The organism is Dyella sp. OK584 (genome assembly GCF_057787755.1).
Genome location: NZ_CM173542.1, coordinates 859075 through 1088393, shown reverse-complemented (window position 1 = coordinate 1088393; position 229319 = coordinate 859075). Strand labels below are relative to the sequence as shown.

Annotated in this window: 199 protein-coding genes, 2 tRNA genes and 3 rRNA genes (2 of these 204 only partly in view); 111 read left to right on the top strand and 93 right to left on the bottom strand. The window is 63.3% G+C overall.

The window, feature by feature from the left end; translation table 11 throughout:
- Positions 1-282, top strand: the 3' portion of a protein-coding gene (locus tag AC3CBN_RS04815) for a low molecular weight protein tyrosine phosphatase family protein (protein WP_488635684.1). It extends 51 nt beyond the left edge of the window; the window shows 282 of its 333 coding nt (coding positions 52-333); its start codon lies beyond the left edge, outside the window; it ends in the stop codon at positions 280-282.
- 5 nt (positions 283-287) lie between these two features.
- On the opposite strand, the gene AC3CBN_RS04810 is transcribed toward AC3CBN_RS04815, so the two are convergent.
- The 5 genes from AC3CBN_RS04810 to aroE all read right to left on the bottom strand — a co-directional run bounded on the left by AC3CBN_RS04810 (position 288) and on the right by aroE (position 5471).
- Positions 288-827 carry a hypothetical protein gene (locus AC3CBN_RS04810; RefSeq protein WP_488635683.1) on the bottom strand — a complete coding sequence of 180 codons (540 nt, stop codon included), beginning with the start codon at positions 825-827 and terminating at the stop codon, positions 288-290.
- A 129-nt stretch (positions 828-956) separates the two neighbouring features.
- Positions 957-1247, bottom strand: a complete 291-nt coding sequence (locus AC3CBN_RS04805; RefSeq protein ID WP_488635682.1) for a hypothetical protein — start codon at positions 1245-1247, stop codon at positions 957-959.
- Positions 1248-1304: 57 nt separating this feature from the next.
- The gene (locus AC3CBN_RS04800) at positions 1305-2321 is read right to left on the bottom strand and encodes an energy transducer TonB (RefSeq protein WP_488635681.1); all 1017 of its coding nucleotides are present in this window, start codon (positions 2319-2321) and stop codon (positions 1305-1307) included.
- 166 nt (positions 2322-2487) lie between these two features.
- The gene (locus AC3CBN_RS04795; RefSeq protein WP_488635680.1) at positions 2488-4257 is read right to left on the bottom strand and encodes a peptide-N4-asparagine amidase; all 1770 of its coding nucleotides are present in this window, start codon (positions 4255-4257) and stop codon (positions 2488-2490) included.
- A 383-nt stretch (positions 4258-4640) separates the two neighbouring features.
- A complete protein-coding gene (gene aroE / locus AC3CBN_RS04790) occupies positions 4641-5471 on the bottom strand; it encodes a shikimate dehydrogenase (RefSeq protein ID WP_488635679.1) in 831 nt (276 codons plus the stop codon).
- Positions 5472-5640: 169 nt separating this feature from the next.
- Between aroE and AC3CBN_RS04785 the strand changes: the two genes are divergently transcribed.
- Entirely contained in the window at positions 5641-5895 is a 255-nt protein-coding gene (locus AC3CBN_RS04785; protein ID WP_488635678.1) for a hypothetical protein, read from the top strand.
- A 187-nt stretch (positions 5896-6082) separates the two neighbouring features.
- Here the strand turns inward: AC3CBN_RS04785 and AC3CBN_RS04780 are convergent, their stop codons facing one another.
- Positions 6083-7567, bottom strand: coding sequence for a RimK family ATP-grasp domain-containing protein (locus AC3CBN_RS04780; RefSeq protein ID WP_488635677.1), 1485 nt, complete (start codon positions 7565-7567; stop codon positions 6083-6085).
- Between the two features lie 199 nt (positions 7568-7766).
- On the opposite strand from AC3CBN_RS04780, the gene AC3CBN_RS04775 reads away from it, so the two are divergent.
- Positions 7767-8240: a GNAT family N-acetyltransferase gene (locus AC3CBN_RS04775; RefSeq protein ID WP_488635676.1), complete on the top strand. Its 474-nt coding sequence runs from the start codon at positions 7767-7769 to the stop codon at positions 8238-8240.
- A gap of 155 nt (positions 8241-8395) precedes the next feature.
- Here AC3CBN_RS04775 and AC3CBN_RS04770 read toward each other — a convergent pair whose 3' ends face one another.
- Complete coding sequence (locus AC3CBN_RS04770) at positions 8396-9079, bottom strand: hypothetical protein (protein ID WP_488635675.1); 684 nt, start codon at positions 9077-9079, stop codon at positions 8396-8398.
- 157 nt (positions 9080-9236) lie between these two features.
- Here AC3CBN_RS04770 and lptM point away from each other — a divergent pair, with 157 nt between their 5' ends.
- From lptM to AC3CBN_RS04735, 7 genes are all read left to right on the top strand, one after another.
- Positions 9237-9599 (top strand): LPS translocon maturation chaperone LptM, encoded by a 363-nt coding sequence (gene lptM, locus AC3CBN_RS04765; protein WP_488635674.1) that lies wholly within the window; start codon positions 9237-9239, stop codon positions 9597-9599.
- Positions 9599-10447 (top strand): diaminopimelate epimerase, encoded by an 849-nt coding sequence (gene dapF / locus AC3CBN_RS04760; protein ID WP_488635673.1) that lies wholly within the window; start codon positions 9599-9601, stop codon positions 10445-10447. Before lptM ends, dapF begins: the two co-directional genes overlap by 1 nt.
- 65 nt (positions 10448-10512) lie before the next feature.
- A complete protein-coding gene (locus AC3CBN_RS04755) occupies positions 10513-11196 on the top strand; it encodes a DUF484 family protein (protein WP_488635672.1) in 684 nt (227 codons plus the stop codon).
- An 8-nt stretch (positions 11197-11204) separates the two neighbouring features.
- Positions 11205-12089, top strand: a complete 885-nt coding sequence (gene xerC, locus AC3CBN_RS04750) for a tyrosine recombinase XerC (RefSeq protein ID WP_488635671.1) — start codon at positions 11205-11207, stop codon at positions 12087-12089.
- 263 nt (positions 12090-12352) lie between these two features.
- Complete coding sequence (gene hslV / locus AC3CBN_RS04745; RefSeq protein ID WP_488635670.1) at positions 12353-12886, top strand: ATP-dependent protease subunit HslV; 534 nt, start codon at positions 12353-12355, stop codon at positions 12884-12886.
- 125 nt (positions 12887-13011) lie between these two features.
- Positions 13012-14349, top strand: coding sequence for an ATP-dependent protease ATPase subunit HslU (hslU, locus tag AC3CBN_RS04740; protein WP_488635669.1), 1338 nt, complete (start codon positions 13012-13014; stop codon positions 14347-14349).
- Positions 14350-14385: 36 nt separating this feature from the next.
- Entirely contained in the window at positions 14386-15000 is a 615-nt protein-coding gene (locus AC3CBN_RS04735) for a hypothetical protein (RefSeq protein WP_488635668.1), read from the top strand.
- Positions 15001-15074: 74 nt separating this feature from the next.
- On the opposite strand, the gene AC3CBN_RS04730 is transcribed toward AC3CBN_RS04735, so the two are convergent.
- The gene (locus AC3CBN_RS04730) at positions 15075-17354 is read right to left on the bottom strand and encodes a S9 family peptidase (RefSeq protein ID WP_488635667.1); all 2280 of its coding nucleotides are present in this window, start codon (positions 17352-17354) and stop codon (positions 15075-15077) included.
- Between the two features lie 256 nt (positions 17355-17610).
- The gene (locus tag AC3CBN_RS04725; RefSeq protein WP_488635666.1) at positions 17611-18309 is read right to left on the bottom strand and encodes a glutathione binding-like protein; all 699 of its coding nucleotides are present in this window, start codon (positions 18307-18309) and stop codon (positions 17611-17613) included.
- A gap of 143 nt (positions 18310-18452) precedes the next feature.
- On the opposite strand from AC3CBN_RS04725, the gene AC3CBN_RS04720 reads away from it, so the two are divergent.
- Together AC3CBN_RS04720 and rbsK are read left to right on the top strand one after the other, a co-directional pair.
- Positions 18453-18878: a hypothetical protein gene (locus AC3CBN_RS04720; protein WP_488635665.1), complete on the top strand. Its 426-nt coding sequence runs from the start codon at positions 18453-18455 to the stop codon at positions 18876-18878.
- A gap of 125 nt (positions 18879-19003) precedes the next feature.
- Positions 19004-19885: a ribokinase gene (gene rbsK, locus AC3CBN_RS04715; RefSeq protein WP_488635664.1), complete on the top strand. Its 882-nt coding sequence runs from the start codon at positions 19004-19006 to the stop codon at positions 19883-19885.
- A gap of 34 nt (positions 19886-19919) precedes the next feature.
- On the opposite strand, the gene AC3CBN_RS04710 is transcribed toward rbsK, so the two are convergent.
- The gene (locus AC3CBN_RS04710; RefSeq protein ID WP_488635663.1) at positions 19920-22487 is read right to left on the bottom strand and encodes an FtsK/SpoIIIE family DNA translocase; all 2568 of its coding nucleotides are present in this window, start codon (positions 22485-22487) and stop codon (positions 19920-19922) included.
- A gap of 654 nt (positions 22488-23141) precedes the next feature.
- Between AC3CBN_RS04710 and AC3CBN_RS04705 the strand changes: the two genes are divergently transcribed.
- Positions 23142-23327 (top strand): hypothetical protein, encoded by a 186-nt coding sequence (locus AC3CBN_RS04705; protein WP_488635662.1) that lies wholly within the window; start codon positions 23142-23144, stop codon positions 23325-23327.
- 245 nt (positions 23328-23572) lie between these two features.
- On the opposite strand, the gene mnmE is transcribed toward AC3CBN_RS04705, so the two are convergent.
- The 4 genes from mnmE to rpmH form a co-directional block, all read right to left on the bottom strand.
- Positions 23573-24922, bottom strand: a complete 1350-nt coding sequence (gene mnmE / locus AC3CBN_RS04700) for a tRNA uridine-5-carboxymethylaminomethyl(34) synthesis GTPase MnmE (RefSeq protein ID WP_488635661.1) — start codon at positions 24920-24922, stop codon at positions 23573-23575.
- A 206-nt stretch (positions 24923-25128) separates the two neighbouring features.
- Entirely contained in the window at positions 25129-26829 is a 1701-nt protein-coding gene (yidC, locus tag AC3CBN_RS04695; protein WP_488635660.1) for a membrane protein insertase YidC, read from the bottom strand.
- A gap of 58 nt (positions 26830-26887) precedes the next feature.
- Positions 26888-27286, bottom strand: coding sequence for a ribonuclease P protein component (rnpA, locus tag AC3CBN_RS04690; RefSeq protein ID WP_488635659.1), 399 nt, complete (start codon positions 27284-27286; stop codon positions 26888-26890).
- Positions 27287-27300: 14 nt separating this feature from the next.
- The gene (gene rpmH / locus AC3CBN_RS04685; RefSeq protein ID WP_019464789.1) at positions 27301-27438 is read right to left on the bottom strand and encodes a 50S ribosomal protein L34; all 138 of its coding nucleotides are present in this window, start codon (positions 27436-27438) and stop codon (positions 27301-27303) included.
- A gap of 214 nt (positions 27439-27652) precedes the next feature.
- Between rpmH and dnaA the strand changes: the two genes are divergently transcribed.
- From dnaA to AC3CBN_RS04640, 9 genes are all read left to right on the top strand, one after another.
- Positions 27653-28999, top strand: a complete 1347-nt coding sequence (gene dnaA, locus AC3CBN_RS04680) for a chromosomal replication initiator protein DnaA (RefSeq protein ID WP_488635658.1) — start codon at positions 27653-27655, stop codon at positions 28997-28999.
- 247 nt (positions 29000-29246) lie between these two features.
- Entirely contained in the window at positions 29247-30347 is a 1101-nt protein-coding gene (dnaN, locus tag AC3CBN_RS04675) for a DNA polymerase III subunit beta (protein ID WP_488635657.1), read from the top strand.
- 96 nt (positions 30348-30443) lie between these two features.
- Entirely contained in the window at positions 30444-31523 is a 1080-nt protein-coding gene (recF, locus tag AC3CBN_RS04670; protein WP_488635656.1) for a DNA replication/repair protein RecF, read from the top strand.
- A gap of 77 nt (positions 31524-31600) precedes the next feature.
- Positions 31601-34015, top strand: coding sequence for a DNA topoisomerase (ATP-hydrolyzing) subunit B (gyrB, locus tag AC3CBN_RS04665; RefSeq protein ID WP_488635655.1), 2415 nt, complete (start codon positions 31601-31603; stop codon positions 34013-34015).
- Positions 34016-34330: 315 nt separating this feature from the next.
- Positions 34331-35620 (top strand): tetratricopeptide repeat protein, encoded by a 1290-nt coding sequence (locus AC3CBN_RS04660; RefSeq protein ID WP_488635654.1) that lies wholly within the window; start codon positions 34331-34333, stop codon positions 35618-35620.
- A gap of 200 nt (positions 35621-35820) precedes the next feature.
- Positions 35821-36480: an energy transducer TonB gene (locus AC3CBN_RS04655; RefSeq protein WP_488635653.1), complete on the top strand. Its 660-nt coding sequence runs from the start codon at positions 35821-35823 to the stop codon at positions 36478-36480.
- Positions 36481-36529: 49 nt separating this feature from the next.
- Entirely contained in the window at positions 36530-37276 is a 747-nt protein-coding gene (locus AC3CBN_RS04650) for a MotA/TolQ/ExbB proton channel family protein (RefSeq protein ID WP_488635652.1), read from the top strand.
- Positions 37277-37287: 11 nt separating this feature from the next.
- On the top strand, positions 37288-37701 hold the full coding sequence (locus AC3CBN_RS04645) for an ExbD/TolR family protein (RefSeq protein WP_488635651.1): 414 nt from the start codon (positions 37288-37290) through the stop codon (positions 37699-37701).
- Between the two features lie 5 nt (positions 37702-37706).
- Positions 37707-38123, top strand: coding sequence for an ExbD/TolR family protein (locus AC3CBN_RS04640; RefSeq protein WP_488635650.1), 417 nt, complete (start codon positions 37707-37709; stop codon positions 38121-38123).
- A 235-nt stretch (positions 38124-38358) separates the two neighbouring features.
- Here the strand turns inward: AC3CBN_RS04640 and AC3CBN_RS04635 are convergent, their stop codons facing one another.
- The gene (locus AC3CBN_RS04635) at positions 38359-39102 is read right to left on the bottom strand and encodes a pyridoxine 5'-phosphate synthase (protein WP_488635649.1); all 744 of its coding nucleotides are present in this window, start codon (positions 39100-39102) and stop codon (positions 38359-38361) included.
- Positions 39103-39174: 72 nt separating this feature from the next.
- Positions 39175-39816, bottom strand: coding sequence for a 4'-phosphopantetheinyl transferase family protein (locus AC3CBN_RS04630; protein WP_488635648.1), 642 nt, complete (start codon positions 39814-39816; stop codon positions 39175-39177).
- Between the two features lie 117 nt (positions 39817-39933).
- On the opposite strand from AC3CBN_RS04630, the gene AC3CBN_RS04625 reads away from it, so the two are divergent.
- A complete protein-coding gene (locus AC3CBN_RS04625) occupies positions 39934-43401 on the top strand; it encodes a hybrid sensor histidine kinase/response regulator (RefSeq protein WP_488635647.1) in 3468 nt (1155 codons plus the stop codon).
- Positions 43402-43492: 91 nt separating this feature from the next.
- On the opposite strand, the gene AC3CBN_RS04620 is transcribed toward AC3CBN_RS04625, so the two are convergent.
- Positions 43493-44167, bottom strand: a complete 675-nt coding sequence (locus AC3CBN_RS04620; protein ID WP_488635646.1) for a response regulator transcription factor — start codon at positions 44165-44167, stop codon at positions 43493-43495.
- A gap of 152 nt (positions 44168-44319) precedes the next feature.
- Positions 44320-46260 (bottom strand): acetate--CoA ligase, encoded by a 1941-nt coding sequence (gene acs, locus AC3CBN_RS04615; RefSeq protein WP_488635645.1) that lies wholly within the window; start codon positions 46258-46260, stop codon positions 44320-44322.
- A gap of 210 nt (positions 46261-46470) precedes the next feature.
- Here acs and AC3CBN_RS04610 point away from each other — a divergent pair, with 210 nt between their 5' ends.
- Positions 46471-47976 carry a hypothetical protein gene (locus AC3CBN_RS04610; protein WP_488635644.1) on the top strand — a complete coding sequence of 502 codons (1506 nt, stop codon included), beginning with the start codon at positions 46471-46473 and terminating at the stop codon, positions 47974-47976.
- Between the two features lie 179 nt (positions 47977-48155).
- A complete protein-coding gene (locus AC3CBN_RS04605; RefSeq protein ID WP_488635643.1) occupies positions 48156-49817 on the top strand; it encodes an MFS transporter in 1662 nt (553 codons plus the stop codon).
- 60 nt (positions 49818-49877) lie between these two features.
- On the opposite strand, the gene AC3CBN_RS04600 is transcribed toward AC3CBN_RS04605, so the two are convergent.
- Positions 49878-50138, bottom strand: a complete 261-nt coding sequence (locus AC3CBN_RS04600; protein WP_488635642.1) for a GlsB/YeaQ/YmgE family stress response membrane protein — start codon at positions 50136-50138, stop codon at positions 49878-49880.
- A 198-nt stretch (positions 50139-50336) separates the two neighbouring features.
- Here AC3CBN_RS04600 and AC3CBN_RS04595 point away from each other — a divergent pair, with 198 nt between their 5' ends.
- Entirely contained in the window at positions 50337-52559 is a 2223-nt protein-coding gene (locus tag AC3CBN_RS04595; protein ID WP_488635641.1) for a hypothetical protein, read from the top strand.
- A gap of 46 nt (positions 52560-52605) precedes the next feature.
- The gene (locus AC3CBN_RS04590; RefSeq protein WP_488635640.1) at positions 52606-53697 is read left to right on the top strand and encodes a PA0069 family radical SAM protein; all 1092 of its coding nucleotides are present in this window, start codon (positions 52606-52608) and stop codon (positions 53695-53697) included.
- Positions 53698-53869: 172 nt separating this feature from the next.
- Here the strand turns inward: AC3CBN_RS04590 and AC3CBN_RS04585 are convergent, their stop codons facing one another.
- The 4 genes from AC3CBN_RS04585 to AC3CBN_RS04570 form a co-directional block, all read right to left on the bottom strand.
- Complete coding sequence (locus tag AC3CBN_RS04585) at positions 53870-55900, bottom strand: S9 family peptidase (protein ID WP_488635639.1); 2031 nt, start codon at positions 55898-55900, stop codon at positions 53870-53872.
- Between the two features lie 265 nt (positions 55901-56165).
- Positions 56166-57092: a patatin-like phospholipase family protein gene (locus AC3CBN_RS04580; RefSeq protein WP_488635638.1), complete on the bottom strand. Its 927-nt coding sequence runs from the start codon at positions 57090-57092 to the stop codon at positions 56166-56168.
- 132 nt (positions 57093-57224) lie between these two features.
- On the bottom strand, positions 57225-57920 hold the full coding sequence (locus AC3CBN_RS04575; RefSeq protein ID WP_488635637.1) for a 2OG-Fe(II) oxygenase: 696 nt from the start codon (positions 57918-57920) through the stop codon (positions 57225-57227).
- A 44-nt stretch (positions 57921-57964) separates the two neighbouring features.
- Entirely contained in the window at positions 57965-58978 is a 1014-nt protein-coding gene (locus AC3CBN_RS04570) for a class 1 fructose-bisphosphatase (RefSeq protein WP_488635636.1), read from the bottom strand.
- Between the two features lie 353 nt (positions 58979-59331).
- On the opposite strand from AC3CBN_RS04570, the gene AC3CBN_RS04565 reads away from it, so the two are divergent.
- The 8 genes from AC3CBN_RS04565 (at position 59332) to AC3CBN_RS04530 (ending at position 67280) form a co-directional block, all read left to right on the top strand.
- On the top strand, positions 59332-59952 hold the full coding sequence (locus tag AC3CBN_RS04565) for a DJ-1/PfpI family protein (protein ID WP_488635635.1): 621 nt from the start codon (positions 59332-59334) through the stop codon (positions 59950-59952).
- A gap of 10 nt (positions 59953-59962) precedes the next feature.
- A complete protein-coding gene (locus tag AC3CBN_RS04560) occupies positions 59963-60160 on the top strand; it encodes a hypothetical protein (protein WP_488635634.1) in 198 nt (65 codons plus the stop codon).
- A complete protein-coding gene (locus tag AC3CBN_RS04555) occupies positions 60157-60561 on the top strand; it encodes a GFA family protein (protein WP_488635633.1) in 405 nt (134 codons plus the stop codon). Before AC3CBN_RS04560 ends, AC3CBN_RS04555 begins: the two co-directional genes overlap by 4 nt.
- Positions 60562-60618: 57 nt before the next feature.
- Entirely contained in the window at positions 60619-61251 is a 633-nt protein-coding gene (locus AC3CBN_RS04550) for a glutathione S-transferase family protein (protein WP_488635632.1), read from the top strand.
- Between the two features lie 209 nt (positions 61252-61460).
- On the top strand, positions 61461-62168 hold the full coding sequence (locus AC3CBN_RS04545) for a helix-turn-helix transcriptional regulator (protein WP_488635631.1): 708 nt from the start codon (positions 61461-61463) through the stop codon (positions 62166-62168).
- 241 nt (positions 62169-62409) lie between these two features.
- On the top strand, positions 62410-64068 hold the full coding sequence (locus AC3CBN_RS04540) for a SulP family inorganic anion transporter (protein ID WP_488635630.1): 1659 nt from the start codon (positions 62410-62412) through the stop codon (positions 64066-64068).
- A 14-nt stretch (positions 64069-64082) separates the two neighbouring features.
- Positions 64083-65846, top strand: coding sequence for a DUF885 domain-containing protein (locus AC3CBN_RS04535; protein ID WP_488636666.1), 1764 nt, complete (start codon positions 64083-64085; stop codon positions 65844-65846).
- 198 nt (positions 65847-66044) lie between these two features.
- Entirely contained in the window at positions 66045-67280 is a 1236-nt protein-coding gene (locus AC3CBN_RS04530) for a hypothetical protein (protein WP_488635629.1), read from the top strand.
- Positions 67281-67313: 33 nt separating this feature from the next.
- Here AC3CBN_RS04530 and AC3CBN_RS04525 read toward each other — a convergent pair whose 3' ends face one another.
- The gene (locus AC3CBN_RS04525; RefSeq protein WP_488635628.1) at positions 67314-67856 is read right to left on the bottom strand and encodes an SRPBCC family protein; all 543 of its coding nucleotides are present in this window, start codon (positions 67854-67856) and stop codon (positions 67314-67316) included.
- A gap of 140 nt (positions 67857-67996) precedes the next feature.
- Here AC3CBN_RS04525 and AC3CBN_RS04520 point away from each other — a divergent pair, with 140 nt between their 5' ends.
- The gene (locus tag AC3CBN_RS04520; protein ID WP_488635627.1) at positions 67997-68395 is read left to right on the top strand and encodes an MbcA/ParS/Xre antitoxin family protein; all 399 of its coding nucleotides are present in this window, start codon (positions 67997-67999) and stop codon (positions 68393-68395) included.
- Between the two features lie 109 nt (positions 68396-68504).
- Positions 68505-69188 carry an RES family NAD+ phosphorylase gene (locus tag AC3CBN_RS04515; RefSeq protein ID WP_488635626.1) on the top strand — a complete coding sequence of 228 codons (684 nt, stop codon included), beginning with the start codon at positions 68505-68507 and terminating at the stop codon, positions 69186-69188.
- Positions 69189-69267: 79 nt separating this feature from the next.
- Here the strand turns inward: AC3CBN_RS04515 and AC3CBN_RS04510 are convergent, their stop codons facing one another.
- Entirely contained in the window at positions 69268-69885 is a 618-nt protein-coding gene (locus AC3CBN_RS04510) for an OmpW/AlkL family protein (RefSeq protein WP_488635625.1), read from the bottom strand.
- 274 nt (positions 69886-70159) lie between these two features.
- Here AC3CBN_RS04510 and AC3CBN_RS04505 point away from each other — a divergent pair, with 274 nt between their 5' ends.
- The 3 genes from AC3CBN_RS04505 to AC3CBN_RS04495 all read left to right on the top strand — a co-directional run bounded on the left by AC3CBN_RS04505 (position 70160) and on the right by AC3CBN_RS04495 (position 73475).
- The gene (locus AC3CBN_RS04505; protein WP_488635624.1) at positions 70160-70363 is read left to right on the top strand and encodes a YgaP family membrane protein; all 204 of its coding nucleotides are present in this window, start codon (positions 70160-70162) and stop codon (positions 70361-70363) included.
- 146 nt (positions 70364-70509) lie between these two features.
- A complete protein-coding gene (locus AC3CBN_RS04500) occupies positions 70510-72711 on the top strand; it encodes a hypothetical protein (protein WP_488635623.1) in 2202 nt (733 codons plus the stop codon).
- A 5-nt stretch (positions 72712-72716) separates the two neighbouring features.
- Complete coding sequence (locus AC3CBN_RS04495; RefSeq protein ID WP_488635622.1) at positions 72717-73475, top strand: Crp/Fnr family transcriptional regulator; 759 nt, start codon at positions 72717-72719, stop codon at positions 73473-73475.
- Between the two features lie 293 nt (positions 73476-73768).
- On the opposite strand, the gene phhA is transcribed toward AC3CBN_RS04495, so the two are convergent.
- On the bottom strand, positions 73769-74659 hold the full coding sequence (gene phhA, locus AC3CBN_RS04490; protein WP_488635621.1) for a phenylalanine 4-monooxygenase: 891 nt from the start codon (positions 74657-74659) through the stop codon (positions 73769-73771).
- Between the two features lie 149 nt (positions 74660-74808).
- On the opposite strand from phhA, the gene AC3CBN_RS04485 reads away from it, so the two are divergent.
- The 13 genes from AC3CBN_RS04485 to AC3CBN_RS04425 all read left to right on the top strand — a co-directional run bounded on the left by AC3CBN_RS04485 (position 74809) and on the right by AC3CBN_RS04425 (position 83182).
- Positions 74809-75285: an Lrp/AsnC family transcriptional regulator gene (locus tag AC3CBN_RS04485; RefSeq protein WP_488635620.1), complete on the top strand. Its 477-nt coding sequence runs from the start codon at positions 74809-74811 to the stop codon at positions 75283-75285.
- 55 nt (positions 75286-75340) lie between these two features.
- On the top strand, positions 75341-76159 hold the full coding sequence (locus AC3CBN_RS04480; protein ID WP_488635619.1) for a lysophospholipid acyltransferase family protein: 819 nt from the start codon (positions 75341-75343) through the stop codon (positions 76157-76159).
- Positions 76156-77160: a YheT family hydrolase gene (locus AC3CBN_RS04475; RefSeq protein ID WP_488635618.1), complete on the top strand. Its 1005-nt coding sequence runs from the start codon at positions 76156-76158 to the stop codon at positions 77158-77160. The genes AC3CBN_RS04480 and AC3CBN_RS04475 overlap by 4 nt, the downstream gene beginning before the upstream one ends.
- A 134-nt stretch (positions 77161-77294) precedes the next feature.
- On the top strand, positions 77295-77699 hold the full coding sequence (locus tag AC3CBN_RS04470) for a DUF3224 domain-containing protein (RefSeq protein ID WP_488635617.1): 405 nt from the start codon (positions 77295-77297) through the stop codon (positions 77697-77699).
- 62 nt (positions 77700-77761) lie between these two features.
- On the top strand, positions 77762-78853 hold the full coding sequence (locus AC3CBN_RS04465; protein ID WP_488635616.1) for a PQQ-dependent sugar dehydrogenase: 1092 nt from the start codon (positions 77762-77764) through the stop codon (positions 78851-78853).
- A 62-nt stretch (positions 78854-78915) separates the two neighbouring features.
- On the top strand, positions 78916-79536 hold the full coding sequence (locus AC3CBN_RS04460; protein ID WP_488635615.1) for a YbhB/YbcL family Raf kinase inhibitor-like protein: 621 nt from the start codon (positions 78916-78918) through the stop codon (positions 79534-79536).
- Between the two features lie 129 nt (positions 79537-79665).
- The gene (locus AC3CBN_RS04455) at positions 79666-79821 is read left to right on the top strand and encodes a DUF1328 domain-containing protein (RefSeq protein WP_488635614.1); all 156 of its coding nucleotides are present in this window, start codon (positions 79666-79668) and stop codon (positions 79819-79821) included.
- A gap of 87 nt (positions 79822-79908) precedes the next feature.
- The gene (locus tag AC3CBN_RS04450) at positions 79909-80274 is read left to right on the top strand and encodes an ElaB/YgaM/YqjD family protein (RefSeq protein WP_488635613.1); all 366 of its coding nucleotides are present in this window, start codon (positions 79909-79911) and stop codon (positions 80272-80274) included.
- 18 nt (positions 80275-80292) lie between these two features.
- Positions 80293-80760 (top strand): ABC transporter ATP-binding protein, encoded by a 468-nt coding sequence (locus tag AC3CBN_RS04445; RefSeq protein WP_488635612.1) that lies wholly within the window; start codon positions 80293-80295, stop codon positions 80758-80760.
- The gene (locus AC3CBN_RS04440; RefSeq protein ID WP_488635611.1) at positions 80757-81047 is read left to right on the top strand and encodes a hypothetical protein; all 291 of its coding nucleotides are present in this window, start codon (positions 80757-80759) and stop codon (positions 81045-81047) included. Before AC3CBN_RS04445 ends, AC3CBN_RS04440 begins: the two co-directional genes overlap by 4 nt.
- 71 nt (positions 81048-81118) lie before the next feature.
- Positions 81119-82210 carry an AI-2E family transporter gene (locus AC3CBN_RS04435; protein ID WP_488635610.1) on the top strand — a complete coding sequence of 364 codons (1092 nt, stop codon included), beginning with the start codon at positions 81119-81121 and terminating at the stop codon, positions 82208-82210.
- Between the two features lie 29 nt (positions 82211-82239).
- Positions 82240-82701 carry a GNAT family N-acetyltransferase gene (locus AC3CBN_RS04430; protein WP_488635609.1) on the top strand — a complete coding sequence of 154 codons (462 nt, stop codon included), beginning with the start codon at positions 82240-82242 and terminating at the stop codon, positions 82699-82701.
- 139 nt (positions 82702-82840) lie between these two features.
- Complete coding sequence (locus AC3CBN_RS04425) at positions 82841-83182, top strand: YkgJ family cysteine cluster protein (protein WP_488635608.1); 342 nt, start codon at positions 82841-82843, stop codon at positions 83180-83182.
- A gap of 127 nt (positions 83183-83309) precedes the next feature.
- On the opposite strand, the gene AC3CBN_RS04420 is transcribed toward AC3CBN_RS04425, so the two are convergent.
- The 9 genes from AC3CBN_RS04420 to AC3CBN_RS04380 all read right to left on the bottom strand — a co-directional run bounded on the left by AC3CBN_RS04420 (position 83310) and on the right by AC3CBN_RS04380 (position 95666).
- Positions 83310-84287, bottom strand: coding sequence for a hypothetical protein (locus AC3CBN_RS04420; protein WP_488635607.1), 978 nt, complete (start codon positions 84285-84287; stop codon positions 83310-83312).
- Between the two features lie 137 nt (positions 84288-84424).
- Positions 84425-85180, bottom strand: coding sequence for a LytR/AlgR family response regulator transcription factor (locus tag AC3CBN_RS04415; protein WP_488635606.1), 756 nt, complete (start codon positions 85178-85180; stop codon positions 84425-84427).
- Positions 85177-86358 carry a sensor histidine kinase gene (locus AC3CBN_RS04410; protein ID WP_488635605.1) on the bottom strand — a complete coding sequence of 394 codons (1182 nt, stop codon included), beginning with the start codon at positions 86356-86358 and terminating at the stop codon, positions 85177-85179. Before AC3CBN_RS04410 ends, AC3CBN_RS04415 begins: the two co-directional genes overlap by 4 nt.
- Positions 86359-86403: 45 nt before the next feature.
- Complete coding sequence (locus AC3CBN_RS04405) at positions 86404-87384, bottom strand: TolB family protein (RefSeq protein WP_488635604.1); 981 nt, start codon at positions 87382-87384, stop codon at positions 86404-86406.
- 206 nt (positions 87385-87590) lie between these two features.
- The gene (locus AC3CBN_RS04400; protein ID WP_488635603.1) at positions 87591-88625 is read right to left on the bottom strand and encodes an NADP-dependent oxidoreductase; all 1035 of its coding nucleotides are present in this window, start codon (positions 88623-88625) and stop codon (positions 87591-87593) included.
- Positions 88626-88655: 30 nt separating this feature from the next.
- Positions 88656-89420 (bottom strand): SDR family oxidoreductase, encoded by a 765-nt coding sequence (locus AC3CBN_RS04395; protein WP_488635602.1) that lies wholly within the window; start codon positions 89418-89420, stop codon positions 88656-88658.
- Positions 89417-90823, bottom strand: coding sequence for an efflux transporter outer membrane subunit (locus AC3CBN_RS04390; protein WP_488635601.1), 1407 nt, complete (start codon positions 90821-90823; stop codon positions 89417-89419). The genes AC3CBN_RS04395 and AC3CBN_RS04390 overlap by 4 nt, the downstream gene beginning before the upstream one ends.
- Before the next feature lie 205 nt (positions 90824-91028).
- Positions 91029-94229 carry an efflux RND transporter permease subunit gene (locus tag AC3CBN_RS04385; protein ID WP_488635600.1) on the bottom strand — a complete coding sequence of 1067 codons (3201 nt, stop codon included), beginning with the start codon at positions 94227-94229 and terminating at the stop codon, positions 91029-91031.
- Positions 94230-94466: 237 nt separating this feature from the next.
- Entirely contained in the window at positions 94467-95666 is a 1200-nt protein-coding gene (locus AC3CBN_RS04380; RefSeq protein WP_488635599.1) for an efflux RND transporter periplasmic adaptor subunit, read from the bottom strand.
- 145 nt (positions 95667-95811) lie between these two features.
- Here AC3CBN_RS04380 and AC3CBN_RS04375 point away from each other — a divergent pair, with 145 nt between their 5' ends.
- Positions 95812-96765 (top strand): LysR family transcriptional regulator, encoded by a 954-nt coding sequence (locus AC3CBN_RS04375; protein WP_488635598.1) that lies wholly within the window; start codon positions 95812-95814, stop codon positions 96763-96765.
- A 198-nt stretch (positions 96766-96963) separates the two neighbouring features.
- Here AC3CBN_RS04375 and AC3CBN_RS04370 read toward each other — a convergent pair whose 3' ends face one another.
- The gene (locus AC3CBN_RS04370; protein WP_488635597.1) at positions 96964-97758 is read right to left on the bottom strand and encodes an undecaprenyl-diphosphate phosphatase; all 795 of its coding nucleotides are present in this window, start codon (positions 97756-97758) and stop codon (positions 96964-96966) included.
- A 336-nt stretch (positions 97759-98094) separates the two neighbouring features.
- On the opposite strand from AC3CBN_RS04370, the gene glnA reads away from it, so the two are divergent.
- From glnA to AC3CBN_RS04355, 3 genes are all read left to right on the top strand, one after another.
- A complete protein-coding gene (glnA, locus tag AC3CBN_RS04365) occupies positions 98095-99510 on the top strand; it encodes a type I glutamate--ammonia ligase (RefSeq protein WP_488635596.1) in 1416 nt (471 codons plus the stop codon).
- 414 nt (positions 99511-99924) lie between these two features.
- On the top strand, positions 99925-103344 hold the full coding sequence (locus AC3CBN_RS04360) for an autotransporter outer membrane beta-barrel domain-containing protein (protein WP_488635595.1): 3420 nt from the start codon (positions 99925-99927) through the stop codon (positions 103342-103344).
- Positions 103345-103440: 96 nt separating this feature from the next.
- Positions 103441-104766, top strand: a complete 1326-nt coding sequence (locus tag AC3CBN_RS04355; RefSeq protein ID WP_488635594.1) for a hypothetical protein — start codon at positions 103441-103443, stop codon at positions 104764-104766.
- Between the two features lie 6 nt (positions 104767-104772).
- On the opposite strand, the gene AC3CBN_RS04350 is transcribed toward AC3CBN_RS04355, so the two are convergent.
- On the bottom strand, positions 104773-105948 hold the full coding sequence (locus tag AC3CBN_RS04350) for a M23 family metallopeptidase (protein ID WP_488635593.1): 1176 nt from the start codon (positions 105946-105948) through the stop codon (positions 104773-104775).
- A gap of 94 nt (positions 105949-106042) precedes the next feature.
- Positions 106043-107596, bottom strand: a complete 1554-nt coding sequence (locus AC3CBN_RS04345) for a GH39 family glycosyl hydrolase (protein ID WP_488635592.1) — start codon at positions 107594-107596, stop codon at positions 106043-106045.
- Positions 107597-107744: 148 nt separating this feature from the next.
- Here AC3CBN_RS04345 and AC3CBN_RS04340 point away from each other — a divergent pair, with 148 nt between their 5' ends.
- Positions 107745-109610, top strand: coding sequence for a family 43 glycosylhydrolase (locus AC3CBN_RS04340; protein ID WP_488635591.1), 1866 nt, complete (start codon positions 107745-107747; stop codon positions 109608-109610).
- Between the two features lie 19 nt (positions 109611-109629).
- On the opposite strand, the gene AC3CBN_RS04335 is transcribed toward AC3CBN_RS04340, so the two are convergent.
- The gene (locus tag AC3CBN_RS04335; protein ID WP_488636665.1) at positions 109630-109971 is read right to left on the bottom strand and encodes a zinc ribbon domain-containing protein YjdM; all 342 of its coding nucleotides are present in this window, start codon (positions 109969-109971) and stop codon (positions 109630-109632) included.
- A 4-nt stretch (positions 109972-109975) separates the two neighbouring features.
- Here AC3CBN_RS04335 and AC3CBN_RS04330 point away from each other — a divergent pair, with 4 nt between their 5' ends.
- On the top strand, positions 109976-110179 hold the full coding sequence (locus AC3CBN_RS04330; protein WP_488635590.1) for a hypothetical protein: 204 nt from the start codon (positions 109976-109978) through the stop codon (positions 110177-110179).
- Between the two features lie 46 nt (positions 110180-110225).
- On the opposite strand, the gene AC3CBN_RS04325 is transcribed toward AC3CBN_RS04330, so the two are convergent.
- Positions 110226-110945, bottom strand: a complete 720-nt coding sequence (locus AC3CBN_RS04325) for a hypothetical protein (protein WP_488635589.1) — start codon at positions 110943-110945, stop codon at positions 110226-110228.
- Between the two features lie 106 nt (positions 110946-111051).
- On the opposite strand from AC3CBN_RS04325, the gene AC3CBN_RS04320 reads away from it, so the two are divergent.
- From AC3CBN_RS04320 to AC3CBN_RS04295, 6 genes are all read left to right on the top strand, one after another.
- Positions 111052-111354 carry a hypothetical protein gene (locus tag AC3CBN_RS04320; RefSeq protein WP_488635588.1) on the top strand — a complete coding sequence of 101 codons (303 nt, stop codon included), beginning with the start codon at positions 111052-111054 and terminating at the stop codon, positions 111352-111354.
- 61 nt (positions 111355-111415) lie between these two features.
- Positions 111416-111781, top strand: coding sequence for a hypothetical protein (locus AC3CBN_RS04315; RefSeq protein ID WP_488635587.1), 366 nt, complete (start codon positions 111416-111418; stop codon positions 111779-111781).
- Between the two features lie 52 nt (positions 111782-111833).
- Positions 111834-112310, top strand: coding sequence for a hypothetical protein (locus tag AC3CBN_RS04310; RefSeq protein WP_488635586.1), 477 nt, complete (start codon positions 111834-111836; stop codon positions 112308-112310).
- Between the two features lie 289 nt (positions 112311-112599).
- Entirely contained in the window at positions 112600-113613 is a 1014-nt protein-coding gene (locus AC3CBN_RS04305) for a two-component system sensor histidine kinase NtrB (RefSeq protein WP_488635585.1), read from the top strand.
- A complete protein-coding gene (gene ntrC, locus AC3CBN_RS04300) occupies positions 113606-115009 on the top strand; it encodes a nitrogen regulation protein NR(I) (RefSeq protein ID WP_488635584.1) in 1404 nt (467 codons plus the stop codon). Before AC3CBN_RS04305 ends, ntrC begins: the two co-directional genes overlap by 8 nt.
- Positions 115010-115019: 10 nt before the next feature.
- The gene (locus tag AC3CBN_RS04295; protein ID WP_488635583.1) at positions 115020-115478 is read left to right on the top strand and encodes a GNAT family N-acetyltransferase; all 459 of its coding nucleotides are present in this window, start codon (positions 115020-115022) and stop codon (positions 115476-115478) included.
- A gap of 37 nt (positions 115479-115515) precedes the next feature.
- Here AC3CBN_RS04295 and AC3CBN_RS04290 read toward each other — a convergent pair whose 3' ends face one another.
- Both AC3CBN_RS04290 and AC3CBN_RS04285 read right to left on the bottom strand, forming a co-directional pair.
- Positions 115516-117981 (bottom strand): sensor domain-containing protein, encoded by a 2466-nt coding sequence (locus AC3CBN_RS04290; RefSeq protein ID WP_488635582.1) that lies wholly within the window; start codon positions 117979-117981, stop codon positions 115516-115518.
- Between the two features lie 237 nt (positions 117982-118218).
- Positions 118219-119355 carry a hypothetical protein gene (locus AC3CBN_RS04285; protein ID WP_488635581.1) on the bottom strand — a complete coding sequence of 379 codons (1137 nt, stop codon included), beginning with the start codon at positions 119353-119355 and terminating at the stop codon, positions 118219-118221.
- A 117-nt stretch (positions 119356-119472) separates the two neighbouring features.
- Here AC3CBN_RS04285 and AC3CBN_RS04280 point away from each other — a divergent pair, with 117 nt between their 5' ends.
- The gene (locus AC3CBN_RS04280) at positions 119473-120756 is read left to right on the top strand and encodes an acetyl-CoA C-acetyltransferase (protein ID WP_488635580.1); all 1284 of its coding nucleotides are present in this window, start codon (positions 119473-119475) and stop codon (positions 120754-120756) included.
- Positions 120757-120786: 30 nt separating this feature from the next.
- The gene (locus tag AC3CBN_RS04275) at positions 120787-121302 is read left to right on the top strand and encodes an energy transducer TonB (protein WP_488635579.1); all 516 of its coding nucleotides are present in this window, start codon (positions 120787-120789) and stop codon (positions 121300-121302) included.
- 17 nt (positions 121303-121319) lie between these two features.
- Here the strand turns inward: AC3CBN_RS04275 and AC3CBN_RS04270 are convergent, their stop codons facing one another.
- The 5 genes from AC3CBN_RS04270 to AC3CBN_RS04250 form a co-directional block, all read right to left on the bottom strand.
- Positions 121320-123185, bottom strand: a complete 1866-nt coding sequence (locus AC3CBN_RS04270; RefSeq protein WP_488635578.1) for a phospholipase D-like domain-containing protein — start codon at positions 123183-123185, stop codon at positions 121320-121322.
- A 22-nt stretch (positions 123186-123207) separates the two neighbouring features.
- Positions 123208-123774 (bottom strand): YceI family protein, encoded by a 567-nt coding sequence (locus tag AC3CBN_RS04265; RefSeq protein WP_488635577.1) that lies wholly within the window; start codon positions 123772-123774, stop codon positions 123208-123210.
- Positions 123771-124244, bottom strand: a complete 474-nt coding sequence (locus AC3CBN_RS04260; RefSeq protein WP_488635576.1) for a SixA phosphatase family protein — start codon at positions 124242-124244, stop codon at positions 123771-123773. Before AC3CBN_RS04260 ends, AC3CBN_RS04265 begins: the two co-directional genes overlap by 4 nt.
- Positions 124245-124294: 50 nt before the next feature.
- On the bottom strand, positions 124295-124927 hold the full coding sequence (locus AC3CBN_RS04255; RefSeq protein ID WP_488635575.1) for a nucleotide-binding protein: 633 nt from the start codon (positions 124925-124927) through the stop codon (positions 124295-124297).
- A gap of 71 nt (positions 124928-124998) precedes the next feature.
- The gene (locus AC3CBN_RS04250; protein ID WP_488635574.1) at positions 124999-126036 is read right to left on the bottom strand and encodes a hypothetical protein; all 1038 of its coding nucleotides are present in this window, start codon (positions 126034-126036) and stop codon (positions 124999-125001) included.
- Positions 126037-126202: 166 nt separating this feature from the next.
- On the opposite strand from AC3CBN_RS04250, the gene AC3CBN_RS04245 reads away from it, so the two are divergent.
- Complete coding sequence (locus tag AC3CBN_RS04245) at positions 126203-126403, top strand: antitermination protein NusB (protein ID WP_488635573.1); 201 nt, start codon at positions 126203-126205, stop codon at positions 126401-126403.
- A 55-nt stretch (positions 126404-126458) separates the two neighbouring features.
- Here the strand turns inward: AC3CBN_RS04245 and speE are convergent, their stop codons facing one another.
- On the bottom strand, positions 126459-127313 hold the full coding sequence (gene speE, locus AC3CBN_RS04240) for a polyamine aminopropyltransferase (RefSeq protein ID WP_488635572.1): 855 nt from the start codon (positions 127311-127313) through the stop codon (positions 126459-126461).
- Positions 127314-127591: 278 nt separating this feature from the next.
- Between speE and speA the strand changes: the two genes are divergently transcribed.
- The 4 genes from speA (at position 127592) to AC3CBN_RS04220 (ending at position 132589) form a co-directional block, all read left to right on the top strand.
- Positions 127592-129481: a biosynthetic arginine decarboxylase gene (gene speA / locus AC3CBN_RS04235; protein WP_488635571.1), complete on the top strand. Its 1890-nt coding sequence runs from the start codon at positions 127592-127594 to the stop codon at positions 129479-129481.
- A 260-nt stretch (positions 129482-129741) separates the two neighbouring features.
- Entirely contained in the window at positions 129742-130527 is a 786-nt protein-coding gene (locus tag AC3CBN_RS04230) for a 3-hydroxybutyrate dehydrogenase (protein ID WP_488635570.1), read from the top strand.
- Positions 130528-130533: 6 nt separating this feature from the next.
- Positions 130534-131712, top strand: coding sequence for a DUF3734 domain-containing protein (locus tag AC3CBN_RS04225; protein ID WP_488635569.1), 1179 nt, complete (start codon positions 130534-130536; stop codon positions 131710-131712).
- 16 nt (positions 131713-131728) lie between these two features.
- On the top strand, positions 131729-132589 hold the full coding sequence (locus AC3CBN_RS04220; RefSeq protein ID WP_488635568.1) for an NAD(P)-dependent oxidoreductase: 861 nt from the start codon (positions 131729-131731) through the stop codon (positions 132587-132589).
- Between the two features lie 72 nt (positions 132590-132661).
- On the opposite strand, the gene AC3CBN_RS04215 is transcribed toward AC3CBN_RS04220, so the two are convergent.
- From AC3CBN_RS04215 to AC3CBN_RS04200, 4 genes are all read right to left on the bottom strand, one after another.
- Positions 132662-133390 carry an SPOR domain-containing protein gene (locus tag AC3CBN_RS04215; RefSeq protein ID WP_488635567.1) on the bottom strand — a complete coding sequence of 243 codons (729 nt, stop codon included), beginning with the start codon at positions 133388-133390 and terminating at the stop codon, positions 132662-132664.
- The gene (gene argS, locus AC3CBN_RS04210; protein WP_488635566.1) at positions 133391-135079 is read right to left on the bottom strand and encodes an arginine--tRNA ligase; all 1689 of its coding nucleotides are present in this window, start codon (positions 135077-135079) and stop codon (positions 133391-133393) included.
- Between the two features lie 490 nt (positions 135080-135569).
- Positions 135570-136241, bottom strand: a complete 672-nt coding sequence (gene radC / locus AC3CBN_RS04205; RefSeq protein WP_488635565.1) for a RadC family protein — start codon at positions 136239-136241, stop codon at positions 135570-135572.
- Positions 136242-136336: 95 nt separating this feature from the next.
- The gene (locus tag AC3CBN_RS04200) at positions 136337-137242 is read right to left on the bottom strand and encodes a LysR family transcriptional regulator (protein WP_488635564.1); all 906 of its coding nucleotides are present in this window, start codon (positions 137240-137242) and stop codon (positions 136337-136339) included.
- Between the two features lie 118 nt (positions 137243-137360).
- Between AC3CBN_RS04200 and AC3CBN_RS04195 the strand changes: the two genes are divergently transcribed.
- The 5 genes from AC3CBN_RS04195 (at position 137361) to AC3CBN_RS04175 (ending at position 143295) form a co-directional block, all read left to right on the top strand.
- Positions 137361-138101, top strand: coding sequence for an SDR family oxidoreductase (locus tag AC3CBN_RS04195; protein ID WP_488635563.1), 741 nt, complete (start codon positions 137361-137363; stop codon positions 138099-138101).
- 59 nt (positions 138102-138160) lie between these two features.
- Positions 138161-139060 (top strand): SDR family oxidoreductase, encoded by a 900-nt coding sequence (locus tag AC3CBN_RS04190; protein WP_488635562.1) that lies wholly within the window; start codon positions 138161-138163, stop codon positions 139058-139060.
- Between the two features lie 180 nt (positions 139061-139240).
- A complete protein-coding gene (coaBC, locus tag AC3CBN_RS04185; protein ID WP_488635561.1) occupies positions 139241-140446 on the top strand; it encodes a bifunctional phosphopantothenoylcysteine decarboxylase/phosphopantothenate--cysteine ligase CoaBC in 1206 nt (401 codons plus the stop codon).
- Positions 140443-140898 carry a dUTP diphosphatase gene (gene dut / locus AC3CBN_RS04180; protein ID WP_488635560.1) on the top strand — a complete coding sequence of 152 codons (456 nt, stop codon included), beginning with the start codon at positions 140443-140445 and terminating at the stop codon, positions 140896-140898. Before coaBC ends, dut begins: the two co-directional genes overlap by 4 nt.
- A 63-nt stretch (positions 140899-140961) precedes the next feature.
- Positions 140962-143295, top strand: a complete 2334-nt coding sequence (locus AC3CBN_RS04175; protein ID WP_488635559.1) for a phosphomannomutase/phosphoglucomutase — start codon at positions 140962-140964, stop codon at positions 143293-143295.
- A gap of 97 nt (positions 143296-143392) precedes the next feature.
- Here the strand turns inward: AC3CBN_RS04175 and AC3CBN_RS04170 are convergent, their stop codons facing one another.
- The 3 genes from AC3CBN_RS04170 to AC3CBN_RS04160 all read right to left on the bottom strand — a co-directional run bounded on the left by AC3CBN_RS04170 (position 143393) and on the right by AC3CBN_RS04160 (position 145324).
- Positions 143393-144046, bottom strand: coding sequence for a DUF4124 domain-containing protein (locus AC3CBN_RS04170; RefSeq protein ID WP_488635558.1), 654 nt, complete (start codon positions 144044-144046; stop codon positions 143393-143395).
- Positions 144047-144156: 110 nt separating this feature from the next.
- Entirely contained in the window at positions 144157-144804 is a 648-nt protein-coding gene (pyrE, locus tag AC3CBN_RS04165; protein ID WP_488635557.1) for an orotate phosphoribosyltransferase, read from the bottom strand.
- A 22-nt stretch (positions 144805-144826) separates the two neighbouring features.
- A complete protein-coding gene (locus tag AC3CBN_RS04160) occupies positions 144827-145324 on the bottom strand; it encodes a GNAT family N-acetyltransferase (protein WP_488635556.1) in 498 nt (165 codons plus the stop codon).
- A gap of 45 nt (positions 145325-145369) precedes the next feature.
- On the opposite strand from AC3CBN_RS04160, the gene AC3CBN_RS04155 reads away from it, so the two are divergent.
- The 3 genes from AC3CBN_RS04155 (at position 145370) to AC3CBN_RS04145 (ending at position 147846) form a co-directional block, all read left to right on the top strand.
- On the top strand, positions 145370-146140 hold the full coding sequence (locus tag AC3CBN_RS04155; RefSeq protein ID WP_488635555.1) for an exodeoxyribonuclease III: 771 nt from the start codon (positions 145370-145372) through the stop codon (positions 146138-146140).
- A complete protein-coding gene (locus tag AC3CBN_RS04150; RefSeq protein WP_488635554.1) occupies positions 146130-147446 on the top strand; it encodes an AmpG family muropeptide MFS transporter in 1317 nt (438 codons plus the stop codon). The genes AC3CBN_RS04155 and AC3CBN_RS04150 overlap by 11 nt, the downstream gene beginning before the upstream one ends.
- Positions 147447-147546: 100 nt before the next feature.
- Entirely contained in the window at positions 147547-147846 is a 300-nt protein-coding gene (locus AC3CBN_RS04145) for a hypothetical protein (RefSeq protein WP_488635553.1), read from the top strand.
- Here the strand turns inward: AC3CBN_RS04145 and AC3CBN_RS04140 are convergent.
- Together AC3CBN_RS04140 and AC3CBN_RS04135 are read right to left on the bottom strand one after the other, a co-directional pair.
- Positions 147843-148961, bottom strand: a complete 1119-nt coding sequence (locus tag AC3CBN_RS04140) for an anhydro-N-acetylmuramic acid kinase (protein ID WP_488635552.1) — start codon at positions 148959-148961, stop codon at positions 147843-147845. The two genes, AC3CBN_RS04145 and AC3CBN_RS04140, sit on opposite strands and share 4 nt — an antisense overlap.
- 6 nt (positions 148962-148967) lie before the next feature.
- A complete protein-coding gene (locus AC3CBN_RS04135) occupies positions 148968-150407 on the bottom strand; it encodes an OapA family protein (RefSeq protein ID WP_488635551.1) in 1440 nt (479 codons plus the stop codon).
- A 185-nt stretch (positions 150408-150592) separates the two neighbouring features.
- Here AC3CBN_RS04135 and tyrS point away from each other — a divergent pair, with 185 nt between their 5' ends.
- From tyrS to AC3CBN_RS04095, 8 genes are all read left to right on the top strand, one after another.
- Positions 150593-151804 (top strand): tyrosine--tRNA ligase, encoded by a 1212-nt coding sequence (gene tyrS / locus AC3CBN_RS04130; RefSeq protein ID WP_488635550.1) that lies wholly within the window; start codon positions 150593-150595, stop codon positions 151802-151804.
- Between the two features lie 452 nt (positions 151805-152256).
- Positions 152257-153801 (top strand): 16S ribosomal RNA (locus tag AC3CBN_RS04125).
- 201 nt (positions 153802-154002) lie between these two features.
- A tRNA-Ile gene (locus AC3CBN_RS04120) sits at positions 154003-154079 on the top strand.
- Positions 154080-154090: 11 nt separating this feature from the next.
- Positions 154091-154166: transfer RNA gene (locus AC3CBN_RS04115), tRNA-Ala, on the top strand.
- A gap of 213 nt (positions 154167-154379) precedes the next feature.
- A 23S ribosomal RNA gene (locus tag AC3CBN_RS04110) occupies positions 154380-157258 on the top strand.
- 127 nt (positions 157259-157385) lie between these two features.
- Positions 157386-157498: ribosomal RNA gene (gene rrf, locus AC3CBN_RS04105) — 5S ribosomal RNA — on the top strand.
- Together the 16S, 23S and 5S rRNA genes with 2 tRNA genes alongside form the textbook arrangement of a ribosomal RNA operon.
- Before the next feature lie 189 nt (positions 157499-157687).
- Positions 157688-158371 (top strand): rhomboid family intramembrane serine protease, encoded by a 684-nt coding sequence (locus tag AC3CBN_RS04100; protein WP_488635549.1) that lies wholly within the window; start codon positions 157688-157690, stop codon positions 158369-158371.
- Positions 158372-158380: 9 nt separating this feature from the next.
- Positions 158381-158704, top strand: a complete 324-nt coding sequence (locus tag AC3CBN_RS04095; protein WP_488635548.1) for a DUF1820 family protein — start codon at positions 158381-158383, stop codon at positions 158702-158704.
- An 8-nt stretch (positions 158705-158712) separates the two neighbouring features.
- Here the strand turns inward: AC3CBN_RS04095 and AC3CBN_RS04090 are convergent, their stop codons facing one another.
- From AC3CBN_RS04090 to tfpB, 3 genes are all read right to left on the bottom strand, one after another.
- Positions 158713-159837, bottom strand: a complete 1125-nt coding sequence (locus AC3CBN_RS04090; protein ID WP_488635547.1) for a hypothetical protein — start codon at positions 159835-159837, stop codon at positions 158713-158715.
- A gap of 84 nt (positions 159838-159921) precedes the next feature.
- Complete coding sequence (locus tag AC3CBN_RS04085) at positions 159922-160644, bottom strand: glutamine amidotransferase (protein WP_488635546.1); 723 nt, start codon at positions 160642-160644, stop codon at positions 159922-159924.
- 44 nt (positions 160645-160688) lie between these two features.
- The gene (gene tfpB / locus AC3CBN_RS04080) at positions 160689-162500 is read right to left on the bottom strand and encodes a type IV pilus assembly ATPase TfpB (RefSeq protein ID WP_488635545.1); all 1812 of its coding nucleotides are present in this window, start codon (positions 162498-162500) and stop codon (positions 160689-160691) included.
- A 96-nt stretch (positions 162501-162596) separates the two neighbouring features.
- Here tfpB and glyQ point away from each other — a divergent pair, with 96 nt between their 5' ends.
- Both glyQ and glyS read left to right on the top strand, forming a co-directional pair.
- Complete coding sequence (gene glyQ / locus AC3CBN_RS04075) at positions 162597-163508, top strand: glycine--tRNA ligase subunit alpha (protein ID WP_488635544.1); 912 nt, start codon at positions 162597-162599, stop codon at positions 163506-163508.
- Positions 163505-165652 carry a glycine--tRNA ligase subunit beta gene (gene glyS / locus AC3CBN_RS04070; RefSeq protein WP_488635543.1) on the top strand — a complete coding sequence of 716 codons (2148 nt, stop codon included), beginning with the start codon at positions 163505-163507 and terminating at the stop codon, positions 165650-165652. Before glyQ ends, glyS begins: the two co-directional genes overlap by 4 nt.
- Before the next feature lie 76 nt (positions 165653-165728).
- Here glyS and AC3CBN_RS04065 read toward each other — a convergent pair whose 3' ends face one another.
- Positions 165729-166295 carry a helix-turn-helix domain-containing protein gene (locus AC3CBN_RS04065; protein ID WP_488635542.1) on the bottom strand — a complete coding sequence of 189 codons (567 nt, stop codon included), beginning with the start codon at positions 166293-166295 and terminating at the stop codon, positions 165729-165731.
- Between the two features lie 330 nt (positions 166296-166625).
- On the opposite strand from AC3CBN_RS04065, the gene AC3CBN_RS04060 reads away from it, so the two are divergent.
- Together AC3CBN_RS04060 and AC3CBN_RS04055 are read left to right on the top strand one after the other, a co-directional pair.
- The gene (locus AC3CBN_RS04060; RefSeq protein ID WP_488635541.1) at positions 166626-169514 is read left to right on the top strand and encodes a TonB-dependent receptor plug domain-containing protein; all 2889 of its coding nucleotides are present in this window, start codon (positions 166626-166628) and stop codon (positions 169512-169514) included.
- Positions 169515-169737: 223 nt separating this feature from the next.
- The gene (locus tag AC3CBN_RS04055; protein WP_488635540.1) at positions 169738-170622 is read left to right on the top strand and encodes a YbaY family lipoprotein; all 885 of its coding nucleotides are present in this window, start codon (positions 169738-169740) and stop codon (positions 170620-170622) included.
- Positions 170623-170703: 81 nt separating this feature from the next.
- Here the strand turns inward: AC3CBN_RS04055 and AC3CBN_RS04050 are convergent, their stop codons facing one another.
- The 5 genes from AC3CBN_RS04050 to mnmG all read right to left on the bottom strand — a co-directional run bounded on the left by AC3CBN_RS04050 (position 170704) and on the right by mnmG (position 179090).
- Positions 170704-172569: an autotransporter outer membrane beta-barrel domain-containing protein gene (locus AC3CBN_RS04050; protein WP_488635539.1), complete on the bottom strand. Its 1866-nt coding sequence runs from the start codon at positions 172567-172569 to the stop codon at positions 170704-170706.
- Positions 172570-172771: 202 nt separating this feature from the next.
- Positions 172772-175108, bottom strand: a complete 2337-nt coding sequence (locus tag AC3CBN_RS04045) for a Tex family protein (RefSeq protein ID WP_488635538.1) — start codon at positions 175106-175108, stop codon at positions 172772-172774.
- A gap of 91 nt (positions 175109-175199) precedes the next feature.
- Positions 175200-175964, bottom strand: coding sequence for a winged helix-turn-helix domain-containing protein (locus tag AC3CBN_RS04040; RefSeq protein ID WP_488635537.1), 765 nt, complete (start codon positions 175962-175964; stop codon positions 175200-175202).
- 392 nt (positions 175965-176356) lie between these two features.
- Complete coding sequence (locus AC3CBN_RS04035) at positions 176357-177133, bottom strand: RDD family protein (RefSeq protein WP_488635536.1); 777 nt, start codon at positions 177131-177133, stop codon at positions 176357-176359.
- Between the two features lie 79 nt (positions 177134-177212).
- Complete coding sequence (mnmG, locus tag AC3CBN_RS04030) at positions 177213-179090, bottom strand: tRNA uridine-5-carboxymethylaminomethyl(34) synthesis enzyme MnmG (protein WP_488635535.1); 1878 nt, start codon at positions 179088-179090, stop codon at positions 177213-177215.
- Positions 179091-179654: 564 nt separating this feature from the next.
- Here mnmG and AC3CBN_RS04025 point away from each other — a divergent pair.
- On the top strand, positions 179655-179840 hold the full coding sequence (locus AC3CBN_RS04025; RefSeq protein WP_488635534.1) for a hypothetical protein: 186 nt from the start codon (positions 179655-179657) through the stop codon (positions 179838-179840).
- A 216-nt stretch (positions 179841-180056) separates the two neighbouring features.
- On the opposite strand, the gene pepN is transcribed toward AC3CBN_RS04025, so the two are convergent.
- On the bottom strand, positions 180057-182714 hold the full coding sequence (pepN, locus tag AC3CBN_RS04020; protein WP_488635533.1) for an aminopeptidase N: 2658 nt from the start codon (positions 182712-182714) through the stop codon (positions 180057-180059).
- 66 nt (positions 182715-182780) lie between these two features.
- Here pepN and AC3CBN_RS04015 point away from each other — a divergent pair, with 66 nt between their 5' ends.
- Positions 182781-183785 carry an aldose epimerase family protein gene (locus AC3CBN_RS04015; RefSeq protein WP_488635532.1) on the top strand — a complete coding sequence of 335 codons (1005 nt, stop codon included), beginning with the start codon at positions 182781-182783 and terminating at the stop codon, positions 183783-183785.
- Positions 183782-184747 (top strand): pyridoxal-phosphate dependent enzyme, encoded by a 966-nt coding sequence (locus AC3CBN_RS04010; protein ID WP_488635531.1) that lies wholly within the window; start codon positions 183782-183784, stop codon positions 184745-184747. Before AC3CBN_RS04015 ends, AC3CBN_RS04010 begins: the two co-directional genes overlap by 4 nt.
- Positions 184748-185363: 616 nt before the next feature.
- Here the strand turns inward: AC3CBN_RS04010 and AC3CBN_RS04005 are convergent.
- A complete protein-coding gene (locus AC3CBN_RS04005; protein ID WP_488635530.1) occupies positions 185364-186245 on the bottom strand; it encodes a DMT family transporter in 882 nt (293 codons plus the stop codon).
- A 212-nt stretch (positions 186246-186457) separates the two neighbouring features.
- On the opposite strand from AC3CBN_RS04005, the gene AC3CBN_RS04000 reads away from it, so the two are divergent.
- Positions 186458-187036 (top strand): DNA-3-methyladenine glycosylase I, encoded by a 579-nt coding sequence (locus AC3CBN_RS04000; RefSeq protein ID WP_488635529.1) that lies wholly within the window; start codon positions 186458-186460, stop codon positions 187034-187036.
- Between the two features lie 107 nt (positions 187037-187143).
- Here the strand turns inward: AC3CBN_RS04000 and AC3CBN_RS03995 are convergent, their stop codons facing one another.
- Both AC3CBN_RS03995 and AC3CBN_RS03990 read right to left on the bottom strand, forming a co-directional pair.
- Positions 187144-187683: a hypothetical protein gene (locus tag AC3CBN_RS03995; protein WP_488635528.1), complete on the bottom strand. Its 540-nt coding sequence runs from the start codon at positions 187681-187683 to the stop codon at positions 187144-187146.
- Between the two features lie 159 nt (positions 187684-187842).
- Entirely contained in the window at positions 187843-188763 is a 921-nt protein-coding gene (locus tag AC3CBN_RS03990) for a LysR substrate-binding domain-containing protein (RefSeq protein WP_488635527.1), read from the bottom strand.
- A gap of 108 nt (positions 188764-188871) precedes the next feature.
- On the opposite strand from AC3CBN_RS03990, the gene AC3CBN_RS03985 reads away from it, so the two are divergent.
- Positions 188872-189075 (top strand): hypothetical protein, encoded by a 204-nt coding sequence (locus AC3CBN_RS03985; RefSeq protein WP_488635526.1) that lies wholly within the window; start codon positions 188872-188874, stop codon positions 189073-189075.
- Between the two features lie 61 nt (positions 189076-189136).
- On the opposite strand, the gene bioC is transcribed toward AC3CBN_RS03985, so the two are convergent.
- The 5 genes from bioC to bioB are packed head-to-tail and all read right to left on the bottom strand — an operon-like array spanning position 189137 to position 193934.
- The gene (gene bioC / locus AC3CBN_RS03980; RefSeq protein WP_488635525.1) at positions 189137-190018 is read right to left on the bottom strand and encodes a malonyl-ACP O-methyltransferase BioC; all 882 of its coding nucleotides are present in this window, start codon (positions 190016-190018) and stop codon (positions 189137-189139) included.
- Positions 190018-190785, bottom strand: coding sequence for a pimeloyl-ACP methyl ester esterase BioH (gene bioH, locus AC3CBN_RS03975; RefSeq protein ID WP_488635524.1), 768 nt, complete (start codon positions 190783-190785; stop codon positions 190018-190020). Before bioH ends, bioC begins: the two co-directional genes overlap by 1 nt.
- On the bottom strand, positions 190782-191669 hold the full coding sequence (locus tag AC3CBN_RS03970; RefSeq protein ID WP_488635523.1) for a sulfurtransferase: 888 nt from the start codon (positions 191667-191669) through the stop codon (positions 190782-190784). Before AC3CBN_RS03970 ends, bioH begins: the two co-directional genes overlap by 4 nt.
- A gap of 28 nt (positions 191670-191697) precedes the next feature.
- A complete protein-coding gene (gene bioF, locus AC3CBN_RS03965) occupies positions 191698-192885 on the bottom strand; it encodes an 8-amino-7-oxononanoate synthase (RefSeq protein ID WP_488635522.1) in 1188 nt (395 codons plus the stop codon).
- A gap of 8 nt (positions 192886-192893) precedes the next feature.
- Positions 192894-193934, bottom strand: coding sequence for a biotin synthase BioB (bioB, locus tag AC3CBN_RS03960; protein ID WP_488635521.1), 1041 nt, complete (start codon positions 193932-193934; stop codon positions 192894-192896).
- A 146-nt stretch (positions 193935-194080) separates the two neighbouring features.
- On the opposite strand from bioB, the gene AC3CBN_RS03955 reads away from it, so the two are divergent.
- The 3 genes from AC3CBN_RS03955 (at position 194081) to AC3CBN_RS03945 (ending at position 195505) form a co-directional block, all read left to right on the top strand.
- On the top strand, positions 194081-194287 hold the full coding sequence (locus tag AC3CBN_RS03955; protein WP_488635520.1) for a hypothetical protein: 207 nt from the start codon (positions 194081-194083) through the stop codon (positions 194285-194287).
- A 16-nt stretch (positions 194288-194303) separates the two neighbouring features.
- Entirely contained in the window at positions 194304-195035 is a 732-nt protein-coding gene (locus AC3CBN_RS03950) for a ComF family protein (protein ID WP_488635519.1), read from the top strand.
- Between the two features lie 119 nt (positions 195036-195154).
- Positions 195155-195505, top strand: a complete 351-nt coding sequence (locus tag AC3CBN_RS03945; RefSeq protein ID WP_488635518.1) for a carboxymuconolactone decarboxylase family protein — start codon at positions 195155-195157, stop codon at positions 195503-195505.
- Here the strand turns inward: AC3CBN_RS03945 and AC3CBN_RS03940 are convergent.
- The gene (locus AC3CBN_RS03940; protein ID WP_488635517.1) at positions 195481-196281 is read right to left on the bottom strand and encodes a DoxX family protein; all 801 of its coding nucleotides are present in this window, start codon (positions 196279-196281) and stop codon (positions 195481-195483) included. The two genes, AC3CBN_RS03945 and AC3CBN_RS03940, sit on opposite strands and share 25 nt — an antisense overlap.
- A gap of 224 nt (positions 196282-196505) precedes the next feature.
- On the opposite strand from AC3CBN_RS03940, the gene AC3CBN_RS03935 reads away from it, so the two are divergent.
- Positions 196506-196922, top strand: a complete 417-nt coding sequence (locus AC3CBN_RS03935) for a hypothetical protein (protein WP_488635516.1) — start codon at positions 196506-196508, stop codon at positions 196920-196922.
- Between the two features lie 8 nt (positions 196923-196930).
- Here AC3CBN_RS03935 and AC3CBN_RS03930 read toward each other — a convergent pair whose 3' ends face one another.
- The 4 genes from AC3CBN_RS03930 to ubiA all read right to left on the bottom strand — a co-directional run bounded on the left by AC3CBN_RS03930 (position 196931) and on the right by ubiA (position 200213).
- Positions 196931-198208 carry an RNA polymerase sigma factor gene (locus tag AC3CBN_RS03930; protein ID WP_488635515.1) on the bottom strand — a complete coding sequence of 426 codons (1278 nt, stop codon included), beginning with the start codon at positions 198206-198208 and terminating at the stop codon, positions 196931-196933.
- Positions 198209-198279: 71 nt separating this feature from the next.
- A complete protein-coding gene (locus AC3CBN_RS03925) occupies positions 198280-198702 on the bottom strand; it encodes a VOC family protein (RefSeq protein WP_488635514.1) in 423 nt (140 codons plus the stop codon).
- A gap of 20 nt (positions 198703-198722) precedes the next feature.
- Positions 198723-199151 carry a YciI family protein gene (locus tag AC3CBN_RS03920; protein ID WP_488635513.1) on the bottom strand — a complete coding sequence of 143 codons (429 nt, stop codon included), beginning with the start codon at positions 199149-199151 and terminating at the stop codon, positions 198723-198725.
- A gap of 132 nt (positions 199152-199283) precedes the next feature.
- Positions 199284-200213, bottom strand: a complete 930-nt coding sequence (gene ubiA / locus AC3CBN_RS03915) for a 4-hydroxybenzoate octaprenyltransferase (RefSeq protein ID WP_488636664.1) — start codon at positions 200211-200213, stop codon at positions 199284-199286.
- 228 nt (positions 200214-200441) lie between these two features.
- Here ubiA and AC3CBN_RS03910 point away from each other — a divergent pair, with 228 nt between their 5' ends.
- A complete protein-coding gene (locus tag AC3CBN_RS03910; protein ID WP_488635512.1) occupies positions 200442-200816 on the top strand; it encodes a VOC family protein in 375 nt (124 codons plus the stop codon).
- A 130-nt stretch (positions 200817-200946) separates the two neighbouring features.
- Here AC3CBN_RS03910 and ilvA read toward each other — a convergent pair whose 3' ends face one another.
- From ilvA to AC3CBN_RS03855, 11 genes are all read right to left on the bottom strand, one after another.
- Entirely contained in the window at positions 200947-202512 is a 1566-nt protein-coding gene (gene ilvA, locus AC3CBN_RS03905; protein ID WP_488635511.1) for a threonine ammonia-lyase, biosynthetic, read from the bottom strand.
- Positions 202509-202757 carry an acetolactate synthase small subunit gene (gene ilvN / locus AC3CBN_RS03900; protein ID WP_488635510.1) on the bottom strand — a complete coding sequence of 83 codons (249 nt, stop codon included), beginning with the start codon at positions 202755-202757 and terminating at the stop codon, positions 202509-202511. Before ilvN ends, ilvA begins: the two co-directional genes overlap by 4 nt.
- A gap of 139 nt (positions 202758-202896) precedes the next feature.
- Complete coding sequence (gene ilvB, locus AC3CBN_RS03895) at positions 202897-204744, bottom strand: biosynthetic-type acetolactate synthase large subunit (RefSeq protein WP_488635509.1); 1848 nt, start codon at positions 204742-204744, stop codon at positions 202897-202899.
- A gap of 303 nt (positions 204745-205047) precedes the next feature.
- Complete coding sequence (gene ilvC, locus AC3CBN_RS03890) at positions 205048-206064, bottom strand: ketol-acid reductoisomerase (protein ID WP_488635508.1); 1017 nt, start codon at positions 206062-206064, stop codon at positions 205048-205050.
- Positions 206061-207779, bottom strand: coding sequence for a dihydroxy-acid dehydratase (gene ilvD / locus AC3CBN_RS03885; protein WP_488635507.1), 1719 nt, complete (start codon positions 207777-207779; stop codon positions 206061-206063). Before ilvD ends, ilvC begins: the two co-directional genes overlap by 4 nt.
- Before the next feature lie 66 nt (positions 207780-207845).
- The gene (gene leuB, locus AC3CBN_RS03880) at positions 207846-208943 is read right to left on the bottom strand and encodes a 3-isopropylmalate dehydrogenase (RefSeq protein WP_488635506.1); all 1098 of its coding nucleotides are present in this window, start codon (positions 208941-208943) and stop codon (positions 207846-207848) included.
- Positions 208940-209524 carry a 3-isopropylmalate dehydratase small subunit gene (leuD, locus tag AC3CBN_RS03875; RefSeq protein ID WP_488635505.1) on the bottom strand — a complete coding sequence of 195 codons (585 nt, stop codon included), beginning with the start codon at positions 209522-209524 and terminating at the stop codon, positions 208940-208942. The genes leuB and leuD overlap by 4 nt, the downstream gene beginning before the upstream one ends.
- A 217-nt stretch (positions 209525-209741) precedes the next feature.
- Positions 209742-211154: a 3-isopropylmalate dehydratase large subunit gene (leuC, locus tag AC3CBN_RS03870; protein ID WP_488635504.1), complete on the bottom strand. Its 1413-nt coding sequence runs from the start codon at positions 211152-211154 to the stop codon at positions 209742-209744.
- Positions 211151-212155, bottom strand: coding sequence for a branched-chain amino acid transaminase (locus AC3CBN_RS03865; protein ID WP_488635503.1), 1005 nt, complete (start codon positions 212153-212155; stop codon positions 211151-211153). The genes leuC and AC3CBN_RS03865 overlap by 4 nt, the downstream gene beginning before the upstream one ends.
- Positions 212152-213810: a 2-isopropylmalate synthase gene (locus tag AC3CBN_RS03860; RefSeq protein ID WP_488635502.1), complete on the bottom strand. Its 1659-nt coding sequence runs from the start codon at positions 213808-213810 to the stop codon at positions 212152-212154. Before AC3CBN_RS03860 ends, AC3CBN_RS03865 begins: the two co-directional genes overlap by 4 nt.
- Before the next feature lie 386 nt (positions 213811-214196).
- A complete protein-coding gene (locus tag AC3CBN_RS03855; RefSeq protein ID WP_488635501.1) occupies positions 214197-214814 on the bottom strand; it encodes a TetR/AcrR family transcriptional regulator in 618 nt (205 codons plus the stop codon).
- A gap of 166 nt (positions 214815-214980) precedes the next feature.
- Between AC3CBN_RS03855 and AC3CBN_RS03850 the strand changes: the two genes are divergently transcribed.
- The 8 genes from AC3CBN_RS03850 (at position 214981) to AC3CBN_RS03815 (ending at position 225382) form a co-directional block, all read left to right on the top strand.
- Positions 214981-215559 carry a hydrolase gene (locus AC3CBN_RS03850; RefSeq protein WP_488635500.1) on the top strand — a complete coding sequence of 193 codons (579 nt, stop codon included), beginning with the start codon at positions 214981-214983 and terminating at the stop codon, positions 215557-215559.
- A gap of 52 nt (positions 215560-215611) precedes the next feature.
- Positions 215612-216439 (top strand): carboxylesterase family protein, encoded by an 828-nt coding sequence (locus tag AC3CBN_RS03845; protein ID WP_488635499.1) that lies wholly within the window; start codon positions 215612-215614, stop codon positions 216437-216439.
- A 289-nt stretch (positions 216440-216728) separates the two neighbouring features.
- Positions 216729-217775 carry a LacI family DNA-binding transcriptional regulator gene (locus AC3CBN_RS03840; RefSeq protein ID WP_488635498.1) on the top strand — a complete coding sequence of 349 codons (1047 nt, stop codon included), beginning with the start codon at positions 216729-216731 and terminating at the stop codon, positions 217773-217775.
- A gap of 29 nt (positions 217776-217804) precedes the next feature.
- On the top strand, positions 217805-220828 hold the full coding sequence (locus tag AC3CBN_RS03835) for a TonB-dependent receptor (protein WP_488635497.1): 3024 nt from the start codon (positions 217805-217807) through the stop codon (positions 220826-220828).
- Between the two features lie 80 nt (positions 220829-220908).
- Positions 220909-222366, top strand: coding sequence for a glucoamylase family protein (locus tag AC3CBN_RS03830; RefSeq protein WP_488635496.1), 1458 nt, complete (start codon positions 220909-220911; stop codon positions 222364-222366).
- 51 nt (positions 222367-222417) lie between these two features.
- Positions 222418-223689 carry a sugar ABC transporter substrate-binding protein gene (locus AC3CBN_RS03825; RefSeq protein WP_488636663.1) on the top strand — a complete coding sequence of 424 codons (1272 nt, stop codon included), beginning with the start codon at positions 222418-222420 and terminating at the stop codon, positions 223687-223689.
- Positions 223686-224564 (top strand): carbohydrate ABC transporter permease, encoded by an 879-nt coding sequence (locus AC3CBN_RS03820; RefSeq protein WP_488635495.1) that lies wholly within the window; start codon positions 223686-223688, stop codon positions 224562-224564. The genes AC3CBN_RS03825 and AC3CBN_RS03820 overlap by 4 nt, the downstream gene beginning before the upstream one ends.
- Positions 224561-225382 (top strand): carbohydrate ABC transporter permease, encoded by an 822-nt coding sequence (locus AC3CBN_RS03815; protein WP_488635494.1) that lies wholly within the window; start codon positions 224561-224563, stop codon positions 225380-225382. The genes AC3CBN_RS03820 and AC3CBN_RS03815 overlap by 4 nt, the downstream gene beginning before the upstream one ends.
- Positions 225383-225477: 95 nt before the next feature.
- Here AC3CBN_RS03815 and AC3CBN_RS03810 read toward each other — a convergent pair whose 3' ends face one another.
- Positions 225478-226569 carry an ABC transporter ATP-binding protein gene (locus AC3CBN_RS03810; RefSeq protein ID WP_488635493.1) on the bottom strand — a complete coding sequence of 364 codons (1092 nt, stop codon included), beginning with the start codon at positions 226567-226569 and terminating at the stop codon, positions 225478-225480.
- A gap of 148 nt (positions 226570-226717) precedes the next feature.
- On the opposite strand from AC3CBN_RS03810, the gene AC3CBN_RS03805 reads away from it, so the two are divergent.
- On the top strand, positions 226718-228070 hold the full coding sequence (locus tag AC3CBN_RS03805; RefSeq protein ID WP_488635492.1) for a GH1 family beta-glucosidase: 1353 nt from the start codon (positions 226718-226720) through the stop codon (positions 228068-228070).
- A 136-nt stretch (positions 228071-228206) separates the two neighbouring features.
- Here the strand turns inward: AC3CBN_RS03805 and thrC are convergent, their stop codons facing one another.
- Positions 228207-229319, bottom strand: the 3' portion of a protein-coding gene (gene thrC / locus AC3CBN_RS03800; protein ID WP_488635491.1) for a threonine synthase. The gene runs 219 nt beyond the window's last position; 1113 of the gene's 1332 nt are visible here — the last part of the coding sequence; its start codon lies beyond the right edge, outside the window; the stop codon is at positions 228207-228209.

The window sequence follows — 229319 nt, the reverse complement described above, 5'->3', positions numbered from 1 at the left end:
AGCCCCACCGCTGCTGCGGTGTTCGGCGAATGGGCGCAGCTCGAAGTGGATTCGGCGGGTCTGGCTGACGATGCGGAGACGCAGCTTTCCGCCGATCAGCTCGACTGGGCCGACACCATCGTGGTGATGGAAGCCACCCATCGCCGCCGTCTGCAGGCGCGTTACGGTGCGCGACTGCGAGGCAAGCACGTCGTTTGCCTCGACATTCCTGATCGCTACGACTTCATGCAACCCGAACTGGTCGAGCTGTTGCTGAAGAAGGCGGGACCGTTGCTGCGTTGATGCGCTTACTGCATCGAGCCGCTGTTCGCCGACTGCTGTGCCTGGATAACCGCGGCGCGCGCTTCGTCCTTGCGGATCTGGATCTGACGTTGCGCATCCAGCTTGCCGCCCAGCAGCGAGAGGATGTAGTTGGTGCCGTCGAATTCCCGCAGCAGTGAGAGCTCGCGCTGCGCTTCGTCCAGACTGTTGTCGTTGATGGCTCGTTCCACGTCGGCCGACGCTACGGGAAACGACTCGTGCAACTCTTCCTGCGCCACCTTGTTGTTGGGGTCGAGCTGCAGCACGCTGAGGTAAAACTCATAGGCATTGCTGCCCGCGGGCGCTACCAGGCGCTTTTCGCTCTCGGCGGTCTTGGCCAGGTCGAGCAGAATGCCAACGCCACCGTCGTCCTTGCTGCCGGACGCCTGACCGTCCGCCGACGCCGTGGTGCCGCCCTTACTGCCATGCGACCACCAGAAGGCGGCGCCGGCCACAACGGTCAACGCGATGAGGGAAGCGACAACAAGCACACGCCGGTTCGGCGCAGGGGAAACAGGACTGGACATGGCACCGCTGCAATGGGTCGACCGCGCACAAGGTCACCTGCCCTCAGGCGCCCCGACGGAACTGTCACATTAGCGGCGCCAGATGTCAGCGATGTGACTTGTCTGGACGTCCAAACCGACGCAACCCGCTCAACTGAAATGACCACCAACGATGCGGCCGTCCTTGTCGAGCTCGGGGTAGTAGCGGCTGTTGTTGGTGCGGATCTCCAGCGTGATGATGCTACCGGGCATCACCAGCTGCACGTCCGGATACGTCGCACGAAATTGCTCCGGCGTGGGACGGGTGGCAACGAAAGCGTCGAACGCCTTCATGTCGGTGACGTAGCCATGCACGGGCGTGGGCGTCGGGTGAGTCATGTCGTGACAACCTCCCAACGCAACTGCCATGGCGAGCGCAGCGGCGGCGAACGAGCGATGCATGGCATTCCTCCGTGACAAGCCTCATCCGATTATGTGCCTGTCGCGCCGGTCACCCGTTCAAAGACGGAACTCGATGCGCTGACGCACCTGGGCCGCCACCGGCTTGCCGTCTTGCATGCCCGGGGTGAACTGCCAGCGTGCGACGGCGGCGAGCGCGGCACGATCGAAGACATATTTGGGATCGGCATCGGCCACGCTTGCACCGCTCACCGAACCGTCCGGCTGCACGACGAAAGTCACGTCGACCCAGCCTTGCCGACGCGCGCGACGCGCCTCGGCCGGATAGGCCGGTTCGACGCGGCGGGTGAGCACTGGCGTGGCGCCACTGGTGTCCGCCACCACCACGTTGCGCGTGCGTGCGACCGCGCGTGGCGCCGCTTCTACTGACGTCGATTCGACATGCAGCTGAGCGATGGTCTGTTCGGCCGAAGTGAGGTTGGTCGTGGGTTTGGCAGCAGGCGCGGGCGGGGCGGCTGGCATTGCCGCTGGTGCGGCGGGTGGTGTGGGCGTTGCGGCGTGGCTGACGGAAACTACCACTGGCGCCGGTTGTTCGCGTCTGGCCGATTGCTGGACTTGCAGTTCCTGCTGCGCGACGGCATCGCGCTGCGCTTGCAGCTTGGATTGCAACAACGTCAGCGTGTAGTTATGCGGATCGGCGCGTGTCAGTAGCTCGATCTGGCGCTGTGCGTCGGCATCGTTGCCGTCGTTGATGGTTTGCTCGGCCGCATGCGCGGCAAACGGGAAAATTTCCCGCAGCGCGTCCTGCGCTACGCGGTTGCCAGGTTCGCGCTGGAGTACGGCCAGGTAGAGTTCGAACGCGTTGTTGCCGGCGGGTGCCAACAGGCGCTGCTCGGCTATGGCCTGGCGCGCGTGCTGCAGCAGCGCGTCCGTGCCGACGCCTTCACGCACGACCGGCCCTGTGGCCGCCACCACCGCGGGTGCCTGGTCATCCATTTCGGCACGGGACGTCAGCAGCCAGAAAATCACCGCGGCTGCGGTGACCACCAGGCCAAGCACGATGAGAAAGGTGTAGCGGGCAACACCTTGGGTACGACGCAGGGAGGCGTGTGACATGGGCAACGCGAAGTGGGCGAGGGGACCCGACGCACTAGCGCGCCGTCAGGGCGCGCCAGCTTAGTGAAGCCATGTTGCGAAGATGTTGCTGGTTGTCGCGAGCCGTGACGTGGCTCACACGCGGCGAACGGGGTTTCGCCGCATGTGAGCCACCACGCACCCGAACTCAGCGTCCCGGCAGTAAAACGCTATCGGGCGAACCATCCGGATGCGCAAACCACGACACCCGGTTACGCTGATCGGGACAACCCTGGCCTGCGTTGTAACTTGCCAATGCGCCCGCCTGCGTGGTGAGCGAAGCGCGATAGCAACCGCCTAGCGAATCGTGGAAGGCGAATGACTGCGCGCTCTGCTGGCCGCTGTGGCTACTCAACGCACCGCTGGCGTCGAATACCAGCGTGTCTGCGCTGTCGACGGTGTTGTCCACGTCGGCTGCATACAACGTCATCCCGAACAGACGGCTCTCGGCATGCTGCGCGTAGCCCTGGTGCACGGTGGTCGCCGCACTGGTGTTGCCATCGCTGGTCAATTGCTGGTTGTAGTCGAGCGTGAACGGATAGCTGAAGTGCTCATGGCGCTCCACCGTGAGCAGGTTGCCGAGGCGGCTCTGGCTGACGCTGTCGGACCATGTGCGCTGCCAGGTCTGCTGGCGATACGTGCTGGCATTGATGGTGAAACCCTGGCGATCGTCGAAGCCCACGTTCTGCGTCACCGTGCTGGTGACGCGGCCATGCGAGGTCGTGGCATAGCCTTCAATGACGAAATGCCGATCGAGCCGGGTGGTGATGTCACCGGATACGTCGCCATTGCTCGCGGTAGCCAGCGTGCTGCCGATCACCGACGTCGGCGCCTGGCCCACCAGCGTGTTGCGTGTGATCTTGCCGGTTACCTGCTTTGCATGCGCATCGCGATACACCAGCAACGTCGCAGTGGCGGAGAAATAGCCATGCGCGCCTGCCACCTGCAAGGCAACCTCATGCGCATTGCCGTCGCTGAGCTGGCCAACGAACGGTGTGAGGTCGACGCGGTACGGCATGAAGTTCAACGTCTGCACGCCCGGCGTGGGGCGCCACAGATACGGATCGATGCCGCCGGTGTAGATCCACGGATACACCGGTGCCACGCCCGCCGGCTGGCCGTCGATACTGATTTCTGCTTCGCGGAAATTGCCGCCGCCACATTCCTCGGCTTGCGATGCGTACTCGTCAGGCACGCAGGTGTACCAGAACTCATCACCGCCCTGGCTTTGCGTGAACACGTCCAGGTAGGCGCGTTCCACGTTGCGTGGCAACGTGAGTGTACGCGCCAGCTTGTCCGTCGATGTATTCAAGGTGGTGGTGCTGCCCACCGGATCGCTACCCAGCGGATACACCACGTCGGGCACGTCCGCCGCGCGGGCTCGCGCGGTAGCGGGATAGAACAGCAAGCGCGCGCTGCCGTGAATCACCCCGGTGTAGGTGCCGTTCACCACGTTGCCGATGATCGCCTGCCCTTGCCCGGCGTTGCGCAGCAACGTGGCGTAGTCGGTAAGGTCACGCTCCACATGCCACGCGGGCGACACCGTGGCCGACGGCTCCTGCGTGGTACCGAAGTAGAGGTTCACACCGCCGAGCCACAACGTAGCAGTGCGGTCGAACTGACGACCGGCCGTCACCGAGAAGTCCGCTTCCAGCACCACCTTCGCCCAGGCGCCCGTGCAGCTGGTGGGCGGCGCGTAGCTGTAAGGCCGCGTGTTGAAATCGGTGAACGTCACGTCGGTGAAGAGTGTCACGACGCAGGGCTGACCCGGCGGACGCGGCACCGACGGATCGGCCGTCACGACATTGTTCGAACCAATCACCGGATCGGCGCTGGCCTGCACGGCGAATCCGCCGACCAGCATAGCCAGCAGCCCTGCAGCCACCACGCGATGGCGGACAAAATCCCCAGGCACCATGACGTTCACTCCCCGTGATGTGCCCCCTGCGCTGGGCACGCTAGCACGGGTATGTGGCGCGCGGACGTCCATACGTCCATTGCGTGAGTGGCTCTGCCGATCTGTGACCAGCGTTGTGAAAGCTTCGTCAGGCCGCGCGACTCGCGGCTTTGAGTGCCTTGAGATAAGCCATGGCGTGCCGGACGAAGTGCCGAGCAGACTGCGGGGCGCGCGGGCTGGCAGAAGATCGCGCAGCGATTCTCATGGGTAAGCTGCACGCAGCGCACACCGGCGGGCTTGCCCTGCGGCATGCCCGGTATCGGCGACGAGATCGAGGGCGCGATGCAGCCGGCGCGGCAGCTCAAGTGTTCATTGCTGGGACCGGCGCCGGCACATCGCGCCGTTCAGCTGTACTGCTTGCGCAGTTCGACGTACACCGGATCGGTGTCGGGTCGCTTGCCGTGCCACCCTTCGAAAGCGTCGGCAGCGGTTTCTACCAGCATGCCGAGGCCGTCGAAGGCGTAGCGTGCGCCGGCCGTGCGCGCCCAGGCGAGAAAGCCGGTGGCGGCCTTGCCGTAAGAAAGGTCGTAGCACAACGCGCGGTTACCCACGATGGCGAACGGTAGATCCAGCAACTTGCCCAGTACGCCGGCCGAGGTGGCGTTGACGATCAGGTCGAAGGCGCCGAGGTCGGCCAGGTCTTCCCAATAACGCGTATGCGCGCGCTCCGGGTCGCCGATGGCGTCGGCCAGCGCATCGGCGGCTTCCGGCGTGCGGTTGACGATGGTGAGTGTCTCCACGCCCGCGTCCAGCAGCGCCCACGCCACGCCATGCGCAGCGCCGCCCGCACCGAGCAGCAGAGCGGTGTGGCCGCGCAGATCGACACTGTGGCGTTCGGTGATGTCACGCACCATGCCTTCGCCATCGGTGTTGTGCGCGGCAAGGCGCCCGCCCGGCAGGGCAGTGAGCACGTTGGCGCTACCTGCACGGCGCGCCGCCTCGCTGCTTTCGTCGGCCAACCCGAACGCCGCCGCTTTGTGCGGCAGCGTTACGTTGGCGCCGCGACCACCGTCGGCAAAGAACCGGCGCACGGCGGACTCAAACTCCGCAGGCGCGGCATCGATGGTGCGGTACTCCAGCTTCAGCCCGAACTGACGGGCGAAAGCCTGGTGGATCTGCGGCGACAGCGAATGGCTGATGGGGTGGCCAAACACCGCGAACTGTCCTGCACTCATGTGCGCTCCTCATGGCTTCAATTCGCGCCCGGATGGATCCGAGCGGGTCCACCCATTTTAGCGGGTCGGACTCCAGTGGGTGCCCGGCAACCCGCGCCGTGGTTGCCATCGCAACCTATGAGATCGGCGCAATGCAGGCTTTGCCCATCGACACCAACGGAACACGCCGATGCGCACGAACGCCTCCGTCACCCATCACGAGCACCTGCTCGGCCCGGCCCTGCTGTGGCTGCTGGCCGGCGGCCTGCTGTTGCTGACCACCCTGGTGCCGGCGCACACGCGTGAGCTCGGCTGGACGCCCGCTTTTTGGCTAGTTGGCGCGCCGCTGGTGATGCTCCTGGCTCTGGAGCCGGCGTTACCGCGGCAGCTGCTTGGGCTGGTGCGTCCTCGTCGCCGCATCACTTCGCGGCTGATCTGGAACTAAAGAATTCACTTGGCAGTGGATGGCCGCGGCCGGAGTGCTGCGGTGTGGGCCTTCTGCGATGGCTTGGGATGGCGGGCACCTCGCAGGGACGGCGCGAAGGATCGCGCTGGCGTGACGGCAGTCCACGGATGGACTGCCGGAATCACCCCGTTTGCCGATAGCGCTCCATCAGGGGCATGGCGGCCTGTCAGCCAGCCATGCCCAGCCGCTTGCGCTCCATGCGCCGCAGGAACTCCTGCATGACGCGGCGGTACAGGTCCTCGCCGAGGTAGGCATCTTCCACACCGGCATCGATCGACGGGTTGTCGTTCACCTCGATCACCACCGGCTTGTCGCCCACTGGCTTGAGGTCGACGCCGTAGAGACCGTCGCCGATGGCCTGTGTGGCCTTGAGCGCCAGCTTCACCACTTCAGCCGGCGCGTCGCGCACGGCGATCGTTTCGAAGCCACCCGATTTGGCCGTGCCCTTGGCGCCGTGGTTGTAGATCTGCCAGTGGCCGCGCGACATGTAGTACTTGCATGCGTACAGCGGCTCGTTGTTGAGCACGCCGATGCGCCAGTCGTATTCGGTGTAGACGAATTCCTGCGCCAGCAGCAGCGCGCTGTGCTGGAACAGTTCGGCGGAGGCTTTGCCCAATGCCTCTTCGCTTTCCACCTTCACCACGCCACGCGAGAACGAGCCGTCGGGAATCTTCAGCACCAGCGGATACCCCAACCGCGCAGCGACGTCCTTCAGGCCCTTGCTGTCGTCGCGATACAGGATCTCCGTGCGCGGCACGGCGAGCTTGCGCGCCACCATCAGGTCGTTGAGGAAGATCTTGTTGGTGCAACGGAGGATCGAGGCCGGGTCGTCCATCACCACCATGCCTTCCTTCTCCGCGCGATGCGCGAAGCGGTAGGTGTGGTTGTCGCTGGCGGTGGTTTCGCGGATGAACAGGCCGTCGTACTCGGCCAGGCGCTGATAGTCGTTCTTGCCGATCGGGTCGACTTCGATGCCCAGCTCCTTGCCGGCAGCGATGAAGGATTTCAGCGCCTTCTTATTCGACGGTGGCATCTGCTCGGCCGGGTCCACCAGCATGGCGATGTCGTAGCGGAACCGCTTGCGCGCCTTGGGCTTGCGCCACAGCTTTTTGCTGAAGCCGTCCAGCTCCTCGGCGAAGGCGTCTTCCTGTGCATCGTCCAACGTGTGCAGGCCCACCGGCTTGATCGCGCTGATCTGCCACACGCGGTCGCGTTCGAACTCGATGCGCAGCAACGGGCACGGATAGGTTTCGAACACCTGGCGCGCAAGATCCTGCAGCGCGGGGTAAGCGGTCTGCCCGAAGTAGACGAGGATGCCGAAGTCGGTGGTGTCACGGCCGCCGGCAGGCAGGAAGTGGGTGAGCTTGGTGCTCAGGTCCTCGATGTCCAGGCCGTACAGCGAGCGGCGGCGCAGGTCGTTCACCGTGCGCACGGACGGCATCACGCGGTGGCCGCGCGCCTCCGCCAGCAACGACACGTAGTAGCCGGTGCCCAGGTATTTGTAGCTGCGGCAAAGGTTGATGACGTGCGTACGCTCGTCGTCACCGCCGACGGGCTCGCGCAGGTAGTCCATCGCAGTGACGACGTCGACGGACGGATAGTAAGAACTCCAATCGGAGGCCTTCTCGACAACGATGACGAGACGGGTCATGACACCTCTGTCTGATGGAACACAGGAGTGTCGTCACGCGAGGGACGGGGCGGCACCGCACAAGGCGCGCAGTGTGGCACAGGAATGACCGCTGCACTGAAGCTCGCCTAAATGCGCCACAGGTCACGATTGCCGCGGGGGGTCTCGGGGGCTAGAGTGCGCCGCTTGGCTTACCGGCGCCCGACGAGATCCACTGCTGATGACCCCCATGCCCGCGACCGCGGCCGTGCGCGTGCGCCGTGCCGAACTCTCCGATCTCGATGACCTGGTCGCGCTGGAAGAGAACAGCTTCACCACCGATCGCCTGAGCCGGGCGCAGTACCGCCGCCACCTCGACAGCGAAACGGCGCAGGTGCTGGTGGCCAGCGCCAATCACCGCCGCTTCCTGGGCACCGCGGTGGTGTTCTTCCGCAAGGGCTCGCAGGTGGCGCGGCTGTATTCGATCGCCACGAGTGCGATGGCACGCGGCAAGGGCGTGGGTTCCGCGCTGCTGGAAGCGACCGAGCACACGGCGAAACGCCGCCGCTGCAAGTCGCTGCGACTGGAAGTGCGCGCCGACAATGATGTAGCGATTCGGCTGTACGAGCGGCTGGGTTATGCGCGCATCGGTCGCTACGAGCGCTATTACGGCGATGGGGCCGACGCGTGGCGGTATGAGAAGAAGCTGGCGTGACGAACTTTGCTCCCTCTCCCCTCCGGGGAGAGGGTTGGGGTGAGGGGCGGGTGCTCGCGACAGGGCCTCGATGAAACCCGCTTCGAGCTTGCCTCATCGCAAGATTGACCCCTCACCTCGGTCCTCTCCCCAGAGGGGAGAGGAAGACAAAGAGCCTAAAACGGCTGCGCAATGCGCTGCTCGGTCGCCTCATCCGGCCTGGCCACCAACGCCCCCGTGCGCATCAGACTCACCGTGTAATGTCCTTGGTCCACCAGCGGCAAGAACACGCCGCTGCCGAACAAAACATCCACATCGGGCACCCAGCGCGGGTATTGCTTGTGCAGGTCGAGCAGGTCGAAGGCGCCCGCCTCGCGGAAATCGATCACCGTGCGTAGCGCGTGGGTTTCATCGGCCGGGTCGTCGTAGCGGCCAGAGACGCGGTCCAGGCGGTACAGCGGCGGCAGGCCCGCCAGCATGGCCGGCAGTTTCCATTTCAGCACTACCGCTTCCACGCGCCAGGCATCGCCAGCCAACGACACCTGCCGCGTGGCGCCATCGGGCCAGTGCAAGGTGAGCGACCAGCGCTGAGGCGAGAGGATGTGTGCATCGATGTCCGCCACTGGCGTCTCTTCCGACAGCAGGCGATAGCCGCGCAGGGTGAAACTCACGCCCGCCAGCAGCAAGGTCATGGCAAACCCCACCAGCAGCAGCAGCGCCCGCCAGACCGCCGCCAGCCGTCGGCCGTCATGCATGCGCTGGCGCAGGGCCACCAGCTGTACCAGGGTAAACAACAGCGCGATCACCGCCAGGATCAGCAGGATCGTCGTGGGCAAGCGCAGCAGCGCGGTCCAGTCCATCTTCGTACTTCGTTACTTCCGTACCGCGCGGGGCGGCGACGGCCGCATGATAACGGCTAGCCGGCGGAAACGACGCGGCTGTGCTCTCTCAAGCGCTTGGCTCGCCACGATTTTGAGGGTTCCCTATACTGCCCCCGTCCCTGCCGGAACCTCTCACATGCGCCGATCCCTCCTGTTGCTTCCGCTGTGCTCCGCTCTTGCCTTGCTCGCCGGCTGCGGCAACAAGGGGCCGCTCTATATGCCCAAGCCCACGCCGGCACCCGTTGCGGCACCGGTGGCTCCCGCGCCGGCGGCGCACCCGGCCGGACCGGCACCCGTGCATGGTTTCGTGACCGACATGAAGGCGTTCGACGATTTCATCGCTACTCATCCGACGCCCGAGCAATTTCGCGCGGCGTATCCGGAAGTGCAGCTGGTGTTGCCGGGCAGCATCGCCACGCGCGAATTCCGCAACAACAACAGCCGCTACTTCGCCGAGCTGGACAAGGACGGCCGGATCACCGGCGGCAAGTTCATGTGATGAAACTGCCCTTTTCCAAGATGCATGGCATCGGCAATGACTTCGTCATGCTTGATTGCCGTAGCCAGCCGTTCGCGCTGAACGACGGGCAGATTCGCGACATCGCCGACCGCCACACCGGCGTCGGCTTCGACCAGCTGATCAGCATCGAACCGCCGCGAGATCCGTCGTGCGCCTTCTACTACGGCATCTGGAACGCCGACGGCACGCCCTCGGGCCAGTGTGGTAACGGCGTGCGTTGCGTGGCGGCCTGGCTGCATCGTGCGGGTGAGCTGGCGATCGGCGACACGGTGCGGCTGGAGAGCCCGTCGGGTCCGGTGACGGTACGCCTGACCAGTCCCGGCGAAGTCACCGTGGACATGGGCGAGCCTTCGTTCGATCCACAGCAGATTCCGTTCCGCGCCGACGTGGCGGCGGACCGCTACGCCATCGAAGTGGGCGACGAGGTGCTAGAGATCGGCGCGGTGTCGATGGGCAATCCGCACGCCGTGGTGGTGGTGCCCGATCTGCGCGCGCCATCGCTGTTCCGCCTCGGCCCCTTGCTGACCACACATGAGCGTTACCCCACGGGCGCCAACGCCGGTTTTGCGCAGGTGGTCGATCGCGGCCGCCTGCGTCTGCGCGTCCATGAGCGCGGCAGCGGCTGGACGATGGCCTGCGGCACGGGCGCCTGCGCCGCGATGGCGGTGATGCGTGCCCGGGGCGAAGTCGACGAGCGCGTGCGCGTCGAGCTGCCTGGCGGCATGCTTATCATCGACTGGGCCGGGCCGGGTCAGACCTTGTGGATGACCGGGCCGGCCACCTTCGTGTTCGAGGGTGAATGGCTGGGTTCGGCAGCGACACGTTGAAAGTCGACACCCTGACATCGCACACTCGGACCCGCGACGCATCGACCCCGCTGAGGTAACAACGCATGTCAGACACCGCACTCGCCGACACCCTGAGCGCCAGCGACGTGGCGGCCTACCTGCGCCGTCATCCGGAGTTCCTCATCGACTATCCCGACCTTGCGGCCCAGCTCACGCTGCCGCGCGAACAGGGTCCGGTGGCTTCGCTGGCGGTGTACCAGCTGCAGAGCCTGCGCGAGAAGAACGCCGAGCTGGAACGCCAGCTCGCTGGCCTGATCGCCATTGCAGCGGACAACGAACGCCTGATGCAGCGCGTGCACGACCTCAACGTCGCCGTGCTGCGCGCCACCACGCCCGCGGTGGCGGCGCGCAGTGTGGTGGCGCGGCTTGCCGAGGATTTCCAGACTGATCAGGTGCGCCTGGTGCTGTTCGGCCCGATCGGCCTGCCGCCAGCTGACTGGCTGGTGCATGTGCCAGGCGGGCGTGCGGCCGTGCCGGAGTTCGCCGAGTTCCTCGCGCATCACGAGCCGGTGTCTGGCCGCCTCTCGGCCGAACGCTTGTACCGGCTGTTCGGCGACCACGCGCCGGAAATCCGCTCCAGCGCGATCATGCCGCTGGGCGAGTTCGGCATCCTGGCCATCGGCAGCGGCGATGCGGACCACTTCCAGCCTGGCATGGGTACGTTGTTCCTGAAGATGATCGCCGCCACCGTGACCGCCGCGCTGCGCCGTTCGCAGGAAGGCGTCTGACGGCGGTCATGATTCCAGCCGAACAGGTCGATGCGTGGCTCACCCGGCTGGCGGGCGAGCGCAAGGCGTCGGCGCATACGGTTGACGGCTATCGCCGCGACCTGGCCAAGCTGCTGCGCTGGATGGAGACACAAGGCGTCGCCACGTTCGATACGCTCGAACCCAATCGCATGCGCAGCTTCGTGGCCGCCGAACATCGAGGCGGCCTGTCGCCCAAGAGTCTGCAGCGGCTGCTTTCGTCCTGCCGCAGCCTGTTCCGTCAACTGACCCGCGAAGGCTTGCTCGCGCACGACCCGCTGGCCGGCGTGCGCGGCCCCAAGGTGCACCGCAAACTGCCGCAGGTGCTGGACGTGGACGAGGCCACCGCGCTGGTCGAAGCGCAGGGCGAAGGCGCGTTGAACCTGCGTGACCGCGCCATGCTGGAGCTGTTCTATTCCTCCGGGCTGCGCTTGTCTGAGCTGACAGGGCTGCACTGGTTGGACCTGGATCTTCACGCTGGCGAAATGCGCGTGCTCGGCAAGGGCAGCAAGACGCGCATCGTGCCGGTGGGTCGCCATGCAGTGGCCGCGCTGCGTGCGCTCGGCGAAGCCGAAGGCATGGCGCCGGAGCAGCCCGTATTCCGCGGACGCGGTGGCGCACCGATCAACCCGCGTACCGTGCAGCTGCGTCTGAAGAAACTGGCGCTGATGCAGGGCATGCCCAAGCACGTGCATCCGCACTTGCTGCGCCATACGTTTGCCAGCCACATGCTGGAATCCTCCGGCGACCTGCGCGCCGTGCAGGAACTGCTCGGCCACGCCGACATCGCCACCACGCAGATCTATACGCACCTGGATTTCCAGTATCTGGCCAAGGTGTATGACGCGGCCCACCCGCGCGCCAAGCGCAAGTAACAGCGAGACAAGGCGCGCTTTTGGCTCCCTCTCCCCGTTGGGGAGAGGGTTGGGGTGAGGGGTCGGGCTTGCCTCAGTAAGGGATAGGGCGAAGGCCTGAATAGCAATGCTCCCGCGAGCACCCGCCCTTTACCACCTTTAGGTAGCTCACCTCATTCCTCTCTCGTTAGGGGAGAGGAGGAAGTGCACTTGGCACAGCGGCATATTGAAGGCCTGTCTTCGCGGCCCCACCTCTGTCGCTCAAGCTACTGCGGAGCCAATCCATGGAATCCTTTCACGCCACCACCATCGTCGCGGTGCGCCGCGATGGCCGCGTCGTGATCGGCGGCGACGGCCAGGTCACCCTCGGCAACACGGTGATGAAGGCCAACGCGCGCAAGATCCGCCGTCTGGGCAAGGGTGATGTGCTGGCGGGCTTCGCCGGCGCCACAGCCGATGCCTTCACCCTGTTCGAGCTGTTCGAGCAGAAACTGGACAAGCACGGCGGCAACCTCACCCGTTCAGCCGTGGAACTGGCCAAGGAGTGGCGCACCGACCGCCGCCTGGGCCGGCTGGAAGCCATGCTGGCCGTGGCTGACAAGGAAGCCTCGCTGCTGATCTCCGGCAACGGTGACGTGCTGGAGCCCGAGCACGGCCTGATCGCCATCGGTTCGGGCGGCCCGTACGCACAATCCGCCGCGCTGGCGTTGATGGAGAACACCGACCTGGACGCACGCCAGATCGTCGAGCGAGCACTGAAGATCGCTGGCGACATCTGCATCTATACCAACCACAACACCACGATCGAAGAGCTGTAAGCGCGCTTCGACGCCGTCATTCCAGCGAAGGCTGGAATCCAGTGCCTTTGCAGCGCATGGAAGACGCTGGATCCCAGCTTTCGCTGGGATGACGGGCAAGAAAGACCACATTCTCCGGTGACCCCATGTCCGAACTCACTCCCCGCGAAATCGTCAACGAACTCGACCGCTACATCATCGGCCAGCACGACGCCAAGCGCGCCGTAGCCATCGCGCTGCGCAACCGCTGGCGCCGCATGCAGCTGGAGCCGGGACTGCGCGACGAGGTGACGCCCAAGAACATCCTGATGATCGGCCCCACCGGCGTGGGCAAAACCGAGATTGCACGCCGGCTCGCATCGCTGGCCAATGCGCCGTTCGTGAAGGTGGAAGCGACCAAGTTCACCGAGGTGGGCTACGTGGGCAAGGACGTCGAATCGATCGTGCGCGACCTCGCCGACGTGTCCTACAAGCTCACCCGCGAGCAGGCCATGAAGCGCGTGCGCTCGCAGGCCGAAGACCGCGCCGAGGACCGCATCCTCGATGCGCTGCTGCCGCGCCGCCAGCAAGCCAGTGACTGGACTCACGACACCGCGCCCAGCCACGAACAGAACGAGACCCGCCAGAAGCTTCGCAAGCAGCTGCGCGAAGGCACGCTGGACGACCGCGAGATCGATCTGGATTTCTCCATGAACGTCGGCGTGGAGATCATGTCGCCGCCGGGCATGGAAGAAATGGGGCATCAACTGCGCCAGATGTTCCAGAACCTTGGCGGTGCCAAGACACAGCAGCGCAAGCTGGCCATCAAGGTGGCGCGTCCACTGCTGATCGAGGAAGAAGCGGCCAAGCTGCTCAACGACGAGGAAATCCGCGCGCAGGCCATGGAAGCGGCCGAACAGAACGGCATCGTCTTCATCGACGAGATCGACAAGGTCGCGCAGCGCTCCGAATGGGGTGGCGCCGGCGTGAGTCGCGAAGGCGTACAGCGCGATTTGCTGCCACTGGTGGAAGGCTCCACCGTGGCCACCAAATACGGCCCGATCAAAACCGACCACATGCTGTTCATCGCCTCGGGCGCGTTCTCGCTGGCCAAGCCATCGGACCTGATCCCGGAGCTGCAGGGTCGCCTGCCGATCCGCGTGGAGTTGTCGGCGCTGTCGGTCGACGACTTCAAGCGCATCCTGCGCGAGCCGCACAATGCCCTGACCAAACAGTACGTTGCGCTGCTAGGTACCGAGGGCGTGACGGTGGAGTTCACCGAGACCGGCGTCGACCGCCTGGCCGAGGTCGCTTTCCAGGTGAACGAGCGCACCGAGAACATCGGCGCCCGCCGCCTGCACACCGTGATGGAGCGGCTGCTGGAGAAGATCTCCTACGAAGCTGCTGACAAATCCGGCGAAAATTACACAATTGACGGCGATTATGTCGATAAAAACCTGGGAACTCTCGTCAAGGACGAGGATTTGAGCCGTTACATCCTGTAAACAAGGGGAAAGCCCCAGGCTGTTAAAATTGCACCCATGGGAAATGTGATTGAACTGAAAACTACCGGCCAGCGTGCCCAGTTGCGCGAAGCGCAGCAGAAGCACCAGATGATCCGGTTGTGGCGTGGCGAAATCGAACACGGCAGCTTCTGCGGCTACGTGGGCGGTGTTGGTCGTGAATTCTTTTTGCTGTGGGTTGTCGGTGACGGCATTACCTATGACGGCATGTACGTGATGCGCCATCGCGACGTCTCCGAGTTGGAGGCGCCGGACAAGCACGCGGTGTTCATGGAAAAAGCGCTGACCCTCAAGCACCTGATGCCGCGCCCGCCGCGAGGCTTTCCGCTGGATGACATCCGCAGCGTGATCCAGGCGGCAGGCGCCCTGGCGCCCGTGATCGGCGTGCATGTGGACAGCGAGGACGAGGCAGAGGTGTGCTACATCGGCCGCCTCATCAGCGTCGAAGAAGACGGCTTCAACATGCAGGAGATCTCGCCCGACGCGGAATGGCTGCGCGAGGCGTCATTCTTCTCGTGGGACGAAGTGTCCACTGTCAGCATCGAAGACGGCTACGCCACTTCGCTGCTCGCTGTGGCCGGCACAGCGCCGCCGCTGGAACAGGGCGACTCGGGCGTGGGCCACGCGCAGTAATCGCTGCCTGCGGTTTTCGATCCAATGAAAAGGCCGGCCCCAAGGGTCGGCCTTTTTGTTTTGCGCGACGCGTCTTAGCGCGTCGTCGCTGGTGCGGGTGTCGGCGACACCGGCGCTTTCACCGTTCGCGGCGCAGGAGCCACACCCTTCACCTGCTGCTGAAAGAAGTTCTCGATCAGGTGATACACATGGGCGCGCTGGCCCGGCAGGTTCAGGCCATGCTTGGCGCCCGGGTAAGCCATGAACTGGAATTGCGTGCCACGCTTCTGCAATTCGCTCATCAGCTCGGTGGAGTTGAGGAACAGCACGTTGTCGTCGGCCATGCCGTGCGCCAGGTACAGCTTGGACGTGAGGCCATCGAGCCAGGCCATCGGCGAGCTGCGCGTGTAGCCGGCATCGTTGTCCTGCGGGCGGCCCAGATAACGCTCGGTGTAGAACGTGTCATAGAGGCGCCAGTTGGTCACCGGCGCCACCGCCACGCCGCCGGCCAGTTCGTCGGACGCCTTGGCCAGCATCATGGTGGTCATGTAGCCGCCATAGCTCCAGCCGAACACGCCGATGCGCTTGCCATCGACCCACGGCTGCGACTTCAGCCAGTGGATGCCCACCAGTTGGTCGTCCACCTCGGCGGCGCCCAATTGCTGGTAGATAGCGTTCTCGAACTGGCGTCCGCGTCGTGCCATGCCGCGGTTGTCCAGCGTGAACACCACAAAGCCCTGATTGGCCATGTACTGGTTGAAGTAATCACCCCAGGCATTGGTGACCAATTGCGCGCTGGGGCCGCCGTAGGTCATGTCGAACACTGGGTATTTCCTGGTCGGGTCGAAACCCGCCGGCTTGTACAGGCGGTAGTACAGCGTCTGCCCATCCGCCGCCTTGAGCGTGCCGAATTCCGGCTTGATGAGGCTGTCGCGGTACGGCCAGAACGGGTGTTGCTCGTCGAGCTTGTTGGGCTCGATCCACGTCACGAGGCTGCTGTCCGGCTTGTGCACGCTGACCTGCGGTGGCGTGTCCACGCTGGAGAAATTGTCGAGATAGAACCCGGCGTTGGGCGCGAACTCTGCCGTATGCGTACCCGCGCCCTGGCTGATGCGCACCGGTGCCTTGGCGATGCTGCCATCGAGCCTGAGTGCATAGACCTGACGCTCGGGCACGGCGTCCTTGTTGGAGCTGACATAGACGATGCCCGCGTGCTCGCTCACCGCCAGCAGCCCATCGATCTGCCATTCGCCTTCGCTCACCGCGCGCTTCAACTTGCCGTCGAGGCCGTAGAGATACAGGTGGTGATAACCGCTGCGCTCGCTGCCCCACAGGAACGACTTGCCGTCCTTGAGGAAGGTCAGATCGTTGTTGAGGTTGATCCAGGTGTCGCTCGTCTCGGTGAGCAGGGTGCGCTGCATCAGCGTCTTCGCATCGACCAGTCGCAATTCCAGGCGCTGTTGGCTGCGTGGCATGCGCTGATAGGTGACGTGCTTGCCGTCAGGCAACCAGTTCACGCGGGTAAGGTAGATGTCGCTGTCTTTGCCCAGGTCGATCCAGCGCGGCTGGCCACCGGAGGGCGACACCAGACCCAGTTTCACCGCGACGTTGGGCGCGCCGGCAGCGGGATAGTGCTGGTCGATCACTTCGGTGTGGTCGGCATACAACTCGGTGCGCTTGGTCACCGGCACCTTGGCTTCGTCGTAGCGTTCGAAGGCGATGGCCGAATCGTCCGGCGCCCACCAATAGCCAGTGCTGCGGTCCATTTCCTCCTGCGCCACAAACTCGGCTTCACCGTTGTGCACGGCGCCGCCGCCATCGCGGGTTAGCTGCTTCGCTTCGCCACTGGTGAGGTCGATGACCCACAGGTTCTGGTCGCGCACATAGGACACGTAGCGGCCTTTGGGCGAGATCTTCGGATCGATCACGCTGTCGCCGATGTCGAGCAACCTGGGCGCAGCATCAGGCGTGGCCAGCGTGTAGACGTAGAGCTTGCCGCCGATGGGAAACAGCAGCTGCTTGCCGTCCGGTGACCACTGATAGCTGACGATGCCGTGCAGGCCCGCGGTGCGCTCACGTTCGCGACGCGCCTTCTCGGCATCGGAAAGTTGCTCGCCGTTCGGTTCGAGCTTTTTCGAATCCACCAGCAGGCGCGTCTTGTTGTCCTTGAGCTGGTATTCCCACAGATCCAGCTGGAACTGATCGTCAGGGCGCGCTCGCAGGAAAGTGACACGCGTGCCGTCCGGCGAAATCTGCAAGCCACGCGGCGCGGGGCCGGCCAGGCTGCCGCCATCAAAGATGCGTTCAATCGTGAGTTTTTCGGCCATAGTCGGCAAGGCCACCATCGTCAGGGCGGCAAAGAGGAGGGCGCGCATGGGTACTTCCTTGGGCGACGCATCGTACGCAAGAACAAGCGGCGATTAGAACGCGTCAGGTCCGTGGAAACCAGCGATTTGTTGCAGGGACAGCGCGAAAACAACCTGATGCAAGAGTCGGGCGCGATGGCGCCACTTTCGCTGGCGCAACCGACGTCCCCTCATCGCCATCCCCGCGAATGCGGGGACCCAGTGCCTCTCTGGCATCGAGCGAAGTGATTGAACGCCCGCTTTCGCGGGGACGACGATCAGAGTCTTAGCCCTTCGCGCCTTGCCCGAACAAGACCTTGCGCGCTGCCTCGTCCGTGGTCAGATCGAAGCGCCCCTTGATCTCCTCGCCCATGGCGTAAGCGCGCCTTGTGGCGGGACGCTCGCGGATAGCCTCGAACCAGACCTTCAGATGCGGGAAATCCTCCAGCACCATGCCCTGGTTCTCGTACCCCACGATCCACGGATAGGCCGCCATGTCGGCAATGGTGTAGTCCTTGCCAGCGATGAAGGCGCGGCCTTCCAGACGTTTGTTGAGCACGCCATACAAACGACGCGTCTCGTTGACGTAGCGGTCGATCGCATAGGGAATCTTTTCCGGCGCATAGCGGCTGAAATGATGGTTCTGCCCCAGCATCGGACCCAGTCCGCCCACTTGCCAAAACACCCACTCCAGCACCTTGTAGCGACCACGCACGTCGCTGGGAAGGAATCGCCCGCTCTTTTCGGCCAGATACTGCAGGATCGCGCCGGACTCGAACACGCTGATCGGCTCGCCACCATCGGCCGGCGCGGTGTCCACGATCGCCGGCATGCGGTTGTTGGGGGAGATGGCGAGGAAGCTGGGCTCGAACTGTTCGCCCTTGCCGATGTTCACCGGCTTGATGGTGTAGCGCAGGCCCGATTCCTCCAGGAACAGGGTGATCTTGTGGCCATTGGGCGTGGGCCAGTAGTACAGCTCGATCATGGGTCTTTCCCGATGCGGACGATCTTTTGATGTTCGGGGCGATAGGCTGTGATTCAAGCAGGACCGCCCCAGGCCACGCCAACCGTCAACGCCGGCGGTGGCCCCGCGTTCCCGTGCAAGCCCACGTCACCGGAGAGCCGCCCATGACCCGCCTTTACCATCTCGCCATACTCTCGCTTGCCCTGACCTTCGCTGGCAGCGCCTGGGCGCAGCAGACCACTCCGCCTGGTGCACCTACCGGCAAGCATCTGCACACGCCCGATCCGCAGCAGCAATTGGAGCGGTTGACCAAGCAGCTGCAGCTGAGTTCCGACCAGCAGGCCAAGATCCTTCCCATCCTGCAGCAGCGCGACCAGCAGCTGGATGGATTGCGCACCGACACCAACCTCAAGCCCGCCGATCGACGGACCAAGGTCGTGTCGATCATGCAGGACAGCAGCAAGCAGATCGACGCTGTGCTGACCGATCCGCAACGCGAAAAGATCAAGGCGATGCGCGAGAAGGCCATGGAGCGCATGGAGGAACGCCGCAACCAGAGCGTGCCGTCGTCGAGCAGCAGCAGCGGCTGAGCAAGGCCGATGCCTCTCAGTTCGTCATTCCGGCGAAAGCCGGGATGACGATCAAGAACGTACCTGTCCACATACCCCATCACGTATCCTCGTGCGATTCCCGCACAAGCAGTGATGGAGCAGTCATGACACGCATCGTCGTGGTCGGCAGCATCAACATGGATCTGGTGACGCTGGCACCTCGGTTCGCCGCTCCGGGCGAAACCATCCTCGGCGATCGCTTCCTTACCGTCCATGGAGGCAAGGGTGCCAACCAGGCCGTGGCGGCGGCACGCCTTGGCGCCGATGTAGCTTTGGTGGGAGCCCTTGGCGACGATGCGTTCGGCACGCAATTGCGCGATGGACTCGCGCGCGAAGGCGTCTCGCTGGACCACATCGCACGCATCGCCGACTGCAGCAGTGGCACGGCTTCCATTACCGTAGCAGAGGGCGAGAACCACATCATCGTGGTGCCCGGCGCCAATGCACGGGTGACTCCCGCTCAGATCGAGCATGCGCAATCCACCCTGGCCAGCGCCGATGTAATCCTCGTGCAGATGGAAATTCCGCTCGATGCCATCGAGGCGACGCTGCGGATCGGGCATCGCCTCGGCAAGCCGGTGATCCTCAATCCCGCACCTGCGCAGCCGCTGCCAGTCGAATGGCTGAAGCTCGCCCGTTATCTCACACCCAACCAGCACGAACTGGCGATCCTCCTCGGCGCTGCGGCAGATGAAGATTTTCGTTCATTGATGCAGCGCGCTCCCGCTCCGGTGGTGCTTACGCGCGGCGGCGATGGCGCGTGGTATCGCGACGGCGGCGAACCGGTGCATCAACCAGGCTTCAAGGTCGATGTGATCGACACCACCGGCGCGGGCGATACCTTTAACGCTGCACTCGCGGTGTTTCTGCGCGAAGGGTTGCCACAAGCGGTGCGCAAAGCCTGCGCCGCTGCCGCCTTGTCGGTGACGCGCCTGGGCGCGCAAGGCGGCATGCCCAGCCTTGGCGAACTGCATGCCTTTCTGTAGGAGCGCGCAGAGTGCGCTCCCGCAGAGACATCCGTTATTCCACAGGCCCCGGCGCCAGCACCTCACGTTGCCCGTTGATGCCCATTGACGACACCAGTCCGGCCGATTCCATCGCTTCGACCAGACGCGCCGCACGGTTGTAGCCGATGCGAAACTGGCGTTGCACAAACGAAATCGAGGCACGGCGCGAACGCAGCACGAAAGCGGCCGCCTCGTCGTAGAGCGGATCGAGTTCGGCATCCGCACCGTCCTCGTTGAACAATTCACCCGATCCTTCGCTTGGCGGTCCGGCCAGAATTTCGTCCTTGTAGTTGGGCTCGCCATAGAGCTTCAGATGAGCGACGACGCGGTGCACTTCTTCATCGGTGACAAAGGCGCCGTGGATGCGCTGCGGATAGCCCGTGCCCGGCGGCAGGAACAGCATGTCGCCCTGGCCCAGCAGGCTTTCAGCACCCATCTGATCCAGGATGGTGCGCGAGTCGATCTTCGAAGACACCTGGAACGCCACGCGAGTGGGGATATTCGCCTTGATCAGGCCGGTGATCACATCCACCGACGGTCGCTGCGTGGCGAGGATCAGGTGGATGCCGGCGGCACGCGCCTTTTGCGCAAGACGGGCGATCAGCTCTTCGATCTTCTTGCCGGCGACCATCATCAGGTCGGCCAGCTCGTCGATCACCACCACGATCATCGGTAACGTATCGAGCAACTCGGGAACTTCGGGATGCGCGGGAAACGGATTGAGCAATGGACGTCCAGACGTCCGGGCCTCGCGTACTTTCTGATTGAAGCCAGCGAGGTTGCGCACGCGCAGATCGGACATCACCCGATAGCGGTTCTCCATCTCCGCCACGCACCAGGCAAGCGCATTGGCGGCGAGCTTCATATCGGTGACTACCGGTGCCAATAGATGCGGAATACCCTCGTACACCGAGAGCTCCAGCATCTTCGGATCGATCATGATCATGCGCACGTCGTCTGGCGTGGCCTTGTACAACATCGACAGGATCATCGCGTTCACCGCCACCGACTTGCCGGAGCCGGTCGTGCCGGCCACCAGCATATGCGGCGCCCTGGCGAGATCGGCGACTACGGGCTCACCGGTGATGCCCTTGCCCATCGCCAGCGTAAGCAACGAGTCGGAGCCGCGGTATTCGGACGAGTCGAGGATCTCGGACAGAGCGATCATCTGTCGCTGCTCGTTCGGCAACTCAAGGCCCATGCAGGTCTTGCCGGGAATCGTCTCGACCACGCGTATGGACGACCGGCCGAGACCGCGCGCCAGATCCTTCATCAAGGCAACGATCTGGTTGCCGCGTACGCCGACGGCCGGTTCCACCTCGAAGCGCGTGATCACCGGGCCTGCCGATGCGCCAACGACCGTCACCGGCACCTTGAACTCGCGCAGGCGTTGCTCGATCAGCTCACCCGTCTCGGCAAGCTGCTGTTCGTCGATGGCTGCGAATTCCGGGCGCGGCGGCGCAAGCAGGGACAGCGGCGGCAACGGGGCGGCGGGGTGCTGGCGCGTCGTTGCAGGTGTTGCAGGTGTTGCGGGTGTTGCGGGCCTTGCTGCGATAGCGTCTTCGCGCGCGGCAAGCTGGTCATCGTTGGCGGCCCGGTAACGACCAGGAGCCAGCGATGCGCTTCGCACGAGCTGTGGTGCGGGTGCGGGTTCTGCCCCGATACCATTCCAGGCGGCGTCGGCCGTTTCCTCAGCGTCCGCTTTCGCTGGTGCTTGTTCGAGGACGTCATCTGATGCGGGCTTCAGTGTCAGGTCTTCCGTTTGGACGTCTATTTTTATCGGCTCGGGTAGTACATCAACTACCCTGGCCGCGGTCGCCGCAGTCATAGCGACCGTGGTTGGAAAAGAGACCGATGAACTGTTGTTCGCAACGGTAGCCGCAACGCGCGCCACTGGTGCGGGCGTTGCCAGTCTTGCGCTTTTTGGCAACAGCCACGGTTCGCGTATTACGTGCTCGCGTACTGCGGGACGACGTGGATAAGACGCAGCGGGCCGTGCCACCGGCGGCACGGAAGCGGCATGCTCAACCGTCGGCACAGGTGCGGCCGCGACGGTGGTGCGACGAGGCGGCTTGTTCGCGGTGCGACGAGTTCCTGACGCAACGCGATCGGCACGACGCACGGCGCCGCGCGTATGTCGCGCATCGTGGCGCCTATTCCATGTTGTCGCGATCCACTCGACAGCTGGCGTCAACAGCACTGCCAATCCACCGACGAGCACGGAGACTCGCTTGAATGTGGCCAGCCATGGCGTGCCCAAATACCAGGGCAAGGTCACCGCCAGCAGAGCGAGCATCAGCAGGCTTGTCAGTGCGGTGCCGAGCGGGTCACCGATGCCGCTGGCAAGCGCTCGGCACACGACGCCACCCGCCGCTGGGTTGTCGGTGTAGTGCGCGACCACCTGTCCTTCGAGCGTCGCGCTGGCAAGCAACACCAGGAGTGCGCCAATCCAGAACCGGATCGTGCCTTCACCACTGAATGACGGTCGCCGGCCCTTCAATAATGGCCGAGCCGCGCGCCAGACCAGGGGAATAAGCCAGAGGGTGGAGAGCCCGAAAGCGCCAAAAAAGAAGGTGAGCATGCTTGTGTGTGTACGGATCGGGCGCGTGCAAACTCAACATGTTAGCGCCACTGACTAACAAACGGCAGCAGAACTCGGTGTTACGGGCTGTTTTTCCCGCAACTGCGACTATCCAACGACGCAGCACGTTGCCTGCGAGAACGCGCTTCCAGCGGTCTAGGCTCGATGCCTTCAGTGCCTTGGAGGTGTCTGGCAAGCATGGCTGGCGCTGGGGTCGGCCTGGGGAGCGCGGCCGCAGGCATAACAACTTTGTTCCCCAATTCCGCGTAGGATGGCTGGGACTTACAACCAGCAAGGTTGAGCTTTACCGCCCCGGCGGGACCAGCCGCGACCGTCATGACTCAGAACCCTGATCTCACTTCGTCACAATGGGCACTGCTGCGAGGTATAGGGGTGTGTTGTCCGCAATCGGTAAGCGTCATAGGACATTTTGACGATCTTCGCCGGCTGATTGCGGCAAGGCTCGTTGTACTGAAACGCACCCAGGTAAGCCTGACGTCGCGGGGCAGTGAGGCCCTGTGGTATCACCGCATGCATTGAGGTTGTTGTGATTACCTGTCAGGTCGAAGGCATGAAGTGTTTCGATTAGTGCACGGCTCGCCGGAGAGCGGGAACTGCGACTGGCGCCCTTTTGGAACGAGGAGTTCTGCCCGAATGAATAAAACACCAAAACCCGTGTCAGCTGCTGCCATCCACTCGGTCTATGCTGGCTCGAAGGCGATCGAGGTCGTCGACGAAAAGAAGACGTTCAAGTCGACGTCGCACTTCAGTCGCGATCCGTCCCATACGGGTCACGCACCGACGGCTCCGAAGGTCGATAAGGGCCCGTTCCGCCGCTGATACGCTCGGCGGCCTTTCCTTGCAGACGCTCCCTGTCCATGCGATTTGGACGTCTGCGAGTGTCCGACGTTGCCGCCAGCCTCGCCAGGAATGGCAACTTCGCAGAGCTGCCAATCCCATCTAAGCTCGATCTTTCCACGCCCGCGTCAGACCCGCGGCTGCCATAGCCGCATTGGTGGTCGACGTTCGCATCGAACGAGGTTTCCCGACTGAGTGGCCGCTCATGCCACCATTGGGACAGATATCTACTTGCCGATGCAGAACGAACTGAAGATGGCGCCCAGTAAGTCGTCGCTGGTGTAGGTGCCGGTGATTTCGCCAAGCGCGTGCTGGGCCTGACGCAGTTCCTCGGCGGCGAGTTCGCCGGCTCGGGTGGCAACAAGCGTGGTGTGTGCGCTTTCGAGATGGGCTGATACTTGTTCCAGTGCCAGCACGTGACGTCGGCGTGCGCTGAAGGCACCTTCGCCGCTACCGGCACCCGCCAACTGCTTGAGATGCCCGCGCAGCGCGTCGAGACCAGCACCGGTTTTGGCCGATGCCCAGACCCAGATGGAATCGTCGCGCGTCTCGTAGCGTGCTTCGCTGTGTTCAAGGTCGATTTTGTTGACCAGCACAAGGCGTTCGACGCTGGCTGGCAGGTCGGCAAGCAGGGCCAAATCGTGTTCCGCATGCTGCGCTTCGGTGACCAGCAATGCGACGTCGGCGCGTGCAAGTTCGCCGTGCGCGCGGCGCACGCCTTCGCGTTCCACTGGATCATCGGTCTCGCGCAACCCCGCGGTATCAGCCAGTTCCAGCGCGATGCCATCGAGGCTTAGCTGTTCACGCAACACATCGCGCGTAGTGCCGGCGATATCGGTGACGATCGCGCGATCGCTGCCGGCCAGCGCATTGAGCAGGCTGGACTTGCCAGCGTTTGGACGTCCAATGATGGCGACGCGCAAGCCGTCATTGAGTCGCACGCCACGCTGCGCTTCGCGCAGCAGTCCAGCGAGTTGCGCACGCAGCGCGTCGAGCTGCCGCATGATGGCCGGATCGGCGAGGAAATCGATTTCTTCCTCGGGAAAATCGATCGCAGCCTCGATGTGCACGCGCAATGCGATCAGTGCCTGCAAAAGCTCGTGCACCTTGTGTGAGAACACGCCTTCCATCGATCGCATCGCAGCGCGCGCGCCAGCCTGCGAACGCGCGGCGATGAGGTCGGCGACGGCCTCGGCCTGGGCGAGATCGAACTTGCCGTTGAGGAAGGCGCGCTCGGTGAATTCCCCCGGTCGCGCCAGTCGCGCACCCATCGCACACACTCGGCGCAACAGCGCATCGAGCAGCACCGGGCTGCCATGGCCTTGCAGCTCCAGTACGTGTTCGCCTGTGTAGGAGGCCGGGGCTGGGAAATACAGGAGCAAGCCGCGATCGATCAGCCCACCGTCGCGTTCGCGGAACGCGGCGAAGTGTGCGTGGCGCGGTTGCGGATCTTTGCCCAGTAACTCGCAAGCGATGGCGGGCGCCGCGGGGCCGGAGACGCGCAGCACGCCGACACCGGCGGCACCCGGTGCGCTGGCGATGGCGGCGATGGTGTCGGTGGAGGTCATGGGATTCATTATGGCGGCTAGGCGTTCTGTCGACGAAGCGCTCGACGCTTCCTCACCGTCATCCCTGCGAAAGCAGGGATCCAGTGCCTTCGCAACGCAACGGCAGTAGTAAAGACGCTGGATCCCTGCTTTCGCAGGGACGACGGCGTGACTGGGGGCAGCCTCCGAAGAAAAAGGCCGCATCAGCGGCCTTTTTCTCCGAAGTCTCGCGACAATCAGGCCGCCTTGGCCTTCTCGTCCGCGCGCTCGACGCTACGCGTGATCAGCCACTGCTGCGTCAGGCTGGTGATGCCGTTGACGACCCAGTAGAGCACCAGGCCAGCCGGGAAGAACAGGAACATGAAGCCGAAGACCACCGGCATCACCTTCATCATCTTTTGCTGCGCCGGGTCCATGCCTGCCGCGGAAGGCGACAGCCACTGGGTGGCGAGCATCACAAGGATGTAGATCACCGGCAACACGAAGAACGGATCGGGTGCCGAAAGGTCATGGATCCAGCCGAAGAACGGCGAGTGGCGCAGCTCCACGCTCTCCATCAGCACGCGATAAAGACCGAAGAAGACCGGCATGGTGATCAGCACCGGCAGGCAGCCCGACATCGGGTTGACCTTCTCCTTCTTGTACAGCTCCATCATGGCCTGCTGCATCTTCATCTTGTCTTCGCCGTAACGCTCCTTCAGAGCGGTCACGCGCGGTTGCAGCTTGCGCATTTTGGCGCCGGAGCGGAACTGCGCGGCGGTGAGTTTCCACAGCCCGGCCTTCAGCAACAGCACCAGCAGGATGATCGCCACGCCCCAATTGCCGCTGATCGCGTGCAGTTGCGAAAGCAGCCAATGCAGCGGCTGCGCCACGATGGTGAGCCAGCCGTAATTGGTGGTGAGGTCGAGACCCGGCGCCACCGTGTCCAGCGTGCCCTGCAGCTTCGGACCCATGTACAGGCGAGACGCCGTGGTCGCGCTTTGGCCAGGGGCGACGCTGAGCGATGGACCGATCGCGCGGATCAGGTACATGGGCTGGGCAGTGTCGGGATTGATGACACTTGTGCTGTACGTATTGGCTTCCTGCCCCTGCGGAATCCAGGCTACGAAGAAGTAGTGCTGCAACATCGACGCCCAGCCACCAGTGATGGCATGGTTCAACGGCTTCTTGGCGAAGTCGGTGAAGGACAGCGTGGACATCTTGTCTTCAGGGCTGTACCAGGCCGCACCGTAGAAGCTGTGCGAAGACGGGTCGCTGAAGTTCTGCCACCAGCTCTTCTGCTGCACCGGCGCGACGCGCTGCAGCTGCTCATAGGCATTGCCCTGCCAAGCGATGCTGCCAGTGTTGTCGATCTTCTGGCCCACAGTGACGGCGTAGCTGCCGCGCTTGAGCGTGTAGGTCTTGGTGACCTTGAGGCCTGCAGCGTCGGCCCAGGTGAGGTCGACCTTCAACTCGTCCTGGCCTTGCGCCAATGCATAGCTGGTCTGCGCGGCCTGGAACACGGCGCGATGATCGGGCGCTGCACCTTGGTTGCTCACCAGGCCGGTCTGCGCCACGAAGTACTGCGCTTGCTCGTCATCGAGCAGGCGCACCGGTGCGGGATTCGGATCCTTCTTGGTGCGCGGCTCTGCCGGATAGTTGAGCAGTTCCGAACGCACCACGCTGCCGCCACGCGTATCCACGGTGAGGCGCAACAGGTCGGAGCTCAACGTGACCAGCTGCGCGGATGCCTCATTGACGGTGCCCGGCACAGCGGCCGGCGCCGTCGACGCGGTGGCGCCCGGTACGCTGCTGTCGGCAATCGCCGGCGTGGCGGCGGTGGACGACGAGGCAACGGCTGCCGACGGTTGCGGGCTGTAATCCTTCTCCCAGGCCATGAACAACAGATAGGCCACAGCCAGCAGGGCGAAGATGAGGAACGTACGCGTTTGATTCATCGCGGAGCAGATCCGGTGGATGCCGCGACTTCGGGCCGCGGAAGAGGGTGGGAAAAGGTCAACGCACGATTGTGCCGGCCGCATCGCCCGGCTTCAATGTGGCCCCGACCTTGACGGAACGCAGTTTCTTCCAGAGCAGTTGGAGTTCGTCGAGCAACTCTGGACCGGGCAGGCCGGCGGTCTGCTCGCGCGCCATCACCATGAGGTCGACGGGCGGAAGCTCAAGACGGGCGCGACGGAATGACTCGCGCACGAGACGCTTGATGCGGTTGCGCTCGACCGCGCGCTTGGACACGCGCTTGGATATGGCCAGCCCCAGGCGCGGATGGCCAAGGTCGTTTGGGCGATAGCGCACAGAAAAACAGCGGCCGCCGAAGCGGCCGCTGGTATGACGCAGAGCAGCGAAATCACCGGCGCGGCGGAGCCGCGCCTCGCGCGGCAGGCCGGCGGCACGCATGATGAGCGTACCGCTTACGGGATCAGGCGCTTACGACCCTTGGCGCGACGCGCGTTCAGGATCTTGCGGCCGTCGGCCGTCGCCATGCGGGCGCGGAAGCCGTGGGTACGGGCGCGCTTGAGCTTGCTGGGTTGGAAGGTTCGCTTCGACATGGCTTCGTCCGAAGTTAAAGTGATAAAAAGGTTGGAGATTGTGCGGGTTGGTGCAGGCCTCTGTCAAATCGGGTGGTTTTCGGGATTGACAGCAGGCTGTTGGCTCCCTGTGGATATCCATGTGGATATCCATGCCATGGTGGTAGGTTCGTGCTGCTAGAATTCTCGGTCCACCCCGCGCGAAAGCGCTCCTTCCAGTGGTTGAAGACTATCCATGAGTGACCTGTGGCGGCGCTGTCTCGAGCGTCTCGAGGGCGAATTGAACGCCGAAGACCTGCACACCTGGCTGATGCCGTTGCAGGCGCGCGACGATACCCACGGTCTGCAGCTGTTCGCACCCAACCCGTACACGCTCGAGACCGTACGCGAGCGCTATCTGGCGCGCATTGAAACGGTGATCAGCCAGCTTACCGGGCATGAGCTGACTGTGCGATTGGAGGTTGGCTCCAGCTCGCCGCGCGCCAACGCCAGCGGCAAAGTTGCCCCGCCGGCGCCAGCCAGGGCCGCTCCGATAGTGGCGGAGCCTCCGGCACCCAGCTTCAACCACAACCTGGATCCGCACTACACCTTCGAGACCTTCGTCGAGGGCAAGTCCAATCAGCTGGGCAAGGCCGCCGCCATGCAAGTGGCGATGAATCCCGGCCGCGCCTACAACCCGCTGCTGCTCTATGGTGGCACCGGCCTTGGCAAGACGCATTTGATGCATGCCACCGGCAACCTGATGCGCGAGCGCAATCCGGACTTCAAGGTGCTGTACCTGCGTTCGGAACAGTTTGTCGGCTCGATGATCGAGGCGCTGCGCACCAAGAGCATGGATGAGTTCAAGCGGCGCTTCCGCTCGGTGGATGCGTTGTTGATCGACGACATCCAGTTCTTCGCCGGCAAGGACACCACGCAGGAAGAGTTCTTCCACACCTTCAACGCGCTGTTCGAATCCAAGCAGCAGATCATCCTCACCTGCGATCGTTATCCCAAGGAAGTGGACAAGCTCGAGCCGCGACTGAAGTCGCGCCTGGGCTGGGGCCTGTCGGTGGCGATCGAGCCGCCGGATTTCGAAACGCGCGCAGCCATCCTGCTGTCCAAGGCGCACGACAAGGGCGTTGCGGTCACCGAAAACGTCGCGATGCTGCTGGCCAAGCGCATCCGCTCCAACGTGCGTGACCTGGAAGGCGCACTCAACACGCTCGCCGCACGCGCCAACTTCTACGGCAAGCCCATCACCATCGATTTCGCCGAGGAAACCTTGCGCGATCTGCTGGCCACGCATGCCCAGGCCGTCACGGTGCCGAACATTCAGAAGATCGTGGCCGACTATTACCAGGTGCGTCTGCAGGATCTGCTGTCCAAGCGACGCGTGCGTTCGTTGGCGCGCCCGCGCCAGATCGCCATGGCGCTGTCCAAGGAACTGACCGAACACAGCCTGCCGGAAATCGGTGATGCGTTTGGCGGCCGCGACCACACCACCGTGTTGCACGCCTGCCGCACCATCAAGAAACACTGCGAAACCGACACCCGGATGCGTCAGGATTGGGAGCAGTTGATCCGCATCCTCACCGGTTGATCGGGCGGCTGTGCACTAAGCGCTTGAAAAGTACTGTGGCAAGCTGTGGATAATAGGTGGACGATTCGGATGGCAAAGTTATCCACATTTGCTCCACAGTCATCCGTCCCTTTTGAACACAACGCGAAAATCGCCTAACACAATGATTTTTGTGGATTTTTTTTGTTTTAAAAGTTATCCACGGCACCTACCACTACTACAGAACTTCTTTTAAAAACAGAAAAGCAGGTTTAGGGGAAGCGAAAATATGCAATTCAGCATCCAACGAGAAGCTCTGCTCAAACCGTTGCAGCAAGTCGTGGGCGTGGTCGAACGCCGTCAGACGCTGCCGGTCCTGGCCAACCTGCTGGTCAAAGTCGCCGACGGCAAGTTGTCGATGACGGGTACCGATCTTGAAGTGGAAATGGTTGCCACCACCGTTGCCGACAAACTCGTCGACGGTGAAATCACCATTCCCGCTCGCAAGCTGTTCGATATCGTGCGTGCGCTGCCTGATGGCGCTCAGATCGAGCTGAAGCTCAATGGCGACCGCGTGGCATTGAACGCAGGACGCAGCCGCTTCACCTTGGCTACGCTTCCTGCCACTGAATTTCCGACGATCGACGAGATAGAGCTGGTTGAGCGGGTCTCGCTGCCAGAAGAAGTGCTGCGCGATTTGATGGAACGCACCGCCTTCGCCATGGCGAACCAGGACGTGCGCTACTACTTGAACGGCATGCTGCTGGATCTTCAGGAGCACACACTGCGTTGTGTGGCTACCGACGGTCATCGCCTCGCGCTCAAGGAAACCAAGCTTGAGAGCAAGGTTTCCACGCGCCGCCAGATCATCATCCCGCGCAAGGGCGTGAACGAGCTGGTCGGTTTGTTTGAAACCGGCGAGGGCCAGGTTGAGCTGGAGTTCGGGCGCAATCATCTGCGCGTGCGTCGCGGTGACGTGGTGTTTACCTCCAAGCTGATTGACGGCCGCTTCCCGGACTACGAAGCGGTCATTCCGCTCGGCGCGGACAAGCACGCCACGCTGGATCGCGAAGTACTTCGCGGTGCCTTGCAGCGAGCGGCGATTCTGTCCAACGAAAAATATCGTGGCGTAAAGCTCGAACTGTCGCCGGGCAAGTTGCGCATCGTGGCGCACAACCCGGAGCAGGAAGAGGCCGTGGAAGAACTCGAGGCCGACACGGTGGTGTCGGATCTGGCCGTGGGTTTCAACGTGGGTTATCTGCTCGATGCCCTGGCCGCATTGCGCGGTGACCGTGCTCGCCTGAACCTGCGCGACGCGCAGTCCAGCTGCCTGGTGCAGGAAGACGACAACGAGCAGGCTCGCCACGTGATCATGCCGTTGCGGCTCTGACGTCGGTTAGTCATTTGCTGAGCCAGGGAAAGTCCCGCAAGAACGCCGGAGCCGTCGCCAGACGCTCCGGCGTTTTCGCTTCCGGAGATCGTTGAAATGTGGCTGGAAAGCCTTCGTATCCGGGGCTTGCGATGCCTGGACGATATGTCGGTGCCTCTGGCGCCGGGAGTTACCGTCTTTGCCGGTCCCAACGGGGCGGGTAAGACCAGCCTGCTCGAAGCCGCCTTCCTGCTTTCCCATGCGCGCTCGTTCCGGGCCGGCGCCAAGGAGGCTTTGCTTCAACGAGATGCTGACGCGCTTTCCGTGTTCGCGGAGTTGCGGCATGCCGACGGTCGTGTCCGTCGAATCGGCCTTGGGCGGCAGGGTTCGCGATGGGAAGCTCGCATGGATGGCGAGGCCGTGACGCTGAGCGAACTGGTGGGGGAGTGTGCCGTGGTCTGTTTCGAGCCCGGCTCTCATGCCCTTATCGCCGGTGGGGCTGAAGAACGACGTCGCTATCTGGATTGGGGCGTGTTCCACGTGGAACACGAGTTCATTTCAGCCTGGCGGCGGTATCAGCGTGCCCTCAAGCAGCGAAACAGCTTGTTGCGCTCCCCCAACGCCGTTCCCGAGGCTCAATACCTGCCCTGGGAGGCAGAGCTTGCGGCCACGGCGGCTGTGATTGACCAGCTGCGCGAGGTTTATCTGGCCACGCTGCGCCCCCATATAGAACAGGCCTTGGCGGGACTGCTGCCCGAGCTTGGGACAGTCGAAGTGCGCTACAAGCGAGGTTGGCCGGAAGGCGCCGAGCTGGGTGAACTTCTGGCTTCCCAGCGGGGCAGGGATCTGGCGCGGGGTCATACCACGCTAGGCTCCCATCGAGCCGACTGGGCCATTGTCTTTGAACATGCACCTCTGCGGGAGCATTTGTCCCGCGGCCAGGAGAAATTAACGGCGCTTGCCTGCGTGCTTGCCCAAGCATCGCTTTATGCGGAACGGCGAGGCGAATGGCCGGTGGTATGCCTGGATGACCTGGCTTCCGAACTGGACAGAGCGCATCAGGCTGCCGTAGTAGGCCAGCTGCGGGCGGTGGGTGCTCAGGTGCTGGTCACCGGCACCGAGGTACCAGAGGCGCTCCAGAGCGGTTCCACGCAGGTGTTCCACGTGGAACAAGGCCGTCTCAACCCCCTGCTATAATCACCCGATTGTGTCCCCAGCCCGGCCTTGTATGGCGCCGTCCGGGCGGGAGAAGGCGCCCAGGAAACGGTCGACGAATGAACGCATCCTACGATTCGAGCAACATCAAGGTTCTGAAAGGTCTGGAAGCGGTGCGCAAGCGCCCTGGCATGTACATCGGAGACACCGATGACGGTACCGGCCTGCACCACATGGTGTTCGAAGTCGTCGACAACTCCATCGACGAAGCCCTGGCGGGCTATTGCGACCACGTAACGGTCACCATCCTCGAAGACGGCTCGGTCAGCGTCACCGATAACGGCCGCGGTATCCCGGTGGACACCCATCCCGAAGAAGGGCGGTCCACCGCGGAAGTGGTGATGACCGTGCTGCATGCCGGCGGCAAGTTCGATGCCAATTCCTACAAGGTTTCCGGCGGCCTGCATGGCGTGGGCGTCTCGGTGGTGAACGCGCTCAGCTCACACCTGTGGCTGAACATTTTCCGCGACGGCAAGGAGTACCAGCAGGAATACGCCCATGGCGAGCCGCTGTATCCGATCAAGCCGGTTGGCGACTCGACCAAGCGCGGCACCACAGTGCGCTTCCTGCCGAGCACCGGCACCTTCACCAATGTCGAATACCATTACGACATCCTGGCCAAGCGCCTGCGCGAGCTGGCGTTCCTCAACTCGGGCGTCACCATCGACCTGAAGGACGAGCGCGGCGAAGGGCGCCACGACCGTTTTGCCTACGAGGGCGGCATCCGCTCGTTCGTGCAGCATTTGGCCCAGCTCAAGACTGCGCTGCACCCGAACGTGATCAACCTGAGCGCCATGCAGGACGGTATTTCGGTGGAACTGGCGATGCAGTGGACCGACTCCTACCAGGAGACGATGTTCTGCTTCACCAATAACATCCCGCAGCGCGACGGCGGCACCCATCTCACCGGCTTCCGCGCGGCACTGACGCGCTCGCTGCAGGGCTACATCGAGAAGGAAGGCCTGGCCAAGAACGCCAAGGTCGCGCTGTCGGGCGACGATATGCGCGAAGGCTTGATCGCCGTGCTTTCGGTGAAGGTGCCAGACCCGAAGTTCTCCTCGCAGACCAAGGACAAGCTGGTTTCCTCCGAGGTGAAGACCGCGGTGGAGCAGGCCGTCAACGAGAAGCTGGGCGAGTTCCTGCTGGAACACCCCAGCGAAGCCAAGGCCATCGCATCCAAGGTGGTGGACGCCGCCCGTGCCCGTGAGGCTGCCCGCAAGGCCCGCGAGATGACCCGTCGCAAGGGTGCGCTGGATATCGCCGGCCTGCCGGGCAAGCTGGCCGACTGTCAGGAAAAGGATCCGGCGCTGTGCGAGCTGTTCCTGGTCGAGGGTGACTCCGCAGGCGGCTCGGCCAAGCAGGGCCGCAACCGCAAGACTCAGGCCGTGCTGCCGTTGAAGGGCAAGATCCTCAACGTGGAGAAGGCCCGTTTCGACAAGATGCTGGCCTCCGCCGAAGTCGGCACGCTGATCACCGCGTTGGGCACCGGCATCGGCAAGGAGGAGTACAACCCGGACAAGCTGCGCTACCACCGCATCGTCATCATGACCGACGCGGACGTGGACGGCTCGCACATCCGCACGTTGCTGCTCACGTTCTTCTATCGCCAGATGCCGGAGCTGATCGAGCGCGGTCACATCTATATCGGCCTGCCACCGCTGTACAAGATCAAGCAGGGCAAGCAGGAGATGTACTTGAAAGACGACGCGGCGCTCAACGGCTACCTCGTCTCCAGCGCCGTCGACAACGCGGAGCTGACCTATAGCGCGAGCGCTCCGGCCATCACCGGTGAGGCGCTGGAAAAACTGCTGCGCGACTATCAGGGTGCCCTGGACCAGATCGCGCGCCTGGGCCACCGTTTCGACGCCAGCATGCTTACCGCCATGCTGGAGCACGCCCCGATGGAGCCTGCGCTGTGGACCGATGTGAGTGCCATGCAGGGCTGGCTGGCGGGCGTGGAGTCACGTCTCGCGGCGAGTGGGCTGGGCAAGCCTCGCTACCGTCTGTCGTTGCGTCCGGCGTTTGACGAACATCCGGCTGCCGTCGAGGTAGTGCGCGAGCAGCATGGTCTCAACCACACCTGGTTGCTGCCGCAGCCATTCTTCGGCAGCGGGGAGTTCCGCCCGATCCTGCACGTCAGTCAGCAGTTGTCCGGCCTGATGCAGCCCGACGCCGTGGTTCGTCGCGGTAACGCCTCGCGCGGCGTGCTGAGTTTCGCCGAAGCGCGAGGCTGGTTGCTGGAGGAAGGCAAGAAGGGCCGCACCATCCAGCGCTTCAAGGGCCTGGGCGAAATGAATCCGGAGCAGCTGTGGGAAACCACGGTGAATCCGGAAACTCGTCGCATGCTGCAGGTTGGCATTGAGGACGCCTTCGCGGCAGACCAGATGTTCTCCATGCTGATGGGCGAGGCGGTGGAGCCGCGTCGCGACTTCATCGAAGCAAATGCGCTGAAGGTGGCGAACCTCGACATCTGAAGCCGGGGCCGGGTAGTGACGCCGTCGTCAGGCGGCCGTCACCCCGGCCTTCTTTTTTCCCGATCGTAATAGTGCGTTAGCGCATTAATTGGCGAAGCCGTGTCGGCAAAACGCATATTTTCCAGGGCGGAAAGTCACGAAGGGCATGACTAATCCGCTTGAAAATCATCTCCAGTCGTCAGCGTATGGTTCAACTTATTGATTCTTAACAATCTTTGTTGCGGCACTGCGACTTGTTATCTGCCGCCGAGTCAGGTTACGCTCAGCGATCCCCCGCGTCATATACGCGTGAAAACCTTATCCCCGAGGACTGCCATGAAGCGTGTTCCCCTGATCAAGATGCTTGCTGGTACGGCGCTGGCCCTGGCCGTGGCGAGCACCCCGGTCATCGCGGGCGACAGCTCTTCCAAAGACAAAAAGGAAGTGCTGTATCCGAATACCACCCGCAAGGAACCGAAGCTGGACCTGACCAGCGAGAAAGATCAGAAGGCGATCAACGAAGGTCTCGACGCAGTTAACGAGCAAGACAAGGCAAAGGCCACCCAGCTGTTGCAGCCCGTCGTGGACAACAGCAAGAGCAAGTACGCCCAGGCGCTTGCGCTGCAGGGTTTGGCCAACGTGCACTACAACGACGGCGACGTGAAGGGCGCCATCGATCTTCTCAAGCGCGCGCTCGACAACGGCACGATGCCGAACGACACGTACTTCCAGCTCGAGTACATGCTGGCCCAGTTCTACCTGGCCGATGAGCAGTACCAGCCTGCGCTGGACACCATTGCCAAGTGGCGTACCGAGGGCCGCAAGGAAACCGCTGAGTCGTACGCGCTGGAAGGCAACGCCTACTACCGCCTCGAGAAGTTCCCGGAAGCGATCACTGCGATCAAGAAGGCACAGTCGCTGACCGACAAGCCGAACGACAGCTGGAACCAGATCCTGATGGCCAGCTACTCCGAATCGGGCCAGGCTGACCAGGCCGCCCAGATGGCGCAGCAGCAGCTTGCCAACAATCCGAACGACACCACCGCGCTGAACAACGCCGTCGCCGTGCTGATGCAGGCGCAGAAATACCCGGAAGCCATCGCGCTGATGGAGAAGGCCAAGGCCGCCGGTGCGTTTAAGACCGAGAAGGACTACGTCAACCTCGCCAAGCTGTACCTGGTCACTGGCCAGAACAGCAACGACCAGAAGGGCCCGGCCACCAAGGCAGCGGCGACCCTGGAAGAAGGCATGAGCAAGGGCGTGGTCCAGCCGACGGCCGACAACTACATGTTGCTCGGTGCGGCCTCCTATATGTCCGACAATACGTCCAAGGCGCTCGGCGCGTACCAGAAGGCCATTCCCATGGCCAAGGACGGCGAGCCCAGCATCCGTGCGGGTCAGCTGCTGATCGCCGACAACAAGTACACCGAGGCCAAGGGCCTCATCCAACAGGGCATCGACAAGGGCGTGCAGCACAAGGGCACTGCTTATATGTTGCTGGCCGAAGCGTGCCGGGGTCTGAAGGATAAGCCGGGCACGATCGCTGCGATGGAGAAGGCCGCACAGGATCCCGAAACCTCCGCCAAGGCCAAGGCCTGGCTGAAGGCTCAGGGAGCGAGCAAGTAAGGCAAACGTATAGCCCTCGCGCGGCGGATAGACGTCCATTTGGATGCCTCACGAGAGCTATACAAATGCCATGTGCTGTTGTACCGTTGAAACCTTTCCGTGTTCTCGTCCAGTGGCAAATGTCATCCCCTTTTGGATCGATATTGCCACCGGATCCCGTGACTACGTCTCACCGATTGATTAGCTCCAGATAGTGACAGATGGCCTCAAGTAACGAAGCAACCGGCCAAGGGCCGTTCAATTGGAGGCGTACCTGGGCGCTGGCCGTAGCCATCGCGCTGCATGCGTTCGCGTTCCTGTTGCTGGTGGCGCCTATGGCACCACCGAAGCAGGTACAGAAAGAGAAAGAACGCACTGTCCAGGTGAACTTCATCGAGCCGCCGCCGCCGCCGCCGCCCCCGCCGCCCCCGCCGCCGGAGCCGCCGAAGCAGCCGCCGCCGAAAATCATCCAGCAGGTGAAGCCGCCGCCGACCCCGCCGCCGCCGGCTCCGCCGCCGGCTGTTGAGGAGCGGTCAAGCAATGCCATCGCGGCTCCGCCGCCGGCTCCGCCTGCTCCCCCGGCTGCGCCCGCTGACATCACGGCCAGCCAGGACATTAGCTATAACAGTCGTATCCAGCCCAAGTACCCGCCGCAGGCCATTCGCCAGCGTCACGAAGGCACGGTTACGCTGATGATCCTGGTGGGTGTGGACGGTGCGCCGAAGGACATCAAGGTGGAATCGTCCAGCGGTTATCGCGAGCTGGACCAGGCCGCGATTGAAACGGCACGCAAGTGGCGGTTCAATCCGAACGTCAGGAACGGGCAAAAAACGGAAGGTTATGTCCGTGTTCCGGTCAACTTTAACCTCAATCAGCTGTAACTCCGGTTACGGTCAATCAGTTCACGCTTGACTTTCCAAGGGTAGCGTTATGTTCCAACAAACTCCTCCGGCCCCGACGGGCGGTACCACCAACGCCGAAGCCATGAAGTCGATGGGCTTTGACCACCTTATCCACAACTTCGATTTCCTTGGCTGGATCGTGTTCGTGGTGCTGGTGGTGATGTCCTTCACTTCCTGGTACTTCATCGTCGCCAACGCAATCCGCAACTCGATGGTTCGCGGTCGCGCCGACAAAGTCATCAATGGTTTCTGGGCCAACGGCTCCACCCAGGACGCAATCCGCGAACTGGAAGCCCAGCCCAAGGGCGAACCATTCTCGAAGATCGCTCTGGACGCCGCTTCGGCTGTGGCTCATCACCAGCAGGCTTCGGCCGGCGGTGGTCGCCTCGCCGAGTCGCTCAGCCGTTCCGAGTTCATTGACCGCGCTCTGCGCCAGGCCGTCGCTCGCGAGAGCCTGCGTCTGGAAGGCGGCCTGACCTTGCTCGCCACGGTCGGTTCGTCGGCGCCGTTCATCGGTCTGCTCGGTACCGTGTGGGGCATCTACCACGCGCTGATCAAGATCTCCGCGACGGGCAACGCTTCGATGGAAGCCGTGGCAGGTCCGGTGGGTGAAGCTCTGATCATGACCGCCTTCGGTCTGTTCACCGCCATCCCGGCCGTGCTCGCCTACAACTTCTTCAACCGCTCGAATCGCCTGACCTACGCTCAGTTCGACGAGTTCGCGCACGACCTGCACGACTTCTTCGCCACCGGCGCTCGCGTCGAAGGCAAGTGAGGATCTGACCCATGGCAATGAGCACCGGAGGCGATACCGGCGGTCCGATGTCGGAGATCAACGTCACGCCGCTGGTTGACGTGATGTTGGTGCTGCTCATCATCTTCATGATCACCGCACCGCTGATGTCGCATCGAATCACGGTAGATCTGCCGACTGCCAATCCGAAGGTAACGGATTCGGAGTTTGTGGAGCCGATGGACTTGGCCGTGAAGCCGGATGGCACGTTGTATCTCAACGACGCCGAGGTCAGTGCGGCTGAACTGAAGGCCCAGTTTGCGGTTGCGGCGGCGAAAGCCCCGCAGCCCGAACTGCAGATTCGTGCGGACAAGACGACGGAATACAAGGTCGTGAAGAAGATCCTGGCTGACGCCAAGGAACAAGGCATGGTCCATGTCGGTTTCATCACGACCGGCAAGGAGTAACAGTCATGGCATTCAGTTCTGGAAGTGGTAAGGGCCCGATGGCGGACATCAACGTCACGCCGTTGGTCGACGTGATGTTGGTGCTGCTGATCATTTTCATGATCACCGCGCCGATACTTACCCATAAAGTGAAGATCGATCTGCCGCAGCCGAACCCGAACATCGTCCAGCCGGAAAATCCGCCGGAACCGGTCCGCTTGAAGATCGACCAGTCCGGTGCGCTGTACTGGAACGATACGCCGGTTGACGAGCTGGGCCTCAAGGCGCAGCTGGCGGTGATCGGTGGCCTGGGTGATCCGGCCAAGCAGCCGGAAGTGCAGATCGCTGCGGACGACGCCGTTGCTTACGAGCACGTCGCCCGGGTGCTGTCTGATGCGAAGAGCTACGGCCTCACCAAGATCGGTTTCACTGAAGGTCAGTAATTCCGAAAGGAATTGCAGTAACACTACCCTTAGAACCCCCGCCTAGTGCGGGGGTTCTTTTTTGGGCGATCTGAAGCCAGATATATAGACGTTTGGATGTCCGAAAGCGCAGGGGTAGCTGAGTTGGGGCAAGAGAGGTCGCGCACTGGGTGCGCTCCTGCAAGGTTACGGCGACCCTGTAGGAGCGCACCCCATGCGCGACCGCTAGCCCCGAATCCCCAGCCGCCGAATGTCCTCAGCGCAGGATCTGCAGATAGTTGCGTACGGCGACTGCGAGGCCTTCGTACAGCGCTTCCCCAATCAGCGCGTGACCGATGGAAACTTCGGCGAGGCCTGGAATGGCGGCCTTGAAGGTACCAAGGTTCGCCTGGCTGAGATCGTGACCGGCGTTGACGGCCAAGCCGGCATGCTGCGCGCGCCGCGCAGTATCGGCGCATCGCTCGAGTTCTTCCTGCACCTGCCCTTCGGCGAAAGCGTGGGCATAGGGGCCGGTATAGATTTCGATGCGTTCCACGCCGATGGCCACCGCGGCTTCAAAAGCAGTGGCGCCAGAATCGATGAACAGGCTGACCCTGCAACCGGTGTCGCGCAGTTCGGCGACGATGGGGCGCAACGTGTCGATATCGCGCTCAAGATCGAAGCCATGATCGGAAGTGATTTGCCCGTCGCCATCCGGGACGAGTGTGACCTGTGTGGGCCGCACCTCGCGCGCAAGCGCGATCAAGCCGGGGTAGGCACCGCGGGCTGCCGCGAACGGATTGCCCTCGATGTTGTATTCCACACGACCACGCAAAGTGGCTGCCAACGCACGGACATCGTCGGGACGGACATGTCGCTGATCGGGCCGCGGATGCACGGTGATGCCGCCGCAGCCGGCGTCGATGCAGGCGTGCGCTGCGCTGATGATGTCGGGCTCTGTGCCGCCGCGCGAATTGCGCAGCACGGCGATCTTGTTGAGATTGACGCTGAGCAGGGTCATGGGGGAAGCAGTACTCGCAAGCAGGGCGATGCAAGGCGCCGCGACGGCGGCGGGTTGGAAACAGTGCGCCGATCAACGGGTGCCGGCAAGTGTCCACAGCCGGATGCGCCTTGGCTCGCCGTGCCAGGCGAGCGAGCCGATATGGTCGTTATCGAGTTCCAGGCGATGCAGTTGCCACTGTGCTGCCTCGTGTCCTTCCAGCCGTCCCAGTACGGGCAAATCGGACGAACCGCCGATGCTCAGGCGGTGCAGGCCGAACGCCAACCCGCGACCCAGTGCCTTGAGCACGGCCTCTTTGGCGGTCCATAGTTCGAGAAAGACGCGATCGCGCTGGGTATCCGACAAACCTTCAAGCTGCGCCGCCTCGTCAGGGCTGAAATAGCGGCGTGCGATGGGCAATGCCTTGGGATGTGGCCGCAAACGCTCCAGATCGACCCCGGGGTCGATACCCGTGGCGATCGCGATCAGCGCCTGGTCATGGCTATGCGACCAGTTGAAGGCGAACGCGTCCCGCTGCGCGCCGGCCAGTACCGGGCGGCCGTGCGCTGACTCTTCCAGTCGCACGTCTTCCACCGGCAGCTCAAGATAGGTGGCCAGCATGTTGAGTAGCGGTGCGCGACCCAGGTGGTGGTCGTAGGCCAGCCGCCACACATGTATCTCGTCATCGCCCAGGCGCTCTGCTACTTTCGCTAGCGTCTGGCCGTCGGTCGTCATCATCCGCTCATGTTGACGGGTGTGTGGCGACACTTACAAGCATGGCGGACGCCCGCCGCGCGCGCACTGCCCGACCGTTATCCCACGCAAGGAAGCCTTCATCACGGAGAATTGCGCTTGATCGCCGGATGGCTGTTGCTGCTGGTTTCCCTGCTCTACGTGGGCCTGCTGTTTGTGGTGGCCTACGCGGGTGACCGGCGACCGCTGTATCCACGCCAGCCACGCCTGCGGCCGCTGGTGTACAGCCTGGCGCTCGCCGTGTACTGCTCGTCGTGGACTTTCTACGGCGCCGTTGGCACCGCAGCGCGCGACGGGCTGGCCTATCTGCCTATTTATCTCGGGCCGATCCTGCTCTTCGTCTTCGGTTTCGGCTTGCTGCGCCGACTGGTACTGGTGGCCCGCCAGCGCAACATCACCTCGATCGCCGACTTCATCGGCGCGCGATTCGGCAAGTCGCACGGCCTCGCTGCGCTGGTGGCCATCATTGCGGTGATCGCGGTGGTGCCGTATCTCGCGCTGCAGTTCAAGGCCGTGGCGATGTCCTATGCAGTGCTCGGGGGCACCGGCACCCCGGGCGCCGCGCAGTTTGGCGATGGCGCCTTGTGGTGCGCGATTCTGTTGGCCACGTTCGCCATCCTGTTCGGCACGCGCACCATCGACGCCACCGAGCACCATCACGGCATGATGCTGGCGATTGCGGTGGAGTCGCTGATCAAGCTGATCGCGTTCGTCGTGCTTGCCGGCTACGCGCTGTGGCGTGGCCCTGGTCTGCAAGCCACTGCACAGCTGCCGCTGCAGCAGTTCTCCGAGGGCGTTTCGCCCGGGTTCCTCGCGCAAACACTGCTGGCGTTCTGCGCGATGTTTTGTCTGCCGCGCCAGTTCCAGATCGGCGTGGTGGAATGCGAGGATCCGCGTGACCTCAGCCGCGCACGCTGGCTGTTCCCGATGTACATGGCGATCATCAGCCTGGCGGTGCTGCCGATCGTGGCGGCGGGCCTGCAATTGCCGCAGGTGCTAGGCGGCAACAAGGACGCCTGGGTGCTCACCTTGCCGATGAGCTATGGCGATCGCGGCATGGCCTTGCTCGCCTTCATCGGCGGCTTCTCGGCGGCGACCGGCATGGTGATCGTGGCATCGGTGGCGCTGTCCACGATGATCAGCAACGACCTGATCATGCCCATGCTGCTGCGTCTGCGCCGCTTCAAGCTGGACCAGCGCGCCGACCTCTCGCAGTTGGTGCTGCTGGTGCGCCGCATCGCGATCATCGCGTTGGCTGCCATGGCCTACCTGTATTACCAGGTCGTCGCCGATACCACCAATCTCGCTGCTACCGGCCTGCTCGCTTTTGCCGCCGTGGCGCAATTTGCGCCCGGCATCGTGGCGGCGCTGTATTGGCGCAGCGCCAGTCGCAGGGGCGTGGCGGTCGGGCTCTCCGCTGGCTTCCTGGTCTGGGCCTATACCTTGCTGCTTCCCGCGATGGACCGTTCGGCACCGTGGCTTGATACCGGGCCGATGGGGTTGAGCTGGTTGCGACCGCAGGCCCTGTTCCATCTGAGCGGATGGGACTCGGTGATGCACGGCACGTTCTGGTCCTTGCTGGTGAACGTGGCCTGCCTGATCTTCGTCTCGCTACGCTTTCGTCCCACGCTGGAGGAACGGTTGCATGCGGCCATGTTCATCGACCCGTATGCCATCGACAACCGCGGAGCCGGCGATTGGCGCGGCCGCGTTGCTGTGGCGGATCTGCGTACCATTGCCGAGCGCATTGTCGGCGAGCGCACCAGTCAGCGCGCCTTCGACGACTATGCCGAGCGCCGCGGTAAACCATTGCAGACGGGCGAAGCCGCCGATCGCGCGTTGATCCAGTACACCGAACGCCTGCTGGCATCGGCGGTAGGTGCGGCAAGTGCGCGGCGCATCCTGATGGGTGCCTTGTCGGGTTCGGGCCTGGATATTTCCGAAGCGATGGCGCTGATGGACGAAGCCTCGCAGGAGCTGCGCTTCAATCGCGAATTGCTTTCCACCACGCTGGAGAACGTCTCGCAGGGCATCAGTGTGGTTGATGCGGGCATGCGGCTGGTCGCGTGGAATCGCCGCTACCTGGAGTTGTTCGATTATCCCGACGGCATGGTCTACGTCGGCGTACCTGTCGCTGACCTCATCCGCTGGAACGCCGAGCATGGCGAATGCGGACCTGGCGAAGTGGAAGCGCACGTCGCCAAACGCATCGGACACATGCATGCCGGTTCGCCGCACCTGTTCCAGCGCATCCGCCCCGATGGCACGGTAATCGAGATGCGCGGCCGTGCGCTTCCCGGCGGTGGCTACGTCACCACGTACACCGACGTTACTGCATACAAGCATGCGGAGCAGGCGTTGATCGAGGCGAACGAAAACCTCGAACAACGTGTGGAGCAGCGCACCGCCGAACTGAGCGAAGCGCTCAGCGCGACAGCGCATGCACGCCGTGAAGCGGAAACGGCCAATGCATCGAAGACCCGCTTTCTTGCCGCGGCCAGCCACGACTTGTTGCAGCCATTGAATGCGGCACGACTGTTTACGTCGGCGCTGCGCCAGCACCCTGGGCTTGATGCCGAAGTGGGGCAGCTAGCGGAACGCATCGATGCTTCCTTCCGTGCAGCGGAAGATCTTCTCGATGCACTGCTGGATACGTCGCGTCTTGATGCGGGCAGCTATCGCGCGGACATCAGCAACTTCGCTTTGGCCGATCTGTTCGATTCACTCACGCCGCAGTTCGCGGTCATCGCCGAGCAGCGTGGCCTGTCCCTGCGCGTGGTGCCGACCAAACTTGCCGTGCGCAGCGATCCACAACTGCTGCGGCGTGTCCTTCAAAACTTCATCTCCAACGCGCTGCGCTACACGCGCGAGGGCAGCATCCTGGTCGGCGCGCGCCGTGTGGGTTGCGAAGTACGCATTGAAGTATGGGACACCGGTCCTGGCATCGCCGAGGCACAGCGCGCCCGCATCTTCGGTGAATTCCAGCGGCTCGATCGTCCATCGCCGTGGGGAGAAAAAGGACTGGGCCTGGGCCTTTCCATCTGCGAACGCATCGCGGGTATTCTCGATCATCGCCTGGAATTGAAATCGCGCGAAGGCAAGGGCAGTTGTTTCGCCGTGCGTGTGCCGCGTGTGGAAGTCGCAGTACCGCGTCGGCGCACGGTGGTTCATCCGGTTTCCAACGAACAGCTGCCACTTACCGTGCTGTGTCTGGACAACGATGCATCGATCCTCGACGGCATGCGCGCGTTGTTGCAGCGCTGGGGCGTGGACTGTCGCACCGCGCTGGACGTGGCGCAGGCGCAGCAGGAATTGCTGCGCGGCCGTATCGACCTGATCCTGGCCGACTACCACCTGACCGATGACATGGACGGCTTGCAGGCGGTGCAACAGTTGCGCACGGTGGTGGACGAACTACCGCCGGTGGCGATGATCACCGCAGACGGCAGCAGCGAACTCAAGCAGCGAGCACGTGCGCTTGGTTATCCACTGCTGCACAAACCGGTGCGGCCGGCGGCGCTGCGTGCACTGCTGAGTGCGTTGGTGCGCAGGAAGACGCCTGCTTGAGGTGGAGGGGTGGCTTGATCGTCCGATCACGTACCAAATCTCGTCATCCCAGCCAAAGCTGGAATGACGAGGTTGTGAGACCGGACTGTTACTAGCTTTCATCATCATCCGGCAGCGCCGGCATCGTTTCCTGGTCGATCGCGAGATGACTGGCGGCAAGTGCGACCTGGGTGCGGTTGTTCACACCCAGCTTGCGCATGATGGCTGTCATGTGCGCCTTCACGGTGGCTTCCGATACGCCAAGGTCATAGGCGATCTGCTTGTTGAGCAAACCTTCGGCGATCATGGTGAGCACGCGGAACTGTTGCGGTGTGAGTGTGGCGATGCGATCCGCCACGGCGGCCTCGTCGGGTTTCAGTTCCATGCCGCCACCGACCAACTGGTGCGGAAGCCACACATCCCCGTCGAGCACTTTGCGGATGGCCGTGATGATGTCCTCGCCCGGCGTCGACTTCGGGATATAGGCCGATGCGCCGTGCGCCAACGCGCGCCGCGCCACCTGTACGTTCTCATGGCCAGAGACCACGATGGTCGGCAGGCCGGGGAACTGGCCACGTATATGCGCCAGTGCGGAGTAGCCGCGCGCACCCGGCATGTGCAGGTCCAGCAACAACAACTCCGCTTCGGGAAACTGCTCGATCAACCCCAGCAGGCTGTACACGCTGTCGGCACAGTGCACGCTGGCGTCGGGAACCGCCGCCACGACGGCACGTTGCAGCGCGTCGCGGAACAGTGGGTGGTCATCTGCGATCAGAACATCAGGCATGGCGGCCCTGCGTTTTGTAGGAATGCACCCTGTGTGCGAAACGCCAACAGAGCGGTGACGCTGTGGCGGTGATAGGGCGAAAACCCTTCAGAGGACAAACGCCGTTACTCCGCGGTCGCGCACAGGGTGCGCTCCTACAGTGGAAGAGTGAGTTATTTGATCAGGCGTTCGTCCACCAGGTTCTTCACCACACCGGGATCGGCCAGCGTGGAGATGTCGCCTAGCTGGTCCGGTGCGTTCTCGCCGATCTTGCGCAGGATGCGGCGCATGATCTTGCCCGAGCGCGTCTTGGGCAGACCCGGCGCCCACTGCAGGTAGTCCGGTGTGGCGATCGGGCCGATTTCCTTGCGCACCCAGGCAATCAGTTCTTTGCGCAGTTCGTCGCTGCCGGCCTCGCCCGCGATCAACGTGACATAGGCATAGATGCCCTGGCCCTTGATCTCGTGCGGGCAACCCACCACGGCCGCCTCGGCGACTTTCGGATGCGACACCAGCGCGCTCTCCACTTCGGCGGTGCCGATGCGGTGGCCGCTCACGTTGATCACGTCGTCCACGCGACCGGTGATCCAGTAGTAGCCGTCCTCATCGCGGCGTACGCCGTCACCGGTGAAGTAGTTGCCCGGATAGGCGCTGAAATAGGTGTCGATGAAACGCTGATGGTCGCCATACACCGTGCGCATCTGGCCCGGCCACGAATCGCTGATCACCAGGTTGCCTTCGGTGGCGCCCTTGAGCACGGCGCCGCTCGCATCAACTACCGCCGGAACGATGCCGAAGAACGGCAGCGTGGCCGAACCGGGCTTGGTGTCGATGGCACCCGCCAGCGGCGTGATCAGGATGCCGCCAGTTTCGGTCTGCCACCAGGTGTCCACGATCGGGCAACGCTCGTCGCCCACCACGCGGTAGTACCACTCCCATGCTTCCGGATTGATCGGCTCGCCCACCGAACCGAGCAGGCGCAACGATGCGCGCGAAGCCTTCTTCACCGGGCCTTCGCCTTCGCGCATGAGTGCGCGGATGGCAGTGGGCGCGGTGTAGAACAGCGTGACCTTGTGCTTGTCCACCACGTTCCAGAAGCGGCTGGTGTCCGGGTAGTTGGGCACGCCGTCGAACATCAGCGTGGTCGCACCGTTGGCCAGTGGGCCATACACCACGTAGCTGTGGCCGGTGACCCAGCCCACGTCGGCGGTGCACCAGTAGACGTCGTCCTCACGCAGGTCGAACACCAGCTCATGCGTGTAGCTGGCATAGACGAGATAGCCGCCCGACGTGTGCAGCACGCCCTTGGGCTGGCCGGTGGAGCCGGAGGTATAGAGGATGAAAAGCGGATGCTCGGCCTCTACCGTTGTCGGCGGGCAGTCAGCCGATTGGCCTTCCATCAGCGTGTGGTAGTAGCGATCGCGCGGCGACTGCATCGGCACGGCGCTGCCGGTACGGCGCACCACGATCACCGTTTCCACACTGTTGGTGCCGGGGCGTTCGAGCGCGGCATCCACATTGGTCTTGAGCGGAATCTTCTTGCCGCCGCGCAGGCCTTCATCGGCGGTCACCACTAGCTTGGCGGTGGAATCTGCGATGCGGCCGGCCAGCGAATCGGGAGAAAAGCCGCCGAACACCACCGAGTGAATGGCGCCGATGCGCGCGCAGGCCAACATGGCCACAGCCGCTTCCGGAATCATCGGCAGGTAGATCGCCACGCGGTCGCCCTTGGTCACGCCAAGGTGCTTGAGCGTGTTGGCGAACTTGCACACTTCCGCGTGCAATTCCTTATAAGTGATGTGGCGCGACTCGTTCGGGTCGTCACCCTCGAAGATGATGGCGGTCTTGTCGCCTCGTTCGGCCAGATGGCGGTCCAGACAGTTGGCGGCGACGTTCAGCTCGCCGTCCTCGTACCAGCGGATGTGCAGGTTGGTCGGGTCGAAGGAGACGTTTTTGATCTTGGTCGGAGTCTTGATCCACTGCAGACGCTGGCCCACTTTGCCCCAGAAGCCCTCCGGGTCCTTCACCGACTCGGCGTAGAGCCGCTCGTAATCGTCCTTGCGGATGTGTGCCTTGGCGGCGAACTCGGGCTTGACGGGGTAGAGCTTGGTCATCGTGGGGGCTCCTGCGGCCGGTCTCCCCGGCCTCCTCATGCGTTGTAAAGCCGCTTAAGCAAGCGGTAGCGACCGAGTGTAGCGGCTGGTTGGTGATCGGTACGTTGCCGCCGACTGTCGACTTTGGTCGAGGTTCGACCAATGGGGAATAGGCGTTCGCGTTGCAGCACGAACATGCTCGGGCTGGTCATCGACCTGGGGAGGCCTGCCATGACGTCACCGAACTCCAAGCGCTGTAGCCGGATCCTTGCCCTCAGCATTGCCTGTGCACTGGGCTTGCCGCTGGGCGTGCACGCACAAAGCACACCAAAGAGCACGACCAAGGGCGCCACGCGGGAACAACAGCTCGAGAATCGAGTAAACCAACTGGAGCAGCAACTGGCCGAACTGAAGGCCATGATCCAGGACCAGAAGGCCGCCACCACGCAGGCGACACAGACGGCCCAGCAAGCTCAGGTCGCGGCCACGCAAGCGCAGACCACGGCACAGGCCACGTCGACGAAGGTGGAAGCGGCGCCCAAGCCGCAGTTCACCACGGCCCCCGGCCTGTCGGTGGCGCTGCATGGCTTCATCAGTGCCACGGTGTTTGGTCAGGACAAGACCTTCGTCAACTACGGCAATGGTCAGAACGCCGAGATTCCGGCGCCACCGACGGCGGCCAACAAAGCCAACGGCTACGTCGGTTCGCTCAGTGGCGCGGATGTGCGCAACACGCGCTTCTGGCTCGACTTCACCGGCGCCAAGTTGAACGAGAGCTGGAACGGCAGCGGTCGCATCGAGATGGACTTCTTCGGCGGCAACAACGGCACGGGTGCGTATTCGCAGCAGCAGCCGATTCCGCGCCTGCGCCAGGCGTACATGGACATCAACAATCCCACGTGGGGAACCACGGTCCGCATCGGCGAGATGTGGGATCTCATGTTCCCGCTGGAAAACACCCCCACATCGCTGTCGCACATCGCCTTCCCGCTGGGTTACGGCGAGGGCGTGGTGGGCTGGCGCTATCCCGGTGTCATCGTGATGCAGGACCTCAACCACGGCTCCGAAGGCGTGAAATGGCGCTTCGACTTTGCCGTGCTCGAGGGCAACTGGAGCGGCCCGCTCAATGCCGCCGGCACGTCCAATATCAATTACCTCAACGCGGGTGCGGCGCACTTCCAGCCGCAGGTGGAAGCACGCCTACATGCGCAGGGCAGCGACTGGCTGGGTTACCTCACAGCGCACTACGCCGAGGTCGACCTGCACGGCGTGGGCAACATCGTGTCCAAGCCCATTCGCGACGGCTTGAACAGCATCGGTTATGACCTCGGTGGTCAATGGAAGCCTGGCCCGTGGACCTTCAAGGGCCTGATCTATACCGGCAAGGCACTGGGCCAGATCTTTGGTGCGATGTCTCAGTTCGGCAACATCAAGGAGTCCGGCGGCTTCGTGCAGGCCGGTTACAACTTCACGCCGAAGTGGAGCGTCTACGCGTTCTATGCCGCTGCTCGCCCCAACCATGACGACGTGGTCCAGTGGACCACCACCAGCCCGACGGCCGGTACGGCGCTGCTGAAGAACAACCAGTCGGCATTGAGCGTGCAGTACGCCTCCGGCAACTACGAACTGGGCCTGGAATGGCTGTATGACGACCTGCGTTACCAGGTTGGCTCAGCCGGCCAAAGCCACAACGTCAACGGCAACCAGGTCAACTTCAGCGGCCTGTACAAGTTCTAAGCAAACAGCGGTGGCAGCGCGGCAAGCGTTGCCACCCGTAGGACCGGGCGGGGCGACGGGAGGCGCCCGAACCGGACAGAGGAAAGGGAAGCACAGGGTGGCAAGCGCGGCTCGAGCGGGCTGCGATCTGAAACCGCCATCCATTGATCTGATTGGGCGTCACAATTGAGGGGTACATCATGGCTACGACCGCAGTCGACATGCGCGGATCGCTCGACACCGGCCATCGCCGCGTGATTCTGGCGTCCAGCCTTGGCACCGTGTTCGAGTGGTACGACTTTTATCTCTATGGCTCGCTTGCTGCGCTGATCGGCAAGCACTTCTTCAGCGGCCTCAACGAAACGAGCCAATTCATCTTCGCACTGCTCGCCTTCGCCGCCGGCTTCGCAGTGCGTCCGTTCGGCGCCATCGTGTTTGGCCGTCTGGGCGACATGATCGGGCGCAAGTACACCTTCCTCATCACCATCGTCATCATGGGCTTGTCGACCTTCCTGGTTGGCGTGCTGCCCGGTTACGCGAGCATCGGCGTCGCCGCACCGACCATGCTGATTGCCCTGCGCTTACTGCAGGGCCTGGCGCTGGGCGGCGAATACGGAGGTGCTGCAACTTACGTGGCCGAGCATGCGCCCAATGGCAAGCGTGGGCTGTACACCAGCTTTATCCAGATCACCGCCACCTTTGGCCTGTTCCTGTCGCTGCTGGTCATCCTCGGTTTGCGTCTGAGCCTTAGCAACGAGTCCTTCGAAGCTTGGGGTTGGCGCGTTCCGTTCCTGATTTCCTCGCTACTGCTGATCATCTCGGTATATATCCGGCTGCAGTTGTCCGAGTCGCCGCTGTTCCAGCAGATGAAGGCCGAGGGCAAGCAGTCCAAGGCACCGCTGACCGAAGCGTTTGGCCAGTGGAAGAACCTGAAGCTGGTGATCCTCGCGCTGCTCGGCGCCACCGCTGGCCAAGCCGTGGTGTGGTACACGGGCCAGTTCTATGCGCTGTACTTCCTGACGCAGAGCCTGAAGATCGACGCCACCACGGCGAACTTGTTGATCGCCGCCGCGCTGGCGATCGGCACGCCGTTCTTCGTGGTGTTCGGATGGCTGTCCGATCGCATAGGCCGCAAGAGCATCGTCCTGGCCGGCTGTCTGCTGGCGGCGTTGACCTATTTCCCGATCTTCAAGGGCCTCACGCACTTCGGTAATCCGGCCATCGAACAGGCGGCGGCTACGTCGCCCGTAACGGTGGTGGCCGATCCGAAGGCCTGCAGCTTCCAGTTTGATCCGGTGGGCAAGACCAAGTTCACCAGCTCGTGCGACGTGGCCAAGAGCGCGCTTGCCAAGAAGGGCATTCCGTACTCCAACGTGACGGCCGAGCCGGGCAGCATTGCCGAAGTGAAGATCGGCGACACCATCATCAACTCGTTCGAAGGCGGCGCGCTCGATAGCAAAGCGTTCGCTGATCAGGGCAAGGCGTTTGGCACCCAGCTAAGTGCGTCGCTGAAGACGGCCGGCTATCCGGAGAAGGCCAATCCCGAGCAGTCGAACTACGTGATGCTCATTGTGCTGCTGGCCATCCTGGTGCTGTACGTGACCATGGTGTACGGCCCGATCGCGGCATGGCTGGTGGAGATGTTCCCCACTCGTATCCGCTACACCTCGATGAGCTTGCCGTATCACATTGGCAATGGCTGGTTCGGCGGCTTCGTGCCCACCATCGGCTTCATGCTGGTGGCGTGGAAGGGCGATATCTACTACGGCCTGTGGTACCCGATCATCGTGGCGATCGGCACCTTCTTCATCGGCCTGCTGTTCCTGCGTGAGACCAAGGACGTCGATATTAGCCTCACCTGACAAAACGCACGCACAAAAAAGGCGCGACGGGAAACCGCCGCGCCTTTTTCTTGGGTGGAGTCAGGCGCGTTTGATCACGCCGATGATGGCCAGCAGGATGATGGCCCCGATCAATGCATAGACGATGCTGGTGATGAGCGGGCTGATGATCACGAAACTCACGCCGACCATCGGCAACAACCATCCGGCGAGGAAAGCGCCGACGATACCGACCACGATATTGCCGATCAGCCCGAAGCCGAAGCCGCGCATGATCAGTCCAGCCAGCCATCCGGCGATGGCGCCTACCAGCAGGAATACCAGCAAAGCTGTTGCGGTCATTTTGCTCTCCTTCCGGTGAGTGGAACCGAAGCGGAACCCCCGCTCCTGCGGCAGGCAATATCCACAGGCGAGTGTTATGTGTTCGTGACGCAGGCTGTTGGTGCTGATGCACCTGGGAACCGGATCCCACTTGGGATATCGACAACGGCTCTAGTATGGTCGCGATCGTCTGAAGCACGGCGCCAGAGGGGTAGCCGCATGCCCACTAGAGAACGCGGTCAGGGAAATCGCAAACCACCACTTCGTCGCCGCTGGCGACGCATGCTCGGCTGGACGGCTTTACTGCTGGATCATCTCAAGCCTGTACGCGTGTCGTTGCTGGTGCTGGCGGTCGCTGTAGGCGTCGCCATCGGTGTGGACCAGGCGGCCGAACTGTTCCTGATAGCCTTGTGGACCGATCCCAGCGAAGGTCGTTACCTCGCCTTGCTGGCCGCCAGTGCCCTGGCGGGACTTTCGATCTGGTACGCCGCGCGCAACGCGTATCGACTGCGCTATCCGCGCTGGCCCGCCCTGCAGGATGACCGCGCCGCGCCGCTGCGGGATTGGCTGCCACGCCTGTTGGGCGCAGCCGTGCCGCTGCTGGTCTGCCTGGGCTACGTGCTTGCGCTGGCCAGGCTTCCGCATGGTCCATGCGGCGCCACGGATCCTTGCCAGCAGCGCAGCTGGCGCGCGATGGGACTGCTGATGGAATCGGCGGCACTGATCATTTTCTTCATCACGCGACGCCGCATGTGGAGTGCATTGTCACGACACCTGCCATCGCTGGCACCGCCGAGCAGGCTGCCCTCCGGCGAGAAGCGCGTCTGGCGCGTGCGCGATCTTGGTGTGTTGCCGTGCACCTTCTACGCGGCAGTGGTCGTTCTCAACATCCTTGCCACGATCCTGATCGCGGTGCGGCCGGAAGCGCTGGATGGCATCGGGCCATTGGCCATCCTGCTGATCGCCGCGGCCTTCCTCTGCTACAGCGGCAGCCTGGTCTGCGTCATCGGCGATCGGCGCGGCGTGCCCTTGCTGAGCGCGATGTTGTTGCTGAGCGCGTCATTGCACTGGATGCATCTCAACGACAACCACAAGGTGCGCCAGTACCCGTCGATGAGCACGCATGAACATCCCATGGCGCTACCGGCCGATACACGGCCGAGTTTCGATGCCTATGCGGATGCGTGGCTGGACGACCGTTGTGCAAATCGCTCACCTTGCCCGGTGATTCTCGTATCGGCGGAAGGCGGCGGCATCCGCGGCGCTGCCTGGACCGCCGTGGTGCTCAGCCGCCTGACCGCACTGCTCGATGCGGAAAAGCCCACGCAAGGCGAGCCGCTGTTTGCGCGTTACCTGTTTGCTGCGAGCGGCGTATCGGGCGGCAGCCTCGGGCTGGCTACCTACGTCAGCATGCTCGATCAGCCAACGATGGCAAAGGCGGCGACGCTCGAGCAGCGTGCGCAGGACATGCTGAGCCATGACTTTCTCGCGCCCACGCTGGCCAACACGTTCTTCATCGACTTCACCCAGCGCTGGTTGCCGGGCGCGTGGTTGAACGATCGCGCTCGCGCGCTGACGCGTGCATGGGAATGGGCCGCCCACAAGCAGGGCGTCACCGCGTTCGCACAACCCTTTGCAACGTTGTATGCAAAAGCCGATGCCAGTGCACCGCCGACCGTGCCCGCGCTTTTTCTCAACAGTACGACGGTGACGGAAGGGCGTCGCTTCATCCAGCATCCATTCCAGCCGATTGCCACGCCGCAGCGCCAGCCATGGACTGCGGGCTTCGACGGCTCAAGCTGGCTCGATCCGCGCGTTCCGTTGAGCGAGGTCGTGCTCAACAGTGCGCGCTTCACCTATATGAGTCCGGCGGGCACGCTGGAATCAGGCGCCGCGAACGCACCTGTTCCCGGTCGCCTGCAGCTTGTCGATGGCGGCTATTTTGAAAACTCAGGCACCACGACGTTGCTGGAGGTGATGCGGTTGCTGCAGGCGCGGGCGGATCTGCGCCACCATGCGTTGCGCTTCATCGTCATTCACATCAGCAACGATCCGCAGATGAGCGATTTCATTGACCGGCACGATCCGACGCATCCGTTGCCGCTGTATTCCACCGCCTGCCCACCGGTGCCCGGTGTCGTGCGCGACAGCGTGCGGGGTGAGGCGATTGCGCCACTCGATGCCTTGCTCGATACCCGCAGCGCACGTGGCGAATACGCGCGCGTGCAACTGCTGAGTGCGTTGAATCGCAACGATGCCGATCCGTCACGAGGCGACATGCTCTGGCATTTCCGGCTATGCAGCGGCAACTATCCGATTCCCCTGGGTTGGACCATATCGACCCCGGTGTTCACCGAACTGGACCGGCAACTGGACCAGCATTACCCGCTGGCCGTGATGGTTGATGCGCTACGGGATCAGCTTGCTCCGGTGCAACCCTAGGCGAGGTGTCGCGACAGTTGAGACGTGTCGAGTGCACACTGCGCCCATGGCCGAATCGTTCATTCCACCCCAGGCCCTGAAGGGCCGAGGCGCCGCCTCCAATCCGGAAGGACGCTTCGAATCGATCAGCCACCACGCCGAAGACGATGGATGGCAAAGCCTGTTGCTGGACGAGCAGACACCGCGCCCGCGCACCGAGGTTACCGAGGAGCGGGCACGCAGCGTCATCACGCGCAACGATTCGCCGGACATCCATTTCACCCAAGCGCTCAATCCCTATCGCGGATGCGAGCATGGCTGCATCTATTGCTTTGCGCGTCCGTCGCACAGCTATCTCAATCTCTCGCCCGGACTGGACTTCGAAACGAAGCTTCGCGCCAAGAGCAATCTGGCCGAGGTGTTGCGCCATGAGCTTTCGCGGCCAGGTTATGTGGTCGCCCCCATCAATATCGGCAGCAACACCGATCCCTACCAACCGGTCGAGCGTCGATGGAAGCTGACACGCGCCGCACTGGAGGTGCTGGCCGAATGCCATCACCCGTGCACCATCGTCACCAAGAACGCGATGGTGGAGCGCGACCTGGACATCCTCGTGCCGATGGCACGAGAGAAGCTGGTACAGGTGTTCGTATCGGTCAACTCGCTGGACAACCATCTCGCCGCGAAACTGGAGCCGCGTGCCAGCGCACCTCATCGGCGTATCCAGGCGATTGGCGCGCTGGCCGACGCCGGTGTGCCGGTAGGCGTGCTGGTGGCGCCGATCATTCCCGCACTCAATGACCGCGACCTGGAAGCGGTGCTGCAGCAGGCCGCCGACGCTGGCGCGCGCTGCGCCGGCTACACCACGTTACGTTTGCCGTATGAGCTGAAGGCGTTGTTCCGCGAATGGCTGGCATTGCATGCGCCGCAACGCGCCGCGCACGTGATGAGTCTGGTGCAGCAGATGAATGGCGGACGTGATTACGACAGCAACTTCGCTACACGCATGCGCGGACAGGGTGTGTTTGCGGAGTTGATTCGTCGGCGTTTCGACGTCGCTTGCCGCAAACATGGTTTTGGACGGGCGCGTGAGTTGTGGCTCGATACCACGAAGTTTGTGCCGCCACGCAAGCCGTCGCCGCAAGGGCAGTTGTTCTAGCGTTATTGCTCCCTCTCCCCTTCGGGGAGAGGGTTGGGGTGAGGGGGCAATCTAGCGATGGGGCGAGTTCAAGGCGCGCTTTGTCGACACGCAATCGCGAGCACCCACCCTTTACCACCTTCAGGTGGCTCACCTCGGTCCTCTCCCCGGAGGGGATAGGAGGCCAAAAGCTTCAGCCCTTCGCGGGCAAATACTTCTCAAACCACATCAACGCCCGCTGCAGCACATCGCGCTGATGATTCGGATCGACGAAATGATGGCCTTCGTTGGGATACACCACCAGCGACGTCGGCACTCCCTGCGCGCGCAGCGCATGCCAATACTCGAACGACTGCGGCGCGGGACACTCCGCATCGCGATCGCCCACCACGATCAGCGTGGGCGTCTTCACCTGCTTGATGAAGTTGATCGCCGAGCTCTTCGCGTACACCTCGGGGTTGTCATAGACCGAAGCGCCGAAGAACGGAACCATCCATTGGTCGATCAGGTTCTGCCCGTAATAGCTTTGCCAGTTGGCGATACCGGCGCCCGCCACGACGGCACGGAAACGCTGCGTCTGCGTGGGCACGAACATGCTCATGAAGCCGCCGTAGCTCCAGCCGGTGAGGCCAAGACGCTTGTCGTCCACCGGAAGTTTCTTCTCGATGGTGTCGATGCCGGCGAGAATGTCGCGCAGATCACCGTGGCCGAAGTCCTTGCGGTTGGCCTGCACGTATTCCTCGCCCTGCCCGAAGCTGCCGCGCGGATTGGGCATGAACACAAAGTAGCCCAGCGCCGAGAACGGCTCGCCACCGAAGCCAACATGCGGCCAGCGCGGGATCACCGCAGCCGACGGGCCGCCGTGCACGGTCACGATCATCGGATACGACTTCTTCGCGTCGTAATTGGCCGGATATAGCAGCCAACCCTGCACATGGCGGCCTTCGTTGTCCCACTCCACCGACTCGGCCTTGCCCCAACCGGGCTTGTGGGCCGCATTGATGGTGGTGACCGCGGCCGGCGCGTTGTCGCCCAGTGCACCGGCGTGCACTTCCGGCGCTTCGGCATAGGAGCTCTGCACAAAGGCCACGCGCGCGTAATCGTTAGACAGCGATAGCGCCATCTCGGCGCTGCCATCGCCAATGCTGGCGGGCAGGGTGAACAGCGTGCGCGTCTGCGTGGCCTTGTCCGCGGCAACGGTGTACTGCGCCACCTGGCTTTGCCCATTGCTGACCTGCGCGACCAGCAATTGTTGCGGGCTGGTCCATGCCAGCCATGCCGGCGTCACGTGAATGTTGGGCGTGAGATTGACGGGCGCGCCGCCACTGGCAGGTACCGCATAAACGTCGCCGCCTGTGGAGCCCTGGTCGCTCATCAGGCCGCCAATGAAGGCGATCCGCTGGCCGTCTGGCGACCAGCGCGGCAGCGCCATCTGCAGCCCATGCAGCGAGCCTGCCGTGGTCACTGGGTCGAGCACGATGCTGGCGGACGCACCCGCTTGCGCGTTCTGCACATAGAGCTTGGCCAGCCACCAGTTGTTGTCACCCGGCGGCATGGCGCCGGTGTAGGCAATGCGCTTGCCATCCGGCGACCAGCCGAACTCGTAGACATACGTTTCAGCGGGAGTGAGTAATTGCACGGCACCACCGGTGGCGTCGACGGTGGCGACGCGCTGCACTTCCAGTCCGTCCACGCCGATCTCACCCGTTGCCGGCTTGGCGGCGTACACCGCGCTGGCACGGCGCGTGCCGTTGGGCACATACAGGAAGCCGAGCGATTTGCCGTCGGGCGACCAGGCGAGGCCATCGGACACGCCCGGCAATTCGGCCAGACGCTTAGGTGACGATTTAGCCGGGACGTCGACCACGAACAGATCCTTCTGCTTGCCGTTGCTGGCGCAGTTGGAGACGAAGGCCAGGTGGCGCGAATCCGGTGCCCAGGCTATGTCGCCCGAACTGCAGCTGCCCGGTTTGTTGTCGCTGATGCGATGCACGTCACTGCCATCGGCCTTCGCCACCTCGACGCCATCCTTGCCTTCGGTACGCACCACCCACGCCAGCTGCGTGCCATCGGGGGAGATCTGCACGGCCTCGATCTGCCGCACCTTGCCGAGGTTGGCCAGCAATTGCTCGATGCGCGGATCGACCGAGGCGGGCGCGGCGAAAGCGGAGGGAGCCAGCACGGCGATCAGTGCCGGCAGTAGGAGACGGGCGGGTGCGTGCATGAAGGGGCCTTGTTGCGGTGAAAGGCAACACGCTAGCAGGCCGTCGCACCGGTGTGCATGTGTAGGAGCGCACCTTGTGCGCGACCGCAGAGCAGCGCTGTGCCGGAGCGATCGGCTGTCGTCGCCCGATGGGAACTTGCGGCGTTCGCGTTAAGTGGGCTTGTCACTCGGGCCACCCCTGGCCCTCGCCCTGCGGGCCGCTTGCGCTGTGCAAACCGGCATTCCTGCCGGTTTGTCGCGCACAGGGTGGGCTCCTGCAGAAAAGCTAGTGCGCGGCGATGGCTTGCTGCTGGTGCGCGGCCTGCACCGCCGCGATCTTCGCCTTGATTGCGGGGATCGCCGCCAGCGCGGCGCGCTCGCCTTCGAGAATGGCCTGGTCTCTTTGCTCAAAATCCGCAGCGCCGATCTGGCTCACCTTGGGGCGGATCACGATGTCCGCGCGCGCAAGTTCCTGCTCGCCGAGCTTCTGACCCATGATGCTGATGGACTGCCCGACAATGTTGATCATGCCCTGCGGGTTGGTGCCGCTGGCCTTGGTGGAGATATCCACCGCGATCACCACGTCGGCGCCGAGCTGACGCGCCGCATCCACCGGCACCGGGCTGACCACGCCGCCATCCACGTAGTGCTTGCCGTTGATCTCCACCGGTTCGAACACACCCGGCACGCTGCTGGACGCGCGCACGGCCTGGCCGGTGTTGCCGCGAACGAACACGGTGCGCTGGCCGGTTTCCAGCTGGGTAGCGACGGCGGCGAACGGCACGCTGAGCTTGTCCAGCGGGTGGTTCTTCACCTGCAGGTTCACGTAGTCCTGCAGCTTCTGGCCCTGCACCACGCCACCGGAGAACAGCCGCACGTCGCGGATGCTGCTCTGGTCCAACGCAAAGGCCGTCTCCTGCAGCTGGAACGGATCCATGCCGCTCGCATACAGGGCGCCGACCACGCTGCCGGCGCTGGTGCCGGCGACCACGTCCGGACGGATGCCGTTGGCCTCCAGCATCTTGATCACGCCGATGTGCGCGAAGCCCTTGGCTGCGCCGCCGCCCAACGCCAGGCCAATGCGCAGCTTCACCACCGGCGGCGGCACGATCGGCGCAGGCGGCGGCGTGGGTTTGGTGTTGCCGAAACAGGCGCACAGCACGAGGCTGGCGAGCAGGGGCAGGAGAGGGCGGTAATGGTGGATGGACGTCATGTCGGTGGCGCAGGCCAATGAAGGTTGGATGGATGGACGGCCGATCCTTCGGCACGTTGGTAACTGGCGGCCGAGTGTACGTCCGCCGACTGGCGCTGCAATGTCGGAATGCGGCCCGCCGCTGGGCATCGCTCAGCTGCCGTAAAGCGCTTCGGCGCGCTTGAACAACACCCAGCTGGTGGCGATGTACTTGTCGCCGCCCCGTGGACGGTTGCCGCGATGGGTGTGGGTGAACGCGGCCGGCGCGATCAAAAGGCTGCCGGTGCGCGGTGTGATCTTGCGCTGCTGGTAGAGGAACTCCGTCTCGCCATCGTCGAAGCCGTCGTTGAGGTAGATCGTCCACAACAGGTGGCGATGCAGCGTCTGCGCGGTGGCATCGCGCGGAAACAGTTCGCAATGCCAGTACGGGTAGCCACCCGTGCCGGCGCGGTAGCGCTGCAGGTTGATCGAGCCGGGCGTGAACACCTGCCGGGCCAGTACACCCAACGCGGCATCGTCCATTCCAGCCATGTCGTCTTCGGAGAGCCGTCGAGCCTGACCGTCCTCGCCCGGAACCTTGAGCATCAGCGGGGCGATCAGCGTGTAGGGGTAGCGACGCAGGTAGGCGGTGAGTCCGGCCAGCATGGCCAGGTTGAGCGCGGTTTCGGCGTCGCGCCATTCGGCCCTGTCGCTGATGGTGATGTCGCCACTGTCCTTCAGCTCGGGATAGACCCCACCGCCAACCCGTCCGGGCACCGCCTGGCCACCGCTTTCGAAGCGCGCCACCAGCGCCGCGCAGTGCGCGGCGGTGAGGGCGTCCTCATAGACCTCGATGAAATCGGGAGACATGGCGTGGCCAGGCGGACCGTGGGGCGGGTTTGCCGCCCCGCGCGTCACACGGCGGCGTCGGCCTCGACGTGGTAGTGCGTGGCCACTTCCACTTCCTTCTTCGAACCGAGGAACACCGGCACGCGCTGGTGCAGGCCGGTGGGCTGCAGTTCCATGATGCGCTCGCGACCCGTGGTGGCTGCGCCGCCCGCCTGCTCGACGATGAAGGCCATCGGGTTGGCTTCATACATCACGCGCAGCTTGCCGCCCTTGGACTTGATCTTGGCGTCCAGCGGATAGAAGAACACGCCGCCGCGGGTGATGATGCGGTGCACGTCGGCCACCATCGAGGCCACCCAGCGCATGTTGAAGTCCTTGCCGCGCGGGCCGTCCTGGCCGGCCAGCAGCTCGCCGATGTAGCGCTGCATCGGCGCTTCCCAATGACGCTGGTTGGACATGTTGATAGCGAACTCGGCCGTCTCTTCCGGAATGCGGATGTCGCGACGGCTGAGGATGAAGCTGCCCACTTCGCGATCCAGCGTGAACTCGTGCGTGCCGTGGCCGAAGGTCAGCACCAGCACGGTAGCCGGACCATAGACGACGTAACCGGCAGCCAGCTGGGTAGTGCCCGGCTGCAGGAAGTGCTCGGCCTTCGGCTCGGTGACGCCATCGGGGCAACGCAGCACCGAGAAGATCGTGCCGACCGAGATGTTCACGTCGATGTTGGAGCTGCCGTCCAGGGGATCGAACAGCAACAGGTGATGACCCTTCGGGTACATGTCGGGGATCGGCTGCGGGTCTTCCATTTCCTCCGACGCGCAGGCGGCCAGCTGGCCACCCCAGGCGTTGGCTTCGAGCAGGATCTCGTTGGAGATCACGTCCAGCTTCTTCTGCGCCTCACCCTGGATGTTGCCGGTGCCCGCCTCGCCCAGCACGCCACCCAGCGCACCCTTGTTGGTGGCCACCGCGATGCGCTTGCAGGCGCGCGCGACGACCTCGATCAGCAGGGAAAGCTCGGCATTCATGCGGCCGGCGCGGCGTTCCTCAATCAGGAACTGGATGAGCGAGATGGACTTCATGGGGTACCCGCAAGCAAAGAGACGCCTATTGTCCCGGCTCCCGCCGGCGCTTGCCAGCGCAGTATCTGACCGGTCGGTTCATCTAAATCGCGTGAAAACCTTTTCGCGCGTTCGATTCGCCGCTTGTTGTAGGAGCGCACCTTGTGCGCGACCGCAGGGACGCGTCGTCACCACGATGGTCGGTTGTCGCGACACCAGACGACACGGCGCCACCGCCCCGCTAGGCCACCTTGGGTGGTCGGCCTGTCGCGCACAGAGTGCGCTCCCCCAGAGGATTGGTCGTCGGCCTGCTGACAACACGCTGGCAGTAGGGGGTGGCCACACTTGCCTCCGTCATAAGGGAGGGATTCTCAATGCGCGATACGGTTTATTTCCTGGCGTTCGACGGTTATGCCGACTGGCACGCGGCGCAAGCTTTGTGCGAGATCCGCCGCCCGGGCGAATGGCAGCTGAGAACGGTGGGTTTCTCGATGCAGCCGGCCCTGTCGATGGGCGGGTTGCGGGTGGTGCCGGAATTGACCCTGGATCAACTCGATCTCAAGCGCGCTGCGCTGCTGATCGTGCCCGGTGGCTACCTGTGGGAACGCGGGCAGGGCGAGGAAGCGGTGGCTGCCGTCCGCCGCGTCCATGCCGCTGGCGCTCCGGTCGCCGCCGTGGACAGTGGTGTGCTGGTGCTGGCTCGGGCTGGTTTGCTGGATGCCTGCCGTCATACCAGCAGCTGGCCCGGCCACATCGGCGCCCATGTGCCGCAGTACGCGGGTGCCGACCAGTACGACGCCAACGTGCTTGCCGTCAGTGACGGCGGGGTGATCACCGCCAGCCAGCTGGGCAGCGTGGAATTCACTCGCGAGGTGATTCGCACACTCGATCTCTATAGCCCCAGCGACCGCGAACACTGGTTCGGTCTGTTCAAGCACGCCTTGCCGCCGCCGTGGTGCGCAGGCGAAGCCGCCGCCACCGCCGTGGCCGCATGAGGAGGATGTCATGGCATTTCCGATCGGAAAGATTCTCATGGCCTACCGGCCGCTGTATCTGCGCGGCCTGTTGATGGACGGCCAATACAAATTCCCCCCATCGCCGGCACCAGCGGCGTCGGGGAAGAAAGCACCAGCCAGCACCCAGGTGAAGGCCGAGCGCATGCCGGCAATCACCACCAAGCCACCTTGCGGAGCCGCCACATGACGCGCATCTACCGTGGCAGTTGTCATTGTGGCGCGGTTCGCTACGAAGCCGAACTCGACCTCGCCGCCGGTACCGGCCGCTGCAATTGCTCGATCTGCCGCAAGCTGCGTTTCTGGGGCGCGATGGCGAAACCGGACACGTTCCGTTTGCTCAGCGGCGAAGACGCGCTCACCGACTACCAGTTCAACACCCAAAGTGCGCACAACGTGTTCTGTCGTCACTGCGGCGTGCATGCTTTCCATCGCGGCTATGTCGAGGCGATCGGCGGTGCCTACGTATCCGTCAATGTCGCGTGCCTGGACGATGTGAGCGATGAAGAGTGGGCCGCCGCGCCGGTGAGCTGCGCCGATGGTCGCGATAACAACTGGCGACAGACGCCGGCAGTAACGAGTTATCTCTGAGTCCTTTCGCGACGGCCATTGCGGCCGTCGCCATCTTCTTGCCGCGAGGTCGCCGTCATGACCAACACCCCACGTGTCACCTTCTATCACGCGCCCAACAGTCGCTCCGGCGGCACGCGCGCCCTGCTGGAGGAACTTGGTGTCGAGTACGACATGCACGTGCTCAACTTCAAGCAGAACGAACAGCGCCAGCCGCCATACATGGCGGTGAACCCAATGGGCAAGGTGCCGGCGATCTGGCACAACGACGGACTCATCACCGAGCAGCCGGCGGTGTTTCTCTACCTTGCCGACCTGTATCCGGAGAAAGGACTGGCACCATCGGCCGGCGATCCACTGCGTGGTGCATATCTGCGTTGGATGGTGTTCTACGGGTCGTGCTTCGAGCCCGCGCTGGTGGACCGCTCCGTGAAGCGAGAACCGGTCGCCCAGTCCACCTGTCCCTACGGCGATTGGGACACGATGTTCAACACGCTGGTGATGCAGCTAGAGCGCGGCCCCTACATGCTGGGCGAGCATTTCAGCGCGCTCGACGTGCTGTGGGGCAGTGCGCTGCGGTGGACCACGATGTTCAAGCTGGTGCCCGAGCTGCCGGTGGTCATGGCCTATATCGAGCGTGTCACTTCTCGACCGGCCATGCAGCGTGCGACGGCAGCCGACGCCGAGCTGGCGGCGGCGCAGGCGGCGTGAGTGGAACACGTCGCCCAGTCTTCACTTCCGTCATCCCGGCGAAAGCCGGGATCCAGCGACTTTAGTTTCTGCCCGAGCGCCCCGAAAGGCACTGGATCCCAGCTTTCGCTGGGATGACGGTGAGGGAGCATCAAACGATTCGTCATGCATATACCCGCCCATGACTCTCGACGCTGGCCCCATGCGTGCCGCTCCGTCATCATCTGCCGATGCGTCGCGCCGACCGGCTCTTCCTCATCATCCATGCCCTGCGCGGGCGTCGTACTGCGTTGCAGGCGCGCCAGCTCGCCGGGACGCTGGGCGTCTCGCTGCGCACTGTCTATCGCGACGTCGCCGACCTGCAGTTATCGGGCGTACCCATCGAAGGCGAGGCTGGCGTGGGCTACGTGCTGCGCAAGGGCTCGGACATCCCACCGCTGATGTTTACCGCCGACGAACTCGAATCGCTGGTGGTGGGCACGCGCTTCGTACGCGCCTTCGCCGGACAGAAGCTCGCTGAAAGCGCGCAGGCCGCCCTGCTCAAGATCGAGGCTGTGTTGCCCCCCGAGTTGCGCGAACGCGCCACGCGCACGCGCATCTATGCGCCGATCTGGCGCGACCAGACCAAGACCGATTTCGCGGCGCTTATCGATCGCCTCAACGCGGCGATCACGGACGGCCAGGTGCTGCGCCTCGACTACAGCGACGAGGCCGGTCGCACCAGCACGCGCGATGTGGAACCGCTGTGCCTGGCATTCTGGGGCGGCGCATGGACGCTGGGCACGTGGTGCCGATTGCGCGTGGGTTTCCGCAACTTCCGTCCCGACCGCATCCTCAACTGCACGATCACCGGCGAACGCTTCAGTGAAGTGGAAGGCCGCAATCTCGATGCGTACCTGCAAGCCATGCGCGGGTATTACGAAGGCATGGAAGGCTGAGCGACGTTTCTCCTTCTCCCCTGCGGGCGACCCGAAGGTAGTCCCTGTGGGAGAGAAGATCGGGATGAGCCACCTAAAGGTGGTAAAGGGCGGGTGCTCGCGGAAGCATCTCCACAAAGCCCGACTCGATTTGCCCTCGTCGCAAGATTGACCCCTCACCCCAACCCTCTCCCCTAAGGGGAGAGGGAGCCATGGCGCAGCATCAGCTACCCTCACTCCGCCACCCGCGCCGGAGTGATCAATGTCACCCACCGAGAATCCCACCTCGCCCGCATGGCACCTGGACCTCATCGCGGGCCTCTCCATCGCCGGACTGCTGCTGCCCGAAGCCGTGGCCTATTCGGGCATCGCCGGTCTGCCGCCCCAGGCTGGTGTCATCGCGTTGTTCATCGGCCTGCTTACCTATGGCGTGTTGGGCCGCAGCCGCTACGCCATCGTCTCGGCCACATCATCGTCCGCGGCTGTGCTGGCAGCGGGCACGCTGGCGCTCGCCGGTGCCGACAACGTTTCGCGGGCGGCTGTCGGTGCCACGCTGGTGCTGCTGGCTGGCGTCTGCTTCCTCGTCGCAGGTACGGCGCGGCTGGGTGGTCTGTCGCATCTGATCGCCCGCCCGGTGCTGCGCGGCTATACGTTTGGCTTGGCTTGCGTCATCGCGATCAAGCAGTTGCCGCACCTGTTGGGCGTGGCGAACGTGCATGGCGATTTCGTGCCCGCGCTGCTGGGCCAGTTGGCATCGCTCATTCCGCAGATGAATCTCGCGGCGTTGGGAGCGGGGTTGATCGCACTGTTGGCGCTGTTTGCCTGCGAGCGCCTGCGCCCGTTGCCAGGCAGCTTGCTGGCCATCGTGCTGGGTGTGGCCGCTTCCAGCTGGCTGCAAGCCCGCGGCGTGGCGCTCACCGGCGAGATCCATCTCATCCCCTCATTGGGCTGGCCCGCCTGGCCGGGCAGCGGTCAGTGGTTGCCAAGCGTGGAATTGGCCGCGGCGCTGTTGCTGATTCTTTATGCCGAGTCGTACAGCTCCATCCGTGGTTTCGCGCTCAAGCATGGCGACAAGGTGCAACCCAACCGCGATCTCATGGTGCTTGGCGTCGCCAACGTGATCTCGGGAGCGCTGCACGGCATGCCGGTAGGCGCGGGTTATTCGGCCACGTCGGCGAACGAGGCGGCCGGGGCGCGCACTCGCCTGGCGGGCTTGATCGCCGCAGCCAGCGTGCTGTTGCTGGTGCTGCTGGCGGTGCGCTGGATCGAGCGCATTCCCCAACCGGTGTTGGCCGCCATCGTGATTCACGCGGTGAGCAAGTCGCTGCGCCTGTCGACGTTTGCCCCCTATCTGCGCTGGCATCGCGACCGCCTGGTGGCGCTGGCCGCGGTGCTGGCCGTGCTTTCGCTGGGCATTCTCGACGGCTTGCTGTTTGCCATCGCCTTCAGCCTGGTCATGCTGCTGCGCCAGTTGGCGACACCTCGCCTGAGCGTGCTCGGCCGCCTGGCCGACGGCCACAATTTCGTGGACATCGCGCAGCATCCGAATGCAGTGCAGCCCACCGGCATGCTCATCGTGCGGCCGGAGGAACCGTTGTTCTTCGCCAATGCCGAGGCGGTGCTGTCGCAGGCACGCCATCGCGCTGACGCGTGCCAGGGTCTGCATCGGGTCATCCTGAGCCTTGAGGAGTCGCCGGACCTCGACGGCACCGTGCTCGAAGCGCTTGGGGACTTCGTCACCTGGCTGGCGTCTCGTGGCATCGAGCTGCGCGTGGCACGATTGAAGGACGACGCACGCGACGCCCTCCTGCGCATGGCGCTACCCCAGCTTCCGCCACAGGCGCTGGAAGACTGGAGCGTAGAGGATGCCGTGTTGGTGCTATCGCCCACCTCACCTTTGGTCAAGGGAAATTCGCAGTGAACAAAGCACAACGCATGACCTGGCTGGCCGCGGCCGCGCTCGCGCTGACCGCACCGGCCTGGGCCGAGCAGAACGCCGACGCCCGCTTCAAGCAGATCTACGACCAGGAGTGGTCGTGGCGCAACGGGCAATCTGGCATCGCCACGTCCGGCGAGGCGCAGCCCAACGGTGCGCGGCTGGACAACGTAGACGCGGCGAGCCAGCAGAAGCGGCTCGACTACTGGCAGAAAGTGCTCACCAGCCTCGATGGCATCGACCCGAAGCAGCTGACGCCCGAAGGCCAGGTCAATTACGCGATCTATCACGCGCAGATCCAGAACCTGCTTGCCACGCAACAGTTCAAGCAGTGGCAGATGCCGTTCAACAGCGACTCGGCGTTCTGGAGCGATCTGAGTTACGTGCTAGAAGGCGACAACCTGCGCACCGCACAGGACTATCGCCGCTATCTCGATCGCCTGGGTCAGGTGCCGTCGTACTTCCAGCAGCAGATCGACAACATGCGTAACGGCCTGGCACGTGGCTTCACCGTGCCGCGCGAAGTGCTCAACGGCCGCGATGTGTCGATCTCCTCCGTGGCCGAGCTGAAAGACCCCGCGCAAAGCAGCTTCTACAAGCCGTTCGAGAAGATGCCTTCCTCCATTGCGCCCGCCGACGCCGCGAAGATGCGCGATGAGGCGAAGCAGATCATCACTGGCAAGGTCATTCCCGCCTACGCCAACCTGCTCACCTTCTTCCGCAACGAGTACGTGCCCAAGGCGCGCACCACGCTGGCCGCTGAAGCCATGCCCGACGGCAAGGCTTGGTATCGCCAGCAGATCATCGAATACACCACGTTGGACCTCAGCCCCGACGCGATCCACCAGGTGGGCCTGGACCAGGTGGCGAAGATCCACGCCGAGATGGTCAAGACCATGCAGGAGACGGGCTTCAAGGGAAGCTTCGCCGACTTCCTGCACTTCCTGCGTACCGACCCGCAGTTCTACGCCAAGACGCCCGACGAGCTGCTGATGCGCAGCGCGTGGGTGGCGAAGCAGGTGGACGGCCAGCTCGGTAAGGAATTCGGCCGCCTGCCGCGTCAGCGCTTCACCATCGTGCCGGTGCCGGCGGATATCGCGCCGTACTACACGTCTGGTCGTGGCGGCGCGTCGAGCTATCTGGTCAACACGTATGACCTGCCATCGCGTCCGCTGTACAACGTGGCGGCGCTGACCCTGCATGAGTCCGCACCCGGCCACTCGCTGCAGCTGGCGCTCGCCGCCGAGCAAAAGGGCCAGCCGGCATTCCGCCGCGAAGGCTACATCTCGGCATTCGGCGAAGGCTGGGGCCTGTACTCCGAATACCTCGGCAACGAAATGGGCATCTACAAGACGCCCTACGACCGCTTCGGCTATCTCACCTACCAGATGTGGCGCGCCTGCCGCCTGGTGGTCGACACCGGCATCCATCACCTGGGCTGGACGCGCCAGCAGGCCATCGACTACATGACGCAGAACACCGCGTTGTCCGATCGCGAGATCGCCAACGAAGTGGACCGCTACATCAGCTGGCCGGGCCAGGCGCTGTCGTACGAGCTGGGCTATCTGAAGATGCTGGAGCTGCGCCAGAAGGCCGAGCAGGAACTGGGCACGAAGTTCGACATCCGCCACTTTCACGACACCATCCTGCAGCTGGGTTCGGTGCCGCTGCCGGTGCTGGAAAAGCGCATCGACCGTTTCATTGCCGAAGGCGGCCCGGCGCCGGATTTCGGTTGCGATTGCGCCAAGCAGAAAGCGCCGTAATCCAACACTTCGCCCTCTCTCCTCTGGGGAGAGGGCTGGGGTGAGCCACCTAAAGGTGGTAAAGGGCGGATGCTCGCGAAAGACTCGCAGTCGTGCGCGATGCACACCCAGCAAGTCGCCACATGCTCGCCTGCGTCTCCATAAGAACCCGCTAGCTTCACTACCATCGCCAGACACCTTTTCAGGGGGAACGAGGTTATGAGTGACATGCAGGGAGTGCTGGGCAAGGACTGGCACCGGGATATCCGTTACCCGCTGGTCTATCGGGTAACCACCGGTCAAAAGATCGCTTGCGGATTTCTGGGTTTGCTTTGCGGTGCCATGGGCATCGGCATGATCTATCTGCTGCAGCAGGGGCGCTCCGATGGCGTCATCAGTGCATTTCTGGGCTTCATGGGCACCTGCCTGCTGGCCGTTCCGGTCTATGCCCTGGCTTACGCCATCAACGCCCGAGTGACGTTGGAGGCGCAAGCCATCGAGGTCCGCAACGCCTTTAGCGCGCGGCGGCTCGAAAGGAGGAATATCGAGGGACGTCGCCTGGTACGCGGACGAAACGTGGTTTACCCCGTGATCGTGGCGAAGGAGGGCGCATCGCTCAGGCTTGCTCGATCGACGTTTGGCCTCGACGACCGCTTCAACGCCTGGTTCAACGACTTGCCCGACCTCGACGAACGGGAGCGGGCCGCAACACTGACGATGGTCGAGCAGGACGTCACGCTGGGCAGCAACGCGCAGGAGCGCCTGGCCAAGCTGGAAAAGGCCAAGCAAGCCGCCAAGGTGCTCAACCTTCTCCCGATGATCCTGCTGGCATGGGGCTTCATGTATCCCAAGCCCTATGGCGCGCTTGTCGCTTGCGCTGCCGTGCTGCCGTGGATGGCGATCGGGCTTTCGTGGGCAAAGCCGAACTTGTTCCAGCTCGATGGCAAGCAGGGCGACGTGCGCCCCAATCTCGCGGTTCTGCTGATCATGCCGCCGCTGCTATTGGCGATGCGCGCGCTGTTCGACGTCGACGTGATCGACCTCAAGCAGCTGTTCCTGTGGGGTTTCGTGTTGGGGCTGCCGTTGTGCATCGCAATCGTCATGGCGCCCAAGACATCTTCGTCCACGAATAAAAAGCCGTGGCTGCTGCCTCTCGTCATGCTGCCTTTCATGACCGCGTACGGGGTCGGCCTGTTGGCCCTCATCGATACGATGTGGGATGACGCGCCAGTCCAGGTCATCCAGACCGCCATCACCGGCAAGCACGTCAGCCACGGCAAATCCACCACCTATCAGCTGTATCTGGCGCCCTGGAGCGACACCATCAACGAAGACAGCATCACGGTATCGCGTGCCTACTTCGATGCAGTGAACAAGGGCGACGTGGTTTGCGTCCGCCTGCACCCAGGCAAGTTCGGACTGCGCTGGATGCAGCTGGGAAGTTGCCGCCAATAGACCGCCCTGAGCGCCCGCCTTGCCGAACGAAGGTCAAGGTTTGGCGGGCTCGCTTTTGCCGGTTTCCACATAGCGCTGCAAGCGCTGCAGTTGCTCCATCTGCACCGCATCGACTTGTGGCGCCAGCTTGTCCAGCCCGCTGTTGCTGGCGCCACCCACGCGATACTCGAACTGCAGCGCGGTGCCGCCCGGTGCCGGCTTCAATGCAAAGGTCATCACGCCTTGCACCGCCATGTTCTGCAGCGGGCCCAAGGCAGTGTCGATGCGCAGCATCTGCCCGGGCGCGGCCCAGATCACGCGCCCATGCGCCAGGCTTTGATTGTCCCAGCGTTCGCAGAAGCAGCCCCCGGCATCGGCCTGGATGCTCAGATGCGCGGCATCGCCGGAAAACGTGTGCTGGCTGCTCCACCAGCGTCCGATATCGACGATGGCTGCATAGACCTTCGCGGGCGGCGCATGGATCGTGCGGGTGTCCTGAATCAGAAAGTGATCGGGCCCGGCCTCCTTTACCTCCGCCCTTGCGCCGACGGCAGGCAGCACCAGCAGGATGACAGCGGTAACGGCATGGGCGCGCATATCGGCTACTCCCGGGAAGGCGGCCGAGTATGCGACGGCGCGCCACGGCCTGGCATCGGCTGGATGGGATACGGAACCCATTGGCTAAAAATTCACCGGTGAAGTAGAATTGCCTCGAACTTCACTGGGAGAGTTACGCCATGGCCGCTCATCTCCAGCCTGAAACCATCCCCGACGCCGATCTCGGCGGCCCCGCGCTGCGCGCCTTCTTCAACCTGGCCGAACGCTGGAACCTGCGCATCGCCGACCAGCGCCGCCTGTTGGGCGATCCGCCGGAATCGACCTTCTACAAGTGGAAGCGCCTGCAGAGCGGCACGCTGGGCCGCGACACGCTCGAACGCATCAGCTATCTGCTGGGCATCTTCAAGAGCCTGCAGATCCTCTTCCCCGACCCGCAGCAGGCTGATGCCTGGGTCCATCGCGCCAATCAGACGTCGCTATTCGGTGGGCAGTCGGCGCTGCAGCGAATGCTCTCGGGCAACGTCGCCGACCTCTATGTCGTGCGCCAGTACCTGGATGCACAGCGCGGCTGGAACTGAAACCGCGCTGGACCGGCGGTGACGGCTGGCTGAGGGCCACGTCGCAACCGACGATACGCCGGCTCTGCATACTCACCCCTCCGGCAGATCGCCTGGGACAAACCACGTCATGGCCGACATTCCCCCGCTCAAACGCATCCGCTGGAGCCAGGCCTTTCGCATCGTGCCCAGTCGTTTCCCGCCGGTGGGCGTGTTCGACCGCATCGCCGAGCCCGGCGATCTCGAGGCGCTGTACGCCATCGAGGCCATGACCAACCCGCGACTGCGCGACGACATGGGCGAGCTGCGTCTGGTATCGCCGGAGCGGCGCATCAGCGGCCCCGGCACCACACCGGTGATGGCGGCCTTCACGCACCTCAATCCCGAGGGCAGCCGCTTTTCCGATGGCACCTGGGGCGTCTTTTACGCCGGCCACAGCGTGGCCACTGCGGTGGAAGAAACCGTCTATCACCGCGAACGGTTTCTCGCGGCAACCGCGGAACCCCCGTGCGATATCGAGATGCGCTGCTACCGCACCAGCATCCAGGCAAAATTGCACGACCTGCGCGGTGGCTGGAAAGCTGAGCATGATCCTGACCATTACGCCGCGGGCGTCGCCTTGGCGCGGCGGTTGCGCAGCGAAGGTTCTGATGGGCTGGTATACGACAGCGTGCGTCATCGCGGCGGCGAGTGTGTCGCCGTGTTTTATCCCGATCGCGTGTCGCCGTGCACACAGGCGCAACACCTGATGTATCGCTGGGACGGCAAGCGTATTGCCCAGGTACTTACCGTCGACGAATGGAAGCGCGGCTAACCGCCTGGGCCATCTTGTAAAAGCAACGGGCCCTCCTTGCGGAAGGCCCGTTCGGCGTCCTTGCCAACAAACGCCGGAATCAGAAGCGATAGCCGAGGCTTACACCAAAGACCACGGGATTAATCGTTGCCGTGCCGACTTTGCCACCGTTGACGTGCACGTCGCTCTTGATGTTGATCCAGCGAACATCCGCGGTGACGAGCCACTTCTGGTTGATCTTCATGTCGAAGCCGGCATGCGCCGCCACGCCCCAGCTGTTGTCGATGCTGACACTGGCACCCTTCAACACGCCGGCGCTCTTGGTGTCGAAGAAGTTGGTGTAGTTGACGCCAATGCCAAGGAACGGCGACCAATCGCTGTTCGGCATGAAGTGGTAGTTCACGCCCACGGTCGGCGGCAGTTCTTTGGTCTGCGCCACCTTGCCCAGGCCCGACAGCTTCACGTCGTGCTGGACCGGCCAAGTGGCAAGCACGTCAACGCCGAGGTTGGGCGTAACCATGTATTCGAGGCTGGCGGACGGGCGGACGCTGCTGCTCACCGAAGAGCTCACGCCTGCCAGGTTGCCGTTGTTGCTCTTGGGATCGACTACGTGAGCGCCAAAGCGCACGACCCAGTTGTCGTTGTTTTCAGCGTGGGCGGCCGGAGCGATGACGGCTGCGAAGGCGGCGGCGATGGTCAGGGGGAGGAGGATTTTCATGGCGTTCATCCGTGTAGGTTTTCATTTGGGACGAAGCCATGCTCGTGAGAATTTCGTTGTGCGGTTTTGACTTGCATCAAGCACATGTAGGGCATACGGCCGCAGCCCGGCCCTGCATTCCGCGGAGCGAAGAAAGCAACCTATGACGCCGCAATGTTGTTTGCGTGCTGCAGGACCCTGCGACTTTTCTTCACAAGATAATCAGTGACTAAGTCACTGACGATCTCATCATCGCTGCCTAACGTCGTCAGCTTCATCGACAAAGGAGCTAGCGATGTCTGGCAAGAACATAGGTACAGCGGACCGAATCATCCGTGTGGTCATCGGCGCCGCCCTGATAGCCCTGGTCTTCGTGGGGCCTTCTACCCCGTGGGGTTGGATCGGACTCGTCCCACTGGCAACAGCATTCATCAGCTGGTGCCCGCTCTATCGCTTGTTCGGGTTGCGAACCTGCAAAACCCCGAGCTGCAAGATCTGAGCACGTGATGTGCCATCTGCGCGTCGCGCAATGACCGTGATGGTTCCTCACGTACCGGCCGTCCGGGGAGAGATGGCAGCCGTGGGCGCACTCACGAAATGAAAGGTGCAAGGAAGTCCAGCAGGGCACACCCTCACGGAGGAGCAATGACGTTCTCGAAAAAGTATTTTCCGATGGTCCTTGGCCTCGCCATAGCGTTCACTTCTCACGTGGCTGAGGCAAAGCGATACCTTCTCGTCTGGAGTGGAGATCAGGTTCTGGATGACGGCGTTTATGGCCAGCCGGACTTTCTCGCCGTGGTGGATGCCACACCTGGATCGCCCACCTATGGTTCGGTGGTTAACACGGCGCTGATGCCGGCGGTGTTTGGCCAGCACCTCTTGGCGGAAACCGAAAATGTCGTGGACAACCTGGCGCGGCTGCTGGACCCGCGCATCGTGGCACGTTCCAGCGATGCGCTGGATTCGGGGCTGAACATCCCCTCGTCGACACTCAACGAGGCCCACCACATGAATGTCGATCTCTATGTCGACCCCGCCAACGGACACAAGTATGTGTATCTGGGTGGCCTGATCAGCTCCAACATCTTTGCGTGTGACGTTACTGATCCTCTGCATATCAAACCTGTGCAGGGAACCATGCAGAGCCAGGTCGATCCCATGACCTGGTCGGGTCACGCACCTGTCGATAACGTATGCGGCTTGGCGGTCGGCAGTCCTCAGCTTCATCGCACCAGTGCAGTCGACGACATGAAGCTATTGCCCAATGGCAACATTGTCGCTAGCCAAATGGGCTACAAGGGTTTCATCAATGAACCCACCAGCGGCCCACTGGGTGCACATACGATCAACAAGGCGGTGGGCATTTCGCGCGACCCCGTCAGGTTCCCCCAATCCACGTTGACGCCAACCCTGCAGACGCCGGGCGGAATTCTTGAGTTCGACAAAGTAGGTAAGGTCATCGGCGAATACCCGGCTGGCATTCCACGAGGTGCGGTGTACCCCGCCGGACCGCTTGCTAGACAGAGCGTCGCCCCGTTGCGATACAGGGCGCGTCAGTACCTCGGTGAAAGCTCGCTGATAGATACGGGACCGGAAGCGCATCCACATGGCATCGGCCTGCGTGTGGATCTCAATTCCAGGAGCCCGTACTGGGGCTACTACCATCCTGGAGGCATGAGTGCGAGCGATGCATCCAAGACATCCAACAAGGGCATTCTCATTGTCAGCGACTACGCCGACCCCCTGAGTCTCGGTCAATCGCAGGACATGGACACACGCACGGACCAGGGGACCACCGTTCGCTTCTATCACCTGAACCGGCTTCAGGACGGCCCTTATGCAGTGGCGCAGATGCCGGATGGCCCGCGTGTCGAAAGCATCGAGCAACAACAGACGCCTGAAGGTCTCATGGCGATGGCAGAAACCCATCTGCCCAAGCACACGGGCATGTTTGTGACGTCCATGGGAGGCGGTGGTCTCTTTTACTCCCCGGACATCACCGCGTCGCGCCCACAGTTCAAGCTCGTATACGACTTCGGTCCCGGAACAGGCCCCTCGCTATTTGCAGTGAGTGCGGATGATCGCTATCTGATCATTCCAAAGGCTTCCATGGTCAGCCCCGGGATGCGGGACGCCAATGGCGCCCTGTACAACCGCGACTATGCCAGCGAGCACGATCGTGAAATCCTGGTTCTCGATATCACCCTTCTGACGTTGGGCAACCACGTGCCGCTGTGCGATGCGGCGCCCGCAGCCATGTTCGCAAATACGGGACGCCCGCAACCCGGCAGTGGCAGACGCACCACGATTGGCCCCAGCCGGATCGCACCACTGCGTCTGGATACATTCGTGCTGCAAAAACAGATCTCGACCTACTGGCCCAACAATGGCGCCCCTGATTGTCCGTTTCCCGTGTCGGACATCAAGTTCAATACACCCGAGAACTTGGCGACCATGAGTGGTCCCCATCTGGTCGTGGCCGACAAGAGCCAGAATTATGTGGCCACCTCGCAATACTTCGTCGACTTGCGGCGGTACGCAGTTCCCGGTGTATGGAGTCTGGCTGGTATCGCACCGTTTGATCCCTTCCGTGGCAAAGGGAATACCTTGGGATTCAAGGGAGACTTCCTTCCAGGTACGGGTTCGGTGGGAGACAACACGGTGTGCATGATGCGCTTCAATCCACGCACGGGCGCCCTTGCGCTGGACACCTCTTTCCGCGACTTCACCACGAACGGTTCCACGGTGAAGCCGGGATGCATCTCTTGGGAACGCAGCAACTGGCCACATGGAAGCACGGGCAACGCATCGCCCCATGCCATGACCTTCATAGAAGATGCGCGCTAACCCAGATGCGCCTCAAGCGGATGGACGACGATACGGGCAGGCAACTGCAGCGGCTTGGTTTGCAGGATGTACCTGAGGTTTCCTCCTGCATCGTGCAGGTGCCGAAGGGCACGGTTGTCTTCCGTGCGGGCGAACCATGCCACCGGTATCCCATCGTGCTTACCGGTGGCGTGCGCGTATGTCGCGTCGGGCCGCTGGGTCACGATGTAGTGTTCTATCGCGTGCAGGCGGGAGAAGGGTGTGCGGTGTCGGCTGGTTGCCTGCTCGAAGGCCATCGCTACATGGTCTTTGGGGTGGCCGATAGTGACACCTGCGCGCTTCTTCTGCCTCCCAGTTTGTTTCACACCCATCTCGCATCGAACACCCTGTTTCGCGATTTCGTGTTTCGTCAGTACTCGTTGCGCATAGATGCACTGATGGCGCGAGTCGATAGCCTCATTAGCGAGCGCCCAGCGACGCGATTGGCCAAATACCTACTGGCGCGGATGGAGAACGGAGCGGTCGCCATGACGCACGTCGAACTGGCGGCAGACATTGGGACCGCTCGCGAAGTGGTGTCCCGCAACCTGGGCCTGATGGCGCGTGCTGGATGGATAAGACAACGTCGACAAGCGATCGAGATCATGGACACGGCAGCACTGCAAACCCTGGCCTGCGAGGGAGGCACGATTCATTTCGAAGAAGTCGTTCCGTCTCATCCCCGCACGACGGTCGACGCGGCAAGCCTGACGGACAAAGTCACGCCGTCTCGAGGGATTGGATGACCTGCAGAGGCAGAAGCTGTGCAAACTTCGTCGTGGCCAGAGTTCCTCTCGCATCGCTTGCAGGCCAGGTCGGTCATACCCCGTGCGTTGCTGATGTAGGGCCGGTCCGAGAGCCCAGTTAAGCTCCTGCAGCGCCTTGCCGTATCGCAGCGGATCGCTTGCCGGTGTTCGGCTCGTAGATAGCACCGCTCCTCGCCGCAGCGGTGGCATTCCTCGGCGAAAAGCCGCCGTCCGTGGCCATCAAAGCAAACGGCCCACCGATGAGCGGGCCGTGGCTTCGAGGAGCAGACCTGTCAGGTGTCGGCGTTCGTCGCCCAGCCCTCGCGATTGCCGCGTGTGAACACGCGGTCGCTGTCCAGTACGTCGCCAGCGGCATGTGCCGGCTGTTCGCGCAGGTGCGCGTAAATCGGCGTGAAGTCCGGGCGAGTGGCTTCGAACAGCTGCTCGAAGCTGTCGATCACGAAATAGGTCTGCTGGTAGGTGTCGATGCGGTAGCGCGTGCTCATCACGCGCTCCAATCCGAAGCCGATGCGGTTGGGCGCTGGCGAATCCAGCGAATAGATCGACTCGCCCTTGGAGCTGACGATGCCCGCGCCGTAGATGCGCATGCCGTCCTTGGTATTGATCAGGCCGAATTCCACCGTGTACCAGTACAGGCGCGTGAGATTCATCAGCGCCTCGGGCCCGATCGCGAAAGCCTTCATGCCGCCGCGGCCGTAGGCTTGCATGTAGTCGGCGAACACCGGATTGAGCAGCAGCGGCACGTGGCCGAACAGGTCGTGGAACAGATCAGGTTCGCTGAGGTAGTCGAGCTGGTCCGGCTTGCGGATCCACCAGCTGACCGGGAAGCGGCGATTGGCCAGATGGTCGAAGAACACTTCGTCCGGCAGCAGGCCTTCCACCGCGACCAGTTCCCAGCCGGTGGTGGCGCCGAGCACCTTGTTCAGGTCGGCGAACTTGGGAATGCCGCCATCGCCCAGGCCGAAGCGCTCCACGCCATTGAGGAATTCCTGGCAGGCGCGGCCAGGCAGCATCTCGCGCTGGCGCTGGTAGAGGGTGTCCCACACCTCATGGTCGGTGCGGGTGTAGTTGGACCAGGGTTGCTCCACCACGCCGGTGGCATAGACCGGCACGTAGCCGCGGTCGGTCTGGTGGTGTTCGACACGGCGAGGGGGGGTGTTCATGGCGGGCTTCCTGGTGGCGAGGCCGGTGTTGCTTGGTCGTGACTCAGCATAGGACCGTTGGCACGCACGATGTTTGTTTTGTTGTGCCAATTGGCAGCTATTGCGCAATAATCGTGCGTACAAGTACATCCATCTGGAAATTCATTGCCATGGCCGCCCTTGACCGCACTGACTTGCGCATCCTCGCCGTACTCCAGAACGACGGACGCATCACCAACGCGGAGCTGGCGGAGAAGGTAAGCCTGTCGCCTTCAGCCTGCCTGCGCCGCCTGCAACGGCTGGAAGCGGAAGGGATTCTCACCGGTTATACCGCGCAGGTGGACCCGCAAGCCGTGGGCCTGGGTCTCCAGGCTTTCGTGCGCGTGCAGCTGAGCAAGCACGAGCGCGCCGCGGTAGAGCGCTTCGTGGAACTGGTGAACGGTTGGGACGAGGTCGTGGCCTGCTATGCGCTTACCGGCGACATGGACTACCTGCTGCATGTCTATGTCGCCGATCTGCAGGATTTTTCCCGCTTTCTTCTCGACCGGCTGCTGAATGCCACCGGCGTAGCTGACGTCAACTCCAGCTTTGTCCTGCGTACAGTCAAGCGTTCGGCTGCTTTGCCCCTGGCCCAATTGGAACGCTGAAGCTGCGGCGTGGGGGCGCAGGGGAGGCCCGACTAACGCTAAACTAACCTGACTGATGAACACCCACACCGTTTCCGCCCCGGCCCGCCGTAACCTGATACGACCCCTGCGTTACGCCTGGCGCGTGCCGCTGCTGCTGCTGCACGTGGTGCTCGGCATCCTCCTGTGCTCGTTGATCCTGACCTGGAACCGCCATGCGGTGATGAAAGACGGGCGCGAGCCGTTTGCGCACCGCACCATCCGCTGGTGGTCCACGGCAGTGCTGCGCATCTTCGGGCTGCGCTCGGTGCGCGTGGGTCAGCCGCTGGCCGACCCGGTGCTGTTCGTGGCCAACCACACCTCGTGGCTGGACATCGAGTTGCTGCACAGCCAGCGCGCGGCCTGCTTCGTGGCCAAGGCCGAGATCGCCAACTGGCCGGTGGTCGGATGGCTGGCGTCGGCGGGCGGCACGATCTTCCACCGCCGGGGCAGCAACCATTCTCTGGCGGCGGTGATGCAGGTGATGGTGGATCGCCTGCGTGGCGGCCGTTCGGTAGCCGTGTTCCCGGAAGGCGGCACCGGCCACAACGGTGCGCTGCGGGTGTTCCATGCGCGCATCTTCCAGGCGGCGCTCGATGCCGAAGTGGCGGTACAGCCGGTGGCGCTGCGGTTTGCCCGCAATGGCCGCCGTGTGATCGACGCGGGCTTTCGCGAGCACGAGAATTTCATGCAGAACTTCCTGCGTTTGCTGGGCGACGCACCGCTGGATGCCGAGGTGCATTTCCTCGAACCGGTGCCCGCCACACCCGACGCTCGTCGCCGCATGGCGGAGCTGTCGCGCGAGCGCATCGCGCTGGCGCTGGAAGACAAGCCGAACCACGATAGCCGCGCATGAATCTACCCAAGGGAAAGGACTTCCTGCCGCCGTGGCCGCTGCGCAGCGGCCATATCCAGACGATGCTGTCGTCCAGCGGCGTGCGTCGCGTGCTGCTGCCCAAAGACGCCCAGATCGTGCTGGAAGGCGCCGAACCGGTGCTGGTGGATGGCGGCGATGGCGTGCGGCTGACCGGTGCCTACACCGCGCAAAAAGCGCAGCCGCAATCGCGCGGACTTGCCGTGCTGTTCCATGGTTGGGAAGGCAGCGTCGATTCCACCTATGTGCTGCAGACCGGCAGCCGTTTGCTGGCGGACGGCTGGGATATCTTCAGGCTGAATTTCCGCGATCACGGCGACAGCCATCACCTCAATGAGGCGCTGTTCCATTCGTGTCGCGTCGATGAGGTGGTCCACGCGCTGGGTGACATCGCGCAGCGTTATCCCGGTCGACCGATGGTGCTTGCCGGGTTTTCGCTGGGTGGCAACTTCGCCCTGCGCGCCGCGCTGCGCGCGCCGGCGATGGGGTTGCCGTTGAGCTATGCGCTGGCGGTATGTCCGATCATCGATCCGAGCGAGGGCTTGTTCTCGCTGGAAGTAGCGGCGCCGTGGTTCTACCAGGCGTACTTCATGCACAAGTGGCGGCGTTCGTTGCAGGCCAAGCAGGCGGCGTTTCCGCACCGCGAATACTTCGAACTGTCCGAGCTCAAGCAGAGCCTGCGTGGCCTCACCGCATCGCTGGTGACGCGACACACCGATTTCGGTTCGCTGGAAGCCTATCTGGACGGCTATTCAGTGGCGGGCAGTGCGCTGGCCGATCTGCATGTGCCTGCCACCATCCTCACGGCGCGCGACGATCCGGTGATACCGGTAGATGCGTTCGAGAAGCTGGAGTTGCCCGCCAACGTGGAGCTGGATATCTCTGCCTATGGCGGGCATTGCGGCTTCATCCGCGGATGGGACATGACCAGTTTCACCGACGACTACATCGCTGCACGCTTCAATGCGATCGCGGCGAGTTGAGCGCGAGGCTCTCCTTCACATGACTCACGCGACGCGTCGTTGACAGGTCATCGGGTGACGCCGACGATGCGTTGTCTGACATATCGCCGTTACATCATCCACGGTGCAGCTCCAGCACACAGGAGGAAGCGGACATGGCTAAGCAGGCCAAAGGCACGTTCGAAGTGAAGATCACGCCACAGCCACCACAGGATGGCGTGGGCGATCCCGGCGTGGGTCGCATGGCGATCGAAAAGCACTTCGTCGGCGACCTTGATGGTGTCGGCAAGGGCCAGATGCTGGCGATGGGTACGGCGATCGACGGCTCGGCCGGCTATGTAGCCATGGAACGCGTCACGGGACGTGTGCGCGGCCGGCAGGGTAGCTTCGCCTTGCAGCACACTGGCACGATGAACCGAGGCGCGGCACAACTTTCGATCACGATCGTGCCGGACTCGGGCACCGACGAGCTGGGCGGCATTGCCGGCAAACTGGAGATCGCGATTGCCAACGGCGTGCATTCGTACGTTCTCGATTACTCGCTGCCCGACGAGCCGTGAACATTTCCATGGCGTTGCCGCAGGCGCTACGCTTTTGGCCTTCCATCATGGAGTCGGCACTCATGCGCAAGCTGATGCTCGTCCTGTTCGGATTGCTCGCAGCCCAATCCGTGGCTGCCGCGCCGAAGCTGGATAAACTCACCCTGCCCAAGGGTTTTCATGTCGCCATGTATGCGGACGACGTGCCCAATGCGAGAGAGATCACGCTGGGTGCCAAGGGCACCGTGTTCGTCGGATCCAACAGCGCCGGCAAGGTCTATGCGCTTACCGACAGCAAGGGCAGCGGTCAGGCAGACAAAGTGCGCGTGATCGCCAGCGGCCTGCAGTTGCCGGTGGGCGTAGCCTTCAAAAACGGCGACCTCTACATCTCGGCGGTCAGCAAGATCCTCGTGCTGCGCGACATCGAGAATCACCTGGACGATCCGCCGAAGCCGGAAGTCGTCTACGACAAGTTTCCCACCGAAACGCACCATGGCTGGAAGTTCATCGCGTTCGGACCCGACGGCAAGCTCTATGTGCCGATTGGTGCACCGTGCAACATCTGCGACAAGGACAAGGATTACGCCAAGCTCACGCGCATGAATGCTGACGGTAGCGGGCTCGAGGACGTCGCCTACGGCATCCGCAATACGGTTGGCTTCGACTGGCAGCCGAAGTCAAAGCAGTTGTGGTTCACCGACAACGGGCGCGACCTGATGGGCGACGATATGCCCAGCGATGAACTCAACAAGCTCACCCATGCCGGAGAGCACTTCGGTTATCCCTATTGTCACCAGGGCGATACGCTCGATCCCGAGTTCGGCAAGGGAAAGAACTGCAAGAGCTACACACCGCCCGTGCTGAAGCTGGGCGCGCACGTCGCTGCACTGGGCCTGCGCTTCTACGAGGGCACCCAGTTTCCGGCCGATTACAAAGGCGCAATCTTCATCGCCGAGCATGGCTCGTGGAATCGCACCAAGAAATCCGGTTATCGCGTGATGACGGTTCGCCTCAACGGCGACAAGGTCGTCTCCTACGAACCGCTGCTCGAAGGCTTCGAGCAGGACGAGTCGGCCTGGGGACGGCCCGTCGACGTGCAGCCGCTGCCCGATGGCAGCTTGTTGGTAAGCGACGACCTTGCTGGCGCGATCTACCGCGTGACGTACCAGCCTTGACCACGTATTGCGCCCGCGACAGCGTCGCTTGAAGCATCACGAAACTTTCCAGGAGAATTTCATTGCAACTGCGTAGTGACAATTTCAACCATGGGCAACCGATCCCGGCACCACTCGCGTTCGGCAAGCGTGCCGAACCGTTCGCGCTGTCTGACAACCTCAGCCCCCACCTGGCCTGGAAGGATGCGCCGTTGGCCACGCGCTCCTTCGTGCTCACCTGCTTCGACGTCGATGTACCGAGCAAGCCCGACGATGTGAACCAGGCAGGGCGCGTCGTGCCGGCCGACCTGCCGCGCGTGGAGTTCGCGCACTGGCTGATGGCGAATATTCCGGTGGAATGTGGCGAGCTGGCCGAAGGCGCGTGCAGTGACGGTATCGTGGCGCGTGGCAAGCGCGCTCCCTATGGGCCGCCTGGCAGCGTGCAGGGCATCAACGACTACACCGGCTGGTTCGCCGGCGACGCGGATATGCGCGGCGAATATCTTGGCTATGACGGCCCGTGCCCGCCGTGGAACGACTCGCTGGTGCACCACTATCACTTCCGCCTTTACGCGCTGGATGTGCAGCATCTCAAGCTTGCCGATGGCTTCACCGCGGCCGAGCTGCGTACCGCGATGGACGGCCATGTGCTGGCCGAGGCCGAGTTGATGGGCACGTATACGCTCAATCCCGCGCTAGCCTGAACGTTCGCGGCCGAACCGTGAACGGGGCCCAACATGGCGTCGGCATAAGCCGATCTTCACGCCCGCAAGGCATGCGCTGTGGATGAATGTCGATGGGGCGATGTGCTGCCCCGTCGAGAGGAAAGCACCATGCTCCACTACGCCCTGGTATTTCTGGTTATCGCCATTATTGCCGCCTTGTTCGGTTTCACCGGCATCGCTGGCACGGCTGCGGGCATCGCGAAGGTCCTGTTCATCGTCTTCCTGATCCTTGCCGTGATCGCCTTCTTTCGCCGCGCAAGCTGAGCGGCAGCGTGCCGGGGCGCATGCCCGGTGCGCACCCAGCGGGTGTCGTCCGGTTAAAGTCAGTCCACCGTTTCATTGGAGAACGTCATGAACAAGCAGGTCCCGGTGCCTGAGGAAAGCAGCGCTGCCGATCGTATCGAGGAGCGCGCCGAGCGCATCAAGCAGGCCACTTCCAGCGCAGTGACGAACACCAAGGAAGCCGTCGAGCGCGCTGCTGATCATGTTGAGGAAGGCTTGCACCGCGCCACCGACAAGGCGGCCGACGCGGCCACCCGGGCCAGTGCCAAGGCCGACGAATACCGCGAACGCGGGCGTGAGGCCTATGACCAGACCCTCGACCGTGCCGACGAATGGCTGGACCGGGCGCGCGAATACGTGCGCGAGAAGCCTGTGCAGTCCGTGGCCATCGCGCTTGGCGCGGGCTGGCTGCTGGGGCGCATACTTCGCCGCTGATAGCGACAAGGACAGCGGATGGATCAGACCGAAAGAGGCGGTTCGCCCGCGGAACCCGACGAAACATCGGCGCCATCGCAGCCACCCGGGCTGCTTGACGATATCGGCCGGCTGGGTCGCGCGTTCCACAAGTTGTTCGGCGCACAGCTGCGATTGCTCGCGGCGGAGCTTGGGCTTGCGCGCGCTGCGGTCCATTGGCTCCTGGCCGCGGGTTTGATCGCGACGGTGGCGGCGGTCGGCCTGGGCCTGACTTTGCTTGGGTTGACCGGCTGGCTGCTGGCTCAGTGGTTCGATTCGTGGACCTGGGCGCTGGTGGTGCTGGCCTTGCTGGAGCTGGGCTTTCTGGTTGGGGCGATCCTGCTGTTCCGCCGTTGCATGCACTGGATGAGCCTTCCCGCGACGCGGGGCGAGTGGAATGCGATGATGCGCGAGGCGCTGCGACGTCCCGACCCGCAGGCCGAATCCCGCCCGGAGGATGCGCCGTGAGCCTCTTCAAAAAGCTGCATGCCGTTCGAGCGGCGCAATCCCGCTCACAGGAAGCACTACATGATCTGGCGGTGCCGGCACAGGCACTGTTGTCTCGAGGGCAACGCTATCCGCTGACAACCGTGGGCATGGCCGCCGGCGCGGGTTTTGTGCTGGGCCAGCTCAACGTGCATCCGCTGCGCGTGCCGGGGTTGGGCGCGCTGCTCGGCGGCACGGCGGCCGAACTGGTCGGGCAGTCAGCACGGTTGCTGGCCGAATTCGCGCAAGGCGGCTTCGACCCGTCATGATCGATTCCCCATCACCACCGCCGCCCGCCACTCCCGGTGGCGCGGCGGGCTCCGCAGTACCCGGGAAGGAGATGGTCCCCCCGCGCGAGCCGCGCGCCGGCATCGTGCGCGTACAGCGCGCGCAAAGTGCACGCCGCCATCTGCGTGGCATTCGCATCGTGCTGAACATTTTTCTGGCGCTGGCATTGGCGTACACGGTCACGCTCACCAAGCAGTTGTTGATACCGCTGGTGCTCGCCTCATTCATCGGTCTTGCCTTGAACCCCATCGTCGCGCGCGGCGCGCATCTGGGCATTCCGCGCTGGCTGGGCGCGAGCGTGTTGATGATCGCGTTGATCGCCGGCATCGGTGCCGGCATCGGCATGCTCACGCAGCCTGCGCTGGGCTGGTTCCATGAAGCGCCCACCGCCATACGTAGCTTCGTACCGAAGCTGCGCTCGTTCATTCAGCCGCTGGAAGCGGCGAACCGCGCGACGCAAAGCCTGACGGGGCCCGTCCGACCGCAACAGGCGCCGCAACCTACGCTATCGATTACCGCGTGGGACATCATGGCGACCACGCCCAAGGTACTCGCCGGCGTGCTCACCGTGGTGCTGCTGGTGTTCTTCTTCCTGGTGTACGGCGACCTGATGCTGAGGCGGCTGGTGCAGGCCTCGCCAGGCTTTGGTTACAAGCGCCATGCGGTGGTGATCGTGCGCGGCATCCAGTACGAAGTGTCCCGTTACATTCTCACCGCCACGCTGATCAACTTTGGCCTGGGTGCCGTCACCGCCGGCATGCTGTGGCTCTATCACATGCCTGACCCGCTGCTGTGGGGCACGGTGGCTATGCTGGCCAACTTCATCCCCTACGTGGGAGCCATCAGTACCACCGCTGTGCTCGCCGTCGTCGGGCTGCTCAATTTCAACGAAGCCAGCGCCGCGTTGCTGCCCGCGTTGACCTTCACCGGTATCACCGCCCTCGAAGGCAACCTGGTGACGCCACTGATCCAGGGTCATCGCATGCGACTGAGCCCCATCGCCATCCTGTTGTGGTTGCTGGTGTGGGGTTGGCTCTGGGGCATTCCTGGCGCGTTGCTCGCCGTTCCCATGCTCACCAGTGCCAAGTTGGTGGCCGAGCGTGTACGCGGCTGGCGCTGGTTCGCCCTGATGGTGCAGCGCTGACCGATGCGCCGGAACACAGCGGAGGATTCGTGAGTTCATCCATTGTCGTCAGGACCATCGCGGATCACGACTTTTCCGCCTGGAAGCCGATGTGGGAAGGCTATAACGCGTTCTACGGACGCAGCGGCGACACGGCCTTGCCGGACGCCATCACGCGCACGACATGGTCGCGCTTCCTCGATACCGATGAGCCCGTGCATGCGCTGGTTGCCGAACGCGCGGGAGAGTTGCTGGGTCTGGCGCACTTTCTCTTCCATCGAAGCACCATCAGCACCAACAACAGCTGCTACATGCAAGACCTGTTCACGGTGGAGGCAGCTCGCGGTTTGGGTGTCGGGCGTGCGCTGATCGAAGCGGTCTACGAACAGGCACGCCACGCCGGCGCATCGCGTGTCTATTGGCAAACGCACGAGTCGAACGCCGTAGCCATGCAGCTGTATGACAAGCTGGCGGACAAATCAGGTTTCATCGTGTATCGAAAGCCGCTGTAGCGATTGATCGCCTGGGCTTGCGGTGTCGCAGCCCGCATCAAGACAGTGATGGGCATAAACCGTCGCAGCGGGGCGTGAGCCGGCGACGTGCCGGATACTCGTGCATAGTCCCGCGCGGAAAATGCAGTCATACTGTCGCGTGAGCATTTCCCCCGATCCTTACGCCGAGAGCGTAGACCCGTCCGTCAGTTGCAGCGATTGCGAGGCGGTGTGCTGTCGGCTCACCGTGATGCTGATGCCCGACGATCATGTGCCGGAATGGCTGATTGATCGCGATACGCATGGCGTGGAAACGCTGGCCAAGGGCGAGGATGGTTGGTGCGCCGCAGTCGATCCCAACACCTCACGCTGCACGATCTACGATCAGCGCCCAAGGATATGCCGCAAGTTCACCATGGGCAGCCCCGGATGCAGGGATGAACGTGACAGATGGTTTGGCGGCAAGGCGTTCCCCACGCCCACCGTGCTGATCAGCGACTAAAGTCGCGCGGTCCGAGCGCCCAGGTACTGGGCGTTGAAGCAAGGCTTGCCTTCCCACTGATTCCGTTTGTGCTGTCCGCTTCGGTCAGGAAGCGGACGGCTGCCATTTTCGCGATGCCATCGCCGGGTTAGTGCTCGATGCCATGCGCCCGCAGTACGTCGGCGATATCGAAGCGCCAGATATTGCGCGAACCGTTGAGTGCGCCTTCGAGCCGTTTCTGCAAGGAACTGGCATTGTCCTGCGGTTTGGGGAAATGCACTTCTTCCTGGCGACTGCTGGAGACGAAGAGTTCGCCGAATTGAGGACCCAGCGAGGGTGCATTTTCCAGCGATGGACTGTTGATATCGCCGGGCAGATGTTCCGGCTTGCCCCAGCGACCGCTGGCGTCGCGAAAGACGATGTAGATGTCGGCGCTGCCGAGCGAGTCGCCTTCATTGCCGGCGTAGAGCAGGAAGCGCTGGTCCGGATCCACGGCCGGGTCCATGCGGTTATGCGTGGTGTCGCCCAGGTCGATCTGCTGCGGTGCAGCGTAGCCGTTGTTCGTTCGATGCGCAACATAGATCTGGTACGCCTTGCCGGAATCGTCGCGGTGCGCGGAGAAATAGACGTCTCCATTGCGTGCCACCGAAGGGTTGTAGATCATCGCGCCATCGTTGAGCGTGCCGTCCACATGCACCGGCGTGCTCCAGCGATTGTCCTTCTGCTGCTCGACATACCAGAGGTTCGTACCGGCAAACCGTTGCCCGCTCATTTCAGCCATGACGGGTGCATCGCCCGGATGAGGTGGGCGGTTGGAGACAAAATAGAGACGCTTGCCATCCGGCGACAACGCCGGTTCCGAGTCGTGCCATTGCCCGGAGAACGCGGCCACTTCCGGCGCTGACCAACGGCCATCGCGACGATGCGAAACCAGAATGGTGTCGTCTTTCTCGGCGAAATCCGAGCGCATGAAGTACAGCGTGTTGCCGTCTGGCGTCAGCGTCGCCGAGGTTTCCTGCAGGCCGGTGGAGATCACACCGGGGCCGAGCAGTTCGCCGGCTGACGCAAAGGTGGTGACCAGTGCCATGGCGAACGACGTCGCCCAGGCGAAGGGAATCGACTGCATGTATTGCGCTCCTTTCCATAGGTTTGCATTGAAGAGCTCCAGCGTCGCGCGTACATGCGGTCCACGCAGCCCATTTGTGCCCGGCGGCGATGGTGATGGGACAAGCGGTCGTATGCCCGGTGCGGGCGGCGATAAGGTCAGGGCATGCCAAGTGCGTGGCGCGCATGCGTGCGGAAGCGCCGGCTGAGATTGAGCCGCGTACCGTCGTGCAACACCACTTCGGCGCTGCCCTGGAACAGCGGATGCACCTCGCGGATACGTTCGATGTTGACCAGGATGCCGCGATGGATGCGCAGGAAGCAGGCCGGGTCAAGCACGCTCAGCAGGTGGCGTAGCGATTCGCGGTGAAGATAAGTGGCGTTGCCGGCATGAATGTGCACGTAGTTGCCGTCTGCGCGAATCCAGTCGATGTCGGTGGCGGGAATCACGCGGATATGTTCGCCGCTGTGCACACTGATGCGTTGCAGGTAAGGACTCGCCCTGGTGGATGAAGCTACCGTTCGCGGTGCCTGATGCAACCCTTGCCAATGATGTCGCACGCGCGCCATGGCCTGGTCGAAACGCGCCTGGTCGATCGGCTTGAGTACGTAGTCGAGCGCATTGGCGTCGAAGGCGCGCAAGGCATGCTGCCCAAACGCGGTGGCGAACACCACCATCGGAAGCGCCTCCGGCTTGAGGCTATGCAGAAGCCTGAAGCCATCCATGCCCGGCATGCGTATATCGAGAAACAGCAGATCCGGATCGAGCGCCTTGATGGCCTGCTGCGCCTCGGCGGCGTTGCCGCATTCACCCACAATCTCCACATCTGCATGTGTTGCCAGTGCCTGCCGCAGTGCGAGCCGCGCCAGTACTTCGTCGTCGACGAGAAGTGTGCGGATGGGCGGCAGGCTCATGCCATCTGCTCCCGGAATGGAAAGCGAAGCTCCACCCGCGTGCCGCCATCGACTTTGGGTTGCAGTTCGAGCGACGCGGCGGCGCCAAACAGCATGTCCAGACGGGTACGCGTATTGCCAAGCCCCAGACCATCCTTTGCGCCTTCCGCCGGCAAGCCCACGCCATCATCGTCCACGCGCAGCAGCAGCTCATCTCCGTCGCGGCGAGTCACGATGTGCAGGGTGCCACGCGCGGATTTCTCCAGGAGGCCGTGGCGCAGCGCGTTTTCCACCAACGGTTGCAGGATCATGTTGGGTACCAGTGCGCGCGTGGTGTCCATGGCTATGTCCAGGTGCGTGGTGAGCCGATCCTGGAAGCGCACCTGCTGGATACCGAGATAGCACTGCAGGAATTCCATCTCACGCGACAGCGGCACCTGCTGCGCATGGCGTTCCTCAAGGGTAAGGCGCAGGAAATCGCTCAGGCGGGCGATCATCAGTCTCGCCTGCACGGGGTCGGCCAGTGCCAGCGCGGAGATCGCATTGAGTGTGTTGAACAGGAAATGCGGCTGCAATTGCACGCGCAGTGTCTGCAGTTGCGATTGCACCAGCTGCGTTTCCAGTTGCGAGTTGCGTAGTCGTTCGTCACGCAGGCGGCGCTGCGAATCCAGGGCGCGCAACACGACCAGCAACACCCAGTAGGTGAGGCAGCTCAGGTGGAAGTTGTAGAAGAACTGCACGCGCGCGAAGGCGCCGAACGATATGTCGGCGCGAGAGGGCGGCGGTCCGCACAGTTGCCAGTAGATCAGCATCAGCACCATCACCTGTGCCGCGGCAAGCATCAAGCTGCATGGTGCGTGCACGGCCCAGAAGCGTTTCCAGCCGTGTCCGCTGGTACTTCGACCGAGACTTGCGACCAGCGGCGTCAGCAGCATCCACAGGTAGAAGGTGGTGAGGTTCCAGATGAGCGGCCGGTACCAGACAGTCGACTCGCCCTCACTGATCGCCGAGATCACCGCACTGGCGGCATAGGACAGCGCCAACAGCGTCCAGAAGCCGAAGACCAGCCCCCAGATCTTCCAACGTGGCGTTGAGAATCGTTCGAACACATGAACCTCGTTGGCGCCGGCTGCCGATGATGCGGTTCTGGCCGCCGAGTGTGCAGGCCGGAACAGGCTGGCAACAGTGCCCGAAGACATGAGGCTGCCAGATAAGCGGGACGGGTCCGCCACGTCGTCGCCGCCTCAGTTCGTGGCGCAGGTTTGCGCGGGCGGGATCGCGCCGTCTCCATGCGAATCCAGCCAGGGCGCCAACGGCAACCGCCAGATGTTGTCGCTGCCGTTGTCCCATGTCGCCGCGTGTGCCGGATCGGACGCTGGCAGACGCCGGTCGCTGTAGAAATACAGCGTGCGGTGGTCGCAGCCGAGCTGGGCCCCCATGCTGTGCGTGCCCGCGTTCACCGCGTCGCCGAGATCGAGTGGCGCAGTCCAGCCATCGTGGCTGTGAAACGCAATGGCCAGCCGATACGGCTGCTGGGCATCGTGCTTGATGCTGAACACCATGAACGATCGGTCGGGTGCAATGGCCGGGTCGCGGATGCGATCACCGACGCCGCCCAGCGCCACCTTGTACGGCGGCTGGTAGCGGCCGTCCACATACAGCGAGCGCATGAGCTGCAGGCTGCCGTCCGGCGCGGCGCAACCGATGAAATAGATGCTGCCATCCGCCGCGATACTGGGTGCAAAAGTCGTCGTGCACGCGTTGACGATATCGGGCAGTCGCACGGGCATGCCCCAACCGCTACCACGCCGATCCACACGCCAGATATTCATGCCCTGTCCCGGGCGTCGCTGGCCAGCCGCGATGGCATCGATAGGCTGGGCACCCGACATGGCCGGGCGATTGGAGACAAACAGCAGGAATGAACCGTCTGGCGCCATCGCCGGATCGATATCGCGCCACTGCCCTGAGAATGTTGCGGCCCGCGGCGTCGACCAGCGGCCATCGACGCGATGCGATTCCATCAACGTCGAACCGTTGTCGGTGCCGCGCATGAAGTACACCGTGTTGCCATCCGGCGCGAACGCCGGTGAGGCATCGTCAGCCGGTCCCGAAATGATCTCCGGCGCGAAAATAACGGGCGCGGGCGGCGCATCATTCGCCATGGACCTGCCGAACAGGGAAACGATGGACAACAGCACCACGGGCGCTTTCTCCAGCCACATGTCCGTCTCTCCTTGCGCCGATGTGCGGAGACCGCAATAGCGGAGAACCTAACGCGCACGACGGTCGGTGTCGCACGGTTTGTGACGACCGGTTCGCCTGTTGCCGTAAGCGGTAGGCCGGCAACGGTGAAAGGTGGGTAGCGGGTTAGGGGCTCGCGGTCATGCTGGATGCCCGATGCATTTCAACGTCCATGGCAGCTGGCGAATCACACATCGGCGACGCGCACCACAAGCTTGCCGAAGTTGTGCCCCTGAAGCAGTCCAATGAATGCCTTCGGCGCGTTCTCCAGTCCGTCCACCACGTCCTCGCGCAGCTTCACCCGGCCGGTGGCGACCCATTCGCCCATGACGTGGCGGAATGCGTCGAAGCGGTCGGCGTAGTGGTCGAGAATGATGAAACCCTGCATGCGGATGCGCTTCTGCAAGATAGCGGAAGTCATCAGCGGCAGCCGATCTGGCCCGGACGGCAGTTCCTCGTCGTTGTAGTGCGCAATGAATCCGCACACTGGCACGCGTGCACCGATGTTGAGCAGTGGCAGAACGGCGTCGAATACCGCGCCGCCAACGTTCTCGAAGTAGACGTCTATACCGTTCGGACAGGCCGCGGCGAGGCGCTCGGCCAGTTGTGGATCGTGGCGGTTCAGACAGAGGTCGAATCCGAGCTCCTCGACCGCGTACTTGCACTTGTCGATGCCACCGGCAATGCCGACCACCCTCGAGCCCTTGAGCTTGGCAATCTGGCCGACCACGGCACCTACGGCGCCGGTTGCCGCGGCCACAACTACCGTTTCGCCCGGTTTGGGCTGGCCGATATCGAGCAAGCCGATGTAGGCGGTGAAGGCGGGCATGCCCAGCCCGCCCAGCGCAAGCGACGGTTGTGCCATCTCACCGAGTGGAACCAGATCCTTTCCGTTGGATAGTGCGTAGTCCTGCCAGCCTGCGTTGCCAAGCACCAGGTCGCCGACGCGGAATTGCGGCAGTCTGGAGGCAACGACACGGCTGACGGTTCCGCCCACCACAGGCTCGCCCAGCGGTACTGCTGAAGCGTAGCTCGTGCCGCGCTCGTCCATCAGATTGCGCATATAGGGATCAAGCGAAAGGTAGAGCGTGCGCAGCAGCACTTCGCCTTCACCAGGCGTCGGGATGGCGACTTCTTCGAGACGCAAGTCTTCAGGCGTGGGCGCGCCGTGTGGATGAGCTGCAAGGACGATGCGTCGGTTAATGGAAACATTTTGGGGCATGGATAACTTCCTGCAAATGGATAAGGTGGGTTACCAGTCGATGCGCATGCGATCGCGAAAGAAGCCGCCCGTGACCGCAGGGCGCGAAGGCAGCATGGCCGCCCACACGATGCCGGCCGCACCTTCAGCAACCGGTCGTCCGCCGTGGCCGCCCATGTCGGTGGCAACCCAGCCGGGACATACCGCGTTGACCAGGATGCCGCTGCCGTTGAGTTCAGCGGCCAGCACGCGCGTATGGCTGTTCAAGGCGGCCTTGGATACGCGATAAGCCGGGCACGCAGAGCCTTCGCTTTCGATCGCTCCACAGCCGCTGGAAACGTTGACGATGCGGCCGTAACCGTGGCGCTGCATCAGCGGCAACATCGCCTCGGTGAGTTGCCATGCGCCAAGCAGGTTGGTTTCCAGCGCCTGCCGCACAAGGTCCAGGTTCACTGAAGACGCCTGATTGTCGACGTCGTAGTACGCACCGGCGTTGTTGACCAGGATATCCAGGCGTCCGTATTCGCCTTCGATGCGCGCGGCCAGTTCGCGCACGCTCTGGACGGAGGTCACGTCCAGCGGCACCGAAACCACGGTGCCGCCATCGCGGCGCAATTGCCGCGCCGCTTTTTCGCCGGCAAGCGCTTTGCGCGCGCCGAGCAGCACCGTGACGCCGCTGGCCGCAAGTTGCCGCGTTACCTCGAAGCCGAGTCCGCGGTTGGCGCCGCTTACCAGCGCCACGCGTTGCGACGGTTCCGGTTCGGCAACGGCCGCGCGGCGACGTGAAGGCCCCCCCGGAAACGTCACTGCGTTCATGGAGCAGCGGCCACTTGGTCACAACGCTCGCTGGCGCAGGCCTGCCAGCCGCCGCCCAGCGCCTTGTACACCGACACCGCGCGCAGGTTGATCGAAGCCTGCGCATCGGCAAGTGAATCTTCCGCTTCCAGCTGCGTGCGTTCGGCATCCAGCAATTGCAGGAAGTCTGCCGCACCTTCGTTGTAGCGGATGCGTGCGAGATCGGCGGCATGCCGGCTCTGCGTCACCTGCTCTTGCAGCTTGAGCACGCGCTCACGCTGCAGGTTGTAGCCAACGATGGCGTTGTCGACGTCTTCCACCGCCTGCAAGACGCTGCGCTGATAGTTTGCCAGTGCCGCGTCGGCACGTGCCTCGCTGGCCTTTACGTTGGAACGCACGCGCTGCACGTTGAGGCCAGACCAGCTAATACTCGGTGCAATGGACCATGCACGCGTGGACGGGCCACCGAAGTCGTTACTGCGACCGGCGAGGAAACCGAGAAAACCGCCCAGCGTGATATGCGGGTAGTAGTCGGCCTTGGCCACGCCGATGCGCGCATTGGCCGCCGCAAGCTGGCGCTCGGCAATGCGCACGTCCGGACGGCGAGCGAGCACATCGCCGGCATCACCGATGGAGAGCGCCACGTCGATCGGCTTGAAGTTCTGCGCCGAAAGATCGATGTCCAGCTCGCCGGGACGTTCGCCCAGCAGCACGGCCAGTCGCGCGGTGTCGTTCTGTGACAAGGTCTGCAGCGAAGGCAGCTGCGCTTCCACGAAGTTGAGCCGCGCGGTTGCGCTGGCCACATCCTGTTCGGAGCCGGTGCCGATGTCGGAACGGGCACGAATCAGACGTAGCGACTCGCGCTGGTTCTCGATATCGCGATTGGCCACGTCGATGCGCAGCTGCACGCCACGCAAGTCGAAGTAATTGCGCGCCACCTCGGCGAACAACGTCACCTGTGCATCCTGCAGGGACGCTTCGCTGGCGCCTGCGTCCGCACCTGCTGCTTCCACCGAGCGACGTACGCCGCCAAACAGATCAATCTCCCAGCTGGCATCGAACCCAGCCTGATAGCTGGTGACGGTGGTGCGCTGATCGGTGAAGCCCGGCTGCTGTCCGCGGCTGCGCGAATAGTTCGCGACCGTTTCCACATCCGGAATCTGTTGCGACTTCGCCACGCCTAACAACGCACGCGATTCACGCAGGCGGGCATAGGCGATCTTCAGGTCCGGACTGTTCGCTGCGGCGCGCTGAATCAGCGAGTCGAGCGTCGGGTCGTTGAATTGCTTCCACCAGTTGGCCTGGAACGTCTGCGTGGATTCCTGCGTGGCGTTGACGCCCTGCAGGGCCACCGGCTTTTCCTGTGGCGCGTGATAGTCGGGGCCGACGCTGACGCAGCCGGAAAGCATGATCGCAGCAGCCATCGCAGTGATCTTTTTGGCTGCGTCTCCTCTTCGGCGAGAAGGTTGGGCTGAGCCACCTACAGGTCGCAAAGGGCGGGTGCTTGCGAGAGCGCCGAAAGAAGCGACGTTCGATTCAACCGTGTCGCCAGACTGGCCCCTCACCCCGGCCCTCTCCCCAGCGGGGAGAGGGAGAAGTGTGGACATAAGATTTTTGAAGGACGACATATCAATGCTCCTCAAGGAGGTTGCCGGCCTGCGCCAAGCGCGCGGCCTTGCGGGCCCGGCGGCGTTCGCTCATGCGTTCGCCCCAGCCGCGCACCATCACGTAGAACAGCGGCGTGAAGATCAGGCCGAAGAAGGTGACGCCCAACATGCCCGAGAACACCGCCACGCCCATGGCGTGACGCATCTCGGCACCGGCGCCGTGCGAAGTCACCAGCGGCACTACGCCCATGATGAAAGCGAACGAGGTCATCAGGATCGGACGCAGTCGCAGGCGAGCGGCTTCCAGCACAGCCTGGGTGCGATCCATGCCTTCGATGATCTGTGCTTCGCGGGCGAACTCCACGATCAGGATCGCGTTCTTGCACGCCAGGCCCACCAGAACGATCAAGCCGATCTGGGTGAAGATGTTGTTGTCGCCACCGGACATCCACACGCCGGAGATTGCAGACAGCAGCACCATCGGCACGATCAGGATCACCGCCAGCGGCAGCAGCAGGCTTTCATACAGCGAAGCCAGCACCAGGAACACCAGCAGCACGCACAACGGGAACACCAGTACTGCCGTATTGCCGGCGAGGATCTGCTGATACGTCAGCTCGGTCCACTCGAACGTCATGCCGTTGGGCAGGTTTTCCTTCGCCAGCTTCTCGATGGCTGCCTGCGCCTGGCCACTGCTGAAGCCCGGAGCTGCGCCGCCGTTGATCTCGGCGGTGGGATAACCGTTGTAGTGCTGCACACGATCCGGACCCACGCTGTGGCGCACCGTGACGAACGAACCCAGCGGAATCGCCTCGCCGCTTGCGCTGCGCGTCTTCAGTCGAAGGATGTCCTCCGGCTCATGACGGAAGCTCGGCTCGGCGGAAACGTTCACCTGATACGTACGGCCAAAGCGGTTGAAGTCGTTGACGTAGAGCGAGCCAAGGTAGGCCTGCATGGTCTGGTACACATCGGCCAGATCCACGCCTTCGGTCTTCGCTTTCTCGCGATCCACGTCCGCATCGATCTGCGGCACGCTCACCTGATAGCTGGAAAACAGGCCAGCCAGCGTCGGTACTTTTGCACTCGCCTGGATCAAGCCCTGCGTCTGCTTGTACAGCTCCTCGAAGCCCGCATCTGAGCGATCCTCCACCTGCAAGCGGAAGCCACCAATCGTGCCCAGGCCATTCACAGGCGGAGGCGGGAAGATGGCGATGTAGGCGTCCTGGATGCCGGCGTACTTCTGCTGCAGGGCGGCAGTGATCGCGCCAGCCGACAGCGATGCATCGCGACGTTCCTCGAACGGCTTGAGCGTCACGAACACGATGCCGGAGTTGGTGCTGTTGGTGAAGCCGTTGATCGACAGGCCCGGGAACGCCACCGCGCTTTCCACACCTGGCTGCTTCAGCGCGATATCGCTCATGCGGCGAATCACGTCTTCCGAGCGATCGAGCGATGCGGCATCCGGCAACTGCGCGAACGACACCAGGTACTGCTTGTCCTGTGGCGGTACGAAACCGGTCGGCACATGGGCGAAGCCGAACAGACCCAGCAACACGAGGCCGCCATAAATCACCAGGGCGATGGATCCCGAACGCAGGATGCGCTTCACGCCACCCACGTAACGGTTCGCGCTGCTCACAAACAGGCGGTTGAACGGACGGAACAGCCAGCCGAAGCCACGATCGATCCAGAGGCTGAGCTTGTCCTTCGGCGCATCGCGGTCCTTCAGCAACAGCGCGGCAAGCGCAGGGCTGAGCGTGAGCGAGTTGAATGCCGAGATCACCGTGGAGATGGCGATGGTGAGAGCGAACTGGCGATAGAACTGACCGGTGAGACCGCTGATGAACGCCGCCGGCACGAACACCGCACATAGCACCAGCGCCGTGGCCACGATCGGCCCGGTCACTTCGCTCATGGCCTTGCGTGTCGCTTCCTTCGGGGAAAGACCGTGCTCGATATGACGCTCGACGTTCTCCACCACCACGATGGCGTCGTCCACCACGATGCCGATGGCCAGCACCAGGCCGAACAGCGACAGCGCATTGAGCGAGAAGCCTGCCATCAACATCACGGCGAACGTGCCTATAAGCGATACGGGTACGGCGACCAGCGGGATGATCGACGCGCGCCACGTCTGCAGGAACAGGATCACCACCAGCACCACGAGGGCGATCGCCTCGAACAGCGTGTGCACCACGGCCTCGATCGAGCCGCGCACAAACACGGTGGGGTCGTAGACGATCTGATAGTCCACGCCCTGCGGGAAATCCTTCTTGAGGTCGGCCATCAGCGCGCGGACTTCATCGGAGATCTGGATGGCGTTGGAGCCCGGGCGCGCAAAGATCGGCAACGCGACCGCAGGACGGTTGTTGAGCAGGCTGCGCAGCGCGTAGTTGTTGGAGCCAAGCTCCACGCGCGCCACGTCGCGCAGGTGCGTCACCGCACCATCTGCATCCTTGCGCACGATGATATTGAGGAAGTCCTCCTCGTTGATCAGGCGGCCCTGCGTGTTGATGTTGAGCTGGAATGCAGCGCTGTTCGGGCCCGGCGGCGCATTCAGTGCACCGGCAGCCACCGCCACGTTCTGCTCCTGGATCGCATGCACCACGTCACCCGTCGTGAGCTGGCGCACGGCCAGTCGCTCCGGGTCCAGCCACACACGCATGCTGTATTCGCCGGCGCCGAAGATCTGCGCGTCGCCAACACCGTCGAGGCGGGCCAGCTGATCCTTGATGTGCAGACGCGCGTAGTTCGACAGGTACAGCATGTCGTAGCGCTGATCCGGTGAGATCAGATGCACCACCATGGTGAGGTCGGGCGAGCTCTTCTGCGTGGTCACGCCCAGGCGCTGCACTTCTTCCGGCAAACGCGGCAAGGCCTGCGATACGCGGTTCTGCACCTGCACCTGCGCGTTGTCCAGGTCAGTGCCCAGTGCGAAGGTGACGGTGAGCGTCATCGCGCCGTCGCTGGTGGCCTGCGAGCTGGTGTAGAGCATGCCTTCCACGCCGTTGATCTGTTCCTCCAGCGGCGTGGCGACGGTTTCGGCGATCACCTTGGGGTTGGCGCCGGGATAGCTGGCGCGCACGACGACGGTCGGCGGCACTACTTCGGGGTATTCGCTGATCGGCAGCTTGAACAGCGCGATGCTGCCCGCGATGACGATCAACACGGAAAGGACGCCGGCCAGAATCGGCCTGTCCACGAAATATTGGGCGAGTTTCATTGCATTCGTCCTGGTTGCTCTTGGCACCATTCCCGCGTTGTGCGGGGAGTTTGGGAGCCTTGTTCGCGCGATGCGGGGACAGAGGCTCCCTGGCCCTCCTCCCAAAGGAAAAAGGCGTCAATGACTTGCTGGTCGTTGCCTAAGCCGTCATCCCTGCGAAAGCAGGGATCCAGTGCCTTTCGTGTTGCGGAGGAGAGTCACTGGATTCCTGCTTTCGCAGGAATGACGAGCCACGGCTTATGGATTCTGCGCGGCGTTCTTTCCCGAACCACCACCAGCCATCTGCGCCAGCTGCTTGTTCGGATCGAGGCTGCGCGTTTCCATCGCCACCTTGGTCGGGTTCACTTCCACGCCAGGGCGCACGTGCTGGATGCCGTTGACGACAACCGTGTCCTTCGCATCCAGTCCGTCGGTCACCACGCGCAGGCCGTCCAGCAGCGGACCGATCACCACGCGGCGGTATTCCACCTTGCGGTCCTTGTCGATCACGTAGACGTACTTGTTGCCGAGGTCGGCGGCGATCGCACGGTCATCCACCAAGGCACGCGGCTGGCGGCTGTCGCTGCGCAGCTGGATGCGTACGTAGAGGCCCGGCGTGTAGCTCGAATCGGCGTTGTCGAATACGGCGCGCAGGCGAATGGTGCCGCTGCCGGCGCGCAGCTGGTTGTCCACGAAGTCGACACGGCCGGTGTGCGGAAAGCCCTTCTCATCAGCCAGTGCCATGGTGATCTGCGGCGAACTGCCGTGCTCGCGACGCTGGCGGTCGAACTTCAGGTAGCTGTGCTCGTCGACGTCGAAGTAGGCGTAGATCGGGTCGATGCTCACCACGCTGGTCAGCACATCATTGCTGGTGACCAGGTTGCCGGGCGTCACCAGCGCATTGCTGACGTGACCGTCGATAGGCGCGCGCACTTCGGTGAAGCTGAGGTTCAAGCGTGCGGCGTCTAGCGCGGCGTTGGTCGAGGCAACTTGGGCCTTGGCACTTTGCGCTGCGGTGGCCTGTCGGTCAGCTTCCTCTTTGGCGATGGCGTGCTGCTCCAGCAGACGCTGCGCGCGCTCGGTGTTGGACTGGGCCAGCATCTGCTCGGCCTTGGCCTGGCTCAGGTTGGCGTTGAGCCGATCCACCTCGGCCTGGTACGGGCGTGGGTCGATGCGGAACAGCAGGTCGCCCCTGCGCACGATGGCGCCTTCCTTGAAGTGCACCGAATCCACGTAGCCGCCCACGCGGGGTCGCAGCTGGATGGTGTCGACCGCCTGCAGGCGGCCGGTGAACTCGTCGGCGTCGTCCACCGCACGCACCAGCACCTGGGCGACGGTGACAGCGGGCGCAGGCGGCGGGCCGGCTTGGGCGTGAGTGTCGCTGCTATGGCCCAACAGGGCCCAGCTGCCGCCCACCACGGCAAGGGCGAAAATGGCGAGGATCCATTGTTTCTTCATGTCGCGCTCCCAGATTGAACTCGTCGACGTCGGGGTACGCCTACGAACAGGGGCGGAAGATTAGGTGTACCATCTGGTTCAATAAATACCTTCTTGTGCAATGCAATAGTGATTCCCAGTCACGAATGGGGTAAAAATCCAGCCTATGGAAGACTTTGCCGCAATTTCCGCGTTCGTCCGTGTGGTCGAAGCCAAGAGCTTTGCCGCCGCCGCCGTCCAACTGGGCATGACTCCTTCCGGCGTCAGCCGTGCGGTGTCCCGGCTGGAGGAACAGCTTGGCGCTCGTCTGCTGTTCCGATCGACCCGTTCGCTGCGGTTGACCGACGATGGCGCCTCATTCCATGCACGTTGCAAGGAGATCCTGGCCGATCTGGCTGAAGCCACAGAGGCCCTGGGCTATGCCAGTCGCAAGCCGACGGGCAAGCTGCGCATCGGCGCGCCGGCCGCCGTGGGCCGCACGGTGATCATTCCGCGCCTGGCCGATTTCGAGCAGCACTATCCGGATATCCGTCTAGAGCTGTCGATGTGCGATTACCCCTACGACCTCAACGAGGAGGGCATCGACTGCGCCGTCCGTGTCGGTCCGCTGGAGGACTCCAGCCTGATCGCCCGCAAGATCGGCTACTTGCGCAACGTGATGATCGCCTCGCCGGACTACCTGGCGAAACACGGTGCTCCCCAAAGCATCGAGGACCTCAAGCAGCACCGCTGCATCAACTACATCCTCCCCAACGGCCGCCCCCGCCAATGGCAGTTCGAGACACCCAGCGGCCAGGTCGCCGTCGACATCGATGCACACATGTTGATCAATGATGCGGAGTCGGTGATCCAGGCGGTGGTGTCGGGCCTCGGCATCACCCAGGCACCCCACATCGTTGCCGCCTGCATGCTCGACTTCGGCAAGCTGGAGCTGGTGATGACCGACACCATCTCTACCGGTAAGCCGGTATGGATCGTCTACCCGCAGAAGAAGCACCTGTCCGCCCGCGTGCAGGCCTTCATCGAGTGGGTGCGCGAAGTGTTCGAGCGAACCAATGAGCCGGAGAAGCACAAGAAGCCGGTGGCGGTGGCAGCGGAGCCGCAGCGCATTCGCGCCTGATCAACGTTTTTCTGTAGGAGCGCACCCTGTGCGCGACAAACCGGCAGGAGTGCCGGTTTGCACAGCGCAAGCTGCCCGTAGGACGAGGGCCAGGGATGGCCCGAGTGATAAGCCATCCACCGAAGGTGGCCTCGCGGAGTGGTGACGTCATAACTCCGCGGTCGCGCACAGGGTGCGCTCCTACAGTGAGATCCCCGCTTACGCGCCAGTCGGCATGAACAACAACAGTGCGATGCCCAGCGCGATGCGATAGATCGCGAACGGCGTGAAACGATGGCTGCGGATATAGCCGAGCAGCCACTTCACCGCCACGAAGGCCACGATGGCCGACACCACGAAGCCGACGCCGAACGCAGTCCAGTCCTCGTGCACGCCGCCTTCCTTGAGCACTTTCAACAACTCGTAACCGGTGGCCGCGTACATGGTGGGAATGCCCACCAGGAAGGCGAACTCAGTGGCCGCCGCGCGATTGCTGGTGCCGGCCAGCATGGCTGTGAAGATGGTGGCGGCCGAGCGCGAGGTGCCAGGGAAAATGCCGGCGACCATCTGCGCGATGCCAACCAGAATCGCCACTCGCCAGGTCACCTGCGTGCGATCGGGCTGGCGCGCCGCGAGACGTTCGGCAGCGAGCATCCACACACCGCCAATCACCAGTGCCCACGCCACCGGCGTCACCGCTTCGGGCAGCTTGAAGCCCAGTTTCACCGCGATAAAGCCGAGTACCGCGGTAATCAGGAACGCCACCGTCAGCTTGGCCAGGTAGTCGCGATTGGCCGGATCACGCCACTGCGTGAACAGCTGCCAGATACGGCCCCAGTAGATGAAGGTCACCGCCAGGATCGCGCCCGCCTGGATGCCAACGTTGAACAGGTCCGAGCGCTCGCCCAGTCCGAACTTTTCGGCGATCAGCAGGTGCCCTGTGCTGGAGATGGGCAGAAACTCGGTGATGCCCTCGATGATGCCGAGCAGGATGACGTTGATCAGATCGCTCACAGGAACTCCGGAATGTTGGGCGACACCGGTTCCATGCCGGCGCAAAGCGGCATAGCTTAAGGGACTGGTGTGGCGTTTTTGGGCCCAGTGGATGAATGGTTGTACCGTCACCTTTCGGGTCGTCTCGGCTCGTCATCCCGGCTTTCGTCGGGACGGCGAGCGTGAAGATAATTGCACTATTACGGTGCATTCGAATGTTTCATATTCGTGCAACATGCCTGCACCAGGACCGCCCGTGTTCGCATAAGTCTTTGATGTAAAAAAAGAGGTTGGCTTGGCACACACCTTGCTCAACCGCTTGTCGTTTTCCTCACTTTTAGCCCGCCGAGGTTGTCCATGTCGTCCCCCGTCCAGAAAGTGCTCGATCTGATCCAGGAACACGAAGTCGAGTTCGTCGACTTCCGCTTTGCCGACATGCTCGGCAAGCACCACCACGTCACGTTCCCGGCCCATCAGATCGATGAGTCGACCTTCGAGGACGGCAAGATGTTCGACGGCTCGTCGATCACTGGCTGGAAGGGCATCAACGAGTCCGACATGGTCCTGATGCCGGATCCGGACACTGCCTACATCGACCCGTTCAGTGCGCACACCCAGATGGTGCTGCATTGCGACGTGCTCGAGCCGTCGACCATGCAGGCCTACGGCCGCGACCCGCGTTCCATCGCCAAGCGCGGCGAGGCGTTCCTCAAGTCCACCGGCCTCGCCGACCAGGCCTTCTTCGGTCCGGAGCCGGAGTTCTTCATTTTCGACTCCGTGCGCTGGCAGAACGACATGGGCCGCGTGTTCTACGAAATCGGTTCCGAAGAAGCCGCGTGGAGCTCGCGCTACAAGTACGACAACAACAACACCGGTCATCGTCCGGGCGTGAAGGGTGGCTATTTCCCGGTGAGCCCGGTCGATTCGCTGGGTGACCTGCGCGCCGACATGTGCAAGGTGCTCGAGTCGCTGGGTCAGGTGGTGGAAGTGCATCACCACGAAGTGGCCAACGCCGGCCAGTGCGAAATCGGCACGCGCTTCAACACGCTGGTGAAGAAGGCCGACGAACTGATGACGATGAAGTACGTCATCAAGAACGTCGCGCACCAGAACGGCAAGACCGTCACCTTCATGCCCAAGCCGATCGTCGGCGACAACGGCAGCGGCATGCACGTGCACCAGTCGCTGAGCAAGGACGGCAACAACATGTTTGCTGGCGACCTGTATGGCGGCTTGTCGCAGACTGCGTTGTGGTACATCGGCGGCATCTTCAAGCACGCCAAGGCCATCAACGCGTTCGCCAACTCCACCACCAACAGCTACAAGCGTCTCGTGCCGGGCTTCGAAGCGCCGGTGATGCTGGCCTACTCGGCCCGCAACCGCTCGGCCAGCTGCCGCATTCCGTACGTGTCGAGCCCGAAGGGCCGCCGCATCGAAGTGCGCTTCCCCGATCCGATGAACTCCGGCTACCTCGTGTTCACCGCGTTGATGATGGCCGGCCTCGACGGCATCATCAACAAGATCGATCCGGGTGCACCGGCCGACAAGGATCTTTACGACCTGCCGCCGGAAGAAGAGAAGAACATCCCGCAGGTGTGCTCCAGCCTCGACCAGGCGCTGGAAGCGCTGGACAAGGATCGCGACTTCCTCAAGGCCGGTGGCGTGTTCACCGATGACTTCATCGACGCGTACATCGGCGTGAAGATGCAGGAAGTGACCCGCTACCGCGCCAGCACGCATCCGCTGGAATTCCAGATGTACTACGCGCTCTGATCGCGTAAATCACTACGAGTGGGAAAAACAACGGGCGCTTCGGCGCCCGTTGTTTTTGTGCTGGCCCCATCCATGCGCGCAACCTCAATTCGTGTAACAGGCACACGTCGATGCTGAAATAGCGTGTCGGATCCGCCAGGCAAGCACATTAGAGATGACCTGGAACCGTTGTTCTACGCAGTCGCGCTTACGTAGTTATGCGGTTTTTTTCCCGTGCTCGTACCCCCAAGATGTCAGTCCCAATGGATCCACATCGGTTCCAGCGCTCCGAACATCGAGCGCGCGCGAATGGCTTTGTTCTATCGCCAGGGGAGAAGGGCTATGGATGGGCGTGGCGGGATTCCCAATGATGATGGTGTCATAGCGCCTGACAGGCGACGCGCGACTCCGCTTCGTTTGGCCGTCCATACGGCCTTGCAAGCGCGCAGCCGTGTCTTGCTGCTGGCGTTGATGGTTCCTGTGGCGAGTCAAGCCCAGACATTCAACACCTTCGTGACGGGAACGCGTAACAGCACCGTGACCGTGGGTGCCGCCAGCGGCAATACGCAGGTGCAGGGCGGCGCCAACCTGATCCCAACGACCGGCGGTGCCTTGACGCTCAACGGCGGATTGCTGGCTCAGTTCAATACGCAGGCTGGCAGCACGCCGGGTGCGATTAACGTCACCACGACATCCGCCACAGGCATCCAGACCAATAACGGTACGGTCGACGTGCTCTATGCCGGTTTGACCGTCACCACCAACAACGGCATCGGCCTTCTTGCCAACAGCAACAACATCAATGCGCGGGCCATCATCAACATCGATGCCGGCGCAACGGTGAACGTCAATTCATCGGGTGCCGCGCTGGGAGCCTATGGCGTGGGGGCTGCGATCAACGCCGACAGCGTTCTGCTGAATCTCAATGGCGGCAATGGGCGCGGCGCCGTTGCACAGGCCGGTGGCGCCATCGTGTTGTCAGGCAGTTCCGCCATCAACTCAAGTGGCGCCGCCGGCACGGCGCTGGCACTTGGCGCGGCAGATGCGGGTAGCACGGTCACGGTGAATGCTCCGATGCAGATCACCATGACGTCACCGGGATCCCAGGGTGTCTACATGTATAACGGCGGCCTGGTCCGGCTGCCGCAAGGCCAGGTCTTCAACTTCAATACCGGTGCGAATAGCGGTGCCCTCGGCATGATCGTGGACGGCAGCCAGGCAACCGCCGGCACGATCGGCAGCGGACTGACCTTGCATTTCAACGTCGGTGGCGTCGTCGGTAGTACGGGTTCCACGGGTGTCATCGTCAACAACGGCGGCAGCGTGGTGCTGGAAGGTCTTATTGTCGATGGGGCAAACGCCGCCACCGGCGTGTGGGTGTCACGCGGCGGTAGCGCGACGTTGACGGGTGGCAGTATCGACATTCAGTCGGGCAAGAATCCGGCTTACCAGTTGCTCAACAATGGCACGCTGCTCAACCCATCTGGTGGTGCGATCGGTCCTATCTATACGGGCGTGGCAAGCTCACCGGGCGCGGGACTGAAGTCGCAAGGTGGAACCATCACCGCCAACGGCACAGTGGTGAATACGACTTCTACCAACACCCACGGCGGTTATGCCTACTCGCTGCTGCCGTTGAATGGGACATCGACCTATCCCGCTGCCGTGCTCGACTTGACCGGCGTGAAGATCACGACCACCGGAGCATCGTCCAATGGTCTCTATGCGGGCGATGGGGGACAGATCACCGGACGCGCCGGCACCACGATAACGACGAATGATGGCGCTGCGGCTCTGAGGCTGCTCGACTACGGGAGCCGAGGCGCGACATTCATCTCGCTTGCGGGCAGCACGGTCACGGCGACGGGATCGGCCATTGGCGTTCACGCTTCCAATCGTTCCGTCAATAGGACGGATACGATTACGCTCGCGGACACCCATCTGCAAAGCGACACCTGGGCGCTATTGGGCTATGGCCCTGTGGTGATGGACATAAAGCAGGGGAGCACGGTCGCAAGCAACGCGGGCCTGCTGCTGGCTGCAGGAACATCCGGTGGCCCGCAGGCGACCCTCGTCGAATTGAATGCGGACGGCAGCACGCTCAACGGACTGGCACAGGCCGACGTGACCGATCTGGCCAACATCACGCTGACCGATCATTCGAGTTGGACGGGCGAGGCCTATTACGTCACTAATGTCGATGTCGACGCGACGAGCAGTTGGACGATACCGACCAATTCGCTGGTCTATGACACCTTGACCAATGCAGGCCTCGTGCAGTTCACGCCGCCTGGCACCGGCGACGTCTACAAGCAGCTCTACGTCGGCTCCTATGTGGGCGCGGGCGGCACACTCGGTATCCATACGTTCCTCAGTGATGACAGTTCTCCGACGGATCGCCTCGTCATCAATGGCGGCACAGCGACCGGCCACAGCCTGATAGCCGTCAACAACACAGGGGGACCGGGCGCGCTCACCACCGCCAACGGCATTCCGGTCGTGGAGGTGGCCAACAACGGGACGACGGACGCGGAGGCGTTTGCGTTGGCAGGGCCCGTGGTGGCGGGCCCGTATGAGTACAACCTCGCACGGGGAGGCGCATCGCCAGGCACGGAGCATTACTGGTTCCTTCGCTCAACGCGTAACTGCGAAGGGATCGAGCATCCGGATTGCCCGCTGCCACCACCACCGGCACCACCTGCACCACCCCCGCCGCCTGATCCCCCGGCGCCGCCGTCACCTTCACCACCGTCGCCGCCGCCGGATCCAGTCAATCCGCCGGCACCACCACCTGCGCCGCCAGCGCCACCGCCGATCCCTGGTCCCCTGGAGCCGGAGGGTTCGGTGCAACCCGCCATCCCTGATTACCGTCCGGAGGTATCGCTGTATACGGCGTTGTCCGGCATGGCGCTGCGTTACGGCTGGGCCACGTTGGGCAACCTGCACGAGCGCGTCGGCGAGGAAGAGCAACTGCGCAATCGCGGCGATCTGCTACAGGACAATCCCGTCAATGGACTGTGGGTGCGTGTGATCGGCGAAGACGGCGACGTCAATGGCTCGAAGTACGGCATCTACGGCGATGGTCCCAAGTACGACTACAACATCGCAGCCTTCCAGGCCGGGTTGGACATCTATGCCGAACAACATGACAACGAGCAGCGCGATCACGCCGGCCTGTACCTGGGTACCGGGCGCATTCGCAGCGATGTGACGAACTACGACGGTGCGGATGCCGGCCGCAACGTCGTGAAGGGCCAATCGCTAGGCTTGTACTGGACGCACTTCTGGACGGAAGGCCAATACCTCGATGCTGTGTGGCAGGGCACGTGGTCCAAGTCCAGCGCGCAATCGCTGGAAGGCTTGGCCTTGCATCGCTCAAGCTTCGGTTGGGCCGGATCATTGGAAGGCGGCTATCCCTTCCACGATGACACGCAGGTGTGGGAACCGCAGGCGCAAGTGATCTATCAACGCTTCAACAGCGGACAGGCCAGTGATGCCGCCGCCATCGTGCGCTTCAGCGACATCACTTCCCTGGCTGGACGCCTCGGTCTGCGCTGGGCCAACACCTGGACGCAGGAGCCCGCCAAAGATGGCAGTCCGCGTCTGTTGACCGGCTGGTTGCGATTCAACGTATGGAAGGAGTTCAAGGGACAGCCCGTCACGTCGTTCTCATCGGAGAATGGCTACGTGCCGTTCGAAGGAAGCATCAAGGGTTCGTGGTGGCAGCTCAATGCCGGTATGACCTGGGAGTTGGACAAGAACACCTCGTTCTACGCCAACCTGGGCTATCAGCGCGGTTTCGGCAGCCGTAACTTCGATGCGTGGGACGGCAAGCTGGGCTTTCGCTGGAATTGATGAAGCGGCGCCGGCGGCAAGAAAGACGAAAGGGCGCCATGGCGCCCTTCGTGTTTTCTGCCACTAGAATCCGCCGAAGGGATTGGGGGCTGACTGATGCGGCGAGTGCTGAAGGGACTGGCGTGGTTGGTGGCGTGCGCGCTGCTGATATTGGCGGCCATGTTTACGTGGGGACGTCTGCGCCCTCCGACTGACTCGCAGGCCAGGGCATTGGATGCGCTAAAGCAAGACCTGAAACCTGCGCAGGGACGCAATGCGTTTCCCTTGCTGTGGTTTGTCGACTTCGATGTTCCCGCCGATCAGCTGGATGCGGCATACGCGAAAGAACTGCAACGCGCCCATGCGTGGGCAGCAAACAAGCCTGGTCCGGATGCCGGCCCCATGCCGGGCCCGCAATCGACCTTTCCGGCCCTGCCGAAGCTGACGGCAGACGAGAAGGCCACGTTGTGCGTTACGCGCGAGAAAGACTGCCTCGGCAAGGTGCGCGCGCATCGCGAAGAAATACGCGCGCTACTGTCCACGCACGCCACCCGCCTGGCGCGGGATGAAGCGTTGAGTGGATACGACTATGCCTGGAGCGACGTACCAGTTGGCATGGAGATGGTCATTCCTCCTTATGGTGCGTCTATGGGCTTGTGGATGAGCGCAACCGCGTTTGAATTCGTGGATGGCCGAACCTCGCAGGCCATGCAGCAGGCGTGCAGCCAAGTGCTGACCATGCGCAAGTTGCATGCGCGCAACAACACCCTGATCGGCGAGATGATCTTTGCCGTCCGTTTGCAGGGAGCGGTCAATGTATTTCTGCAGATGCTGGCTGAGCTGCCGGCGGATGAGGCGTTGCCAGCGTCCTGCGGGCAGGCTTTTGCTCCGCTTACCGCTATGGACGTCGATATGTGCGCGAGCGCGCAGACCGAATTTGTCTTCGCCCAATCCGTCATAGCCAATGTGCGTGAGAGCGACGAGCCGTGGTATCGCCGTTGGTCCTGGTCGAGCCAGGGAACCCGGCGACTGTCCGCCCAAAACTACGGCGCCCAATGTGCGCCGATGATCAATTCGCAACTGCTGGCCGATCGCCCCATCGCGTTGGCGAGCGTTGTATCGGGTCCGGATGTATTCGACATGATCTCCAACGCGGCAGGCAGCGTGCTGACGCGCATGGCGCTGCCGGCCTATGGCGACTATGTGGCCCGTCAGCAAGATGCCGTTGCCAGCCTTCGCCTTGGCGCTTCCGTCCTGTGGCTGCGCCAGGCACAAGGCCAGCCGGGCTCCTTGAGCGATCATCTCGCGCAACGGCCCGCGTGGATGCATGTAGCCACCGATCGGCAACTTCAGCTATCGGCGGATGGCCGCAGCATATCCATGCGCTTGCATAACCAGCCCAATGAATGGCCGACGACATGGCCGTTGCCTGCGGAGCTTTAATGTCCGTCAGCGCGCCGCTTCGCTTGAGAAATCCACCACCGCAAGCGGCGCGGGAAACTCGCCGCTGTGAACATGGCTCGCCGCGTTCGATGATCGCTGCCAGGGCTTGCCTTCCCCGAACGCCTCAATGGATTCATAGACACCCATCACACGGAAGCGATCGAGACCGTAGGGCAGCCCTTCGGCATCCAGCGGCGCGTTTGCATCGCTTACGTGAAAGTGCAGATGCGGACCGGTTGATTCGCCGGTGAAACCCAGCCGCCCGATGACCTGGCCACGTTTCACATGCTCGCCAGCCTTCACCGTGATGCTGCCTGGCTTGAGGTGTTCGTAAAACGCAAAGCGCCCTTCACCCAGATCCAGCGCAACATAGTTGCCTGCGGCGTTTTCCAGCGGCACCTTGTGCGCGGCGTTATCGGCGAGTGACGCGGCTTCGGCAACGCCTTCGCCGGTGGAAGCGACTACCGCATCCGCCACGGCCAGTACCTCGGCCCCGTAACCGAACCATTGCGATGGCTTGGCACCGTCACCGCGCGCGAAGCCACCATGGTCGCCCACGCGAATCCAGTCGATGGCAAAGCGACCGGGCACATGCACCGCGCCGTTGACTGCGTAGAGCACACGACGGTGTCCGCGTTCCCAGCGTGTGTCGTAGATGGCCACCCAGGGGCCACCGCGCAACGGTGGGCCAAGTCGTAGCGGCGCTCGCGGCTGCACGGTGAACGCGCCGCCCTCGATGCTCGCGTCCGACGGTTGGTCCGTGGTGGACGCGTAGCTGACGCGATGACTGAGGTGAAGCGAACCCGCGATGGGTGCGGCGAGCGGCACCGACAGGTAGGCCACGCCATCAACGCCCGGCGGCAGACGTGAGCGCTCATGATCGGAAGGTCGATCGGGACGGCCGATGATGCTGTCGAGCGAGCTGCCCTCGAACTTGGCGAGTACGTGTCCCTGATCGTCGATAACGCTGATTTGCTTCAGCGTGAGTGGCTCATGCGCAAAGCTGGTCAGATGTAATTCGTAGACCAGCGAAACCTTGCCGTCGACAGTCACCGGCTCCGGTGTCCACGGCACGCGCAGGTCGAACGACTGGTACAGCGGCGCGCGTTGCGCGATGGCGATATTCGCAGAGAGTGCGATAGACAGCGCGATCAGGCCGCACAGAGTTTTTGGCCACGCCATGACATTGCCTTGCGGTGATTGGACAGCGCGAGGTTCCATCCTCGCGCGTCGCATCACCAATGCCAGATGTCACTAGGCGTGAGCGGAGCCTTGCCTAGTGCAGCTCGACCACCACCAGCCCCTGCGGCGGAATGTCGATGCTCAAACGTCCGTTCTTCAGCGTGAACTGCTCCGGCGCAGCGAGCTTGCCGGCGTCGCGCAGCTGCTTGATCTGCTCGCGGCTCGGGAAGTCCGGACGGCCCATCTTGTCGAACGCGGCGACGGCGTTGCCATGGTTCTGGTCCAGGCGCCATGCAGTGGCTTGTGCGCCAGCGGACAGGTGCGCCACGTCCACATCGAAATGCCTGGTCGCACCCTTCGGCTCGCCCGGCGTATACGCGGCAGTGTCACCAAGCGGCGGCGTGTAGTTCCACAGGGCGAGTACGACGGTGCCATCCGCGCGCTTGGTAGCCAGCGCGCTGTTGGACTTCAGTGGCAGTTGCACATCGCCCAGCTTGTGCAGCATGGCGAACGCGTTGAACGCCGGCTTCTCGATGCGGTCGGCCGCGATCAGGCCGAAGCCGCCGTAGAACGGCGTCTTCACCACGCCCTGTTCCTCGAACACGTCGGAGAACGACCAGTAGCTCATGATCGCTACTTTGCCCGCACATTCGCGGATGGTGTTGGCCATCCACGGGCCCATGTAGATCGTGTCGGTGACGTTGGGAAGGTTGGCGTACGAAGCGTTGTACTCGCTATAGATCAACGGCAGCTTCGGATAGGGCGAGGCCGCTATTTCCTTGTGCACCTTGTCCACGGCACGGCACACCATGTCGGCGCGCGGAATGTTTTCGCTGGTCTTGAATACGTTCGCGGCGGTGTCATCGCCATAGACGTGCGTGCTCACGAAATCCACCGGCACCTTCGCTTCGCGCACATGCTTGAGGAACTCCGGCACCCATGCGGCCTGCGCCGTGCTGGGGCCGCCCACGAGCAGGCGCTTGTCCACCGACTTCAGCACGCGGGCAGTGCGGTCATACAACTCGAAATAAGTGGGTTGCTCGGGCTTGCCACCCCAGAAGGCGAGGTTGGGCTCGTTCCACACCTCGAAGTACCAACTGGACACCTCCTCGATGCCGTAGCGCTCGATGAGATGCTGCGCAAAGGCGCGGATCAGCGCCTCCCACTCGGCGTAATCCTTCGGCGGCATCACGTTCGGGTGGTACCAGAAGTCGTGCACTTTGCTCGGGTCGGAGCTCAGCTCCTCCGGCATGAAGCCAAGCTCCACGAACGGCTTGACGCCGCGTTCGAGCAGGCCGTCATAGATCTGGTCGACGTAGCTGAAGTTGTAGCGAATCTTGCCCTGCGCATCGCGGTAGACCACGCCCACATCACGATCGAAGATGCCGTGGAAGCGGATGTAGCTGAGGCCAGTGGCTGCCTTCACCGCTTCCAGATCCTTGCGGTAGTCATCGCGCAGCGCGAGCGAGGCGCGGCCCGAGCCGTACATCTGTTCCCAGAAATGCGGCAGTGGCGTGCCCTTGGCCGAGGCGTCCACTCGCAGCGCCACCGAGTCGGTGCCGGCGGTTGCGGCGTGGGCCGAACCCATCAGGGCGAGGCAGATGGCAGCGCAGGTGGCAACGCGGCGGAACGGGGAAGGGGCGGACATGGCGGTTCCTTCAGCAGAGGTGGGTAGTCGGCCCAGCAAGGCGGGGCTAGGATGTAAACGTTTACGTGCCAAGTTGGAAGTCTCTTACAGACAGGCCCGCGTAATCAATACAGGCCATCCCAAAAAACGCACTGCACGAGCAAACGCCATGTCCTTGCCCGGTCCGATTGCCGCCCGCCGCCTTCTTAGTCACCTGCTGGCGATAGGCCTGCTCGCCTCAGGTGTCTTCGCTCCGGCCATGGCCGCAGACCCCTCGTCCGGCCGCACCTGGGCCAATCCGGTCGATATCGACTACCGCTACAACTTCGAGCAGATGAACGAGGGCATTTCCTATCGCACGGGCGCCGACCCGGCGGTCGTGCGCTACGGCGACGCCTACTATCTGTTCCTCACGCTCGCCGACGGTTACTGGCGTTCCACCGATCTGGTGCACTGGCAGTTCGTGACGCCCAGCCATTGGCCGTTCGACAGCGAGGTGGCGCCAGCCACCCTGGTGGCTGGCGGCAAGCTGTTTCTGATGCAGGCCGCCACGCAGCCGCGGCCGCTGCTGTATTCGACCGATCCTGCGCACGGCCGCCTGGATTTCTGGACACGCCAGCTTCCGCCTGTGCCCGGCGCGGTCTTCAGCGAGACGGAGACCACCATGAAACCCGGCGACCTGCCTCCCGGCCCGTGGGATCCCGGTCTGTTTCAGGACGACGACGGCAAGACGTATCTCTACTGGGGCTCGTCCAACGTCCATCCGCTCTACGCCGCGCAACTCGACCTCAAGCTCGATGACGAAGCAGAAGGCGAGGGCAAGCGGCTGGCTTTCCTCACCAGGCCGAAAGCGCTGTTCACGCTCCACCCTTCCGAACACGGCTGGGAACGCTTTGGCCAGGATCACACCGACGAACGCACCAAGCCCTTCATGGAAGGCGCCTGGATGAATCGCCGCGGCGACCGGTACTACCTGCAATACGCAGCGCCGGGCACCGAATACAACGTCTACGGCACGGGCGTGTACGTTGGCAAAGGTCCGCTGGGGCCCTTCGAATACGCGCCCTACAACCCGATCGGCGAGAAGGCCGGCGGTTTCGTTACCGGCGTGGGACACGGCTCCACCTTTCAGGACGCCTATGGCAACTGGTGGAATACGGGCACGTCGTGGATCGGCAGCAACTGGACTTTCGAGCGCCGCGTCGGCCTTTATCGCGCCGGTTTTCATTCGGACGGCCAAATGTGGGTGGACACGCGCTTCGGCGATTTCCCGCAGCGCATGCCCGATCATCTGTTGAAGGAAGACGAAGACACCTTCACCGGCTGGATGCTGCTGTCCTATCGCAAACACGCGACGGCTTCGTCCGCGCTGCCGGATCACCCCGCGTCCGACGCGACGGACGAAAACCCCCGCACGTTCTGGGTCGCCACCAGCAACACACCCGGCCAGACGCTAACGCTGGACCTGGGTGGCGAGCGCAGCGTGCGCGCCGTGCAGGTGAATTTCGCAGACTACAAATCGGGCCGCTATGGCAACGCGCCAGACATCGTTGCGCAATTTCGCGTGGAAGGCTCAAGCGACGGCCAACACTGGGCGACGCTGTTCGATCTCTCGCACGAAACCCGCGATCGCCCCAACGCCTACCTCGAACTGCAGCATCCGGAACGGTTGCGATACATCCGCTATGTACACAGCCACGTCGGCGCACACACGCTAGCCATCGCCGACCTTCGCGTATTTGGTAATGACGATGGTCCGCTGCCGCCAGCACCCACGCTGGTCTCCGCCAGGCGCCTGCCTGACGCGCTCGATGCGGAAATCGTGTGGACGCCCGTGCCCGGCGCCGTGGGCTACAACGTGCGCTGGGGTCTCGCCCCCAATCGCCTGCACTCCACCTACCAACGCTTCGCGGACCAGCCGACACGGCTCACGCTGCATTCGTTGAACAAAGGTGTGAGCTACGTGGTGGCGGTGGAGGCCTTCGATGAGCGTGGCGTCTCCGTGCTGTCGCGAACCATCACCCTGGCGCCATAAGCCATCGCGACATGGCGGTTCAGGCCTTCTTGAGAAAGCAGACCTTGAGCACAAGACCCTTGATCTTGTCCGAATTGCCTTCGATGTGTTCCGCATCGCCTTCGACCAGGCGAATATTGCGGATCACCGTGCCTTGCTTGAGTGGAATGGACGAACCCTTGACCTTCAGATCCTTGATCACCACGACGGTATCGCCACCGTTGAGCACGTTGCCGTTGACGTCGCGCACCACCACGCCAGCATCCTCTGCCTGAGCGGAAACCTGCGGCCATTCATGCGCACAGTCCGGGCAGATGTAGTTGTCCCCGTCCGGATAAGTGTTTTCCATGCCGCAGAGCGGGCAGGCGGGGATATCGGACATAGACATGGCAATCCATCGGGTTCGAAGAGCGGAAATTATAAAGGGTCGCCAGGATGGCCCGCTGGGCTGGACGATGCTTCGCATCGACCAGATCTTTCTGGTGTGGCAAAACTTCCTGATCGAGTCGCAAAGCGTAAACGGCCGATTGACAGTTTCTCTCCCCGCTGACGAGGAGCCGCTCGCATCCGGAAGCGACAGAGTTGCCTAAGGCACGCTCGACAATTGCCGTAAACAGACCCCGCCACATCTGTTGCTTAGGCCACGTCGATATCGTGAATATCGATGGTGACAGCCACGCGTTCGAGCAGCGGCCGGTTGTCCGGGCCAATGGTGTACACGCGACGCTTGGTGGGATAGACAATTTTCCCAAAGGTCCTGTGTTCGAGCGCATAGTTTGCGCTGGACGTGCCGCCCATGATGTCGACGCTGTAGTCGTGCCGCCGCAGCAGGCCCGGGGCATCGAAATAGAAGACTTGCTCGCGACTGTGGCTGTGGATGTCGGCTGGGAACGTGACCTTCAGTCGCCGCCACGTTTCACCGTTTTCGTCCCACGGTTCGATTTCCTCCGTCTGGAATCCGGGGAGCTTGAACAGGAACGGCGTGGTCAGGTAGGTCCACATCGCGTAACCGCTGAAATAGGTTAGGTGCAGCGCGTCCCAAGGTGTGGTGATCGTGTGCCCCTCGAAAGCCTGCCTGGGCGACTCACGCTCCTCGATCACCTTACCGTCGTCGGTCACAATCGCAGCCCGGTCGGATTCAAAGGAAGTGTGCCGGCCCGTTTCGACAAAGGGCGAAAACTCGGTGTGCTGCCGATGAGGATCGATCGACACGTGAGCGTCGGCAAAGACATCCGGCCAACCCTTGACGTGCCACAGGCCGCCACCGATAGAGACGTGCGCCGTCAGCTTCTTGATCTGCTGCCAGCGCTCCCAGCCACCATGGGCTGCGATAGCCGTTTGCAAGAGATTACTCATGTCAGAACTCCTTGCGTATTGCGCATAAATGTGGGCTCTTTGCGCAGAGGAGGATCGGCGCATATCGTGCCTTTTGATTCTCGTTGGTTTAGGACTGGCAAGTGATATGAAACCAAATCCTTATCATGATTTAGCTGCAAAGCTTGAGCGACTTGACGAGTTTATCCCCGCCAACAAGGATGAGCTCATGGAGTGGTACAGGCACGCGCGCGCGCTTGAGGAGTTCATCGTTGCGGAGGACAGTCTCGGCCCTTCCATTCCACATTTTCTTTGGCACTACTTGGCAGATGCAGACATTCGCCGGAAGTCTCCCGAATACTCGTCACTGCAGCGCAAGCAGTTGGGGATTCTTATTCGAATACTTAGGGAAGGACGTACGCCCAACGGGGATGAATTGTCGGTGACGTAGGTGGAATGCCCCCGGGCCAAGCGGAGAAGCTCTCACCCATTACGGTAAAGGCTCAGCCTTGGTGCCTAAGCGCCAGACAATCACCAAGGACATCACCCGTGCCGATGATGGCAAATGCGTGGACATGGTGGGCATTGCTGAGGATTACCCGTGGACCAGCTTTCACGCCAATGCTCTTGGAACAAGTGACCCGTTGATACACCCGCATGAGGAGTACATGAATCTTGGCCACGATCCTGTGCAAAGGCAGGCGACCTATCGCGCACTGTTCAAAGCAGCGATCAGCGACGACCAGCTCCTTGAGATACGCACCCACCTCCAGCGGCAGCGCGCGCTGGGAACCAGCCGCTTCCAAGCCGCCATTGAAGCGGAGCTTGGGAGGACAGCAAAAGTCCGGCCTCAAGGCCGACCAAGAAAAGTGCTCTGACCCCTTTGTTTCGGGAGGACCACAAAGCAATTCTAGAGGGGACAATCCATCCGTGATTAAGAAAGTGATAGCAGCGCTACTGCTCCTCGTTTCCAGTGGTGTTTTAGCTGACGAGGATGCGTCCATACGACTACGATCGACCGTCACTGGCGACAGCGGCACGTTCCTCGCAGACGTACTGCACGATGAACATGACCCAGGCTTCCGGCTGGTCATTTCCTGTCAAGAGGAATGCAAGTATCCCGGCAAATTTGAGGAAAGTACTATCGATTTTCCCATCTATGTGATGACACCTCGAGATGGAAGCGATCGGCTAGTAACGCTGTGGACTACTGGAAGTGCGTATAGGATAAAGATCTATCGGGTCGGCCCGGCAAAGATTGAGAAGCTCCTAGAGGTTGGCTCGAAATCTGCTCCGGACATATCCATCGACGAACAGGGAAATGAACACATAGCAATTCATGTCGAGCAGAAGGTAGATGTCTACGTATGGAAGGGCAGCACTTACGTCTTACAATCCAAGAAGTAGCGCCACTTACGTTTTGGACAAAGGGGTCAGAGCACTTTTCTGACCTACCGCAGCGATGCGCTCCGGCTCACCCACCCTTCTTCCATTGCGATGCTGCCTTCCTCCATCCTCAGGCAGCCGCTTCATGCCACGCCACCGGCGCGCACGCCATAGTTTGTGCAAGCTGCCGAACGCCAAAGCATGTAAGACCCGCACAAACTATGAGCTTGGGAACACTCACAAGAACGACGGCATTCGTTAATTACTCAAGCCATTGCACCATTTCGACGCATTGTCCATGATTGGTGCAATGAGCGAGCCGGCAGATCGTAGTTGGGCCGAGCCGCTGGCGACTGGAGTGGCGCTGGCGGATGCGCAGCTGCGTCTGCGGTGGGTGAATCCGGCGTTGGCGGAGTTGCTCGAAATTGGGCCGCGCAGTGCGGTGGGGCAGTCGTTGGCGGTGCTGCTGCATCGGCCGGAATGGATGGCGCTGGCTGAGCGTTCGCTGCGTGAGCCATTGCCGTTGCAGTTGCGCGGCATCGAGGTGCCTTCGGTGCGCGGTGATGCCGGGCACATGGACGTGTCGATGCAACCGCTGGCTACCGGTGAACTGCTGCTCGAAGTGCATGCGCTGGCACCGCCGGCCACCTCCAATACACCACTGTCGGCCACGCTGCATGGCTTCGCACATGAGGTGAAGAATCCGCTGGCCGGCCTGCGCGGCGCGGCGCAGCTGTTGCAGCGGCGCGTCGACGACGAGCAGCTGCGCTCGCTGGCAGGCCTGGTCATTGCCGAAGCCGATCGCCTGACTGCGCTGGCCAATCGTCTGCTGCGCCACGATGGCGCTGCCGCGAAACTGGGCCCGGTAAACATTCACGAGCAACTGGAGCGGCTGGGCGACCTGCTGCTGGCCGAGCCGTCGCCACCGACGATTCGCCATGACTACGATCCGAGCCTGCCCGACATCCATGGCGACGCGGACCGTCTGTTGCAGCTGCTGCTCAACCTTGCGCGCAATGCGATTGAAGCCGGGGCGCGCGCACTTACCTTCCGCACGCGCGCCGAACCCGCTGCACGCCTGGGTGAGCGCGCGGCGCGCATGGCGTTGCGGGTGGATGTGATCGACGACGGCCACGGTGTGCCTGTGGCATTGCGCGACACATTGTTCGAACCACTGGTCTCCGGCCGCGCCGACGGCAGCGGGCTGGGTCTGGCGCTGGCGCGCGAGATAGCGCGTGAGCACGGCGGCGAGTTGCGCTACGTCAGCCGCCCGGACGAAACGGTGTTTTCCCTCTATCTGCCGATGGGCCACGCACATGACTGAGCCGCGCCACGAAATCTGGATCGCCGATGACGACCGTGGCGTGCGCTTCGTGCTGGCCGAGGCGTTGCGGGACGCGGGCTTGATGGTGCGCGAGTTCGGCAACGGCGAGGATGTGCGCGCCGCGTTGCGCGATGCGCGCCCGGCGTTGCTGCTGACGGACGTGCGCATGCCGGGCGAGGGCGGGCTGGCCTTGCTCTCGGCGCTGAAGGTGCAAGGCGTGGGGCCGGTGATCGTGATGAGTGCTTACACCGACGTCGCCACCACCGCCGCCGCGTATCGCGCGGGCGCGGTGGACTATCTCGCCAAACCGTTCGATCTCGATCAGGCCGTGGCCGCGGTGCAGCGTGCGCTGACCGATGCGCCGATGGCCGCGGCAGTGCCCGCGCCCCCGCCGCAGGTGTCGCCCACGCATGCGCTGCTCGGCGAAAGCCCAGCAATGCGAGAGGTGTTCCGTCTCATCGGCCGCGTGGCCGCCAGCGACCTGAGTGTGCTGATCACTGGTGAGACCGGCACCGGCAAGGAACTGGTGGCGCGCGCGCTGCACGACGAAAGCTCGCGTCGTGACAAGCCGTTCGTCGCGCTCAACACGGCGGCGATTCCCAGCGAACTGCTGGAAAGCGAATTGTTCGGCCATGAGGCCGGTGCGTTCACTGGCGCCACGCGTCGCCACGCAGGTCGTTTCGAGCAGGCCGAGGGCGGCACGTTGTTTCTCGACGAAATCGGCGACATGCCGTTGGCGTTGCAGACGCGGCTGCTTCGCGTGCTTGCTGGCGGCGAGTTCTATCGTGTGGGTGGGCGCGAGCTGATTCGCGGCAACGTGCGCATCATCGCCGCTACGCATCAGGATCTCGATACGCGCGTAGCGGCGGGACAGTTCCGCACCGATCTCCAGCATCGCATCGACGTGGTGCGCATCGAGTTGCCGCCACTGCGCCTGCGCCGCGACGACATCGTGCTGCTGGCGCAGCATTTCCTCGCCACGGCGGCGCAGGAGTTGAGGCTGCCGCCCAAGCGCTTTTCCAAGGCGGCGCTGAAGGCCGTTGCGCAGCGTGATTTTCCCGGCAACGTGCGCGAGCTGGAAAACCTGTGCCGCCGACTGGCGGTGATCGCGCCTGGCGTGGAAATACTGCCGGCTGATCTCGGTGCTCAGCGCGATACGACGCCGGCAAGCGGCTGGACCCAGGCGCTCGGCGAATGGGCCGCACAGGCCATCGCCGATGGCGAGTTGGACATCCATACGCGCGCCTGCGAAGCGCTGGACCAGACGTTGTTGCAGGTGGCACTGGATGCGCACGATGGCCATCGCCAGCATGCCGCCGCCGCCCTCGGCGTGGGCCGCAATACGCTTACCCGCAAACTGGGCGCGTCGCGTGCGCGTCGCCCCTCCAAACCGTGAGTCGATCTCCATGACCATCACTACCCGCACCGCGGTGCGCGCCGATACCTCTCATATCGCACAGTGGAACGTCGCGATGGCCTGGGAAACCGAGAACAAGGCGCTCGATCCGGTCGTACTCGAGCGCGGTGTCATCGCCGTGTTCGACGAACCGCGCCGCGGCTTCTACCTGCTGGCCGAACGCGATGGCGAGCCGGTGGGCTGCCTACTGGTCACTTATGAATGGAGCGACTGGCGCGCGGGCGATTTCTGGTGGATCCAGAGCGTATACGTGGTGGACTCGGCGCGGCGCGAAGGCGTGTTTCGCAAACTCTATGAAGATGTGCAGCAGCGTGCGAAGGACGCCGGTGCCGTGGGTTTGCGCCTGTATGTGGAAACGGAGAACGAGCGTGCGCAGCGCACTTATGCCGGGCTTGGCATGGAGCGCTGCCACTACTTCATGTACGAGACGGAATTTGGGCGTTCCTGAAAGACCGGTCGCGCACAGGGTGCGCGACCATCAAGCCTCAGGCTGCCGACAACTGCTGCCCTAATTCCTCTGGCGGCAGCGCCGTGCCAAACAGGAAACCTTGCAGCAGCGAACAGCCGGCGCGGCGCAGGTGTTCCGCCTGCGCAAGCGTTTCTACGCCCTCCGCCACCACGCTCATGTCCAGGCCGTGCGCCATGGCGATGATGGCGTCGGTGATGGCGGCGTTGTCGGCGTCGGAGGCGATGTCGCGTACGAAGGTGCGGTCGATCTTCAACGCATCGATGGGGAAGTACTTCAGGTAAGATAGGCTGCAATAGCCGGTGCCGAAATCGTCCAGCGCCAGGCTGACGCCGAGATCCTTGATGCGCTGCATGAGCGCGCGGCTCTGGTCGCCGGCGGACATCACCATGCGTTCGGTCAGTTCCAGCTCGATCAGTGACGGCGGCAGCTGCGCTTCTTCCAGCGCCGTTTGCAGCGCATCGTGGAAACCCGGGTGCTGGAATTGCGGTGCGGATACGTTCACCGCCACCACGATGGGCCGCGCGTCGCGATACCACTCGCCGGCCTGGCGGCAGGCTTCGCGCATCACCCATTCGCCGATCGGCACGATCAGCCCACTTTCCTCCGCCACCGGAATGAACTGGTCGGGCAGGTATACGTCGTGTCCATCCACCTGCCAGCGTAGTAGTGCCTCGGCACCCACGATGGCACCGGAGCGGGCGTCCACTTTTGGCTGGTAGTGAAGTCGCAGGTCGCCATGGCGCAGCGCTTTGCGTAGATCCTGCTCGATGCGCAGCCGCGCGGCAGGACGCTCGCTCATCGACGGGGTGAAGAAGCGATAGCCGTTGCGGCCCTGCATCTTCACTTCATAGGTGGCGATGTCGGCGTTGCGAAGCATCGATTCCGCGTCGTTCGCATCGTCCGGATACACGCTGATGCCCACGCTGAAACCAATGCTGAACTCGCCCATGTGGCTCGCAGGGGAGGCCTGCCACAGCCGCATCAGCTTCTCGCACAACTGGCTGGCGCCGGAGCGTCCGTCCACATGCGACAGCAGCACCACGAACTCGTCGCCGCCCACGCGGCTGACCGTGTCCTCGTTGCGCAGATGGTTGCGCAGGTGCGTAGCGAACGCGCGCAGCAGTTCGTCGCCAGCCGAATGACCCAGCGTGTCGTTGATGTGCTTGAAGTGGTCGATGTCGATATGCAGCAGCGCGGCCTGGTCATGCCGGCGCATGGCGGCCGCCAGCACCTGTTCCAGCCGCGATTGCAGCAGGCTGCGGTTGGGCAAGCCGGTGAGCGTGTCATGCTGCGCCAGGTGCGCCATCTTCAGCGCCAGCGCGCGCGTCTCGCTCACGTCGTGGAACACCAGCACGCCGCCGATCACGCTGCCGGCGTGGTCGTGGATCGACGCGGCTGAATCCTCGATCGGTGTTTCGAAGCCATTGCGGTGGAGCAAGACCGCGTTGCCCTTCAGCTCCACGATGGCGTCGCGCGCGATAGCGTCAAGCAACGGATTGTGGAGTGGCTCGCGGGTGCGGCTGTCGATCAGCTTGAATACTTCGCTCATCGGTTTGCCGAGCGCCTCGGCGTGGCTCCAGCCGGTCATCGCCTCGGCAATGGGGTTGAGCGACGTGACGCGATGCTGCAGATCGGTGGTGATGACCGCATCACCGATGGAGCGCAACGTCACCTCGGCCAGTTCGCGCTCGCGGAACAAGGCTTCCTCATAGGCCTTGCGCTGGCTGATATCGAGAATCTGCGCCACCGCCTGGAAGGGTTCGCCATCCAGGCCGCGCACCACGGAGACGCTCAGCAGTACGTGCACCGCATGGCCATCGTGATGGATGTAGCGCTTCTCAAGTTGATAGGTTTCGTATTTGCCTTCGCGCAAGGATTGCGACAGCTCGCGCGACATGGTGAGGTCGTCAGGATGGGTAAGGTCGATCAGTGACATCGACAGCAGTTCCTGCTCCTCGTAGCCCAGCATTTCGCACAGTGCCTCGTTGACCCGTTGCATGTAGCCACCGGGCGAAACCATGGCCATGCCGATGGGGGCGTGCTGGAAGGCACCGTAGAGGCGCTGCTCGCTCTCGCGTAGCCGGGTTTCCAGCGCATGCCGGTCCGTGATGTCGATGAACACCGTGAACACGCCGCGCACCTGGCCATCGTCGTCGAAGTCGGGCTGGAAATTGCCGTGCACATAGCGGCGTGCCGATCCGGAGAACAGCTCGCCCTCGTACACCGCCGGTTCGCCGGCCAGCGCGCGTTCCAGGCCGATGCCGGCGCGTTGAAGGCTCCAGGTGTCGAGCACTTCGTCCACAGTGCGGCCCACGATGCGCTGGGGATCGATCCCTATCCATGCCTTGTGCGCGCCGCTGGCGAAGCGGAAGCGGCGATGACGGTCGATATAGGTAATAAGCGCGGGCGCGTTTTGCAGCACGTGGGCGGGCCACTGGGCATCGCCGCCTGCCGGGACGAACTCGTGATCGGATTGGCGCATGTAGGTTATCGCCCGCCGGCGCACCCCCCGCGCCCATCCGCGCATCATGCGCCAAGTGATGGCGGCTGTGCAGGCGGGTCTGCGGTATTTTCGATTTCTTCGCGACTGGCATCGCGTGGGCCTGTCGAGGAAGTTTCTTTCGTCATTCCAGCGAACACTGGAATCCAGCGTCTTCGGTGCGTGGTAGAGGCACTGGATCCCAGCTTTCGCTGGGATGACGATCTACTCGAATTTTCCCTAGTGCAAGGGTTCGGCCGGTGCGCCGAGCTGGCCTTCCGCGTTGAGCATGATGCGACCGAGCGCGTGCAGATCCGCCGCAATGCCGTGATGCGCAGCCAGCGTTGCCACCATCGGACCCAACGCACTGGGATGCAACGGATAACCGTGCGCCAGCACGCGCGCCTGACCGCCTTCGCCGCGCTGGGCCACGGTCACCGCCACGACGCCTAGGCCTGGCGCTTCGTGGGCGTAGAGGGCGGGCGCATCGTAGCCAGCGTCGGCGACGCCAAGGGTTTCCATCAGGTAGCCGCTACCCGTCGTGGCCGTATCGCGTGCCGTCAGCACCAACGGCAGGTGATGCGCTTCGAGCAGGGCAGCGTACTGGCGCAATTCAAACACCGCGCCGGCAAAATCGTGGGCGCGCTGACTGGGCTCACTGCCCTGGACGCGCAGCCAATCGGCGGGCGATTGCACCTCCACCTTGCCGTCGTGGTAACGCAAGGCGAGACCGCGGGCGCTCATGGTGGATTCGTCGCGATAGGGCGTAAGCAACGCGGCTTCCAGCAGGGTCCACAGTGGCGCGAGGTTGACGTGCTCGTATTGCACGCAGGTCAGTGCCAGCAGGTCGTTGCGGCTGAGATATCGGACGTGTTCCAGCCGCACGCCGAGTGTGCGCATCAGCCAGTCGCCGGTGCGCGCGCCGGCTTCGCCGCGACCCACCAGTTCCACTTCAAGCTTCTCCGACAGGCTTTCGGCCAGCGCTTCGGGCGCCAGCAGCGAGATCGGCAACAGCCGCATCGGGCCATCGGCGAAGGCGGCTTCCGGCTCCAGCGGCTGGGCGGGCATGTGCCCTTCATGGGTGCCGAAGGCCACCACGTTCTCCAGGTGGCCGCGCGGCACACGGCGGGCCAGCTCGTCCAGCGTGGCCCAGACCGGGAAACCCGGGCGCAGCAGCTCGACCGCGTCAAACAAGGCGCCCGCCACGGCCAGCCGGGCTTCGTTCACTTGCGGCACCAGCGCGTGCAGGTCGGCGGCCAGCAGGGCGGCCAGTTCGGCGGCTTCGTCGCGGCTCAGCGTGCGGTGCGCGGGCGTGTCGCCGGCCGACAATTCCAGTGCCAGGACCACGGGCAGGGCGACAAGTGCTTGTGCTTCCACGGATAACGAACCCGAACGGCTAAAGAACCAAATTCTAGCATTGGGGGTTTTTGGGCTTCCGTGGCGTGGCGGAGCGGGTTAGCCTTGAGGACTCGGCTTTTTCGGACAGTTCCAACCATGGAAAACACGCTCAAGCGCGTCGGTGTGATCGGCGGTGTACGCATTCCGTTCTGCCGCAACAACACCGCCTACGCCGATGTCGGCAATTTCGGCATGTCGGTGAAGGTGCTTGGGTCGCTGGTGGAACGCTACGGCCTGCACGGCGTGGAGCTGGGCGAAGTGGCCATGGGTGCGGTGATCAGGCACTCGTCCGAGTGGAATCTGGCCCGTGAGGCGGTGCTGTCCTCCGGGCTGGCGCCGACCACGCCAGCGATCACCACGGCGCGCGCCTGCGGCACCTCGCTGGACAACGCCATCATCATCGCCAACAAGATCGCCACCGGTCAGATCGAGGCTGGCATCGCCGGCGGCTCGGACACCACCAGTGATGTGCCGATCGTGCTGGGCGAGCGCCTGCGCAAGCGCCTGCTGGCGCTCAATCGCGCCAAGACCTGGCAGGAAAAGCTGCGTGCCGCCACCCAGGGCTTCTCGCTGAAGGAACTCAAGCCCGCCTTTCCGGGCGTGGCTGAGCCGCGCACGGGCATGTCGATGGGCGACCACTGCGAGAAGATGGCCAAGGAATGGCACATCACGCGCCAGGCCCAGGATCAGCTGGCGCTGGACAGCCACCGCAAGCTGGCCGCTGCTTATGACGCCGGTTTCTTTGAAGACCTGGTGGTGCCGTTTCGCGCTCTGAAGCGCGATGGCTTCCTGCGTCCTGACTCCACGATGGAGAAGCTTGGGTCGCTCAAGCCGGCGTTCGACAAGAGCTCTGGCCAGGGCACGCTGACGGCAGGCAATTCCACCGGTCTCTCCGATGGCGCCGCCGCGGTGCTGCTGGGTACCGAGGAATGGGCGGCCACACGTGGCCTGAAGGTGCAGGCCTGGTTCCGCGATGCGGAAGTGGCGGCGGTGGATTTCGTGCATGGCGAAGGCTTGTTGATGGCTCCGACCATCGCGGTGCCGCGCATGCTGGCGCGCCATGGGCTCACCCTGCAGGACTTCGATTTCTACGAGATCCACGAAGCCTTCGCCGCACAGGTGTTGTGTACGCTGCGCGCGTGGGAAAGCGCGGACTACTGCAAGAACCGCCTGGGTCTCGACCAGCCGCTGGGTTCGATCGACCCGGCGAAGCTCAACGTGCATGGCTCCAGCCTCGCAGCGGGGCATCCGTTTGCGGCCACTGGCGCGCGTGTCATCGCCACGCTGGCGAAGCTGCTGGATCAGAAGGGTTCCGGTCGCGGCCTGATCTCCATCTGCACCGCTGGCGGCATGGGCGTCACCGCCATCCTCGAGCGCTGAGCGGCGTCGCGCGGCGCAACCCTCATTGCCATGTTGCGTCTGCGCACCACCGTCAGCCTGAGCCTGCTTGCATTGATCACAGGCATTGCGGGCACCGCCTGGCTAAGCACGTTCACCGACAAGTGGCGGGGACCGCCGGCCGCCGCGGTCACGCATGTCGAGAAGGTTCGAACGGTGCTGCGTCGGCACGCGCGAACGGCGCACGCCGTGCCCTCTCCTTCACCTGCTCCGTTACAAGCCGCGATACCTCGTGTCGAAGCAGCGACATCGCTGCCCACGCTCACGCCGATCGACATGCCGCCGCTAAAGGTGCCGCTGTTTGAACGCGCCGCTCTTGGCAGCGGGCGCGTGGTGCTGCGTCTGGCGGTCAATGGCGACGGTCGGGTAGAAGACACTTCGATAGCGCAGACCAGCGGTGATGCCGCCCTGGACGATCGCGCGGTGCGCACGGTACTGCGCTGGCGCTTCGCGGTGCCGGCGGATCATCCCGATGGCCTGACCGGCGAACTGGTCATGCGCTTCGATGGAACGCCCGCCGATCATTAGGCGCGCATCCTTCCCCGTTAAAGGACGCCCTTCACGCCGGCTCCGAACGCAGTGATCAAACGCGTGTAGATCAGCTTCGTCGAGATGTCCACGTCCGGAAAGTCACCCACCGGCACATAGCAGCTGAAGAACGCGGGATCGCTCGGCCGCATGGGCGTGCAGCCAGCCTTGAGATCGTAGCTGGTGGCGTAGCGGTATGGCCAAAGGTCGAACACCGGCAGGCTGGCGGAGACATCGCCGATGGCTGTGCTGAGGTCGCCCTGCTGTCGCGGCCCGATGACCCACGCATTCTCCGGTTGCGTGTCGCGCATTATGCTCTCGCGCAGCGCGTTGGCGAAGCGGGCGTCATAGACGATGACGCCCGCTTCGGTGTTGTAGTGATCCGAGCGCGGGTCGAAGTTATGCGAGCCGACCATGGCGAAGTCGTCGTCCACCACGATGGATTTGGCGTGCAGGCCGAAGCGTCGCCCCGGTGTGGTGAGCGGCGGCGGTCGATTGCGGCGGGCTCCGCCGTGGCTGCCGAGCAGGCCGCGCTCGGTGCCCATGCGGTGCCGGGTCCGGCTTGCCCCTAGAACCGACGGTTCCGGGCCTTCGTCGTCGGCCGCCTCGGCGTTGTCTTCGGCCGGACCGACCGCATGCGGCTTCATCTCGTAGATCTCGAAGCCGTAGTCCTTGAGATAGCGTTTGCGATGCTTGTAGGACAGCGCATACACCGCAAACGCATCGGTGGAAGCCAGCGAGTTGGTCGATACGATGATGCGTGGCGGCGACTCCGCCTGTCGCAGGCCGGCGAAGATCGCCTGTGCTCGCTCGCTGAGCACGAGATACGGCGTCTGCAGCACCACTTCGTGCTGGGCCGCACCGATCATGCGCATCACGTGAGCGGTGAATTCCTGCGCGCTGTGCTTGTCCGGTTGTGTCGTCTTGGCGGGCAGGTCGCTGAAGTAGTCCACGCGCCCGGTGCGCAAGGTCTCGCTTACCAGCACATCGTCCAGCCAGTCGCCGTCCTGTGCTTCCTCCTGCACGCGGGCCACGCGTAGCGGATGCGCGTAATGCGGGGCCGGCCACGGCGTGGGCCCATGCGCGTGGAGGATGTCCCGGTTGATGTCACGCAGATGAGTCAGGTTCGCCGAACGCTTGTGCTTCCAGAACGTCTCGAAGCTTTCTGCCATGGCGTGTGCCGCGGGGCCACCCACCATCACGTCGCGATCGACGTAGTCGAAATCGTCGTCCCAGTCGAAATAGCGGTCCTGGTAATTGCGTCCGCCGGTGATGCCGATGGTGTCGTCCACCAGCAGCAGCTTGTTGTGCATGCGCTGATTGAAATGAAGGAAGCAGCACACGATGCTCGCGCCAAATTCCATCGCGGAGGTTTTCGCCTCGTGGAATGTGGGGTTGTACAGGCGCACTTCGAGGTTGGTGTGCGCGCTGGCAAGGCGGTCGAGCAGGGCGGTGTCGGTGAAGGAGAACAACTGGTCCGCGAGGATGCGCACCTTCACGCCGCGCCGCGCCGCCTGCAGCAGTTCGTTGAGCACCAGTTGGCCGGCGTCGTCCTGGTCCCAGATATAGGTCTGCACATCGATGGAGTGCTGCGCCGCGCGGATCAGGTTGAGCCGCGCCACCATCGCCGCTTCGCTGTCGTTGAGCAGCGTGACCACGTGCACCGGTTGCGCATCGGTGGAGTCGGCCATTGCCTCGCGCGCGGCATCCAGCAGCGGTGAGTCGATGGGGCAATGATCGGTGCGGACACAATCGAGCTGACGCTGGATGTCGGCGGCGACCACGGCATCCGCGCGCCGGATACGAGTCGGCGACACGCTGCATCCCGACAGCATCAGGATCGCAACGAGCAGTGCGGCAAGGGCGATCCAGCGCGGGTGCATCGCACCATGATACGGACTGGCTTCAGCGCGTGGCGTAATCGAGGCTGATCGACAGTCCAAGGTCTACCTTGTCCGATAGCGCGGTGCGGTGTCCGCTCATGCCAAAGTCGCTGCGCCGGATGGTGCCGCGCACGGCGATCACGCATAGCTGGGGTGCGGCCAGCGGGCAGCGCGATGGCAGCAATTCAAAATGCGCGGGCCGGGTGATGCCGCGCAAGGTCAGCGTGCCTTCCAGGTCACCACCCTTCTCCAGCATGGCTAGTGAAATGGGCTCGGACACGAAGCGGATCGAAGGAAAGTTCGACACATCGAAAAACTCCGGCGCCAGCACCCAGCGACGGATGCGGTCCGAGCTCATCTGGATGCTGTCCACCGTAATGTTGGCATCGACCACGGCGGTGTCGTGCAATGCGCTCAGCGTCACGTCGCCATCGATCTGTTCGAAGCGCCCGCTGATTTGACTCAGCCAGAACAGGCGCACGCCGAAGTCGGCGTGCGAACGTGCAGGGTCGATGCGGTAATCAGCGGCCTGGGCTGGCAGCGCGGCCAGCAGCAACATGGCCAGGCAGCCAGCGAACCGCCAGATCATGGGGACCAGAAGGCGTCCAGGCGGGCGTTGCCGGGTTCCAGTGCGCCGTCCAGGTGCAGCACTGCCAGGCCCGCCGGCGGCATGCCGCGGAATTCGTCCGAACGGCCTTCCACCAGCAAGGCCACCAGCCGTTCGATGCCCGGATTGTGGCCGACCAGCATCACAGTGCCGGCATCGCCATGCTGGTCGAGCAAGGCGAGCAACTCGCCCGGCGTGGCTTCGTAGATATCGTCGACAAATGTGGGCGCCGGTGCATGCTTCATGGCCGACAGCGCCAGTTCCGCGGTACCGCGGGTGCGCGCGCAAGGAGAGCACAGCACCCGGTCGGGCTTCACGCCATGCGAGGCCAACCATTTGCCGGCGGCCCGCGCCTCCTGCTCGCCGCGACCGCTCAGGCGCCGGCTCTGGTCGTCGCCTCCGGAAGTGGCGGGCTGGGCTTCGGCGTGTCGCAACAGGATGAGTTCGTGCATAGGTCTGGCTCCAAGATCTTGCCGCGCTGGAGGCAACGTGGCCGCGTGATTCATTGCTGGCGCTTAATCCAGCGCAGGAGGTGCTTCCAGTCCTCCTGGTGACTTCGGACGTTTTCCGAAGCGTAGTCAAAGATACCTTTGCCAAGTGCGCCCAACAGCACATATGCCTGACTGTCTCTCAACTGCGCCACGACGGGGAACGGTGCCTGTTCCGCCAGCCTTGTCATGGCATCCTGACTGGCGTTGGTCCATGGCTTGAGACGGTTGCCCACCAGACCGACGGGCAGCTTGCCGCGCTTGATGCGGTTCACTTGCTTGAGGTGTTCCAGGAAGTCGAACGTCGCGTCGAGGTCGAAGGTTGACGGCAGCACCGGCACCAGCACCACATCGGCCTTTTCCAGATAGGGTTCGAGGTCGCGCTCCTGCGAGCCGGCGGGCGTATCGATCAGCACGCGCTGGGTATCGGTGGGGATTTTTTCCAGCGCTTTGCGGCCGCCTTCCAGCGCCAGTACGCCAGGCACGTTATCCGGGCGTTGCGCAGCCCAGCGAAAGCCGGATTGCTGCCGATCGGCGTCCACGATGGCGGTGTGCTTGCCATCCTGCGCCCAGTGCGAGGCCAACTGGGTGACCAATGTGCTCTTGCCGCAACCGCCTTTGCTGCTTGCTACCAGTACCGTGAGCATGATGCTGCCCCTGTGTCCAAGCTTGGAACCAAGCCTACACGATGCCCGGGGCGGCGAGGCAAGCGTAATGGTCAGCTTGACTTGGTCGGCTCCCAGTCGGCCGGTGCATCGACGACGATGTTGTAGTCATGCAGGGCGGTGAGCATCAGGCTCATCTCGGTGCCACCCGAGCGGGCCAGCGACAGCAGATGCTGGGCGAGGGCCGTTTCACCCTGGGCGCGCGCCGCCAGTTGGGCGAAGCTCTTTACCTGCCACACCAGGTTGCGTCGGGCACGACGGGCGTCATCCTGCTGGGCCGGATCGTCGGCCAGCACTTCGCGCAGGTGCAGACCCAGCGAACGGGCCAGCGGGCTGGATCCCCATTCCAGAAGCTTGCCCAGCTTGAGGCAATCGGCCTTGAGCGCTGCGTCGTCGCTGCCTTCCTCGCACACTCGCGAGGTGGCCTGCAGGCCAGGCTGCGGTTGCGTTTCGGCCAGTCCGAATACCATCATCACCTGCACGCCAACCGCGCCGGTGGCCGACAGCGGATTGATCACCGCCGGTGGCGGCGGCAGCAGGGTGACGGTGGTAGCCAGCGCCTTGAGGCTGGTGCCGGTGTAGTCGTCATAGAGCTTGGCCGAGGCGGCCTTGGCCAGGTCTTCGCGGGCAGCGTCCTTCTTGTCGTCACGCATGTCCTGGCCCAGCTTGAGCAGCCACACGGCGGCGTTGTCCTGGGCCTGTACAACGAGCTTGTCCATGGCGTCGGTGTTGGGGCAGCCGTCGGCCTTGGCATCGCAGTCGCCGAGGCGTACCCAGTTGCTCCCCGGGCCGGCGTCGGGCGCCTGCGTGGCACGATCGATCAGGGCATGGAAGCTGTTGAAGTCGGGTTGGTCGGTGAGCGGCCGGGCCAGCAGCGCGCCGCCCAGCAGCGGGACGGAAGCGGCCTGGGGGGCGATGACGCTCACCAGGTCTTTCTGGAAGGCTAGCAGCGCCTGGCGGCGCGCAACTACTTGCGGGTCGACGCGCGAAGTGGTGGTGGCCTTGGTCTTGGCCGGTGGCGTAGCGGCGAGCGCCGGACCGGTCAAAGCGGCAAAAACGAGTCCGAGCACGAGCGGGAGCCGTCCAAGCATCGGGTCATCCTTTCCAAAGCGAAGCGGTCAGCATACCGTTCCCGCATTAAGCTCGCCTGATCCACCGGACGCGACGGGCAGGGAGAAAGTGTCCGGCCTTGCTAGCATGGCCGCTTCGCGACGCCCCGGGATGATGTTTCATCCTGCGCAGCACAGGAGACCAGTAGTGAACGATTTTTCTTTCTTGGCCGATGGCCGCGCCGCGCCGTGGTTTGTCGGTTGGGGCACGCTGGCCCTCATCAACGCAGGCCTGGCTCAGGGTAAAAACCGCAGTGGCTTGCTGTGGTTCCTGTTGTCCCTGGTATTTGGACCCCTCGCCACGCTGGTTCTGGTGCTGATGCCCAAGGCGCGCCAAACGCTGTTCTGAAACGAAAAAGCCCGCCGCCGTCGCCGGCAGCGGGCCCGATTTCAGGGGAACAGGTTTATTCGCCCAGCGCTTCGCGCATGAACTCCGGCATCGCCAGCGCACCCTTGTGGATGTCGGCGTTGTAGTAGCGGGTCGGGAAGTTCTTGCTGATGGCGCCGCGCTCGCGGAAGCCGGCCAGGTCACCACCCTTGCGAACCATCGTGCAACTCCACCAGCCGGTGGGGTAGCACGGCTGCGGGAACGGCAGCGTCTTGACTGCACTGAAGCCGGCGGTGCGCATGGCCGAGCGCATGGACTTGATCAGCTCCAGGTGCGCGATTGGCGATTCGGACTGCTGCACCAAAATGCCGCCGTGGCGCAGGGCCTTGTAGCAGCTGGCGTAGAAGGCGGCGTTGAACAGGCCTTCGGCCGGGCCGATCGGGTCGGTCGAGTCGACGATGATCAGGTCCAGCGACTCGGGCTCGGCCTCGGCCATGTACTTGATGCCGTCGATAAACAGCAGCTCGGCGCGCGGGTCGTTGTTGGACTCGCACAGCTCCGGGAAATACTGCTCGGCCAGACGCGTGACGCGCTCGTCGATCTCCACCTGCACCGCGTGCTCCACTTCCTCGTGCTTGAGCACTTCACGCAGCGTGCCGCAGTCACCGCCTCCGATGATCACCACGCGCTTGGCGCGCGCATGGGTGAACAGCGCCGGGTGGGTCATCATTTCGTGATAGAGGAAATTGTCGCGGCTGGTCAGCATCACGCAGCCGTCGATGACCATGAGATTGCCCCAGTCGGTGGTCTGGTAGATCTCGATGGTCTGGAACGGCGTTTTCTCGGCATGAAGCAGCTTCTCCACGCGATAACCGATGGAAGAGCCGGAGGCCTGGTGGGCTTCGGTGAACCAGCTGGGGTGCTGCGACATGGGAGCGTTCCTGACAAACGAGAGGGTCAAAGAGCGGGAATTGTAGCCGAACCCGCGTCGACATCCCGTTGTGAGGCGGCCTCGGCAGCCGGCACATTGTCACAAGAGGCCGTTACAATAGTCGTCTGGACCGCCGCGCAATGCTGCCCGCGGTCCGCCGAGTCAGCCCGGCCCCGCGGCGTGCGAGGCTTCCGGCCGGCTGACTTTGCATTCGTCAAGGCTCGCCGCTGCGACGACATGTTCAGGGTGTTACACGCCCGTTGCACAAGGAGCCCTCCATGTCGAAGCACTGGAACATCGATGCTGCCCGTCATACCTACGCCGTCCCGCACTGGAGCGACGGCTATGTGGATGTGAGCGCAGCTGGCCATATCGTGATGCGCCCGCACGGCGCCAACGGCCCGGCGCTGTCGCTGCCGGCCATCGTCGACCGCGCCCGCGCCGAAGGTCTGCGCCTGCCCTTGCTGGTGCGCTTTCCGGACATTCTTGCCGATCGTTTGAAGCGCCTGCAGAGCGCCTTCGCCAAGGCCATCGGCGAGTGGAACTACGCGGGCGGCTATACGGCCGTCTATCCGATCAAGGTGAACCAGCAACGCGGTGTGGCCGGCGAGCTGGTCGCTGCCGGCGAGCATGGCTTTGGCCTCGAAGCCGGCTCCAAGCCCGAGCTGATGGCAGTGCTGGCGATGGCACGCCCCGGCAGCATTGTGATCTGCAATGGCTACAAGGATCGCGAGTACGTGCGACTGGCGTTGATCGGGCTCAAGCTCGGTCTGCGCGTGCACATCGTGATCGAGAAGCTGTCCGAGCTTGACCACGTATTCTCCGAAGCGAAGGCGCTCAACGTCGAGCCGCTGCTCGGCGTGCGCGTGCGCCTGGCCTCCATCGGCGCCGGCAAGTGGCAGAACACCGGCGGCGACAAGGGCAAGTTCGGTCTTTCGCCCAGCCAGGTGCTGACCCTGGTGGAACGCCTCGACCAGGCCGGCCTCAAGCACACGCTGAAGCTGCAGCACTTCCACATGGGTTCGCAGATTTCCAACGTGCGCGACATCGCCAACGGCATGCGCGAGGCCACGCGCTACTTCGTGGAATTGAAGCGCATGGGCGTGCCGCTGGACATCGTCGACGTCGGCGGTGGCCTGGGCGTGGATTACGAAGGCTCGCGTTCGCGCAGCCACAACTCGATCAACTACTCGATCGAACAATACGCCGCCACCATCGTGCAATCGTTGGCCGAAGCGGTGGCCGAGGAAAATCTGCCCGCGCCGCACATCATCACCGAGGCTGGCCGCGCGATGACCGCGCATCACGCCGTGATGGTGGTGAACGTGACAGAAGTGGAACCGGTGCCGGAAGGGAACATTCCTTCCGCGCACGATCACGAGCCCGCCGTGCTGCGTCGTCTGCGCGAAACCTGGGCAGAACTGGACACGCGCCCCCCTTTGGAGCTGTTCCACGAAGCCCAGCATCACCTCGCCGAAGGCCAGACGCTGTACGCATTGGGCCAGCTCACGCTGGATGATCGCGCGCGACTGGACGACATGTACTACGCCATCGCCAACGAGGTGCGCAAACGTCTGCTACCGGCCGAGCGCTCGCATCGTCAGGCGCTCGATGAACTCGACGAGAAGCTGGTCGACAAGTACTTCGTCAATTTCTCGGTGTTCGAATCGGTGCCCGACATCTGGGCTATTGATCAGATCTTTCCCATCGCGCCGATCGCGCGTCTCGATGAAGAACCCACGCGTCGCGGCGTGATTGTCGACCTCACCTGCGATTCGGATGGGCGCATCGATGACTACGTCGATGCCGACGGCGTCGACGTGAGCCTGCCGCTGCATGCGCTGAAGGAAGACGAGAGTTATCGCCTTGGCATCTTCATGGTCGGCGCGTACCAGGAGACACTGGGCGACATCCACAATCTGTTCGGTGACACCGACGCGGTGAATGTGCGCGTGGATGGCGATTCGTATGTTTTCGCGCACAAGCGCCGTGGCGACACCACCGACCTGATGCTCGACTACGTCGGCTACGACCTCGAGGCGTTGCGTCGCAGCTATCACGAGCGTATTGCCGCGGCGGGCGTGCAGGGCGACGCTGCCGAGCAGCTGTTCGTCACCTTGAACGAAGGTTTGACTGGCTATACCTATCTATCCGAGGGCGTGCGCTGAGCGTGCGAGACGCCGCCGGTTTGCTGTTCTGCATCCCTGCGAAGGCAGGGATGCAGCGCCTCTCCGGCGCATGAAGTCACTGGATTCCTGCCTTCGCAGGAATGACGAATAGGCGGAGGCGCGTTCAAGCTGTCCATTGGTCGCATGGATGCGCGCCCAAGAGCTGTGCCAGCCTGTGTCGTCAACAACGATCAGGTAGCACAGCCCACAACCTGATTTCGTTTCTGCTTCCCCCGTTCCCCATCGATGCAGGAGTGGTTATGGCAAGTCTCGACGGCAAGGTGGCACTCATCACTGGCGCGGCCAGTGGCCTCGGCAAGGCGATTGCCGAGTTGTATGGAAAGAATGGTGCGGCGGTGGCCATCGCCGACATCAACCAGGCCGCGGCAGATGCCACGGCCAATGAGATCAACGCAGCCGGTGGCAAGGCCATTGGCATTGCGATGGACGTGACCGACGAAGCGGCCGTGAACGCCGGCACCGACAAGGTGGTGGCTGCGTTTGGCCATCTGGACATCCTGATCTCCAACGCCGGTGTGCAGATCATCAATCCGATCGAGCAGTTCGCCTTTGCCGACTGGAAGAAGATGCTCGCCATCCATCTCGACGGCGGCTTTCTCACCACCAAGGCCGCACTCCAGCACATGTACAAGGATGATCGCGGCGGCATCGTCATCTACATGGGTTCGGTGCATTCGCACGAAGCGTCCAAACTCAAGTCCGCTTACGTCACCGCCAAGCATGGCTTGTTGGGTCTCGCGCGCACGCTGGCGAAGGAAGGCGCGGCCCACAACGTGCGTTCGCACGTGATCTGTCCGGGTTTTGTGCGCACGCCGCTGGTGGAGAAGCAGATTCCCGAGCAGGCCAAGGAGCTTGGCATCAGCGAGGCCGACGTGATCAAGAACGTTATGCTGAAGGACACCGTGGACGGCGTGTTCACCACGGTCGAGGACATCGCGCAGACCGCGCTGTATCTCGCCGCGTTCCCTTCGGCCGCGCTGACCGGTCAGTCGATCGTGGTCAGCCACGGCTGGTACATGCAGTAAGCACGCATGGACGTTGCCAAGCACAACCCTTCGCCGGAAGCGTTCGCCAAAGCGATCAAGCGCGACTACCGCACCGTCGCCCTCGTATTGCAGGGTGGCGGTGCGCTGGGCGCTTACCAGGCCGGCGTGTACGAATCGCTGGACGCAGCCGGCATCCATCCCAACTGGATCGCCGGCATTTCCATCGGTGCGCTCAATGCCGCGATCATCGCGGGCAATCCGCCAAAGCATCGCGTCGAACGGCTCCGCGAGTTCTGGCAAACCATCTGCCGTCCGCCGCTGTTGCCGGTATGGCTCGCGCCGCCGCTCGATCCAGGAGCGTGGGAATTGCCGTGGCAGAACGGGCTGAGCGGCTGGGCCGCGTTGCGCGCGCTCGTCGAAGGACAGCCGGGCTTTTTCGTGCCGCGCCCGTTTCCGCTGCTGCCCTGGCGTGCATCGCCCACGACCGCGAGCTGGTACGACACCGCGCCGCTCAAGGAAACGCTGGAACGGTTAGTCGACTTCGACCGGATCAATCACAAAACCGCGATGCGAGTGTCGGTTGGTGCAGTGAACATTCGCACCGGCAACTTCGCCTATTTCGACAACACCGAAGGCGAGTTGCGGGTCGAGCATTTCATGGCGTCCGGCTCATTGCCGCCGGGTTTCCCGGCGACGGAGATCGACGGCGAGTTCTATTGGGATGGCGGCATGGTCTCCAATACGCCGCTGTACAAGGTGCTGTCGGATGCTTCAGGCCTCGACTCGCTGATCTTTCAGGTGGATCTGTGGAGTGCGCGCGGCGAAGTACCGCGCGACCTCGCCGAAGTGACGGCGCGTGCAAAAGACATCCAGTATTCAAGCCGCACGCGCCTGATCACCGAATTCATGGGGATGCGCCAGAAGCAGCAGCGCCTTCTCAATGAGCTGATGGCCCTGGTGCCGGAGGACCAGCGCAACGATCCGGCCTATCGTCGCGCCGAGATCTACGCCGGCGGAGCGTTGGTCAACCTGTTTCATCTGATTTATCGCAACAAGCCGTATGAACGGCACTACAAGGATTACGAGTTCAGCTTCGGCAGCATGCAGCAGCACTGGAAGAGCGGCACGGACGACATGCAGTGCACGCTGCGCGAGCCGCAATGGTTTGCACGGCCCGATGCGGAACACCCCTTCGTCACCCACGACGTTCATTGTGAAGACTGATCCACCAGGAATATCCATGACTCTCAAGGCAGCATTCATCGGACTCGGCGCCATGGGCACGCCGATGGCCGGACATCTCAAGGCCCGCGGTCTGTTGCATGCAGTGTCCAGTCGCACGCAGGCCAATGCCGATGCAGTGGCGAAGCAACTCGATGTGGCCGCGCCGTCGCTGGCGGAGATAGCAGCGCAGTGCGATGTGATCGCGCTGTGCGTCACTGCCGATGCCGACGTACTCGGCACCGTTGATGCGATCGCGCCGCACCTGAAGAAGGGCGCCATCGTGGTGGACCATTCCACCGTCGCGCCGGACACCGCCAAGCAGGCGGCGGCGCGTCTGTCCGCTGTCGGCGCGCACTTCCTCGATGCGCCGGTATCCGGCGGCGTGGAAGGTGCCAGGAACGGCAAGCTCTCGGTGATGGTCGGTGGCGATGCCGACGTGCTCGAACGCGCTCGCCCGGTGCTGGAAGCCTACGCACTGCGCGTCACGCACCTGGGTGACGTCGGCGCCGGCCAAGCCACCAAGGCGGTGAATCAGGTATTGGTCGCCGGTATCGCGCAGGGTGTGTGCGAAGGCCTTGCGCTGGCCGAAGCGCTCGGCCTCGATCCCGAACGTTTGCTGCCCACACTGGGCGCTGGCGCTGCCGGCAACTGGTTCCTCGAAAAGCGCGGCGCCACCATGCTGCGCAACGAGTTCAGCGTCGGCTTCAAGCTTGGCCTGCTGCACAAGGATCTGGGCATCGTGCGTCGTATCGCCGAAAGCGCCGGCACCAACCGCAGCGTGATCGAACGCTCGCTGGCCGACTACGCCGAACTGATGAGTCAGGGTTATGGCGACGACGATATCTCGGGGCTGATCCGGTTGAAGCGCAAGGGTTGAGCTTCCGCCCGACGCCACAAAAAAGGCCGCGCAATGCGCGGCCTTTTTCTTCCATGCGATGCGAGGACTGGCTTACTTGCCTTCCTTCAGCGCAATCGCATTGATGCCTGCCGAGGCGAGGCGCTGCTTGGCCCCTTCCAGTTCGGTGGCCGAATGGAACGGGCCCAGGCGCACGCGATTGTAGGTCTGGCCGTTGACGTTCACCGGCGACACATTGGCCACGAAACCCTGCATGGCGAGCTTGGCCTTCAGCGTCTCGGCATCGGCCGGACTCGGGAACGCGCCCACTTGTAACAGGTAACCGTTGGCGGTGGCAGGCGCCTGCGCCTTCACGGCGGACTCGGGAGCGGCGGTAACGGCTTCGGTAACGGCAGCCGGCGTGGGCTTCTGCGCTGAGGCCTGCTGCTGGGCCGCCTGTGCTTGCGCGGCCTGCTGGGCCGCCTGCTGCTTTTGCTGCTGCTCGGCCTTGGCCTGTGCGCTGATCACCGCATCGGGAATCCGCACTTCTTTCTCCGACAGCACGGAATAGAAGTCGTATTGCGGCTTTTTCGGGGTCGGCGCGCTGTCGTTGGCCGAGGTCGATTCGGTGCCGGCGGCACCCGCATCGCTGCCGTGCTGTGCGGTGGCCTGGGCGTTCGGCTGGGGGCCGTCGCTGGCGTGCGGCGCCATCGGCAGATGTCCGCGCATGGCGAACATCAACACGGCACCGATCAGGATGCCGATGACAGCCCAACCCCAACCCGGCATGCCACCGCTGCTATTGCGGACGGCTTGCCGACCTTTGCCCTTGCGTGCTGCCATTTACATGCTCTCCGGGGCGCTCAAGCCCAGCAAATCAAGACCATTCTTCAGAACCTGGCGCGTCGCCACGATCAGCGCGAGGCGGGCGTCGCGCAGGTTCGCATCGTCCACCAGGAACTGGTGCGAGTTGTAGTAGGTGTGGAACGCGTTCGCCAGCTCGCGCAGCCAGGAGGCGACCAGGTGCGGCTCCAGGTTCGCCGCGGCGGTCTCGACCAGCTCCGGATACTTGGAAAGCTCGGTCAACAGGATCTGCTCGTGCTCGTTGTCCAGGCGCACCAGTTGCGCCAGACCATTTTGCAGATCGAAGGTGAACCCTTTCTCGCCAGCCTGACGCAGCACGCTGCACACGCGCGCATGGGCGTACTGGATGTAGTAGACCGGGTTGTCGTTGCTCTGCGAGCGGGCCAGGTCGATGTCGAACACCAGTTGCGAGTCGGCCTTGCGCGCGATGAGGAAGTAGCGCGTGGCGTCGCGGCCGGCTTCCTCGATGAGATCGCGCAGGGTCAGGTAGCTGCCGGCACGCTTGGACAGCTTCACTTCCTCGCCGCCGCGCATCACCGTCACCATCTGGTACAGCACGTAGTTCGGCCAGCCTTTGGGAATGCCGGTATCGAGCGCCTGCAGGCCGGCTTTCACGCGGGCCAGCGAACCATGGTGATCGGAGCCGAGCACCGTCACAGCGTTCACGTAGCCGCGCTGCCACTTGGACAGGTGATAGGCCACGTCCGGCACGAAATAGGTGTACGTGCCGTCGGACTTGCGCATCACGCGGTCCTTGTCGTCACCGAAATCGGTGGAACGAAGCCACAGCGCGCCGCCTTCCTCGTAGGTGTGGCCGTGGGCGATCAGTTCGCGCACGGTCTCTTCCACCTTGTGCTCGGTATAGAGCGAGGACTCCAGGAAATAGGTGTCGAAACCGACGCCGAAGGCCTTCAGGTCCAGGTCCTGCTCGCGGCGCAGGTAAGCCACGGCGAAGTGGCGGATGGCTTCGAGGTCGTCCGGATTCTTGGCACCGACCACCACGTGGCTTTCCACATCCACGCTGTCGCCCGCCAGATAGCCCTTGGCCACGTCGGCAATGTAGTCGCCACGGTAGCCGTCTTCGGGCCAGCCGGCGTCGTTCGGCGACAGGCCCTTCACACGCGCCTGCACCGAGATGGACAGGTTGTGGATCTGCACGCCGGCGTCGTTGTAGTAGAACTCGCGCTTCACCTTCCAGCCGGCGGCGTCGAGCAGGCGCGCCAGGCAGTCGCCCAGCACCGCGTTACGGCCGTGGCCCACGTGCAGAGGGCCGGTCGGGTTGGCCGAAACGAACTCCACGCCCGCCGTCACGCCGTTGCCGCTGTTGCCGCGGCCATACACGTCGCCTTCGGCCATGATGCGGCGCACTTCGTCGTGGTAGGCGCCGGGCGCCAGGAAGAAGTTGATGAAGCCTGGGCCGGCGATCTCCACCTTGCCCACCAAGGTGTTGGCGGGCAGGGCAGCCACGAGCTTCTCGGCCAGATCGCGCGGCTTGGCGCGCGCCGGCTTGGCCAGCAGCATGGCGGCGTTGGCGGCGAAATCACCGTGTTCGCGGCTGCGCGCTCGCTCGATCACGAAGTGGGGCACTTCGAGGTCGGCGGGTAGGGTGGAGTCATTCTGCAGGGTACGAATGGCCTGCAGCAGCAGTTCGCGCAGCTGTTCTTTCACGGCGTTGGTCTGGCGACGATGGAACCCGTAATGCTAACAGACCGACGCTGGGGGAACCGGCTATCCGCCATGGCTGGAGGCGTGCTGCGCTGCGGGGGAGAAATCTGTGGATAACTCTGTGGGGAATCGCCGGTCCCCCGAAGGGCAGTCCGCCTATTTCCCGGCGGAAATCGTATTGTCATGAAAAATATCGTTTCAGATCATATGATTATGACGTACATCTAAATGTGATGAGAGCTATCCATCGGAACTGGGCGTCGCAGGCCGAATGTGCATAAGTGTTTGAGCCTCATCATCGAGCACCGGCGCGCCGAGACCGCCAACCCACGTCATGCGTCTGTCATGCGGCACTGCCACACTTCTCCTGGTCCCCCCGGCACCTCCCCGCTGATGGGGACGGGAGACTGCCGTTTCTCTCTATCTCTCCCCACAAACGGCCAAACGGCGCGGATCTCCCCCCGCGCCGTTGTTCTTTTCGCGTTCCGCTACGTCAGAGCAGGCCCAGTGCCGCCATCGACACCGGCTCCCCGCTGCCGATCACCAGATGATCGAGCACCCGCACTCCAACCAGCTGCAGGGCGTCGCGCAGTTCGCGGGTAATGGCGCGATCGGCAGGGCTGGGTTCGGCCACGCCCGATGGATGGTTGTGGGCAAAGATAACGGCCGAAGCGTTGTGCCGGAGGCAGGCGCGTACCACCTCGCGTGGGTGGACGCTGGCGCCATCCACAGTGCCGCGGAACAGTTCCTCGAACGCCAGCACGCGGTGGCGGTTGTCCAGGAACAGGCAGCCAAAGACTTCGTAAGGCAGGTGGCGCAACTGGGCTCGCAGGTAGTCGCCGCTGTCGCGCGGATTACCCAGGGTAGGGCGCTCGGCGAGTTGTTCGGCGAGCGAGCGACGGGCCAGCTCGAGCGCGGCGATCAGGCGCGCGCGCTTGGCCGGGCCGATGCCGCGCAGCCGCACGGCGCCGGCGGGGTCGGCCAACAGCGCGCCCAGGCCGCCGCTAACGCCGATCAGTTCCCGACCAAGGGCAATGGCATCCTTGCCGGGCACGCCGCTGCCTAGCAGCACGGCGATCAGTTCGGCGTCGGACAGCGCTCCACAACCGCGTGCCAGCAGTTTTTCCCGGGGTCGTTCCAGCTCAGGCCATTCACGGATGCTCATCCGCACAGGCTGCCGGTCCAGCGGCCGGGTGCCCATCGGAAAGTTGCCGCGTGTCGGGTCGGCGATCGCGCCAGTTGCTCGTGAGGTCGAGCTGGTCAGCCAGCCGCAGCAGGCAGTCGCGCCGCGAATTCAGCAGATATCCAGTCAATGAACACTCGCACGCGCGGCGAGAGCTGCCGGTTCTGCGGATAGAGCACGTACACGGGCGTTGGCGACGGCGGGTAATTCGGCAGCACCTCGACCAGCGTGCCGCCGGCAAGGTCGGGTTGCACGCGATAGCGAGGCACCTGGATCAGCCCCAGACCCTGCTGCGCGGCCGCGACATAGAGCTCTGCGCCCGCCACGCTCACCGTGAGCGGCAAAGTGAGGTGACGCAACGAGCCGTCGAACATGAATTCCAGAGGAAGCACGCTGCCGGTGGCGGAGGAAACAAAGCCGACCATGTGATGCGACGCCAGGTCGTCTGGCGCCTGCGGCATGCCGTAACGCGCCAGATAGGCCGGGCTGGCAAACGTCCCTTCCGGCAGCGTGGCGATTTGTCGGCCGATCATGCTGCTGTCGGTGGGTTTGCCCACGCGTAGCACGCAATCGACGCCCTCGCGCACCAGGTCGACATAACGGTCGCCTTCGCCGATGCGCAGCTGGATATCGGGATAACGCTCAAGAAAGCCGGGCAGGCCGGGCATCATGAAATGCCGGGCCAGCGTGCCATGGACATCCACACGCAGCAGGCCGCTAGGGCGGGCACCAGTGAACGCGGCCTCGGCCTCCTCGATCTCGGCCAGGATGGCCAGACAGCGCTGGTAGTAGGCCTCGCCGTCGAGGGTTGGCCGCACCTGGCGCGTGGTGCGTTCCAGCAGCCGGACGCCCAGTCGCGCCTCCAGCCGTTTCACCACGTCGGTGACGGTGGAGCGGGGCAGCTCCAGGTCCTGTGCTGCCATCGTGAAGCTGCGTCGCTCCACGATGCGGGCGAACAGCTGCATGGCGTCGACCTTGTCCACGGCATTGTTCCTGTTATCCGAATGATGTTGCCGGATTTCAGCAGATTATCCGCTAAAGGGAAAAGTCCATCCTTTGAACACACCGGCATCAGGCCGGGCCTTTCAGAGGATGCTTCCCATGTCAGCCACTACTTCCAAGGTCGCCATCGTCACCGGCGCTTCCCGCGGCATCGGTGCCGCCATTGCCGAACGCCTGGCCCGTGACGGCTTTACGGTCGTCATCAACTACTCCGGCGAGGCGGCTTCGGCTGAGGCGCTGGCCAGCAAGATCGAGGCTGCCGGCGGCCGTGCCGTCACGGCCCAGGCCGATGTGGCCGATCCGGCCGCGGTGCGCCACATGTTCGACGCGGCCGAAACCGCGTTCGGTGGTGTCGATGTACTGGTCAACAACGCCGGCATCATGCAGCTGGCGCCGCTGACCGACAGCGACGACGCGTTGTTCGACCGCACCATCGCGGTGAATCTCAAGGGCACCTTCAACACCCTGCGCGAAGCCGGCAAGCGCCTGCGCGCGGACGGCCGCATCGTCAATTTCTCCACCAGCGTGGTCGGCCTCAACTTTCCTACTTATGGCGTCTATGTCGCCACCAAGGCGGCCGTCGAAGCCCTGACGCACGTGATGTCGAAGGAACTGCGCGGCCGCTCCATCACGGTGAATGCGGTGGCGCCGGGGCCGACCGCGACCGACCTGTTCCTCAAGGGCAAAACACCGGAAGCGATCGACCAGCTAGCGAAAGCCGCTCCACTCGAGCGTCTGGGCAAGCCCGAAGACATCGCCAGCGTCGTGTCCTTTCTCGCCGGCCCGGACGGCGCCTGGGTGAACGGCCAGGTGCTGCGTGCCAACGGTGGCCTCGTCTGACTTTTCCTCTTTACGGGCGGTGCTGTTGAGCGCCGCCGCGCTCCCCCGGAGATCCCCTCATGAACAACATCATAGTGATTACTGGTGCGTCCAGCGGCTTTGGCCTGATGACGGCGCGCGCCCTTGCCCATGCGGGCCATACGGTTTATGCCGGCATGCGCGAAACGGCAGGACGCAACGCTGCTCGCGTCACCGAGATGCAGCAGTACGCGAGCGAGCACGGTATCGATCTGCGCGCTATCGAGATGGACGTGGCTTCGCAGGCATCGGTCGACACCGCCATCGCGCAAATCATCGCCGCGCATGGTCGCCTGGACGTGGTCGTGCACAACGCCGGGCACATGTCCTACGGGCCGGCCGAAGCCTTTACGCCTGAGCAGTTCGCCGCGCTCTATGACGTCAACGTGCTGAGCACGCAGCGGGTGAACCGCGCTGCGCTGCCGCAGCTGCGCAAGCAAGGTCGCGGCCTCGTGGTGTGGGTGTCTTCGAGCAGCACGCGCGGTGGCACGCCCCCGTATCTCTCGCCGTACTTCGCCGCCAAAGCGGGCATGGATGCGCTGGCGGTAAGCTATGCAGGCGAACTGGCACGCTGGGGTATCGAGACATCCATCGTTGTGCCCGGCGCGTTCACCCAAGGCACCAACCATTTCGCCCATGCCGGTGCGCCGGCGGACGAAGCCGTCGCGAAAGCGTATGCGGAAGGTCCGACGTCCGATTTCAGCGAAGTGGCCCTCAAGGGACTGGCTGCGCTGGAACCGGAAGATGCCGATCCCCAGGCGGTGGCCGACGCCATCGTGACCGTGGTCGACACGCCGTTCGGCAAACGTCCGTTCCGCGTGCATATCGATCCCTCGCAGGACGGCGCCGAGATCGTCAATGGCATGGCTGATCGCGTGCGAGCAGAGCTGCTGCGACGCATCGGGCTGGAGGATATTCTCCGACCGCGCGTTGTGGTCTGAAGACGGCGACGGTGTAGCCCCTTTCCCGTCGGCGAACGAAGGAAGTCCCCGTGGGACCGGCACCTTCTCCCGGGGGGAGAAGGACTCCATGGGTGGCGCGCTATCACGGCGCCCCGCATCACCGAGCCAGCCTGACGATTCCGGTAAGCTACGGGCCATAACGTTTGTCAGGCCCATACCATGAGTCTTGCCCAACGCCGCATCCTGCTGGGCGTATCCGGCGGCATCGCTGCCTACAAGTCCTGCGAACTGGTCCGTCGCCTGCGCGATCTCGATGCCGAGGTGCGCGTGGTGATGACCGAAGGCGCCACGCATTTCGTCAGCGCCACCACCTTCCAGGCGTTGTCCGGCCAGCCCGTGCGTATGAGCCTGTGGGACGCCGAGGCCGAGGCGGCGATGGGCCATATCGAACTGGCGCGCTGGGCCGAGCGCATCATCATTGCTCCCGCCAGCGCCGACCTGATCGCCCGCCTCGCCCATGGCATGGCCAACGATTTGCTCACCACGGTTTGCCTGGCCAGCGCCGCGCCTGTGTATGTGGCGCCGGCGATGAACCAGCAGATGTGGGCACACCCCGCCGTGCAAGCCAATGTCGATACGCTGCGGCAGCGCGGTGTGCACCTTCTCGGTCCCGCGTCCGGTGACCAGGCCTGCGGCGACATTGGATCGGGCCGCATGCTCGAACCGATGGAATTGCGCGAGGCCATGGTCGCCTCGTTCGGCAACCCGGTACTTCGCGGGCTGACGGTGGTGGTGAGCGCGGGCCCGACCTATGAGGACATCGACCCGGTCCGCTTCATCGGCAATCGCAGTTCGGGCCGCATGGGCTTTGCCGTGGCCGAGGCCGCCGCGCATGCCGGTGCAGACGTCACCCTGATCGCGGGACCCGTGAGCCTAGCCACACCGCAGGGCATCGCGCGTCGCATCGATGTGCGCAGCGCCGCGCAGATGCGCGATGCGGTGGTGACCGCTACGGCGAATGCAGACATCTATATCGGCGCCGCTGCCGTGGGCGACTACCGCCCCGCCGAAGTGGCCGACCACAAGCTCAAGAAGCACGACGGTGCCGCGCTGGAGCTGAGCCTGGCCGAGAATCCGGACATTCTCGCCACGCTTGCCGCGCAAACCGTGCGCCCCTTCTTGGTCGGATTCGCCGCGGAAACGCATGATGTGGAGCGATACGCGCGCGAAAAACTCACGCGCAAGGGACTGGACATGATTGCCGCCAACCAGGTTGGCGGCGGCCTCGGCTTCGAGGCTGCCGACAACGCACTCACGCTATATGGGCCTGAAGGGACCATCGAACTGCCGCGCGCGTCCAAGACCGAGCTGGCGCATCAACTCGTCGCCAAGGTGGCCGAGCGTTACCGGGCGGTGCGTGGATGATCGATGTCGAGCTGAAAGTCCTCGATCCGCGCTTGGGCAACAGCATTCCCCTGCCGGAACCGGCCACCGTCGGCAGCGCCGGCATGGATCTGCGCGCTGCCATCGAGGCCCCGCTGACCTTGCAGCCTGGCGAAAGCTCGCTGGTGCCCAGCGGCATGGCCATCCATATCGGCGACCCGGGCTGGTGCGCGCTGATCGTGCCGCGCTCCGGGCTGGGACATAAGCATGGCTTGGTGATGGGCAACCTGGTCGGCGTCATTGATGCCGACTACCAGGGCCCGCTGATGATTTCATGCTGGAACCGCGGTACGCAGCCTTACACCATCGCGGTAGGCGATCGCATCGCCCAGCTGCTGCTGGTGCCGGTGGCGCAGGCGCGGCTGAAGGTGGTGCAGGAGTTCGCGCCGTCGCAGAGGGGCGAGGGCGGGTTCGGTTCGACCGGAGTCAACTAGGCACGAAGCGTGGGCGCCACGGCGTCCACGCTTCATGCCAGATAACCTGTGCGGGGACAGGGCATGGCCAAAATCATGAGCATCGAAGGACGATCGCTCGCTACAACTCACGACTGGCGACGCCTGTTGCCACTGGCGGCGGGCACCTTGCTGCTGCTGGCGGGGCTGGCTTGCCTTTGGCAGACCTGGCTGATCGCTGACGAGAACAACGCCATCGAGCGCGTGCATGCCGCGCAGAAGCAGGCCGTCGAAGAACTGACTGCGGAAATCGCCAGCCAGCGCGGCCGGGTGGATGCGGCCGTGCGCACGGTCGACCAGGCGGCCCTGGTGGCCGATCCCGCCCAAGGCACGGCGACGTTGCGGCCGCTGATTCCGCAGGCGCTGGCGGTGGAGACCTACAGCGGCAGCCTCGACGAAGTGCTGCATGCCAACTACCGCTTGTTTGGCTATGGCAAGGCCGCGCAACTAATGGCTGCACAGAGCGCGGATGGCAAGCCGCTGGCGCAGACCGTGCCCGGCACCAAGGGCGGCCGCATACTCAGCTTGGTGGTGCCGGTCGGTCAGCCAGCGCACCCGCAGGCGTGGGTATGGGTGGCGCTGCCGTTCGCGCCGCTGCAGGAGCGTTTTGAATCCATTCCGACGGCCGGCGGGAGACTGGAGCTTCGCCAGGGTGACGATCGCGGCGATCTGCGCCTGCTGGCCAACGGAAGCCCGGCCGCGGAACGCGAATCGACTGGGGTGGCAGTGGGTGACAGCACGCTCAGCGTGGTGGCGGCCTTGCCGCGAGCCTATATCGTGCTGCCGCGCATCTGGCCACTGACTGCCCTGTTGGGGCTGCTATGCCTTGGAGCCGGCTTGTACTTCTTGTGGCTACGGAATCGCCCGCGCCGCTTGAAATCTATGGAAGTTGAGGAACCTGTTTTGTCCGATTTGCTCGAAGCCGCACCTCAAGCAGCCAAGCCCGCAGCGCCGACCCGCGTTGCCGCGGCCGCCAAGGCCACGCCTGCCGAGCCGGTGAAGGTCGATCCCACCATCTTCCGCGCCTATGACGTGCGCGGCGTGGTCGGCAAGTCGTTGAACAAGGACGTGGCGCGCCTGCTGGGTCACGCCATCGGCACGGTGATGCGCGAGAAAGGCTTGCCGGAGATCGTGGTGGGCCGCGATGGCCGCCTGTCCGGCCCGGAACTCGCGGGCGCGCTGTCCGATGGACTGCGCGAGGCTGGCATCGATGTCATTGACGTGGGTGCCGTGCCCACGCCGGTCGTCTACTACGCCGCCTACCGTTTCAACACTGGCTGTGGCGTAGCGGTTACCGGCAGCCACAACCCGCCGGACTACAACGGCTTCAAGATCGTGGTGGGTGGCGAGACGCTGGCGGAAGGCGCCATCCAGGATCTGTACCAGCGCATTGCCAGCAACCAGTTGGAGCGTGGCGGCAAGGGCAATCTGCGGTACGTGGACGTGGTGCCCGATTACATCGACCGCATTACCTCTGACGTGCAGGCCGAGCGTCGCCTCAAGATCGTGGTCGATTGCGGCAACGGTATCCCGGGCGCCGTGGCGCCACAGGTGCTCGAGGGCATCGGTTGCGAGGTGATCCCCCTCTACTGCGAAGTGGACGGCACCTTTCCCAACCACCATCCCGACCCGTCCGATCCACACAACCTGGAAGACCTGATCTTCGCGGTGAAGCAGACCGGTGCGGATCTGGGCATAGCCTTCGATGGCGATGGCGACCGCCTCGGCGTGGTCACCAAGGAAGGCGAGATCATCTTCCCCGACCGCACGCTCATGCTGTTTGCGCGCGACGTGTTGTCGCGCCAGCCGGGCGCCACGGTCATCTACGACGTGAAATGCACGGGGCATCTCAAGGGCCAGATCCTGGACGCCGGCGGCAGCCCGCTGATGTGGCGCACCGGTCACTCGCTGATCAAGGCCAAGATGCGTGAAACCGGCTCGGAGCTGGCCGGTGAAATGAGCGGCCACTTCTTCTTCAAGGAGCGCTGGTACGGTTTCGACGACGGCATTTACGCCGGCGCGCGCCTGATGGAAATCCTCGCCGGCGATCTGGAAGAACGCACACCGGAAGAGATCTTCGCCACCTGCCCGAAGGGCGTGTCCACGCCCGAGCTCAAGGTGGAGATGGCCGAGGGCGAGCACTACCGTTTCATCGAGAAGTTCCGCCAAAAGGCGAGCTTCGGCGACGCCACACTCACCACCATCGACGGCGTGCGCGCCGATTGGTCGGACGGCTGGGGGCTGGTGCGACCGTCCAACACCACGCCCATCCTGGTGTTGCGCTTTGATGCCGACAGCGAGGCCGCGCTCAAGCGCATACAGAAGGTGTTCCGGGACCAGCTGCTCGCGGTCGATCCGTCCCTGAAGCTGCCGTTCTGAAAAAAAGGCCACGATGTATTCGTGGCCTCGTTGCTCCAGTGGCTGGATGCTCGCTTGTCATGTCGGCGGGAGCCGGGATGACAGGTGACGACGGGGCTTACTGCCCCTGCCGCTCCTTCTCCGCCGCCACTTTCAGCTCCCGGTAATGCTGCAGGTCCCGCACATTTTTCTGTTCGGCCGCATCGCGCGCCGTTAGCTCACGGTCCAACACGCTGCGCTGCTTGGCCACGACATCGCGCTGCTTGGTGATGCTGTCGTTGAGGAACTTCGGCACCGGCTGTTTGGCGCGCTCCAGGTCACCTGCGCGGGTGAGCAGATCGGTGAGCGCCTTCTCCTGGCTTTGCAGATTGATCTTCGTGGTATGGATCTGCTGGTCGATGTTGTCCAGGCCCTGCTGCTGGGAGGCCTTATAGCCTTCCTCGGTGGGATACGCAGCAAGCATCTGCGCGTCGCCGCGTGCCCGCTCTTGTGCGGCACGCTGCTGGGCAGCTTGCTGATCCGCCAGCTTCTGCGCGGCGGCACGCTCCTCCGGATTGAGCTGGCGGTCGACGTGCTGCACGATCAGGCCGCGATCATTGACCAGGTCGTAGCCGTATTTCAGCGCATCGGACGTGAGGCTGTCGCTGTAGTGCGGCAGGCCAGTGGCGTCCTTCCAGCGATAGCGGTAGCTGCTGGCCGAGTTCTTCTGTGCCTGCGCATGTACGCCGGCAGTCAGCGCAAGCATCGCGATGACAAAAAATGTTTTACGCATGGAATTCCCCCTTTTCGGCGGAAGTATAGCCGGCGTCCCTATGACACCCGTGACGTTGCCAGGGTGCCACGATCGCCGGTGTGATCGGTTTCGCTAAGGCCAACCGCGCCTCAGACACTCACGCCGTACTGCGCGCGATACGCCACCAGTCGCGAGTGCTCGGCGGCCAACTCAGGCCGCTCGCCGGCATAGGTCAGAACGTCGCCCAGGCTGGTGATGGCAATCACGGGAATGCCGTACTCGGCAGTCACTTCCTGTGCAGCGGACAAATGGCCCTGGCCACGCTCCTGGCGGTCCAATGCGATGAGCACGCCGGCGGGCGTGGCACCCTGGGCGCGGATCAGCGCGAGCGACTCGCGCACCGCCGTGCCGGCCGTCATCACATCGTCCACGATCAGCACGCGCCCTTTCAGCGGTGCGCCCACCAGTACGCCACCTTCGCCATGATCCTTCGCCTCCTTGCGGTTGTATGCCCAAGGCAGGTCGCGGCTGTGCTGGTCGGCAAGCGCGATGGCGGTAGCGGCGGCGAGCGCTATGCCCTTGTAGGCCGGGCCGAACAGCATGTCGACGTCGATACCCGAGTTCACCACGGCAGCGGCATAGGCGCGACCGAGCTGCGCCAGTGCGGCGCCGGAATCGATCCGGCCCATGTTGAAGAAATACGGGCTCTGACGGCCGGATTTGAGCGTGAAATCGCCAAAACGCAGCACTTCGCGCTGCAAGGTGAGTTCGATGAAGTCGCGCTGGTAATCGTGCACAGGGAATCTCTCGATGGGCAGGTCAGTCGGCGAGGGCGCGCACCATCAGGTGCTGCGGCCCGGAAGGCCCACCATGGTACAACTCGCCGGTATCCGCGAAGCCCGCGCGACGGTAGAGCGCGAGGCCCGCGGTGTTGCGACTGTTCACAGTGAGCGCGAGGTCTCGCGCCGCCGGGTGTCGCAGCGAAAGATCAGCCAGGACAGCGGCCAATGCGCGCGCGCCCAGGCCGCGGCCTTGCCACCGGGCATCGATGAAGAAGGCACGCAGCCCCAGTGTGGGCCGATCAAAATCCCGTCCGGCGATGCAGCGCGGCTGCGTTTCGATGCGGTAGAAACCGATCGGAGCGCCGTCACACAGGATGGCCATAGCTTCGCTTCCATGGCAGCTCTCCGCATCGGCCAGCAAATCGGCGATGGCGCCAACATATTGCTGCTGCGCTTCGTGCACGTTCAGCTGCAGCAGCGCGGGCCGAATCGCGGTATCGACCCTCGCAACTTGTATGTCGGGCGGCATGGACATGGTTGCTATGATGGCGCATCGACTGAAGTTAAGGCATCCCTAAGCATGCGCATCATCAGCCTCAACGCCAACGGTATCCGTTCCGCCGCCAGCAAGGGCGTGTTCGAATGGCTGCGCCATCAGAAGGCCGACGTGGTCTGCCTGCAGGAAACCAAGGCGCAGGAAGACCAGCTCAGCGATCCCATGTTCCGCCCCGATGGACACCACTGCTTCTATCGGGACGCCACCAGCAAGAAGGGCTACAGCGGCGTGGCCATCTACGCCAAGCGCGAGCCGGACAAGGTGCTCACTGAGCTGGGCTGGGACGAGTTCGACAACGAAGGTCGCTACATCGAGGCGCGCTTCGGCAACCTGAGCGTGGTATCGCTGTATGTGCCCTCCGGTTCGTCCGGAGATGAGCGTCAGCAGTTCAAGTTCAAGGTGATGGACTGGCTCACGCCGATCTTCGACAAATGGCTAAAGAGCGGCCGTGACTACGTGCTGTGCGGCGACTGGAACATCGTGCGCAGCGAGCTGGACATCAAGAACTGGCGCTCCAACCAGAAGAACTCCGGCTGCCTGCCGGAAGAACGCGCATGGCTTAATGATCTGGTGGACAAGCGCGGTTGGGTCGACAGCTTCCGCACCATCAAGCCCGAAGCGGTGGAATACACCTGGTGGTCCAATCGCGGCAACGCGCGTGCCAACAACGTGGGGTGGCGCATCGACTACCAGATCGCGACGCCGTCGCTGCGCGAGCGCCTGAAGCACTGTTCCGTCTATCGCGACGAACGTTTCTCAGACCACGCGCCGTTTACGGTCGACTATGCCGAATAAGGCTCCGCCGGCTGCGAAGCCGGCCAAAGTCTCGGTGTGGCATGCCTTCACGCAGCCCGCTGCGTGGACGATGTTTCTGCTCGGCTTTTCATCCGGATTGCCGTTCCTGCTGGTGGCCGGCACCTTGGCCTACTGGCTCAAGGAAAAGGGCATCGAGCTCAAAGACATCACCATGATCGCGAGCGCGGGCCTCACTTACGCGTTCAAGTTCCTGTGGGCACCGCTGCTCGATCACTGGCGTTTGCCGGGCTTCAGGCGACTGGGACAGCGGCGCGGATGGCTGTTGCTCGCGCAACTTGGCGTCGTCGTCGGCCTGATCGGCATGGCGCTGCTGACGCCGACGCAGTTGGTGCCGTTCGTCGCAGCGACGCTGATGGTGGCTTTCTTCGGGGCGACGCAAGACATTGCCGTCGATGCGTATCGCATCGAAATTGCGCCGACGTCCGATCAGGGCGCGCTCGTGGCGACCTATGCGCTGGGCTATCGCATCGCGCTGATTGTGGCGGGGGCGGTCGCACTGATCCTGGCCGACCACATGCCTTGGCAGCAGGTCTATCTGCTCCTCGCGCTTGCCATGATCGTGCCGATCGCCACCACCTTGTGGGCTGCCGAGCCGCAGGTGGAGCGCGTCGCGCCGCAGAACTGGCGTCAGGCGATGCGGGAGAGCGTGATCGATCCCTTCGCGGATTTCTTCCGCCGCTACGGTTGGCACCTGGCCGGCGTGACGTTGCTGTTCATCCTGCTGTTCAAGATTCCCGAGCAAGCCACCATCGGCGGCGTGATGAGCCCGTTCTATCGCGACATGGGTTTCACCAAGACGCAGATCGGCACCATCACCAAGATCTACGGCATCTGGATCGGCATCGTCGGCGCCTTCGTCGGCGGCGCTGCCGTGGCGCGCTGGGGCGCCTGGCGCACTCTTGGGGTGTCGATCGTGCTGGCGGGCGTCAGCAACCTGCTTTACCTATGGTTGATCGATCATCCGGGCAACCTGCTGGTACTCACCCTCGTAATCTCCAGCGACAACTTCACGTTGGGTGTTCTGGGGCCGCCGACGGTGGCTTTCCTTTCCTCGCTGGTCAGTCGCCAGCATACTGCCACCCAGTACGCCTTGCTCAGCTCAATGGTGAACCTTCCGGGCAAATTGCTTGGCTTCTTCGCAGGCGGCATTGCGGAAGCCGCAGGTTACCGGGGCTTTTTCGTCCTTACGGTTGTATCGGTGCTTCCGGCTGGCCTGCTGTTCCTTTATCTGTGGCGCTGGTTTGGCCAGCGCGAACCAGCCGACGAGCGCGCGCCTGCCACCTGATGCGGGGCCGGCAAATCAGCCAAGCGGTCGATGGTCCCACGCCCGGCCCTGTGCAAAGATAACCAGCACAGGGGGCCTATGACTGTGGAAGGGGGAGTCCGTGCCGGACCTCGTCATACGCCATATAGACAGCCTCATGGCCGAGCGCATCAAGGCGCTGGCCAAGGAGCGACAGTGGTCGATCAATGATGTGGTGCTGCACGCACTACGTCATGGCCTTGGTATGGCTTCAACCAATCTGTTTGCCGAGACCATGCTCGACCCCGGCGAACTCACGACCTTGGCCGGCCAGTGGGACGCCAAGGAAAAGGCCGCGTTTCACGAAGCCGTCCAGGCGCTTTCGCGCACCGCGCCGACGCAATTGGCACCAGGCAGCCTGACGCTGGGTGATGAAAGCTAACGTGGCGCGGGATAAACCGCGCCGAGCACGCGAGGTCCGCGCGCACCGGTGACCGCTGGCAGGTTGCCGGGCAGACCAAGCAATCGCTGCCGTGCCAGCCAGGCGAATGCGGTTGCCTCAAGGTAGTCGGGGTCGACGCCGTATTCGGCAGTGCTCGCCAGTACTCGCGACCCAAGCAATTCACTGAGCCGCCTCATCAATACGCGGTTGTGCACACCACCTCCGCAGGCAAGCACGTCGACGGCCGCCTTGGCACGGCGATCAATCGCGTCAGCCACGCTGCGCGCCGACAGTTCAAGCAACGTTGCCTGCACATCGGCCGGCGCCAGCGACTGCACGCGCCCGTGAGATTCCAGCCAAGCCAAGTGGAAGTGCTCGCGCCCGGTGCTCTTGGGCGGGGGCAAGGCGAAATAGGGATCAGCCAGCAGTGCAGCCAAAAGCGATTCGTCGACCTGGCCCGACGCGGCAAACGCGCCGTCGGCATCGTAGGCCACGCCGTGATGGCGAAGATTCCACGCATCCATCAGCCCATTGGCCGGACCCGTGTCAAAACCCAACACCTCACCAGCGGGACCAAGTACGGTGATATTGGCGATGCCACCGAGATTGAGCACGACGCGCGTGCGCCCCGGCTGCGCCAACAGCATGGCGTGCACGGCGGGCAGCAGCGGTGCGCCCTGGCCACCGGCGGCCACGTCGGCGCGGCGGAAGTCAGCCACCACATCCATGCCGCAGCGCTCGGCGATCACCGAGGGATCGCCCACTTGCAGGGTGAAGGGAAACTGGCCGGCTGGGCGGTGTCGTAGGGTCTGGCCATGCGAGCCGATCGCGCGCACCGCTGACGCATGCGTTGCGTTGCGCGCCAGCAGCAGCTGCGCCGCGTCGGCAAAGCATTGCCCGATAGCTACGTCGAGTCGACCGTAGGCATCGAGATCGAGCCGCGTTTCATCCTGCGCCACGGCAAGAATGCGTGCGCGCAATTCGTCTGGCCACGGATGCGTAAGGGCATCGACCAGTTGCGGCGCATGGTTCTCAAAACGCACCAGCGCGGCATCGATGCCGTCAGCGCTGGTGCCCGAAATCAGGCCGAGATAAAGCGCCGAGGCATCGTCCACGTGCGGTCAGTCGTCGTTGCGCGTATTGCCGCTGGCGCGGGCTAGCTTGATGTTCGTGTCCAGCGTCTTCAGACGTGCCAGCTGCGGCTGCACTACCTGCGACCTGAACTTGGCTAGCTGCGCAGCCGGCAGCGGCTCGGGCTTGGGTAGCGTCACCTTTTGCGGGTCGCGCTGCACGTCGTTGATGCGGAATTCGTAATGCAGATGGGGGCCAGTGGCCAGACCCGTCATGCCAACAAAACCGATCACGGCGCCCTGGCTCACCCGCTGGCCCACTTTCTCGTTGGCGAACTTCGACATGTGGCCGTAGGCGGTGCTGATGCTGCCGTTGTGCTGGACGATCACGAAATTGCCGTAACCATTCATCCAGCCCTTGAACTTGATCACGCCATCGCCGGCGGCATGGATCGGCGTACCTGTCGGTGCGGCATAGTCCACGCCCTTGTGCGCGCGCATCAGGCCCAGCACCGGATGCATGCGCGCCGCGCTGAACTGCGAAGAGATGCGGGTGAAGTCCACCGGGATGCGCAGGAACGATTTCTGGATCGGGCGACCGTCCTCGCTAAACCAGCCGTAGCTGCCGTCTTCCTTCTTGAAGCGGTAGGCGGTGTAGCGATCGCCCTGGTTCACGAATTCTGCCGCGACGATCTCGCCCTCATGCAGATAGGAGCCGTCGCGGTACACGTCGTCGTAGATCACGGTGAAACTGTCGCCTTCGCGCAGGTCCTGCACGAAGTCGATGTCGTATTTAAAGAGCTCGGCCAGCTTCAGCACCATCGCATTGCTCATGCCGGCTTTGGAACCGGCCGCAAACAGTGAGCTGTCGATGGTGCCGTGCGCCACGTGTTCGCGGCGATCCACTTCACGCGTCTGCGCCGTTACCGTGGCCTTGTCGCCATCGAAACGCATGATGGCGCGGCTGGCTTCGTCCTTGTCGAAACGAATACCCTTGAGGCTGCCGTCGCTGCCGAGCAGAAAGTCGAACTCCTGTCCCGGGCTGATGTGATGCAACGCCTTGGCATCACCCGACTGGTCCACCACATGCTGCACGTCGGTAAGGCTAAGACCCTGGCTTTGGAACAGATCGGACAGCGTCTGACCCGGCTGCACCTGCACAATGTGCCAGTCTTCGACGGTAGGTGCGTGCGTCACTTCAGGGCCAGCTTTGGGCAGGGCCAGCGCCAACACGGCATGCGCAGTGGGTACCGCATCCGGGCGCATGGCACTCGCCCACGCAGGAATAAGGAAACCGGAAACCGCGGTGATCAGCAGGGCCGTGCCGGCGAGCATCCAGCGCTCGCGATGCCAGCGGATCGGTTCCGCCTCACCGTGACAGCCGAACGACCAGTGCGCACAGCGTTCGTAAAAGTGAGAGTGACGACGCTGCGCCTTTCGGCGCATAGCCTGTTTGCGCGCTGAACGCGCGATCTCTGTTCTCTCACCCATGCCCGGTGTTCCCCCGAGGTACCAAATTTCTTATTGGCGCGTACCATAGCGGCCCTGTGTAAAGGGCGTCAACGCCTTTTCCTTCAATGGGTTGCGCGTTCTTTTTGGTTAACACACAATTAACGGAAGGGTCTCGGAAGCTATGATTTCCGGTGCCGACCAAACAACGAAAATTTGAGGATTACATGAACGAGCTTGAGCAGGCGCTGGCCACCATCGCGCGCGGCGCCGACGAAATCATCAAGCAGGAGGAGCTTGTCGAGCGCCTGAAGCTCGGTCGTCCGCTGCGCATCAAGGCGGGTTTCGACCCGACTGCGCCGGACTTGCACCTGGGCCACACCGTGTTGCTCAACAAGATGCGGCAGTTCCAGGACCTGGGGCACCAGGTCATTTTCCTCATCGGCGACTTCACCGGCATGATCGGCGACCCGACCGGCAAGAACATCACCCGCAAGCCGCTTACCCGTGAGGATGTGCTGGCCAATGCCGAGACCTATGCCGAGCAGGTCTACAAGGTGCTCGACAAGGAACGCACTGAGTTGCGCTTCAATTCCGAGTGGTTCGGACAGATGACGGCCGCCGACATGATCAAGCTTGCCGCCCAGCACACTGTGGCGCGCATGCTCGAGCGCGATGACTTCGCCAAGCGCTATGCCTCGCAGCAGCCCATTGCCATCCACGAATTCCTTTATCCCCTGGTGCAGGGTTACGACTCGGTTGCGCTCAAGTGCGATGTCGAGCTCGGCGGCACCGACCAGAAGTTCAACCTGCTGATGGGCCGCGCGCTGCAGGAGCATCACGGCCAGCCGGCGCAGATCGTGCTGACCATGCCGCTGCTCGAGGGCTTGGACGGTGTCAACAAGATGTCCAAGTCGCTGGGCAACTACATCGGCATCAACGAGCCAGCCATTGATATCGTCACCAAGACGCTGAAGATTGGCGATGAGCTGATGTGGCGCTGGTTCGAACTGCTCAGCTTCGAAACTTCGCTGGACGACATTGCCCGCATGAAGCAGGAGATCGCCAGTGGTGCACTCAACCCGCGCGACGCCAAGCTCAGACTGGCGCGGGAACTGGCTACGCGCTTCCACGGTGCAGCTGCGGCCGAGCAGGCGATTGCCGGTTGGCACGCCGTCGTGCGGGGCGAAGGCGACACCAGCCTGCTGCCGCTCACGGAAATCGCTGTACCTGCAGAGGGTCTGCGACTGCCTGCACTACTTACTGCAGCGGGCCTCACGGCAAGCAACTCCGAAGCGAACCGCAAGCTCAAGGAACGCGCAGTGCGCATCGATGCAGAAGTTGTCGAAGATACGCAACGTGTGTTTTCCCCAGGTTTCGAGGCGGTTTTGCAAGTTGGTAAGCGCAACTTCGCACGCGTTTTGTTGACGGCTGCATGAGTTGATCGCGGCGACGCAACGTCGTCGCGATGCGTGTAGAAAAAAGTTTCGCGTGAGAACAGCCTCTTACGCGAAACGTGAAAAAAACTTTCAAATTTTGCTTGTCAAAAATGGGGTGCCTACCTATTATTCGCCTCCCGCCGCTGGCAGCGTCTTCCACCGGCAACAACGACAGCAAAAGCTCTTCGCTGAAGGTGTTGACGGACAGGGAAAACGATGTAAGATGAGCGGCTCACTCGGAACGAAATGTTCCGGCGCGAAATCCGAAAGGAGTCGCAAGTGATTGAGATCTTTGACAGTGTGCGCAGGTGACTTGTGTGGGCGTCTTGCGGTGGATGAGAAATTGTCCATATATGCAAGCGTCTAACCTAAGAGTCAATTCAAAAGCTTGACGTTTTATGGTTAGGACTAACGCTTCAGAAAGATAGACGGTCTTCGGACTGTCGAAAACTTAAGTGAAGAGTTTGATCCTGGCTCAGATTGAACGCTGGCGGCATGCCTAACACATGCAAGTCGAACGGCAGCACAGCAGTAGCAATACTGTGGGTGGCGAGTGGCGGACGGGTGAGTAATGCATCGGGATCTACCTAAACGTGGGGGATAACGTAGGGAAACTTACGCTAATACCGCATACGTCCTAAGGGAGAAAGCGGGGGATCGAAAGACCTCGCGCGGTTAGACGAACCGATGTTCGATTAGCTAGTTGGTAGGGTAAAGGCCTACCAAGGCGACGATCGATAGCTGGTCTGAGAGGATGATCAGCCACACTGGAACTGAGACACGGTCCAGACTCCTACGGGAGGCAGCAGTGGGGAATATTGGACAATGGGCGCAAGCCTGATCCAGCAATGCCGCGTGTGTGAAGAAGGCCTTCGGGTTGTAAAGCACTTTTATCAGGAGCGAAATGCCATTGGCTAATACCCGGTGGAGCTGACGGTACCTGAGGAATAAGCACCGGCTAACTTCGTGCCAGCAGCCGCGGTAATACGAAGGGTGCAAGCGTTAATCGGAATTACTGGGCGTAAAGCGTGCGTAGGCGGTGAGTTAAGTCTGTTGTGAAATCCCCGGGCTCAACCTGGGAATGGCAATGGATACTGGCTCGCTAGAGTGTGATAGAGGATGGTGGAATTCCCGGTGTAGCGGTGAAATGCGTAGAGATCGGGAGGAACATCAGTGGCGAAGGCGGCCATCTGGATCAACACTGACGCTGAGGCACGAAAGCGTGGGGAGCAAACAGGATTAGATACCCTGGTAGTCCACGCCCTAAACGATGCGAACTGGATGTTGGTCTCAACTCGGAGATCAGTGTCGAAGCTAACGCGTTAAGTTCGCCGCCTGGGGAGTACGGTCGCAAGACTGAAACTCAAAGGAATTGACGGGGGCCCGCACAAGCGGTGGAGTATGTGGTTTAATTCGATGCAACGCGAAGAACCTTACCTGGCCTTGACATGTCTGGAATCCTGCAGAGATGCGGGAGTGCCTTCGGGAACCAGAACACAGGTGCTGCATGGCTGTCGTCAGCTCGTGTCGTGAGATGTTGGGTTAAGTCCCGCAACGAGCGCAACCCTTGTCCTTAGTTGCCAGCACGTAATGGTGGGAACTCTAAGGAGACTGCCGGTGACAAACCGGAGGAAGGTGGGGATGACGTCAAGTCATCATGGCCCTTACGGCCAGGGCTACACACGTACTACAATGGTCGGTACAGAGGGTTGCAATACCGCGAGGTGGAGCCAATCCCAGAAAGCCGATCCCAGTCCGGATCGAAGTCTGCAACTCGACTTCGTGAAGTCGGAATCGCTAGTAATCGCAGATCAGCTATGCTGCGGTGAATACGTTCCCGGGCCTTGTACACACCGCCCGTCACACCATGGGAGTGAGTTGCTCCAGAAGCCGTTAGTCTAACCGCAAGGGGGACGACGACCACGGAGTGGTTCATGACTGGGGTGAAGTCGTAACAAGGTAGCCGTATCGGAAGGTGCGGCTGGATCACCTCCTTTCGAGAACGACAACTCCATTCCCGCAAGACGTCCACACAAGACACCTGCACTTTATTTCACGCGAAGTGATTGCTTCACGCGACATCCGTGTCGCGAAGAGCAAAACCGGCCATCCCTGGCTGGACTCCTCACGAAAACACTCGCTCTGATGATCATCGTCAGCGGCGTGTTGTTTTTTTTGAGAGAGGCACAAAGGTTCCCGGGTCTGTAGCTCAGGTGGTTAGAGCGCACCCCTGATAAGGGTGAGGCCGGTGGTTCGAGTCCTCCCAGACCCACCACCAAATCACTTGGGGCCATAGCTCAGCTGGGAGAGCACCTGCTTTGCAAGCAGGGGGTCGTCAGTTCGATCCTGACTGGCTCCACCATTTGGTGACACGACGTGAAATGAAGGCAGCGCACACAAAAGATTTAGAAACGAGACGGCACTGTGGCCGTTCTTGTGTTCTTTGAAAATGTAAACGAGTGACAAGTGTCTTGGTTCGAAACCGAATCGAGATGTGTCGTTGAGGCAAATAAGCGAATGCGTTGTTTGGCATGATCCTGAAAGGGATCGGCCCCGAGGCGACTTGGGGTTATATGGTCAAGCGACTAAGCGTATACGGTGGATGCCTTGGCAGTCAGAGGCGATGAAGGACGTGGCAGCCTGCGAAAAGTGTCGGGGAGCTGGCAACAAGCTTTGATCCGGCAATGTCCGAATGGGGAAACCCACTCCGCAAGGAGTACTGCATGGTGAATACATAGCCATGCAGAGCGAACCCGGGGAACTGAAATATCTAAGTACCCGGAGGAAAAGAAATCAACCGAGATTCCGTCAGTAGCGACGAGCGAACGCGGACTAGCCCAAAAGCATCATGTGTTTTAGCCGAACGGTTTGGAAAGGCCGGCCATAGCGGGTGATAGCCCCGTAGGCGAAAGGGCATGTGGTGTGAAATTGAGTAAGGCGGGGCACGAGAAACCCTGTCTGAACATGGGGGGACCATCCTCCAAGGCTAAATACTCCTGACTGACCGATAGCGAACAAGTACCGTGAGGGAAAGGCGAAAAGAACCCCGGAGAGGGGAGTGAAATAGATCCTGAAACCGTATACGTACAAGCAGTGGAAGCCCGCAAGGGTGACTGCGTACCTTTTGTATAATGGGTCAGCGACTTACTGTCAGTGGCAAGCTTAACCGTATAGGGGAGGCGAAGGGAAACCGAGTCTGAATAGGGCGCATAGTCTCTGGCAGTAGACCCGAAACCGAGTGATCTATCCATGGCCAGGTTGAAGGTGCGGTAACACGCACTGGAGGACCGAACCCACATCTGTTGCAATAGATGGGGATGAGCTGTGGATAGGAGTGAAAGGCTAAACAAACTCGGAGATAGCTGGTTCTCCTCGAAAGCTATTTAGGTAGCGCCTCGTATGAATCTTCCTGGGGGTAGAGCACTGTTATGGCTAGCGGCCCATCGCGGGTTAGTAAACCATGGCAAACTCCGAATACCAGGACAGAATGTACGGGAGACACACGGCGGGTGCTAACGTCCGTCGTGAAAAGGGAAACAACCCAGACCCGCAGCTAAGGTCCCCAAGTTATAGCTAAGTGGAAAACGATGTGGAAAGGCATAGACAGCCAGGAGGTTGGCTTAGAAGCAGCCACCCTTTAAAGAAAGCGTAATAGCTCACTGGTCGAGTCGGTCTGCGCGGAAGATTTAACGGGGCTAAGCTATACACCGAAGCTCGGGGTGCACACTTTGTGTGCGCGGTAGAGGAGCGTTCCGTAAGCCTGTGAAGGTGAGTTGAGAAGCTTGCTGGAGGTATCGGAAGTGCGAATGCTGACATGAGTAACGATAATGGGGGTGAAAAGCCCCCACGCCGAAAGCCCAAGGTTTCCTCGCGCAACGTTCATCGGCGCAGGGTGAGTCGGCCCCTAAGGCGAGGCAGAAATGCGTAGTCGATGGGAAGCTGGTTAATATTCCAGCACTTCTCTTAAGTGCGATGTGGGGACGGAGAAAGTTAGGTCTACCGGGCGTTGGTTGTCCCGGGGAAAGGCGGTAGGCATGAGGGTTAGGCAAATCCGGCCCTCTTTATGCCGAGCACCGAGACGAGTCCTATTGGACGAAGTGACTGATACTACGCTTCCAGGAAAAGCCACTAAGCTTCAGCTTAAGAGAAACCGTACCGTAAACCGACACTGGTAGGCAGGGTGAGAATCCCAAGGCGCTTGAGAGAACTCGGGTGAAGGAACTAGGCAAAATGGCACCGTAACTTCGGGAGAAGGTGCGCCCTTTTTGGTGGCTACATGCGTAGCTGAGCTGAGAAGGGTCGCAGTAACCTGGCCGCTGCGACTGTTTATCAAAAACACAGCACTCTGCAAACACGAAAGTGGACGTATAGGGTGTGACGCCTGCCCGGTGCTGGAAGGTTAATTGATGGGGTCAGCCGCAAGGCGAAGCTCTTGATCGAAGCCCCAGTAAACGGCGGCCGTAACTATAACGGTCCTAAGGTAGCGAAATTCCTTGTCGGGTAAGTTCCGACCTGCACGAATGGCGTAACGACAGCGGCGCTGTCTCCACCCGAGACTCAGTGAAATTGAAATCGCTGTGAAGATGCAGCGTTCCCGCGGCAAGACGGAAAGACCCCGTGAACCTTTACTATAGCTTTACACTGAACGTTGAGTTCTTCTGTGTAGGATAGGTGGGAGGCTATGAAACCGAGACGCTAGTTTCGGTGGAGCCATCCTTGAAATACCACCCTGAAGTGCTTGACGTTCTAACCTAGGTCCGTAATCCGGATCAGGGACCGTGTATGGTGGGTAGTTTGACTGGGGCGGTCTCCTCCCAAAGAGTAACGGAGGAGCACGAAGGTACGCTCAGCGCGGTCGGACATCGCGCACTGTGTGCAAAGGCATAAGCGTGCTTGACTGCGAGATCGACGGATCAAGCAGGTACGAAAGTAGGTCTTAGTGATCCGGTGGTTCTGTATGGAAGGGCCATCGCTCAACGGATAAAAGGTACTCCGGGGATAACAGGCTGATACCGCCCAAGAGTTCATATCGACGGCGGTGTTTGGCACCTCGATGTCGGCTCATCACATCCTGGGGCTGTAGCCGGTCCCAAGGGTATGGCTGTTCGCCATTTAAAGTGGTACGCGAGCTGGGTTCAGAACGTCGTGAGACAGTTCGGTCCCTATCTGTCGTGGGCGTTGGAGATTTGAGGGGGGCTGCTCCTAGTACGAGAGGACCGGAGTGGACGTTCCGCTGGTGTTCGGGTTGTCATGCCCATGGCATTGCCCGGTAGCTACGAACGGAAGTGATAACCGCTGAAAGCATCTAAGCGGGAAGCACGCCCCAAGATGAGATCTCCCGAGACTTCGAGTCTCCTTAAGGCACCATCAAGACTAGGTGGTTGATAGGCGCGGTGTGGAAGTGCAGCAATGCATTGAGCTTACGCGTACTAATGAGCCGTGCGGCTTGACCATATAACCCCAAGACGCTTCGCTAGAGTTAATTCCTCGCGATACATCTCAATCGATTTCACCTCGACACTTGTCACTCGTTTACCCCTTTGCCGGACCGGCGCTCTCCAAGCGCTGTCCGCACCTTTTCCCTGGCGGCTATAGCGCTGTGGCACCACCCGATCCCATCCCGAACTCGGAAGTGAAACGCAGCTGCGCCGATGGTAGTGTGAGCTTTCATGCAAGAGTAGGTCACCGCCAGGGGCTTTATCCCTCAAACGCCTTCCCATCCGGGAAGGCGTTTGTCTTTGCGTCACCGCAAAATGAAAGACTCGCGGCGAGTGCGACTCGGCGGAACCTGGTGTTCGCCTTCGATGCGCTGCGCTATGCATCCCAAGCTAATCGCCTATGATGCAAAGCTCTTCAGCCGACATCTCGCGGAGCAGCCATCTCGTGTTTGTTCATGTCGAAACCCGTCGTCGCCAACACGTGCAATGGGCCACTGTACTGTTGGTCATCGTGTGCGTGATCAGCTTTGTTGGGTTTGCCCTGATGCCTGCACCGCAGCGTGTATCGATGTGGCTGGAATGGGGTACGGTTCCTGCGAACATCTTCGACTCGAAGATGCCCATCCTTCCGCAGCTACATGATCCCGCGTTGTTGCGTCTCGCCACGGCCCTGTTTATCCATCTGGCCTGGCTCCATTTGTTGGGCAATCTGTTGTTCCTGGTGATCTTCGGCATCCCTGCCGAACGAGCGCTTGGCTCGCTGCGTTTTCTGCTGCTGTTTCTGCTAGGGGGCATGGTGGCCAACCTGGTCGGTGCGCTGTCGCTCGCCGGTGTGCGGTCGCCGATCATTGGTTGCAGTGGTGCTGTCTCGGCTGTGCTCGGCACCTATATCGCGTTGTTCCCGCGGGCCCGCCTCGGCCTCGTCTTACCGTTGGGCCTGTACCTGGAATTCGTGCGGGTGCCGGCTTTTCTGCTTATCGGTATCTGGGTACTGCTGCAATTTCTCTTCAGTTACGCCGGGCCCAGCTACGGTGCCGTGGTGTGGTGGACGCATATCGCCGGCTTCCTGTTCGGCGTGGTATTTGCGCTGTTTTCGCGCGATGCGATAGCGCGTCGCTTGCGTGGCTAAAATAGAAGCATGCGTACCAAGAAACTCTACAAGGTGACCTTCCTGCATCTGGGCAAGTGCTACGAGCTCTATGCGCGGCATGTGGCGTCCAGCAGTCTTTGGGGCTTCACCGAGGTTGGCGAGCTGGTATTCGAGCCGGCGGGAGAGGGCTTGCTGGTGGATCCCACCGAAGAGCGCCTGCGCGAAGAATTCAAGGATACGCGCGTGCTGCATCTGCCGATGCAGTCGGTGGTGCGGATTGAGGAAGTGGAGAGCAAAGGCGCTCTGGTGATCCGCGATGCAAGCGATGGCCAGAAGATCACGCCCTTCCCGATGCCGCCACGTGGCCGTTGATTGGACGGCTAAACGTGGCGGATCACGGCTATCACGATCTCGACCACGATCAACACGATGATGGCCAGCTCCAGCAGCTCGCCACGTTTTCCTGAAGCCTCTTCGTAGAGAGCCGCGTAGCTGTCACGGATGATGGCGAGCTTGCGATCCACGGCCTTGCTGACATGCGGGACGCGGAACAGCTCCAGGGCCGACGCGTAGACGCGAGCGAGATAGACGTCCTCGGTGACCTGCAGTGCGTTGTCCACTTTCTCGGTGATCTCGGTGACCTCTGCCACCAAAGTATAGAGATGGCGGGCGAGATCGGCGTAGCGGCGAGCGGCAAATGGGTTGGCGACGTGATGCGTGGCCTCCACGAGGTCATACATGCGAGGTAGCTCCGCATCGAGCAGCTCGTCGTAATAGCGAAGCTCGAGCAGCTGTGCATTGGCGACCTCGAGAATGTCCACGACATCCGACTCATTGCGCGGTTCGTAGATGAAGGCACGGTCCCAGGTGAGCACCGCAAGATCGTCGGCGTAGTAAGAAAAGCGTTGCCGCAATAGCTCCTGGCGAGCTTGCTCGGACAACGGCCTCGCCTCGCCCGAAAGCAAGGGAATCAAGTCGACATCATCGTGCAGTGTGGCCGTGCTGGAGACGCCTTCCAGCGCGTGCACCAGTCCTAGAAGATAGTCCTCATGCAACGGCTCCGCGCTCGGCCGGACCAGCGCTGACTGCACGACGTCCAGGATCTTCGCCACCAGTTGCGTCCAAATCGTTGTGCCGGAGGCAATTCCGAGTGCAGCATCGACCGCGTTGACGCGCGTGCTGAATTCCGCCCACGACAGGTCATCGGCCTGCACCCGCACGGTGAAGGCGGCCACGCCAAAGTCGTAGAGCCGCGCCATCACGCTGGTCTGCATGGATTGCCCGCCGATATCGATTCGCAGCGATTCCAGCGTCAGCACGACCGGAGGCACACCGAACGTCATCGCCTTGAGTGGCGCGGTGATCAGGCGACTGCGTGCCGCTGTGGTGCGCGCGTGACGGGCCCACAAGGATTCGACTGCGGCGAGGTCGATCGTATCGGCAATGTCGACCAGGCGCATCGCGATCACCGATGCCCGGTGTACGTGCGGCTGCTTCTTTTCCATTCTGCCCGTCCTCGACGTGGCAGCGCGCAGCAAGAGCTGATCGCGCTCGTGGCTCAATTCTAAATCGCCACGATGACGGGAATGTCAGCCCGAGGCGAGTCCGTGATGGCGCGAAAATTGGCGGAATAGCCGGCGCGCCAACGGGGTCGGGGCGACCTGGCGGAACGCGTGATGAGGATCGAAGCCCTCGCGGCTCATGTCATGGTGCTTGCGATCGATATAGGCGCGCATCACGTCCGCGTTGAATTCCGGATGGAATTGCGCGCTCATGGCATTGGGACCGTAGCGCAGCAGGTGGTGCGGATCACGTGCGGAACGGGCCAGCACTGTGGCGTCTTTCGGCAGCTCAAGCACGCTCTGTTCGTGCGTTGCGTGGGCGCGGAACTCGGCCGGCATGCGGCCAACCAGTAGGTCATCCGTAGCCGCATCGAGCATGCTGATCGATACCGTGCCGATCTCGCGACCGCCCGGCAGGTAGTCAACGCGGCCACCGAGCGCATGCGCCATCAGTTGATGGCCGTAGCAGACGCCGAACATCGGAAGTTCTTCGTCCATGGCATCGCGAATCCAGCCGGCAGTGCGTTCGCTCCAGGCGGCGCGCTCGGTAACCATTGCGGCGGAGCCGGTAATCAGTGCGCCGGCCACTTCGCCCGGGGCAGGCAGCGTTTCGCCGGCTTCCACATCGATGATGCGCACGCGTTGCGGCGACAGTTGTGCGCCCAGGCGGAACCAGTGCGGGAAATCGCCATGGCGCGCGCGAATGGAGGCGGGAGCGCGGCCGGTGCGAATGATCAGGACGGGTTTCATGCGATAACAACTAATGGGTGGAATGAAGGACGGATGACGCGCAGTCACACTGAACTGTGTTCGATCGGCGGAATGACGGTGAGCACTTCCTGCACGGTGGTGACGCCCCGCGCAACTTGCGCAGCGGCGGAGATGCGCAGCGGACGCATGCCTTCGGCCAGCGCGGCCTGACCGAAGTGGCCCAGGTCCAGCTGTGAGGAAATGAGCCCGCGCAGACGCGAGGAAAGCTGCATCATCTCGTAGATGCCAGTGCGGCCCATGAATCCTGTATTGCGACACTCCAGGCAGCCGAGCGGCTTGTAGACTTTCTCGGGTAGCGGCACCGTCCAGCCGTGAGTGAGTGCGGTCCACTCATGCGGATCTTGCGTGGCTTCCTGTTTGCAGTGCGGGCACAGCGTGCGCACCAGGCGCTGCGCCACCACACCCGTAAGCGTCGACTGGATCAGATAATGCGGCACGCCCAGATCGAGCAGGCGCGTCACTGCGCTGGGCGCATCATTGGTGTGCAGGGTCGATAGCACCAGATGGCCGGTGAGCGAAGCCTGTACCGCCATTTGCGCCGTTTCCAGGTCGCGGATTTCGCCCACCATGATGATGTCCGGATCCTGGCGCAGCAGCGTGCGCACGCCAGCGGCGAAATCCAGATCGATCACCGGCTGCACTTGCATCTGATTGAACTCGCTAGACACCATTTCGATGGGGTCTTCCACCGTGCACACGTTGAGTTCCGGTGTCGCGAGGTGCTTGAGCGTGGAATACAACGTGGTGGTCTTGCCCGAACCAGTGGGGCCGGTGACCAGCACGATGCCGTGCGGGCGCTCCACCATCGAGCGCCATATCTCGCCTTCCCAGGTGGAGAAGCCCAGCTGCGAAAAATCCTTGGCGACGATGTCCGGGTCGAAGATGCGCATCACCACTTTCTCACCGAAGGCGGTGGGCATGGTGGAGATACGCAACTCCACTTCGCGGCCCGAGCTTGAGCGGGTCTTGATGCGGCCATCCTGCGGACGGCGCTTCTCGGACACGTCCATGCGCGCGAGGATTTTGATGCGCGCAGTCACCGCGGTCATCACCGGTGGCGGCAGCTCGAATACCTTGTGCATCACGCCGTCGATGCGAAAGCGCATCTGACCAGCGACGCGGCGCGGCTCGAGATGGATGTCCGAGGCGCGCTGCTCGAAGGCGTATTGCAACAGCCAGTCGACGATGTGCACGACATGGCGGTCGTCCGCGCCCACTTCACCGCTCTTGCCCAGCTCCACCAACTGTTCGAAGTTGAGGATGGCGGAGGAGTCGTAGCCCGAGCCCTTGGCGTCCTGCGCCAGCTGGATCGAGCGCTGCACGCCGTAGAACTCAAGCAGGTAGCGGTTGATGTCCAGCGGATTGGACACCACACGCTTCACGTCCCGACGGATCATGTGCGAAAGGTCGGCGGCCCAGGCATTGTCGAATGGCTCGCAGGTGGCGAAGGTGACTTCGCCCGGCGCGGCGGCCACCGGCAGAATGCGATGGCGCTCGGCGTAGGCGCGGCTGACCACCTGGGTCACGGCGGCCGCGTTGATCTTCATCGGATCGATCTTGAGGTACGGCAGCTGGGCATGGCCGGCCAGCCATTCGGTCAGCGCCTCCATGCTCAGCGGCCGGCCGGGCTCTCGCTGGTTGGGCAACTTGGCGTTGGCCACCAGCACCAGCGGGTGCAGCTCGACCGTGCTGCGGCCGCTGCGCGCGCCCATGCGTACCACCTTGGCGTCCTCGGCCAGCAGGTAGCCGTCGACCACCAGCGTGGCGAGCAACTCATCAAGGGCCAGTCGGGTGTGACGGCCGAGCAAGGATACGGATTGCGGTGAAGCAGCCATGCGGCGATCTCTCCCGATGGGCTTTTGCCGCCAAAAACCAGCGACGAAAGCGGTCCCGGCTATACTAACCCGCTTTATTGAAGCCGACGGAAAGCCATGTCCGCGCGCACCTTCCAGGATGTGATCCAGACCCTCAACCGCTACTGGGCGGCGCAGGGTTGTGTCTTGCTGCAGCCGCTCGATATCGAGGTCGGCGCCGGCACCTTCCACCCCGCCACCTTCCTGCGTTCGCTCGGTCCCGAGCCGTGGGCGGCAGCGTATGTGCAGCCTTCGCGCCGTCCCACCGACGGACGCTACGGCGAGAATCCCAATCGCCTGCAGCATTACTACCAATATCAGGTAGTAATGAAGCCCAATCCCGACAACATCCTTGACCTGTACATCGGTTCGCTCAAGGAACTGGGACTGGACCCGCTGGTGCACGATCTGCGCTTTGTCGAGGACAACTGGGAATCGCCCACGCTGGGTGCCTGGGGTCTGGGCTGGGAGGTATGGCTCAACGGCATGGAAGTGACCCAGTTCACCTACTTCCAGCAGGCCGGCGGCCTGGAGTGCCGTCCGGTGACCGGTGAGATCACCTACGGTCTCGAGCGTCTGGCCATGTACCTGCAGAACGTGGACAACGTCTACGACCTGATCTGGACTGAAGGTCCTCATGGCACCGTCACCTATGGCGACGTGTTCCATCAGAACGAAGTGGAACAGAGCACCTACAACTTCGAACACGCCAACGTGCCGGAGCTGCTGCGCTGGTTCGACGTGTGCGAGAGCGAGGCCAACAAGCTGATCGCCGCCAACCTGCCGCTGCCGGCCTATGAGCAGGTGATAAAGGCCAGCCACACGTTCAACCTGCTCGATGCGCGCCGCGCCATCAGCGTGACCGAGCGTCAGCGTTACATCCTGCGCGTGCGCACGCTGGCGCGCGCCGTGGCCGAAACCTATGTGGCACAACGCGAGAAGCTCGGCTTCCCGGGCCTGAAGAAGAACGTGAAGGAGCAGGCCGCATGAGCGCCGCCAAGCCGCTGTTGATCGAACTGGGCACGGAAGAATTGCCGCCCAAGGCGCTGGACGAACTCGCTGCTGCTTTCCTTCGCGGCGTATGCGATGGCCTCGCCAAGCGCGGCGTGGATGCCGCGCTCGATCAGGCGACGCTGTATGCCTCGCCACGCCGTTTGGCCGTCCATATCCCTGACGTCGCGATCACTCAGCCGGAGCAGAGCATCGAGCGCCGCGGCCCTGCGATAAATGCCGCGCTCGACGCCGAAGGCCAGCCAAGCAAGGCTTTGCAGGGCTTCGCGCAGTCGTGCGGCGTGACCGTGGAGCAGCTGGAAAAGCTGGAAACCGACAAGGGTTCATGGTTTGTGTTCCGCGCGGTAAAGCCGGGCCAATCGGTCGCTTCGCTGCTTCCCGCCATCGTGGACGAAGCGCTCAAGGGCCTGCCTATCCCCAAGCCGATGCGCTGGGGCGATCACGACTACAGCTTTGTGCGCCCCGCACACTGGCTGGTGATTTTGCATGGTGCGGACATCATCGACGGCACCGTGCTGGGCCTCGCCAGCGGTCGCAAGTCGCGCGGGCATCGCTTCATGCATCCGCACCCCGTGCACGTGGTTGACGCCGACAGCTGGATGGACGCGATGCGCGCCGCCAAGGTGCTTGTCGATCCGGCCGAGCGTCGTCAGAAGGTTCGCGACGAAGTCGCTCGCGTAGCAACGGAAACGGGTGGCGTGCCGCAACTGGACGAAGCACTGCTCGACGAGATCGCCAACCTCACCGAATGGCCGATCGCCATCGCCTGCAAATTCGACAGCGAGTTCCTTGCGGTACCGCCTGAAGCGTTGGTCACCACCATGGAGACCAACCAGAAGTTTGTGCCGGTGTTCGACGACAACGGCAAGCTCACCGAGCATTTCATCGGTGTCGCCAATATCGAGAGCAAGCAGCCGGCGGAGATTCGCAAGGGCTATGAGCGCGTGATCCGCCCGCGTTTTGCCGACGCCAAGTTCTTCTGGGATGAAGACCTGAAGACACCGCTGGCGGGTTATCAAGATCAGCTCAAGAACGTGACCTATCAGCAGGCACTCGGCAGCCTGTGGGACAAGAGCGTGCGCGTGGCCGAACTGTCCCGCATCATCGCCAATCGCGTGGATGTGGATGCTGGTGAGGCGACTCGCGCCGCGGCGCTCAGCAAGTGCGACCTGCTCACGCGGATGGTGGGTGAATTCCCCGAACTGCAGGGCGTGATGGGTCGCTACTACGCCGCGTATCACGGTGAGACGCCGGAAGTGGCCGATGCGTTGGACAGCTACTACCAGCCGCGCTTCGCCGGTGATGCCATTGCGGCAGGCAAAGTGGGCCGTGTGCTCGCGGTGTCAGATCGACTGGATACGTTGGCTGGCATCTTTGCGGTGGGCCTCAAGCCCAGCGGCAACAAGGATCCATTTGCGCTGCGTCGTGCGGCGCTGGGCCTGGCGCGCACGCTGGTCGAAGGTGGACTTGAACTGGACCTGCGTGGCAGCTTTGTCGAAGCACTGGAACTGTTGCCGGAAGCTGCGCTGGCCGCCGGCCTCAAGCCGGGCAAGGACGGCAAGGCGCCCGCGCTCGATGCCGGCAAGCGTCGTGCCGCGCTGGTGGATGAACTGGTCGACTTCGTGCTCGAACGTCTTCGCGGTTACTACGCCGAGCAGGGTTTCACCAGCGAGCAGTTCGAGGCGGTGCTAGCGGTGTTGCCGGCCAGCCTGGTTGATTTCGATCGCCGCCTGCGCGCGGTGGCTGAGTTCGGTCGCTGTCCGGAAGCACTGAGTCTGGCCGCTGCCAACAAGCGCGTGGCCAACATCCTGCGCAAGCAGGCGGAGGAAGCCGGCGCGCCGCCACTGGGCGCCACGGTGGACCCCTCGCACTTCGAGGCAGATGCCGAGCGCACACTGGCCGCCGCGCTGGACAGTGCGCGTGCCGATACCGCCTCCCCGCTGCAGGCCGGTGACTATGCCGCCGTGCTTAGCCGCCTGGCGCAATTGCAGGCGCCGGTGGATGCGTTCTTCGACAGTGTGCTGGTCAACGCCGAAAACCCGGCAGTTCGTGCCAACCGCCTCGCCCTGCTGGGCCAGCTCAAGGCACAGTTCGGGGCCATCGCCGATATCGCGCGCCTGTAACAACGAAGCGATCGGCCACAGCAAAACGGCAGCCTGAGGGCTGCCGTTTTTTATGTGCGCGATAAGACCCTTGGCCTCAGGCGACGATCTGGCGGCTGCGCTTGACGCGTTCGTGCAGGCGCTGGTTGAACGAGACCATGGCGGAAGCATCCACATCGGTGCCGCCCGGACCGAGGATTTCGTACAGGTCAGCCAGCATGTCGGCATTGTCGGCCAGCGTAAGCCGGCTCTCGGCCAGATCCAGCTCCGATTGCAGGATGCGCAGCGCCGTGTTCAGGCGCTGCGGGTCCATCGCCATGCCGCTGGCGTGCAGCGTATCGGCTGCCGTGCGCAGCTTGGAGCGGTGACGGTTGGAGGACGCCTCTGCGTTCGGCAGATCCTCTCCCGAGGCAATGGCATCCGTCTGGATGGTGCCTTCGCCCGCGACCAGCCATACCAGGGAAATCCCCAGCGTCTTGGCCAGCGTCACGCAACGCGCGCGGGAGGGGTCTGTGTTGCCATCGCGCCAGCTGCGCACGACGCCTTCGGAAAAACCGCACATCCGGGCGATCTCGGTGACGCTGCCCACGCGCTGGATCAGCACTTTGATGCGATCAGCGAAGGTACCTGAGGACTCAATGGGCGAAATTTTATGCATGTTCATCGCAGTTTCCTGACGGATGGCGACTAATTGGGGTGAGCGTGAACCCGAATTTGAAATGTAAGCGTGAAGCAAGCGTTAGAAAAACGTTGACACTCGCAATATCTCTCTATTAGGTTCGCAAGTTCTTGTTGGCGGCAGGGGCGGGGAGTGACCGCTGTCGAATCCAAACAACGCAATTGTCGTTGATTGGTAACCATGAATTAGCTGGCTTGTTCAGCTGGCAGACAGCAAGTTCGGGCGGCGCAATGCCTTTCGAACACGCAACTCGCGCTGCAAGACGAGTTCTTTCGACCCCCGGTTGGGGCCGGGGTCTTTTACTGGGGAGAAAACATGCAATTCCGCAAGATACTCGACAATAAACTTACGGTCGCCGTGCGCTTTGCACTGTCCGTAGGTGCCTTCATGGCCGTTTCTCCGGCCATGGCGCAGGACGCTACCGGCGGCCCGGCCAGCCAGGACAACGCCAAGAAGCTGGAAACGGTGACGGTGACCGGTACGCGCATTCCGCGCGTGGACGTGGAAACCGCCCAGCCGGTGGTGACCATCGACCGCAAGCAGATCCAGAACCAGGGTTTCACTTCGGTTGCTGACATCCTGCAGAACCTGACCGAAGTCGGTTCGCCGCCGATCAGCCGCGCCAACGCGCTGTCGTCGGGCGAAGACGTGGGCGGCTACTACGTCGACCTGCGCAACCTCGGTCCCAACCGCACCCTGATCCTGGTCAACGGCAAGCGCCTGGGTGCCAACACCTCCGGCCTGCAGGACCTTGGCCAGATCCCGGTGTCGGTGATCGACCGCATCGAAGTGCTGAAGGACGGCGGTTCGTCCATCTACGGTTCGGACGCCATTGCCGGCGTGGTCAACGTGATCACGCGCAGCAACTTCACCGGCGCCGAGGCCAATGCCTACGTCGGCCAGTACGACCAGGGCGACGGCAAGGGCCAGAGCTACGACTTCACCATCGGCACGGCGAATGACCGCGGCTCGCTGATGGCCAGCGCGCAGTACCAGAAGGACGATCCGGTTTGGGCCAGGGATCGTGAGTTCAGCGCCTATCCGTCGGGCCCGTTCCACCCGACTGCCGGCTGGAGCGGCATCAGCCAGAACGGCTCGTTCAGCGGCCCCTGCGGCCCGGGCGGCGCCAAGGCGACCTGCACCCTCACGCACGGCACCGATCCGCGCGACATCGCCAACTACCATCCGATCACCTCGGCCGAGTACGCGAACTCGAACCAGGAGATGACGCTGGCGACCGGCCAGGAGCGCACCTCGCTGTTCGTGGCCGGCAAGTACGACCTGCTTGAGAACGTCGCGTTCAAGACCGACTTCCTCTACAACAAGCGCAAGACCTCCCAACAGATCGCGGGCTATCCCTACCAGGCTGCTGCGTTCGGCACGCCGATGGACGCCGACAGCTACTTCAACCCGCTGGGCAGGACGCTCAATTTTGCGCGTCGTGGTTGGGAAGTGCCGCGCACCACCGACAGCGAACTGGAAACCTACCGCTGGACGGCCGGTTTCGAAGGCTTCTTTGAGGTGGGTAGCCATACCTGGAACTGGGACGTTGGTGCGATGACCAATCGCAACAACATGCTCAAGACCGGTCACGGCGACTTCAACCTGATCAATGCACAGCAGGCTGTAGGCCCATCGTTCATGGGCTCGGACGGCAAGGTGCATTGCGGTACCGCCGCAGACCCGATCTCCGGCTGCGTGCCGTGGAACCCGCTGCTGCCGTACGGCCAGGCCGGCGCCGGTTCGCTGGCCGATCCGGCGCTGCAGACCTTCCTGTTCCCGGAATTCCACGACACCGGCAAGACCACCACGACCGACTACACCGCCAACATCGCGGGCACCGTGCCCGGCCTGCCGGCCGGCGAGATCGGCATTGCCGCGGGTGCGGAACATCGTCAGGAAGACGGCCGCTTCGTGCCGGACGCCTTCAACCAGGCGGGGCTTAGCTCGGGCCTGGCCGCCACCACCACCCAGGGCAAGTACTCGGTCAACGAGGCTTACCTGGAGTTCGACGTGCCGCTGCTGCGTGACGTGGTGATGGCGCGCGAATTGTCCATCGACGTGGCCAGCCGCTACTCGGACTACGACAACTTCGGCACCACCACCAACAGCAAGGCCAGCATCAAGTGGAAGCCGATCGACGATCTGCTTGTCCGCGGCAGCTGGGCGCAGGGCTTCCGTGCGCCGACTATCTCCGACCTTTACGGCGGTATCGGTAGCAGCTTCGAGTCGTACACCGACCCGTGCGACACCAAGAGCGGTGCGGCCAACGGCAATCCGGCTGTGGCCGCGCGTTGTACCGGTGGCTTCGGCGGCCAGGCGGCCGTGGCGCCGAACTATGTGCAGCTGGGTCAGGCGCTGAATCCTTGCACGACCTATCCGTGCCAGACGAACTACCAGTTCACCACCGGCTCCAACCCGAACCTGACGCCGGAAACGGCCACCACCCGTACGTTCGGCCTGATCTACAGCCCGCACTACGTCGACGGCCTCGACGTGTCGCTGGACTGGTACAAGATCGACATCAAGAATGTGATCAGCCAGGACGAAGTGCAGAATATCCTGGACGATTGCTACGTGGCCGGCATCGCCTCGCGTTGCTCGGGCTTCACGCGTGATCCGGGCACTGGCGTCATCACCAACATGTTCTACGGCCTGACCAACAAGGGCTGGCAGAAGACGGCTGGTTACGACTTCGGCGTGAACTATCGCTTCACGATCGACGCGATCGGTCAGTTCGGTGCGCACTGGAACACCACGTATGTCGACTACCTGAACATCAAGGCAGACGACAATCCGACCACCATCGTGCAGCCGCTCACCGGTTACGGCGGCAACTTCCGCACCCGTTCCAATCTGTCGCTCGACTTCACGCGCGGCATCTTCGGCATGACCTGGACGATGCGTTACTACTCGGGCATGACCGAGCGTTGCTCCTACGTCACCCCGGCCGAGTGCAACGACATCGACCATGTCGATCCGTTCAATGGCGCGCAGGCACAGCGTCACACCGGTTCCACCACCTTCAACGACGTCCAGTTCCGCTGGACCATGCCGTGGAAGGGCGTCATCTCGGTCGGTGCGAACAACGTGTTCGACAAGCAGGGTCCCATCATGTATTCGAAGCCGAACAGCTCCTTCGTCTACTACGGTGGTTTCGACATCGGTCGCTTCTACTACCTGAAGTACACGCAGCGCTTCTAAGCTGTATCGCTGTTGTTACAAGGGGCGGCCCGGTAACGGGCCGCCCTTTTCTATTCAGGGTCCTCTAGCGCATTAACGCATTGGCATACGCAAGCGCATGGATTTAACTTTTACAAGCCCTTGATTTTGGACTATCCTCAGAGCTTCCCCCGTGTAGAGTCGAGGCGTGTCGGGCGCCTGTTGGTTCTCGCGTCAAGTCCTGACAGTCGATAGAGGTTCTCCCATGCGCAGGTTGGTTTGGTCGCTGATGTCGGTCGCTGCACTGGCTCTCGCCGGTTGCGGTAATTCTTCCGATTCGTCCCAGAACGCTACGCAGGGCGGTGAAACGGCTGCCTCGTCGGGTTCGGCTGCTGCGGCCGCCACGCCGGCCAAGGCCAATGCGATCACGGGTTCCGTGACGCTGCGCGATGCGGCCGACGTGTCGGCATCGGCCAAGCTGCAGCTCACGCTGATCGACGTGTCCGCGCAGGACGCCACTCCGCTGGCCACCAAGACGGTCGAGCCGGCCAACACCTTCCCGCTGTCGTTCGAGCTGCCGTACAACCCGGCCGACGTGAATCCGTCAGGCTTGTATGTGCTGAAGGTTGACCTCGTCGACGGCGATCGCCATTACACGCCGCCGCTGCAGACCCAGGTGCTGACCAAGGACGCGCCGACCCAGGTGAGCATTCAGCTGGTGGGCGAGCAGACCGCGGGCGAAAAGGAATTGGCCGCCTTTACGGCCGTGCAGAAACAGATTGGCGGCATGAAGATCAGCAACGGTACCAAGCTGGACGACAAGGTGTCGCGCGGCTGGCAGGTGTTCCGCGAAGCGGGTGAAGTCAAGTTCATCCGCGAGCAGGTCGACTACGGCGACAAGGGCTTCACCAGCACCGACTTCGCCTACAAGGACGGCAAGCCGTGGGTGGTCGTGCAGCAGAAGAAGTCCAGCAAGGACGGGAAGCCCAGCCAGACCGACCGCGCCGCCTGGAGCCAGGATGGCCAGCTGGTGCTCAAGACAGCCGAGGCCGGTAGCAAGACCTCGCCGCTGGGTGAAGACGTCGCTGCCGACCTGCAGAAGCAGGCGCAGTCGATCCTGAATCTGGCGACCAACGGCAAGGGCAAGTAAACGTCCCCTCCGTTTCGCCTTCGGGCATGAAAAAAGCCGTCCGCTCACGCGGACGGCTTTTTTGTTGGGGAGAAGTACGTCTTAGAAGGCGTACTTCATACCCAGGTTGACGCTGTTGTACTTTTGGCTGTTATCGCTGAATCGGCCGCTGTAACCCAGCCAGCCGGTGAGGGTCTGCGTGAACTGCGCGCTCAGGCCCACGTCGGCAGTACCCCAGGTCTTGTCCGGCGTGAAGCCAACCAGGCTGAAGCTGCCCGGCATGCTGTTGAGGCCAGCAGTGACTTCGCGCGGATCGGCCTTGCTGTCGTGGTTCCAGGCAATTTCAGCGTACGGCGACAACATCGTGTTGCCTGCTTGCCAGTGTCCCTGCAGGCGCCAGCCAAGAGTCGAGACGAGGGAGTCGCGCTGCTGGCGCTTGAACCACATCGCGCTGCTGTCGTTGCCGCTCTCGGTGTAGCCATCGACCTTGACCGTCTGCCACTCGACCGTGGCGAACGGACCCGTACGCAGGCTGGAGATGTCGAACCACCAGCCACCGGTGGCGCCGCCACCCAGGTGATTGCCGTCGGCCTTGGCGGTTTCGCTGCGCTGGTAGTTGCCCAGATGGATGCGCCGCTCGATGTCGGAGAAGTTGTCCTGGCCGAAATCGACGTAACCACCGATATAGCCACCTCCCTGGTGATAGGTGAGGTAGCCGAGGCCCGACACGTCCTGCAGCTTGTAGCCGCCGCCACCGCTGTAGTCACCGTTGTGCTGGCCCACATTCATGGCCATGCCGCCGGAGAAGCTGTCGTTGAGGCGCACGTCAGCACCGATGGTCAGGTTGACGTTGTTGCTCTTCGTCTTGGGCGAACTGCTGCTGGCGTCGAAACTCTGATCGCCGTAATCGACGTTGGCGAACACGCGCGTGTCGCTACCTTGGCCGTCGGCCAGCATCTGGTTGCGGATGGCTCGGTTCTGAGCCGTGATCGACGCCAGTGGCGCTTCGGCAAGCAACGAGGCATAACCCGGCGCATTGATGATCGACATGACGTACTGGCCCAGCATGACGTCAGCTGCGGTGCTCGGGTGCACGCCGTCGGCGAACAGATAGGTTTGATCGGCGCCAGGAGCGTAATGGTAGAGGTACAGCCCGCTGGTGGAACCCTGCGGTCCACACACCACCGAACTGGAGCCCGCACCGCAGGCCGGCGTAGTGACGTTGGTGAAGCCGAATGCTGACGGATTGGCCACCACCTCGTTGATCAGCCCGAAGGTGTTGACCGGGATGATGTTCACGCCGCCGCCACTGAGCTGAGCGATGCCGCTCTGGAGCACGTTGTTGTAGATCAGCGAGATCTGCGTACCGCCGGACTGCGCGGCGGCACCCGCGGCGATGCTCTCGGGCGTCTTGCCGATGTCGGGCAGGTTGTAGACCACTACGTACTTCGCACCCGCCGCCTTCAGGCTACCCAGCAGGTTGACCTCGACTTGTGCCGCGGCGGCGGCACCGGCCGCGATCACGTTGGAGTTGGTGGAGGCGCCGGTGAGATAGAAGATGTCATTGGCGCCGCCCCATACCTGATACAGCGTGTGCGCGTCCGCTTTGCCGCCGGTGCTGGCGAAGTACTGCTGGAACTGCTGCGGAATGTTCTGGATAGGCAGCGTGGTGGCGTTGTTGACGAAGCCGGCGCCGCCGTAGGCGTAGTCCGTGCCTCCCTGAATCGACGGCGCGATACTGAAGCCGAGGGCTTTGGCAACGTTCTCGACGGCAGTCGAGCCCGGGTTGGTTGTAAAGCGCTGGGTCGTCTGGAGGTTAGGGTCCAGGATCAGCGAGACGTTGCCCGCATCGCTGAGGCTGTCGCCAAAGACCACGACGTTGTCAAAGCGCTGGTCGGCCGCGAAGGCCTGGGAGCTGAAGAGCAGTGCGGTGGCGATGGCACCGGTAATAGGGCGGATGCGGGGCATGTTGGTGACGCTCCTGGTCGGGTAAGTCTTTTGTTATTTCCACGTTACGGTAATGCAATGCCGTACGTAGGCGCATGCTGCGCCGCATCGAGGCTCTTCCCGGGTAACTTTCATACGCGTACCCAAAAGCGCGCACCGGCACGCGCCAACCCCCAAAGGGGCCTGGCGCGCACCGAGTGCGCTCCTGCAAGCGTGAGGTGTTTTAGCGCTTTATGGCGCGCGAAAGCGCGTCGGCGAATGCGCTGTTGGCCGGCGTCGGCGTCGGCGTGGGCTTGGGCGCACCACCGCCGGGCCGCGGGCCGCGATTGTCGCGTTGGCCGCCACGGGTCTCGTTGCCGCCCGAGGGTTTGCCACCGCGAGCCTGCTGCCCCGGTTCATCGTCCAGGCGCATGGACAGGCCGATACGCTTGCGCGGAAGGTCGACCTCCATGACCTTCACCTTGACGATGTCGCCGGCCTTCACCGCATCGCGCGGATCCTTCACGAAGGTGTGCGACAGCGCCGAGACGTGGACCAGGCCGTCCTGGTGCACGCCGATGTCCACGAACGCGCCGAACGCAGCCACGTTGGTCACGCGGCCTTCCAGCACCATGCCAGGGCGCAGGTCCTTCAGGTCTTCCACGCCTTCGGCGAAGCTCGGCGCGACGAATTCCGGGCGCGGGTCGCGACCAGGCTTCTCCAGCTCCTTGAGGATGTCGCGCACAGTCGGCACGCCGAACGTCTCGTCGGTGAACTGTTCGGCCTTGAGGCCGCGCAGGAAGCCGCTGTCGCCGATGATGGAGCGTACCTCACGGCCGCACTGGGCAATGATGCGCTCGACCACCGGATAGGCTTCCGGATGCACCGCGCTCGCATCGAGTGGGTTGTCGCCGCTGGGTACGCGCAGGAAGCCGGCGCACTGCTCGAACGCCTTGTCGCCCAGGCGCGGCACCTTGAGCAGCGCCTTGCGGTTGGCGAACGGGCCATTGGCATCGCGATGCTTCACCACATTCTCCGCGACGCTGGCGCTCAAGCCGGCAACGCGCGAGAGCAGGGCCGCGGAGGCGGTGTTCACGTCCACGCCGACTGCGTTCACGCAGTCCTCGACCTTCGCATCCAGCGCGCGTGCGAGCTTCACCTGGTTCACATCGTGCTGGTACTGACCCACGCCGATCGCCTTGGGCTCGATCTTCACCAGCTCGGCCAGCGGATCTTGCAGGCGGCGCGCAATGGAAACGGCGCCGCGCAGGCTCACGTCGACATCCGGAAACTCCCTGGCAGCGATTTCCGATGCCGAATACACCGACGCGCCAGCTTCGCTCACCACCACCTTGGATAGCTTCGCGTCGGCAAGTTTTTTGATCATCTCGCCGGCGAGCTTGTCGGTTTCGCGCGAGGCAGTGCCGTTGCCGATGGCGATCAGGTCGACGCCGTGCTGCTTGCACAACTTGGCCAGTTGCACCAGCGATTCGGTCCACTGCTTGCGCGGCTCATGCGGATAAATCGTGTCAGTAGCGAGCAACTTGCCGGTGGCATCGACCACCGCCACCTTCACGCCGGTGCGAATGCCCGGGTCCAGGCCCATCACCGTCTTGGCGCCGGCGGGCGCGGCCAGCATCAAGTCCTTGAGGTTGTCGCCGAACACGCGGATGGCTTCGTCTTCCGCGCCTTCACGCACGCGACCGAACAGATCGAGCGTCAGGTGCAGATGCAGCTTCACGCGCCAGGTCATGCGCACGGTCTCGCGCAGCCATGCATCGGCAGGGCGGCCGCGATCGAGGATGTGGGCATGCGCGGCCACGCGGCCTTCGCCTTCCTGATGACCCTGATCGGAGTCGACGTTGGGCGCCAGCTCCAGTTCGATGATGCCCTCGTTGCGTGCGCGCATCAGCGCGAGCAGGCGATGCGAGGGAATTTTGCCGATCGATTCGATGTGATCGAAATAGTCGCGGAACTTCGCGCCTTCGTTTTCCTTGCCTTCCACCACCTTGGCGCGGATCTGGCCCTTGTCCCACAGCCAGTCGCGCAGCTCGCCGACCAGGCCGGCGTCTTCAGCAATGCTTTCCATCAGGATCGCGCGTGCACCGTCGAGCGCGGCACGCGCATCGGCCACGCCCTTCTCGGCATCCACGAACGACGCGGCAAATTCTTCGGGCGAACGCGAAGGATCTTCGCGCAGGCCGATGGCCAACGGCTCCAAGCCTGCTTCGCGCGCGATCTGCGCCTTGGTGCGACGCTTGGGCTTGTACGGCAGGTAGAGATCTTCCAGGCGCGCCTTGGTGTCGGCGGCGAGAATGTCGCCCTTCAGTGCATCGGACAGCTTGCCCTGTTCTTCGATGCTGGCGAGGATCGCGCTGCGACGCTCCTCAAGCTCGCGCAGATAGCGCAGGCGCTCTTCCAGCAGGCGAAGCTGCGTGTCGTCGAGACCACCGGTGGCTTCCTTGCGGTAGCGTGCGATGAACGGCACGGTGGCGCCGCCGTCGAGCAGATCCACCGCGGCATGGACCTGGTCCGGCTTGGCGGCAATGTCCTGGGCAATACGTTGTTCGATGCTGAGCATGAGGCTGAAACGATTCCTGTGCATTCAACGATGCGGCGCGCCGCCTATGTGGCATGCCGAGTCGTTGATCATAGCAAGATGCCTCGTACGCTCATTCGCTCGAGGCGAGCCCTCGTTCAGCGCTGGTCCTCAGGTAGCCCGCGGCGCCTGTAAATGCGGTCTCCCCGCCTTGGGCGTTCGGGTAAAGCGTGGCGACGCGGCGGTTGCGCGGCCAATGGCGGGGACGCACAACATGTGCGCTGTTGCTGTGCGCGAATGGCAGCACCACCAGCGCGGGCTGCGGCGATGTGCGTGGGAAGTGCGAGGGGTTGCTCGGCGGGTGTACCAGACTGGCGACGGCGAGCATGGCCACGATCACAATCAATGTGATGGCTGCGGCCAGCCACTGACCAGGCGCCTTGCGGCGGGCCGGCGGCTTTTCAGGCGCTGCGAAAGCTGCCGTGTCCGCGTAGTCGTCGGGGCCCCGCCCCGTAACGAACTCATCATTCGCGGCTTGCCCGGTGGACACCGCTGGCGCCTCCATGCGCTGCACGTCGCCGATAAAGCGGTAACCGAGGCTGTGTACGGTAGCGATATAACGCGGATGACCCGCGCGGTCGCCGAGCGTGTGCCGCAATTGCGAGATGACGCGTGTGAGTACGCCGGGCGTGACGTGTCGATGACCCCAGGCGGCGTCGAGCAGGACGTCCTTGCTGACGACCTCGCCGGCCTGTTGCAACAGCACCACCAGCACCGCGTAGGCCTTGGGCTCGACCGAGAGCACCACGCCTGCACGTTCGAGGCGATGCGCGCGCGGCTCGACAACAATGTCTTCGCACTGATAGATCCAGCCGCTATCAGGTTGGGACTGGGCCATGACCTTGCCTGGTGCGCGGCCCCCTGCATGCACAAGCATGCGCCGCTGACACCGAATGCGCATCCGCCATAGGTCATAACGTGAGTGCACGCGCGGAGGCGTCAAGGGCCGTAGATGCATAGTGCACCTGCCACAGGCGGCTCGAAGTCCATTTGCCATCCGCACGAATCATCGCTCTACGTGCACGCGTGCAGTTGCTTGAGTGCAATCAGCTCGTGAACATCGCGTGCTGTATACGTCAGATGAGACGCTCTTGTCGTGCGAGACAGCCTCGTCGTCAGGTTGTCCCTACAACTTATCACCGAGGCGCGAACATGATGGCTGGTGCTTCCATGTGCGGCCCGTCGAAACGAGCCGGCGAAGCTTCTCCGGCAATGTCTGCCGACGTGCGATCAGGCGCTGAATGAGCCTTGATCGCCGTTCGTCTGCGGCGCGGGCGAATGGGCATGACCGGGACGGCCATTGAGCACCAGCGTTTGCGCGAGCAGGTCGTGAAGGCCCTGCTTCCGCTGCGTCCAGGCCACCATCAGGAAACCGATGCACAGGATGAAGGCGCTCAGCAGCTTGCCGAAATAACGGCCCGTGGCGCGCACGAAGCTGATGCGCTGCCCCTGCAGGTCCGTGACACGGAGACCGAGTGCACGCTTGCCGAGCGTGGCCTGCCACACCGAACTCTCGCACGCGGCGAAATACAGCCACGTAAGCGCCGTCTGCGCGAGCAGGGCCGGTCCGAGTGCATGGAAGTAGCTGTCGAACGCCTGCAGGGCAAGTTGCGGGTCGCTGCCCGCGGCAAGTTTTGCCTGCAGGTAGATTTCGGCGGCCTCGTTCGCGCCGAACAGACTGCTGAGCAGCATGTTGGGAAGCCACAGAACGAGCGCATCGAGAACGTAAGCCGCCACGCGTTTCCAGAAACCCGCGTAATCCGTGAGTACCGCAGCAGCATCGCCGGCGAATTCCGCGGCGCGCGGTGGTGCAGGAGGCGGCGTGAATGCGGGCGGCGCGGCACGGAGCTCGTCGGGAAACAGGCTCGACAACGGCTGCCAGTCGGTCATGCCTTCATGCCAGCCCAGGTCATCGGGACTCACCTGGCCGCTGCGCAGCCACTGGCGTATGTCCACTTCCTTGTACGGGCCATGCCGTTCACCGTCCCGCCCGATCCAGACTTCCATCGTGTGCTCCGAGATGACTTTCAGGCCCGCATCATGCCATGCGGGCACGACATCTTGGCGTTTGTGCGACGGTTCCGATTCACGCTGCGTCGCGGCGTTTCAGATGTACCAGCAGCAGCGAAATTGCCGCCGGCGTCACGCCGCTGATACGCGCGGCCTGGCCGATGGTTTCCGGCTGCACGCGCTTGAGCTTGAGCAATACTTCGGCCGAGAGACCGCGCACTTTGTCGTAGTCGAAGCCGCCGGGAATTGCGGTTTGCTCGTGGCGTCGCTGGCGCTCGATTTCTACGCGCTGGCGCTCCAGGTAGCCGGCGTACTTGGTCTGCACTTCCACCTGTGCAGCGACGTTCTCGTCGTCCACCGAAGGTCCCATGCTGTCGACCGAAGTCAGCATGGCGTAATCGAGTTCGGGTCGACGCAGCAGGTCCAGCGCATTCGTCTCACGGCTCAGCGTGATACCAAGCTGTTTTTCGATGATGGCGCCAAGCGTGTTGGTTGGTGCGGCCCAGATCGCACCCAAGCGATGCGTCTCGCGCTCCACGGCATCGCGCTTGGTACGCAGCGCGTCGTAACGCGCCTGCGGTACCACGCCGAGCCGATGGCCGGTTTCAGTGAGACGCAGGTCGGCGTTGTCCTCGCGCAGATGCAGCCGGTATTCGGCGCGCGAGGTGAACATGCGGTAGGGCTCGATGGTGCCGTTGCTGGTGAGGTCGTCAATCAGCACGCCGATGTAAGCCTCGTCGCGACGCGGATACCAAGGCGATTCGCCCTTCATCGCCAGCGCAGCATTGAGGCCCGCGATCACGCCTTGCGCGCCCGCTTCTTCGTAACCGGTGGTGCCGTTGATCTGGCCGGCGAAGTACAGGCCCGGAATGGTCTTGGTTTCCAGCCATGGGTGCAGTCCGCGCGGATCGAAGTAGTCGTATTCGATCGCATAGCCGGGCCGCGTGATGTGCGCGTTCTCGAACCCCTTGATCGAACGCACCAGCGCCAGCTGCACGTCGTAAGGCAGTGAAGTGGAGATGCCGTTGGGATAGACCTCGAAGGTGTCGAGGCCTTCGGGTTCGATGAAGATCTGGTGCGAGCTCTTCTCGGCGAAGCGCACGACCTTGTCCTCGATGGAAGGGCAGTAGCGCGGACCGATACCCTCGATCTGGCCGCTGTACAGCGGCGAGCGGTCCAGCGAGCCGCGGATCAGGTTGTGGGTGTGCTCGCTGGTGTGGGTGATCCAGCAGCTCACCTGGCGTGGGTGCTCGTCGCGCGAACCCAGGTACGAAAACACGGGGGCGGGGTTGTCGCCCGGCTGCTCTTCCAGCCCGGTGAAATCGATGCTGCGCATATCGATGCGGGGCGGCGTGCCGGTCTTCAGACGGTCGGCGGCCACCGGCAGTTCGCGTAGCTTCTGCGCCAGCGTGCTTGCCGGAGGATCACCGGCGCGGCCGCCTGCGTACTGCGCGGGGCCGATATGGATCTTGCCGGCCAGGAAAGTTCCGGCGGTCAGCACCACGGCTCGGGCGCGGAAGGCCAGGCCCATCTGAGTCACCACGCCGGTGACGCGGCCGCCTTCCAGGATCAGGTCGTCCACTGCCTGCTGGAACAGCTCCAGATAGGGCTGGGTTTCCACCATCCGTCGGATCGCGGCCTTGTACAGCGAACGGTCCGCCTGGCATCGGGTGGCGCGCACGGCCGGGCCCTTGGAGGCGTTCAGGGTGCGCCACTGGATGCCTGCGAGGTCCGCGGCATGTGCCATGGCACCGCCCAAGGCGTCGATTTCCTTGACCAGGTGGCCCTTGCCGATGCCGCCGATGGCCGGGTTGCAGCTCATCTGGCCAATGGTTTCGATGTTGTGGCTGAGCAGCAGCGTGCGCGCACCGGTGCGCGCTGAGGCAAGCGCGGCTTCGGTGCCGGCGTGGCCGCCGCCGATCACGATGACGTCGTAGTGGGTCGGATGAAACATGAAACTGCCCCGAAAGCGCAGGATTGGACCAATTGCGACGCTAATGGTAACGCTACTGGGGCCGTCGGGCAGCTGGCATGTTTCCTGCTTAACCTGCTACGCACTTTCCTCGGGCAGACGCTGCGCGGTAACGCGCGCCGAGATCGAACGACAGGGGTTCGATTGCGTGCCGGGAGAGGAAGCGAGACGGCGCCCCTTGGGGCGCCGTCGTTTTTTCTGGCCCTGCCCATGTACTTCGGGCATTTCCGGGCCTAAATAAGATCTGGCGCCCGGCGGTCTCAGGAACAGGGGGAATCCAGGATGACCGTGTTGCCGGGCGCCAGAAACCGGAAAACAGGTTGCTGGCAGCAATGTTCGCTGCGCGTCTGAGTTGGATATTTACGCCTTTCGCGTGAACGTAAAGTGACTAAAACGCCCGTTTGTGCCGAGTCTCGGCACCTGCTGACGCGCAGCGTCATTTCGTGATCCTTGGCCATTTTCAGTGTGATGCACATCACATTGCTGGCACGAGCATTGCATTTCCCAGGATGCCAGCAAGGCAAATCGTTCTGGGGGATTCACGTCATGGATTTCAGCTTCGATTTCCAACCGGTATATCAGCACCACGACCTGCTGATCGAACTTGGCCGTGTCGAAATGGCCATGGAGCATCTGGACAAACGCAACGAGAACGAGCGGCAGGCCCTGCGCCCGCGCTTGATCTCGCGCATGAGCCGCCTGCGCGACGAGTTGCAGCGCCTCGAGGCTTGAGATTCTGCGCGCCAGGCGCGCAATGGATAACAGGCACATGGACGTCCATACGTCCGCGTGCAATCAGGCATGGAGGCCATGGAACGATCTCGCTCGCCGGAACACCAGGCAGTTCAGGCGGCCTCACTCCCTATGATGAGCTTACGCCCGGGTGCCCCGTCCTCGACGGGCAGCACTCGGACGTCTTTTCATTCCGTCCCTTAAGCAGTGCCCCGCTCAGCCGTGCAGCATGCTTCGCACGATCTCGGTGAGATTGCGGGATAAGTCGGGATACGCTGCCAGTGATTCGATGGCTCCGCGGGCCACCGCCCGACGGCCGGGCTCAAGCCGTTGCCAGCCGTTGAATGCTGTGGCCATCCGGGCTGCCACCTGGGGATTGAGCGCGTCCAGCTGCTTCAGTCGTTCGGTCAGCAACTGATAGCCGCCACCATCCGGGCGATGGAATCCATCCGGATTGTTGCGCGCCCAGGCACCGAACAACGCATTCACCCGGTTTGGATTTTTCAGGGTGAAGGCCGCATCGCTCTCCAGCACGCGTACGCGGTCGAGAACCAGTTCGCCGGGTAGCTGCGTCTGCACCGAGAACCACTTGTCCATGGCCAGCGGATTGTCTGCATAACGTTCGCGGAAATGCAGCAGTGCGGCGCGCGCCTGAGGTGCGTTGCCACGCACCAGCACAGCGAGCGCGGCGAGGCGGTCGGTCATGCTGGGCGCGTTGTCGTACTGCAAGGTGGCGAGCGCATGGGCTGCCCACGGGTCGATGCGTGCGAGCAGTTCCAGTACCCGCCGCTTGAGCCGGCGTCGTGCCTGGCTAACGGCATCAAGATCGAGGCTGGTGTCCGCCACGAGTGCGTCGTAGCGCTCCTGCAGTGCCTCGCGACCGATACGCAGCGCCAAATGCTCCTGCAACTGATGTCGCAGTGCATGCACATGAGAAGGATTGACCTGCCGTTCGCGCTCCGACAATTCGATCTCGCCGGGCGGCGTCAGCAGATCAGCGAGCAGGGCGGTATCCAGTGTAGTCTCGGCAAACAGCGCTTCCAATGCGTCACACCAAGCGTCCAGCGCATCGGTACCGTTGCCGTCGCGCAGGTTGTCATAGGCGCGAGCAGCCAGCTGTTGTCCGGCCTCCCAGCGGTTGAAGCCGTCGATGTCGTGGCGCAGCAACAAGGCGAGATCGGCCGGCGCGTAATCACATTCAAGGATCACCGGCGCCGAGAACCCGCGCAGGAGTGAGGGCACCGGTGCGGCACCTACCTGCTGGAATACGAAGGCGCGCTCGGCGCGATCCAGCACCACCACGCGCTCGGTGGCGCTGCTATACGTCGCGTCATCACCGACCAGATGCAGCGGAAGCATTCGACCTGTGCGGTCGAACAGGGCCAGCTTCACCGGTATCGGCAAGGGCTGCTTTTGCGGCTGACCCGGCGTGGCTGGTGTGTGCTGCGACAACGTCAGGGTATAGGTGCGATGTGCCGCATCGTAGTGGCCGCGCGCGGCCAGCCTCGGCGTGCCGGCTTGTGCGTACCAGGCGAGATAAGGCATCAGGTCGATGCGGTTGGCTTCACCCAGTGCGCGGAGAAAATCCTCCAGCGTGGCGGCGTGGCCGTCATGGCTCGCGAAGTACTGATCCATGCCGCGCCGGAAACCTTCGCCGCCCAGTCGCCCCGCCACCATGCGCACCAGCTCCGAGCCCTTCTCGTAGACGGTGGCCGTGTAGAAATTGTTGATCTCGCTGTACTGCGCGGGGCGCACGGGATGCGCCAGCGGGCCAGCGTCCTCCGGGAACTGCGCACGGCGCAGCAGGGCCACGTCTTCGATGCGCTTGAGTGCGGGCGAGTTCATGTCCGCCGAAAATTGTTGCTCGCGGAACACGGTGAGGCCTTCCTTCAGCGAGAGCTGAAACCAGTCGCGGCAGGTGACGCGGTTGCCGCTCCAGTTGTGGAAGTACTCATGCGCTACTACCGCTTCCACCGCGCGGTATTCATCGTCGGTGGTGGAATCGGCATCGGCCAGAAGATACTTCGCGTTGAAGATGTTGAGGCCCTTGTTCTCCATCGCGCCCATGTTGAAGTCGTGCGTGGCGACGACATGGAACACGTCGAGGTCGTACTCGCGGCCGTAGGTTTCCTCGTCCCAGCGCATCGAGCGTTCGAGCGCGTCCATCGCGTAGTCGCAGCGACCGATGGCGTCGGGCTCGGCCCAGATCACCAGCTTCACGGCGCGACCGCTGCCGGTGACGTAGTCGCGCTCGATCTTCTGCAGGCGACCGGCAACCAGCGCGAACAGGTAGCTGGGCTTGGGATGCGGATCGACAAAACGTGCCCAGTGGCGCCCGTTTTCCAGTTCGCCGTGGCCATCGGGATTGCCGCCGGCCAGCAGTACAGGAAAGCGCTCGCGATCGGCGCACAAGGTAACGGTGTAGCTGGCCAACACATCCGGCCGGTCAGGGAAGAAGGTGATGTGGCGGAAGCCTTCGGCCTCGCACTGGGTGAGCAGGAAGCCGCTTTCGCGCGTGCCGGACAGGTACAGGCCTTCCAGCGCGGTGTTGGCAGCCGGCCGCACGCGCACGCGCGTCTCCAGCACGCTGCCGTCGTTCGCGCCGTCCACTTCAAGCACGTTGCCGCTATGACGCCAGGCGTGCTCGGGCAGGGGCTGGCCATCCAGCGCGATCGATAGCAATTCCAGGCCTTCGCCATCGAGGCGCAATGGTTCCTGTTGCGCCGCGTCGCGCTGCAGGTGCAGGCGCGAAGTCACTTCGGCGTCGTCGATATCCAGGTCGAACACAAGCTCTACCCGCGAGACACGCCATGCAGGAGCGCGGTAGTCGTTGAGCCGGATCAGAGTGGGAGAAGCGTCGCTACGGGTGTTCATCGGCACGGCTGGGGAGGATGGGATCAGTCAGGCTAACATGCGGTTCTTTCCGGGCAGGACAAGTCGATGGCGGAGTATCTTGCGGAGCGCGGCCAGTTGGGCAGCCAGCACATCGTCGTACTGGCCGACCCCACGCGCGGCAGGCGCGTGCGCATCGCCCGACGCGGCGCCACCTTGCTGGGCTTTGAGCTGCCGTGCCGAGACGGCGTGCGCGACATCGCCGATGGTTACCGCGACGCCGGCGAACTGGATACCCGGCCCAGCTCCCGCTTCGCCATCATGGTGCCGTTCGCCAATCGCATCGACGACGCCCGCTACCTGTTCGATGGCGAGCCATACGACCTGCAGCCGGGCGTGGAAGGTGCCTCGCGCGCCGCTCGCCATGGATTCGTGCGCGGCGTGGATTTCGAGTTGACCGCGCTGTCCGCCGATGCGCAGGCAGCGCGGGTGACATTCAGTACCCATGCGATCCGGCCGGGTGTGCATGCGGGTTATCCGTTCGCCATCGACCTCGCGGTGACCTATACGCTCGACGCCAGCGGCCTCACGCTAGAAGCGGTGATGCGCAACGTGGGCAGGCATGCCGCGCCGTGCTTCTTTGGCTGGCACCCGTATTTCCGCCTGGCGGAAACGCCCATCGACAGCTGGGAGTTGCAGATTCCCGCGGCCAGCCTGGTGCGCACCGATGCCGATTTCATCCCACTGCCCGGCGACGGCGCGCGCGTGCCGCTCGAACATGCGCCGGAACTCGACTTTCGCCAGCTGCAGCCCATTGGCACACGCGAGCTCAATCATGCGTTCGCCGATCTCCGTTGCGATACGGACGGTCGCGCCCGCGCCCGATTGCGCGAACCCGACAGCGGGCTGTCCATCGCAGTGTGGCAATCCTCGGGCGTGATGCTCGCCTTCACCGCAGACACCGTGACGCGCGATGTACGCCGCTCGGTGGCGCTGGAACCCATGGAAAGCTGGGCCGACGCCTTCAATCGGCCCGATTGTGCCGAAGCTATTCGTCTGGAACCCGGCGCCGAGCGGCGCTTCCTTTGTGGTGTGGAGATCGAAAGCCCATGAGTTCGTCCGTGAATCGCGCCGCGTTGCCAACCTTTGCACAGGTGCAGGAAGCTGCCACGCGCATTGCGCCGTACGCAGTGGTGACGCCGGTGTTGCGCAGTGCCGCCTTGAACATGCTGTCCGGTGCGGACCTGTACTTCAAATGCGAGAACCTGCAGCGTGGCGGCGCGTTCAAGTTTCGCGGCGCATGCAATGCCGTGTGGTCGATGGACGATGGTCAGGCTGCGCGTGGCGTCGTCACGCACTCCTCCGGCAACCACGGCAATGCGCTGGCGATGGCGGCGGCCACGCGCGGTATTCCCGCGCATGTAATCGTGCCCGAGGGCGCCGTGCGTACCAAGGTGGAAGCGATCGAGCGCGCCGGAGCCATCCTGCATCGTTGCGCGCCTACGCAGGCGGCACGCGAGGCCAAGGCTGAGGAAGTGCAGCGCGACACGGGTGCGGAGCTGGTCCACCCGTTCTCCGATACGCGCGTGATGGCTGGCCAGGGCACCGCGGTGCTTGAACTGCTGCAGCAGAGCGGAGGCATGGATGCGGTCATCACGCCCATTGGCGGCGGCGGCTTGATCGCCGGCACTGCCATTGCCGCGCATGGCGTGGCGCCGCAGCTGCGCATGCACGGCGCCGAGCCGATGGGTGCCGACGATGCAGCGCGCTCGCTGGCGCAGGGACATCGCGTGGGTCCATTCGTGCCTGACACCATCTGCGATGGCTTGCGCACGCTGATCGGCGAGACGAACTTCGATGCCTTGCGCATGCATCGTGTCGAAGTGACGACGGTGAGCGACGAGGAAGTCATCGCCGCCATGAAGTTGTTGTGGAGTGAGCTGAAGATCGTGGTGGAAACGTCAAGCGCTACCGTGCTGGCGGCCGTGCTAAAGCGGCCGGAACGATTCAAGGGCCAGCGCGTTGGGCTGATTCTCAGCGGTGGCAATGTCGATCTCGACGCGTTGCCGTGGTGAGCTCTTCTACTTCCTCTCCCTATGGGCGACCCGAGGGTAGTCCCTGTGGGGGGAGAGGGTTGAGGTCAGGGGGCGGGTGCAAGCGAGAGGGCTGCGAAGAAGCTCGCTCTTGCAAAGCTCTCGCAAGATTGGCCCCTCACCCCAGCCCTCTCCCCGGAGGGGAGAGGGAGCAGGGCAGCGGGCTTCGCTTTAAGTCCTCAGTGCGTCAACGCGTTGCGGTGTAGCCACGGTCCTTGAGGTAGCACGTCACTTATCTGGCTTGCGCCTCGCATCAGGCTTGTATCCCGCACATTGCTATGAGCCCTTAAGGCCATTTTCTTTGGGTTACTTTTCTTTGACTCCGGGCATCCTGCCCTCCGCCCTTCGGGCCGGCTTCGCCGTTCGCACGCGCTCCTGCGCGTGCGTGGGCCAGCAAAAGAAAAGTGACTCGGCTGCCGGCAGGCAGTCGAAACGCCCGCTGCGTAAGCGGCACGCTGGCGGCAACACTTCAACCCTGAAACAAGAACCGGTCGCGCACGGGGTGCGCCCCCACATAACGGCAAAAAGGCAACAGCGATATCGCAAGCGTGGCCCCTCACCCTACCCGCTTCTCCAAGGGGGGAGGGAACAGAGCACGTCAACCACGCCGCAACCGCAACCCGCTCACTGCTACCAATCCAAGCAGTACGAATGCAATGCCCACCACCTCCATCGTGCTGGGTTGTTCGTGCAAAATCGCCCACGCCAGCAGCACGCTGACAATCGGCACGCCCAGGCTGGCGAGGCTCGCCACCGCCGTGGGCAGTCGTTGCAGTACGACCAGCCACAGTCCCCAGGCGATGCTTGACGCCATCACCACGCTATAGGCGAGGCCGCCGATGAATCCCCAGTTCCAGTCGATCGCGCGCTGCGGTACGCACAACGCCACCACCACCAACGCGATGGCACCAAACAACATCTGCCACGCCGTGAGGTTCAGCGGCGTGGGCGCGTGATGCAGAAAGACCCGCTTGCTGAGCACGGTGCCCATGGCCCATGCCGCGCCGGCGCCGATCGCTAGCAGCGTGCTGGTGGTGTTGCCCAGCCCATGCCACGGCTCGATGATGCAAACCAGGCCGATGGCGGCGAGGCCCAGACCCAGCCAGCGTTGCGGAGTAAGTCGTTCGTGCAGGATCAGCCATGCCAGCAGCACTGCCCAGAACGGCATGGTGTAGGCCAGCAGCGCGATGCGTCCGGCGCCACCGTTTACCAGCGCCCATTGACCCAGCCCCTGGAAAGCCGCGGTCTGGCACAAGCCAATGAGCAGCGTGGGCAGCAACGGCGGCGGGCGCAGTGGTTGTCGCATGACAAGCAACGCGCCGAACAACACCAGTGCACCGAGTACATAGCGTATCGCGGCAAAGTCGAACGGCCCCGCATGCTGCAGCACCTGCTTCATCACGATCCAGCTGTACGCCCAGATCACAATGGTGGCCAGAAGCGCCAGCATGGCGCCGCGAGAAGGCGGGGATGCAGTCATCAGAATCCAGTCGGGGGAGTAGTGGCGCCTGCGGCGGACCTTGCCCTTGTCCGCTGCGCACGGGTGGGATAGCGTCGTGCCTCTCCCGGAAACATACAAGGGGAAGCGCATGGCTCCGAACGAGCCATGGACGCGTTCCCTTGGCCTCTGCCGCCATCCGCCTTCGCGCGCGAACCGGCGAATGCAGTGCGGACTGAAAAGGATTCGACGACATGGCAACACGAGCAGCCCGTTCCATCCAGCGTTGCCCCTGGGGCGAAAGCGCGGACATGCATGACTACCACGACACGGAATGGGGCGAGCCGCTGCATGACGATCGCTCGCTATTCGAATTTCTGTGCCTGGAAGGCGCGCAGGCCGGCCTCTCGTGGCGAACTATCCTGCTCAAGCGGGACCACTACCGCCGGGTGTTCCACGGCTTCGACATCGCGAAAGTCGCGTCGATGAAGGATCGCGAACTGGAAAAGGCGTTGCTCGACCCGGGCATCGTGCGCAACCGGCTCAAGGTCTACGCCACGCGCGACAACGCCATCACCACGCTCAGCGTGATCGACGAACACGGCAGCCTGGACGACTACCTTTGGTCGTTCCTCGAGGGCAAACCCATTCGCAATCGCTGGACTGGCCAGGGCGATGTGCCGGCCAGCACGCCGCTGTCCGACCGCATGAGCAAGGAACTGAAGAAACGCGGCTTCCGCTTCGTCGGCACCACCATCTGCTATGCCTTCATGCAGGCCACCGGCATGGTCAACGACCATGTGGTGAGTTGCTTCCGTCACAAGCAGGTTTGACCCGCGGCGCCGCGCGAATCAATCGGCTTCGGCGCGTGGGTCGAATCGCGCGAACAGCAGCGCGCCCAGTTTGACGGAGGCCGTTGCGGCCTCCGTAATTCAGTAGATCAATTCATGAGCTTCTTGAAGCGAGGATCGGATACCGCTTTCTTGATTAGATCCTGCACGGCAGGTCCAAGCGCCTGTGCGGTCTGATTGCACGCAGTGATGGCGTCGAAGCCGCTCTTGAACTCGTACTTGTTCTCGACGGCCAGCGACTGCCCATTGTTGGAATTCAGCGTCAGGGAAAGATCCCACCACCCACTCGTCAATCCGGCGCTGGACGAAAACGCGATCTTGTCCATACGTCCGGTCAGCACGGCATTGCTGTCGCCATAGACGCCTGCGAGCTTGAATTCGTCGTTGAACGCCTTCCGGACGAACTCGGGGATTGTGACCCCGTCGGATGCCTTGATGGGGCCCATCAGGCGGCAGTTGGCATCATAGTTTGCCGGAGATTCCAGGGCCGCGAGGCTGAACGTCTTGCCCTGGTAACTCTTGAGGATCATGTCATTGTCGACCGACACGGAATATCGTGCGGGCGTCATGGTGGAACAGCCGGACGCAACAAGCATCACGCCCAAAAGGGCGAGTCGGACCTTCTTCACGTTTTTCCCCTGTTTCGATATCACGCTCGGGCGCGAGCCACAGGCCCTTGCCGTTTCGCCGCGAGAAGTCCCCGGCAGCCGCGAGCAATCTAGCTAACCCCGTTTCGAAAAGCGAGCCGCTTGGCGGCGTGCTCAGGCTCGGATGAAAACAGAGTGTGGTCAATGATGCCGGCGTCGGTCGACGTTTTGCGGCATGCGTCGCGGCTCTTGCGCATAGCGGCGCGCCTCGTCCAACAGCCACGCGCGGAACACGAGCAGGGCCGGATGCTGCGCTGAGCGTGGCGGATAAACCAGATAGTGGGCGTAGTCGGCGCGTAACCGCCGCCTGCTGAGCAATATCAGTTGACCCGATTCCACCAATGGTCGCGCCATGGTGAGGCGGCCGAGCGCAATGCCCAGGCCTTCGACGGCGGCGTGATGCAGTGTCTCGGTATTGTCGAAATGCGCCACATAGCGCGTCGGCGGCGTGCCGCCATACGTGTGGAACCACTTGGCCCACACATTCTCCGGGTCGCGCAGCAGCGGCCACTCGGACAATTGTTTCAGAGTGGGTCGGCCGAGTCGCTTGATGAGTTCCGGACTTGCGATGGGTGTGAGCCAATCGTCGAACAGATGCTCGGCGACTACACCAGGCCATTCACCGGGACCGAAACGCAAGGCAGCATCGACGGGCTCGCGCTCGAAATTCACCAGTTCCACGCCCGATTGCAGGTTCAACTGCAGATGCGGATGCGCGGCAACGAAATGGGAAAGTCGCGGCACCAGCCAACTCGACGCTACCGACGGCATGACGCTGATGGTGAGCTGATCTGCGGGCGGCGCACTGAATGCCTGCAACGCGCGCTCGATCGATTCGAACTGCGGCCCCACCAGTTCCAGCAGCCGCGCGCCTTCGGGTGTGAGGTCGACACCGCGTGGGCCGCGTACGAACACGCGCTGGCCCAACCGGTCTTCAAGTCCGCGGATCTGGTGGCTAAGCGCGCTGGTGGTGAGATGCATATAGCGGGCCGCCATTGAGAGATTGCCCGTGCGAGCAGCAAGCACGAAGCCTTGCAGTGCAGTGAGTGGCGGTCGAGCCATATGAAGTTGCCTCAATACTGGATTGCAAAAATGTCGCTTTTTGCAGGGCTCCAGTTGACCTACCTTCAGAACTGCCCGGAGTCCGGGCGCCGTTCGAGGAACGCGATCATGCTGATCTTCGACCTTCCCTTCCTTAAGACACCCGCCACGGCGTCGAAGCCTGCCCGCGACGACTTGGCCTTCCAGAACCTCGACATCGACACTCTAGCGTCCGCGCCATGTAGGGAACGTCATCACGACGAGAAAGCGGTGGACGGCCTCGGTCACTACATCGACAGCCGCCTGTGCGACGAGCGCTTCCGTATCGATTGAACCACCATCGGCGCCGGGGCCTGTCGCGTGAGCGAGGCCCCAGCGGCACATGCGCGCAACGTCAGCGCCGCCGCGAGCCGCGCAGATTGTCGATCGAGAAACTGGCCATTTCACCGCCGCCGGCCATGCGACGCGACTGGCCCGGTGGCGGACCCCAGGCGTGCGCGGTAACGACTTCCCAGGTGGCGGGAATACGGCCGTCCACACGCATCGCCTCGTAGGCAGCCAGCATGCGCTGATAATGGCGCTTGCCGAGCAGGTGACGTTCGCGTTCGCGATCGGCGTTGGTGGCGCCGAGACCCTGCAGTTCCTTCAGCAGCATGCGCGGTTCGCTGTAGGTCAGCGTGTAGCGATCCACGTCGAGCACGGGATCGCGCAAACCCGCGTTGATCATCGCATCGCCCAGGTCGTGCATGTCGAGGAAGCGACTCACGTGGGGTTGCTGGTCGGCTTCAGCCCAGGCAGCGCGCAGTTCCTTCAGCGTGTCCGGACCAAAGGTGGAGAATACCAGCAGGCCACCGGGCTTGAGCACGCGCACGCATTCGCCGAACAACGCGGGTAAATCATCGATCCACTGGAAGCACAGGTTGGAATGCAGCACGTCCACGCTGTGATCGGGCAACGGCAGTGCAGTGGCTTCCGCGCACACGCGCTGGAAGGGTTTGAGCCAGCTGATGTGTTTTCTCGCGGTGCGCAGCATTGGCAACGCCAAATCCATGGCGATCACTTGCGCCTTCGGATAGCGCTTGCGCAGCAGCGCCGTGCCGCGACCTGTACCGGCGCCGACATCCACAACGCGCTCCGGTGCTTCCAGATAGAAACCCAGGCGATCGAGCAGCAGCGACTGCACTTCGCGTTGCAGGGCGTCGTGGTGTTCGTAGGTGCTGGCGGCGCGACTGAAGTTGTGGCGCACCTGCCGGCGGTCGAAATGCGATTCGCTCATCAAAACTTGTCCAGCATGGGTGCCAGCACCGCAGCGACGTCGCTGGCATAGCCGAAGAATGGCGCGTGGCCCGCGTGCGCGATCTCGTGATAGGTGCCGCCGCACTGTTCCGCGGACCACGCCATGGCTGGCGGCTGCACCAGTCGGTCGCGGTGACCAGCGATCCACGTGCTTGGCACGGAAAGACCAGGCAGATCCGCGCGACGATCGGTGTCCTCGAGAATGCGGATGCCTTCTTGCAGCACGCGCAGGTTCGGCTCGCCGCGGGTGAACACCAGCTCGCGCAGGTGACGAAGTTCGGCGCGCGGGTCCGGGCTACCCATCGCTTCGAGCGCCATGAAGCGTTCGAGCGTGGCGTGATAATCAGTTTCGAGGTCAGTGGCGAGTTGGCGCACCAGCTTGGGGTCAGCGCCGTAAGGCCAGCTCTCGTCGCGCGCGAACTTTGGCGTGCCTGAGATCACTGCCAATCCGCGCGCATGCTGCGGGTGTTCCAGTGCGCCGGTGAGCGCGATCAGTCCGCCCAATGACCAGCCGATCCACAGCGCGGGCGGCGTGCGTTGGGCGATGGCCGCGGCGCAGGCCGAAGGCTCCAGCGGCAACGTGCTGTCGCGCGAATAGCCGTGGCCGGGAAGATCCACCACGTGCATGGTGCAACGATCGGCCAGGGCCTCGAACAGCGGCGCCATCATGCCGCCGTGCATGGCCCAGCCGTGCAGCACGACGACGGGGATGGAGCCGTGGCCGTGGGTTTCGATGTGGAGCGTCATGGGCTGTTGACTCCCTCTCCCCTGCGGGGAGAGGGTTGGGGTGAGCCACCTAAAGGTGGTGAAGGGTGGGTGCTCGCGGAAGCGTCGCCAAGTGCGAGCGTGTCGCCAGGTTGGCCCCTCTCCCCAGCCCTCTCCCCGGAGGGGAGAGGGAGTAAGGGCGACGGCGCGAGGCTCTTGTCGACGGAACCGCGCTCATCAAACACGAAGCAGTCGCCCCGCCAATGTGTGCCGTCTGTTTCCTCGAAATACTTCAGGATGCCGCCTTCCAGCTGGAAGACGTTGGCCATGCCGATATCCTGCATATGCAACACCGCCTTCTCGCAGCGGATGCCACCGGTGCAATACGACACCACGGTCTTGTTCTCGAAGCGCGCGCGGTCGGCGGCGATGGCATCGGGAAACTCAGTGAAGCTGCTCAAGCGATAGTCCACAGCGTTGTGGAACAGGCCCACGGCGGTCTCGTAGTCGTTGCGCGTATCCAGCAGCACCACTTCGCGACCGTCATCGTCGTGACCGCGTGCAAGCCAGAGCTGCAGCGTATGCGGTGTCACAGCCGGAGCGCGCGAGCCTTCCGGGCGAATCGCTGGCATGCGCATGGTGATGATCTCTTTCTTCAGGCGCACACGCATGCGGCCGAACGGCACCTCGTCGGATACCGATTCCTTCGGTTCCAGCCCGGCAAAGCGCGGGTCGCTGCGCAGCCAGTCCATGAAGCTCTCGATGGGCGCGCGCGGGCCGGCCAGGAACAGGTTGATACCTTCGGGCGCGAGCAGGATGGTGCCCTTCAGATCGAGTGCGAGGCAGCGTTCAAGCACGCGCTCACGCAGCGCTGGGAGGTCGTCCAGGCCGACGAAGCGATAGGCGGAAAGATTGATGATAACCATGGGAAGGAGGGGTACGGCGAGGCCGCCATTATACGGGGCGCCCCGCCGGGGGCCCGGCAGGCAGGCGGGAGAGGGCTTCCAGCAGCCGGTCAACATCGCCTTCCTCATGCATCGCCGACAGCGTGATACGCAGGCGTGCCTTGCCCTGCGGCACTGTGGGCGGGCGGATCGCGGTGACCAGGAAGCCTTGGTTTTCCAGGGTTTCGGCGGCATCCAGCGAGGCCTGGGCATCGCCCAGCAGCAGGGGCTGGATAGCCGTGGGCGAAGCCATCAGCGGCAGCCCGAGCTGGGCGGCGCCGTGGCGGAAGCGGGCGATCAGCGCGTGGAGCTTGTCGCGACGCCAGCCTTCGGTTTGCGCCAATTGCACGGCAGCCAGCGTCGCGGCGGCCAGCGCGGGTGGCATGGCGGTCGTATAGATATAGGTGCGCGCGGACTGCACCAGGCCGTCGATCAGGTCCGCCGAACCGGCTATGAAGGCACCGCTGCAGCCCAGGGCCTTGCCTAGCGTGGCCATCAACACGGGCACGTCGTTCTGGCCCAGATCGGCCACGCTGCCTTCGCCACGCGCACCGAGCACACCCAGACCGTGCGCATCGTCGACCATTAGGGTGGCGCCTTCACGCTGGCACAGCGAGGCGAGCGCCGGCAGCGGTGCGATATCGCCGTCCATGCTGAATACGCCATCGGTGGCGAGCAGAGCGGCAGCATCCTTGTGGCTGGCGAGCTGGCGTGCGGCAGCGTCCACATCAGCGTGCGGATAGCGCTTGAGCTCGGCGCCGGCCAGTTGCGCGCCGTCGAGCAGGCAAGCGTGATTGAGCTTGTCCTGCACGCACAGATCATCGCGTTGCAACAGTGCCTGCGTCACGCCGAGGTTGGCCATGTAGCCGGTGGAGAACAGCAGCGCGCGCTCGCGTCCGGTCCATGCGGCCAACGCTTCTTCCAGCGCGGCGTGTTCGGCGCGATGGCCACAGATCAAATGTGCCGAACCGCTGCCCACGCCGCTGTCATCGGCGGCACGCTTGAGTGCGGCGACGAGTTGGGGATGTTGCGCCAGGCCGAGATAGTCGTTGCTGCAGAACGCGAGCAGGCGGCGCCCGTCGCGTTGCACCCATACCCCGTCGGCGCGCTCCACGACATGAAGTCGCCGCAGCAGGCCGGCACGTGCGCGTTCAGCGCTATGCCGGGCCAGCCGCTCGGTGAGCGAAGGGCGCGTCATGACACCGCTCAGGCGGCGGCGCTGCAACCGCAGCCGTTACCGCAGCCAGCCGTCTCGGCTTCGAGAATATCGGCGTGCACGGTGTCGGCTTCTTCCACCACTTCCATCGGATGCAGGTCGAGCCGCGCGAACAGCTGGCGGTCGTGTTGCACGTCCGGGTTGCCGGTGGTCAGCAGCTTTTCGCCGTAGAAGATCGAGTTGGCGCCGGCGAAGAAGCACAGCGCCTGCACCGCGTCGTCCATCTGCTGGCGGCCTGCCGAAAGGCGCACCATCGAGGCGGGCATCAGGAGGCGCGCTACGGCAATCGTGCGTACGAATTCGAACGGGTCCAGCGCCTGCGTGCCATTGAGCGGCGTGCCTTCCACCTGCACCAGCTGGTTGATCGGTACCGACTCGGGGTGCTCGGGGAGGGTGGCCAGCGTTTGCAGCAGACCGGCGCGCTGGTCGCGCGTTTCGCCCATGCCGACGATGCCGCCGCAGCAGGTCTTCATACCCGCCTCGCGCACATGCTCCAGCGTGTCCAGGCGGTCCTGGTACTGGCGCGTGTGGATGATCTCGCCGTAGAACTCCGGCGCGGTGTCCAGATTGTGGTTGTAGTAGTCCAGGCCCGCGCGCTTGAGCGTCGCGGCCTGATCGCCGCTGAGCATGCCCAGCGTGGCACAGGTTTCCAGGCCCAGGCCTTTCACCGCGCTCACGATCTCGGCCACCTTGGCCACGTCGCGGTCCTTCGGGCTGCGCCAGGCGGCGCCCATGCAGAAGCGGCTGGCGCCGGCGTTCTTGGCGGCCTGAGCGCGCGCCACCACGGCGTCCACGCTCATCAGCTTCTGTGCCTGCACGCCGGTGTCGTAACGCGCGGCTTGCGGGCAATAGGCGCAATCCTCAGGACAACCACCGGTCTTGATCGACAGCAGGGTGGATACCTGCACCGCGTTCGGGTCGTGATATTCGCGATGCACCGAGTGCGCGCGATGCAGCAGCTCGTTGAACGGCAGGGCGAACAGGGCGGCGACTTCGGCGCGTGTCCAGTCGTGGCGGATGGAATGGGCCATGGCGACAGCTCGGGGGTTTGGGGTAGCGCGACAGTGTGGCAGGGCCTATTCCGCTGTCAACCTGATGAGAGTCCATCTGGTTGACGATGCGCAAACGTATGGCTGCCGCTACCATCGGGCTCATTCACCGCGCAGGAGTCGTTGGCATGAGTGCAGGACAGGGCAGCATTGGCTCGACGCCCGCATCTATCTGCAGCTTTCTCGTGCCGGGTCTGGGGCAGCTGCTGCAGCGGCGGCCGTGGATTGCCTTGGTCATGATCGCGCTGGCCTCGGTGCTGTGGATCATCAAAATGGGCTGGATCATCCACCTGTGGTCCGGACTGGACGCGGCGCTGTACAAGCAGCGCACTTAGCAAGGAGAGGGTGCGCATGGAGGCGCTCAACCGATGGCGATGGGCCGCACACACTGCACACACACTGCAGCGCTTCGTTCTGCCCTTGCGCTGCCTCTTATGTGACGCATCAGGCGCAGACGGCATCGACCTCTGCCGCGACTGCGTCGCCGAATTGCCGCGCAACCTGAGCTGTTGCGCGCGTTGTGCCCTGCCACTGGCAACGCCGGCGGCGCTATGTGGCCAATGCCAGCGGCGACCGCCGCCGTGGGATGCGGCGTGGGTGCCGTTCCGATATGCGTGGCCACTGGATCGGCTGGAATCAGGTTTCAAGTTTGGCGCCGACCTGGCCGCTGGCCGCGTGCTGTCGACGTTATGGTTGCGCGATATGCCGGCCGTGGAGCGTCCCGAACTGATCGTGCCGGTGCCGCTGCACCGTTCGCGCCTGCGCCAGCGTGGCTACAACCAGGCGTTGGAACTGGCGCGCCCGCTCGCGCGCTCGTTGCAGTTGCCCTTGCGCCATGGCCTGCTGCTGCGCGAACGCGGTACGACGGCGCAGACCGAACTGGGCGCCATCGCCCGGCGGCGCAATGTGCGCGGTGCCTTCAGGGTGAAGGCCGATGTCGCATGGCCAACCCATGTCGCCCTGCTCGATGACGTGATGACCACGGGCGCCACGCTGGCGGAATGCGCGCGCGTGCTCAGGCGGGCCGGCGTGAAGCGCATCGACGTATGGGCGCTCGCCCGTGCGCCGGTCGCGCGCACCTAGCCAGGCTGTCCACGCGCTCCCGCATCACCATAGAAATACGAATGGCGGTGCAGCATGTCCCCTCACCGCCCTCTGACGCCCTCCCGAAATGGGCAAACCACCACACGAGGAGACACCCCATGTTGAACTGGCCCGACTATCGCAATGAGCTACTTGGCCGTATCGGCGAAATCAGCAAGCTGAGCCCGGATACCGTGGGCGGCTACCAGAAGCTGACCAACGCGAACGCGAAGAACGGCCGTCTCGATGCGAAGACGCGCGAACTGATCTCCCTGGCGGTAGCTGTCACCACCCGCTGCGACGGCTGCATCACTGTGCATACCGCCGAGGCGCTCAAGCATGGGGCCAGCCACGAGGAGATCGCTGAAGCGCTCGGCGTGGCGGTCGCCATGAACGCTGGCGCCGCCCTTGTCTACTCGGCACGGGTCATGGACGCCGTCAGCGCCTATGAGGCCACCCAGCCCGCATGAGGCTTCGCGCGATAGGAATCAGCCACCACCCAGGCGCCACAGGCGATGGCGGCGGAGATGACGAAGGCCGTCCATGCGGTGCGGTCGGTGGGCGTCGCCACGATGGCGGGCGCCCACACCAATAACGTGATGATCCACAGCATCGCCGCTTCCAGCGAAGCGGCGATGCGTGGCAGCACGCCAAACAGCACGCCGAGGCACGCAGCGATGCTGCCCGCGCCCGTGAGATAAGCCCAGCCCAGTCGATAAGGCAGCCATGCAGGTACGAAGGCCACGGTCTGTTCGCTATAGAAGAAATGCGACAACCCGATCATCGGCAGCGACACGGCAAACAGCAGCCGTGCACCGCGGATGCCCCGGCCGCCCGTGACAAATCGCAAGATGCCAGTGCGACGATCACCCGCGTACCACGCAAACAACACCCACGCGCCGGCAAGAATCACGGCGATCTCGCCAAAGCCCAGCCAAGTTGCCTCCATCTGCGGCACGACGATCACCGCGGGAAGCTTCAGCAAGACGACCCAGAGCAGCAGAAAGCCCGCGAGGACTGCAGAAGAAGGCTTTGCCAGGCTCGGAACAAGCAGGCCAACGCCGGTCGCCAGTTCGATCAGGGCGAAGGCGTAGGCAAGCCATCGTTGTCCCGGCAGGTTCTCGATGGGAAAGTGTTGCCATACCAGCGCCACATCGCCGTAGATCAGGCCGAGGATGCCAAGCCCGATCATGGTGGCGGCAAACAAGCGCTGTGATGCGCGTGAATAGATGGCAGTACGGCCCATCAATGATGATGGCGCAGCAATAACGGATGCAGCGCTAAAGGATTGATACGATTTGTCCACACCTTGCTCCTTAGGGGTCAAGTGGTACGGAAACATCGTGACGCAGCATGGCCCGGGTGGCGACCTGCCGGGTTGGCAGTATGGAAGGCCAAACAAGGATGGACAAGCCAATGCTCCGTCCCCCAGCATCGCTTTCGCCGAATGACGGAAAAGGACGATACGCCATGTTTTCAGAAAGACGCATCGAAGCCATGCCTGCCGATACCGACTCCGACGGCCTCAAGGTGTACACGATCTCCGCGCATGACCTGCCGGTCGATTTCCTGGCCTACCGGCCCCGGTTGCAGGAAATGAAGGAAGCCAGGCCGCTCGCATGGCGAAACACGCCATCCTTCGCCATCTGTCATGACGGCGGCAGTGCGCGCTATCTCACCCTGGCATGGTGGGGCAATGACAACGAGATGCTGGTTGCCGTTGCGGTGGAAACATCAGCCGGCTGGGTCGAAGACTCGGAGCGCTACTCGTTCTGCCTGTGGGACATGGAAGTGATGTGGCACGAGCGCAACGCCTTCGTGGAACACATGTACGGCGCCGTTCCTGATCTTAAAGCGTATCGGGCGAGTCGGCTTGTCCAGGGCTGACCCACGGCCTACTTGCCGCCGGCACCCTGCGCGCTTGCCGCGGCGCGCCGCAACAGCAGGTCGCGTTCGCGGGTGTTGCGCGTAAGCGAGGCAGCGCGTTCGAATTCCGCGCGTGCTTCGTCATGCCTGCCGAGTTTGCCGAGCAGGTCGCCACGCGCACTGGGCAGCAGGTGATATTGGCGCAGCAACGGTTCGTCACGTAGCGCATCGACCAGTGCAAGCCCCGCTTCCGGTCCAAACGCCATCGCGTGCGCGACGGCGCGATTGAGCGCCACCACGGGTGAAGGCAAGCGCTGCGCCAGCGTGTCGTACAGCGCGGCAATGCGCGACCAATCGGTCTCCGCTGCGGCGCGTGCGCGTGCATGGCAAGCGGCAATGGCAGCCTGCAATGCGTAAGGCCCGTTGGCACCGCCCAATGCCTCGGCGCGTTGCAGCGCGGTGAATCCGCGATGGATCAGCAACTGGTCCCAGCGTCCGCGGTTCTGCTCGTTGAGCAGGATCGGTTCGCCGTGTGGACCCGTGCGTGCCGCCGTGCGCGATGCCTGAATCTCCATCAGGGCCACCAAACCGTGCACTTCGGGTTCAGCTGGCGCGAGCCCGGCGAGCACGCGGCCCAGGCGCAACGCTTCCTCGCACAGGTCGGGGCGCATCCAGGCATCGCCCGCCGTGGCGGTGTAGCCCTCGTTGAAGATCAGGTAGACCACTTCGAGCACGGAGGCCAGCCGTTCCGACAACGCTTCGCCGCGCGGTACCTCGAACGGGACATTCGCTTCGCTGAGCGTGCGCTTGGCGCGCACGATGCGTTGCGCCACGGTCGGCTCCGGCACCATGAATGCGCGAGCGATCTCCGGCGTGGTCAGGCCGCCGAGCATGCGCAAGGTCAGCGCCACGCGCGCCTCGGTGGACAACACCGGATGGCAAGCCGTGAACACCAGGCTCAGCAGGTCGTCGCCGATGGCATCGTCGAGCATGGCATCCGGGTCCCCCACGGTTTGTTCGAGCTGAGCCTCGATCTCGCGGGTCAGCTCGCCCTCCTTGCGCCGGTGCAAGGCATGACGGCGCAACTGGTCGATCGCCCGGTGCTTGGCCGTGGTCATCAGCCAGGCACCGGGATTGTGCGGTACGCCGATGGACGGCCACTGTTCCAGTGCGGCCACCAGCGCGTCCTGTGCAAATTCCTCAGCCACGCCCACGTCGCGCACGATGCGGGCCAGGCCGGCGATCAGTCGTGGCGATTCCATGCGCCAGACGGCATCGATGGTGCGGTGAATGTCGGTTGCGGTCATAGCGACCGATCACAGCACCCTGTCCCCTGCAGCGCAAGTTTCCGCGCTTGCCGGCTGTGGTGAGGCCTCGCTCAGGGTGGCGCCATCACCATCCAGTGCACGCCAAAGCGATCCAGCAACATGCCAAAGCTCGAGGAGAAAAAGGTCTTCGAGAGCGGCATGGCAACGTCGCCGCCGCCTTCCAGCAGCGCATCGAAAAAGCGCTTGGCCTCGGCATCGTCCTTCACGGTGAGCGTGAGCGAGAAGCCGCGGAAATCCGGCTTTCCGCCGCATTCACCATCGGAGGCATTGACGAGGGATTCTCCGATCCTCATGGACGCATGCATGATCTTCTCGCCGTCCGGCGGGCGCGGACCAGCGGCCTGATCGCCCGACTGCTCGGGATTCTCCTTGAGCCGGATCAGCGTCTGCACCTGCGCGCCCACGGCTTTGCCGTAGAACGCAAGGGCTTCCTCGCAACGGCCATCGAAGAAGAGATAGGGCTCGATAAGCATGTCGTCGTCTCCTGATAGCTTCAGCGATGGTCGCCGATGCGGGCGCGCAACTGCTCTTCCTGCTCACGCAATTCGGGAGTGAACTCCGCGCCGAAATCCTCCGCTTCGAACACGCGGCGAATTTCCACTTCCGACGCACCGTCCTCAAATGGGCTGGGCGCGCGCTTGAGCCACTCGACCGCTTCTTCCAGCGAGGCGCACTGCAACAGCCAGAAGCCGGCGATCAGTTCCTTGGTCTCGGTAAACGGGCCGTCGATCACCGTGCGCTTGTCGCCGTCATAGCGGATCCGCGCGCCGCGCGAGCTGGGGTGCAGGCCTTCGCCGGCGAGCAGCACACCGGCTTTCACCAGCTCCTCGTTGAAACGACCCATCTCGGTCAGCAACTTTTCGCTCGGCATCTCGCCCGCTTCAAAGGTGCGTGTGGCGCGCACCATGGCCATGAATCGCATTGTCGTCACTCCTTTCGATATGGGATACGAGCCCCATTGAGGTAGCTCTAACCATGCGTCGAACGGGGCCGCTCGAAATCGACACGGCAGACCAACATTGTGCGTCGGGCCCTGTCGCCCGGCCGTGAGGCCCTAGCGCACTGCCAGGGCCAGCACGATGCCGATCCACAAGGCCATGCCCAGCCAGTTGTTGTTGCGGAAGGCCCACAGGCAGGCGTCGCGCGCCCGCTCACGGATGCGCCAAAGCTGCCAGCCGAACAGTGCCGCCGCAGCCAGCAAGCTCAGCCAGTACGGCCAGCCCAACGTGGCACGCTGGCCGACGAACAGCATGGCCAGCAGGAAGGTGGCCATCAGGATGCCCAGGATGGGCAGGTCCGCATCGCCAAACAAAATGGCCGTGGACTTGGCGCCGGCCTTGAGGTCGTCGTCGCGATCCACCATGGCGTACTCGGTGTCGTAGATCACCGACCAGAGGATATTGGCGATGAACAGCAGCCAGCCCACCGCCGGCACCGTGTTGGACACCGCGGCGAACGCCATGGGAATCGACCAGCCGAACGCCGCGCCCAGCACTACCTGCGGCATGTGCGTAAAGCGCTTTGTGAACGGATAAATGGCCGCCAGCGCCGCACCAGCGAAGGAGAGCTTGATGGTCAACGCATTGGTGAACAGCACCAGCACAAAAGAGAACGCCAGCAGGCTGACGAACAGGATCAGCGCCTCGCGCGGCGTCACGCGTCCCGCGGCGATGGGGCGACCGGCCGTGCGTGCCACCTGCGGGTCCAGCTTGCGATCGGCGAAGTCGTTGATCGCGCAGCCGGCGGCACGCATGGAGAACACGCCCAGCGTGAAGATCACCAGCAGCTTCAGCGGCGGGAAATCCGATGCCGCAAGCCAAAGCGCCCACCACGTGGGCCACAGCAGCAACAGCGCGCCGATGGGGCGATCCATGCGCGTGAGCACCAGGTAATCGCGAGCCTTGGCGCGATGGGGCGCGGGCAACCTCTGCAGTAGCCAGTCCAGCACGCGCGTGGCGCGGGTGGAACTGTCGGCCGGTTGCACGGTGGTCGACCTTGGCGCAGCGCCCGGACGCGGGCGTGCCGTGGTCGAAGGAGGCAGGGTGCGCCGCTGGCGCTTGCGTGAGGAAGGAGCCATCTGCCCAGTTTAGCGTGGCCCGCCGCCCGGGGTGGCGTGACACAGTGCAGGTTTGTCGCGCCGCCGGCTGTCTTCGAGCGGTCACAAGTCGTCCTACACTCGCAGATTCCTGCACGGACCGGACAGCACCCTGCCATGCCCAAGTCGCTCAGCCATATCGCCCTGATCGTCGCCAACCCCACGCGAACCGCGCACCTGCTCACCGGCGTGTTCGAGGACGCACGCATCGTGCGCGAGGAGGAGGATGGCGATGCCCATCTGGAGACCATCGTCGAACTTGCGGGCCTGGAGTTCGCGCTGATCCGCGGCACCGGTCCGGCCTCACGCAACGGCGACCATATCGCCTTTCAGGTCAGCAAGGCCGAGCAGCTGGCCTGTGCCGCGCGGATGGATGCGCTTGCGCTGGATTATCAGATGGCACGCGGCGATACGGCGCTGTACTTCAGCGACTACGACAACCATGTGTTCGAGTTGGAAGTGGTCGAGGCAGGAAATACAGATAAGGCGTGACGCCCCTCACCGTCGTCCCAGCGAACGCTGGGACCCAGTGCCTTTCGTCGTGACGCACAGATGCGCTGGCTCCCAGCTTGACCAGCCCATCGGCTGTTAAGAACCACAGGGAAGACGGAGAAGGGAAATATCACTCCCGCAACAACAACCGATACGCCGGGTTGTCACTCTCATCCCGAAACGGATAGCCCAGCGCCTCCAGGAACGACTGGAACAGCGCCCGCTCGTCTTCCGGCACCTGGATACCGACCAGGATGCGTCCGTAGTCCGCGCCCTGATTTCGGTAATGGAACAGGCTGATGTTCCAGTCCGGATGCATGTGGCCCAGGAAGCGCGTGAGCGCGCCCGGCCGTTCGGGAAACTCGAAGCGATACACCAGCTCATCACGCGCCAGCGGTGAGCGGCCGCCAATCATGTGGCGCAAGTGAAGCTTGGCCAGTTCATCGTCGGTGAGATCGAGCACGCCGAAACCGTGCGCGCGGAACGCATCGATCAACGTCTCGCGCTCGTCGCGTCGCGTCGTCTGCACGCCCACGAAAATATGCGCCTCGGTGGCGTTGCCGATGCGATAGTTGAATTCGGTGATGCTGCGCTGCCCTAGCGCGGCGCAGAAGCGGCGGAAGCTGCCGCGCTCCTCGGGGATGGTGACCGCGAACACCGCCTCGCGCTGTTCGCCCACCTCGGCGCGCTCGGCCACGAAACGAAGACGGTCAAAGTTGAGATTGGCACCGGAAACGATGGCCACCATCGACTCGGCAGCAATGCCATGTGTCGCCACGTACTGCTTGAGCCCGGCGAGTGCCAGCGCACCGGCAGGCTCGGGCACGCTTCGCGTGTCATGGAACACATCGCGGATCGCCGCGCAGATGGCATCCGTATCCACACGAATCATGGCATCGACGTGCCTGCGGCAAAGCTCGAAGGTGAGATCACCTACGCGCTTCACCGCCGTACCGTCAGCGAACAGACCCACTTCGGACAAGGTGACTGGCGCACCGGCTTCCAGCGAACGGGTCATCGCATCGGAATCGCAGGTCTGCACGCCGATCACTTTCACCTCAGGGCGCAGCGCCTTGACGTATCCCGCGATGCCGGCAAGCAACCCGCCACCGCCTACCGGCACGAACACCGCATGCAAAGGCCCCGGATGCTGGCGGAGGATCTCCATGCCCACCGTCGCCTGCCCGGCAATCACCGCCGCATCATCGAACGGGTGCACGAAGGTGTAGCCATGCTCGGCCTGCAGTTGCGCGGCGGTGGCCTGCGCGTCGCTATAGGAATCGCCGGCCAGTACCACGTTCACCTGTGCGCCGCCGAATCGCCGTACGGCATCTACTTTCACTTGCGGTGCGGTGACTGGCATCACGATCACAGCGCGTATGCCAAGACGTGCCGCAGCCAGCGCCACACCTTGTGCATGATTGCCCGCCGAGGCGGCGATCACGCCGCATGCGCGCTGCGCGGCATTGAGCGATGCCATGCGGTTGTACGCGCCGCGCAGTTTGAACGAGAACACGGGCTGCTGGTCTTCGCGCTTGAGCAGAACGCGCTGGCCCAGTCGCGCCGATAGCAGTGGTGCGGCCTCCAGCGCCGTTTCGCGTGCTACGTCGTAGACACGCGCGCCCACGGTCTGGCGAAGCAACTCGTACTCGCTGAGCCCGGTGACGGCTTCGACCTGTTCGGCCAACGCGCTCATGACGCGGTAACAGGCGCCGGGTGAGTCACCTCGATCACGTCGACCAGCTTGCGCGTCTGCTTGATGATCTGCTCCACCGTGTCATCGGCGCCATGCATTACCAACGTCAGCTGCGAGACCGCCGGGTCGCGCGTAGCGGCGACGGTCAGTGTGTCGATGTTGCAGTGGCGCGCAGCGAACAGGCCGGCCACGCGCATCAGCGCACCGGATTCGTTTTGCAGGAGAATCGATAGAGTGTGTTTCATGGCTGGGCCTGCATCGAGTCGAGCCGCTTCGAAATCGTCGTCCCGGCGAAGGCCGGGATCCAGCGCCTCTGCGAAGCACGGATGACACTGGATTCCAGCCTTCGCTGGAATGACGAGCAAAGATTCATCCCGGGCGTGGTTAGAACATGTCGGACGTCGCATCCTCCGACGCCGCTGGTGCCACGCGCGAAGGAATGAAATCGCCCGTGATCATCTGCGCATACGTCGCACCGGGACCGACCATCGGATACACACCAGCATCCGGATCGATCATTACCTCCAGGAACGCCGGGCCGTCGAAGGCGAGGAAATCGGCGATGGTCTCCGCCAGTTCTTCCTTGCGTTCCAGCCGCTGCGCCCACTCAAAGCCATCGGCCTGCGCCGCTTTGATGAAATCCTTTTTATGCAGGCTCTTGTCGGACGAGGCAAAGCGGCCGCGGAAGAACAGCTTCTGCCACTGCCGCACCATGCCGTCGCCGATGTTGTTGAGCACCACCACCTTCACCGGCAGGTGGTAGGTGGTGACGGTTTCCAATTCGCCGAGGTTCATGCGGATACTGGCGTCGCCGTCGATGTCGATCACCACCGCGTCGCGACGCGCAAACTGCGCGCCGATCGCGGCGGGCAGGCCAAAGCCCATGGTGCCCATCGAACCTGAGGTGAGCCAATGGCGCGGCTCGCGGAAATCGAAATACTGTGCCGCCCACATCTGGTGCTGGCCCACGCCGGTGCTGATCACCGCGCGGCCCTGGGTGTGCTGGTTGATCGCCTCGATCACCGCCTGCGGCTGGATCAGCGGGCTGTCGCGATCGTAGTTGAGCGCGTGCGTGGCCTTGAGCGCGGCGATATGCGCATGCCACTCGGCGTAGCGACCGTCGGCGGCGTAGTTGAGCTCGTGACGCTGGCCGTATTGCTGTAGACGCGACAGCGTGCGATCGAGGTCACCGTGATGGTGCCAGTGCACCGATTTCACCTTGCCTATCTCGGCCGGGTCGATGTCGATCTGCGCGATGAAACGCGCATGTGGCGCGAAGCGGTCGGGTACGCTCGCCACGCGGTCGTCAAAGCGCGCGCCCAGCGCCAGCAGGAAGTCGCAATCATCCACCGCATAGTTGGCATAGGCGGTGCCGTGCATGCCCAGCATGTGCAGCGCCAATGGCTCGGTGGTGTCGACTGCGCCAATGCCCATCAAGGTGGTGGTGACCGGCAGGCCGAACTGCTGCACGAAGGCTCGCAGCGTTGCCGCTGCCTCGCTGGCGGTGATGCCGCCACCGGCATAGATCAGCGGGCGTCTGGCCCTGGACAGTGCGTCGAAGAACGCTGCGCATTGCGCATCATCAACCCGCGCATGCTCGATCGCATGTTGGCGAGCGCGGTAGCCGGGGATCGGCAGCGTGCCCTCGCCGATAAAATTCAGTGACGTGTTCTGCACGTCCTTGGGGATGTCCACCACCACCGGGCCGGGCCGGCCACTGCGCGCGATTTCGAACGCAGTACGCAGCGTGGCTTCCAGCCGCGATGGATCGGTCAGCAGAAACACATGCTTCGCGCACGGGCTCATGATGTTGCTGACCGGCGCTTCCTGAAACGCATCGCTGCCCAGCGCAGCCGTGGGCACCTGGCCGCAGATCACCACCATGGGAACTGAGTCGGACATCGCATCGCGCACCGGCGTAACCATATTGGTGGCACCGGGGCCGGAGGTGACGATGGCCACGCCGACCTTGCCCGACGCACGCGCATAACCAGCGGCCATGAAGCCGGCGCCCTGCTCGTTGGCAGGCACGATCAGCGGCATCGGTTCACCGCCGTTGGGCGACAGATGCGTGGCGTTGTAGCGGAATACCGCGTCGTACACCGGCAGGATCGCGCCACCCGAATAGCCGAACAGCACGTTGACGCCTTCATCGGCCAATACCTGCACCACCACCTCCGCACCGCTCATGACCTGGCCGGCGAGCGGATGGATGGCGGCGGATGCAGGCATTTCCTTTTGCGTGGGCACATTCACGATGGTCGGGGTTCCCTTGGATTCGCCTTGTCTGCGGCGGGTCAGCGTCTGTGAAAACTACCTCCCCCGCGTTGCAGGGGAGGTCCGGTGAGAGGTATTGCGTGCTTCGGGAAAAGCGCCCCTCGTAAGCGAAACAAACATTGGCAGGTGAAGCGGCTGCTCCAGGCTCGTCATCCCTGCGGAAGCAGGGATCCAGTGCCTTTTGGAGAGTGTCGAAACGTTGAGAGTCGCTGGATCCCTGCTTCCGCAGGGATGACGGCGCTATACCCTTGCGCTTGCTTAACCCACCTTCTTCAACGGCTCCGCGGCCTTCGGCGCATTCGCCTGAAGCCACGGCATGCGTTCACGCAGCTTGGCGCCGACCTGCTCGATCGGATGCTCCAGATCGGCCTGCTTGAACTTCTTGTAGTTGGGCAGGCCGGCCTTGTGCTCGGCGATCCAGTTGCGCGCGAAGGTGCCGTCCTGGATGTCGGTGAGTATGTCTTTCATGCGCGCCTTGGTGCCGGCGTCGATCACGCGCGGGCCGCTCACGTAGTCGCCGTATTGCGCGGTCTCGGAGACGAACTCAAGCATGCGCGCAATGCCACCTTCGTAGAACAGGTCCACGATCAGCTTCAGCTCGTGCAGCACCTCGTAGTACGCGATTTCCGGCTGGTAACCGGCTTCTACCAGCGTCTCGAAGCCCGCCTGCACCAAGGAGCTGGCGCCACCGCACAACACGGCCTGCTCGCCGAACAGATCCGTCTCGGTCTCTTCCTTGAAGTCGGTCTTGATCAGCAACGCGCGACCGCCACCTATGCCATCGGCATACGCCTTGGCCTTTGCCTCCGCGTGGCCGCTAACGTCCTGATGCACCGCCCAGATGGAAGGCACGCCACGTCCGATTTCATACTCACGACGCACCAGTGCGCCGGGGCCCTTCGGTGCAACGAGAATCACGTCGATGTCGGTGCGCGGATCAATCTGCTTGAAGTGCACATTGAAGCCATGTGCGAACAGCAGCGCCGCGCCGGGCTTGATGTTCGGCGCGATGTGTTCCTTGTACAGCGCCGGCTGCACCATATCGGGCGTGAGCACGGCGACCAGGTCGGCATCCTTCACTGCGTCGCCCGGCTCGGCCACGTTGAAGCCTTCGGCGCGCGCCTTTTCCCACGAGGGGCCGTTCTTGCGCAGGCCCACCACGACATCGAGACCGGAGTCGCGCAGGTTGAGGGCGTGGGCGCGGCCCTGGCTGCCGAAGCCGAGTACGGCGATACGGGCCTTGGCGAGGGTGTCGTTCGAGGTCTGGTTGCTCATGCGGTGACTCCTGCGGTCGTGTCTTCGTGGGCTGTGTTGGAAGGTTGGGAAGCGGAAGTGCGCGATGCGGAAAGCTGTGTGATGGCGCCGTCCGAAGCGGAGCCCACCAGTTGCGCGTACTTGGCCAGCGCGCCGCGCGTGACCTTGGGAGCCGGCGGCCGCCAGTTGACGCGCCGCGTGACGAGATCAGCATCGGTGCTGATCTGGCGGCTGTCGGCGTCGATGCGAATGCGGTCACCCTCACGCAGCAACGCGATCGGTCCACCGCGCACCGCTTCGGGTGCGATATGGCCAACCATGTAGCCGTGCGTGGCACCGGAGAAACGGCCGTCCGTGATCAGCGCGACGTCATCGCCCAGGCCGCGGCCGACGAGTGCGGCGGTGACGCCGAGCATCTCGCGCATGCCCGGGCCGCCAGCGGGGCCTTCGTTGCGGATGACGATCACATCGCCCTTCTCGATGCTGCCGCCCTGCACGGCGGCGAACGCCTGCTCCTCGCTTTCGAACACGCGGGCGCGGCCTTCGAAATGATTCGCGCCTTTGCCGGCGAGCTTGAGGATGCAGCCTTCCGGCGCGAGGTTGCCGTAGAGAATGGAGTAACCACCGCGTGGCTTCAGCGGCTGCGTCACCGGATGCACGACATCCTGCTGGTCGGCACGCGGCGCGGCGGCAGCTTCCGTGAACAAACTGCGACCGGTGATAGTCGGCGCATCATCAAGCATGCCGGCGGCGATCAATTCCTGCGCGACGCGCGCGCTACCACCAGCGCCAAACAATTCGACGGCGGTATAGCGGCCGCCCGGCAACAGATCGGCAATCACCGGCGTGTGCTTCGATGCTGGCTCGAAATCTTCCAGCGTCCACGGTGTGCCTGCTTCGCGTGCAATCGCCAGCAGATGCAGCACGGCATTGGTGGAGCCGGCGGTGGCGGCGACCATGCGCGTGGCATTACGGAATGCCGTCTCGGTGAGCATTGCGCGTGGCGTGCGGTTTTCCTCGAGGCACTCCATCACCAGCTCGCCACAACGACGCGCGGCCGCAGCCTTGGCCGGATGCGTGGCGGGAATGTCATTGAATCCCATCGGCGACAGGCCCAGCGTGGAGAGCACCATCGCCATCGTGTTAGCGGTGAACTGGCCACCACAGGCGCCTGCACCGGGACACGCGTCGCGCTCGACCGACCTGAGCTCGGCGTCGTCGATCTTGCCTGCGCCATACGCGCCGACCGCCTCGAACACTTGCTGGATCGTGATGGGATGGTTGTCGTGCGTGCCGTGCGCAATGGTGCCGCCGTACAGCGCGACGCTTGGGATATCCAAACGCGCCATCGCCATCGCAGCAGCGGGAATGGTCTTGTCGCAGCCGCACAGCACCACCATCGCATCCAGGCAGTGACCATCGACGGCCAGCTCGATCGAGTCGGTGATCACTTCTCGACTGATGAGCGAAGCGCGCATGCCGGGCGTACCCATGGCGATGCCATCGGTCACTGCGATGGTGTTGAACTCGATCGGCGTGCCGCCCGCTGCGCGAATGCCTTCGGCGACGTGTTCAGCCAGCTCGCGCAGGTTGAGGTTGCACGGGCTGACGTTGGACCACGTGTGCACCACGGCCACCAGGGGCTTGGCGATAGCGTCGTCGTCCAGGCCAGTGGCACGCAGCATCGCGCGTGCGGGTGCGCGGTCGGGCCCGGTTTTTATGAGATCACTGCGCATGATGTTTCCGGGTTGAAGGGAAGGACGGGCGCATCGCAGCGCCGCGGGTGGGATGGGTGTTCGGGCTCATCCGCAGGCGCGCCCCCAACGCAGGAAGGCGGCGGCGTTGCAGGCGTGCTCGTCGATGGCAGCGAGCACGGCCTCCAGCACCTCGTGGGTGCCGGCATGGCCGCCGATGTCGCGCGTGTGCGGGCCGCGTTCGATCACTTCAGCCACGGCGGCTTCTACCATGGCAGCTTCCTGTTCCAGGCCCAGCGAATGACGTAGCAACATCGCCGCCGACAGGATCGCGCCGACGGGATTGGCGATGCCCTGGCCGGCGATATCCGGTGCCGAGCCGTGGATGGGTTCGTACAAACCGGCCTTGCCCTCACCAAGCGACGCGGATGGCAGAAGGCCTAGCGATCCGGCCAATGCCGCAGCTTCGTCGGTGAGGATGTCGCCGAACAGATTCTCGGTAACCACCACGTCGTAACGGCTAGGCTGGGTGAGCAATAGCATCGCCATGGAATCGACCAGCTGGTGTTCCAGCTTCACGTCCGGATATTCGGCGGCGATGCGCGTCACCGTGCTGCGCCACAGGCGTGAGGTCTCCAGCACGTTGGCCTTGTCGACCGACGTGACATGCTTGCGGCGTTCGCGCGCGAGGTTGAACGCGCGGCGCGCCACGCGCTCCACCTCGGCAACGGTGTACTTGCACTCGTCGATGGCCGTATCGATGGTGCGCGTCTTGGCACCGAAGTAGGCACCGCCGGTGAGTTCGCGCACGAACAGCACGTCGACGTTCTTGAGCTTCTCGTTCTTCAGTGGTGACAGTGAAGCCAGCGAGGGATGCACCTGCAAAGGACGCAGGTTGGCGTACACGCCAAGTGCGGCACGCAGCGCGAGCAGACCCTGCTCCGGACGTACCGGCGCATTCGGGTCGGACCACTTCGGTCCACCCACAGCGCCCAGCATCACGGCATCGGCAGCCTTGCAGGCTTCCAGCGATGCCGCGGGCAACGGTTCGCCGGTGGCATCGATGGCGCAACCGCCAATCTGCTGTTCTTCGAAATGGAAGTGATGATCGAAATGCGCGGCGACCGCATCGAGCACGGCAACCGCTGCGGCAGTGACTTCGGGGCCGACACCATCGCCGGGCAGGGTGACGATATGCGCTCTCATGCGGCTTTCTCCGTGCGTTGTTCGTAAGCGTTGATGGCGTCGGCGTGCTGCAGCAGGTAGCCCAGCTGGTCAACTCCGTTGAGCAGGCAATGGCGGGCAAACGGTTCGAGCTGGAAGTGGATGCGTCCGCCATCGGGCAGGGCGATGTATTGCTCGCGCACGTCGATGGAAAGCTCGATGCCCGGGTGTTCCAGCAGCCAACGATGCTCGGCCTCATCCAGCACGATGGCGAGCAGGCCGTTCTTCAGCGCGTTGTTGCGGAAGATGTCCGCGATCTCGCTGCACAGCACCGCATGGATGCCGTAGTCCAGCAGTGCCCACGGCGCGTGCTCACGCGAGGAGCCACAGCCGAAGTTGCGACCGGCAACGAGGATGGAGCAACCCTGCGCCTGCGGCTGGTTGAGCGGAAACGCCGGGTTGTTGCTGCCGTCGGCCTGATAGCGCCAATCGTTGAAGCACAGCTTGCCCAGGCCCGCGCGTTCGGTGGTGGTGAGAAAGCGCGCCGGGATGATGCGGTCGGTGTCGATGTTTTCGTCCGGCAGCACGGCGGTGCGGGAGTGGAGGCGGGTGATGGCGCGCATTAGAAAACCTCCGAAGGGCAAGAACACGAAAGAGCGAACGCCTTGGCTCCCTCTCCCCTCCGGGGAGAGGGTTGGGGTGAGCCACCTAAAGGTGGTGAAGGGCGGGTGCTCGCGGCGGCGCTGATCGAAGCGCGCTCTGAGGTTGAACCGAAGCAAGAGTGACCCCTCACCCCAGCCCTCTCCCCGGAGGGGAGAGGGAGTGAAAAACTCGCGCCGCTCATGCCGCCACCTCCGCCATGTACTCACGCGGATCGGCGATGTGTCCCGCCAGCGCCGACGCTGCCGCCGTCGCCGGACTGGCCAACACCGTGCGCGCGCCCTTGCCCTGGCGACCTTCGAAATTCCGGTTGGACGTGCTCACCACCAGCTGCCCCGGCTGTGCCAGGTCGCCATTCATGGCGATGCACATGGAGCAGCCCGGAACACGCCACTCGGCACCGGCGGCGGTGAATACGTGATGCAGGCCTTCGTTCTCCGCATCGCGGCGCACTGCTTCGGAACCCGGCACCACCAGCATGCGCACGCCATCAGCAACGCGACGCCCACGAAGCACGTGTGCAGCTTCGCGCAGGTCCGACAGGCGCGAATTGGTGCAACTGCCGACAAACACCACATCCACTGGCATGCCCTGCATCGGCTTGCCCGCTTCGCTGCGCATATAGTCCAGCGCGCGCTTTTCCTGTGCGTTGCGTGCGGCCGGCACCGGCTTGTCCATGGCAATCGCCATGCCCGGATGCGTACCGTAGGTGACCGTAGGGCGCACCTTGCTTGCGTCGATGCGCACTTCGCGATCGTAGGTGGCGCCTTCGTCGGTGCGCAGTGACTGCCAGCGCTGCACGGCGGTTTCCCATGCGGCGCCTTGCGGCAGGCGCGGACGGCCCTTGAGCCAAGCGAACGTGGTGGCATCCGGCGCGATCAGGCCAGCGCGTGCGCCCGCTTCAATCGACATGTTGCACACCGTCATGCGCTCATCCATCGACATCGCTTCGATGGCATGGCCGCGGTATTCGATGACGTAACCGGTGCCGCCGTCCACGCCGATCTCGCCGATGATGTGCAGGATCAAATCCTTCGCCCCAACACCCGCCGGCAGTTGACCGTCAACGTGGATCGCCAATGTCCTGGCCTTTCGTTGCAGCAGGCACTGCGTAGCCATCACATGGCCAACCTCGGTGGTGCCGATGCCGAACGCCAGCGCACCGAAGGCGCCGTGCGTGGAGGTGTGGCTGTCGCCGCACACGATGGTCATGCCCGGCTGGGTCGCGCCCAGCTCGGGACCGATCACATGCACGATGCCGCGGTCGTTGCTGTCCCAGCCATGCAGTTCGACACCGAACTCACGGCAGTTGGTTTCCAGCTGCGCCACCTGCGCTTTTGCTTCGGCATTCGCGTACGGCCGTTCGCCATCGGCGCCGGCGGGCAAGGTGGGCGTGGAATGATCCAGCGTGGCCAGCATACGATCCGGCCGACGCAGCTTCAGACCGCGCTCGCGCAGTTCGCTGAAGGCCTGCGGTGAGGTGACTTCGTGCACCAGATGCAGGTCGACGTAGAGGACCGCCGGAGTGTCGGCGCTCTCGGTCGCAACGATGTGCGCGTCCCAGATTTTCTCGAACAGAGTCTTGGCGGTCATGCCGTCGCTCCCAACGAGGTGGGCTGTTGTTGAGGAGTGCGGCCATGGATGGCCGCTTTTTGATCTTCGTGGTCAGGGACGACCGCATCAGATACAGGCGTCAGCCAGCCCCATTGGTCGGCGGTGGTGCCGTCGAACAGGCCGAAGAAGGCTTTCTGTAACGCGCGCGTGATGTCACCGGGACGACCCGCACCGACCTGTTTGCGGTCCACCGAACGCACCGGCGTGATCTCGGCAGCGGTACCGGTCATGAAGATCTCATCTGCCGCGTACAGCGCTTCACGCGGCAAGTCGCGTTCTTCCACCTTGATGCCCATCTGTTCGGCCAGGGTGATCACCGACTCGCGCGTGATGCCGGCCAGAATGCCGGCGCTGGTGGGCGGCGTGAGCAGCTTGCCGTTCTTCACCAGGAACAGGTTTTCGCCGGCGCCTTCGCTCAGCAGGCCGTTGTGACCCAGTGCGATGCCTTCGGCATAGCCGCCGCGGCGCGCTTCGAGCGCGATCAGCTGGCTGCTGAGGTAGTTGCCGCCGGCCTTGGCCCAGCTCGGCAAGGTGTTGGGGGCGGGACGATGCCACGACGACACGCAAACGTCCGCGCCGTGTTCGATCGCATCGCCCAGGTAGGCTCCCCATTCCAGCGCCATGATGGCGACATCTACTGGCGAATCGGCTTTGGGCAACACGCCCAGGCCACCCGCGCCGCGAAACACGATAGGACGCACGTACGCGGACTTCATGCGGTTAGCGCGGATCACTTCGTGGCAGGCCGCGTTGATCTCGGCCTCGCTGTAGCCGATCTCGATCTCGTACACGCGCGCCGACTCGAACAGGCGGCGCGTGTGATCGGCGAGACGGAAGTAGGCGGGGCCTTGCGGCGTGGCATAGACGCGCTCGCCCTCGAACACCGAGGAGCCGTAGTGCAGCGCGTGCGTGCTGACGTGAACCGTGGCCTCGGTCCAGGGTTTGATCTGGCCGTTGTGCCAGAGGAATGGTGTGGTCATTGCGTGATCTCCTTTTGCGCGCGTCCATTCGCGCGAAGGTCAAAGAGCGGACTTCCATGGCCGCACTCTTCAATAGGAGCATCGAAACGTGAGGCACCCTGTCGTTCGATGCGGTTGACGATGGCGAGCGCCGCGTGGGCAGTCGCTTCGATGATGTCGGTGCTCACGCCGTTGCCGCGCCAATCGCGGTCGGCGTGGCGCGCGGTGAGCTGGGCCTGGCCTTGCGCGTCGCCGCCTTCGCTGACGGCGCGCACCTGGAACTGGGTGACGTCCAGGGTGGTACCGGTGGCGCGCTCGATCGCACGCAGCACGGCATCCACCGGGCCGTCGCCGATGGCGGCTTCGCCGATTTCGTTGCCGTTGTCGTGCAACAGCTTCACCGAGGCCGACGCGCTGCCGCCCATGTGCGAATTGGTGTTGAGCTGCACGATGCGCCAGGGGCCGGCGGCTTCCGGGTCCAGACCCAGTGCGAGGGCTTCCAGGTCTTCGTCGTGGATCTCGCGCTTCTTGTCGGCCAGCGTCTTGAAGCGCGCGAAGATGTTGTCCATCTCCGCCTCGTCCACCTCGTGACCCATCGACTGCAGGCGCTGACGCAAGGCGTGGCGACCCGAATGCTTGCCAAGCACCAGGCGCGTTTCGCCCATGCCGACGTCCTGCGGACGCATGATCTCGTAGGTGCCGCGATGCTTGAGCATGCCGTGCTGGTGGATGCCCGACTCGTGCGCGAAGGCGTTCTCGCCGACCACGGCCTTGTTGCGCGCAATGGCCTGGCCGGTGAGCTGGGTGAGCAGGCGCGAAGTGGGATACAGCTTGCGCGTATCGATGCCGGTGTCCACGCCGAAGTAGTGGCCGCGCACCTTCAGCGCCATCACCACCTCTTCCATCGAGGCATTGCCGGCGCGTTCGCCGATGCCGTTGATGGTGCATTCGACCTGGCGAGCGCCAGCGCTGACGCCGGCCAGGCTGTTGGCTACCGCCATGCCAAGATCATCGTGGCAGTGGGTGGAAAAGATGACGCCTTCCGCGCCGCGAACGTGCTTGCGCAGATAGGCGATGCGCTCGGCCATCTCGGCTGGCGTGGTGTAGCCGACGGTGTCGGGCACGTTGAGCGTGGTGGCGCCGGCGGCGGCTGCAGCGCTGAATACCTCGACGAGATACTCCGGCTCCGTGCGCATGGCGTCCTCGGCGGAGAACTCCACTTCGTGGCACAGCACCTTCGCGCGTTCGATGGCGGCGCACGCGGTGTCGATCACCTGTTGCTTGCTCATGCCCAGCTTGTGCTCGCGATGCAACGGGCTGGTGGAAAGAAACAGGTGGATGCGCGAGTGGCGGGCCGGCTCCAGCGCGCGGCCGCAGCTGTCGATGTCGTTGTCGTGGCAGCGGGCCAGGCCGCACACGGTGGGGCCGCGCAATATCCGGGCGATGTCCGCCACGGAAGCGAAATCGTCGGGCGAGGCGCTGGGGAAGCCGGCCTCGATGATGTCCACACCAAGAGCCTCCAGCGCATGCGCCATGCGTAGCTTCGCGCGGCGATCCATCGAAAAGCCGGGCGCCTGCTCGCCATCGCGCAGGGTGGTATCGAATATGCGCACGCGTTCGGCGGCAACAAAGCCCGCGTCGCTGTTCTCGTTGTTCGGGTGATCCTGGGGTTTCATCACTTAGCTCCGCTGTGTGCGTTGCCAAGGGCAATAAAAAACCCCGCATCCGTTTCCGGGTGCGGGGTTCTTTAGGTGGTATCAGGTTAGTTTTTCTTTACCTGGACACACGCCCTCAGCCCGCACCTCCGTTGGTAATAAGGAGTACGAGTACAAGGACAAGAAGGAGGTTGTCGCGAAGTCGCAGCGCGCTGGCGACCGTCGTGAGACGGATCGGTTCGGCTATGCGATCTTGGCTGTTGCGCTGCGACATGCAACCGACCCTACTGGTCGCTCCAACGGGTTGTCAACAGTTTCTTTTGAAATTTTTAAGATGACGTGGCGCGACGCACATTCGGACGTCCAGATGGCCAGACGTCTTAGTGTTCAAATAGCCATCGCCGACATCAGTTGCCGGACAGTTCCTGCAGGTACAGCGCGAGGGCGCGCTGTAGCTGGGTTTGCGCGGCCTGACGAAGAGACGCAGGTTGCTCGTTCTGTAATGCCACGGCGGCTTTCATCAACTGCTGAACCACCATTGCCGCGGGTCGCAAATCGCCTGCGGCAAGCTGGGGGGCGTGGATGGCTAGGATCTGACACAGGTAGTCGCGCATCCGCTGGCGTATGGTGCGGCCCAGCATTGAGGGCAGCGATCCGGCCGCTTCGACCAGCGCGACGAACGACGGGCGCTGTTTGCGATAGTCGGCGAAGGTGCGGATGAGTCGCGATGCAAGTTCCTCCGTATCCCAGCCGGGTGCCTGGGCGACCAGGCGCTCCATGCGCTCGTTCAGCGCCTCGCCGTGATCGGTCATCAGTGCCTCGGCCAGCAACTCCTTGGTCGGGAAGAACTGATACAGCGAGCCGATGGAAGCCCCCGCGCGGGCCGCGATTTCGGTCATGGTGGTGGCGTCGTAGCCTTTTTCGACGAAGCACGCGGAAGCGGCGGCAAGCAGCGCCGCCACACGCTCGTGACCACGCCGGCGCTGCGGCGATCGCCCACCCTGGCTTGAAATACGTGAGGCCATCCTCATAAACTCCTATGTGAGGACATCCTCACATAACTGATGCTGTCAGGTTGCCGCCACAGCGGGTACAAGCCCCGATACTGCGGTGTAGCCAAGACGCTTTTACTTTCACCGTGGCGTCCTGGGCAAGCCTTGTGGCGATGCCCTGGGCCACGCAGAGCGGAGCATGACTATGCAAAAGCTGGACCCCCGCACCACGGCGCTGGTGCTGATCGACCTGCAGATGGGCATCGCCCCCTTTGCTGCCGGCCCCCATACGGCCGACGAGGTATTCGTGCGCGCTGGCCGCCTGGCAGCCCGTTTCCGTGAACTTGGTGCGCCGGTGGCGCTGGTGCGCGTGGGCTTCTCCGCCGATGGTCGCGACATGCTCAAGCCGTTGGCCGACCAGGCGTCGCCAACGAAGGGTGCGCTGCCGAACAACTGGTGGGAATACGCCCAGCAGCTCGCCGTGGCCGACAGCGACATTCACATCATCAAGCGCCAATGGGGCGCGTTTTACGGCACCGAGCTGGAACTGCAGCTGCGTCGCCGCGGCATCACGCAGATCGTGCTGGGCGGTGTCTCAACCAACATCGGCGTGGAATCCACAGCGCGCAATGCGTTCGAACTGGGCTTCAACCAGGTGTTGGTGGAAGACGCGATGAGTTCCTCCAGCGCTGAGCATCATCGCTTCGCCGTGGAGAACATCTTCCCGCGGCTGGGTCGCGTGCGTTCGACCGAGCAGGTGCTGGCGATGCTGGCCTGAACGCGGCGCGCTTGGCTACCCTCGTCCCCTGATCCGGGGCGAGGGAGCCTGCATGACGATGAAGAACGCATGGTTGGCCATGGCATGCGTGTGTGGCGCTATGGTGTTGCCGGCACACGCCGCGGGGGACGGATTCATCGCGCGCCACGTGCAGGTGGAAGGCCGCGATGTGGCCTATCAGGTGTTCGTGCCCAAGCATTGGTCGCCTGATCACGAATGGCCGGTGGTGCTGTTCCTTCACGGCAGCGGCGAACGTGGCAGCGATAACCAGGCCCAGCTCAAGCAGGGTCTTCCGCCCTGGTTGAAGGAACACGGCGACGATTTCCCCGCCGTGGTGGTGGCGCCGCAGGCACCCAATGACACCATCTGGGACGGTGCGCAGGAGCGCGCCGCCCTCGCCGCGCTGGAAGACAGCATCACGACCTACCATGGCGATCGCTCGCGGCTTTATCTCACCGGCCTGTCCATGGGCGGTTACGGCGCATGGCAGTTCGCCGTCGATCATCCGGGGCTGTTCGCGGCGATGGCCGTGGTCTGCGGTGCCGTACGCGCGCCGGAAGACATGCCCGAGCTTGCCGTGCACGGCATGCCCGAAGGCAGCAATCCCTACCGCTGGGTGGCCGAGCACGTGACGCCGATGCCGGTGTGGATCTTCCACGGCGCGGTGGACGACGTGGTGCCGCCGAGCGAATCGCGCAACATGTACGCGGCGCTGCTGAAGGTCGGGGATGAAGTGCGCTACACCCAGTTCCCCGGCGTCAATCATGGTTCGTGGGTGCCGGCTTATGCGACGCCGGAGCTGTGGCCATGGATGTTCTCGCACAGGCTCGGGGCTTCCGCCGTGCCCGCGATCGGCGCAGGCGGCAAGCCGTCCCTCTGATTGGGAATCGGGCGAGACGTCGCCCGCGATGGCCCAGCCTTAACGTTTCGCTGCTGAATGTCCGGCCATCGCTGCGGCCTATGCTGCGCCGCCGTATGGCCGCGCAAGTACGGCACATTGCGCCAGTCCGGGAATCTGCCGCATCTCCTTCCCGGAATCGGGATCGAGGAATATTGCGTTGCAGCGCAAAACGCGCGAATTCGGCGCTTTACAAGATTTGATGAAAACGTTTACGTTCCGCCGCAGCGCGGGGCGGAACTCCCTTTCTGCTGTGTCCTAAGGAATCGATGTGTCCACCAAGAAGGCCACCATCAAGGATGTTGCGCGCGAGGCGAAAGTCTCGATCGCCTCGGTATCGCGCGTGCTCAATGGCCTGGGTGGCGTCACGGTGGATACGCAGGATGCCGTGCGCAAAGCCGCCGCCCGCCTGCATTACGTGCCCGACAATGCGGCACGCAGCCTGATCACCGGTCGCACCCACGCCATTGGCGCGGTGCTGCCTGACCTGTACGGCGAATTCTTCTCGGAGCTGATCCGCGGCATTGACCTGGCGGCGCGCGCGCGCGGCCTGCATCTGCTGGTATCGAGCTCTCATGACGGCGTGGAAGACGCGGCCGCCGCCGTGCGCACCATGCGCGGACGAGTGGACGGCATGATCATGCTTTCGCAGTTCGTCGACGCGGATTTTCTGGAAAAGAACATGCCGTCGGACCTGCCCGCTGTGCTGCTCGACAGCCCGGTGCAGGACGCCCGCTATCCGACGATCAACATCGACAATTTCGCTGGCGCCCACGCCATGGTCAAACACCTGGTGGATGTCGGTCATGCGTCCATCGCCTTCATCAACGGTCCGGCCGGCAACTTCGACGCCCAGGAGCGCGAAAAAGGCTACCGCGCCGCGATGGCTGACTACGCGCCAAAGGTTCCTCTCAAGATATTTGCCGGCGAATTCACCGAGGAATCCGGCTATCGCGCTGGTCGGGAACTGCTTACTCAAAAGAGCCGGCCAAGTGCGGTGTTCGCCGCAAACGACATGATGGCGGTGGGTTGCCTCTACGCCTTCAAGGAAGCCGGCATCAACGTGCCTGGCGACATCGCAGTGGTCGGCTTCGACGACATTCTCATCGCGCGGTACGTGACGCCATCACTCAGCACGGTACGCGTGAGCATTACGGATCTGGGCAAGAGCGCGCTGCTCTTGCTCGCCCAACTCATGGAAGGCAAAGCCCAGACGGGCCCCAACACCCGCACCCTTGGCTGCGACGTCGTCGTGCGCGACTCGTGTGGTGCACATCAAACCAACGTCACAACAAGTAACCCGTCGTCACCCATTTGAGTGGCGGCATTGAGGGAGGGGAGGACTTTATGAATAAGCCTGGCCAAAAAAGTAAACGTTTACTAGCTGCTGCCATCGCCCTGGCAACGGCATCCTCGATGGCGCCGGCGCTCCTGTGGGCGCAGACATCCGACGCCACCTTGCGTGGCAAAGGGCCGGCCGATACCGATGTGGTCGTCAAGAATGTGGCGACCGGCTCGACGCGCCGTACGCATACCGACAAGGACGGCAGCTATGCGCTGGTTGGCCTGCAGCCAGGCACCTATCAGGTGGATGCCGGCCCCGGTACCGAGCGCACAGTCACTGTGACGGTGGGTTCGGTGGCGACGCTGAACCTTGCTGCGGGCGCGGCGACCGCATCACCCAACGCTGCGACGCTCGGCGCCGTGACCGTGAACGCCACGACGCTGCAGGAAGTGAAGACCTCGGAGGTCGGCTCGCAGGTGTCGCTCCGCCAGATCGAAACCACGCCGGCGGCCTCGCGCAACTTCCTCGAGTTTGCCGACACCGTGCCCGGCATGGTGTTCACGCGCAGCGCCAACGGCAACACGAGCCTGCGCTCAGGTGCCCAGGCCAGTTCCAACATCAACGTCTACATCGACGGCGTTGGCCAGAAGAACTACGTGTTGCCCGGTGGCATCACGGGCCAGAACAACAGCCAGGGCAATCCGTTCCCGCAGCTGGCCATCGGCGAATACAAGGTCATCACTTCCAACTACAAGGCGGAGTACGACCAGATCTCCAGTGCGGCGGTGACGGCGGAAACCAAGTCGGGCACCAATGAGTTCCACGGCGACGTGTTCGGCAGCTTCACCAACACCGCCATGCGCGCCGAAACGCCTTCCGAGCAGGCAACCAACAAGAAGACGCAGTCGCACGAAAAGGACTACGGCTTTGACTTCGGTGGCCCGATTCTCAAGGACCAGGCGCACTTCTTCATTGCCTATGAAGGCAAGGAATTCAACAGTCCGATCACGGTGGTTCCGCAGGGCGATTCGACGCTCTGGCCGCAGCTGCCTGCGAGCGTGCAGTCGCAGTTCGGTCCGGCCAGCCTGCCGTTCAAGGAGAACGACTGGTTCGGCAAGATCGACTACGAACCCACCGATCGTGACCGTATCGAAGTGAGTGCGAAGTATCGCGACGAAAGCTCGCTGAGCGGCATCGGTGGCGTCAACACCTCTTCGGCAGCGCTCAACACGGACAATACGGACAAGCGCTTCGACGTTCGCTGGGATCACAGTACCGACAGCTGGTTCAACCGCCTGCAGGCCACCTACGAAGACGCGTTCTACACGCCTTCGCCGGTCATCACGGGCGCCGGTGCCAACTACACGCCGTACAACAACCAGAACCAGGTACTCATCCAGACCGGCAATTCGCCGCTGGCGTCCCAGAACAAGGGCCAGAAGGGTCCGGCCATTTCCGATGACCTGACCTTCAATGACCTGTCATGGTATGGCGACCACGTCGTGAAGATGGGCGTGAAGTTCAAGTCGGTGAAACTGACCGCGCAGGATGCGGGCGATAGCAACGCCCTGTTCACTTACGCCGTCGCGCCGACCGGCACTGAATCCATTCCGTACAAAGTGCAATTCGGTTCGCCGGTGCCGGGCCAGAGCCCGGTGGCCACCAGCAGCGACAAGCAGTTCGGCACCTATATTCAGGACGACTGGTCGATCGACGAGCACTGGACGCTGAACCTGGGCGTGCGCTGGGACTACGAGAAGACCCCGTCCTATCTCGACTACGTGACGCCGGCTAACGTGGTGGCTGCGTTCGGCATGCAGGACCCGGCCGCACCCGCGGGCCAGACCTACGCCCAGACGCTGGCCAAGGGCGGCGTGAACATCAACGACTACATCAGCACCGGCAGCAACCGCAGTGCGCGCAAGAGCGAGATCCAGCCGCGCTTCGGCTTCTCCGATGATCTATTCGGCGACGAAGAGCACGTGATCTTCGGCGGTTGGGGCCGCGCCTACGATCGCAACCTGTACGAGTCGCTGCAGGTGGAACAGACCAAGTCGGTACTGTCGCAACCCACCTTGTTCTTCAACACGCCGCAGATACCGTGCACGCCCAGCGCTACGTGTCTCGCGTGGAATCCGAGTTACATGAGCATCCCCAACTTGCAGGCGCTGGTGGCAGGAACCAGCGCGGGCAAGGAAGTGGACATGGTCAACAACAACCTGAAGGCGCCTTACTCCGACCAGCTCAGCCTGGGCATGCGCAACAAGATCGGCGAGTGGAACACCAGCATTGCCTTCGTCAACATCAAGAGCCATGACGGCATCGTCTACACGCTGGGCAACCGCTATCCGAACGGCAGCTTCTGGCAGAACGGCAGCCAGCCGTGGGGCAACGGCATTCCCGGATTTGGCAGCCTGATCATCGGCAACAACGGCCTTGTCACCAAGACCGATCAGATCCTGCTGTCCGCCGAGAAGCCCTATACGGTGGATTCGCATTGGGGTGCCACGATTGCGTACACCTACACGCATGCGCTGCAGAACAACGACAACAACGATCCCACCGACCAGTACGCGTTTGACTTCGAGAAGATCGGCAACTATCCGTTCACCGGCTCTGGCGTCGCCAGGCATCGACTGGTGGCCACCGGTTCGCTCGATGGTCCGTGGGGCTTTGTGTTCGGCGGCAAGCTGACGCTGGCTACGCCCATCCCGGATCTCAACCTGGCCTGCTATGGCTTGCCCTCTTCCGGCATGGACAACGGTGCCATCAATGGCGCCGGTTGCCAGTCGGTATCGTTCAAGCCGCCGGGCACCGGTCGCTTCATCGTCGGCGGCAAGATCTTTGGCTATCGCGACATCGACTTCCAGGCGACCAAGAACTTCAAGGTCTACGGCAACCTCAACGCCTACGTTCGCATCGATCTGATCAACGCGTTCAACTGGAACAACTACGCCAACTACCTTGAGACTTTCAGCTCCCAGACCAAGGGCGTCCTCAATAGCAGGCCGGTCATCTACAACCCCACCGGTGACATCACGGGTTATCCGCGTACCCTGAAGGTCACGGCGGGTATCAACTTCTGACCTTGACCCCCCGAGCCATCAGGACGATGGCTACTTTCGAGGCCCGCATCATGCGGGCCTCTCTTTAACGGCACAGACTTATGTCCAAGCGAATTCTCCAAGCCGCATGGGTCGGCGCAATCACTCTCGCGATCGGCATCGCCTGGTCGCCACCGACGCTCGCCAGCACGCCTGCCCACGGCTACGCCGCGCTGCCCGCCTCGCAGCAAGCCATGGTCGACGAACTGGAAAAGCGCACCTTCCAGTGGTTCTGGGACAGTGCCGACGCGAAAACCGGGTTGGTGCCGGATCACTATCCGGGCCCATCCTTCGCCAGCATCGCATCGGTGGGCTTCGCGCTCACCGCGTATGGCGTCGGCGCAGAACGCGGCTATGTGACACGCACGCAGGCCGTCGATCGCACGCTGGCCACGCTGCGCTTCTTCAACGACGCCAAACAGGGCGACGAGGAGGACGATGTCACCGGGTACCACGGCTTCTTCTATCACTTCCTGGACATGCAAACCGGCAAGCGCTACGGGCGCGGGATCGAGCTGTCCAGCGTGGATACCACGTTGTTGCTGGGCGGCGTGCTGTTCGCGCAGTCGTACTTCGATCACAACAACGCCAAGGAAAAGGAAATCCGCCAGCTGGCCGATACGATCTACCGTCGCGTCGACTGGACCTGGATGCAGCCGCACACGCCGTTGATCAGCATGGGCTGGACGCCGGGCGGCAAGTTCATTCCGGCAGACTGGAAGGGCTACAACGAAGGCATGCTGGTGTATGTGCTGGCGCTCGGTTCGCCCACGCACCCGGTCGGCGGCGATGCGTGGAAGGCGTGGACCAGGACCTATCCGAAAAACTGGGGCGAGTTCCAGGGCAAGACCTTCCTCAATTTCGCGCCGCTGTTCGGACACCAGTACAGCCATACATGGATCGATTTCCGCGGCATCCGTGACGAGTGGAGTCGCGAGCACGACACCGACTATTTCGAAAACAGCCGCCAGGCCACCTATGCGCAGCGCGCCTATGCCGTGGCCAATCCCAATCACTGGACCGGTTACGGGGAAAACGTGTGGGGGCTGACCGCTTGCAACGGCCCGGGCGATGCCGTGGTGAAGCGCAACGACGGCAGCACGCGTGCGTTCTACGGCTATACGGCGCGCGGTGCAGGGCTCGACTACGTCTCCGATGACGGTACCATCGCCCCGACTGCCGCCGGCGGTTCCATCGCCTTCGCACCAGAGATCGTGGTGCCGGCGCTGATGGAGATGAAGACACGTTACGGTGACGCCATCTATGGCAAATACGGTTTCGTCGATGCCTTCAACCCGAGCTACGACACTGGCATCCAGCCGCAAGAAGGGCGCGCGGTTCCTGGTATGGGCTGGGCCGACGACAAGCAGATCGGCATCGACCAGGGGCCGATCGTGCTGATGATCGAAAACTGGCGCAGCGGTTTCGTGTGGAACGTGATGCGCAAGAATCCGTACCTTCGCAAAGGCCTTGAGCGCGCCGGTTTCACTGGCGGCTGGCTGGATGAGAAAAAACGCTGAGCCATGTGGCCCATTCCGCGACACAACGTCATTGGACATATGCGTCGCGGGATGGTGGCCCTGCTGGGCGGATTGATGCTGTCACTTGCCGGGTGTTCGTCACCGGCAAGTGATTCACACACGCTCACCTTCTGGACCGTGGGTCGTGAAGGTGAAGCGGTGGTCAAGTTGTTACCCGAGTTTGAACGCGAGCATCCGGGTATCCATGTCAATGTACAGCAGCTGCCGATGACGGCGGCGCACCAGAAGCTGCTCACCGCGTTCGCCGGCAGTTCCACGCCGGATCTCAGCCAGCTAGGCAATACCTGGGTTGCTGAGTTTGCCGCGCTCGAGGCGCTGGAACCCTTGCAGGCGCGCGTCGACCATTCGGCCGCGGTACGGCAGGACGATTACTTCACCAACATCTGGGCCACCAACCTCATCGACGGCGCGCTGTATGGCGTGCCGTGGTACGTGGATACGCGCCTCCTGTTCTATCGCACGGACCTGCTCAAGGCCGCCGGCTTCAATGCGCCGCCGCGCGATTGGAACGAATGGCGCAAGGTGCTCGCCGCACTCAGCCATCCCGAGCGTGGTATCTACGGCATCCTGCTGCCTACCAACGAGTACGAGCAACTGATGTCGCTGGCGCTGCAGCAACCCGAGCCAATGCTGCGTGACGATGGGCGCTACGGCAATTTCGAAAGCGCCGGCTTCAAGCGAGCGCTGGCGTTCTACGTGGATACGTTTCGGTTGCATCAGGCACCGCCCATCACCAATGTGGAGGCCGGCAATCCGTGGGACGAATTTGGTCGCGGTGTCTACGCGTTCTACCTTTCCGGGCCGTGGAACATCGGCGAATTTCGCCAGCGCCTGCCGTCATCGCAGCAGGATGCTTGGTCCACGGCGCCGCTGCCGGGGCCGGATGCCCCGGGCGTGGGTGCGGCGGGCGGATCGAGCCTGGTGATCTTCCGCCGCTCGCCAAACAAGGAGGCGGCCTGGATGTTGATCGAGTACCTGTCGCGCCCCGACGTGCAACAGCGTTTCTACGACTTGCTGGGCGACATGCCGGCACGTCGCAGTGCGTGGGATGGCGGCAGCCTGCGTGGCGATCCGAAAGTGCGCGCGTTCCGTGAACAGCTCGAACGCGTGAAGCCCACGCCGCCGGTGCCCGAGTGGGAGCAGATCGCCAACGAGATGCAGCTGGTGGCCGCGCAAGCCGTGGCGGGCGACCTCACCGTGGACCAGGCAGCAGCGGAGATCGACCGTCGTGCCGATCGCATCCTGGAGAAACGTCGCTGGATCCTCGACCATGCACGTGCTGATCGAGAGGCCCATCGGTGAACAGACAGCGCGCGGCATGGTTGTTCCTCGCGCCGGCACTGCTGGTGCTGGGCATCTTCTTCCTGCTGCCGGTCATCGCTGCATTTGCGCTCAGCCTCACCGACTACGATCTCTACGCGCTCGCCAATATCCATCACCTGCGCTTCGTGGCGCTGGGCAACTACTGGGATCTGCTGCACCAGCCGAAGTTCTGGTCCGCACTCGGTCACACGTTGTACTTCGTCGTGGTGGGTGTGCCGCTTTCCATCCTGGTATCGCTTGGTGCGGCGCTGCTTCTCAACTCGCCGCTGGCGCGCTGCAAGGCGTTTTTCCGCACTGCGCTCTTCGCGCCGGTCGTGACGACGGTCGTGGCAGTGGCCGTGGTGTGGCGTTACATCTTCAATACCAAGTACGGCATGGCTAACTACGTGCTTGGCCTGCTGGGCATCCATCCGGTGGACTGGCTGGGCGATCCACACTGGGCAATGCCCACCATCATCCTGTTCGCGGTATGGAAGAACTTTGGCTATAACATGATCATCCTGCTCGCCGGACTGCAAGCCATTCCCGCCGATCTCTACGAGGCTGCGCGCATCGACGGCGCATCGGGCGTGCAGCAGTTTCGCCACATCACGCTGCCGATGCTCGGGCCCACGCTGTTGATGGTGGGTATCCTCACCGTGTCCGGCTATTTCCAGTTGTTCGCCGAACCTTACGTGATGACCGAGGGCGGCCCGCTGCAGAGCACCACCAGTGTGCTGTACCTGATGTACAACGAAGGCTTCAAATGGTGGAACTTCGGCACCGCGTCGGCGGTGGCGTTCCTGCTGTTCGTAATCATGTTCGCTGTTACCGCGCTGATGCTGCGGGTGGCACGACGCGGAGCCACCGCATGAGCTCGCGCGCGGCCAAGGCAGTCATCCATGGGCTGCTGATCGGCGGCACGCTGGTCGCCGTGTTTCCCTTGCTGTGGATGTTGTCGGTGTCGTTCATGCGGCCTGGCGAGGCCAGCAACCTGCCTCCACCACTGCTGCCCGCACATGCCACCTGGGACAACTACGAGCAGCTGTTCCTGCGCGCCGGCATGGGCCGCTACCTGCTCAACAGCCTGCTGGTGTCCAGCGGTATTACCGTGCTCTCGCTCGCGTTCAACCTGATGGCGGGCTACGCCTTTGCCAAGTTGCGCTTCAGCGGTCGCGAGCGGCTTTTCCAGGGCTTGCTCGGCATGCTGGTGATTCCGGCGCAGGTGGCGATGCTGCCATTGTTCCTGCTGCTGAAATACATGGGGCTGGTGAACAGCTACGCGGCAGTGATCGTGCCGGCAATGGCAACCGCATTCGGCATTTTCCTGGTGCGCCAGTACGCTCGCGGCATTCCCGACGAACTCATGGAAGCAGCGCGCATTGACGGTGCGGGCGAGCTGCGCATCTTCATGCAGATCGTGTTGCCGCTGCTCAAGCCGATCATGGTGACGTTGGCCATCTTCACGTTCCTCACCGCATGGAACGACTTCATGTGGCCATTGATCGCGCTGACCGGGCAGGAGCACTACACGCTGCCGATCGGCCTTGCCTCACTGGCGCGTGAACATGCACAGGACAGTGAGTTGATGATGGCCGGCTCCGTGGTCACAGTGATCCCGGTGCTCGCCTTGTTCCTCGCGATGCAGCGCTACTACATCGAAGGGCTGTTGCTGGGTAGTGTGAAGGGATAGCGATGCGCTGAACGATTCGCTACGTCCTCAGGAAGCCGTCACCCCGCGACGGTTGTTTGAAGAGGCGACTTGATCCGACGTTCCCGTTTCGCCGTTCAAATGATGCGCATGCCCCCGGTCGGTTCGAAGAAATGCAGACGCTCGGGCATCAGCTGGAAATGCATCAGCGTGCCGGCATCGGGCAGGGCACCCGGCGCCACGCGCGACACCAGGGCCTGATCGCCATGGCGCAGGTTGAGAAAGATCTCGTTGCCGATCGGCTCGGGCACTTCGAGCAACGCGCTCAGTGCGGCGTTGTTGGCGTCGGTGAGGCGCAGATCCTCAGGGCGCACGCCGAGCACCACATCGCGGTCGATCCATGGCTGCAGCTCGGGTGTCTGCAGCGTCAACTCACCGAGCGGTACCGCCCCGTTTGCCGTATCCAGTGTCCACCCTTGTCCGTGACGCAATTTGCCACCCAGCAGATTCATCGCGGGCGAGCCGAGGAAGCCGGCCACGAACAGGTTGGCCGGCTTGTCGTAGAGATTCATCGGCGTGTCGATCTGCTGGACCTTGCCACCGTCGAGCACCACGATGCGCTGGCCCAGCGTCATCGCTTCCACCTGATCGTGCGTCACGTAGATCATGGTGGCGCCGAGCCGGCGATGCAGTCGCGCGATCTCCACGCGCATCGACAGGCGCAGCTTGGCATCGAGGTTGGACAGCGGCTCGTCGAGCAGGAACACCTTGGGCTCGCGCACCAGCGCACGGCCCAGCGCCACGCGCTGGCGTTGGCCACCGGACAGCGCGGCGGGCAGCGAGGTGAGTCGATGCTCAAGTTCCAGCAGCTGCGCCGCATCGCGCACGCGCTCGTCGATTTCTGCCTTGCCCTTGCCGCGCAGACGAAGGCCGAACGCGAGGTTTTCCGCCACCGTCATATGCGGATAGAGCGCGTAATTCTGGAACACCATGGCAATGTCGCGATCCCTGGGCGACACCTCGTTCACCACGCGCCCATCGATGCGCAGCGTGCCCGACGAGATCGACTCCAGTCCTGCGATCATGCGCAGCAAGGTGGTCTTGCCGCAGCCAGACGGGCCCACCAATACAAGCAGTTCGCCATCGGCGATATCGAAACTGGTCTCGGCCACGCCCACGTGGCCATTGGGGTAGACCTTGCACAGTCGATCCAGAGTCACTGTTGCCATCGACTTAGCGTCACTCCTCGGTCCGGGCCGTTGGCGGCCACTGCATATATAGGCGAAAAGACCCGTGCACATTCGGGCCGCGCTCGGCTATTCTCGCTATGTAATCGTTTACATCAAGCCGCGCTGCCGCAAAAGGAATTCGCCCACCATGACCCACAGCTATCGCTTCCCGGCGGACTTCCATTGGGGCGCCGCTACGTCGGCTTATCAAATCGAAGGATCGCCGCTGGCTGATGGTGCGGGTCCCAGCATCTGGGAGCGTTTTGCGCACACGCCGGGCATGATGGCCAATGGCGATACCGGCGATATCGCCTGCGACCATTACCGTCGCTACAAGGACGACGTACAGCTCATGCGCGCGCTGGGCTTGCAGGGTTATCGCTTCAGCATCGCGTGGGCGCGCGTGTTGCCGGAAGGCACTGGTCGAATCAACCAGAAAGGTTTGGACTTCTATTCGCGTCTGGTCGATGAGCTGCTGGAAAACGGCATCGAGCCAAATGCCACGCTGTTCCACTGGGATCTGCCTGCTGCGCTGGACGATCGCGGCGGTTGGCTCAACCGCGATATCGCGCATTGGTTCGCCGAGTACGCCAGCGTGGTGTTCAAGGCGCTGGATGGTCGCGTGAAACGGTGGTCCACGCTCAACGAACCGTGGGTCGTTACTGATGGCGGCTATCTTCATGGCGCGCTGGCGCCGGGTCATCGCAGCAAGTATGAAGCGCCCATTGCCGCGCACAACCTGATGCGCGCCAGCGGCGCTGGCATCCAGGCGTATCGTGCCGTCGGCAAGCACGAGATCGGCGTGGTGTTCAACATCGAGCCAAAATATCCGGCGTCGGACAGCGCGGAAGACATCGCGGCCACGCGCCGCGCGCACGCCTACATGAATGAGCAGTTTGCCGATCCGGCGTTGCTTGGCAGTTACCCGCCCGAGCTCAAGGAGATCTTTGGCGAGGCATGGCCGGATTTTCCCGCGGACGATTTCAAGCTCACCCAGCAGAAGGTCGATTTCGTCGGTATCAACTACTACACGCGCGCGGTGGTGAAGCATGACGCCAACGCCTATCCGCTCAAGGCGGTGCCGGTGCGCCAGCCGAACAGGACGTACACCGAAACCGGCTGGGAGGTGTACGAACAGGGCTTCACCGATACGCTGGTGTGGTTCAAGCAGCGCTACGGCGACATGCCGCTCTACATTACCGAGAACGGTTCGGCCTTCTATGACCCGCCGGTGGCCGAGGGCGATGTGCTGGACGACCCGCTGCGTACCAGCTATCTGCGTAAGCACTTGAAGGCGGCGCATCGGGCGATCGAGGCAGGCGTCAACCTCAAGGGCTATTACGCCTGGTCGCTGATGGACAACCTTGAGTGGTCGCTCGGCTTCTCCAAGCGCTTCGGCCTGTACCACGTGGATTTCGCCACGCAGAAGCGCACGCCCAAGGCCACGGCCAAGCTTTACGCCAAGGTGATCGAAACCAACGGCGCCGTGCTGGACGATTGATAGTTCGCCCGGCGCTCGAAGCGCATGGCCTTTTGTAGGAGCGCACCCTGTGCGCGACCGCAGCGTGAAGGTCTCGCCACATCGCACGCTTGTCGCGCGCAGGGTGCGCTCCTGCAGGAGAGCCCAAGGCGTCGCTTTAGCCCGCGACCACCTGCGTCTTCTCCACTCGCCGCACCAGCCGCTCCTTCAGCGCCGCATCGCTCGCCGCCATCGGCTCGGCGCTTGCCGGACGCTCCAACATCGCCGCCAGTGCGGGCGGCACCTCGATGCGGTGTCCCACCAGCGGCTCGACGATGCTGTCGAACTTCGCCGGATGCGCGGTGGCCACCACGGCCCATGGCAAACCTGTGGCGCCCATGCGATCGAGTACATGCACGGCAGTTGCCGTATGCGGACAAAACTGCTCGCCATGCTCGCGCGCGTGACGAACGATGGTGTCGCTGATGGTGGCGTCGTCCACGCTGCTGGCGTGCAGCTGCACGCGCAGTTCGTAGTCGTGAGGGAAAGTCCAGCGCAGTCGCTCGAAATTGCTGGGCGCGCCAACGTCCATCGCGTTTGCCAGCGTCGGTATGGCGGGGCGAGGCGAGTATGAATCGCCGTCGAAATAATCGCTGAGCGTCGCGTTCGCGTTGCAGGCGAGGTGGATCTCACCCACCGGCAAACCCATCTCGCGCACCCACAGGCAGGCCAGCGCGTTGCCCAGGTTGCCCGTGGGCACAATGAAGTTGAGTGGTGAACGATGGCGACGCCACCAGCCGAGCGAGGCATGCGCGTAGTAGCTCATTTGCGGAAGCAGGCGCCCCAGGCTGATGCTGTTGGCAGAAGACAGTGGTACCCGTGGCTGCAAATCGGCGTCGTTGAGCGCGGTTTTCACCATGCGCTGACAGTCGTCAAAGCTGCCACTCACACGCAGCGCTTGCACGTTGTCACCAAAGCAACCCAATTGATGCGCCTGTCGTGGCGACACGCGGCCATCGGGATAGAGGATGACCACGCGTACGCCGCGCTGGCGATGAAACGCCGCGGCCACGGCCGCGCCGGTATCGCCGGAAGTGGCGACAAGAATGGTCAGCGGTGTGCCGCTGTCACGGCGCAGGCGCCGGAAGCAGGCAGCCAGGAAACGCGCACCGATGTCCTTGAACGCTGCACTGGGCCCATGGAACAGCTCCAGCACCGAGGCGCCGTCCACATAGGGCAGTGGGCGCAGCGGCACGTCGAAATCGAACGCCTCGCGGCAGATCGCTGGCAG

What these genes read in the sequence shown, in the direction of transcription:
- AC3CBN_RS04810 (WP_488635683.1), bottom strand. Translation starts at nt 827, where the DNA reads ATGTCCAGTCCTGTTTCCCCTGCGCCGAACCGGCGTGTGCTTGTTGTC.
- AC3CBN_RS04805 (WP_488635682.1), bottom strand. Translation starts at nt 1,247, where the DNA reads ATGCATCGCTCGTTCGCCGCCGCTGCGCTCGCCATGGCAGTTGCGTTG.
- AC3CBN_RS04800 (WP_488635681.1), bottom strand. Translation starts at nt 2,321, where the DNA reads ATGTCACACGCCTCCCTGCGTCGTACCCAAGGTGTTGCCCGCTACACC.
- AC3CBN_RS04795 (WP_488635680.1), bottom strand. Translation starts at nt 4,257, where the DNA reads ATGGTGCCTGGGGATTTTGTCCGCCATCGCGTGGTGGCTGCAGGGCTG.
- aroE (WP_488635679.1), bottom strand. Translation starts at nt 5,471, where the DNA reads ATGAGTGCAGGACAGTTCGCGGTGTTTGGCCACCCCATCAGCCATTCG.
- AC3CBN_RS04785 (WP_488635678.1), top strand. Translation starts at nt 5,641, where the DNA reads ATGCGCACGAACGCCTCCGTCACCCATCACGAGCACCTGCTCGGCCCG.
- AC3CBN_RS04780 (WP_488635677.1), bottom strand. Translation starts at nt 7,567, where the DNA reads ATGACCCGTCTCGTCATCGTTGTCGAGAAGGCCTCCGATTGGAGTTCT.
- AC3CBN_RS04775 (WP_488635676.1), top strand. Translation starts at nt 7,767, where the DNA reads ATGACCCCCATGCCCGCGACCGCGGCCGTGCGCGTGCGCCGTGCCGAA.
- AC3CBN_RS04770 (WP_488635675.1), bottom strand. Translation starts at nt 9,079, where the DNA reads ATGGACTGGACCGCGCTGCTGCGCTTGCCCACGACGATCCTGCTGATC.
- lptM (WP_488635674.1), top strand. Translation starts at nt 9,237, where the DNA reads ATGCGCCGATCCCTCCTGTTGCTTCCGCTGTGCTCCGCTCTTGCCTTG.
- dapF (WP_488635673.1), top strand. Translation starts at nt 9,599, where the DNA reads ATGAAACTGCCCTTTTCCAAGATGCATGGCATCGGCAATGACTTCGTC.
- AC3CBN_RS04755 (WP_488635672.1), top strand. Translation starts at nt 10,513, where the DNA reads ATGTCAGACACCGCACTCGCCGACACCCTGAGCGCCAGCGACGTGGCG.
- xerC (WP_488635671.1), top strand. Translation starts at nt 11,205, where the DNA reads ATGATTCCAGCCGAACAGGTCGATGCGTGGCTCACCCGGCTGGCGGGC.
- hslV (WP_488635670.1), top strand. Translation starts at nt 12,353, where the DNA reads ATGGAATCCTTTCACGCCACCACCATCGTCGCGGTGCGCCGCGATGGC.
- hslU (WP_488635669.1), top strand. Translation starts at nt 13,012, where the DNA reads ATGTCCGAACTCACTCCCCGCGAAATCGTCAACGAACTCGACCGCTAC.
- AC3CBN_RS04735 (WP_488635668.1), top strand. Translation starts at nt 14,386, where the DNA reads ATGGGAAATGTGATTGAACTGAAAACTACCGGCCAGCGTGCCCAGTTG.
- AC3CBN_RS04730 (WP_488635667.1), bottom strand. Translation starts at nt 17,354, where the DNA reads ATGCGCGCCCTCCTCTTTGCCGCCCTGACGATGGTGGCCTTGCCGACT.
- AC3CBN_RS04725 (WP_488635666.1), bottom strand. Translation starts at nt 18,309, where the DNA reads ATGATCGAGCTGTACTACTGGCCCACGCCCAATGGCCACAAGATCACC.
- AC3CBN_RS04720 (WP_488635665.1), top strand. Translation starts at nt 18,453, where the DNA reads ATGACCCGCCTTTACCATCTCGCCATACTCTCGCTTGCCCTGACCTTC.
- rbsK (WP_488635664.1), top strand. Translation starts at nt 19,004, where the DNA reads ATGACACGCATCGTCGTGGTCGGCAGCATCAACATGGATCTGGTGACG.
- AC3CBN_RS04710 (WP_488635663.1), bottom strand. Translation starts at nt 22,487, where the DNA reads ATGCTCACCTTCTTTTTTGGCGCTTTCGGGCTCTCCACCCTCTGGCTT.
- AC3CBN_RS04705 (WP_488635662.1), top strand. Translation starts at nt 23,142, where the DNA reads ATGAATAAAACACCAAAACCCGTGTCAGCTGCTGCCATCCACTCGGTC.
- mnmE (WP_488635661.1), bottom strand. Translation starts at nt 24,922, where the DNA reads ATGAATCCCATGACCTCCACCGACACCATCGCCGCCATCGCCAGCGCA.
- yidC (WP_488635660.1), bottom strand. Translation starts at nt 26,829, where the DNA reads ATGAATCAAACGCGTACGTTCCTCATCTTCGCCCTGCTGGCTGTGGCC.
- rnpA (WP_488635659.1), bottom strand. Translation starts at nt 27,286, where the DNA reads ATGCGTGCCGCCGGCCTGCCGCGCGAGGCGCGGCTCCGCCGCGCCGGT.
- rpmH (WP_019464789.1), bottom strand. Translation starts at nt 27,438, where the DNA reads ATGTCGAAGCGAACCTTCCAACCCAGCAAGCTCAAGCGCGCCCGTACC.
- dnaA (WP_488635658.1), top strand. Translation starts at nt 27,653, where the DNA reads ATGAGTGACCTGTGGCGGCGCTGTCTCGAGCGTCTCGAGGGCGAATTG.
- dnaN (WP_488635657.1), top strand. Translation starts at nt 29,247, where the DNA reads ATGCAATTCAGCATCCAACGAGAAGCTCTGCTCAAACCGTTGCAGCAA.
- recF (WP_488635656.1), top strand. Translation starts at nt 30,444, where the DNA reads ATGTGGCTGGAAAGCCTTCGTATCCGGGGCTTGCGATGCCTGGACGAT.
- gyrB (WP_488635655.1), top strand. Translation starts at nt 31,601, where the DNA reads ATGAACGCATCCTACGATTCGAGCAACATCAAGGTTCTGAAAGGTCTG.
- AC3CBN_RS04660 (WP_488635654.1), top strand. Translation starts at nt 34,331, where the DNA reads ATGAAGCGTGTTCCCCTGATCAAGATGCTTGCTGGTACGGCGCTGGCC.
- AC3CBN_RS04655 (WP_488635653.1), top strand. Translation starts at nt 35,821, where the DNA reads ATGGCCTCAAGTAACGAAGCAACCGGCCAAGGGCCGTTCAATTGGAGG.
- AC3CBN_RS04650 (WP_488635652.1), top strand. Translation starts at nt 36,530, where the DNA reads ATGTTCCAACAAACTCCTCCGGCCCCGACGGGCGGTACCACCAACGCC.
- AC3CBN_RS04645 (WP_488635651.1), top strand. Translation starts at nt 37,288, where the DNA reads ATGGCAATGAGCACCGGAGGCGATACCGGCGGTCCGATGTCGGAGATC.
- AC3CBN_RS04640 (WP_488635650.1), top strand. Translation starts at nt 37,707, where the DNA reads ATGGCATTCAGTTCTGGAAGTGGTAAGGGCCCGATGGCGGACATCAAC.
- AC3CBN_RS04635 (WP_488635649.1), bottom strand. Translation starts at nt 39,102, where the DNA reads ATGACCCTGCTCAGCGTCAATCTCAACAAGATCGCCGTGCTGCGCAAT.
- AC3CBN_RS04630 (WP_488635648.1), bottom strand. Translation starts at nt 39,816, where the DNA reads ATGACGACCGACGGCCAGACGCTAGCGAAAGTAGCAGAGCGCCTGGGC.
- AC3CBN_RS04620 (WP_488635646.1), bottom strand. Translation starts at nt 44,167, where the DNA reads ATGCCTGATGTTCTGATCGCAGATGACCACCCACTGTTCCGCGACGCG.
- acs (WP_488635645.1), bottom strand. Translation starts at nt 46,260, where the DNA reads ATGACCAAGCTCTACCCCGTCAAGCCCGAGTTCGCCGCCAAGGCACAC.
- AC3CBN_RS04610 (WP_488635644.1), top strand. Translation starts at nt 46,471, where the DNA reads ATGACGTCACCGAACTCCAAGCGCTGTAGCCGGATCCTTGCCCTCAGC.
- AC3CBN_RS04605 (WP_488635643.1), top strand. Translation starts at nt 48,156, where the DNA reads ATGGCTACGACCGCAGTCGACATGCGCGGATCGCTCGACACCGGCCAT.
- AC3CBN_RS04600 (WP_488635642.1), bottom strand. Translation starts at nt 50,138, where the DNA reads ATGACCGCAACAGCTTTGCTGGTATTCCTGCTGGTAGGCGCCATCGCC.
- AC3CBN_RS04595 (WP_488635641.1), top strand. Translation starts at nt 50,337, where the DNA reads ATGCCCACTAGAGAACGCGGTCAGGGAAATCGCAAACCACCACTTCGT.
- AC3CBN_RS04590 (WP_488635640.1), top strand. Translation starts at nt 52,606, where the DNA reads ATGGCCGAATCGTTCATTCCACCCCAGGCCCTGAAGGGCCGAGGCGCC.
- AC3CBN_RS04585 (WP_488635639.1), bottom strand. Translation starts at nt 55,900, where the DNA reads ATGCACGCACCCGCCCGTCTCCTACTGCCGGCACTGATCGCCGTGCTG.
- AC3CBN_RS04580 (WP_488635638.1), bottom strand. Translation starts at nt 57,092, where the DNA reads ATGACGTCCATCCACCATTACCGCCCTCTCCTGCCCCTGCTCGCCAGC.
- AC3CBN_RS04575 (WP_488635637.1), bottom strand. Translation starts at nt 57,920, where the DNA reads ATGTCTCCCGATTTCATCGAGGTCTATGAGGACGCCCTCACCGCCGCG.
- AC3CBN_RS04570 (WP_488635636.1), bottom strand. Translation starts at nt 58,978, where the DNA reads ATGAAGTCCATCTCGCTCATCCAGTTCCTGATTGAGGAACGCCGCGCC.
- AC3CBN_RS04565 (WP_488635635.1), top strand. Translation starts at nt 59,332, where the DNA reads ATGCGCGATACGGTTTATTTCCTGGCGTTCGACGGTTATGCCGACTGG.
- AC3CBN_RS04560 (WP_488635634.1), top strand. Translation starts at nt 59,963, where the DNA reads ATGGCATTTCCGATCGGAAAGATTCTCATGGCCTACCGGCCGCTGTAT.
- AC3CBN_RS04555 (WP_488635633.1), top strand. Translation starts at nt 60,157, where the DNA reads ATGACGCGCATCTACCGTGGCAGTTGTCATTGTGGCGCGGTTCGCTAC.
- AC3CBN_RS04550 (WP_488635632.1), top strand. Translation starts at nt 60,619, where the DNA reads ATGACCAACACCCCACGTGTCACCTTCTATCACGCGCCCAACAGTCGC.
- AC3CBN_RS04545 (WP_488635631.1), top strand. Translation starts at nt 61,461, where the DNA reads ATGCGTCGCGCCGACCGGCTCTTCCTCATCATCCATGCCCTGCGCGGG.
- AC3CBN_RS04540 (WP_488635630.1), top strand. Translation starts at nt 62,410, where the DNA reads ATGTCACCCACCGAGAATCCCACCTCGCCCGCATGGCACCTGGACCTC.
- AC3CBN_RS04535 (WP_488636666.1), top strand. Translation starts at nt 64,083, where the DNA reads ATGACCTGGCTGGCCGCGGCCGCGCTCGCGCTGACCGCACCGGCCTGG.
- AC3CBN_RS04530 (WP_488635629.1), top strand. Translation starts at nt 66,045, where the DNA reads ATGAGTGACATGCAGGGAGTGCTGGGCAAGGACTGGCACCGGGATATC.
- AC3CBN_RS04525 (WP_488635628.1), bottom strand. Translation starts at nt 67,856, where the DNA reads ATGCGCGCCCATGCCGTTACCGCTGTCATCCTGCTGGTGCTGCCTGCC.
- AC3CBN_RS04520 (WP_488635627.1), top strand. Translation starts at nt 67,997, where the DNA reads ATGGCCGCTCATCTCCAGCCTGAAACCATCCCCGACGCCGATCTCGGC.
- AC3CBN_RS04515 (WP_488635626.1), top strand. Translation starts at nt 68,505, where the DNA reads ATGGCCGACATTCCCCCGCTCAAACGCATCCGCTGGAGCCAGGCCTTT.
- AC3CBN_RS04510 (WP_488635625.1), bottom strand. Translation starts at nt 69,885, where the DNA reads ATGAAAATCCTCCTCCCCCTGACCATCGCCGCCGCCTTCGCAGCCGTC.
- AC3CBN_RS04505 (WP_488635624.1), top strand. Translation starts at nt 70,160, where the DNA reads ATGTCTGGCAAGAACATAGGTACAGCGGACCGAATCATCCGTGTGGTC.
- AC3CBN_RS04500 (WP_488635623.1), top strand. Translation starts at nt 70,510, where the DNA reads ATGACGTTCTCGAAAAAGTATTTTCCGATGGTCCTTGGCCTCGCCATA.
- AC3CBN_RS04495 (WP_488635622.1), top strand. Translation starts at nt 72,717, where the DNA reads ATGCGCCTCAAGCGGATGGACGACGATACGGGCAGGCAACTGCAGCGG.
- phhA (WP_488635621.1), bottom strand. Translation starts at nt 74,659, where the DNA reads ATGAACACCCCCCCTCGCCGTGTCGAACACCACCAGACCGACCGCGGC.
- AC3CBN_RS04485 (WP_488635620.1), top strand. Translation starts at nt 74,809, where the DNA reads ATGGCCGCCCTTGACCGCACTGACTTGCGCATCCTCGCCGTACTCCAG.
- AC3CBN_RS04480 (WP_488635619.1), top strand. Translation starts at nt 75,341, where the DNA reads ATGAACACCCACACCGTTTCCGCCCCGGCCCGCCGTAACCTGATACGA.
- AC3CBN_RS04475 (WP_488635618.1), top strand. Translation starts at nt 76,156, where the DNA reads ATGAATCTACCCAAGGGAAAGGACTTCCTGCCGCCGTGGCCGCTGCGC.
- AC3CBN_RS04470 (WP_488635617.1), top strand. Translation starts at nt 77,295, where the DNA reads ATGGCTAAGCAGGCCAAAGGCACGTTCGAAGTGAAGATCACGCCACAG.
- AC3CBN_RS04465 (WP_488635616.1), top strand. Translation starts at nt 77,762, where the DNA reads ATGCGCAAGCTGATGCTCGTCCTGTTCGGATTGCTCGCAGCCCAATCC.
- AC3CBN_RS04455 (WP_488635614.1), top strand. Translation starts at nt 79,666, where the DNA reads ATGCTCCACTACGCCCTGGTATTTCTGGTTATCGCCATTATTGCCGCC.
- AC3CBN_RS04450 (WP_488635613.1), top strand. Translation starts at nt 79,909, where the DNA reads ATGAACAAGCAGGTCCCGGTGCCTGAGGAAAGCAGCGCTGCCGATCGT.
- AC3CBN_RS04445 (WP_488635612.1), top strand. Translation starts at nt 80,293, where the DNA reads ATGGATCAGACCGAAAGAGGCGGTTCGCCCGCGGAACCCGACGAAACA.
- AC3CBN_RS04435 (WP_488635610.1), top strand. Translation starts at nt 81,119, where the DNA reads ATGGTCCCCCCGCGCGAGCCGCGCGCCGGCATCGTGCGCGTACAGCGC.
- AC3CBN_RS04420 (WP_488635607.1), bottom strand. Translation starts at nt 84,287, where the DNA reads ATGCAGTCGATTCCCTTCGCCTGGGCGACGTCGTTCGCCATGGCACTG.
- AC3CBN_RS04415 (WP_488635606.1), bottom strand. Translation starts at nt 85,180, where the DNA reads ATGAGCCTGCCGCCCATCCGCACACTTCTCGTCGACGACGAAGTACTG.
- AC3CBN_RS04410 (WP_488635605.1), bottom strand. Translation starts at nt 86,358, where the DNA reads ATGTCTTCGGGCACTGTTGCCAGCCTGTTCCGGCCTGCACACTCGGCG.
- AC3CBN_RS04405 (WP_488635604.1), bottom strand. Translation starts at nt 87,384, where the DNA reads ATGTGGCTGGAGAAAGCGCCCGTGGTGCTGTTGTCCATCGTTTCCCTG.
- AC3CBN_RS04400 (WP_488635603.1), bottom strand. Translation starts at nt 88,625, where the DNA reads ATGCCCCAAAATGTTTCCATTAACCGACGCATCGTCCTTGCAGCTCAT.
- AC3CBN_RS04395 (WP_488635602.1), bottom strand. Translation starts at nt 89,420, where the DNA reads ATGAACGCAGTGACGTTTCCGGGGGGGCCTTCACGTCGCCGCGCGGCC.
- AC3CBN_RS04390 (WP_488635601.1), bottom strand. Translation starts at nt 90,823, where the DNA reads ATGGCTGCTGCGATCATGCTTTCCGGCTGCGTCAGCGTCGGCCCCGAC.
- AC3CBN_RS04385 (WP_488635600.1), bottom strand. Translation starts at nt 94,229, where the DNA reads ATGAAACTCGCCCAATATTTCGTGGACAGGCCGATTCTGGCCGGCGTC.
- AC3CBN_RS04380 (WP_488635599.1), bottom strand. Translation starts at nt 95,666, where the DNA reads ATGAAGAAACAATGGATCCTCGCCATTTTCGCCCTTGCCGTGGTGGGC.
- AC3CBN_RS04375 (WP_488635598.1), top strand. Translation starts at nt 95,812, where the DNA reads ATGGAAGACTTTGCCGCAATTTCCGCGTTCGTCCGTGTGGTCGAAGCC.
- glnA (WP_488635596.1), top strand. Translation starts at nt 98,095, where the DNA reads ATGTCGTCCCCCGTCCAGAAAGTGCTCGATCTGATCCAGGAACACGAA.
- AC3CBN_RS04355 (WP_488635594.1), top strand. Translation starts at nt 103,441, where the DNA reads ATGCGGCGAGTGCTGAAGGGACTGGCGTGGTTGGTGGCGTGCGCGCTG.
- AC3CBN_RS04350 (WP_488635593.1), bottom strand. Translation starts at nt 105,948, where the DNA reads ATGGCGTGGCCAAAAACTCTGTGCGGCCTGATCGCGCTGTCTATCGCA.
- AC3CBN_RS04345 (WP_488635592.1), bottom strand. Translation starts at nt 107,596, where the DNA reads ATGTCCGCCCCTTCCCCGTTCCGCCGCGTTGCCACCTGCGCTGCCATC.
- AC3CBN_RS04340 (WP_488635591.1), top strand. Translation starts at nt 107,745, where the DNA reads ATGTCCTTGCCCGGTCCGATTGCCGCCCGCCGCCTTCTTAGTCACCTG.
- AC3CBN_RS04335 (WP_488636665.1), bottom strand. Translation starts at nt 109,971, where the DNA reads ATGTCCGATATCCCCGCCTGCCCGCTCTGCGGCATGGAAAACACTTAT.
- AC3CBN_RS04330 (WP_488635590.1), top strand. Translation starts at nt 109,976, where the DNA reads ATGGCAATCCATCGGGTTCGAAGAGCGGAAATTATAAAGGGTCGCCAG.
- AC3CBN_RS04325 (WP_488635589.1), bottom strand. Translation starts at nt 110,945, where the DNA reads ATGAGTAATCTCTTGCAAACGGCTATCGCAGCCCATGGTGGCTGGGAG.
- AC3CBN_RS04320 (WP_488635588.1), top strand. Translation starts at nt 111,052, where the DNA reads ATGAAACCAAATCCTTATCATGATTTAGCTGCAAAGCTTGAGCGACTT.
- AC3CBN_RS04305 (WP_488635585.1), top strand. Translation starts at nt 112,600, where the DNA reads ATGAGCGAGCCGGCAGATCGTAGTTGGGCCGAGCCGCTGGCGACTGGA.
- ntrC (WP_488635584.1), top strand. Translation starts at nt 113,606, where the DNA reads ATGACTGAGCCGCGCCACGAAATCTGGATCGCCGATGACGACCGTGGC.
- AC3CBN_RS04295 (WP_488635583.1), top strand. Translation starts at nt 115,020, where the DNA reads ATGACCATCACTACCCGCACCGCGGTGCGCGCCGATACCTCTCATATC.
- AC3CBN_RS04290 (WP_488635582.1), bottom strand. Translation starts at nt 117,981, where the DNA reads ATGCGCCAATCCGATCACGAGTTCGTCCCGGCAGGCGGCGATGCCCAG.
- AC3CBN_RS04280 (WP_488635580.1), top strand. Translation starts at nt 119,473, where the DNA reads ATGGAAAACACGCTCAAGCGCGTCGGTGTGATCGGCGGTGTACGCATT.
- AC3CBN_RS04275 (WP_488635579.1), top strand. Translation starts at nt 120,787, where the DNA reads ATGTTGCGTCTGCGCACCACCGTCAGCCTGAGCCTGCTTGCATTGATC.
- AC3CBN_RS04270 (WP_488635578.1), bottom strand. Translation starts at nt 123,185, where the DNA reads ATGCACCCGCGCTGGATCGCCCTTGCCGCACTGCTCGTTGCGATCCTG.
- AC3CBN_RS04265 (WP_488635577.1), bottom strand. Translation starts at nt 123,774, where the DNA reads ATGATCTGGCGGTTCGCTGGCTGCCTGGCCATGTTGCTGCTGGCCGCG.
- AC3CBN_RS04260 (WP_488635576.1), bottom strand. Translation starts at nt 124,244, where the DNA reads ATGCACGAACTCATCCTGTTGCGACACGCCGAAGCCCAGCCCGCCACT.
- AC3CBN_RS04255 (WP_488635575.1), bottom strand. Translation starts at nt 124,927, where the DNA reads ATGCTCACGGTACTGGTAGCAAGCAGCAAAGGCGGTTGCGGCAAGAGC.
- AC3CBN_RS04250 (WP_488635574.1), bottom strand. Translation starts at nt 126,036, where the DNA reads ATGCTTGGACGGCTCCCGCTCGTGCTCGGACTCGTTTTTGCCGCTTTG.
- speE (WP_488635572.1), bottom strand. Translation starts at nt 127,313, where the DNA reads ATGTCGCAGCACCCCAGCTGGTTCACCGAAGCCCACCAGGCCTCCGGC.
- speA (WP_488635571.1), top strand. Translation starts at nt 127,592, where the DNA reads ATGTCGAAGCACTGGAACATCGATGCTGCCCGTCATACCTACGCCGTC.
- AC3CBN_RS04230 (WP_488635570.1), top strand. Translation starts at nt 129,742, where the DNA reads ATGGCAAGTCTCGACGGCAAGGTGGCACTCATCACTGGCGCGGCCAGT.
- AC3CBN_RS04225 (WP_488635569.1), top strand. Translation starts at nt 130,534, where the DNA reads ATGGACGTTGCCAAGCACAACCCTTCGCCGGAAGCGTTCGCCAAAGCG.
- AC3CBN_RS04220 (WP_488635568.1), top strand. Translation starts at nt 131,729, where the DNA reads ATGACTCTCAAGGCAGCATTCATCGGACTCGGCGCCATGGGCACGCCG.
- AC3CBN_RS04215 (WP_488635567.1), bottom strand. Translation starts at nt 133,390, where the DNA reads ATGGCAGCACGCAAGGGCAAAGGTCGGCAAGCCGTCCGCAATAGCAGC.
- radC (WP_488635565.1), bottom strand. Translation starts at nt 136,241, where the DNA reads ATGAGCATCCGTGAATGGCCTGAGCTGGAACGACCCCGGGAAAAACTG.
- AC3CBN_RS04195 (WP_488635563.1), top strand. Translation starts at nt 137,361, where the DNA reads ATGTCAGCCACTACTTCCAAGGTCGCCATCGTCACCGGCGCTTCCCGC.
- AC3CBN_RS04190 (WP_488635562.1), top strand. Translation starts at nt 138,161, where the DNA reads ATGAACAACATCATAGTGATTACTGGTGCGTCCAGCGGCTTTGGCCTG.
- coaBC (WP_488635561.1), top strand. Translation starts at nt 139,241, where the DNA reads ATGAGTCTTGCCCAACGCCGCATCCTGCTGGGCGTATCCGGCGGCATC.
- dut (WP_488635560.1), top strand. Translation starts at nt 140,443, where the DNA reads ATGATCGATGTCGAGCTGAAAGTCCTCGATCCGCGCTTGGGCAACAGC.
- AC3CBN_RS04175 (WP_488635559.1), top strand. Translation starts at nt 140,962, where the DNA reads ATGGCCAAAATCATGAGCATCGAAGGACGATCGCTCGCTACAACTCAC.
- AC3CBN_RS04170 (WP_488635558.1), bottom strand. Translation starts at nt 144,046, where the DNA reads ATGCGTAAAACATTTTTTGTCATCGCGATGCTTGCGCTGACTGCCGGC.
- AC3CBN_RS04160 (WP_488635556.1), bottom strand. Translation starts at nt 145,324, where the DNA reads ATGTCCATGCCGCCCGACATACAAGTTGCGAGGGTCGATACCGCGATT.
- AC3CBN_RS04155 (WP_488635555.1), top strand. Translation starts at nt 145,370, where the DNA reads ATGCGCATCATCAGCCTCAACGCCAACGGTATCCGTTCCGCCGCCAGC.
- AC3CBN_RS04150 (WP_488635554.1), top strand. Translation starts at nt 146,130, where the DNA reads ATGCCGAATAAGGCTCCGCCGGCTGCGAAGCCGGCCAAAGTCTCGGTG.
- AC3CBN_RS04135 (WP_488635551.1), bottom strand. Translation starts at nt 150,407, where the DNA reads ATGGGTGAGAGAACAGAGATCGCGCGTTCAGCGCGCAAACAGGCTATG.
- tyrS (WP_488635550.1), top strand. Translation starts at nt 150,593, where the DNA reads ATGAACGAGCTTGAGCAGGCGCTGGCCACCATCGCGCGCGGCGCCGAC.
- AC3CBN_RS04095 (WP_488635548.1), top strand. Translation starts at nt 158,381, where the DNA reads ATGCGTACCAAGAAACTCTACAAGGTGACCTTCCTGCATCTGGGCAAG.
- AC3CBN_RS04090 (WP_488635547.1), bottom strand. Translation starts at nt 159,837, where the DNA reads ATGGAAAAGAAGCAGCCGCACGTACACCGGGCATCGGTGATCGCGATG.
- AC3CBN_RS04085 (WP_488635546.1), bottom strand. Translation starts at nt 160,644, where the DNA reads ATGAAACCCGTCCTGATCATTCGCACCGGCCGCGCTCCCGCCTCCATT.
- tfpB (WP_488635545.1), bottom strand. Translation starts at nt 162,500, where the DNA reads ATGGCTGCTTCACCGCAATCCGTATCCTTGCTCGGCCGTCACACCCGA.
- glyQ (WP_488635544.1), top strand. Translation starts at nt 162,597, where the DNA reads ATGTCCGCGCGCACCTTCCAGGATGTGATCCAGACCCTCAACCGCTAC.
- glyS (WP_488635543.1), top strand. Translation starts at nt 163,505, where the DNA reads ATGAGCGCCGCCAAGCCGCTGTTGATCGAACTGGGCACGGAAGAATTG.
- AC3CBN_RS04065 (WP_488635542.1), bottom strand. Translation starts at nt 166,295, where the DNA reads ATGAACATGCATAAAATTTCGCCCATTGAGTCCTCAGGTACCTTCGCT.
- AC3CBN_RS04060 (WP_488635541.1), top strand. Translation starts at nt 166,626, where the DNA reads ATGCAATTCCGCAAGATACTCGACAATAAACTTACGGTCGCCGTGCGC.
- AC3CBN_RS04055 (WP_488635540.1), top strand. Translation starts at nt 169,738, where the DNA reads ATGCGCAGGTTGGTTTGGTCGCTGATGTCGGTCGCTGCACTGGCTCTC.
- AC3CBN_RS04050 (WP_488635539.1), bottom strand. Translation starts at nt 172,569, where the DNA reads ATGCCCCGCATCCGCCCTATTACCGGTGCCATCGCCACCGCACTGCTC.
- AC3CBN_RS04045 (WP_488635538.1), bottom strand. Translation starts at nt 175,108, where the DNA reads ATGCTCAGCATCGAACAACGTATTGCCCAGGACATTGCCGCCAAGCCG.
- AC3CBN_RS04040 (WP_488635537.1), bottom strand. Translation starts at nt 175,964, where the DNA reads ATGGCCCAGTCCCAACCTGATAGCGGCTGGATCTATCAGTGCGAAGAC.
- AC3CBN_RS04035 (WP_488635536.1), bottom strand. Translation starts at nt 177,133, where the DNA reads ATGGAAGTCTGGATCGGGCGGGACGGTGAACGGCATGGCCCGTACAAG.
- mnmG (WP_488635535.1), bottom strand. Translation starts at nt 179,090, where the DNA reads ATGTTTCATCCGACCCACTACGACGTCATCGTGATCGGCGGCGGCCAC.
- AC3CBN_RS04025 (WP_488635534.1), top strand. Translation starts at nt 179,655, where the DNA reads ATGGATTTCAGCTTCGATTTCCAACCGGTATATCAGCACCACGACCTG.
- pepN (WP_488635533.1), bottom strand. Translation starts at nt 182,714, where the DNA reads ATGAACACCCGTAGCGACGCTTCTCCCACTCTGATCCGGCTCAACGAC.
- AC3CBN_RS04015 (WP_488635532.1), top strand. Translation starts at nt 182,781, where the DNA reads ATGGCGGAGTATCTTGCGGAGCGCGGCCAGTTGGGCAGCCAGCACATC.
- AC3CBN_RS04010 (WP_488635531.1), top strand. Translation starts at nt 183,782, where the DNA reads ATGAGTTCGTCCGTGAATCGCGCCGCGTTGCCAACCTTTGCACAGGTG.
- AC3CBN_RS04005 (WP_488635530.1), bottom strand. Translation starts at nt 186,245, where the DNA reads ATGACTGCATCCCCGCCTTCTCGCGGCGCCATGCTGGCGCTTCTGGCC.
- AC3CBN_RS04000 (WP_488635529.1), top strand. Translation starts at nt 186,458, where the DNA reads ATGGCAACACGAGCAGCCCGTTCCATCCAGCGTTGCCCCTGGGGCGAA.
- AC3CBN_RS03990 (WP_488635527.1), bottom strand. Translation starts at nt 188,763, where the DNA reads ATGGCTCGACCGCCACTCACTGCACTGCAAGGCTTCGTGCTTGCTGCT.
- AC3CBN_RS03985 (WP_488635526.1), top strand. Translation starts at nt 188,872, where the DNA reads ATGCTGATCTTCGACCTTCCCTTCCTTAAGACACCCGCCACGGCGTCG.
- bioC (WP_488635525.1), bottom strand. Translation starts at nt 190,018, where the DNA reads ATGAGCGAATCGCATTTCGACCGCCGGCAGGTGCGCCACAACTTCAGT.
- bioH (WP_488635524.1), bottom strand. Translation starts at nt 190,785, where the DNA reads ATGACGCTCCACATCGAAACCCACGGCCACGGCTCCATCCCCGTCGTC.
- AC3CBN_RS03970 (WP_488635523.1), bottom strand. Translation starts at nt 191,669, where the DNA reads ATGGTTATCATCAATCTTTCCGCCTATCGCTTCGTCGGCCTGGACGAC.
- bioF (WP_488635522.1), bottom strand. Translation starts at nt 192,885, where the DNA reads ATGACGCGCCCTTCGCTCACCGAGCGGCTGGCCCGGCATAGCGCTGAA.
- bioB (WP_488635521.1), bottom strand. Translation starts at nt 193,934, where the DNA reads ATGGCCCATTCCATCCGCCACGACTGGACACGCGCCGAAGTCGCCGCC.
- AC3CBN_RS03955 (WP_488635520.1), top strand. Translation starts at nt 194,081, where the DNA reads ATGAGTGCAGGACAGGGCAGCATTGGCTCGACGCCCGCATCTATCTGC.
- AC3CBN_RS03950 (WP_488635519.1), top strand. Translation starts at nt 194,304, where the DNA reads ATGGAGGCGCTCAACCGATGGCGATGGGCCGCACACACTGCACACACA.
- AC3CBN_RS03945 (WP_488635518.1), top strand. Translation starts at nt 195,155, where the DNA reads ATGTTGAACTGGCCCGACTATCGCAATGAGCTACTTGGCCGTATCGGC.
- AC3CBN_RS03940 (WP_488635517.1), bottom strand. Translation starts at nt 196,281, where the DNA reads ATGGGCCGTACTGCCATCTATTCACGCGCATCACAGCGCTTGTTTGCC.
- AC3CBN_RS03935 (WP_488635516.1), top strand. Translation starts at nt 196,506, where the DNA reads ATGTTTTCAGAAAGACGCATCGAAGCCATGCCTGCCGATACCGACTCC.
- AC3CBN_RS03930 (WP_488635515.1), bottom strand. Translation starts at nt 198,208, where the DNA reads ATGACCGCAACCGACATTCACCGCACCATCGATGCCGTCTGGCGCATG.
- AC3CBN_RS03925 (WP_488635514.1), bottom strand. Translation starts at nt 198,702, where the DNA reads ATGCTTATCGAGCCCTATCTCTTCTTCGATGGCCGTTGCGAGGAAGCC.
- AC3CBN_RS03920 (WP_488635513.1), bottom strand. Translation starts at nt 199,151, where the DNA reads ATGCGATTCATGGCCATGGTGCGCGCCACACGCACCTTTGAAGCGGGC.
- AC3CBN_RS03910 (WP_488635512.1), top strand. Translation starts at nt 200,442, where the DNA reads ATGCCCAAGTCGCTCAGCCATATCGCCCTGATCGTCGCCAACCCCACG.
- ilvA (WP_488635511.1), bottom strand. Translation starts at nt 202,512, where the DNA reads ATGAGCGCGTTGGCCGAACAGGTCGAAGCCGTCACCGGGCTCAGCGAG.
- ilvN (WP_488635510.1), bottom strand. Translation starts at nt 202,757, where the DNA reads ATGAAACACACTCTATCGATTCTCCTGCAAAACGAATCCGGTGCGCTG.
- ilvB (WP_488635509.1), bottom strand. Translation starts at nt 204,744, where the DNA reads ATGCCTGCATCCGCCGCCATCCATCCGCTCGCCGGCCAGGTCATGAGC.
- ilvC (WP_488635508.1), bottom strand. Translation starts at nt 206,064, where the DNA reads ATGAGCAACCAGACCTCGAACGACACCCTCGCCAAGGCCCGTATCGCC.
- ilvD (WP_488635507.1), bottom strand. Translation starts at nt 207,779, where the DNA reads ATGCGCAGTGATCTCATAAAAACCGGGCCCGACCGCGCACCCGCACGC.
- leuB (WP_488635506.1), bottom strand. Translation starts at nt 208,943, where the DNA reads ATGAGAGCGCATATCGTCACCCTGCCCGGCGATGGTGTCGGCCCCGAA.
- leuD (WP_488635505.1), bottom strand. Translation starts at nt 209,524, where the DNA reads ATGCGCGCCATCACCCGCCTCCACTCCCGCACCGCCGTGCTGCCGGAC.
- leuC (WP_488635504.1), bottom strand. Translation starts at nt 211,154, where the DNA reads ATGACCGCCAAGACTCTGTTCGAGAAAATCTGGGACGCGCACATCGTT.
- AC3CBN_RS03865 (WP_488635503.1), bottom strand. Translation starts at nt 212,155, where the DNA reads ATGACCACACCATTCCTCTGGCACAACGGCCAGATCAAACCCTGGACC.
- AC3CBN_RS03860 (WP_488635502.1), bottom strand. Translation starts at nt 213,810, where the DNA reads ATGAAACCCCAGGATCACCCGAACAACGAGAACAGCGACGCGGGCTTT.
- AC3CBN_RS03855 (WP_488635501.1), bottom strand. Translation starts at nt 214,814, where the DNA reads ATGGCCTCACGTATTTCAAGCCAGGGTGGGCGATCGCCGCAGCGCCGG.
- AC3CBN_RS03850 (WP_488635500.1), top strand. Translation starts at nt 214,981, where the DNA reads ATGACTATGCAAAAGCTGGACCCCCGCACCACGGCGCTGGTGCTGATC.
- AC3CBN_RS03845 (WP_488635499.1), top strand. Translation starts at nt 215,612, where the DNA reads ATGACGATGAAGAACGCATGGTTGGCCATGGCATGCGTGTGTGGCGCT.
- AC3CBN_RS03835 (WP_488635497.1), top strand. Translation starts at nt 217,805, where the DNA reads ATGAATAAGCCTGGCCAAAAAAGTAAACGTTTACTAGCTGCTGCCATC.
- AC3CBN_RS03830 (WP_488635496.1), top strand. Translation starts at nt 220,909, where the DNA reads ATGTCCAAGCGAATTCTCCAAGCCGCATGGGTCGGCGCAATCACTCTC.
- AC3CBN_RS03825 (WP_488636663.1), top strand. Translation starts at nt 222,418, where the DNA reads ATGGTGGCCCTGCTGGGCGGATTGATGCTGTCACTTGCCGGGTGTTCG.
- AC3CBN_RS03815 (WP_488635494.1), top strand. Translation starts at nt 224,561, where the DNA reads ATGAGCTCGCGCGCGGCCAAGGCAGTCATCCATGGGCTGCTGATCGGC.
- AC3CBN_RS03810 (WP_488635493.1), bottom strand. Translation starts at nt 226,569, where the DNA reads ATGGCAACAGTGACTCTGGATCGACTGTGCAAGGTCTACCCCAATGGC.
- AC3CBN_RS03805 (WP_488635492.1), top strand. Translation starts at nt 226,718, where the DNA reads ATGACCCACAGCTATCGCTTCCCGGCGGACTTCCATTGGGGCGCCGCT.